Annotated in this window: 217 protein-coding genes, 2 tRNA genes, 6 pseudogenes and 1 CRISPR repeat array (1 of these 226 cut by a window edge); of the genes and pseudogenes, 95 read left to right on the top strand and 130 right to left on the bottom strand. The window is 49.8% G+C overall.

Annotation, left to right across the window (positions count from 1 at the left end; genetic code table 11):
* The 5 genes in view from trpE to trpA are tightly spaced (at most 11 nt apart) and all read left to right on the top strand, a layout consistent with a single transcriptional unit that may run on beyond the window.
* Nucleotides 1–706, top strand: the end of a protein-coding gene (gene trpE / locus H9644_RS08915) for an anthranilate synthase component I (RefSeq protein WP_105289305.1). 857 nt of this gene lie to the left of the window's left edge; only the last 706 of its 1,563 coding nucleotides appear in the window; its start codon lies beyond the left edge, outside the window; it ends in the stop codon at nt 704–706.
* Entirely contained in the window at nt 706–2,301 is a 1,596-nt protein-coding gene (gene trpD / locus H9644_RS08910) for a bifunctional anthranilate synthase glutamate amidotransferase component TrpG/anthranilate phosphoribosyltransferase TrpD (RefSeq protein ID WP_000763524.1), read from the top strand. The genes trpE and trpD overlap by 1 nt, the downstream gene beginning before the upstream one ends.
* Nucleotides 2,302–3,663 (top strand): bifunctional indole-3-glycerol-phosphate synthase TrpC/phosphoribosylanthranilate isomerase TrpF, encoded by a 1,362-nt coding sequence (trpCF, locus tag H9644_RS08905; protein ID WP_074399465.1) that lies wholly within the window; start codon nt 2,302–2,304, stop codon nt 3,661–3,663.
* A gap of 11 nt (nt 3,664–3,674) precedes the next feature.
* Entirely contained in the window at nt 3,675–4,868 is a 1,194-nt protein-coding gene (gene trpB / locus H9644_RS08900) for a tryptophan synthase subunit beta (RefSeq protein WP_191774219.1), read from the top strand.
* Nucleotides 4,868–5,674, top strand: coding sequence for a tryptophan synthase subunit alpha (gene trpA, locus H9644_RS08895; protein ID WP_064527190.1), 807 nt, complete (start codon nt 4,868–4,870; stop codon nt 5,672–5,674). Before trpB ends, trpA begins: the two co-directional genes overlap by 1 nt.
* 50 nt (nt 5,675–5,724) lie before the next feature.
* On the opposite strand, the gene ompW is transcribed toward trpA, so the two are convergent.
* Nucleotides 5,725–6,378, bottom strand: a complete 654-nt coding sequence (gene ompW, locus H9644_RS08890; protein ID WP_191774217.1) for an outer membrane protein OmpW — start codon at nt 6,376–6,378, stop codon at nt 5,725–5,727.
* A 224-nt stretch (nt 6,379–6,602) separates the two neighbouring features.
* Here ompW and H9644_RS21555 point away from each other — a divergent pair.
* The 5 genes and pseudogenes from H9644_RS21555 to H9644_RS08870 form a co-directional block, all read left to right on the top strand.
* A pseudogene (locus H9644_RS21555) lies at nt 6,603–6,794 on the top strand (YkgJ family cysteine cluster protein); the annotation flags it as partial.
* 27 nt (nt 6,795–6,821) lie between these two features.
* A complete protein-coding gene (locus H9644_RS08885; RefSeq protein ID WP_064527187.1) occupies nt 6,822–7,565 on the top strand; it encodes a YciC family protein in 744 nt (247 codons plus the stop codon).
* 29 nt (nt 7,566–7,594) lie between these two features.
* A complete protein-coding gene (locus H9644_RS08880) occupies nt 7,595–8,131 on the top strand; it encodes a septation protein A (protein ID WP_029696404.1) in 537 nt (178 codons plus the stop codon).
* Between the two features lie 313 nt (nt 8,132–8,444).
* Nucleotides 8,445–9,590 (top strand): annotated as a pseudogene (locus H9644_RS08875) (IS3 family transposase).
* Nucleotides 9,591–9,928: 338 nt separating this feature from the next.
* Nucleotides 9,929–11,188, top strand: a complete 1,260-nt coding sequence (locus H9644_RS08870; protein WP_064528803.1) for a tetratricopeptide repeat protein — start codon at nt 9,929–9,931, stop codon at nt 11,186–11,188.
* A gap of 300 nt (nt 11,189–11,488) precedes the next feature.
* On the opposite strand, the pseudogene H9644_RS08865 reads toward H9644_RS08870, so the two are convergent.
* Nucleotides 11,489–11,873 (bottom strand): annotated as a pseudogene (locus H9644_RS08865) (DNA primase); the annotation flags it as partial.
* A gap of 76 nt (nt 11,874–11,949) precedes the next feature.
* On the opposite strand from H9644_RS08865, the gene yciA reads away from it, so the two are divergent.
* A complete protein-coding gene (gene yciA, locus H9644_RS08860; RefSeq protein ID WP_064528801.1) occupies nt 11,950–12,348 on the top strand; it encodes an acyl-CoA thioester hydrolase YciA in 399 nt (132 codons plus the stop codon).
* A gap of 40 nt (nt 12,349–12,388) precedes the next feature.
* Here yciA and tonB read toward each other — a convergent pair whose 3' ends face one another.
* On the bottom strand, nt 12,389–13,108 hold the full coding sequence (gene tonB / locus H9644_RS08855) for a TonB system transport protein TonB (protein ID WP_064528843.1): 720 nt from the start codon (nt 13,106–13,108) through the stop codon (nt 12,389–12,391).
* Nucleotides 13,109–13,331: 223 nt separating this feature from the next.
* Between tonB and H9644_RS08850 the strand changes: the two genes are divergently transcribed.
* Complete coding sequence (locus H9644_RS08850) at nt 13,332–13,628, top strand: YciI family protein (RefSeq protein ID WP_000967596.1); 297 nt, start codon at nt 13,332–13,334, stop codon at nt 13,626–13,628.
* 302 nt (nt 13,629–13,930) lie between these two features.
* Nucleotides 13,931–15,184 (top strand): voltage-gated potassium channel protein, encoded by a 1,254-nt coding sequence (gene kch / locus H9644_RS08845; protein WP_191774215.1) that lies wholly within the window; start codon nt 13,931–13,933, stop codon nt 15,182–15,184.
* A 54-nt stretch (nt 15,185–15,238) separates the two neighbouring features.
* Here kch and H9644_RS08840 read toward each other — a convergent pair whose 3' ends face one another.
* The gene (locus H9644_RS08840; RefSeq protein ID WP_001309467.1) at nt 15,239–15,412 is read right to left on the bottom strand and encodes a YciY family protein; all 174 of its coding nucleotides are present in this window, start codon (nt 15,410–15,412) and stop codon (nt 15,239–15,241) included.
* A 142-nt stretch (nt 15,413–15,554) separates the two neighbouring features.
* On the opposite strand from H9644_RS08840, the gene cls reads away from it, so the two are divergent.
* Both cls and H9644_RS08830 read left to right on the top strand, forming a co-directional pair.
* Nucleotides 15,555–17,015: a cardiolipin synthase gene (gene cls, locus H9644_RS08835; RefSeq protein WP_064528792.1), complete on the top strand. Its 1,461-nt coding sequence runs from the start codon at nt 15,555–15,557 to the stop codon at nt 17,013–17,015.
* Nucleotides 17,016–17,049: 34 nt separating this feature from the next.
* The gene (locus tag H9644_RS08830; protein WP_064528790.1) at nt 17,050–17,379 is read left to right on the top strand and encodes an HI1450 family dsDNA-mimic protein; all 330 of its coding nucleotides are present in this window, start codon (nt 17,050–17,052) and stop codon (nt 17,377–17,379) included.
* A gap of 51 nt (nt 17,380–17,430) precedes the next feature.
* Here H9644_RS08830 and oppF read toward each other — a convergent pair whose 3' ends face one another.
* The 6 genes from oppF to ychE all read right to left on the bottom strand — a co-directional run bounded on the left by oppF (nt 17,431) and on the right by ychE (nt 24,388).
* Nucleotides 17,431–18,435, bottom strand: a complete 1,005-nt coding sequence (gene oppF / locus H9644_RS08825; RefSeq protein WP_064528789.1) for a murein tripeptide/oligopeptide ABC transporter ATP-binding protein OppF — start codon at nt 18,433–18,435, stop codon at nt 17,431–17,433.
* The gene (gene oppD, locus H9644_RS08820; protein ID WP_064528787.1) at nt 18,432–19,445 is read right to left on the bottom strand and encodes a murein tripeptide/oligopeptide ABC transporter ATP-binding protein OppD; all 1,014 of its coding nucleotides are present in this window, start codon (nt 19,443–19,445) and stop codon (nt 18,432–18,434) included. The genes oppF and oppD overlap by 4 nt, the downstream gene beginning before the upstream one ends.
* Before the next feature lie 11 nt (nt 19,446–19,456).
* On the bottom strand, nt 19,457–20,365 hold the full coding sequence (gene oppC / locus H9644_RS08815) for an oligopeptide ABC transporter permease OppC (RefSeq protein ID WP_000979659.1): 909 nt from the start codon (nt 20,363–20,365) through the stop codon (nt 19,457–19,459).
* A 14-nt stretch (nt 20,366–20,379) separates the two neighbouring features.
* On the bottom strand, nt 20,380–21,300 hold the full coding sequence (gene oppB / locus H9644_RS08810; RefSeq protein WP_064528784.1) for an oligopeptide ABC transporter permease OppB: 921 nt from the start codon (nt 21,298–21,300) through the stop codon (nt 20,380–20,382).
* Nucleotides 21,301–21,385: 85 nt separating this feature from the next.
* On the bottom strand, nt 21,386–23,017 hold the full coding sequence (gene oppA, locus H9644_RS08805; RefSeq protein WP_064528841.1) for an oligopeptide ABC transporter substrate-binding protein OppA: 1,632 nt from the start codon (nt 23,015–23,017) through the stop codon (nt 21,386–21,388).
* A 723-nt stretch (nt 23,018–23,740) separates the two neighbouring features.
* Nucleotides 23,741–24,388, bottom strand: coding sequence for an NAAT family transporter YchE (gene ychE, locus H9644_RS08800; RefSeq protein WP_064528782.1), 648 nt, complete (start codon nt 24,386–24,388; stop codon nt 23,741–23,743).
* 477 nt (nt 24,389–24,865) lie between these two features.
* On the opposite strand from ychE, the gene adhE reads away from it, so the two are divergent.
* Nucleotides 24,866–27,541 (top strand): bifunctional acetaldehyde-CoA/alcohol dehydrogenase, encoded by a 2,676-nt coding sequence (adhE, locus tag H9644_RS08795; protein ID WP_064528780.1) that lies wholly within the window; start codon nt 24,866–24,868, stop codon nt 27,539–27,541.
* A gap of 320 nt (nt 27,542–27,861) precedes the next feature.
* On the opposite strand, the gene tdk is transcribed toward adhE, so the two are convergent.
* On the bottom strand, nt 27,862–28,479 hold the full coding sequence (gene tdk / locus H9644_RS08790; RefSeq protein ID WP_064528778.1) for a thymidine kinase: 618 nt from the start codon (nt 28,477–28,479) through the stop codon (nt 27,862–27,864).
* A 601-nt stretch (nt 28,480–29,080) separates the two neighbouring features.
* Here tdk and hns point away from each other — a divergent pair.
* A complete protein-coding gene (hns, locus tag H9644_RS08785; RefSeq protein ID WP_105289150.1) occupies nt 29,081–29,494 on the top strand; it encodes a histone-like nucleoid-structuring protein H-NS in 414 nt (137 codons plus the stop codon).
* A gap of 142 nt (nt 29,495–29,636) precedes the next feature.
* On the opposite strand, the gene galU is transcribed toward hns, so the two are convergent.
* From galU to rssA, 3 genes are all read right to left on the bottom strand, one after another.
* Entirely contained in the window at nt 29,637–30,545 is a 909-nt protein-coding gene (gene galU, locus H9644_RS08780; RefSeq protein ID WP_064528774.1) for a UTP--glucose-1-phosphate uridylyltransferase GalU, read from the bottom strand.
* 201 nt (nt 30,546–30,746) lie between these two features.
* Nucleotides 30,747–31,760 (bottom strand): two-component system response regulator RssB, encoded by a 1,014-nt coding sequence (gene rssB, locus H9644_RS08775; protein ID WP_064528772.1) that lies wholly within the window; start codon nt 31,758–31,760, stop codon nt 30,747–30,749.
* 86 nt (nt 31,761–31,846) lie between these two features.
* Entirely contained in the window at nt 31,847–32,758 is a 912-nt protein-coding gene (gene rssA / locus H9644_RS08770) for a patatin-like phospholipase RssA (protein WP_191774213.1), read from the bottom strand.
* Nucleotides 32,759–32,870: 112 nt separating this feature from the next.
* Here rssA and H9644_RS08765 point away from each other — a divergent pair, with 112 nt between their 5' ends.
* The 3 genes from H9644_RS08765 to H9644_RS08755 all read left to right on the top strand — a co-directional run bounded on the left by H9644_RS08765 (nt 32,871) and on the right by H9644_RS08755 (nt 34,466).
* Nucleotides 32,871–33,329 carry a YchJ family protein gene (locus tag H9644_RS08765; RefSeq protein WP_191774211.1) on the top strand — a complete coding sequence of 153 codons (459 nt, stop codon included), beginning with the start codon at nt 32,871–32,873 and terminating at the stop codon, nt 33,327–33,329.
* Between the two features lie 49 nt (nt 33,330–33,378).
* The gene (purU, locus tag H9644_RS08760; RefSeq protein WP_064528766.1) at nt 33,379–34,221 is read left to right on the top strand and encodes a formyltetrahydrofolate deformylase; all 843 of its coding nucleotides are present in this window, start codon (nt 33,379–33,381) and stop codon (nt 34,219–34,221) included.
* 160 nt (nt 34,222–34,381) lie between these two features.
* Nucleotides 34,382–34,466 (top strand) — tRNA-Tyr (locus H9644_RS08755).
* 16 nt (nt 34,467–34,482) lie between these two features.
* Here the strand turns inward: H9644_RS08755 and H9644_RS08750 are convergent.
* From H9644_RS08750 to narK, 12 genes are all read right to left on the bottom strand, one after another.
* Nucleotides 34,483–35,574: a fatty acid desaturase family protein gene (locus H9644_RS08750; protein ID WP_191774209.1), complete on the bottom strand. Its 1,092-nt coding sequence runs from the start codon at nt 35,572–35,574 to the stop codon at nt 34,483–34,485.
* Nucleotides 35,561–36,685, bottom strand: coding sequence for a sterol desaturase family protein (locus H9644_RS08745; RefSeq protein ID WP_064528761.1), 1,125 nt, complete (start codon nt 36,683–36,685; stop codon nt 35,561–35,563). Before H9644_RS08745 ends, H9644_RS08750 begins: the two co-directional genes overlap by 14 nt.
* The gene (locus H9644_RS08740) at nt 36,678–37,280 is read right to left on the bottom strand and encodes a phosphatase PAP2 family protein (protein ID WP_064528759.1); all 603 of its coding nucleotides are present in this window, start codon (nt 37,278–37,280) and stop codon (nt 36,678–36,680) included. The genes H9644_RS08745 and H9644_RS08740 overlap by 8 nt, the downstream gene beginning before the upstream one ends.
* Nucleotides 37,277–38,563 (bottom strand): F390 synthetase-related protein, encoded by a 1,287-nt coding sequence (locus H9644_RS08735; protein ID WP_191774207.1) that lies wholly within the window; start codon nt 38,561–38,563, stop codon nt 37,277–37,279. The genes H9644_RS08740 and H9644_RS08735 overlap by 4 nt, the downstream gene beginning before the upstream one ends.
* A complete protein-coding gene (locus H9644_RS08730) occupies nt 38,560–39,366 on the bottom strand; it encodes an MBL fold metallo-hydrolase (RefSeq protein WP_191774205.1) in 807 nt (268 codons plus the stop codon). The genes H9644_RS08735 and H9644_RS08730 overlap by 4 nt, the downstream gene beginning before the upstream one ends.
* Nucleotides 39,344–40,360: an NAD-dependent epimerase/dehydratase family protein gene (locus tag H9644_RS08725; RefSeq protein ID WP_191774203.1), complete on the bottom strand. Its 1,017-nt coding sequence runs from the start codon at nt 40,358–40,360 to the stop codon at nt 39,344–39,346. The genes H9644_RS08730 and H9644_RS08725 overlap by 23 nt, the downstream gene beginning before the upstream one ends.
* On the bottom strand, nt 40,357–41,364 hold the full coding sequence (locus H9644_RS08720) for a 3-oxoacyl-[acyl-carrier-protein] synthase III C-terminal domain-containing protein (protein WP_191774201.1): 1,008 nt from the start codon (nt 41,362–41,364) through the stop codon (nt 40,357–40,359). The genes H9644_RS08725 and H9644_RS08720 overlap by 4 nt, the downstream gene beginning before the upstream one ends.
* A gap of 235 nt (nt 41,365–41,599) precedes the next feature.
* Nucleotides 41,600–42,277 carry a respiratory nitrate reductase subunit gamma gene (narI, locus tag H9644_RS08715; RefSeq protein WP_064528749.1) on the bottom strand — a complete coding sequence of 226 codons (678 nt, stop codon included), beginning with the start codon at nt 42,275–42,277 and terminating at the stop codon, nt 41,600–41,602.
* Entirely contained in the window at nt 42,277–42,987 is a 711-nt protein-coding gene (narJ, locus tag H9644_RS08710) for a nitrate reductase molybdenum cofactor assembly chaperone (protein WP_064528747.1), read from the bottom strand. The genes narI and narJ overlap by 1 nt, the downstream gene beginning before the upstream one ends.
* Nucleotides 42,984–44,522 (bottom strand): nitrate reductase subunit beta, encoded by a 1,539-nt coding sequence (narH, locus tag H9644_RS08705; RefSeq protein ID WP_191774199.1) that lies wholly within the window; start codon nt 44,520–44,522, stop codon nt 42,984–42,986. The genes narJ and narH overlap by 4 nt, the downstream gene beginning before the upstream one ends.
* Complete coding sequence (locus tag H9644_RS08700) at nt 44,519–48,262, bottom strand: nitrate reductase subunit alpha (RefSeq protein ID WP_191774197.1); 3,744 nt, start codon at nt 48,260–48,262, stop codon at nt 44,519–44,521. Before H9644_RS08700 ends, narH begins: the two co-directional genes overlap by 4 nt.
* A gap of 392 nt (nt 48,263–48,654) precedes the next feature.
* A complete protein-coding gene (gene narK, locus H9644_RS08695; RefSeq protein WP_064528743.1) occupies nt 48,655–50,046 on the bottom strand; it encodes a nitrate transporter NarK in 1,392 nt (463 codons plus the stop codon).
* 338 nt (nt 50,047–50,384) lie between these two features.
* Here narK and narX point away from each other — a divergent pair, with 338 nt between their 5' ends.
* A complete protein-coding gene (gene narX / locus H9644_RS08690; RefSeq protein ID WP_064528741.1) occupies nt 50,385–52,181 on the top strand; it encodes a nitrate/nitrite two-component system sensor histidine kinase NarX in 1,797 nt (598 codons plus the stop codon).
* Nucleotides 52,174–52,824: a two-component system response regulator NarL gene (gene narL / locus H9644_RS08685; RefSeq protein ID WP_064528739.1), complete on the top strand. Its 651-nt coding sequence runs from the start codon at nt 52,174–52,176 to the stop codon at nt 52,822–52,824. Before narX ends, narL begins: the two co-directional genes overlap by 8 nt.
* On the opposite strand, the gene H9644_RS08680 is transcribed toward narL, so the two are convergent.
* Nucleotides 52,825–54,219, bottom strand: a complete 1,395-nt coding sequence (locus H9644_RS08680) for a YchO/YchP family invasin (protein ID WP_064528839.1) — start codon at nt 54,217–54,219, stop codon at nt 52,825–52,827. It abuts the gene before it with no gap.
* A gap of 184 nt (nt 54,220–54,403) precedes the next feature.
* On the opposite strand from H9644_RS08680, the gene ychN reads away from it, so the two are divergent.
* Nucleotides 54,404–54,757 (top strand): DsrE/F sulfur relay family protein YchN, encoded by a 354-nt coding sequence (ychN, locus tag H9644_RS08675; RefSeq protein WP_064528737.1) that lies wholly within the window; start codon nt 54,404–54,406, stop codon nt 54,755–54,757.
* 51 nt (nt 54,758–54,808) lie between these two features.
* On the opposite strand, the gene chaC is transcribed toward ychN, so the two are convergent.
* Complete coding sequence (gene chaC / locus H9644_RS08670; protein ID WP_064528736.1) at nt 54,809–55,507, bottom strand: glutathione-specific gamma-glutamylcyclotransferase; 699 nt, start codon at nt 55,505–55,507, stop codon at nt 54,809–54,811.
* A gap of 172 nt (nt 55,508–55,679) precedes the next feature.
* A complete protein-coding gene (chaB, locus tag H9644_RS08665) occupies nt 55,680–55,895 on the bottom strand; it encodes a putative cation transport regulator ChaB (RefSeq protein WP_191774195.1) in 216 nt (71 codons plus the stop codon).
* 268 nt (nt 55,896–56,163) lie between these two features.
* Here chaB and chaA point away from each other — a divergent pair, with 268 nt between their 5' ends.
* From chaA to H9644_RS08650, 3 genes are all read left to right on the top strand, one after another.
* The gene (gene chaA / locus H9644_RS08660) at nt 56,164–57,264 is read left to right on the top strand and encodes a sodium-potassium/proton antiporter ChaA (protein ID WP_064528732.1); all 1,101 of its coding nucleotides are present in this window, start codon (nt 56,164–56,166) and stop codon (nt 57,262–57,264) included.
* A gap of 408 nt (nt 57,265–57,672) precedes the next feature.
* Nucleotides 57,673–57,780 (top strand): type I toxin-antitoxin system toxin Ldr family protein, encoded by a 108-nt coding sequence (locus H9644_RS08655; RefSeq protein ID WP_064528730.1) that lies wholly within the window; start codon nt 57,673–57,675, stop codon nt 57,778–57,780.
* 431 nt (nt 57,781–58,211) lie between these two features.
* A complete protein-coding gene (locus H9644_RS08650) occupies nt 58,212–58,319 on the top strand; it encodes a type I toxin-antitoxin system toxin Ldr family protein (protein ID WP_064528730.1) in 108 nt (35 codons plus the stop codon).
* Between the two features lie 147 nt (nt 58,320–58,466).
* Here H9644_RS08650 and kdsA read toward each other — a convergent pair whose 3' ends face one another.
* Genes kdsA through hemA form a run of 6 tightly spaced genes read right to left on the bottom strand, consistent with a single transcriptional unit; the run spans nt 58,467 to nt 63,772 of the window.
* The gene (gene kdsA, locus H9644_RS08645; protein ID WP_064528724.1) at nt 58,467–59,321 is read right to left on the bottom strand and encodes a 3-deoxy-8-phosphooctulonate synthase; all 855 of its coding nucleotides are present in this window, start codon (nt 59,319–59,321) and stop codon (nt 58,467–58,469) included.
* A 35-nt stretch (nt 59,322–59,356) separates the two neighbouring features.
* Entirely contained in the window at nt 59,357–60,166 is an 810-nt protein-coding gene (gene sirB1 / locus H9644_RS08640; RefSeq protein ID WP_064528722.1) for an invasion regulator SirB1, read from the bottom strand.
* Nucleotides 60,167–60,169: 3 nt separating this feature from the next.
* The gene (gene sirB2 / locus H9644_RS08635) at nt 60,170–60,562 is read right to left on the bottom strand and encodes an invasion regulator SirB2 (protein ID WP_064528720.1); all 393 of its coding nucleotides are present in this window, start codon (nt 60,560–60,562) and stop codon (nt 60,170–60,172) included.
* A complete protein-coding gene (gene prmC / locus H9644_RS08630; RefSeq protein WP_064528719.1) occupies nt 60,559–61,392 on the bottom strand; it encodes a peptide chain release factor N(5)-glutamine methyltransferase in 834 nt (277 codons plus the stop codon). The genes sirB2 and prmC overlap by 4 nt, the downstream gene beginning before the upstream one ends.
* Complete coding sequence (gene prfA, locus H9644_RS08625) at nt 61,392–62,474, bottom strand: peptide chain release factor 1 (RefSeq protein ID WP_130205673.1); 1,083 nt, start codon at nt 62,472–62,474, stop codon at nt 61,392–61,394. The genes prmC and prfA overlap by 1 nt, the downstream gene beginning before the upstream one ends.
* A gap of 41 nt (nt 62,475–62,515) precedes the next feature.
* Nucleotides 62,516–63,772: a glutamyl-tRNA reductase gene (hemA, locus tag H9644_RS08620; RefSeq protein WP_010346781.1), complete on the bottom strand. Its 1,257-nt coding sequence runs from the start codon at nt 63,770–63,772 to the stop codon at nt 62,516–62,518.
* Nucleotides 63,773–63,985: 213 nt separating this feature from the next.
* Here hemA and lolB point away from each other — a divergent pair, with 213 nt between their 5' ends.
* The 4 genes from lolB to dauA all read left to right on the top strand — a co-directional run bounded on the left by lolB (nt 63,986) and on the right by dauA (nt 68,362).
* Nucleotides 63,986–64,609 carry a lipoprotein insertase outer membrane protein LolB gene (gene lolB, locus H9644_RS08615; protein WP_064528837.1) on the top strand — a complete coding sequence of 208 codons (624 nt, stop codon included), beginning with the start codon at nt 63,986–63,988 and terminating at the stop codon, nt 64,607–64,609.
* Nucleotides 64,609–65,460 carry a 4-(cytidine 5'-diphospho)-2-C-methyl-D-erythritol kinase gene (gene ispE, locus H9644_RS08610; protein WP_191774193.1) on the top strand — a complete coding sequence of 284 codons (852 nt, stop codon included), beginning with the start codon at nt 64,609–64,611 and terminating at the stop codon, nt 65,458–65,460. Before lolB ends, ispE begins: the two co-directional genes overlap by 1 nt.
* A gap of 150 nt (nt 65,461–65,610) precedes the next feature.
* Nucleotides 65,611–66,558 (top strand): ribose-phosphate diphosphokinase, encoded by a 948-nt coding sequence (gene prs / locus H9644_RS08605; protein WP_001298109.1) that lies wholly within the window; start codon nt 65,611–65,613, stop codon nt 66,556–66,558.
* A 124-nt stretch (nt 66,559–66,682) separates the two neighbouring features.
* Nucleotides 66,683–68,362, top strand: a complete 1,680-nt coding sequence (gene dauA / locus H9644_RS08600) for a C4-dicarboxylic acid transporter DauA (protein ID WP_074399526.1) — start codon at nt 66,683–66,685, stop codon at nt 68,360–68,362.
* 59 nt (nt 68,363–68,421) lie between these two features.
* Here the strand turns inward: dauA and ychH are convergent, their stop codons facing one another.
* Nucleotides 68,422–68,700, bottom strand: coding sequence for a stress-induced protein YchH (gene ychH, locus H9644_RS08595; protein ID WP_064528711.1), 279 nt, complete (start codon nt 68,698–68,700; stop codon nt 68,422–68,424).
* A 277-nt stretch (nt 68,701–68,977) separates the two neighbouring features.
* Here ychH and pth point away from each other — a divergent pair, with 277 nt between their 5' ends.
* The 3 genes from pth to H9644_RS08580 all read left to right on the top strand — a co-directional run bounded on the left by pth (nt 68,978) and on the right by H9644_RS08580 (nt 71,143).
* Nucleotides 68,978–69,562, top strand: coding sequence for an aminoacyl-tRNA hydrolase (gene pth, locus H9644_RS08590; protein WP_000152933.1), 585 nt, complete (start codon nt 68,978–68,980; stop codon nt 69,560–69,562).
* A gap of 116 nt (nt 69,563–69,678) precedes the next feature.
* Nucleotides 69,679–70,770: a redox-regulated ATPase YchF gene (gene ychF / locus H9644_RS08585; RefSeq protein WP_064528709.1), complete on the top strand. Its 1,092-nt coding sequence runs from the start codon at nt 69,679–69,681 to the stop codon at nt 70,768–70,770.
* A gap of 190 nt (nt 70,771–70,960) precedes the next feature.
* On the top strand, nt 70,961–71,143 hold the full coding sequence (locus H9644_RS08580; RefSeq protein ID WP_077883516.1) for a hypothetical protein: 183 nt from the start codon (nt 70,961–70,963) through the stop codon (nt 71,141–71,143).
* A gap of 36 nt (nt 71,144–71,179) precedes the next feature.
* On the opposite strand, the gene dhaR is transcribed toward H9644_RS08580, so the two are convergent.
* Entirely contained in the window at nt 71,180–73,099 is a 1,920-nt protein-coding gene (dhaR, locus tag H9644_RS08575; protein WP_191774191.1) for a dihydroxyacetone kinase operon transcriptional regulator DhaR, read from the bottom strand.
* A gap of 227 nt (nt 73,100–73,326) precedes the next feature.
* Between dhaR and dhaK the strand changes: the two genes are divergently transcribed.
* The 3 genes from dhaK to dhaM are packed head-to-tail and all read left to right on the top strand — an operon-like array spanning nt 73,327 to nt 76,469.
* Nucleotides 73,327–74,397: a dihydroxyacetone kinase subunit DhaK gene (dhaK, locus tag H9644_RS08570; RefSeq protein WP_191774189.1), complete on the top strand. Its 1,071-nt coding sequence runs from the start codon at nt 73,327–73,329 to the stop codon at nt 74,395–74,397.
* A 10-nt stretch (nt 74,398–74,407) separates the two neighbouring features.
* The gene (dhaL, locus tag H9644_RS08565) at nt 74,408–75,040 is read left to right on the top strand and encodes a dihydroxyacetone kinase subunit DhaL (protein WP_064528701.1); all 633 of its coding nucleotides are present in this window, start codon (nt 74,408–74,410) and stop codon (nt 75,038–75,040) included.
* A gap of 10 nt (nt 75,041–75,050) precedes the next feature.
* Nucleotides 75,051–76,469 carry a dihydroxyacetone kinase phosphoryl donor subunit DhaM gene (gene dhaM, locus H9644_RS08560; RefSeq protein WP_105289146.1) on the top strand — a complete coding sequence of 473 codons (1,419 nt, stop codon included), beginning with the start codon at nt 75,051–75,053 and terminating at the stop codon, nt 76,467–76,469.
* 55 nt (nt 76,470–76,524) lie between these two features.
* On the opposite strand, the gene H9644_RS08555 is transcribed toward dhaM, so the two are convergent.
* Nucleotides 76,525–77,880, bottom strand: coding sequence for a glycoside-pentoside-hexuronide (GPH):cation symporter (locus H9644_RS08555; RefSeq protein WP_064528698.1), 1,356 nt, complete (start codon nt 77,878–77,880; stop codon nt 76,525–76,527).
* 330 nt (nt 77,881–78,210) lie between these two features.
* On the opposite strand from H9644_RS08555, the gene H9644_RS08550 reads away from it, so the two are divergent.
* Nucleotides 78,211–79,905, top strand: a complete 1,695-nt coding sequence (locus H9644_RS08550) for an alpha,alpha-trehalase (protein WP_191774187.1) — start codon at nt 78,211–78,213, stop codon at nt 79,903–79,905.
* Between the two features lie 125 nt (nt 79,906–80,030).
* On the opposite strand, the gene H9644_RS08545 is transcribed toward H9644_RS08550, so the two are convergent.
* Nucleotides 80,031–80,285: a GlsB/YeaQ/YmgE family stress response membrane protein gene (locus H9644_RS08545; RefSeq protein WP_000511315.1), complete on the bottom strand. Its 255-nt coding sequence runs from the start codon at nt 80,283–80,285 to the stop codon at nt 80,031–80,033.
* 197 nt (nt 80,286–80,482) lie between these two features.
* Here H9644_RS08545 and ycgR point away from each other — a divergent pair, with 197 nt between their 5' ends.
* The gene (ycgR, locus tag H9644_RS08540; protein WP_191774185.1) at nt 80,483–81,217 is read left to right on the top strand and encodes a flagellar brake protein YcgR; all 735 of its coding nucleotides are present in this window, start codon (nt 80,483–80,485) and stop codon (nt 81,215–81,217) included.
* A gap of 1 nt (nt 81,218) precedes the next feature.
* Here the strand turns inward: ycgR and emtA are convergent, their stop codons facing one another.
* Nucleotides 81,219–81,830, bottom strand: coding sequence for a membrane-bound lytic murein transglycosylase EmtA (gene emtA / locus H9644_RS08535; protein ID WP_064528692.1), 612 nt, complete (start codon nt 81,828–81,830; stop codon nt 81,219–81,221).
* A 99-nt stretch (nt 81,831–81,929) separates the two neighbouring features.
* On the opposite strand from emtA, the gene ldcA reads away from it, so the two are divergent.
* Together ldcA and H9644_RS08525 are read left to right on the top strand one after the other, a co-directional pair.
* Nucleotides 81,930–82,844 carry a muramoyltetrapeptide carboxypeptidase gene (ldcA, locus tag H9644_RS08530; protein ID WP_064528690.1) on the top strand — a complete coding sequence of 305 codons (915 nt, stop codon included), beginning with the start codon at nt 81,930–81,932 and terminating at the stop codon, nt 82,842–82,844.
* 94 nt (nt 82,845–82,938) lie between these two features.
* Nucleotides 82,939–84,609, top strand: a pseudogene (locus H9644_RS08525) (potassium/proton antiporter); the annotation flags it as partial.
* On the opposite strand, the gene H9644_RS22050 reads toward H9644_RS08525, so the two are convergent.
* The 3 genes from H9644_RS22050 to dadA are packed head-to-tail and all read right to left on the bottom strand — an operon-like array spanning nt 84,547 to nt 87,115.
* Entirely contained in the window at nt 84,547–84,717 is a 171-nt protein-coding gene (locus H9644_RS22050) for a hypothetical protein (RefSeq protein ID WP_446719062.1), read from the bottom strand. The pseudogene H9644_RS08525 and the gene H9644_RS22050 overlap by 63 nt on opposite strands.
* Before the next feature lie 19 nt (nt 84,718–84,736).
* On the bottom strand, nt 84,737–85,807 hold the full coding sequence (gene dadX / locus H9644_RS08520) for a catabolic alanine racemase DadX (protein WP_191774183.1): 1,071 nt from the start codon (nt 85,805–85,807) through the stop codon (nt 84,737–84,739).
* A 9-nt stretch (nt 85,808–85,816) separates the two neighbouring features.
* On the bottom strand, nt 85,817–87,115 hold the full coding sequence (gene dadA / locus H9644_RS08515) for a D-amino acid dehydrogenase (protein ID WP_191774181.1): 1,299 nt from the start codon (nt 87,113–87,115) through the stop codon (nt 85,817–85,819).
* Nucleotides 87,116–87,444: 329 nt separating this feature from the next.
* On the opposite strand from dadA, the gene H9644_RS08510 reads away from it, so the two are divergent.
* Nucleotides 87,445–88,977 (top strand): SpoVR family protein, encoded by a 1,533-nt coding sequence (locus H9644_RS08510; RefSeq protein ID WP_064528682.1) that lies wholly within the window; start codon nt 87,445–87,447, stop codon nt 88,975–88,977.
* Between the two features lie 161 nt (nt 88,978–89,138).
* Here the strand turns inward: H9644_RS08510 and fadR are convergent, their stop codons facing one another.
* Complete coding sequence (fadR, locus tag H9644_RS08505) at nt 89,139–89,858, bottom strand: fatty acid metabolism transcriptional regulator FadR (RefSeq protein ID WP_064528680.1); 720 nt, start codon at nt 89,856–89,858, stop codon at nt 89,139–89,141.
* A gap of 220 nt (nt 89,859–90,078) precedes the next feature.
* On the opposite strand from fadR, the gene nhaB reads away from it, so the two are divergent.
* Both nhaB and dsbB read left to right on the top strand, forming a co-directional pair.
* The gene (nhaB, locus tag H9644_RS08500) at nt 90,079–91,620 is read left to right on the top strand and encodes a Na(+)/H(+) antiporter NhaB (protein WP_191774179.1); all 1,542 of its coding nucleotides are present in this window, start codon (nt 90,079–90,081) and stop codon (nt 91,618–91,620) included.
* Nucleotides 91,621–91,765: 145 nt separating this feature from the next.
* Nucleotides 91,766–92,296, top strand: coding sequence for a disulfide bond formation protein DsbB (dsbB, locus tag H9644_RS08495; RefSeq protein ID WP_064528676.1), 531 nt, complete (start codon nt 91,766–91,768; stop codon nt 92,294–92,296).
* A gap of 45 nt (nt 92,297–92,341) precedes the next feature.
* Here dsbB and umuC read toward each other — a convergent pair whose 3' ends face one another.
* The 5 genes from umuC to H9644_RS08470 all read right to left on the bottom strand — a co-directional run bounded on the left by umuC (nt 92,342) and on the right by H9644_RS08470 (nt 96,700).
* Nucleotides 92,342–93,610 carry a DNA polymerase V catalytic protein gene (gene umuC, locus H9644_RS08490; protein ID WP_191774177.1) on the bottom strand — a complete coding sequence of 423 codons (1,269 nt, stop codon included), beginning with the start codon at nt 93,608–93,610 and terminating at the stop codon, nt 92,342–92,344.
* Nucleotides 93,610–94,029: a translesion error-prone DNA polymerase V autoproteolytic subunit gene (locus H9644_RS08485; protein ID WP_064528672.1), complete on the bottom strand. Its 420-nt coding sequence runs from the start codon at nt 94,027–94,029 to the stop codon at nt 93,610–93,612. The genes umuC and H9644_RS08485 overlap by 1 nt, the downstream gene beginning before the upstream one ends.
* A 1,110-nt stretch (nt 94,030–95,139) precedes the next feature.
* Nucleotides 95,140–95,586 (bottom strand): YcgN family cysteine cluster protein, encoded by a 447-nt coding sequence (locus tag H9644_RS08480; protein WP_064528835.1) that lies wholly within the window; start codon nt 95,584–95,586, stop codon nt 95,140–95,142.
* A 90-nt stretch (nt 95,587–95,676) separates the two neighbouring features.
* Nucleotides 95,677–96,336 carry a fumarylacetoacetate hydrolase family protein gene (locus tag H9644_RS08475; RefSeq protein WP_064528670.1) on the bottom strand — a complete coding sequence of 220 codons (660 nt, stop codon included), beginning with the start codon at nt 96,334–96,336 and terminating at the stop codon, nt 95,677–95,679.
* A 70-nt stretch (nt 96,337–96,406) separates the two neighbouring features.
* Nucleotides 96,407–96,700, bottom strand: a complete 294-nt coding sequence (locus H9644_RS08470) for a YcgL domain-containing protein (protein WP_064528668.1) — start codon at nt 96,698–96,700, stop codon at nt 96,407–96,409.
* Nucleotides 96,701–96,825: 125 nt separating this feature from the next.
* Between H9644_RS08470 and minC the strand changes: the two genes are divergently transcribed.
* From minC to H9644_RS08445, 6 genes and pseudogenes are all read left to right on the top strand, one after another.
* Nucleotides 96,826–97,521 (top strand): septum site-determining protein MinC, encoded by a 696-nt coding sequence (gene minC / locus H9644_RS08465; protein ID WP_064528666.1) that lies wholly within the window; start codon nt 96,826–96,828, stop codon nt 97,519–97,521.
* Nucleotides 97,522–97,544: 23 nt separating this feature from the next.
* Nucleotides 97,545–98,357: a septum site-determining protein MinD gene (gene minD / locus H9644_RS08460; RefSeq protein WP_064528664.1), complete on the top strand. Its 813-nt coding sequence runs from the start codon at nt 97,545–97,547 to the stop codon at nt 98,355–98,357.
* Nucleotides 98,358–98,360: 3 nt separating this feature from the next.
* Nucleotides 98,361–98,627, top strand: a complete 267-nt coding sequence (gene minE / locus H9644_RS08455; protein WP_001185664.1) for a cell division topological specificity factor MinE — start codon at nt 98,361–98,363, stop codon at nt 98,625–98,627.
* A 320-nt stretch (nt 98,628–98,947) separates the two neighbouring features.
* A pseudogene (locus tag H9644_RS21925) lies at nt 98,948–99,078 on the top strand (hypothetical protein); the annotation flags it as partial.
* Nucleotide 99,079: 1 nt separating this feature from the next.
* Nucleotides 99,080–99,424: a YMGG-like glycine zipper-containing protein gene (locus H9644_RS08450; protein WP_064528662.1), complete on the top strand. Its 345-nt coding sequence runs from the start codon at nt 99,080–99,082 to the stop codon at nt 99,422–99,424.
* Nucleotides 99,425–99,427: 3 nt separating this feature from the next.
* Nucleotides 99,428–99,763, top strand: coding sequence for a YmgD family protein (locus tag H9644_RS08445; RefSeq protein ID WP_074399524.1), 336 nt, complete (start codon nt 99,428–99,430; stop codon nt 99,761–99,763).
* 57 nt (nt 99,764–99,820) lie between these two features.
* Here the strand turns inward: H9644_RS08445 and H9644_RS21920 are convergent.
* The 4 genes and pseudogenes from H9644_RS21920 to H9644_RS08425 all read right to left on the bottom strand — a co-directional run.
* Nucleotides 99,821–99,928 (bottom strand): annotated as a pseudogene (locus H9644_RS21920) (autotransporter outer membrane beta-barrel domain-containing protein); the annotation flags it as partial.
* Nucleotides 99,929–100,071: 143 nt separating this feature from the next.
* Nucleotides 100,072–100,290 carry a cell division-associated protein YmgF gene (gene ymgF, locus H9644_RS08435; RefSeq protein ID WP_064528658.1) on the bottom strand — a complete coding sequence of 73 codons (219 nt, stop codon included), beginning with the start codon at nt 100,288–100,290 and terminating at the stop codon, nt 100,072–100,074.
* Between the two features lie 130 nt (nt 100,291–100,420).
* The gene (locus H9644_RS08430) at nt 100,421–101,944 is read right to left on the bottom strand and encodes a cyclic diguanylate phosphodiesterase (protein WP_191774167.1); all 1,524 of its coding nucleotides are present in this window, start codon (nt 101,942–101,944) and stop codon (nt 100,421–100,423) included.
* 253 nt (nt 101,945–102,197) lie between these two features.
* On the bottom strand, nt 102,198–102,599 hold the full coding sequence (locus tag H9644_RS08425) for a DUF302 domain-containing protein (protein ID WP_191774165.1): 402 nt from the start codon (nt 102,597–102,599) through the stop codon (nt 102,198–102,200).
* 443 nt (nt 102,600–103,042) lie between these two features.
* Between H9644_RS08425 and H9644_RS08420 the strand changes: the two genes are divergently transcribed.
* On the top strand, nt 103,043–103,372 hold the full coding sequence (locus H9644_RS08420; RefSeq protein WP_064528652.1) for a YkgJ family cysteine cluster protein: 330 nt from the start codon (nt 103,043–103,045) through the stop codon (nt 103,370–103,372).
* A 428-nt stretch (nt 103,373–103,800) separates the two neighbouring features.
* On the opposite strand, the gene H9644_RS08415 is transcribed toward H9644_RS08420, so the two are convergent.
* Nucleotides 103,801–104,517 (bottom strand): YebC/PmpR family DNA-binding transcriptional regulator, encoded by a 717-nt coding sequence (locus tag H9644_RS08415; RefSeq protein ID WP_064528650.1) that lies wholly within the window; start codon nt 104,515–104,517, stop codon nt 103,801–103,803.
* A 455-nt stretch (nt 104,518–104,972) separates the two neighbouring features.
* The gene (gene icd / locus H9644_RS08410) at nt 104,973–106,223 is read right to left on the bottom strand and encodes an NADP-dependent isocitrate dehydrogenase (RefSeq protein WP_191774163.1); all 1,251 of its coding nucleotides are present in this window, start codon (nt 106,221–106,223) and stop codon (nt 104,973–104,975) included.
* Nucleotides 106,224–106,394: 171 nt separating this feature from the next.
* Here icd and rluE point away from each other — a divergent pair, with 171 nt between their 5' ends.
* The 8 genes from rluE to roxA all read left to right on the top strand — a co-directional run bounded on the left by rluE (nt 106,395) and on the right by roxA (nt 114,221).
* Nucleotides 106,395–107,048 carry a 23S rRNA pseudouridine(2457) synthase RluE gene (gene rluE, locus H9644_RS08405; protein WP_191774161.1) on the top strand — a complete coding sequence of 218 codons (654 nt, stop codon included), beginning with the start codon at nt 106,395–106,397 and terminating at the stop codon, nt 107,046–107,048.
* Nucleotides 107,049–107,057: 9 nt separating this feature from the next.
* The gene (nudJ, locus tag H9644_RS08400; protein ID WP_191774159.1) at nt 107,058–107,519 is read left to right on the top strand and encodes a phosphatase NudJ; all 462 of its coding nucleotides are present in this window, start codon (nt 107,058–107,060) and stop codon (nt 107,517–107,519) included.
* Nucleotides 107,520–107,572: 53 nt separating this feature from the next.
* Nucleotides 107,573–108,679, top strand: a complete 1,107-nt coding sequence (mnmA, locus tag H9644_RS08395) for a tRNA 2-thiouridine(34) synthase MnmA (RefSeq protein ID WP_135522636.1) — start codon at nt 107,573–107,575, stop codon at nt 108,677–108,679.
* A 35-nt stretch (nt 108,680–108,714) separates the two neighbouring features.
* A complete protein-coding gene (gene hflD, locus H9644_RS08390) occupies nt 108,715–109,356 on the top strand; it encodes a high frequency lysogenization protein HflD (protein ID WP_001297479.1) in 642 nt (213 codons plus the stop codon).
* Nucleotides 109,357–109,359: 3 nt separating this feature from the next.
* Nucleotides 109,360–110,730 (top strand): adenylosuccinate lyase, encoded by a 1,371-nt coding sequence (purB, locus tag H9644_RS08385; protein ID WP_000423742.1) that lies wholly within the window; start codon nt 109,360–109,362, stop codon nt 110,728–110,730.
* 162 nt (nt 110,731–110,892) lie between these two features.
* On the top strand, nt 110,893–111,564 hold the full coding sequence (gene phoP, locus H9644_RS08380) for a two-component system response regulator PhoP (RefSeq protein WP_191774157.1): 672 nt from the start codon (nt 110,893–110,895) through the stop codon (nt 111,562–111,564).
* Complete coding sequence (gene phoQ / locus H9644_RS08375; RefSeq protein WP_130215937.1) at nt 111,564–113,024, top strand: two-component system sensor histidine kinase PhoQ; 1,461 nt, start codon at nt 111,564–111,566, stop codon at nt 113,022–113,024. Before phoP ends, phoQ begins: the two co-directional genes overlap by 1 nt.
* A gap of 75 nt (nt 113,025–113,099) precedes the next feature.
* Nucleotides 113,100–114,221 carry a [50S ribosomal protein L16]-arginine 3-hydroxylase gene (gene roxA / locus H9644_RS08370; RefSeq protein ID WP_064528628.1) on the top strand — a complete coding sequence of 374 codons (1,122 nt, stop codon included), beginning with the start codon at nt 113,100–113,102 and terminating at the stop codon, nt 114,219–114,221.
* 47 nt (nt 114,222–114,268) lie between these two features.
* Here the strand turns inward: roxA and pepT are convergent, their stop codons facing one another.
* On the bottom strand, nt 114,269–115,495 hold the full coding sequence (gene pepT / locus H9644_RS08365; RefSeq protein WP_191774155.1) for a peptidase T: 1,227 nt from the start codon (nt 115,493–115,495) through the stop codon (nt 114,269–114,271).
* Between the two features lie 249 nt (nt 115,496–115,744).
* Between pepT and potA the strand changes: the two genes are divergently transcribed.
* Genes potA through H9644_RS08335 form a run of 6 tightly spaced genes read left to right on the top strand, consistent with a single transcriptional unit; the run spans nt 115,745 to nt 120,857 of the window.
* Entirely contained in the window at nt 115,745–116,881 is a 1,137-nt protein-coding gene (gene potA / locus H9644_RS08360) for a spermidine/putrescine ABC transporter ATP-binding protein PotA (RefSeq protein ID WP_064528623.1), read from the top strand.
* On the top strand, nt 116,865–117,722 hold the full coding sequence (potB, locus tag H9644_RS08355; protein ID WP_064528621.1) for a spermidine/putrescine ABC transporter permease PotB: 858 nt from the start codon (nt 116,865–116,867) through the stop codon (nt 117,720–117,722). The genes potA and potB overlap by 17 nt, the downstream gene beginning before the upstream one ends.
* Nucleotides 117,719–118,513 (top strand): spermidine/putrescine ABC transporter permease PotC, encoded by a 795-nt coding sequence (gene potC, locus H9644_RS08350; RefSeq protein ID WP_000580316.1) that lies wholly within the window; start codon nt 117,719–117,721, stop codon nt 118,511–118,513. The genes potB and potC overlap by 4 nt, the downstream gene beginning before the upstream one ends.
* Entirely contained in the window at nt 118,510–119,556 is a 1,047-nt protein-coding gene (potD, locus tag H9644_RS08345) for a spermidine/putrescine ABC transporter substrate-binding protein PotD (RefSeq protein ID WP_064528619.1), read from the top strand. The genes potC and potD overlap by 4 nt, the downstream gene beginning before the upstream one ends.
* A gap of 57 nt (nt 119,557–119,613) precedes the next feature.
* On the top strand, nt 119,614–120,075 hold the full coding sequence (locus H9644_RS08340) for a DUF3592 domain-containing protein (RefSeq protein ID WP_191774153.1): 462 nt from the start codon (nt 119,614–119,616) through the stop codon (nt 120,073–120,075).
* On the top strand, nt 120,072–120,857 hold the full coding sequence (locus H9644_RS08335; RefSeq protein WP_191774150.1) for a TPM domain-containing protein: 786 nt from the start codon (nt 120,072–120,074) through the stop codon (nt 120,855–120,857). The genes H9644_RS08340 and H9644_RS08335 overlap by 4 nt, the downstream gene beginning before the upstream one ends.
* A 140-nt stretch (nt 120,858–120,997) precedes the next feature.
* On the opposite strand, the gene cobB is transcribed toward H9644_RS08335, so the two are convergent.
* The 5 genes from cobB to lolC are packed head-to-tail and all read right to left on the bottom strand — an operon-like array spanning nt 120,998 to nt 125,912.
* Nucleotides 120,998–121,819 (bottom strand): Sir2 family NAD+-dependent deacetylase, encoded by an 822-nt coding sequence (cobB, locus tag H9644_RS08330; protein ID WP_191774148.1) that lies wholly within the window; start codon nt 121,817–121,819, stop codon nt 120,998–121,000.
* A 15-nt stretch (nt 121,820–121,834) separates the two neighbouring features.
* Nucleotides 121,835–122,746, bottom strand: a complete 912-nt coding sequence (gene nagK / locus H9644_RS08325; protein ID WP_064528611.1) for an N-acetylglucosamine kinase — start codon at nt 122,744–122,746, stop codon at nt 121,835–121,837.
* A 28-nt stretch (nt 122,747–122,774) separates the two neighbouring features.
* Nucleotides 122,775–124,019 (bottom strand): lipoprotein-releasing ABC transporter permease subunit LolE, encoded by a 1,245-nt coding sequence (gene lolE, locus H9644_RS08320; protein WP_064528610.1) that lies wholly within the window; start codon nt 124,017–124,019, stop codon nt 122,775–122,777.
* Nucleotides 124,019–124,720: a lipoprotein-releasing ABC transporter ATP-binding protein LolD gene (lolD, locus tag H9644_RS08315; protein ID WP_001033692.1), complete on the bottom strand. Its 702-nt coding sequence runs from the start codon at nt 124,718–124,720 to the stop codon at nt 124,019–124,021. Before lolD ends, lolE begins: the two co-directional genes overlap by 1 nt.
* The gene (gene lolC, locus H9644_RS08310; RefSeq protein ID WP_191774146.1) at nt 124,713–125,912 is read right to left on the bottom strand and encodes a lipoprotein-releasing ABC transporter permease subunit LolC; all 1,200 of its coding nucleotides are present in this window, start codon (nt 125,910–125,912) and stop codon (nt 124,713–124,715) included. The genes lolD and lolC overlap by 8 nt, the downstream gene beginning before the upstream one ends.
* Nucleotides 125,913–126,173: 261 nt before the next feature.
* Between lolC and H9644_RS08305 the strand changes: the two genes are divergently transcribed.
* The 3 genes from H9644_RS08305 to ldtC all read left to right on the top strand — a co-directional run bounded on the left by H9644_RS08305 (nt 126,174) and on the right by ldtC (nt 132,043).
* Nucleotides 126,174–127,244 (top strand): acyltransferase family protein, encoded by a 1,071-nt coding sequence (locus tag H9644_RS08305; RefSeq protein WP_191774144.1) that lies wholly within the window; start codon nt 126,174–126,176, stop codon nt 127,242–127,244.
* Between the two features lie 127 nt (nt 127,245–127,371).
* Entirely contained in the window at nt 127,372–130,818 is a 3,447-nt protein-coding gene (mfd, locus tag H9644_RS08300; protein WP_191774142.1) for a transcription-repair coupling factor, read from the top strand.
* A gap of 262 nt (nt 130,819–131,080) precedes the next feature.
* Nucleotides 131,081–132,043, top strand: coding sequence for a L,D-transpeptidase LdtC (ldtC, locus tag H9644_RS08295; RefSeq protein ID WP_191774140.1), 963 nt, complete (start codon nt 131,081–131,083; stop codon nt 132,041–132,043).
* Nucleotides 132,044–132,124: 81 nt separating this feature from the next.
* Here the strand turns inward: ldtC and bhsA are convergent, their stop codons facing one another.
* Entirely contained in the window at nt 132,125–132,382 is a 258-nt protein-coding gene (gene bhsA / locus H9644_RS08290) for a multiple stress resistance protein BhsA (RefSeq protein ID WP_191774138.1), read from the bottom strand.
* Between the two features lie 240 nt (nt 132,383–132,622).
* Here bhsA and comR point away from each other — a divergent pair, with 240 nt between their 5' ends.
* The gene (gene comR, locus H9644_RS08285) at nt 132,623–133,255 is read left to right on the top strand and encodes a TetR family copper-responsive transcriptional repressor ComR (RefSeq protein ID WP_191774136.1); all 633 of its coding nucleotides are present in this window, start codon (nt 132,623–132,625) and stop codon (nt 133,253–133,255) included.
* A gap of 61 nt (nt 133,256–133,316) precedes the next feature.
* Here the strand turns inward: comR and H9644_RS08280 are convergent, their stop codons facing one another.
* From H9644_RS08280 to hinT, 8 genes are all read right to left on the bottom strand, one after another.
* The gene (locus H9644_RS08280) at nt 133,317–133,856 is read right to left on the bottom strand and encodes a glycine zipper 2TM domain-containing protein (protein WP_064528599.1); all 540 of its coding nucleotides are present in this window, start codon (nt 133,854–133,856) and stop codon (nt 133,317–133,319) included.
* 226 nt (nt 133,857–134,082) lie between these two features.
* Nucleotides 134,083–135,387, bottom strand: coding sequence for an NADH-quinone dehydrogenase (gene ndh, locus H9644_RS08275; protein ID WP_191774133.1), 1,305 nt, complete (start codon nt 135,385–135,387; stop codon nt 134,083–134,085).
* A gap of 410 nt (nt 135,388–135,797) precedes the next feature.
* Nucleotides 135,798–136,340, bottom strand: coding sequence for an alpha/beta hydrolase YcfP (gene ycfP, locus H9644_RS08270; protein WP_000587933.1), 543 nt, complete (start codon nt 136,338–136,340; stop codon nt 135,798–135,800).
* A 22-nt stretch (nt 136,341–136,362) separates the two neighbouring features.
* On the bottom strand, nt 136,363–137,388 hold the full coding sequence (gene nagZ / locus H9644_RS08265; RefSeq protein WP_064528595.1) for a beta-N-acetylhexosaminidase: 1,026 nt from the start codon (nt 137,386–137,388) through the stop codon (nt 136,363–136,365).
* A 10-nt stretch (nt 137,389–137,398) separates the two neighbouring features.
* Complete coding sequence (gene thiK, locus H9644_RS08260; RefSeq protein ID WP_064528593.1) at nt 137,399–138,223, bottom strand: thiamine kinase; 825 nt, start codon at nt 138,221–138,223, stop codon at nt 137,399–137,401.
* Nucleotides 138,204–138,845 (bottom strand): penicillin-binding protein activator LpoB, encoded by a 642-nt coding sequence (gene lpoB, locus H9644_RS08255; RefSeq protein WP_064528590.1) that lies wholly within the window; start codon nt 138,843–138,845, stop codon nt 138,204–138,206. Before lpoB ends, thiK begins: the two co-directional genes overlap by 20 nt.
* A 13-nt stretch (nt 138,846–138,858) precedes the next feature.
* Nucleotides 138,859–139,236 (bottom strand): YcfL family protein, encoded by a 378-nt coding sequence (locus tag H9644_RS08250; protein ID WP_064528588.1) that lies wholly within the window; start codon nt 139,234–139,236, stop codon nt 138,859–138,861.
* Between the two features lie 2 nt (nt 139,237–139,238).
* Nucleotides 139,239–139,598, bottom strand: coding sequence for a purine nucleoside phosphoramidase (gene hinT / locus H9644_RS08245; protein ID WP_000807125.1), 360 nt, complete (start codon nt 139,596–139,598; stop codon nt 139,239–139,241).
* Nucleotides 139,599–139,931: 333 nt separating this feature from the next.
* Between hinT and fhuE the strand changes: the two genes are divergently transcribed.
* Nucleotides 139,932–142,121, top strand: a complete 2,190-nt coding sequence (gene fhuE, locus H9644_RS08240) for a ferric-rhodotorulic acid/ferric-coprogen receptor FhuE (protein WP_064528586.1) — start codon at nt 139,932–139,934, stop codon at nt 142,119–142,121.
* Nucleotides 142,122–142,180: 59 nt separating this feature from the next.
* On the opposite strand, the gene ptsG is transcribed toward fhuE, so the two are convergent.
* From ptsG to yceD, 14 genes are all read right to left on the bottom strand, one after another.
* Nucleotides 142,181–143,614 (bottom strand): PTS glucose transporter subunit IIBC, encoded by a 1,434-nt coding sequence (ptsG, locus tag H9644_RS08235; protein ID WP_064528584.1) that lies wholly within the window; start codon nt 143,612–143,614, stop codon nt 142,181–142,183.
* 294 nt (nt 143,615–143,908) lie between these two features.
* Nucleotides 143,909–144,706: a metal-dependent hydrolase gene (locus H9644_RS08230; protein ID WP_191774131.1), complete on the bottom strand. Its 798-nt coding sequence runs from the start codon at nt 144,704–144,706 to the stop codon at nt 143,909–143,911.
* Nucleotides 144,707–144,716: 10 nt separating this feature from the next.
* Entirely contained in the window at nt 144,717–145,721 is a 1,005-nt protein-coding gene (gene holB, locus H9644_RS08225; RefSeq protein WP_064528580.1) for a DNA polymerase III subunit delta', read from the bottom strand.
* Nucleotides 145,718–146,359, bottom strand: a complete 642-nt coding sequence (gene tmk / locus H9644_RS08220) for a dTMP kinase (protein ID WP_064528578.1) — start codon at nt 146,357–146,359, stop codon at nt 145,718–145,720. The genes holB and tmk overlap by 4 nt, the downstream gene beginning before the upstream one ends.
* Nucleotides 146,349–147,371: a cell division protein YceG gene (gene yceG, locus H9644_RS08215; RefSeq protein ID WP_064528577.1), complete on the bottom strand. Its 1,023-nt coding sequence runs from the start codon at nt 147,369–147,371 to the stop codon at nt 146,349–146,351. Before yceG ends, tmk begins: the two co-directional genes overlap by 11 nt.
* Nucleotides 147,368–148,183, bottom strand: coding sequence for an aminodeoxychorismate lyase (gene pabC / locus H9644_RS08210; RefSeq protein WP_064528575.1), 816 nt, complete (start codon nt 148,181–148,183; stop codon nt 147,368–147,370). Before pabC ends, yceG begins: the two co-directional genes overlap by 4 nt.
* A 119-nt stretch (nt 148,184–148,302) precedes the next feature.
* On the bottom strand, nt 148,303–149,544 hold the full coding sequence (fabF, locus tag H9644_RS08205) for a beta-ketoacyl-ACP synthase II (protein WP_064528573.1): 1,242 nt from the start codon (nt 149,542–149,544) through the stop codon (nt 148,303–148,305).
* Nucleotides 149,545–149,632: 88 nt separating this feature from the next.
* Nucleotides 149,633–149,869: an acyl carrier protein gene (acpP, locus tag H9644_RS08200; RefSeq protein WP_000103754.1), complete on the bottom strand. Its 237-nt coding sequence runs from the start codon at nt 149,867–149,869 to the stop codon at nt 149,633–149,635.
* A 210-nt stretch (nt 149,870–150,079) separates the two neighbouring features.
* Complete coding sequence (fabG, locus tag H9644_RS08195; protein ID WP_064528571.1) at nt 150,080–150,814, bottom strand: 3-oxoacyl-ACP reductase FabG; 735 nt, start codon at nt 150,812–150,814, stop codon at nt 150,080–150,082.
* A 12-nt stretch (nt 150,815–150,826) separates the two neighbouring features.
* Complete coding sequence (gene fabD / locus H9644_RS08190) at nt 150,827–151,756, bottom strand: ACP S-malonyltransferase (RefSeq protein WP_064528569.1); 930 nt, start codon at nt 151,754–151,756, stop codon at nt 150,827–150,829.
* 15 nt (nt 151,757–151,771) lie between these two features.
* A complete protein-coding gene (fabH, locus tag H9644_RS08185; RefSeq protein WP_064528567.1) occupies nt 151,772–152,725 on the bottom strand; it encodes a beta-ketoacyl-ACP synthase III in 954 nt (317 codons plus the stop codon).
* A gap of 67 nt (nt 152,726–152,792) precedes the next feature.
* The gene (gene plsX, locus H9644_RS08180; RefSeq protein WP_074399521.1) at nt 152,793–153,863 is read right to left on the bottom strand and encodes a phosphate acyltransferase PlsX; all 1,071 of its coding nucleotides are present in this window, start codon (nt 153,861–153,863) and stop codon (nt 152,793–152,795) included.
* Nucleotides 153,864–153,943: 80 nt separating this feature from the next.
* Nucleotides 153,944–154,117: a 50S ribosomal protein L32 gene (gene rpmF / locus H9644_RS08175; RefSeq protein ID WP_000290727.1), complete on the bottom strand. Its 174-nt coding sequence runs from the start codon at nt 154,115–154,117 to the stop codon at nt 153,944–153,946.
* A gap of 51 nt (nt 154,118–154,168) precedes the next feature.
* Entirely contained in the window at nt 154,169–154,690 is a 522-nt protein-coding gene (yceD, locus tag H9644_RS08170) for a 23S rRNA accumulation protein YceD (protein ID WP_001174481.1), read from the bottom strand.
* A gap of 198 nt (nt 154,691–154,888) precedes the next feature.
* On the opposite strand from yceD, the gene yceF reads away from it, so the two are divergent.
* Entirely contained in the window at nt 154,889–155,473 is a 585-nt protein-coding gene (gene yceF / locus H9644_RS08165) for a 7-methyl-GTP pyrophosphatase (RefSeq protein ID WP_064528833.1), read from the top strand.
* Nucleotides 155,474–155,575: 102 nt separating this feature from the next.
* On the opposite strand, the gene rluC is transcribed toward yceF, so the two are convergent.
* Nucleotides 155,576–156,535: a 23S rRNA pseudouridine(955/2504/2580) synthase RluC gene (gene rluC / locus H9644_RS08160; protein ID WP_064528831.1), complete on the bottom strand. Its 960-nt coding sequence runs from the start codon at nt 156,533–156,535 to the stop codon at nt 155,576–155,578.
* A gap of 572 nt (nt 156,536–157,107) precedes the next feature.
* Here rluC and rne point away from each other — a divergent pair.
* Nucleotides 157,108–160,293 (top strand): ribonuclease E, encoded by a 3,186-nt coding sequence (gene rne / locus H9644_RS08155; RefSeq protein WP_064528561.1) that lies wholly within the window; start codon nt 157,108–157,110, stop codon nt 160,291–160,293.
* 170 nt (nt 160,294–160,463) lie between these two features.
* On the opposite strand, the gene flgL is transcribed toward rne, so the two are convergent.
* From flgL to flgB, 11 genes are all read right to left on the bottom strand, one after another.
* Nucleotides 160,464–161,417, bottom strand: coding sequence for a flagellar hook-associated protein FlgL (gene flgL, locus H9644_RS08150; protein WP_191774129.1), 954 nt, complete (start codon nt 161,415–161,417; stop codon nt 160,464–160,466).
* An 11-nt stretch (nt 161,418–161,428) separates the two neighbouring features.
* The gene (gene flgK, locus H9644_RS08145) at nt 161,429–163,072 is read right to left on the bottom strand and encodes a flagellar hook-associated protein FlgK (RefSeq protein ID WP_105289139.1); all 1,644 of its coding nucleotides are present in this window, start codon (nt 163,070–163,072) and stop codon (nt 161,429–161,431) included.
* Nucleotides 163,073–163,137: 65 nt separating this feature from the next.
* Nucleotides 163,138–164,079, bottom strand: a complete 942-nt coding sequence (gene flgJ / locus H9644_RS08140; protein ID WP_064528555.1) for a flagellar assembly peptidoglycan hydrolase FlgJ — start codon at nt 164,077–164,079, stop codon at nt 163,138–163,140.
* Nucleotides 164,079–165,176, bottom strand: coding sequence for a flagellar basal body P-ring protein FlgI (gene flgI / locus H9644_RS08135; protein WP_064528553.1), 1,098 nt, complete (start codon nt 165,174–165,176; stop codon nt 164,079–164,081). Before flgI ends, flgJ begins: the two co-directional genes overlap by 1 nt.
* A gap of 11 nt (nt 165,177–165,187) precedes the next feature.
* The gene (gene flgH, locus H9644_RS08130; protein WP_191774127.1) at nt 165,188–165,886 is read right to left on the bottom strand and encodes a flagellar basal body L-ring protein FlgH; all 699 of its coding nucleotides are present in this window, start codon (nt 165,884–165,886) and stop codon (nt 165,188–165,190) included.
* A gap of 52 nt (nt 165,887–165,938) precedes the next feature.
* The gene (flgG, locus tag H9644_RS08125) at nt 165,939–166,721 is read right to left on the bottom strand and encodes a flagellar basal-body rod protein FlgG (RefSeq protein WP_000625837.1); all 783 of its coding nucleotides are present in this window, start codon (nt 166,719–166,721) and stop codon (nt 165,939–165,941) included.
* Between the two features lie 152 nt (nt 166,722–166,873).
* On the bottom strand, nt 166,874–167,629 hold the full coding sequence (gene flgF, locus H9644_RS08120; RefSeq protein ID WP_064528549.1) for a flagellar basal-body rod protein FlgF: 756 nt from the start codon (nt 167,627–167,629) through the stop codon (nt 166,874–166,876).
* Between the two features lie 19 nt (nt 167,630–167,648).
* The gene (flgE, locus tag H9644_RS08115; protein ID WP_064528547.1) at nt 167,649–168,854 is read right to left on the bottom strand and encodes a flagellar hook protein FlgE; all 1,206 of its coding nucleotides are present in this window, start codon (nt 168,852–168,854) and stop codon (nt 167,649–167,651) included.
* Between the two features lie 25 nt (nt 168,855–168,879).
* Nucleotides 168,880–169,575 (bottom strand): flagellar hook assembly protein FlgD, encoded by a 696-nt coding sequence (gene flgD / locus H9644_RS08110; protein WP_064528545.1) that lies wholly within the window; start codon nt 169,573–169,575, stop codon nt 168,880–168,882.
* A gap of 11 nt (nt 169,576–169,586) precedes the next feature.
* A complete protein-coding gene (flgC, locus tag H9644_RS08105; protein WP_001196460.1) occupies nt 169,587–169,991 on the bottom strand; it encodes a flagellar basal body rod protein FlgC in 405 nt (134 codons plus the stop codon).
* 3 nt (nt 169,992–169,994) lie between these two features.
* Nucleotides 169,995–170,411 (bottom strand): flagellar basal body rod protein FlgB, encoded by a 417-nt coding sequence (gene flgB / locus H9644_RS08100; protein ID WP_064528544.1) that lies wholly within the window; start codon nt 170,409–170,411, stop codon nt 169,995–169,997.
* A 154-nt stretch (nt 170,412–170,565) separates the two neighbouring features.
* Here flgB and flgA point away from each other — a divergent pair, with 154 nt between their 5' ends.
* The 3 genes from flgA to flgN all read left to right on the top strand — a co-directional run bounded on the left by flgA (nt 170,566) and on the right by flgN (nt 172,015).
* The gene (gene flgA, locus H9644_RS08095; RefSeq protein WP_064528542.1) at nt 170,566–171,225 is read left to right on the top strand and encodes a flagellar basal body P-ring formation chaperone FlgA; all 660 of its coding nucleotides are present in this window, start codon (nt 170,566–170,568) and stop codon (nt 171,223–171,225) included.
* Between the two features lie 75 nt (nt 171,226–171,300).
* Nucleotides 171,301–171,594: a flagellar biosynthesis anti-sigma factor FlgM gene (gene flgM, locus H9644_RS08090; protein WP_064528540.1), complete on the top strand. Its 294-nt coding sequence runs from the start codon at nt 171,301–171,303 to the stop codon at nt 171,592–171,594.
* 4 nt (nt 171,595–171,598) lie between these two features.
* A complete protein-coding gene (gene flgN / locus H9644_RS08085; protein ID WP_064528538.1) occupies nt 171,599–172,015 on the top strand; it encodes a flagella biosynthesis chaperone FlgN in 417 nt (138 codons plus the stop codon).
* 39 nt (nt 172,016–172,054) lie between these two features.
* Here the strand turns inward: flgN and murJ are convergent, their stop codons facing one another.
* The 4 genes from murJ to rimJ all read right to left on the bottom strand — a co-directional run bounded on the left by murJ (nt 172,055) and on the right by rimJ (nt 175,867).
* A complete protein-coding gene (gene murJ / locus H9644_RS08080; RefSeq protein ID WP_064528537.1) occupies nt 172,055–173,590 on the bottom strand; it encodes a murein biosynthesis integral membrane protein MurJ in 1,536 nt (511 codons plus the stop codon).
* Nucleotides 173,591–173,699: 109 nt separating this feature from the next.
* Nucleotides 173,700–174,623, bottom strand: a complete 924-nt coding sequence (locus H9644_RS08075) for a Gfo/Idh/MocA family protein (protein WP_064528535.1) — start codon at nt 174,621–174,623, stop codon at nt 173,700–173,702.
* A gap of 1 nt (nt 174,624) precedes the next feature.
* On the bottom strand, nt 174,625–175,272 hold the full coding sequence (locus H9644_RS08070; RefSeq protein WP_064528533.1) for a YceH family protein: 648 nt from the start codon (nt 175,270–175,272) through the stop codon (nt 174,625–174,627).
* Between the two features lie 10 nt (nt 175,273–175,282).
* Nucleotides 175,283–175,867 (bottom strand): ribosomal protein S5-alanine N-acetyltransferase, encoded by a 585-nt coding sequence (gene rimJ / locus H9644_RS08065; protein WP_064528531.1) that lies wholly within the window; start codon nt 175,865–175,867, stop codon nt 175,283–175,285.
* A 235-nt stretch (nt 175,868–176,102) separates the two neighbouring features.
* Between rimJ and mdtH the strand changes: the two genes are divergently transcribed.
* The 9 genes from mdtH to H9644_RS08020 all read left to right on the top strand — a co-directional run bounded on the left by mdtH (nt 176,103) and on the right by H9644_RS08020 (nt 182,855).
* Nucleotides 176,103–177,311 (top strand): multidrug efflux MFS transporter MdtH, encoded by a 1,209-nt coding sequence (gene mdtH / locus H9644_RS08060; protein ID WP_105289138.1) that lies wholly within the window; start codon nt 176,103–176,105, stop codon nt 177,309–177,311.
* A gap of 171 nt (nt 177,312–177,482) precedes the next feature.
* Entirely contained in the window at nt 177,483–178,043 is a 561-nt protein-coding gene (locus H9644_RS08055) for a lipoprotein (RefSeq protein ID WP_191774125.1), read from the top strand.
* A gap of 105 nt (nt 178,044–178,148) precedes the next feature.
* A complete protein-coding gene (pyrC, locus tag H9644_RS08050; RefSeq protein WP_064528525.1) occupies nt 178,149–179,195 on the top strand; it encodes a dihydroorotase in 1,047 nt (348 codons plus the stop codon).
* A gap of 73 nt (nt 179,196–179,268) precedes the next feature.
* Nucleotides 179,269–179,514, top strand: a complete 246-nt coding sequence (gene dinI, locus H9644_RS08045; protein ID WP_001217771.1) for a DNA damage-inducible protein I — start codon at nt 179,269–179,271, stop codon at nt 179,512–179,514.
* A gap of 285 nt (nt 179,515–179,799) precedes the next feature.
* Nucleotides 179,800–180,054, top strand: a complete 255-nt coding sequence (bssS, locus tag H9644_RS08040; protein WP_000414435.1) for a biofilm formation regulator BssS — start codon at nt 179,800–179,802, stop codon at nt 180,052–180,054.
* Between the two features lie 114 nt (nt 180,055–180,168).
* A complete protein-coding gene (solA, locus tag H9644_RS08035) occupies nt 180,169–181,287 on the top strand; it encodes an N-methyl-L-tryptophan oxidase (RefSeq protein ID WP_191774123.1) in 1,119 nt (372 codons plus the stop codon).
* Nucleotides 181,288–181,334: 47 nt separating this feature from the next.
* Nucleotides 181,335–181,448, top strand: coding sequence for a YceO family protein (locus H9644_RS08030; protein ID WP_001253741.1), 114 nt, complete (start codon nt 181,335–181,337; stop codon nt 181,446–181,448).
* Between the two features lie 261 nt (nt 181,449–181,709).
* Nucleotides 181,710–182,276, top strand: coding sequence for a cytochrome b (locus tag H9644_RS08025; protein ID WP_064528522.1), 567 nt, complete (start codon nt 181,710–181,712; stop codon nt 182,274–182,276).
* Between the two features lie 3 nt (nt 182,277–182,279).
* A complete protein-coding gene (locus H9644_RS08020; RefSeq protein ID WP_064528519.1) occupies nt 182,280–182,855 on the top strand; it encodes a YceI family protein in 576 nt (191 codons plus the stop codon).
* 41 nt (nt 182,856–182,896) lie between these two features.
* Here H9644_RS08020 and trhO read toward each other — a convergent pair whose 3' ends face one another.
* The gene (trhO, locus tag H9644_RS08015; protein WP_191774120.1) at nt 182,897–183,949 is read right to left on the bottom strand and encodes an oxygen-dependent tRNA uridine(34) hydroxylase TrhO; all 1,053 of its coding nucleotides are present in this window, start codon (nt 183,947–183,949) and stop codon (nt 182,897–182,899) included.
* A gap of 223 nt (nt 183,950–184,172) precedes the next feature.
* Here trhO and lpxL point away from each other — a divergent pair, with 223 nt between their 5' ends.
* The 3 genes from lpxL to H9644_RS08000 all read left to right on the top strand — a co-directional run bounded on the left by lpxL (nt 184,173) and on the right by H9644_RS08000 (nt 186,953).
* Nucleotides 184,173–185,093 carry a kdo(2)-lipid IV(A) lauroyltransferase gene (gene lpxL, locus H9644_RS08010; RefSeq protein WP_191774118.1) on the top strand — a complete coding sequence of 307 codons (921 nt, stop codon included), beginning with the start codon at nt 184,173–184,175 and terminating at the stop codon, nt 185,091–185,093.
* Nucleotides 185,094–185,269: 176 nt separating this feature from the next.
* On the top strand, nt 185,270–186,496 hold the full coding sequence (gene mdtG, locus H9644_RS08005; protein WP_191774327.1) for a multidrug efflux MFS transporter MdtG: 1,227 nt from the start codon (nt 185,270–185,272) through the stop codon (nt 186,494–186,496).
* Nucleotides 186,497–186,578: 82 nt separating this feature from the next.
* The gene (locus tag H9644_RS08000; protein ID WP_191774116.1) at nt 186,579–186,953 is read left to right on the top strand and encodes a MysB family protein; all 375 of its coding nucleotides are present in this window, start codon (nt 186,579–186,581) and stop codon (nt 186,951–186,953) included.
* 4 nt (nt 186,954–186,957) lie between these two features.
* Here the strand turns inward: H9644_RS08000 and H9644_RS07995 are convergent, their stop codons facing one another.
* The 3 genes from H9644_RS07995 to mdoG form a co-directional block, all read right to left on the bottom strand.
* The gene (locus H9644_RS07995) at nt 186,958–187,185 is read right to left on the bottom strand and encodes a YceK/YidQ family lipoprotein (protein WP_064528511.1); all 228 of its coding nucleotides are present in this window, start codon (nt 187,183–187,185) and stop codon (nt 186,958–186,960) included.
* Nucleotides 187,186–187,357: 172 nt separating this feature from the next.
* A complete protein-coding gene (gene mdoH, locus H9644_RS07990; protein ID WP_074399520.1) occupies nt 187,358–189,901 on the bottom strand; it encodes a glucans biosynthesis glucosyltransferase MdoH in 2,544 nt (847 codons plus the stop codon).
* Nucleotides 189,894–191,429 (bottom strand): glucans biosynthesis protein MdoG, encoded by a 1,536-nt coding sequence (mdoG, locus tag H9644_RS07985; RefSeq protein WP_074399531.1) that lies wholly within the window; start codon nt 191,427–191,429, stop codon nt 189,894–189,896. Before mdoG ends, mdoH begins: the two co-directional genes overlap by 8 nt.
* A 393-nt stretch (nt 191,430–191,822) precedes the next feature.
* On the opposite strand from mdoG, the gene mdoC reads away from it, so the two are divergent.
* A complete protein-coding gene (gene mdoC, locus H9644_RS07980; RefSeq protein WP_191774114.1) occupies nt 191,823–192,980 on the top strand; it encodes a glucans biosynthesis protein MdoC in 1,158 nt (385 codons plus the stop codon).
* Nucleotides 192,981–192,987: 7 nt separating this feature from the next.
* Here the strand turns inward: mdoC and clsC are convergent, their stop codons facing one another.
* The 6 genes from clsC to csgB all read right to left on the bottom strand — a co-directional run bounded on the left by clsC (nt 192,988) and on the right by csgB (nt 196,817).
* A complete protein-coding gene (gene clsC, locus H9644_RS07975; RefSeq protein ID WP_191774112.1) occupies nt 192,988–194,469 on the bottom strand; it encodes a cardiolipin synthase ClsC in 1,482 nt (493 codons plus the stop codon).
* Nucleotides 194,411–194,944, bottom strand: coding sequence for an O-acetyl-ADP-ribose deacetylase (ymdB, locus tag H9644_RS07970; RefSeq protein WP_064528503.1), 534 nt, complete (start codon nt 194,942–194,944; stop codon nt 194,411–194,413). Before ymdB ends, clsC begins: the two co-directional genes overlap by 59 nt.
* Before the next feature lie 94 nt (nt 194,945–195,038).
* Complete coding sequence (locus H9644_RS07965; protein ID WP_064528501.1) at nt 195,039–195,350, bottom strand: hypothetical protein; 312 nt, start codon at nt 195,348–195,350, stop codon at nt 195,039–195,041.
* Between the two features lie 121 nt (nt 195,351–195,471).
* Entirely contained in the window at nt 195,472–195,804 is a 333-nt protein-coding gene (gene csgC, locus H9644_RS07960) for a curli assembly chaperone CsgC (RefSeq protein WP_064528499.1), read from the bottom strand.
* A 58-nt stretch (nt 195,805–195,862) separates the two neighbouring features.
* Nucleotides 195,863–196,321 (bottom strand): curli major subunit CsgA, encoded by a 459-nt coding sequence (csgA, locus tag H9644_RS07955; protein ID WP_064528497.1) that lies wholly within the window; start codon nt 196,319–196,321, stop codon nt 195,863–195,865.
* A gap of 40 nt (nt 196,322–196,361) precedes the next feature.
* Nucleotides 196,362–196,817: a curli minor subunit CsgB gene (csgB, locus tag H9644_RS07950; protein WP_064528495.1), complete on the bottom strand. Its 456-nt coding sequence runs from the start codon at nt 196,815–196,817 to the stop codon at nt 196,362–196,364.
* A gap of 757 nt (nt 196,818–197,574) precedes the next feature.
* Between csgB and csgD the strand changes: the two genes are divergently transcribed.
* The 4 genes from csgD to csgG are packed head-to-tail and all read left to right on the top strand — an operon-like array spanning nt 197,575 to nt 199,917.
* Nucleotides 197,575–198,225: a biofilm master transcriptional regulator CsgD gene (gene csgD / locus H9644_RS07945; protein WP_191774109.1), complete on the top strand. Its 651-nt coding sequence runs from the start codon at nt 197,575–197,577 to the stop codon at nt 198,223–198,225.
* A gap of 4 nt (nt 198,226–198,229) precedes the next feature.
* Nucleotides 198,230–198,619, top strand: a complete 390-nt coding sequence (gene csgE / locus H9644_RS07940; protein ID WP_064528491.1) for a curli production assembly/transport protein CsgE — start codon at nt 198,230–198,232, stop codon at nt 198,617–198,619.
* A 22-nt stretch (nt 198,620–198,641) separates the two neighbouring features.
* Nucleotides 198,642–199,058, top strand: a complete 417-nt coding sequence (gene csgF, locus H9644_RS07935) for a curli production assembly/transport protein CsgF (RefSeq protein ID WP_064528489.1) — start codon at nt 198,642–198,644, stop codon at nt 199,056–199,058.
* Nucleotides 199,059–199,083: 25 nt separating this feature from the next.
* Nucleotides 199,084–199,917, top strand: a complete 834-nt coding sequence (gene csgG, locus H9644_RS07930) for a curli production assembly/transport protein CsgG (protein ID WP_064528486.1) — start codon at nt 199,084–199,086, stop codon at nt 199,915–199,917.
* A gap of 99 nt (nt 199,918–200,016) precedes the next feature.
* Here the strand turns inward: csgG and H9644_RS07925 are convergent, their stop codons facing one another.
* From H9644_RS07925 to ghrA, 4 genes are all read right to left on the bottom strand, one after another.
* Entirely contained in the window at nt 200,017–200,508 is a 492-nt protein-coding gene (locus tag H9644_RS07925) for a DUF1097 domain-containing protein (protein ID WP_064528823.1), read from the bottom strand.
* Between the two features lie 101 nt (nt 200,509–200,609).
* Nucleotides 200,610–201,164, bottom strand: a complete 555-nt coding sequence (gene ycdY / locus H9644_RS07920; RefSeq protein WP_064528484.1) for a molecular chaperone YcdY — start codon at nt 201,162–201,164, stop codon at nt 200,610–200,612.
* 22 nt (nt 201,165–201,186) lie between these two features.
* Complete coding sequence (gene ycdX, locus H9644_RS07915) at nt 201,187–201,924, bottom strand: zinc-binding phosphatase (protein WP_191774107.1); 738 nt, start codon at nt 201,922–201,924, stop codon at nt 201,187–201,189.
* A gap of 54 nt (nt 201,925–201,978) precedes the next feature.
* Nucleotides 201,979–202,917 carry a glyoxylate/hydroxypyruvate reductase GhrA gene (ghrA, locus tag H9644_RS07910; protein ID WP_064528480.1) on the bottom strand — a complete coding sequence of 313 codons (939 nt, stop codon included), beginning with the start codon at nt 202,915–202,917 and terminating at the stop codon, nt 201,979–201,981.
* Nucleotides 202,918–203,150: 233 nt separating this feature from the next.
* Here ghrA and H9644_RS07905 point away from each other — a divergent pair.
* A tRNA-Ser gene (locus H9644_RS07905) sits at nt 203,151–203,238 on the top strand.
* 664 nt (nt 203,239–203,902) lie between these two features.
* Here H9644_RS07905 and H9644_RS07900 read toward each other — a convergent pair.
* The 13 genes from H9644_RS07900 to H9644_RS21550 form a co-directional block, all read right to left on the bottom strand.
* Entirely contained in the window at nt 203,903–204,916 is a 1,014-nt protein-coding gene (locus H9644_RS07900; RefSeq protein WP_191774104.1) for a fimbrial protein, read from the bottom strand.
* Between the two features lie 11 nt (nt 204,917–204,927).
* The gene (locus H9644_RS07895; protein ID WP_191774102.1) at nt 204,928–207,414 is read right to left on the bottom strand and encodes a fimbrial biogenesis outer membrane usher protein; all 2,487 of its coding nucleotides are present in this window, start codon (nt 207,412–207,414) and stop codon (nt 204,928–204,930) included.
* A gap of 14 nt (nt 207,415–207,428) precedes the next feature.
* Nucleotides 207,429–208,109: a fimbrial assembly chaperone gene (locus H9644_RS07890; RefSeq protein ID WP_064530188.1), complete on the bottom strand. Its 681-nt coding sequence runs from the start codon at nt 208,107–208,109 to the stop codon at nt 207,429–207,431.
* Nucleotides 208,110–208,163: 54 nt separating this feature from the next.
* Entirely contained in the window at nt 208,164–208,712 is a 549-nt protein-coding gene (gene yehD / locus H9644_RS07885) for a fimbrial protein YehD (protein ID WP_064530187.1), read from the bottom strand.
* A 378-nt stretch (nt 208,713–209,090) separates the two neighbouring features.
* The gene (cas6f, locus tag H9644_RS07880) at nt 209,091–209,645 is read right to left on the bottom strand and encodes a type I-F CRISPR-associated endoribonuclease Cas6/Csy4 (protein WP_191774094.1); all 555 of its coding nucleotides are present in this window, start codon (nt 209,643–209,645) and stop codon (nt 209,091–209,093) included.
* 10 nt (nt 209,646–209,655) lie between these two features.
* Nucleotides 209,656–210,657 (bottom strand): type I-F CRISPR-associated protein Csy3, encoded by a 1,002-nt coding sequence (gene csy3, locus H9644_RS07875; RefSeq protein ID WP_191774092.1) that lies wholly within the window; start codon nt 210,655–210,657, stop codon nt 209,656–209,658.
* Between the two features lie 10 nt (nt 210,658–210,667).
* A complete protein-coding gene (gene csy2 / locus H9644_RS07870; protein ID WP_064530184.1) occupies nt 210,668–211,591 on the bottom strand; it encodes a type I-F CRISPR-associated protein Csy2 in 924 nt (307 codons plus the stop codon).
* Entirely contained in the window at nt 211,588–212,895 is a 1,308-nt protein-coding gene (csy1, locus tag H9644_RS07865) for a type I-F CRISPR-associated protein Csy1 (RefSeq protein WP_191774090.1), read from the bottom strand. The genes csy2 and csy1 overlap by 4 nt, the downstream gene beginning before the upstream one ends.
* A 327-nt stretch (nt 212,896–213,222) precedes the next feature.
* Complete coding sequence (gene cas3f, locus H9644_RS07860; RefSeq protein ID WP_191774087.1) at nt 213,223–216,456, bottom strand: type I-F CRISPR-associated helicase Cas3f; 3,234 nt, start codon at nt 216,454–216,456, stop codon at nt 213,223–213,225.
* On the bottom strand, nt 216,453–217,454 hold the full coding sequence (gene cas1f, locus H9644_RS07855) for a type I-F CRISPR-associated endonuclease Cas1f (protein WP_191774085.1): 1,002 nt from the start codon (nt 217,452–217,454) through the stop codon (nt 216,453–216,455). The genes cas3f and cas1f overlap by 4 nt, the downstream gene beginning before the upstream one ends.
* Before the next feature lie 170 nt (nt 217,455–217,624).
* Nucleotides 217,625–220,121: direct repeats of the CRISPR family, unit length 28 nt; unit sequence TTTCTAAGCTGCCTGTACGGCAGTGAAC.
* Nucleotides 220,122–220,332: 211 nt separating this feature from the next.
* On the bottom strand, nt 220,333–222,609 hold the full coding sequence (gene clpA, locus H9644_RS07850) for an ATP-dependent Clp protease ATP-binding subunit ClpA (RefSeq protein ID WP_064530180.1): 2,277 nt from the start codon (nt 222,607–222,609) through the stop codon (nt 220,333–220,335).
* A gap of 30 nt (nt 222,610–222,639) precedes the next feature.
* Complete coding sequence (gene clpS / locus H9644_RS07845) at nt 222,640–222,960, bottom strand: ATP-dependent Clp protease adapter ClpS (protein WP_000520781.1); 321 nt, start codon at nt 222,958–222,960, stop codon at nt 222,640–222,642.
* A 98-nt stretch (nt 222,961–223,058) separates the two neighbouring features.
* Nucleotides 223,059–223,133: a hypothetical protein gene (locus H9644_RS21550; RefSeq protein ID WP_214251107.1), complete on the bottom strand. Its 75-nt coding sequence runs from the start codon at nt 223,131–223,133 to the stop codon at nt 223,059–223,061.
* 149 nt (nt 223,134–223,282) lie between these two features.
* On the opposite strand from H9644_RS21550, the gene cspD reads away from it, so the two are divergent.
* On the top strand, nt 223,283–223,507 hold the full coding sequence (gene cspD / locus H9644_RS07840) for a cold shock-like protein CspD (RefSeq protein ID WP_064530179.1): 225 nt from the start codon (nt 223,283–223,285) through the stop codon (nt 223,505–223,507).
* A gap of 72 nt (nt 223,508–223,579) precedes the next feature.
* Here cspD and macB read toward each other — a convergent pair whose 3' ends face one another.
* Nucleotides 223,580–225,526, bottom strand: a complete 1,947-nt coding sequence (gene macB / locus H9644_RS07835) for a macrolide ABC transporter ATP-binding protein/permease MacB (protein WP_191774083.1) — start codon at nt 225,524–225,526, stop codon at nt 223,580–223,582.
* Nucleotides 225,523–226,638, bottom strand: coding sequence for a macrolide transporter subunit MacA (macA, locus tag H9644_RS07830; RefSeq protein WP_191774081.1), 1,116 nt, complete (start codon nt 226,636–226,638; stop codon nt 225,523–225,525). Before macA ends, macB begins: the two co-directional genes overlap by 4 nt.
* A gap of 151 nt (nt 226,639–226,789) precedes the next feature.
* On the opposite strand from macA, the gene H9644_RS07825 reads away from it, so the two are divergent.
* Complete coding sequence (locus tag H9644_RS07825; protein ID WP_191774079.1) at nt 226,790–227,746, top strand: VirK/YbjX family protein; 957 nt, start codon at nt 226,790–226,792, stop codon at nt 227,744–227,746.
* Here H9644_RS07825 and H9644_RS07820 read toward each other — a convergent pair.
* On the bottom strand, nt 227,743–229,401 hold the full coding sequence (locus tag H9644_RS07820) for an ATP-dependent endonuclease (protein ID WP_191774077.1): 1,659 nt from the start codon (nt 229,399–229,401) through the stop codon (nt 227,743–227,745). The two genes, H9644_RS07825 and H9644_RS07820, sit on opposite strands and share 4 nt — an antisense overlap.
* A 424-nt stretch (nt 229,402–229,825) precedes the next feature.
* On the opposite strand from H9644_RS07820, the gene aqpZ reads away from it, so the two are divergent.
* Nucleotides 229,826–230,521 carry an aquaporin Z gene (gene aqpZ, locus H9644_RS07815; protein WP_064530174.1) on the top strand — a complete coding sequence of 232 codons (696 nt, stop codon included), beginning with the start codon at nt 229,826–229,828 and terminating at the stop codon, nt 230,519–230,521.
* Nucleotides 230,522–230,686 lie beyond the last annotated feature (165 nt).

Below are 230,686 nucleotides of genomic sequence, written 5' to 3'. Positions count from 1 at the left end.
GAGTAACCCCAGCCCGTATATGTTCTTTATGCAGGATGATGATTTCACCCTGTTTGGCGCGTCGCCGGAAAGCTCGCTCAAGTATGACGCCACCAGCCGCCAGATTGAGATCTACCCGATTGCCGGAACACGCCCACGCGGTCGTCGCGCCGATGGTTCACTGGACAGAGATCTCGACAGCCGAATTGAACTCGAAATGCGTACCGACCATAAAGAACTTTCAGAACATCTGATGCTGGTAGATCTCGCCCGAAATGACCTGGCGCGCATTTGCACTCCGGGCAGTCGCTACGTAGCCGATCTCACCAAAGTAGACCGTTATTCCTATGTGATGCACCTCGTCTCCCGCGTGGTCGGCGAGCTGCGCCACGATCTTGACGCCCTGCACGCTTACCGCGCCTGTATGAATATGGGGACGTTAAGCGGTGCGCCGAAAGTGCGCGCCATGCAGTTAATTGCCGAGGCGGAAGGTCGTCGACGCGGCAGCTACGGCGGCGCAGTAGGTTATTTCACCGCGCACGGCGATCTCGACACCTGCATTGTGATTCGCTCGGCGCTGGTGGAGAACGGCGTCGCCACCGTGCAAGCCGGTGCTGGTGTTGTCCTTGATTCTGTTCCGCAGTCGGAAGCCGACGAAACCCGTAATAAAGCCCGCGCTGTTCTGCGCGCTATCGCCACCGCGCATCATGCACAGGAGACTTTCTGATGGCTGACATTCTGCTGCTCGATAATATTGACTCTTTTACTTACAACCTGGCAGATCAGTTGCGCAGCAATGGTCATAACGTGGTGATTTACCGCAACCATATTCCGGCGCAAACCTTAATTGAACGTCTGGCGACCATGAGCAATCCGGTGCTGATGCTTTCCCCTGGCCCCGGCGTGCCGAGCGAAGCCGGTTGTATGCCGGAACTCCTCACCCGCCTGCGCGGCAAGCTGCCAATTATTGGCATTTGCCTCGGTCATCAGGCGATTGTCGAAGCCTACGGTGGTTATGTCGGTCAGGCGGGCGAAATTCTTCATGGCAAAGCCTCCAGCATTGAACATGACGGTCAGGCGATGTTTGCTGGATTGACAAACCCACTGCCAGTGGCGCGTTATCACTCGCTGGTTGGCAGTAACATTCCGGCCGGTTTAACCATTAACGCCCATTTTAATGGCATGGTGATGGCGGTGCGTCACGATGCAGATCGCGTTTGTGGATTCCAGTTCCATCCGGAATCCATTCTCACCACTCAGGGCGCTCGCCTGCTGGAACAAACGCTGGCCTGGGCGCAACAGAAGCTGGAGCCCACCAACACGCTGCAACCGATTCTGGAAAAACTGTATCAGGCGCAGACCCTTAGCCAGCAGGAAAGCCACCAGCTATTTTCAGCAGTGGTGCGTGGCGAGCTGAAGCCGGAACAACTGGCGGCGGCGCTGGTGAGCATGAAAATTCGCGGCGAGCACCCGAACGAAATCGCCGGAGCAGCAACGGCGCTACTGGAAAACGCCGCGCCGTTCCCGCGCCCGGATTATCTGTTTGCCGATATCGTCGGTACTGGCGGTGACGGCAGCAACAGTATCAACATTTCTACTGCCAGTGCTTTTGTCGCTGCGGCATGTGGACTGAAAGTGGCGAAACACGGCAACCGCAGCGTCTCCAGTAAATCTGGTTCGTCGGATCTGCTGGCGGCATTCGGTATTAACCTGGATATGAATGCAGATAAATCACGCCAGGCACTGGACGAGTTAGGCGTCTGCTTTCTCTTTGCGCCGAAATATCACACCGGATTTCGCCACGCAATGCCAGTTCGCCAGCAACTGAAAACCCGCACCCTGTTCAATGTGCTGGGGCCATTGATTAACCCGGCACATCCGCCGCTGGCATTAATTGGTGTCTACAGCCCGGAACTGGTGCTGCCGATTGCTGAAACCCTGCGTGTGCTGGGGTATCAACGCGCAGCAGTGGTGCACAGTGGCGGAATGGACGAAGTTTCCTTACACGCGCCGACAATCGTTGCAGAGCTTCATGATGGCGAAATTAAAAGCTATCAACTGACCGCGGAAGATTTTGGCCTGACGCCTTACCACCAGGAGCAACTCGCTGGCGGAACACCGGAAGAAAATCGTGACATTTTAACACGCTTGTTACAAGGTAAAGGCGACGCCGCCCATGAAGCAGCCGTCGCGGCGAATGTCGCCATGTTAATGCGCCTGCACGGCCATGAAGATCTGCAAGCCAATGCACAAACCGTTCTTGAGGTGCTGCGCAGTGGTTCCGCTTACGACAGAGTCACCGCACTGGCGGCACGAGGGTAAATGATGCAAACCGTTTTAGCGAAAATCGTCGCAGACAAGGCGATTTGGGTAGAAGCCCGCAAACAGCAGCAACCGCTAGCCAGTTTTCAGAATGAGGTTCAGCCGAGCACGCGACATTTTTATGATGCGCTACAGGGTGCACGCACCGCGTTTATTCTCGAGTGCAAAAAAGCATCACCATCGAAAGGTGTGATCCGTAATGATTTCGATCCGGCACGCATTGCCTCGATTTATAAACATTACGCTTCGGCCATTTCGGTGCTGACCGATGAGAAATATTTCCAGGGGAGCTTTGATTTCCTCCCTATCGTCAGCCAAATCGCGCCCCAGCCAATTTTATGTAAAGACTTTATTATCGACCCTTACCAGATCTATCTGGCGCGCTATTACCAGGCCGATGCCTGCTTATTAATGCTTTCAGTACTGGAAGACGAACAATATCGCCAGCTTGCTGCCGTCGCCCACAGTCTGGAGATGGGCGTGCTGACCGAAGTCAGTAATGACGAGGAGCTGGAACGTGCCATCGCCCTGGGGGCAAAAGTTGTCGGCATCAACAACCGCGATCTGCGTGATTTGTCGATTGATCTCAACCGCACGCGCGAGCTTGCGCCGAAACTAGGGCACAACGTGACGGTAATCAGCGAATCCGGCATCAATACTTATGCTCAGGTGCGCGAGTTAAGCCACTTCGCTAACGGCTTTCTGATTGGTTCGGCGCTAATGGCCCATGATGATTTGAACGCCGCCGTGCGTCGAGTGTTACTGGGTGAGAATAAAGTGTGTGGCCTGACTCGCCCACAGGATGCCAGAGCCGCTTATGACGCGGGCGCTATTTACGGTGGATTGATATTCGTTACAACGTCACCTCGCTGCGTCAGCGTTGAACAGGCGCAGGCAGTGATAGCTGCGGCACCGTTGCAATATGTCGGCGTGTTCCGTAATCACGATATCAGTGAGGTCGTTGATAAAGCGAAGACCCTGGCACTGGCAGCAGTACAACTGCATGGCAGTGAGGACCAGAAATATATCGACGAACTGCGTGACGCGCTGCCTGAAAACATTGCCATCTGGAAAGCATTGAGCGTCGGTGAAACGCTTCCCGCGCGCGATTTTCAGCACGTCGATAAATATGTATTCGACAACGGCCTGGGCGGGAGCGGGCAACGTTTCGACTGGTCACTGTTAAACGGTCAATCGCTTGGCAACGTGCTGCTGGCGGGTGGCTTAGGCGCAGATAACTGCGTGGAAGCGGCACAAACCGGCTGCGCCGGGCTTGATTTTAATTCTGCTGTAGAGTCACAACCGGGCATTAAAGATGCACATCTTTTGGCCTCGGTTTTCCAGACGCTGCGCGCATATTAAGGAAAGGAACAATGACAACATTACTTAACCCGTATTTTGGTGAGTTTGGCGGCATGTACGTGCCACAAATCCTGATGCCTGCCCTGCGCCAGCTGGAAGAAGCTTTCGTCAGCGCGCAAAAAGATCCTGAATTTCAGGCCCAGTTCAACGACCTTTTGAAAAACTATGCCGGACGTCCAACCGCGCTGACCAAATGCCAGAACATTACAGCTGGTACGAACACCACGCTGTACCTGAAGCGCGAAGATTTACTGCACGGCGGCGCGCATAAAACTAACCAGGTGCTGGGGCAGGCATTGCTGGCGAAGCGGATGGGTAAAACCGAAATCATCGCCGAAACCGGTGCCGGTCAGCATGGTGTAGCATCGGCACTTGCCAGCGCCCTGCTCGGCCTGAAATGTCGAATTTATATGGGCGCCAAAGATGTTGAGCGTCAGTCGCCCAACGTTTTCCGGATGCGCTTAATGGGTGCGGAAGTAATCCCCGTACATAGCGGTTCCGCAACGCTGAAAGATGCCTGTAACGAGGCGCTGCGCGACTGGTCCGGCAGTTATGAAACCGCGCACTACATGCTGGGTACCGCAGCCGGTCCACATCCTTACCCGACCATTGTCCGTGAGTTCCAGCGGATGATTGGCGAAGAAACGAAAGCGCAGATTCTGGAAAGAGAAGGTCGCCTTCCTGATGCCGTTATCGCCTGTATTGGCGGTGGTTCGAATGCCATCGGTATGTTTGCTGATTTCATCAACGAAACTAATGTCGGCCTGATTGGCGTGGAGCCTGGCGGCCACGGCATCGAAACTGGCGAGCACGGCGCACCGTTAAAACATGGTCGCGTAGGCATCTATTTTGGCATGAAAGCGCCGATGATGCAGACCGAAGACGGGCAGATTGAAGAGTCTTACTCCATCTCCGCCGGGCTGGATTTCCCGTCCGTTGGCCCACAACATGCGTATCTCAACAGCATCGGTCGTGCTGATTACGTGTCGATTACCGATGATGAAGCACTGGAAGCCTTTAAAACGCTCTGCCTGCACGAAGGGATTATCCCGGCGCTGGAATCCTCCCACGCGCTGGCCCACGCACTAAAAATGATGCGCGAAGACCCGGAAAAAGAGCAGCTGCTGGTCGTTAACCTTTCCGGTCGCGGCGATAAAGACATCTTCACCGTTCACGATATTTTGAAAGCTCAAGGGGAAATCTGATGGAACGCTATGAAACTCTGTTTGCCCAGTTGAAGGAGCGCAAAGAAGGCGCATTTGTTCCTTTCGTCACCCTCGGTGATCCGGGCGTAGAGCAGTCGCTGAAAATTATCGACGCATTGATTGAAGCCGGTGCCGACGCGCTGGAGTTAGGCATCCCCTTCTCTGACCCGCTGGCCGATGGCCCGACCATTCAAAACGCTACACTGCGGGCTTTTGCCGCAGGTGTGACCCCGGCACAATGTTTTGAAATGCTGGCACTGATTCGTCAAAAGCATCCGACCATTCCCATCGGCCTGCTGATGTACGTCAACCTGGTGTTTAACAAAGGCATTGATGAGTTTTACGCACTATGTGAAAAAGTCGGCGTCGATTCAGTGCTGGTTGCCGACGTGCCGGTGGAAGAGTCCGCGCCTTTCCGCCAGGCGGCGTTGCGGCATAACGTCGCACCTATCTTCATCTGCCCGCCGAATGCTGATGATGATTTGCTGCGCCAGATTGCGTCTTTCGGTCGTGGTTACACCTATTTACTGTCGCGAGCGGGCGTGACCGGAGCGGAAAACCGCGCAGCGTTACCCCTCAATCATCTGGTCACAAAGCTGAAAGAGTACAATGCTGCGCCGCCATTGCAGGGCTTTGGTATTTCAGCACCGGAACAGGTAAAAGCAGCGATTGATGCAGGGGCCGCAGGCGCGATTTCGGGTTCTGCGATTGTTAAAATCATCGAGCAACATATTAGTCAGCCAGAAAAAATGCTGGAAGCACTGAAAGATTTTGTCCGTCCGATGAAAGCAGCTACACGCAGTTAATTTGGGACAAACCGCCAGAAAACATCTGGCGGTTCATTGATGGTAAAAAATTAGAAGCGGTAGCCCGCAGAGAACATAAATACCCACGGGTCGAGGCGTACGTTGTCAGAATAACGTCCTGCAGGCAGCACTGCGCCATTGGATTTATATTTCACCTCAGTGTCGATATCCATGTACCAGACCGACATATTAAGTAACCAGTCACGGTTGATGAGATAATCCAGACCTACTTGTCCCGCCACGCCCCATGAATCCTTCAGACTAAGGTCGGATAAACCAAGACCTTCACCGGTGTCATTGAAGTCATTATTAAAAAAGGTGGTGTAGTTAATACCCGCACCAATGTAAGGACGGAATTTACTGCCGGAATCACCAAAATACCATTGTGCCATCAGTGTTGGCGGTAAATGGTGGACTGTCGCAATATCCCCGGTTGTGGCGGAGCCAACCTTATGACGAAACGGCGATGCCGCCAGCAATTCCACGCCGATGTTATCGGTCGCCATATAAGTGAAGGTCAGCCCCAGTTGGGTGTTATTGGTCACGCTAAAGCCACCCAGACTTCCCAGAGTTCCATCCGCGCCTTCCGTTGGACGCACCGTTGCCGAACCTGCACGAATGAAAAACTCGCCTGCTTCGTGAGCATAGACGCTACCAGAGAGAAGTGTACTGACTGCCAATGCCGCCACTGTTAATTTTTTCATGTTCGCTCCGTCGTTATGGTTATAAAAACGTGACGAATATACCTACATTGGAGTAACAAATGATCCTACACAGATCACACTCCATTCGCTAAATGACCATTTATTGATCTGGATTAATTTAGAAGTTGCATCGCATATCCTGGTTAATGTGATTCAAATCAATTTGAATGCTTTTCATCTCCGAAGATATTCTTTTGCTAGCTTATTGGCCTTTTAAGCAGGCGGTAAGTTGCGGTATTTATGCAAACAGCCCTTCTGCTTGCCAGGAATTTGTCGTGTCTGGAGAAAGCAATAAATCCTGTGATCGCGCCCAAGCCCGCTGTGGATTACCTGCGCTTTACAAAGATATGCTTTTCCATACAAGTCGTGATGCTGCCACTGAAGGGATAACCAGGGTACAATTGCCTGCTAATTAACACCTGCATAAAACTCAAGGAGAGTGCATGTCTATCACGGCGCAGTCCGTATACCGTGACACCGGAAATTTCTTCCGTAATCAATTTATGACCATTCTGTTGGTATCGTTGCTTTGTGCATTTATCACAGTGGTGTTAGGACATGTTTTCTCACCCAGTGACGCACAGCTTGCGCAGCTCAATGACGGCGCGACCGTTAGTGGCAGCGGTGGGTTGTTCGATCTGGTACAAAATATGTCCCCGGAACAGCAACAAATTTTGCTGCGAGCTTCCGCTGCGTCCACTTTTTCAGGATTAATCGGTAACGCCATTCTCGCCGGAGGCGTAATATTAATTATCCAACTGGTGTCTGCAGGTCAGAGAGTTAGTGCGCTACGAGCTATTGGTGCCAGTGCGCCGATATTGCCAAAGTTATTTATTCTGATTTTTCTGACTACCCTTTTAGTACAGATTGGCATCATGCTGGTGGTCGTTCCGGGAATTTTAATGGCCATTTTACTGGCACTGGCGCCGGTGATGTTGGTGCAGGATAAATTGGGCGTTTTCGCCTCTATGCGCAGCAGTATGCGGCTGACATGGGCGAATATGCGTTTGGTGGCACCTGCAGTACTAAGCTGGTTACTGGCAAAAACACTGTTGCTGCTGTTTGCCTCTTCGTTTGCCGCATTAACCCCGGAAATTGGCGCCGTACTGGCGAACACCTTAAGCAACCTGATTTCAGCCGTATTGCTTATCTATCTGTTCCGCCTGTACATGTTGATTCGCCAATAACCTGAAGTATTTGATTACGGAATCGTAAAATGAAGCAGTTTCTTGATTTTTTACCGCTGGTTGTTTTCTTCGCGTTCTACAAAATTTATGACATCTATGCGGCAACTGCGGCGCTCATCGTCGCCACGGCGATTGTGCTTATTTATAGCTGGGTTCGCTTCCGGAAAGTTGAGAAGATGGCCCTGATCACCTTTGTTCTGGTGGTCGTTTTCGGTGGTCTGACGCTGTTCTTCCACAATGATGAGTTTATTAAATGGAAGGTCACTGTCATTTACGCTCTGTTTGCCGGTGCTTTGTTGGTTAGCCAATGGGTAATGAAAAAGCCACTGATTCAACGGATGCTGGGTAAAGAACTCACTCTACCGCAGCCAGTGTGGTCGAAACTGAATCTGGCCTGGGCAGTCTTCTTTATTCTTTGCGGCCTGGCGAATATCTACATCGCATTCTGGCTACCACAAAACATTTGGGTCAACTTCAAAGTGTTCGGTCTGACCGCCCTCACCTTAATCTTCACACTGTTAAGCGGTATTTATATCTACCGCCATATGCCGCAGGAAGATAAGTAATAAAACACATAAAATACAAATACGAATCAAACAATTAGATTACATTTAAATGTGTAATTATGATTAAAAGCACGCTTTAATGTACACTTTGTACGAAGCGTGCTTTTTTTAAGATGCGTTATGCGTAGCTCCGCTTTACCGCCTCGCTGACTTCCATCATCATACCGCTGTTTCAAAATCATAAAGTTTTGGTGCGCACCTGTTTTTTCTCCCAGCCCTATACTTTCAGTCTGACATCTGTGTAGTGGCATAGTGAATTTGGCCACCTGAATAGAGGTGATATCATCACCTCATAGTCAAAACAGGTGACATTATGACCGGACGTAACAGACGCAATTTTAGCCCCGAGTTTCGCCTCGAGGCTGCCCAGCTTGTACTCGATCAGCATTACACCGTTGCCGCCGCTGCCACTGCGATGAATGTCGGCAAATCCACGATGGATAAATGGGTTCGACAACTGAAAGAAGAGCGAGCGGGAAAATCACCCATAGCTTCACCCATGACACCTGAGCAGATTGAAATACGTGAGTTGAAGAAAAGACTTCAACGCGTTGAAATGGAAAGGGATATATTAAAAAAGGCTACCGCGCTCTTGATGTCAGACTCCCTGAACAATTCTCATTAGTTGAGAAACTCAGGGCGCGGTTTCCTGTTGCCGTTGTATGCAGCGTGTTTGGGGTTCATCGCAGCAGCTATAAATACTGGCGGCAGCCAAAGAAGCCTGATGTCACGCGCGTGTCATTACTCAGTCTTGTTCGTGAAAGCTATCGCGAAAGTAATGGTTCCGCAGGTGCACGTAATATTACCGCGATGGTCACAACTAAAGGCGTAAAACTGAGTCGCTGGCGGGCAGCAAAACTGATGAAAGAACTTAATCTCATCAGCTGTCAGCTGCCTGGCCATCGATATAGAAAGGCGTCTAAGGAACACGTAGAGATCGCCAGTTTGCAGTAACAGAGCCTAATCAGGTCTGGTGTGGCAATGTGACTTATATCTGGACGGGTAAACGTTGGGCTTATTTAGCCGTTGTGCTTGATCTGTTTTCCCGTAAACCGGTTGGCTGGGCGATATCATTTTTCCCGGACTCTGCACTGTGTCCATGGCCAGGGAAGCGTGAGGAAAGCCCGCTAATTTGCTGTATCACTCGGATCAAGGTAGCCACTATACCAGTAGAAATTTCAGACAGTTACTGTGGAGAAATCAGATAAAACAAAGCCTGAGTCGCTGGGGAAATTGCTGGGATAACAGCCCGATGGAACGTTTTTTTAGAAGCCTGAAAACGGAGTGGATACCGGATAATGGATACGCTAATTTTAGCAAAACCAGCGCAGCGATGACAAACTACATCACGGGATATTACAGCCAGCTCAGATCTCATCAATATAACGGTGGTTTGACGCCGAATGAATCAGAACGATTGTTCTGGAAAAACTCTAAAGCCGTGGCCAATTTTTGTTGACCACTACAAGAGTAATAGCCTTCTCGTCGGTGGACTTGCAACCAACTAAAGCAAATAAAATAATAAAGCTCCTGTTAAAACCAGCTTATTTTTGCTCATTTTGACTTCCCTTTATTTATATTTATCGCAGACATTAGTTAACCAAATCACGTGCAGCGTCACAATAGTTAAATTACTCATCATTTCTTATGGCAATTAGTTTCCTGTTAATTTTATCATCCATAAACTAACTTAACAAAGCTGACAGACTAACTAAATTAAAGTACCCTTTTTCACTCGCATGGCGCTTGCTGTGCCTTAATTGTTCAACTTGTAACATCTTTAGAAAAAAAGAAGATATGAAACTCATAAAACCTTCGTCTTTACTTATGCTATCGCTTTTACTGGGAACTGGGGGCGTTCATGCCCACGATAAGCAAACGCTGCTACAAGCTGCTGAAGCTGGGGATATCTCTGCCCAGAGCCAGTTAGGCATCGACTATATGAAGGGCATTAATGGTTTTGATCAGAACTACGGCGAAGCCCTAAAATGGCTTAAGCAGGCATCATCAAAAGGCGATAAAGAAGCGTTTAATGCACTTGGAATAATGTATGCTTTTGGACAAGGTGTTGAACTAGATATCGCTAAGGCAGCCGATTATTTTAAAAAGGCGGGAGACGTAGCGCAAGGTAATGCTTATTACAATTTGGGTGTCATCTATAATAAAGGACTACTCGGAAAAGCTGATCCTGACCGTGCCCAAAAATACTTAAAACTTGCGGAAGATGTTGGAAATCCCTCCGCCATGGTCTATTTGGGAACTTTATATCAGTTCGGGAAAGGAGTTCCTAAAGATGATAAAAAAGCGTTTGATTACTATAAAAAAGCCTCACGATACCATGAACCAAAAGCGATATATCATCTTGCAAAGATGTACGAGGATGGGCTAGGTGTGGAGCAAAATCATGGGATGGCACGGCAACTATACCAAAAAGCAGCAGACCTAGATTATGTACCAGCAATGACTAATCTCGGATTTATGCTTACAAATTCTATCGGTGGTAGAGGCGACTACGCAAAGGCACGAAGCTATTTAGAAAAAGCGGTTGCTGCAGGTAGCGAAAATGCTATGAACAACCTTGCCTACATCTATCTTAACGGTCTAGGTGTCAAAAAAGACTACCGGAAAGCAAGTGACCTTTATAAAGCTGCATGTGATAAGGGAGAGAAAGCTAGTTGCTCTGCCATTGCCGAAATGAAACAAGAAGGCAAATATCACGCTCCGTCGAAAGAAAATAAAACCAAGAATAATACACAGATTGCAGGAACACAGCGACTCATTGCGAAATCAATTGATCAGGGCGTTAACGCAACATTTACCTGGCAAGGTGATGACGCTATATTCACTGCCAATGGTGGAGAAGTTGATTGTACCTTCCTGAAAGATTTTTCAGAGAAAGGAGGCAATCTGGCGACAACATTTGTTTGCTCTAATAACGTTCAAATCATCCTGAAGCAATTCAGAGATACCAAGAATGCCTACCTTGCTGTTATGACTGACAACTTCAATACTGAAGTTAAATCATTTTCGGTCAATGTGTACGTGAGCGAAAAATAAAAATGTGTTATCGCCTGTTAAGCACCTATCAGGAGAATGATACAGTTTTCTAACACTTTCCGGGAAGCGGCAATATGCAAATCGCCGCCATCCCCGATTATTTAAAAAAATCAGTTAATGATTGCCGCTGTACGCCACGGAGATTCAACATCAGATCCGTGGCTATAGTTGGCGCTCAGGTAGCCACTATTATCCTCAGCAAATTTAGTGCGTATCCCGGTCTGATAAATACTTTTTTCCTGACACATCATTAACGAAATTGCCGTCACTGTTGACTTTGACCCGTTTGTTATCCGCAAACTCCTCTGTGTACGGATCTACATAGGCGTGCTTACCTTCGACACAGTATCGTAAGTCAAAATACTTTGCCATTTCTGGCGATATGTGCCGCTCAACCGGATAATCTGGAAGACGGCCACCTATAGGAAGTTCGTAATGACGAGGGAGTTCGACTGGTCCCTCCAACTCGACGTTGCTTGCGAGCACAATCTCTTCTTTCTTTGGTGTCTCCCCCTGGAAAGAAGTGCGTTCTGAACATATTTTTCGAACTGTCGCCGTGATTTGCCACTGTTGTGCTTTAGGAACACAGCTTATTAAATTGTATTTCTTTGGGATGGTCGCCAGCAAAACATTTACCAACTCCATTGGTCAGATTGAAATAGACCTTCCTGTTGGAACTGCCACACTGTATCTCCTCTGTTCTCATTTGGAAAATCATAGTAGCATCGCGCCTGTGATTTTCCTTTTATGTCGGTTTTACCATGTCTACAACACCTAACGTCCCTCAGGGCGATCTTGTTTTACGTACTTTAGCCATGCCTGCCGATACCAATGCCAATGGCGATATCTTTGGTGGTTGGTTGATGTCGCAGATGGATATTGGCGGTGCCATTCTGGCAAAAGAAATTGCCCACGGTCGTGTCGTGACCGTGCGGGTTGAAGGAATGACTTTCTTACGGCCAGTTGCGGTTGGTGATGTGGTGTGCTGCTATGCGCGCTGTGTCCAAAAAGGGACGACATCAGTCAGCATTAATATTGAAGTATGGGTGAAGAAAGTGGCGTCTGAACCAATTGGGCAGCGCTATAAAGCGACAGAAGCGTTATTTAAGTATGTTGCCGTCGACCCAGAAGGAAAGCCTCGTGTCTTACCTGTAGAGTAATAATCAAAAGCCTCCAGGCTGGAGGCTTTTGATTTTCTGGTTATTGAATTTCGGTGGTGCCGTTAATTTTAAACAGAATGTTCACCACAATCCCACTTCCGGGTTTGCCCGGCTCATAACGCCATCTGCGCATCGCGTTTTTCACTTCGCGTTCAAACATGTTCGCCGGTTTGGCTGAAAGAATTTGTACGTTATCCACGCGCCCATCCGGCGTGACGTCAAATTTAACTTTAACCTGCCCTTCAATGCGTAGTGCCTGCGCGCGCGCCGGATACTGCGGCTGATTACGGCTTAATGCCCGGGGACCAGACGCCACACTTGTTACCGGCTTGCTGGTTGCTGCCGTTGCTGTGCTTGATGTCGGGCGCGCAGGTGCCGTATTTTCAAACGGTGACGCCGGACGCGACTCGACCGGTTTAACATCGCGTTTGGGCTGTTCCTGCACCTTTTTCACCGGCTTCGGTTTTGGCTTAGGTTTCGGCTTCGGCTTTTCAATGACCACCGGTGCTTCTTTTGGCGGTTCTGGTATCGGCTCAGGCTCCGGCTCAGGCTCCACCACGGGTTCCGGCGGCGGTTGAACGGCTTGAGGCGGCTCAAGTTCAGCCGGGGCAACCATGGTGACAGAAATCGGCTGCGCGGGCGCAGGTAGTTCAATAACCTGATGTACCGAGGTATAGAGTAGACCCGCCACAACAGCACCATGAATGCAGACCGAAAGTAATGTCGGCCAGGGAAAGCGGCGAGGTAAATCAAGGGTCATTGAAGTCATAATCGTTTCAGTAAAAAAACCAGGCCTCGATTTTAAATGCAAATAGCAATCATATTCAATAAGGCAAGGCGATCAGGATCAGTGAAAACGCAATTTTTGGCGCTATTAACCTTACTTTTAGTGCAGCCTTAACAAAGACATCATCTTTCCGTTGCAGATCTTCGCCCTTTCAAATAACGTACTTTATAACTTTTCCGAACAAGGAGTTGTGCCCGTGTTGTATGTTATTTACGCTCAAGACAAAGCCGATAGCCTCGAAAAACGCCTTTCCGTTCGTCCGGCACATTTAGCTCGTTTGCAGTTACTGCATGATGAAGGGCGTCTGCTGACTGCCGGTCCAATGCCAGCGGTAGACAGTAACGATCCAGGTGCTGCAGGATTCACTGGCTCAACCGTTATTGCTGAATTTGAATCGCTGGAAGCAGCCCAGGCCTGGGCAGACGCCGATCCGTACGTGGCGGCGGGTGTCTATGAGCAAGTTTCCGTGAAACCCTTTAAGAAAGTGTTCTGAATATCAACGTCCAGGGGCGCGGTGACAGAAACCGTGCTCTTGTTATTTCTTTATATTTACCAATGTCCCAATCCACCACCACAAACAGATAATAACTTTATCTGTATCTCCCTATATACCCTCGGCATCTCCGCCGAAAAATGACAAAATTTCTCTGCCTGACACGGTATTGATCAATCAAAACCTTTGATTGCTGCGGATAAAGTCATCTACTATGGTTTAACACATTCACGTGCTGCATGTTTTTTCACATTCTGTTCGCGTGAAAATAATTAAACAAAATTGTGGTTACAGAGGTATCAGTGAGTCACTGGGCTACATTCAAGCAAACAGCGGTAAATTTATGGGTGACCCTGCGGCACGATGTTATCGCGCTGGCGGTCCTTTTAAATGGATTGCTTATTTTTAAAACAATCTATGGCATGTCGGTCAATCTGCTCGATATTTTTCATATCAAAGCATTTTCAGAGTTGGATCTCTCCTTGCTGGCCAACGCCCCACTATTTATGCTTGGCGTCTTTCTTGTCCTGAACTCTATTGGCTTACTGTTCCGGGCAAAGCTGGCATGGGCTATCAGTATCATTTTATTGCTGATAACGCTGATTTACACCCTGCACTTTTATCCCTGGCTGAAATTCAGCATTGGTTTTTGCATTTTTACGCTGGTGTTTTTGCTGATACTGCGCAAAGACTTCTCCCACAGTAGCGCCGCAGCCGGGACAATTTTTGCTTTTATTAGTTTTACGACGTTACTGTTTTACTCTACCTACGGCGCACTTTATTTAAGCGAAGGTTTTAACCCGCGAATAGAGAGCCTAATGACCGCGTTCTATTTTTCGATAGAGACTATGTCGACCGTGGGATACGGCGATATCGTCCCGGTTTCTGAATCAGCGCGCCTGTTTACTATTTCGGTCATTATTTCCGGTATTACCGTTTTTGCCACCTCCATGACCTCGATTTTCGGCCCGCTTATCCGCGGAGGATTCAATAAACTTGTGAAAGGAAATAATCATACAATGCATCGTAAAGATCACTTTATTGTTTGCGGGCACTCTATTCTGGCAATCAACACGATTCTGCAACTGAATCAACGCGGACAAAACGTAACTGTTATCAGCAACTTACCAGAAGATGACATCAAACAACTTGAGCAACGATTAGGCGACAATGCTGATGTTATTCCCGGAGACAGTAATGACAGTTCGGTATTAAAGAAAGCGGGAATTGATCACTGTCGGGCTATTCTGGCGTTAAGTGATAATGACGCTGATAACGCTTTTGTCGTTTTGTCGGCTAAAGATATGAGCAAAGATGTTAAAACCGTGCTTGCCGTCAGTGATAGCAAAAACCTGAATAAGATTAAGATGGTGCATCCGGATATCATTCTTTCACCGCAGCTATTTGGTAGCGAGATACTGGCGCGTATTCTCAATGGCGAAGAAATTAATAATGATATGCTCGTCTCGATGTTGCTGAACTCCGGGCATGGCATTTTCAGCGAAAACAATGACGACGAAACCAAAACTGACAACACTGAATCTGCGCAAAAATAGGTTTTAAAGGCGGAAAAATAATCTTAATGGGCACCGCGTTGGTGCCCAGAACATTTAGATATTGTAGATCGCAAACAATAACGAGTTTCGCTGTTTGTTTAGAATGCACTTCCTGATGCTGTGGATACGCATATTTCGGCGCGACTGCCCCTCAAGCCAACGCGATTTCCGTCGGCTAGCCTGACGCTGCATGCGCCAGCGCCCCACTTCCGTTCTACTCCGCTTCATGTTAACTACTCTATGCAATAACAGAGCGGTTATTATACCCCCGGTCCCGACGCTGACCAGTGCTTTTACCGCGTTTTTATTTGCCAGATGAATCCATATGCGTAAACTCATAACAATGCGCTTTCAAAAGGATTTCTAATCTATGACAACCGTTTATACGTTGGTGAGTTGGTTGGCCATTCTGGGATACTGGTTGCTCATTGCAGGCGTAACTTTACGCATTCTAATGAAACGACGCGCAGTTCCCTCCGCTATGGCCTGGCTGTTGATCATTTACATTCTGCCGTTGGTCGGCATTATTGCTTATCTGGCCGTTGGCGAACTTCACTTAGGCAAACGCCGCGCCGAACGCGCCAGAGCGATGTGGCCTTCCACGGCAAAATGGCTTAACGATCTTAAAGCCTGTAAGCATATTTTTGCTGAAGAAAATAGCAGCGTCGCTGGGCCGTTATTCAAACTCTGCGAGCGTCGTCAGGGGATCGCCGGGGTCAAGGGTAATCAGCTGCAACTGATGACCGAGTCTGATGATGTGATGCAGGCGTTAATCCGCGACATTCAACTCGCTCGCCATAACATTGAGATGGTGTTTTATATCTGGCAACCAGGCGGTATGGCAGACCAGGTGGCAGAATCGTTGATGGCCGCCGCACGACGCGGTATTCATTGCCGATTAATGCTCGATTCTGCGGGGAGTGTTGCTTTTTTCCGTAGCCCGTGGCCAGAGTTAATGCGAAATGCCGGTATCGAAGTAGTCGAATCCTTAAAGGTTAACCTGATGCGCGTATTCTTACGCCGCATGGACCTTCGCCAGCACCGCAAGATGATCATGATCGATAACTACATCGCCTATACCGGTAGCATGAATATGGTCGATCCCCGTTTCTTCAAACAGGATGCGGGCGTAGGACAATGGATTGATCTGATGGCACGCATGGAAGGCCCTATCGCCACCGCGATGGGAATTATCTACTCTTGCGACTGGGAGATTGAGACGGGGAAACGTATTTTACCACCACCGCCTGATGTCAATATTATGCCGTTTGAGCAGGCCAGCGGTCATACGATTCATACCATCGCTTCCGGCCCAGGTTTCCCGGAAGACCTGATCCACCAGGCTTTGCTGACTGCCGCTTATTCAGCTCGGGAATATTTAATAATGACGACGCCCTACTTCGTCCCCAGCGATGACTTACTTCACGCAATCTGCACGGCGGCGCAACGCGGGGTTGATGTCAGTATTATTCTGCCCCGGAAAAATGACTCAATGCTGGTAGGCTGGGCCAGTCGCGCATTCTTTACTGAACTACTTGCTGCTGGGGTTAAAATTTATCAGTTTGAAGGTGGGTTACTGCATACCAAGAGCGTGCTGGTCGATGGCGAATTAAGTCTGGTTGGCACCGTTAATCTCGATATGCGTAGTCTATGGCTGAATTTTGAAATCACGCTGGCTATCGACGATAAAGGTTTTGGGGCCGATCTGGCTGCCGTTCAGGACGACTATATCTCGCGCTCGCGTCTGCTTGATGAGCGGCTGTGGTTAAAACGTCCACTCTGGCAGCGTGTCGCCGAGCGACTGTTTTACTTCTTCAGTCCGTTACTGTAAAACGTGGCCAACAGATGTTAAACAGGTAGTGACTATGGATATGGATTTAAACAATCGCCTGACTGAAGATGAAACGCTTGAGCAGGCCTATGATATTTTTCTCGAACTGGCCGCTGATAATCTCGATCCGGCTGATATTCTGCTGTTCAATCTTCAGTTTGAAGAACGCGGCGGCGCAGAGTTATTCGATCCGGCGGAAGACTGGCTGGAACATGTGGATTACGATCTGAATCCAGACTTCTTTGCCGAAGTGGTGATTGGTCTGGCGGACAGTGAAGACGGCGAAATCAACGATATTTTCGCCCGTATTTTGTTATGCCGCGAAAAAGATCACAAACTTTGCCATATCATCTGGCGCGAATAAATAATCGCTTTGGGCGTGATAAAGGGCTGACGGTTGTCAGCCCTTTTTGTTTTAAAGCGGATCGACTTTCAGGCAAGAAACGGCATGTCTGAAACTTCCCTCCAGTACTGGCCGTGTTTTGGCACACTCCGGACCGGCAATCGGGCAACGAGTGCGGAACACACAACCAGAAGGCGGGTTGATGGGCGACGGTAATTCCCCTTCCAGTAACTGGATAGATTTATTCTTCTCCAAATCAGGATCTGGAATGGGAACTGCCGACATCAATGCTTTGGTATAGGGATGCAACGGATTGTGGTAGACCTCATCATATGTCCCTAACTCTACCGCATGGCCGAGATACATCACCAGTACACGATCGGAAATGTGTTTTACAACGGCCAGATCGTGAGCGATAAAGATTAATGACAATCCCATCTCACGTTGCAGCTGCTGGAGTAAATTCACCACCTGCGCCTGTATTGACACATCCAGGGCCGACACCGGTTCGTCGCAGATAATCAGCTTCGGTTCGAGGATCAGCGCACGCGCAATCCCGATACGCTGACACTGACCTCCTGAGAACTCATGCGGATAACGGTTAATCAGGTTAGGCAATAACCCAACTTTCATCATCATCGATTTCACGCGTTCGCGAACTTCCTGACGTGACATTTTCGGATGATAAGTACGCAACGGTTCAGCAATAATCTCACCGATGGTCATACGTGGATTCAACGACGCCAACGGATCCTGGAAAATCATCTGAATATCACTGCGGACGGCACGCCATTGATCGGGTTTCATGCCCAGCAACTCTTTACCTAACCAGGCAACACGACCGTCAGTGGCTTTGACCAAACCGATGATGGCACGGGCAAAGGTGGATTTTCCGCATCCCGATTCCCCTACGACACCTAATGTTTCTCCTTCGTACAGGCGAAGCGTAACGCCATCGACCGCTTTCAGCGTTTTTGCGGGTTGCCAGAACCACTGTTTGCCGTCTTTGATCTCAAAGTGCACTTTCAGGTCGGCGATTTCGAGGAGGACTTTTCTTCCTTCGGTTACAGCATTCATAACAGCTCCTCCACCGGCTTAAAGCAGGCACGCAGTCGGCCTGGTGTGAATTCTTCCAGCGGTGGCGCGCTACTGCAAATCTCCATCGCATACGGACAACGCGGCTGGAACGGGCAACCTTTCGGCAAACGTAGCAGGTTTGGCGGGTTACCCGGGATGGTCAACATCGTTTCACCTTCCGCATCAAGACGCGGCACCGCATTGAGTAAACCAATAGAATAAGGATGAACGGGCTCATAAAAGACATCGCGCGCGTTGCCATATTCCATCGTGCGCCCAGCGTACATTACCAGCACTTTGTCACAGATCCCCGCTACCACGCCGAGATCGTGCGTGATCATGATAATGGCAGTATTAAATTCCCGCTTCAGTTCATTCAATAGCGTCATGATCTGCGCCTGTACGGTCACGTCCAGCGCAGTAGTGGGTTCATCGGCAATCAGCAATTTAGGTCGACACAGTAACGCCATCGCAATCATCACACGCTGACGCATGCCGCCAGAAAACTCATGAGGGAACATCTTCATGCGCTTACGCGCTTCTGGCATTTTCACCGCATCGAGCATTCGTACCGATTCTTCAAACGCTTCAGCCCTACCCATATCTTTATGCAGCATCAGCACTTCCATCAACTGCTCGCCGACGCGCATGTAGGGATTTAACGAGGTCATCGGGTCCTGAAAAATCATCGAAATTTGTTCAGCGCGCAGTTTATTAAGTTCACGTTCTGGCAGATTGAGGATTTCGCGCCCATTAAAGGTTGCCGATCCGCCAATGCGTCCGTTAGCTGCCAGCAGTCCCATTAAAGCAAACGCGGTTTGCGACTTACCGGAACCGGATTCGCCAACGATACCCAGCGTTTCCCCGGCACGCAGGGAAAAATTTAAATCATTGACCGCCGTGACGTCGCCGTCCGGGGTGCTAAATGTCACTCGCAAATCTTTCACGTTCAGCAGTGCGTCAGCCTGTTGCTGTGCGAGCGGCACGGTTGCAGTTTCAATTACGCTCATGGCTGCACTCCTTAACGATCTTTCGGGTCGAGGGCATCACGCAAGCCATCGCCGATAAAGTTGAAACAAAACAGTGTCACCACAAGGAAACCTGCCGGAAATAGCAGCAACCACGGAGAGACTTCCATCGAGTTCGCGCCATCACTAAGCAATGCGCCCCAACTGCTTAACGGCTCTTGCGTACCCAGTCCCAGGAAGCTAAGAAAAGACTCAAAGAGGATCATGCTGGGTACCAGCAGAGAGGCATAGACCACCACCACACCAAGCACGTTCGGCACAATGTGGCGAATCACAATGCCGGGCGTAGATACACCGCCAACTTGTGCCGCCTCAATAAACTCTTTGCGCTTCAGACTAAGGGTTTGACCACGCACGATACGTGCCATGTCCAGCCAGGAAACCATCCCAATCGCCACGAAAATCAGCAGGATGTTTTGACCGAAAAAGGTCACCAACAAAATGACGAAGAACATGAATGGAAAGGAGTTGAGGATTTCCAGCAGACGCATCATTACCGAATCCACCTTGCCGCCAAGATAACCGGAAAGCGAACCGTAAAGCGTTCCTACGACTACTGCCACCAGCGCAGCAGCAACACCAACCATTAATGAGATGCGCCCACCAATTGCAACGCGCACCAGCAGATCGCGACCGGAAGAGTCGGTACCAAAGTAGTGACCGGATTCCATATCCGGGGCGCTGGACATCATCGCCCAGTCGGTGTCGTCATAGGCAAATTGCGAGAGCATCGGCGCCAGGATAACAAACAGTGCAATAAGTACCAGTACAATCAGACTGGCCACTGCTGCACGGTTATGCATAAAACGTCGACGTGCGTCCTGCCATAGGCTGCGGCCTTCGACCTCCAGCTTTTCACTGAAATTCTCCAGCGTCTCGCTGTTTTTCTTACTTAACATCATCGCGAGCTCCAGTATCAGTAACGGATTTTCGGGTCGATAACCGCATACAACACATCGACAATAGCATTGAACAGAATGGTTAAAGCACCAACCAGAATGGTCAGGCTTAACACCAATGAATAGTCACGGTTCAACGCACCATTAACAAACAATTGCCCGATGCCCGGCAAACCGTAAATGGTTTCGATAACCATAGAACCGGTGATAATGCCAACAAATGCGGGTCCCATATAAGAAAGCACCGGTAGCAACGCAGGCTTTAATGCGTGGCGAAAAATAATGCGCCGCATGGGCAGACCTTTCGCGCGTGCGGTACGAATGAAGTTGGAGTGTAAAACTTCAATCATTGATCCACGCGTAATGCGCGCAATACTGGCGATATATGCCAGTGATAAGGCAACCATCGGTAGGATCATAAATTTCAGCGCCCCACCATTCCAGCCACCGCCCGGTAGCCAATGCAAAATGATCGCGAATATCATGACTAATAACGGCGCAACGACAAAGCTTGGTATAACCACTCCCGTCATAGCCAATCCCATGACGGTATAGTCCCATTTGGTGTTTTGTTTTAATGCGGCAATAACCCCCGCGCTAACGCCCAACACAACCGCAAGTAAAAACGCAGCAGCCCCTAATTTTGCCGAAACCGGAAAGCTAGACGCCACCAGATCATTGACCGAATAATCTTTATATTTAAATGAAGGACCAAAATCGCCATGAGCCAGTTGTTTCAGATAGCTGAAATACTGCGTCATGATTGGATCATTAAGATGATATTTCGCTTCAATATTAGCCATTACTTCTGGCGGTAACGTACGCTCGCCGGTAAAGGGACTCCCCGGCGCGAGACGCATCATAAAGAACGAAATAGTAATGAGAATAAATAGCGTCGGAATCGCTTCCAGACAGCGACGTAGAATAAATTTTAACATTGCCGTACCTTCTGGCCTGTGCCTTCTGTAATGCGATAAAAAGCAGACACCGTGGAGCAGGATACACCTGCCCCACGCATTGCCATTAGTGCTTCACAATGTACATATTTCGGGTGTAGGTATTATCCAACGGATCTTTACCGGTATAGCCCCCAACCCACGGTTTTACCAGACGCGCGTTCACGTAGTAATAAACCGGAACAATGGCCGAATCTTTATCCAACTGTTGCTCTGCTTTCGTGTACAGCGCCGTGCGTTGCGCCTCGTCTGTAGCTTTCAGGGTTTCCGCCATAATGCTGTCAAAGGCCGGACTCTTATAATGCGCGGTGTTCATCGAACTGTTCGACAGCATAGTGTTCAGGAAGGAAGTTGGTTCATTATAGTCTGCACACCAACCTGCGCGGGCCACATCAAAAGTGCCCTGGTGGCGGGTATCGAGGAATGTTTTCCATTCCTGGTTAACCAGTTTAACGTTCACGCCGATATTTTTCTTCCACAGTGAAGAAGCGGCAATCGCCAGCTTTTTATGCAGATCGGACGTGTTATATAACAGATTAATCGTTAGCGGTTTGTCTGCGGTATAGCCCGCTTCTGCCAGCAGTTTTTTCGCTTCTTCGTTACGTTTTTCCTGGCTCCAGCCAAACCATTCTGGTTGCGTCAGTTTTGCACCATCAGTGTATGGCGGTGTGTAACCATAGGCCGGCATATCACCCTGCGCTTTGACTTTATTAACAATGATATCGCGATCCATGCCCAGTTTCAGTGCGGTACGAACACGCACATCATTAAATGGCGGTTTCTGGTTGTTAATCTCGTAATAGTAAGTGCACAGATATGGATCAACATGAACTTCGTCCGGGATTTCTTTTTTCAGTTTCTGGAACAGTTCGATCGGCATGTTGTTATAAGTCATATCGATTTCGCCACTACGATAGCGGTTAACATCGGTGACTTCAGAAGCGATCGGTAAATAGGTCACCTGGTTAATTACCGTTTTAGCGTTATTCCAGTAGGTCGGGCTGCGCTCAAGAACGATACGTTCGTTAACGACCCAATCTTTTAATGTATAGGCGCCGTTAGTAACGATGTTGCCTGGCTGGGTCCATTTTTCGCCAAATTTCTCAATGGCGGCTTTTGGCACCGGGGAAGTAGACGGGTGAACCAGTAACTTATAGAAGTACGGAACAGGTTCACTTAAGGTGACTTCTAATGTGTGGTCATCGAGGGCTTTAACACCGAGATCGGTAATCGGTTTCTTCCCTTCCAGTATTTCATCAATACCCGCGATATGCCCGTATTGTAAGTAGCTTGCGTAGGGAGATGCAGTATTCGGATCAACCGAACGTTGCCAGCTATACACAAAGTCTTGTGCCGTGACCGGCGTGCCGTCGGACCATTTAGCATCTTTACGCAGGTGGAACGTCCAGACTTTAGCGTCTTTGTTGTCCCAGGATTCAGCCACGCCAGGGGCCGGATGACCATCAAGATCGCTAACCAGCAAACCTTCAAACAGGTCACGGCTGATATTAGACTCAGGAACCCCTTCAATTTTGTGCGGATCTAATGACTGAACTTCAGAACCATTGTTGCGAACCAGCGTTTGTTTTTCCGCCAGTGTGACACCTGCGGGTACATCAGCTGCCAGTGCGATATTCCCTGCCATAAGCGCAGCCAGAACGCCTGCTGCCACTAAACTTCTCTTGGTGATGTTGGTCATTGTGTTTTGGACTCCCTCATTATAATTACTGGTTTTTACCAGCATGTGTTATCCCGGATTAGGATACCTGTACAGCTCGGAGACTTTTTACTGTCAGGTTGCTTTATCGTTACTCATTGCTATCACCGACTTTATTTATTCTGGTGATTCAGATGACCACCTTATGTCGATTCTTACTGTGTCTCCCCTGTCGAGACACATTATTTTTTGCAGCGTCTTTTAATTGCAAATAATTCTCATTGCCAATAAAAATCGCCAGACGGTTGGCCGAAAAGTATCAAATGCCCTTCTTGCTCGCCAATACATTTTGCAAAATTGTTACGCAATTCTCTTTTCTAACCATAACAGTACGTATACACCTCATCACAAAACAAATAAAATTATTTAAAAACAAAGAGATAAGATTATGGAATGTCGTACTATCTTTTCTGGTTACAGCCCAAATAGAAATACACACAATAATTTAACAATTGAATACTATTTAGCACTTTTCTCTGCCAAAGGCAGTAGAATTACTAATATCATTTCAATTATTCTTCAGCAAGGCCCTGGATTATGATGTGATGAAAATAACATGATGATGCAGATCACCAGATAAGGATAGTCTTATAACTATCTGTAAAATTGAAAAAATTATCTATTTCTTTTGTTAACTGTGTTGGTTTAAGTAGAAATAATGATGAAAGAAACGGAGCATCGTGACTCCGTTTCATATGAAAGGAATTAATTGAGCAGACCAGGGAAAATCCCTTTGATACCATTGACGATAAATTCAATCCCTAATGCCATTAGCAATAACCCCATAATACGGGTAATGACGTTGATGCCTGTCTGACGCAGAACCCTCACCAGCCAGGGAGCCATACGGAATAAACCCCAGCAACATAAAGCGAACAGCGCGATTGCCACAAAAAAACCGAACAGATAACCGACGCTGTGATAACGCGTTCCCCATACGATGGTTGAACTGATTGCCCCTGGTCCTGCCATCAGAGGTAATGCGAGCGGTACAACACCAATGCTTTCACGAATTGCGGTTTCTGATTTTTCTTGTTTGTTCTGTTTATCCTCGCCAAGCTTACCGCTGATCATCGACATTGCAATTGTCACGACCAGTATGCCGCCCGCGATGCGGAATGAATCAATAGATATTCCAAAAAGTTGCAGAATCGTGTCGCCGAGAAACAGTGCGATCCACAAAATAATGGCTACCGACAAGTTGGCGGTCAGATTTGTTTTGTTTCTCGCTGCCGCTGTCTGATAGCTGGTCATACTGATGAACACGGGGATGATCCCTACCGGGTTAACCAGCGCAAATAACCCGATGAAAAACTTAAAATAAACGGGAAAATCAAAAAGTGTCTGAATCACGGTTAGCTCCGAAGCAAAAGCCGGATAATGTTATCTTTGAACAAGGGTAAAAATACGTGCTGACAATACGCCTTTTGTCAGCATTTTTCACCTCCTAACTATCTAAAATTCCTATCATTCATTATTGTTATCTAGTCGTACAAAACATGCTAAGGTAGCCAACAATTAATACTACAATTTATTAACCATTAGCTATTATGGCTAAAAGCGGAGCTGAAAGGTGTCAGCTTCGCGAAATCTTGATCTGGATCACTTAATCGGTACCCAGAAGTGAGTAATCTTGCTTACGCCACCTGGAAGTGACGCATTAGAGATTAATAACTCTAATGTTTAAACTCTTTTAGTAAATCACAGTGAGTGTGAGCACAAGTAAGATTTTGATTTTCAAAGGTTAAGCAAATCATCATCGCACTGACTATACTCTCGTATTCGAGCAGATGATTTACTAAAAAAGTTTAACATTATCAGGAGAGCATTATGGCTGTTACTAATGTCGCTGAACTTAACGCACTCGTAGAGCGTGTAAAAAAAGCCCAGCGTGAATATGCCAGTTTCACTCAAGAGCAAGTAGACAAAATCTTCCGCGCCGCCGCTCTGGCTGCCGCAGATGCTCGAATCCCACTCGCAAAAATGGCCGTTGCCGAATCCGGCATGGGTATCGTTGAAGATAAAGTGATCAAAAACCACTTTGCTTCTGAATATATCTATAACGCCTATAAAGATGAAAAGACCTGCGGTGTTCTGTCTGAAGACGACACTTTCGGCACCATCACTATCGCTGAACCAATCGGTATTATCTGCGGTATCGTTCCAACAACTAACCCGACTTCAACCGCTATCTTCAAATCTCTGATTAGCCTGAAGACTCGTAACGCCATCATTTTCTCACCACACCCGCGTGCTAAAGATGCAACCAACAAAGCTGCTGATATCGTTCTGCAGGCTGCTATCGCTGCTGGTGCACCAAAAGATCTGATTGGCTGGATCGATCAACCGTCTGTTGAACTCTCCAACGCACTGATGCACCACCCTGACATTAACCTGATCCTTGCGACCGGTGGTCCAGGCATGGTTAAAGCCGCATACAGCTCCGGTAAACCGGCGATCGGTGTAGGCGCAGGCAACACCCCGGTTGTTATTGATGAAACTGCTGATATCAAACGCGCAGTTGCATCCGTACTGATGTCCAAAACCTTCGACAACGGCGTAATCTGTGCTTCTGAACAGTCTGTTGTTGTTGTTGATTCTGTCTATGATGCTGTACGTGAGCGTTTTGCCACCCACGGCGGCTACATGCTGCAGGGCAAAGAGCTGAAAGCTGTTCAGGACGTTATCCTGAAAAATGGCGCGCTGAACGCAGCTATCGTTGGTCAGCCAGCTTATAAAATTGCTGAACTGGCAGGCTTCTCTGTACCAGAAAACACTAAGATTTTGATCGGTGAAGTGACTGTTGTTGATGAAAGCGAACCGTTCGCTCATGAAAAACTGTCCCCGACTCTGGCAATGTACCGTGCGAAAGATTTCGAAGACGCGGTAGAGAAAGCAGAGAAACTGGTTGCTATGGGCGGTATCGGTCACACATCTTGCCTGTACACCGACCAGGATAACCAGCCGGCACGCGTTTCTTACTTCGGTCAGAAAATGAAAACTGCCCGTATCCTGATCAATACCCCGGCTTCTCAGGGCGGTATCGGTGACCTGTATAACTTCAAACTCGCGCCTTCCCTGACTCTGGGTTGTGGTTCCTGGGGTGGTAACTCCATCTCTGAAAACGTTGGTCCAAAACACCTGATCAACAAGAAAACCGTTGCTAAGCGAGCTGAAAACATGTTGTGGCACAAACTTCCGAAATCTATCTACTTCCGCCGTGGCTCTCTGCCAATCGCGCTGGATGAAGTGATTACTGATGGCCACAAACGTGCGCTCATCGTGACTGACCGCTTCCTGTTCAACAACGGCTATGCTGACCAGATCACTTCTGTACTGAAAGCAGCTGGCGTAGAAACTGAAGTTTTCTTCGAAGTTGAAGCTGACCCGACTCTGAGCATCGTTCGTAAAGGTGCCGAACTGGCGAACTCCTTCAAACCAGACGTGATCATCGCGCTGGGTGGTGGTTCCCCGATGGACGCCGCGAAAATCATGTGGGTTATGTATGAACATCCAGAAACTCACTTCGAAGAACTGGCGCTGCGCTTTATGGATATCCGTAAACGTATCTACAAGTTCCCGAAAATGGGCGTGAAAGCGAAAATGATCGCCGTCACCACCACTTCCGGTACAGGTTCTGAAGTTACTCCGTTTGCGGTTGTAACCGACGATGCAACAGGTCAGAAATATCCGCTGGCAGACTATGCACTGACCCCGGATATGGCGATTGTTGACGCCAACCTGGTTATGGATATGCCGAAGTCCCTGTGTGCTTTCGGTGGTCTGGACGCAGTCACTCACGCCATGGAAGCTTATGTTTCTGTACTGGCTTCTGAGTTCTCTGATGGTCAGGCTCTGCAGGCGCTGAAACTGCTGAAAGAATATCTGCCAGCGTCCTACCACGAAGGTTCTAAAAACCCGGTAGCGCGTGAACGTGTTCACAGTGCAGCAACTATCGCTGGTATCGCGTTTGCTAACGCCTTCCTGGGTGTATGTCACTCAATGGCACATAAACTCGGCTCCCAGTTCCACATTCCGCATGGTCTGGCAAACGCCCTGCTGATTTGTAACGTTATCCGCTACAACGCGAATGACAACCCGACCAAGCAGACTGCATTCAGCCAGTACGACCGTCCGCAAGCACGTCGTCGTTATGCTGAAATTGCCGACCACCTGGGTCTGAGCGCACCGGGCGACCGTACTGCTGCGAAGATCGAGAAACTGCTGGCATGGCTGGAAACGCTGAAAGCTGAACTGGGTATTCCGAAATCTATCCGTGAAGCTGGCGTTCAGGAAGCAGACTTCCTGGCGAACGTGGATAAACTGTCTGAAGATGCATTCGATGACCAGTGCACCGGCGCTAACCCGCGTTACCCGCTGATCTCCGAGCTGAAACAGATTCTGCTGGATACCTACTACGGTCGTGATTATGTAGAAGGTGAAACTGCAGCGAAAAAAGAAGCTGCTCCGGCTAAAGCTGAGAAAAAAGCGAAGAAATCCGCTTAATCAGTAGCGCTGTCTGGCAACATAAACGGTCCCTTCTGGGGCCGTTTTTTTGTTTCAGACAAAGAACGGCTATGTAAACTCAAATAATCCAGCTGTATTAGTATTCATCATGTTTGCACTGACGGATAACGTGCACAAACCACTATAATCGACAAACAACTCTACGTCGCAGGTGGTTAAGCATCGATGCACTAAAATCGTTCTGTGGTACGTTGAGTGATGATTAAGAATAGAGAAAGGATTATGACTCAGAAGAAGTTAGTAAAACGGACTGACAGGATAAAAGCGCCCTATTCACCCTGTCAGTAAAGAAAAACTGATTAGTCGTGCCGATGATTGTCCTGAATCGCCGTCAAAGAGCCGACCTCTAACGCTTCTTTATAGTGTTTACGGCAAACCGAGACATAACGCTCATTACCACCAATAACCACCTGCTCACCTTCGTTATAAGGTCTACCCGCCAGATCAAGACGTAGCACCATACTTGCTTTGCGGCCACAAAAACAAATAGTTTTTAATTCGACCAGTTTGTCTGACCATGCCAGTAAGTATTGGCTACCAACAAACAATTCACCGCGAAAATCGGTACGCAAGCCATAACAAAGTACGGGTATATCGAGTTGATCTACAACCTCCGATAATTCATATACTTGTTGTCTGGTTAAAAACTGGCATTCATCAACCAGTACGCAATGAATTGTCTGCTGTTCGTGTTCCGCACGAATCTCATCAAATAATGATGAATTTTGGTTAAATAATTTTGCAGGAGATGACAAACCTATACGCGAGCTAACTTTCCCCGCTCCGAAACGATCATCAATTTCCGCCGTATATACGACAGTGCGCATACCGCGTTCCTGGTAATTGTATGAAGATTGCAACAATGCCGTAGACTTACCCGCATTCATTGCGGAATAGTAGAAATATAGCTGCGCCATCAGCCACAGGCCCTCAATGATATGAAATAAAGTTGGCTGAAGTTTATCATAATTCGTCAGTTTTACAGCGTAACAGTGCGCATAGAAGTAGTATATTCGTCATCCATTACGAATGGCTGGCATAATCCTTCAGAGCTATCTTTGCAACTGCCTTGCTTGTTATAAACGCGTAAATGATTCATGGTAACTATTCACAATCTTTAACTTGTTGCGCACGTAATAACCCCTGCTGGCCTCCTGGATAGAGCAATACGAAGTCCTTGCACTTATTGCGACTGTTCTACTTTTCATCATTCGCTTAATAGTGGATTTTCATAAACAGGACTAATACACAAGAGTGAAAAGGCTCTGGCGCATGTTAATCTCCACATAAAATGTGACATGAATCAGGAAGTTTTAACCTTAAGTGATGCGAAAGCATCGATGTAAATAGGGCTATATGCCACGTCATTTCTGGCTAATTTTATGAAAAGATATTTATTGTCGGTACAAAATAAAGAACATTTTTGAATTCCTTACATTCCTGGCTATTGCACAACTGAATTTAAGGCTCTATTATTACCTCAACAAACCACCCAAATATAAGTTTGAGATTACTACAATGAGCGAAGCACTTAAAATTCTGAACAACATCCGTACTCTTCGTGCGCAGGCAAGAGAATGTACACTTGAAACGCTGGAAGAAATGCTGGAAAAATTAGAAGTTGTCGTTAACGAACGTCGCGAAGAAGAAAGCGCAGCTGCTGCTGAAGTTGAAGAGCGTACTCGTAAACTGCAGCAATATCGTGAAATGCTGATCGCTGACGGTATTGACCCGAACGAACTGCTGAATAGCATTGCAGCTGTTAAATCTGGCACCAAAGCTAAACGCGCACAGCGTCCGGCTAAATATAGCTACGTTGACGAAAACGGCGAAACCAAAACCTGGACTGGCCAGGGCCGTACTCCAGCTGTGATCAAAAAAGCAATGGATGAGCAAGGTAAATCCCTCGACGATTTCCTGATCAAGCAATAATCTTTTCTTGATTATGTTTGCTTAAAATCCCGCCATTGGCGGGATTTTTTATTGTCCGCGTTAAGACTCTTTAATAAGAATACGCTATAAAAAACGGCATTGATCACTCAATGCCGTTTCGTAGAAAACATCGCAATGGATGTTACTTCTTAATGCCCATCTCTTCTTCAAGCCAGGCTTTAAATTCAGCGCCCAGTGTGTTGTGACGAATACCGTATTCAACGAAGGCCTGCATGTAACCTAATTTATTACCGCAGTCATGGCTCTTCCCTTTCATATGATAGGCTTCAACCGTTTCTTTTTCGATCAGCATATCAATCGCGTCGGTAAGCTGAATTTCATCACCTGCTCCCGGAGGAGTTTTGGCCAGCAACGGCCAAATATCAGCACTGAGAACATAGCGACCTACAATAGCAAGATTAGACGGCGCTACATCCGCTTTCGGTTTTTCTACCACGCCGACCATCGGTACACTTTCGCCAGGCGCTAAATCCACACCTTTGCAATCCACAACACCATATGCCGTCACATCAGCAACAGGCTCCACCATTATCTGGCTATGGCCAGTTTCATCAAAGCGACGAATCATCTCTGCAAGGTTATCCTGCGATAAATCGGATTCATATTCATCCAGAATAACGTCAGGTAAAATAACAGCCACAGGTTCATCACCCACTACCGGATGGGCACACAATACTGCGTGTCCCAAACCTTTCGCCAGCCCCTGACGAACTTGCATAATAGTCACGTGTGGTGGACAAATGGACTGCACCTCATCAAGCAACTGGCGTTTTACACGTTTTTCCAGCATTGCTTCCAGTTCAAAACTGGTATCGAAATGGTTTTCAATAGAGTTTTTAGATGAGTGAGTGACCAGCACAATTTCAGTAATGCCAGCCGCAATACATTCATTCACGACGTATTGAATTAATGGCTTATCGACAAGCGGCAGCATCTCTTTCGGGATGGCTTTCGTCGCCGGCAACATCCTGGTTCCTAATCCCGCAACGGGGATAACGGCTTTTTTGACTTTCGTATTAATGGCAGCCATTTAAATTCTCCTGGACTGTTCGTGTATTGAACGTGTTCATATTTCTGTGTCGCATCCCAGTATATCAGTACCCTGACGAGGCCTGGTTCCGAAAAGGAGGCGAGTTAACATAATTAAGACAATTACTTAAATGAATGGCGACGATAGTACCACCAGCCGACACCAGCGCGTAATGCAATTTTATCCCATATAATCGTTTGTTCATTCTGCAGACAACATCAAGCGCAGTCTTCCACCTGTTCCCCAAATTTGGCATTGCCAGGCATCACATCGCTGGCTCAATTGATTCAAATAGGCGTTGCCTAATGTTCCTAACGGAACACCATTACTGATTTGAATCTGGTGTTCACCGGCATTTAACGTCGCATTCAGGCCAGCGGAAACCAAAATGAGATTTTTTAATTCACGATGATAATAGCCGACTAATAGCGGGAACTGGCCGGGTAGATTGGCCTGCCGCAGTAAATGGTTTACCTGCTTCAATAACGCACCCAACTCTGGCAAACGCTGATTTTGGTGAGCAATCTGCTCCTGTAATAACCCATTAAACAGCGCACGTAATAACAAGGCGGCAAGAACGCCATTATGTCCGGCACGAGTTACATCGAGACAATAAAAAGCCAGATCGTTTTCCGAAAGAGCTGCAATATCAAGCACCAGACCCGGTTTATCAACGGCCACCAGTTGGCGATAATTAACCCGGCAATGGGAAATCACCTGCTGAACCGGCGGCTGTAATTCTTGCAATAATTTAGCAGCCGCAGCGGGATTATCCACCATCGCATCCCAGTCGCGAAAAAGCCGTTCTTCTTCCTCTACGCGCGAATTAAACATGCTGGGATAAAGACACGCAAAAACCATCTCGCGCAGACGGTTGAGATCTTTAACTGGTTTCAGTAAAACATCTTCCACTCCCAGACGTAACGCTTTCGCAATATCTGCCATATTTTCCGTAGCGGAAATCACCAGGACAGGTGTTTGGTCACCCCGGTTGCGAATATGTTCCAATAGTTTCAGGCCGTTCATTCTCGGCATTGCAATATCACATATCATTAGGTCGGGTGTGAAACCTCCCAGTAGCTCAAGGGCATCCACCCCATCAGCCGCCAGTACCGTTGTCGCTCCCAATGAGGAAAACCACGAATCCAGAAGCGAGCGAAATACCGCCTCATCTTCAACTATGAGAATCTGTTTTCCGACCAATGGCTGCGTCATGTTCTCTCCCCTGACTGGCTTTATTCAATAGTGGCATGCTATTGCCATCAGTGCCTGTCAGAATTAACTTAAGTGTAGATAAAAAATCAGGTCAAAACGTTAGTTCGAACTAGCGGTAAAAGTTCATCCATTTTCTTCTCTACCGCCAATTGTCCTGCCGAAATGGCAGCCTGCGCACGATGAAAATCGAGCGTGGAAATCTGTGGGCAAACGGGTTGAATCAGAATATCAGGCGGGTCCCCTGCCATACGGTTTCTTTTAAGGCGGTTTTCCAATACCTGAATAGAAGTAGTCATAATTTCTGTTGCTGTCGGTGCCGTGACGCTTCGACGCGCAGTAATACTACTTAGTCGCTCTTTCAGCCGCGCATGCCAGGGTAGATCATCTTCACTCTCGCCATTTTCAGCACTGACATTAAATGAAAGAAGATCTTGCTGCATTAAGTGAGCGTCGTGCTGGAGATCAACCGCAATTACGATATCTGCGCCCAATGCACGAGTAAGAGAAATAGGAATGGGATTAACGACTGCGCCATCAACAAGCCAGTAGCCGTTATGCGCGACAGGCGCCATCAGGCCCGGAATACTACATGATGCGCGAATAGCAAGATGGAGATCGCCTTCGGTAAACCATAATTCGCGCCCTGTGCTTAAGTTGGTGGCGACAGCAGCAAAGCGGCGTGAGCAATTTTCGATTTCTGTTTCCGGCATTATTTCACGATACCGATTGAACACACGCTCACCGCGCAGCAGCCCACCGCGCTGCCAGGAGAGGTCCATCAGTCGTAAAACATCCCAATAGCTAAAAGAGGTAACCCACTCTTCCAGGGCAGGTAATCGATCACATGCATAGGCTGCGCCTACCAGCGAACCAATTGAACATCCTGCGACGATATCAATTTCAATGCCCATTTTTTTAAGCGCGTTAATGACGCCAATATGCGACCATCCTCGTGCCGCACCGGATCCCAGCGCCAGCCCTATTTTTACTTTTCTCATTGTTCCTGAAAGCGTCCCCTGGAATGCAGCCGTAGCCACATCGCTACCGCTCGGTTAACATAGTGCTACTCCGGCGGTTAAAACGCCGTTATTGTTTCCAGGGAGATTATTTGTGTCTAAGCTTTGTCCCTGTGGTAGTGCTGTCGAGTATAGCCTATGTTGCCACCCTTATGTGTCTGGTGAAAAGGTTGCTCCAGATCCCGAACGTCTTATGCGTTCGCGTTACTGCGCTTTTGTGATGCACGACGCAGATTATTTAATTAAAACCTGGCATCCGTCCTGTGGCGCCCCGGCGTTACGTGCTGAATTAATTGCCGGATTTGCGCATACCGAATGGTTAGGGCTGACCGTATTTGAGCGTTCATATCACGAAGGTGACGACGTAGGATATGTCAGTTTTGTCGCTCGTTTTACTGAGAAGGGTAAATCAGGAGCGATTATTGAGCGTTCACGATTTTTGAAAGAAAACGGCCAGTGGTACTATATTGATGGTACACGTCCGCAGTTTGGTCGCAACGATCCCTGCCCTTGTGGTTCAGGTAAAAAATTTAAAAAGTGCTGCGGCCAATAAAGGTTGACGGTACGGTTTAGCAAACACTCTCAACAAGGTTTTTCCAGCAATGCATTCACTCCAACGTAAAGTTCTGCGTACTATTTGCCCGGATCAAAAAGGTCTGATCGCGCGTATTACTAATATTTGCTACAAGCACGAGTTAAACATCGTGCAGAACAATGAATTTGTGGACCATCGTACCGGGCGCTTTTTTATGCGCACGGAGCTGGAAGGCATTTTTAATGATGCCACCCTGCTGGCAGATCTCGACGGTGCGTTGCCGGAAGGTTCAGTGCGTGAACTGAATCCTGCCGGTCGTCGCCGAATAGTCATTCTGGTGACCAAAGAAGCGCATTGCCTGGGCGATCTGCTGATGAAAGCCAACTACGGTGGACTGGATGTTGAAATCGCGGCGGTTATTGGTAACCACGATACCCTGCGTCCATTGGTAGAACGTTTTGATATACCGTTTGAATTGGTGAGCCATGAAGGGTTAAGCCGCAACGAGCACGATCAGAAGATGGCGGACGCCATTGAAGCGCATCAACCTGATTATGTGGTGCTGGCGAAATATATGCGGGTATTGACGCCGGAGTTTGTCGCTCGTTTCCCGAACAAAATTATCAATATTCACCATTCATTCCTGCCAGCGTTTATCGGCGCACGTCCCTATCATCAGGCTTATGAACGCGGCGTGAAGATTATTGGCGCAACGGCACACTATGTAAATGACAATCTGGATGAAGGCCCAATCATCATGCAGGATGTCATTCATGTGGATCACACTTACACTGCCGAAGATATGATGCGCGCAGGTCGTGACGTCGAGAAAAACGTATTAAGCCGCGCGCTTTACCAGGTTTTGGCCCAACGCGTCTTTGTTTACGGCAACCGAACGATTATTCTTTAATCGCCAACAAAAATAACTGGTTGCCTTTAATCCGTTGCGGATGAAAATTATGCAACCAGTTCATTTTTCTCAACGTAACACTTTACAGCGGCGTGTCATTTGATATGATGCGCCCCGCTTCCCAGTGAGGGAGCAGGCCAGTAAAAAAGCATTACCCCGTGGTGGGGTTCCCGAGCGGCCAAAGGGAGCAGACTGTAAATCTGCCGTCATCGACTTCGAAGGTTCGAATCCTTCCCCCACCACCATCACTTAATTCCATTCTCAATCTATCGTTTTCTCACCCATTTTCCGCAAAAACTGCTGCTGTAGCCCCAATAAATCCGCTAACGTCAACAATTGATAATCCAGACCTTGCTGGCTGGCGATTTGCGCAACAATGCGGCTTAACGCCGGATAATGGCGATGATGCCAGTGAGGAAAAAGATGATGGGTAAGATGCAAATTAATCCCGCCCAGCCAGTAGCCAAGCCATGCAGGTTGCGGTGTCCAGTCAAAGGTGGTGGCGAAGGTATGTGTCAGCCTGCCCACGGCCATTTTGCCCTCTTCTGGCGGTAACTGCGTATGCCCCTTCGCCCAGTGCGTTCCGATAATCAACATCACAAAGATCAGTGACGCCAGCAGCTGGCTAAACAGGTAAGTCAGCAGGATGGTCATAAAACTAAATTCAGACAAAAGCCAGGGAAGTATCAGACAGAGCACACAATGCGCCAGTTTCCCGGCTAAGAAATACCCCCAGCCAGCAAAGCCTCGCAGGGCCAGATGCCGCGTTACCGGGGTAAACCCTGCGCGATCGAGCCAGTCCACCACCCAGATATACCAGGGAAAGGTGAGCGCCGCGACCAACGGCCAGTAGCGATGTTGCTGGCGCATAAAAGGTCGCCACCGTTGCCACGGGGTCTGGCGAAGAATGCCATTTTCTGCAGTGTCAGGATCGTAAAATTCAATATTAGTAAAACCGTGATGGAAGCGAACGTGGCGTACCCGCCAGCAGTCAGGATCAAGCCCCATCGGAAAAGCAACTAACCGATTAAGCCAGGCATTGGCTTTTTTACCGCGCAAAAATGCATCGTGCGACGCGTCATGCACCACATTGACTGCTAACAGCATGGCGCAAAACATCATCGCCAGATACCACAACAGATACAGTTCCCACTGACTCTGAGACAACGCCAGTAAATAACAGAATAGGCAGGCGATAATCAGTGCCAACATTTTCGTGAATGCCCATCCGTCCGCATACCGATGATCGCCTGCTTTTGCGAGGTACGATTTCGTACCATTCTGCAGCAGTTTCACCAGATGCGGATCATCGGCAGGAAAAGTGATTAACCTGTCGGGCTTAAACAGGTTCATAGCGTTTCCTTAACGATTTACGTCCCAGGCCGATTACGAATAACACGCAATGGGCCAGCAAAACACCAGCCAATCCCTTCCAGAGCAGAGTGCTCCATGAACACATATAAAGAATAAAATAGAGTAATGACAACGTTACAGAGCACCAAAGAATCATTCCCCAACGCTGCCCGTCGCTCATTCCTCCCAGGGCGACCGAGCCTGCCACCAGCAACACAAATAATATAACCTGCTCACTGGTAATAAACTCAATGCCATAGCCATATTGCTGGATGTAGCCAAGCACCAGCATAAACAGCAGGATCACCCCTGCACCCACCGCCCACGGGGAACTCTGGTAGCGACGTTCAATCGCTTTACCAAATGAGTGAAGACCCATTAAGCGTAAAAACGGCAGGTTACTCTCGCGCATCGGGTTGCAGGATAATCGACTATTTTTCACGCCATAGCCTACGGCATGATCCGGCCCTGCACTATAGGAACCGAAAAGTTTATCCCATAACAGAAAGGTGCCACCGTAATTAGTATCGGCATATTGCTTTTCATTCAGATGATGGACGCGATGGTGCGAGGGCGTGATCAGCACTTTTTCCAGCCAGCCCAGTTTCGGTGTTAGCGCGCTGTGGTTAAAAAACTGCCAACTGTAGTGAATAATAGAAACCGTCAAAAAAACCTGCAACGGCACACCAAGCATCGCCAACAGCAGAAAAAACGGGATTGACGTTAACGAGGAGTACCACGAATTACGCACGCCCAATGACAGGTTGTAGTGTTCCCCTTGATGATGCACCACATGTACCGCCCACAGCGGGCGAATTTCGTGATGCCATCGATGCAGCCAGTAAAAGCCCAAATCCCACGCCAGCAAAGTAAACAGCCATAGCAGGACAACTGGTGCATTATCAAACAGGCCAATGCTTAAGTGATTGACCACCAGGCTATAGCAAAGCACTTCCAGGCAGCGAAATAACCACAGCATCATATGACCGGAGTTGATATTAAAAATAACGTCCAGCCAGTCCACTTTTTGCCGCCCGGTGATTTGCAACACGCCCGCTTCGGCTAACACCAACAGCATCATCGATATGATGGGAAACAGTAAATCACTCATATTGCGTCTTCCTTTTCTCGCATGTTGCGCATATCCAACCGCAAACCGACGCCAGCAACGCGCCGCCTACTAAATCGATAAATAAATGTCTGCGTAATTGCAGAATTGAAAAGGCGATAGCTATCGCCCAGACCACGCTCATCAGCGTCAGCCAACAGCTCCCCTTTTTGGCTATCGCCCATACCGCCAACAGCGTGAGTGCTGCATGTAATGAGGGAAAACAGTTCTGGCTTGAGTCAATAGCGATCAGCCCGTTGAGTGCGCCCGCAGATATCCCCGACTGACCAAACGAGGGATATTGCATTGTCGTGGGCCAGAGTAGATAAATCATGCCAGCCACCAGCGCCGAAAGTTGCGTTGAGTGGGCCAGCCAGCGCAAGTGAGAAAGTGGTGTTGATAAGTAGCCTAACGGCACAAGAATAAAAAACGAGACATACAACCACACGGCAGAAGGAGAAAACGCAATCAGATTATCAATTACCGACGGTGTTAATTGATATCCCTGACCTTGCAGGTAGTCGCTAAGGTTATAGATAACCCCAACGGTTCCCCAGCCAAGTAGCATCTGTTTCAGGCGTAGCAGCAAATTGCTCATTCCCGCCCCCACTGACGCACAATACGCCGCCGCTTGGCTGCAAAAGCGACTGGCACTGTTTGCGATTCCAGCGACCATATCAATTGCCCGACTGCGATATTCTGGCGCATAAACAAGGCATTCAACGCCTCCCGGCAATGCTCCAGCATCCGCAGCTCACAATCGGCTATTAACGTCAAATGTGCTGGCCCGGTTTGTAGCAGGCGGTAATCGGCTGTTAGCGGCAACGTCATTGCCAGCACACGACTACAGGCATCGGCAAAAACAGTCTGAATATCGCCGGAGCTTGCCGGCAGTTGCAGTTGGTCATCCTGCCGCCCTTCGATACGTGCAATCGCCATTGTCGCACAGCCACAGGGGCATGGCTGTTCGCTTGCCACCAGCACGTCATCAAGTCGATAACGCACTATCGGCTGCGTGGTGCGGGTAAAGTCAGTGACGATCGGCACAAAACGGCGTTCATCCAGCCATTGCGGTTCAATGTGAACAAATTCTTCATTGAGATGTAACGTGCCACAGCGGCAGGTGGAAGCGAGAAAGCCTTCAGTCGCCTGATAAATTTCACCCACATTGTTGAACACGCTTCGCAGTAATTCCCGATCCTGCGGCTCCAGAACTTCCGCCACCGAAATCACTTTTTTGACCTTTAGCGTTAACTCTCCGGCAACCACCTTTAACGCCAGTGCGCGTAATACCTGAGCTGGCGCGACAATAATCGTGGGCGAACGCTGTTCCAGAAGTTTGAGTTGCGCCTGAAATGGCGCCAACAGATCGTAAAAATCGAGAGTCAACCAGCGATTATTCACACTTTGATAGAGGTTGTTATCCGCGCGCAGAAACAGCGCCACCCGCTCTTTGGCAAATAAACCGTCGGGTAACACTTTTGCCAGCACACCAGCGGCCCACATCTGTTGTTCGTGCGGGCTAACAACAAAAAGTCCACGACGCCCCGATGTACCTGATGAAAGCCCAACGCTGAACTTGCCAACGCAGGGTTTGAAATCACGGCTCTGTTCACTGCGCATTGCACAATCGAGAAGTTCGTCGCGCTTTAAACCTGCGGTATTCATCTCATCGAAATGCGTCATCATTAACGCTTTATCCATCATTGGCCACTGGTTAAAGGGCAATGCCAGATAACGCTGAAACCACGGGCTTTGAGACAAGACATTTTGCCGGAACTGATGCAGCCTTTTTGCCTGCCAGTATTCCAGCGCCTGGCGATCGGTGAAACGCAGCCTGCGGGTACGGAAGTAGCGCCAGAGTAAAGTCAACGGGATCATAAATTCCCCTCGTGGCACAAACGAATATCCACTGCGCCGTTTTGCCAAAGCTGATGTAATTGCCCAAGCGTGCGGTAGTAGGCGTGGCTATCAGACATAACCAGATGCGCCAGTGGTGAAGGCCCACGTAGCTCCCGGTAGTTAGCTGGCGCCCATGCCGCATCGCCAGCCAGTAAAGTCCAGCCGTCGTCTGTCTGCACAAACGCGCCAATATGTCCGGCAGCATGACCCGCAAGCGGCACGAGGATAATTTCGCCATTGCTTTCTGGCAGCAAATAGCCACTCTCAAACGGTGCCAGTTCTGAGGGCAAATTCACCGATGCGAAACTTTCAATAAAACGCAGTGAAGAGTCAAAATGCTCCGGGATTAGCCCTGGCACAAAAGCCTGGCGCAGTGCAGAGATACCACGCAGAGTGCTTACCTGCCGCCAACCTTCACCAGAACAGATGCAGGCGACATCAGGAAAATCGCGCAGGCCCGCAATATGATCGGCGTGAAAATGCGACAGAATAATCGCATCAACATCTTTCGCTGCGAGGCCGATTGCAGAAAGTTGCCGCACCAACGCCTGTTGCGGATCGAAGTAAACTGGCGTGACCTGGCGATAAAGACGAAATACGCCGGATTGCGTGTAGTGTTCGAACCACGATGAATAGCCGGTGTCCAACAGCCAGCGTTTATCTCCCCCTTCCAGCAGCCAGGCGCGGGCGGGAAATTTACACACTTTCAGCCCTGCCCCTTTCAGCGCAATGCAGCCAATATGGGTACACCAGCCCGTTTCAAATGCGGTTATTTTTGCCATGTTCCCTCAGCCATTGTCCCGTGATTGCAATACCTTGTTCCATCGAAAAGCGCGGGTGATATCCCAGCTCTGTAATGGCCTTTTGCGCACTCAGCGTCATATCAAAACAGAGTGTTCCGGCGCTGTAACGTGTGATAACAGGTTCCTGATTAACGCACTTCCCGTACAGTTCCAGGCCGCGCGCGACCAGAGAAAGCAACGGCCACGGAACGGTAGCAATTCGGTAGCTCAATCCCAATTGCTGGCGCAGCAAGGCGTCAAGCATTACAGATAATTTTTGCGGCTGATGATTGCTGATGTTGTAAATACTGCCCGAGCGTAAACCTTCAACCAGTGTTGCCAGTTGCATGGCATACACCACGTTTTGCACGAAAGTGAGATCCAATAACGCTTCCCCCCCGCGCGGCAAATGTAAGCAGCCGCCCCCTTGTTGCAGTTGCTGCATCAGTCGGGGAACTATTACCTGGTCATGAGGGCCAAAAAGCCCGCGTGGGCGTAAAAGAATAAACCTCGTGGCAGGATATCGAGAAACAGCTCTGGCAATAACCTCCTCTGCGGCATATTTACTGCTGGCGTAATGGCTGGAGAATGCTCGCGCAAGACAGGTTTCTTGCAGGTCATAGTGATGTTGAAAATCAAAGTAAACCGCAGGCGTGGAGATATGGATAAACCGGGGAATATTCAGCCTACCTGCCGCCTGTGTCAGAGTATGGGTCGCTTTGACATTGGCAAGCCAGAACGCCGTTTTGTCGCCCCAGGGCGAGGACTTTGCCGCGCAGTGCCAGACGGCATCGCAGCCCGCCATCAAGCGGGCGCAGTCATCCTCGTTTGCCTCGGTTAAATCGAGAGCCACAAACTTCGCGCCTGCGCTTGTCAGGCTTTTGCCAACCTCACGATTTCGCCCTGTTGCCACAACCGAAACACCCAACGCCAACAAATACTGTACGGCATTTCGCCCGAGGCCGCTGGTCGCCCCCGTCACGAGGATTTTCACGGTAAAAGCACCATGCCAGCCAGCGTTAATCCCGCCGCCGTGCCAATTAACATCGCAGGTTTATTCGCAGTAAAACGACCGCTAATCACCGCTTCATGCAGCGCCGTAGGTATTGAAGCAGCAACCTGGTTGCCGTAGAAACGGTAGACATCAATAAGCGCAGACTCCGGAACTTGCAGCCGTTTACGCATATGTTCAAGGGAAAGATGACTGGCCTGATGCGGGACGACCGTGCCGATATCAGCCAGTTGCAGGCCGCTTTTTTGCAGTAAGCGCGAAAAATAGTCTTCAATAAGCGAAGAGGCAAAACGAAACAGCGGTTTCCCCTGCATATGAAAAAGGAAGTCGCTGTCACTGACGCCTGACCGTGGATTGCACCGTGTACCGCCAGCGCGAATTTCACACAGTTCGTTACCTTCGGGGTACATCTCGATCAGGCTGGCGATAATTCCGCTGCGACCATCGCCCCGCTCGACAATCGCACACGCCGCGCCATCACCAAATATTAAAGACGACTCTTCATGATTCCAGTCGATGCCGCGTGAAGCAATATCTGCTGAGACGATGGCAATGCGCCGGTATGCTCCACAGTTAAGTAATCCGGCAGCGACTTCCAGAGCGGAAATAAAGCTGACACAGCTACTGTTGATATCAAACCCAGCAACGCCTGCGGGCATGGCTGCGGCTTTGAGAATATGAATTGCACTACAGGGTAATGCCTGTACGGCAATGGCTGATGCACAAATTAACAGATCAATATCACATGGTTTTAACGCGGCTGCCGACAGCGCATTATGCAAAGCTTCAGCTGCCAGTTCGGCCTGACTGGCGTCGTTGCTGGCAAAATAGCGCCAGCAAATGCCGGAACGTCGTTCAACATAGCCCGAGGGTTTATTTAGCTGAACATCCAGTTGTTGAGAGGTAATTTTATCAGGGGGTAAGGCGATCCCCGTGGCGATTATTTTTAATGCTGCGGAGATCGTCAATTGATTAGGTTGATCCACGGTCAGTGCTCCTTCACTGCTCCATAGGTGGACCAATCATATAGATGGGGTTCGTTTCCCTACAATCTGAAATATCAACAATGTGTAACTGGTGATTTCAGCAGGCTAACAACCTGCGTTGCGTTATGCCGGATGCAGCGTGAACGCCTTATCCGGCCTACATATCACGTAATATCAATGAATTGCATGACTCTGTAGGCCTGATAAGCGCAGCGCATCAGGCACTTTGTTGTGCTTAGTGGCGAGCGCGCACCAGCTGATACTTACGCGTCAGATACTCCACCGGGACGCTCCAGACGTGAACCAGACGTGAGAACGGGAACAGCAGGAATAAAGTCATCCCCAGCACCAGGTGCAGACGGAAGATAAATGCCACACCATCAAGGTGTTGGGAAGCGCCACCGTGGAAAGTCACCACCGACTGCGCCCAGCCAACCAGTTTCATCATCTCGCTACCGTCCATATGCTGGGCGGAGAATGGAATAGTCAGCAGACCCAGTGCGCACTGAATAACTAACAGCGACAGGATCAGAATGTCCGCCCCGGTAGTCGTTGCACGCACACGTGGGCTAAACAGACGACGCTTCAACAACAGCACTCCGCCAATCAGACACAGCACGCCGCTTGCACCACCTGCAAACATCGCCATTTTCTGTTTCACTTCAATCGGCAGCCACGCTTCATACATCCAGTGCGGCGTCAGCATACCGAAGAAGTGGCCGACAAAAATCCCCAGAATCCCGATATGGAACAGGTTCGACGCCAGGTTCATGCCTTTACGGTCCAGCATCTGGCTGGATGCTGCGCGCCAGGTGTACTGCCCGTAGTCATAGCGCAGCCAACTACCAATCAGGAAGACCGCCCCGGCAATGTACGGGTAGATATCAAAGAAGAACATATTCAGGAATTGCATTAGTGCTGTCCTCCGGTGGTGATATTCAGATATTGCGGCGCGACGGCACCAGCAAAGCGACGCTGATGTGCAGTGATTGCTGAATCACCGCAGCCTTTGTCTGCAAAGAACTTAACCTGCTCTTCTTCCCAGACGGCATCCAGCGCCTGCGGTGTATCATCGCGCGCTTCATCAGCAATTTTTTCCGCCACTTTGTCACTGTCGATAGCGGTATTCGCCAGTTTCAGCAGCAGATCAAACAGCACGGCATAACGGCTTTCACGCTGTTGCAGACGCGCACTCAGCAACGCCAGAATCGGCGCGATATCCTGTAAGCCTCCTACCGCTTCGCTTTTCGGCAACTGCGCCAGATACTCCAGGTACAGCGGCAGATGGTCCGGCAGTTCACGACTGTTTAACTGCAAACCGTGCTGCTCATACTGTGCCAGCAGGTCCACCATCGCCTGACCGCGGTCACGGGATTCGCCGTGAACATGTTCAAATAGCAACAGCGACGTTGCGCGACCACGATCGAACAGTTCGCTGTACTGCGCCTGGGCATCCAGCGGATCCATCGCCGTTAAATCGCGCAGGAAAATGCCCAGCGCATGGGCATCTTCTTTCGACAGATTTTCCGACGCGGCAATCGCCTCGAACATCTCCTGTTGATGCTGCCATAAGGCAGCATCTGGATATTCAAGGAGACGCGATACAATCACGAGTTCGATCATGGGTGCGGCTCCGTTTTGCTGGTCACGTCAATGGCATCGATACGGCGGCTGTTAAACAGGTTGAATTTGGTATCTGAACCGTGGCAGCCATCACCAAAGGTAAAGCCACAGCCATTTTTCTCCGGGAAGGCTTCCCGTGCCAGTTCGCGATGGCTGCTCGGCACCACAAAGCGATCTTCGTAGTTGGCAATCGCCAGATAACGGTACATTTCCTGTGCCTGAGCTTCGGTCAGACCGACCTCTTCCAGCGCACGGGTATCAACCTTACCGTCAACGGTTTCAGCACGTTTGTAATGACGCATTGCCAGCATACGTTTCAGCGCGCGCAGTACCGGTTGGGTGTCGCCGGCGGTCAGCAGGTTCGCCAGATACTGTACCGGAATACGCAGGCTTTCGACGTCTGGCAGAATGCCGTTGCTGCCCAGCTCGCCCGCGTCCGCCGCAGACTGAATCGGAGACAGAGGCGGAACGTACCAGACCATCGGCAAGGTGCGATATTCCGGATGCAGCGGCAGCGCCAGTTTCCATTCCATCGCCATTTTATAAACCGGCGACTGCTGCGCAGCTTCAATAACGCTCAACGGAATACCGTCTTTAATCGCCTGCTCGATGACCTTCGGATCGTTCGGGTCGAGGAACACCTCCAGTTGGCGCTGGTAGAGATCTTTCTCGTTCTCGGTGCTGGCTGCACGTTCAATAGCGTCCGCATCGTACAGCAGCACGCCGAGATAACGGATACGACCCACGCAGGTTTCTGAACACACGGTCGGCTGACCCGATTCAATACGCGGATAGCAGAAAATGCATTTCTCAGACTTACCGCTCTTCCAGTTGAAGTAGATTTTTTTGTACGGGCATCCGGTGATGCACATACGCCAGCCACGGCATTTATCCTGATCGATCAGGACGATGCCATCTTCTTCACGCTTGTAGATAGCCCCGCTCGGGCAGGTCGCCACACATGCAGGGTTCAGGCAGTGTTCGCACAGGCGCGGCAGATACATCATGAAGGTGTTTTCGAACTGGCTATACATCGCCTTCTGGATGTTGTCGAAGTTCTTGTCTTTCGCCAGTTTGTCAAACTCGCCGCCCAGGTCATCTTCCCAGTTCGGCCCTTTTTCGATTTTCGCCATCCGTTCGCCAGTAATCAGCGAACGCGGACGAGCAATCGGCTGCGATTTGCTGCCTTCCGGCGCGGTATGCAGGTTCTGGTAGTCAAAATCGAACGGCTCGTAATAATCGTCGATCCCCGGCAGATGCGGGTTTGCGAAGATTTTACCCAGCAGCATGGCGCGGTTACCCATGCGCGGTTGCAGTTTGCCGTTGATTTTACGGATCCAGCCGCCTTTGTATTTTTCCTGGTTTTCCCAGTCTGTCGGGAAGCCCTGGCCCGGCTTGGTTTCCACGTTGTTGAACCACGCGTACTCTACACCTTCGCGGCTGGTCCAGACGTTTTTACAGGTAACTGAACAGGTGTGGCAGCCGATGCACTTATCGAGATTCAGCACCATGCCGACTTGTGAACGAATTTTCATTTTACGCTCTCCTGTACCTGGTCATTGCCTTCGCCATCTAACCAGTCAATGTTCTTCATCTTACGCACTACAACAAACTCATCGCGGTTAGAACCTACGGTGCCGTAGTAGTTAAAGCCGTATGCCAGATGGGCATAGCCACCGATCATATGCGTCGGTTTCGGCGTAATACGGGTGACCGAGTTATGGATACCCCCACGCTGTTGGGTGATTTCTGAACCAGGCAAGTTAACGATACGTTCCTGCGCGTGGTACATCATGGTCATCCCTGCCGGAACACGCTGGCTGACAACCGCACGGGCAGTCAGCGCCCCGTTGCTGTTGAAGACTTCAATCCAGTCGTTATCGGCAATACCCAGCTCTTTGGCATCAGCTTCACTCAGCCAGACCACCGGACCACCGCGGCCTAAGGTCAGCATCAGCAGGTTGTCACTGTAGGTGGAGTGGATCCCCCACTTCTGGTGCGGCGTCAGGAAGTTGAGCGCTTTTTCCGGATTACCGTTAGATTTCTGCCCCATAACTTCTTTCACCGAACGGGTGTCGATCGGCGGACGGTAAACCAGCAGGCTTTCACCGAAATCACGCATCCACTGATGATCCTGATACAGCTGCTGACGACCAGAGAGCGTGCGCCACGGGATCAGCTCGTGAACGTTGGTATAACCGGCGTTGTAAGAAACATGTTCATCTTCCAGGCCAGACCAGGTCGGGCTGGAGATGATTTTACGCGGCTGTGCCTGAATATCGCGGAAGCGGATCTTCTCGTCTTCTTTATTCAGCGCCAGATGCGTATGGTCACGACCGGTAAACTCGCTCAGGGCAGCCCAGGCTTTCACGGCAACCTGACCGTTGGTTTCTGGTGCCAGCGTCAGGATCATCTCTGCCGCATCAATTGCGGTGTTCAGCATCGGCTGGCCTTTCGCCGGACCTTCCGCTTTGGTGTAGTTGAGTTTACGCAGCAGATCCATTTCGCTCTGGGTGTTCCAGGCAATCCCTTTACCGCCGTTACCGATTTTCTCCATCAGCGGGCCGATAGAGGTAAAGCGTTCGTAAGTTGCCGGATAATCGCGCTCAACGACCATAATGTGCGGTGCGGTTTTACCTGGGATCAGGTCGCATTCGCCTTTTTTCCAGTCTTTCACATCCAGCGGCTGCGCCAGTTCAGCGGCAGAGTCGTGCTGGATTGGCAGCGTGACGATGTCGGTTTCTTTACCCAGATGACCAACGCACACTTCGGAGAATTTCTTCGCGATAGCTTTGTAGATTTCCCAGTCGCTTTTCGCTTCCCAGGCCGGATCGACCGCCGCAGACAGCGGATGAATAAACGGATGCATATCCGAAGTATTCATGTCGTCTTTTTCATACCAGGTCGCCGTCGGCAAAATGATGTCGGAATAGAGACAAGTGCTCGACAGACGGAAGTCCAGCGTCACCACCAGATCCAGCTTGCCTTCCAGACCATTGTCCTGCCAGTCAACTTCTTCCGGTTTCACGCCGCCCTGCTGCCCCAGATCTTTGCCCTGGATACCGTGTTCTGTCCCCAGCAGGTACTTGAGCATAAACTCATGACCTTTACCGGAAGAACCGAGCAGGTTAGAACGCCAGATGAACAAATTACGCGGGTGGTTTTTGCCGTTTTCTGGCTGTTCCGCAGCAAAACGGATGGAACCGTCTTTCAGGGATTTCACCGTATAGTCCACCGGATTCATCCCGGCTTTTTCTGCTTCGCGAGCGATAGTCAGCGGGTTAGTGCCTAACTGCGGCGCAGATGGCAGCCAGCCCATGCGTTCCGCACGAACGTTGAAGTCGATCAGATGTCCGGTATAACGGGATTTATCCGCCATCGGCGACAGCAACTCTTCTGCGGTCACGGTTTCATAACGCCACTGGCTGGAGTGGTTATAGAAATAAGAGGTGCTGTTCATGTGACGCGCCGGACGCTGCCAGTCGAGAGCAAACGCCAGCGGCTGCCAGCCGGTTTGTGGACGCAGTTTTTCCTGACCTACGTAGTGCGCCCAGCCACCACCGCTCTGACCGACACAGCCGCAGAAAATCAGCATGTTGATCAGACCACGATAGTTCATGTCCAGGTGATACCAGTGGTTCAACCCCGCACCGACGATAATCATCGAACGACCGTGCGTTTTATCAGCGTTATCGGCAAATTCACGGGCAATGCGAATGATCTGGCTGCGTGAAACGCCAGTAATCTGCTCGGCCCAGGCCGGGGTGTAAGCTTTCACATCGTCATAGCTGGTCGCACAGTTAACGTCGTTCAGACCACGTTCCAGACCGTAGTTTGCCAGCGTCAGATCATAAACGGTGGTCACCAGTGCGGTGCTGCCATCAGCCAGTTGCAGGCGTTTTACCGGCAGCTTGTGCAGCAGAATGTTTTCCAGCTCCACTTTGTTAAAGTGTTCAGTGCCGTCGCCACCAAAGTATGGGAAGCCCACTTCAGCGATCTCATCCTGACTACCCAGCAGGCTCAGTTGCAGCTCAGTTTCTTCGCCGGTTTTACCGTCGCGCTGCTCAAGATTCCATTTGCCCTTCTCACCCCAGCGGAAGCCAATAGAACCGTTCGGCGCAACCATTTCGCCATTGGTATTAAAGGCGACAGTTTTCCATTCCGGATTGTTTTCCTGGCCCAGCGCATCAACCAGATCGGCGGCGCGCAGCATACGACCTGCAGCGTAATAACCGTCACGCTCTTCCAGCATCACCAGCATTGGCATGTCGGTATAACGACGCACATAGTCGGTGAAATACTGGCTTGGGTTGTCGAGGTGGAATTCACGCAGCATCACGTGGCCCATCGCCAACGCCATTGCCGCATCGGTGCCTTGTTTCGGAGCCAGCCACAGATCGCACAGTTTGGCGATTTCAGCATAGTCCGGCGTTACGGCAACGGTTTTAGTGCCTTTGTAACGCACTTCAGTAAAGAAGTGTGCGTCCGGGGTACGCGTCTGCGGCACGTTAGAGCCCCAGGCGATGATGTAGCTTGAGTTGTACCAGTCAGCAGATTCCGGTACGTCAGTCTGCTCACCCCAGGTTTGTGGAGACGCAGGAGGCAGGTCGCAGTACCAGTCGTAGAAACTTAAGCAGGTACCACCAATCAGCGAGAGATAGCGGGCGCCAGAAGCGTAAGAAACCATCGACATTGCCGGAATTGGCGAGAAGCCAGCGACACGGTCAGGTCCGTAGTTTTTGATGGTATAAACGTTAGATGCGGCGATCAGTTCATTCACTTCCTGCCAGGAAGAACGAACAAAACCACCGCGGCCACGCGCCTGTTTAAAGCTTTTCGCTTTGTCAGCGTCTTCAATGATAGAAGCCCATGCTTCAACCGGATCGCTATGCAGCGCTTTCGCTTCACGCCACATTTTCATCAGGCGTTTGCGCATCATCGGGTATTTCAGGCGGTTGGCGCTATAGAGATACCACGAGTAGCTGGCACCACGCGGGCAGCCGCGAGGCTCATGGTTTGGCAGGTCCGGACGAGTACGTGGATAGTCAGTCTGCTGGGTTTCCCAGGTCACCAGACCGTTTTTAACGTAGATTTTCCAGCTACAGGAGCCGGTGCAGTTTACCCCGTGGGTAGAGCGGACGATTTTGTCATGCTGCCAACGCTGGCGATATCCATCCTCCCAGTCACGGTTGGTATTGAGAAGCTGGCCATGCCCATCGGCAAAGGTTTCGCCCTTCTGTTTGAAGTAGCGAAACCGGTCCAGGAATTTACTCATCGGTTTTCTCCTGTGGGAGCCTGTCGGCTCTCTGATAAATCGACATTGCTAATGTTTAAAGGCAAGGTAACGCTCTGAAACAGCGTGGGAATTGATAACGATCAAGAGTGATGGGGATGAAAAATAAAGTAAATTCCTAAGATACTCCTTTAGGGTAATTAATAGCACTTACCTAACCAACTGTAAAATAATGAGTTTTACACATAAGCGGATTCAAATACTTCGGATTTTTATACAGACGGGTATTAAGGAGTATCCCCCATGGATGACATATTAATGGTGCTTAATTGACGTTATAGAAATAATCATCAACCTTAAAGTATGTTGTAACTAAAAAACAAATAAAAAAAGCGCGACATTATGCCGCGCAAAGGATAATCAAATATTACGATTTATTTTTTAGAATGCCGACCGTATACCGCCCAGGTAATCACCACGCAAGCGATATAGAAAATCAAAAATACTTTCATTGCACCGACTGGCGAACCCGTTAATGCCAGTGAGCTACCGAACGCTTTCGGGATAAAGAAGCCACCGATAGCACCAATCGCAGAGATAAAGCCCAGCGCCGCCGCAGTGTCGGTTGCTGCTTCACGCATTGCTCGTTCGTCAGAACCGCCTTCTGCTTTTACGCGATCCATCGTCAGTTTACGGAAGATCACGGAAATCATCTGGAAGGTGGAACCGCTACCCAGCCCAGCTGTCAGGAACAGCGCCAGGAAGACCGCAAAGAACGCCATGAAGCTTCCGCCCTGCCCGTCAGTCGGTAAGGTGAGGAACAGCAGGCCGCTGAAAATCGCCATCAGGATAAAGTTCACCAGTGTGACACGTGTGCCACCCAGACGGTCAGATAATGCACCACCTGCGGAACGCGCCAGCGCACCAATAAACGGCCCGAAGAAGGCGTAGTGCAGAATCTGCACATCCGGGAACTGCGTTTTTGACAGCATGGCAAAACCTGCCGAGAAGCCAATGAAGGAACCGAAGGTTGCCAGATACAGCAGGCTCATAATCCACAGATGCCCACGTTTGAGTACCGGTAACTGCTCCTTGATGGAGGCTTTCGAGGTAGCAAGGTCGTTCATGCCAAACCACGCAGCGATGGTGAAGATGGCAAGGAACGGCACCCACACCCAGGACGCGTTCGCCAGATACAGTTCGGTGCCATCCGGCTGTGTTACGCCCTGGCTACCAAACGCGGCAAAAATCGACAGCGATACCACCAGCGGAGCAACCAGCTGCATAACGCTAACGCCCATATTGCCCAGACCACCATTCAGACCCAGCGCGCCCCCCTGTTTCTGCTTCGGAAAGAAGAAACTGATGTTTGCCATACTGGAGGCGAAGTTCGCGCCAGCAAAGCCGCACAGCAGAGAAATGATGATGAAGACGCTGTATGGCGTGGTGGTATCCTGCACGGCAAAACCCAGCCAGACGCAAGGAATAATCAGAATACCAGTACTAAACGCCGTCCAGCGACGACCACCGAAGATTGGAACCATAAAGGAGTATGGAACACGTAATAATGCACCTGAAACCGACGGTAGCGCAGTCAGCATAAATAGCTGATCGGTCGTAAAATTAAAGCCGACTTTCGGTAAGTTCACCGCAACGGCACTGAATAACATCCATACGCAAAACGCCAGAAGCAGGCAGGGAACGGAAATCCACAGGTTACGGCTGGCGATGCGTTGACCGCGTTGTTGCCAGAACGCAGGATCTTCCGGTCGCCAATCTGTAATGACAGCGCCAGTAGCCCTTTCGGGGGCGGATGAGTGACTCATAGACACCTCTGATACTCGTTTCGATGTCTGCCACCTTAGTGGCTGTAGCCAAAGGCAATTTGATGTAAATCAAACGACAATATAACTTTATCTATCATTGATATTTATCATTACCCATAGTGAGTACAGAGATTTCATAAAAATTTTGTGATTTTTCACGGCACTGTAAAATCCCTACCCTTACTGATGTAAATCACCTAACCACACGGCAAATAAGGAGTAACTCTTTCCGGGTATGGGTATACTTCAGCCAATAGCCGAGAATACCTTCATTCCAGAATGTATCATCACATTCATTAAGGTTATTGCTCATTCAAAGCCTGAAGGAAGAGGTTTATATGCTTAAACGTTGTCTCTCTCCGCTCACCCTGGTTAATCAGGTTGCGCTGATCGTTTTGCTTTCTACCGCCATTGGACTGGCGGGGATGGCAGTTTCTGGCTGGCTGGTACAGGGCGTTCAGGGCAGCGCCCATGCGATTAACAAAGCGGGATCGCTGCGCATGCAAAGCTACCGTCTGCTGGCGGCTGTGCCATTAAGCGAGAATGACAAGCCCTTAATCAAAGAGATGGAACAGACAGCATTTAGTACAGAGTTAACTCGGGCAGCGGAACGAGACGGCCAACTGGCGCAATTGCAGGGGCTACAGGATTACTGGCGCAATGAACTGATTCCTGCACTGTTGCGCGCACAAAACCGCGAAACGGTGTCGGCAGACGTCAGCCAGTTTGTTGCCGGGCTTGATAAGCTGGTTTCTGGTTTCGATCGCACCACCGAAACGCGTATTGAGACGGTTGTACTGGTCCACCGGGTAATGGCGGTCTTTATGGCGCTTTTACTGGTGTTTACCATTATCTGGTTGCGCGCGCGTTTGCTTCAACCGTGGCGACAACTACTGGCGATGGCCAGCGCCGTCAGTCATCGCGATTTTAGTAAGAGAGCGAATATTAGTGGACGCAACGAGATGGCGATGTTGGGGACTGCACTGAACAATATGTCTGCTGAACTGGCGGAAAGTTATGCCGTACTTGAGCAGCGGGTACAGGAGAAAACCGCCGGACTGGAGCATAAAAATCAGATTCTCTCTTTTTTGTGGCAGGCCAACCGCCGTTTGCATTCCCGCGCTCCGCTGTGTGAACGCCTGTCGCCTGTGCTTAATGGTCTACAAAACTTAACCCTGTTGCGTGATATCGAACTACGGGTATATGACACGGAAGATGAAGAAAATCATCAGGAATTCACCTGTCAGCCAGATATGACTTGCGATGATAAAGGCTGCCATCTCTGCCCACGTGGCGTTTTACCCGTAGGCGATCGCGGCACTACCCTGAAATGGCGGCTGGCAGACTCTCATCTGCAATACGGCATTTTGCTGGCAACCCTGCCGCAAGGACGTCACCTTAGCCATGACCAACAGCAACTGGTGGATACGCTGGTTGAGCAACTCACCGCCACGCTGGCGCTGGATCGCCATCAGGAACGCCAGCAGCAGTTGATCGTGATGGAAGAGCGTGCCACCATTGCGCGCGAACTGCATGATTCTATTGCTCAATCGCTCTCTTGCATGAAAATGCAGGTCAGTTGTTTACAGATGCAAGGCGACGCGCTGCCAGAAAGCAGTCGCGAACTGTTAAGCCAGATCCGTAACGAACTGAATGCGTCCTGGGCGCAGTTGCGTGAGTTACTCACCACATTCCGTTTACAGCTCACCGAACCAGGATTACGCCCCGCACTGGAGGCGAGCTGCGAAGAGTACAGCGCCAAATTTGGCTTCCCGGTGAAGCTGGATTACCAATTGCCGCCACGTCTGGTGCCTTCACATCAGGCGATCCATCTGTTGCAAATTGCCCGTGAGGCATTAAGTAACGCCCTCAAACATTCGCAAGCAAGTGAGGTGGTGGTTACGGTGGCGCAAAACGATAATCAGGTAAAACTGACCGTTCAGGATAATGGCTGCGGCGTGCCTGAAAATGCCATCCGCAGCAATCACTACGGCATGATAATTATGCGCGACCGTGCGCAAAGTTTACGTGGCGACTGCCGCGTCCGCCGTCGTGAATCAGGTGGCACTGAAGTGGTCGTCACCTTTATTCCCGAAAAAACTTTCACAGACGTCCAAGGAGATACCCATGAGTAATCAGGAACCGGCTACTATCCTGCTGATCGACGATCATCCGATGCTGCGAACTGGCGTGAAACAGCTTATCAGTATGGCACCGGATATCACGGTGGTTGGCGAAGCAAGTAATGGCGAACAGGGTATTGAACTGGCAGAGACGCTCGATCCTGATCTGATTCTGCTTGATCTAAATATGCCCGGCATGAACGGTCTGGAAACGCTGGATAAACTGCGCGAAAAATCCCTCTCCGGCCGCATTGTGGTGTTCAGCGTCTCTAATCATGAAGAGGACGTGGTAACCGCATTGAAACGCGGTGCAGATGGCTATCTGTTAAAAGATATGGAGCCAGAAGATTTGCTGAAAGCATTGCATCAGGCTGCCGCTGGCGAAATGGTCTTAAGCGAAGCGTTAACCCCTGTTCTGGCCGCCAGCCTGCGCGCTAATCGCGCGACTACTGAGCGTGATGTTAACCAGTTAACTCCACGTGAACGCGACATTCTAAAACTAATAGCCCAGGGCTTACCGAATAAGATGATTGCCCGTCGCCTGGACATCACTGAAAGCACGGTTAAAGTGCATGTGAAACACATGCTGAAAAAAATGAAGCTCAAATCTCGTGTAGAAGCTGCGGTATGGGTGCATCAGGAACGTATTTTCTGATTACGGTTCCCAGAGAGGTTCGTCGTTCGACATTACGTCGAAAGGTTCGACAAGCTTTAGCGTGATCTCATTGGAGGAGACACGCTGCCCCTGGTTATCCTCCACCACTACCGACAATCGCCATTGATTGCTCGCCCCTTCCCCACTCTGCCAGTCCGGCATGATCAACGTCCAGCCATCCGCACTATTGGCTGTCGCTCCCGATGTCAGACTTAACATCTGCGTATCTCCCTGCCAGATCAATTGCCGAATACCGTAATGACTGCGAATTTGTAATTTCAGTGGCACGGTTTCACCAGGTTTAAGATCCCAGGGCGGCGTCGCCAGAAACACCGTTAAGGTTTTACGCTGCCGATACTCAATAGTCGGCAGATTATTTCGCTGCGGATTGTCATAGCGACTGCCGCGTAGTGACTGGCTTTCAGCAACTTCGCCAGCAGAAAGCTGTTTGTTGAGCGGCACGCCAAAGCGGTAGTTAATATTCAGGCCGAGGTTATTTTGCCGTTCTCCACTTTCCCCCTGTTTATGCAGGGCGGTTACAGTAACGAGTGGGACAGGCGTGTAATTTAGCCCAAGACTCAAAGCGACGGGATTGTGATAACCCGTACCGGTGTTAAACAAATCAACACTCTGACCAAAATATTGTTCGATGCTAACGCTGGTGTTGATATGCTGGTAAAACGGCATTCGCATCCGGGCCGTCAAGTCGTAACCACGCGCCATTCGTTGCTCGAGTGTGGCAGTCTGTTCACGCCAGGAGGCAAAAGGCTGATAATAATTTGCAGACAGGCGCAGATATTCGCCCCAGGCTTCAGCACCAAATCCAGCACGCTGGAGATTTTCGTCCAGCAAGTTGTCATAAAAGGTATTGTATCCCAGCAACCAGCTGCCGTGCGCCCAGCGTTGACCCGCGCCAAGGTTACTGACCAGACCATCATCCTGCTGAGTGAGCCCAATCTGGCTCCATGTAAGATAACGCTCGTTATCCTGTAGCGGTACAAACCAGCTCCCCCGGCTACCTGTAAAATGTCCTTCGTTATCCACTTTGACGTCGACACTGGCGTTCCCCCACGGCGAAAGCCAGGATTCCACGTGCTGATTGACCTGCTGACTAAGCGCATCGCGGACTTTTCCCAATGCAAAAGCTCTCGCCTGCTCTCCGGTACCCTGACCGTTATCAGTCATACTGGTTTCACCAAAATCTTTCACAATTTCAGCAAAATGTTTTTCACCGTCATGGCTTTCCGCAGCCATTCCTAAATCAGGCAGATCGTCATTGTCGTTATCAAACGGATTTGCCGCTTGCTGCTTAAAGGAGGACTGTGCGCTAGCTATACCGCCTGCCAGCAGCAAGAGTACACAAATTGCGATAATGCGAGGGACGAAACGGCTCAAAACGTCAGTAATTTCCAATAAAAATGAACAGCTGCAGCTTTATAGAATAACGATTACTGGTAATTTATCTTGTACTTTTGCATGCTTTATGAAAAATCCTAAAAAATGCGACGGATTGGTCAGACAGCACACAAGCTGTAAGATAGAAATTGAACATCTAATTCCCTGAATACAGGAGTAAATAATGCAAAGAATCGTGATCGTTGCCAATGGCGCGCCCTACGGGAGCGAATCCTTATTTAACAGCCTGCGGCTGGCCATTGCGCTACGAGAGCAAGAGAGCTACCTGGATCTGCGTCTATTCCTGATGTCTGATGCGGTTACTGCCGGATTGCGCGGACAAAAACCTGGGGAAGGCTATAACATTCAGCAAATGCTGGAGATCCTCACGGCGCAAAATGTGCCTGTGAAATTGTGCAAAACCTGCACCGATGGTCGTGGCATCAGCACACTTCCACTGATTGATGGAGTGGAAATTGGTACTCTGGTAGAACTGGCGCAATGGACGCTGCTTGCCGATAAAGTGCTCACATTTTAACTTAAGTATGGGGCGCTCAGGATAATAGAGATGCCCCACAGCTAAAATGTTTCATCGGGCAAACTCGGGCCTTAACACACCATCCGGGAAATTTTCCGCGAGAAGTTTTTTCACCGACACCAGTAAATCACTCAGCCCGTCATCCTGCATCCCCAGTTTGTTAAGCGCTTGCTCCAGGGAAAACAAGTACTGTGCGTTAGTTCCTAGTGGCCCACTCGCCGCAGCAATCAACGGGGCAATCACCTGAGCGCGGGTATCGGATTCATACTCTGGATGGCGTGGGTCCATAATGAACACCAGCGCATTGACGGTGCGTCCATCATCAAGATGAAGCTGACACCAGGACGGCAGATAACAGCCCGTAATCATCTCACGCTTCCACAGTAAGGTCAGCTCCTGCTCCAGAGACGCTTCCGGCAGACGATACGCAACCCCCGTGGTACGTCCGCCCTCTTTCAGTGCAAGCATCCTCCCCGGCTGGTGCGCAGTCCCCCGCCCGGCAGTAAGCCGCAAACAGAAAGCGCGATGCCACCCAACCAGCGTACCGGTACATGACTCGGTAAACTCCAGCGCCGGATTCCACATTAATGAACCATAGCCGAAGATCCACACCGGTCCCTCATCAGGTCGACAAGACAGCGTCGCCGCCAGCGAGGCCGCCCGTTGTTCTGCCGACCATAAGAGTGATTCTTCAATGGCACCAAATGCCGTTTTACAATCGGCATTCATCAAGAAATCACGCGTTATCACCTTACACCTCCGCCACTGCATACTTCCCTGCGACAACTTTTTGGTGTCTTCCGGACATTTTTACTGCTCATTTTGAAACCACTATTGGGACAATATGCAATCCACAGACCACTTGCAAGGCAACATCGCACGAATAGCTTTAACTTGCCGCTGGGTTTTACGATTTTTTATGTCATTTATCATCATCCCTTTTGGCATATTCATGTTTCACTGCTGCCCAGGCCACTTTATGCGCTGTCTCTTCACGACTGGCATCATCACGCCGGTCTTCTTTATCTTTATATTGCTCCCAGGCGCTGTTGAATGCCTCTTTATAGATATCCTGGGCATGAGTGGGTAAAACGTGTTTTACGCTTTCCGGCAGATCGCTTTTCGTTTTATATGGCATTGTTGAGTCCTTTTTCAAAGGTGAACATTAAGTGTGGTCAACAATATCCTCTCTTGCTAAAACATAAGAATTCTCACGTCAGACTCTTCTTAAGAGAAGCTAATACAAACATTGTCTAAACACGTCGCTTATTTTTATGCTCCGAAGAGTAAAAAATCGACAGAGGGGTAAAAATTCGTAAAATGTTACCGATATCCTGACACTTTCTGTTATTTTTCCTGCCTATTTATTACATTTCCGACAAATTCATCTGCAAAGGATAACCATAATGACAAATGCTCACGAGGCGGTGAAAACCCGCCACAAGGAGACTTCGCTTATTTTCCCGGTTCTGGCGCTGGTAGTGCTGTCCCTGTGGGGAAGCAGCCAAACACTACCAGTGGTTATTGGCATCAACCTTCTTGCTCTTATTGGTATTTTAAGCAGTGCTTTTAGTGTTGTCCGTCATGCGGACGTACTAGCCCATCGTCTGGGTGAACCTTACGGTTCGCTTATTCTTAGCCTTTCCGTCGTTATTCTTGAAGTCAGTTTGATTTCAGCCTTAATGGCGACCGGCGATGCAGCGCCGACATTAATGCGAGATACGCTCTATTCAATCATTATGATTGTTACCGGCGGACTGGTTGGTTTTTCATTACTGCTGGGTGGACGTAAATTTGCTACCCAATATATGAATCTGTTTGGTATTAAACAGTATTTAATTGCCCTGTTCCCATTAGCCATAATCGTGCTGGTATTTCCGATGGCGCTGCCTGCAGCGAATTTTTCGACCGGTCAGGCGTTACTTGTGGCATTAATTTCCGCAGCGATGTACGGCGTATTTTTGCTGATTCAAACCAAAACGCATCAAAGTCTGTTTGTCTATGAGCATGAAGATGACAGTGATGATGACGATCCACATCATGGCAAACCGTCTGCTCATAGCAGCCTGTGGCATGCCATCTGGTTGATTATCCATCTAATTGCCGTTATTGCGGTCACCAAAATGAACGCCAGCCCGCTAGAAACATTGCTCACCAGCATGAATGCGCCGGTGGCCTTTACCGGTTTCCTGGTGGCGCTATTGATTCTGTCGCCGGAAGGTTTAGGCGCGTTAAAAGCAGTTTTAAGCAACCAGGTCCAGCGCGCGATGAATCTGTTCTTTGGCTCGGTATTAGCGACTATCTCGCTTACCGTACCCGTTGTAACGCTTATCGCCTTTATGACGGGTAATGAATTGCAGTTTGCTCTGGGCGCACCAGAAATGGTGGTAATGGTAGCCTCTTTAGTACTGTGCCATATTTCATTTTCAACCGGCCGTACTAACGTGCTCAACGGCGCGGCGCATCTGGCACTGTTTGCGGCTTATTTAATGACAATATTTGCCTGACATTTATATCTCCTCCGATGACGGAAATCGGGGGAGATAATATAAATGTCTGCGTATTGTATTTCTTCATACTACCTGAACAGGTCGTTAATCAGATTTGCGAGCCTGTACCACAACCTACACGAAACCGCTGCAAGAGCTGTTGAAAAACCGGAATGCACTCTTCATTGCAAACACTTCAGGGATGAAGTGAAGATGAGTTGAGACGTAGTATCGACACCAAGCCGGAGTTATCCGGTGAGGCGCAATGTTGTGGGGGCTTTATCCCTGGCGGCATTGGTTGCTGGAAAGAGAAAACCCCCGCACGTTGAGAGGTAAAACCTGATAACAGAACGGGGGCTAATCTTGAACCAGAACAATTCAAGAATAGCCGCGAAATGTTGCCATTACAACAAAAAAGGCGGCTATATGACGCTCGCGCAGTTTGCCGTGATTTTCTGGCACGACCTGGCAGCACCGATCCTTGCGGGAATTATTACCGCAGCGATTGTCAGCTGGTGGCGTAACCGGAAGTAACGTAAAACGGGCGTCAGGCTGCCGTAATGGCAATATGTGCCCGAAACCGGCCGCAGGGTGACATAATCCTGCGGCCTTTTTTGTGTTTATCTCTGCCGCAAGTAAACACTGGCAACCCGCTCCGGAAGCTCGTCCAGAGCACTCATGAAACGACTGCAACAACTGATTAAAAGCCGGAACGCATGCAGCATTGCCAATATTACAGGGATGAAGTAACGAAGACTTGAGATATAGAATCCACACCAAGCCGGAGTTATCCGGTGAGGCGCAATGTTGTGGGGGCTTTATCCCTGGCGGCATTGGTTGCTGGAAAGAGAAAACCCCCGCACGTTGAGAGGTAAAACCTGATAACAGAACGGGGGCTAATCTTGAACCAGAACAATTCAAGAATAGCCGCGAAATGTTGCCATTACAACAAAAAAGGCGGCTATATGACGCTCGCGCAGTTTGCCGTGATTTTCTGGCACGACCTGGCAGCACCGATCCTTGCGGGAATTATTACCGCAGCGATTGTCAGCTGGTGGCGTAACCGGAAGTAACGTAAAAACGGGCGTCAGGCTGCCGTAATGGCAATATGCGCCCGAAACCGGTCGCAGGGTGACATAATCCTGCGGCCTTTTTTGTATCAGACACACATAAAAAAGCCCTACCATAAATGGTAAGGCTTCTGATTTAAAAGAAAAAAATTACTTGCTGGTATCCAGTTCGTCGAAACCTTTAACCAGCTCATCAATCGCTTTCATCTGCTTGAGGAACGGCTCCAGTTTAGCCAACGGCAGCGCGGATGGACCGTCGCATTTCGCATGTTCAGGATCCGGATGCGCCTCAATAAACAGGCCAGCCAAACCTACAGCCATACCGGCACGTGCCAGTTCGGCAACCTGAGCACGACGACCGCCGGAAGCAGCACCAAACGGATCGCGGCATTGCAGTGCGTGGGTAACGTCGAAAATTACCGGGGAATTGCCAGAGACTTTCTTCATTATGCTGAAGCCCAGCATATCAACGACCAGGTTGTCGTAACCGAAGTTAGCGCCACGGTCACAAAGAATCACTTTATCGTTGCCGCCTTCTTTGAATTTATCAACGATATTACCCATCTGACCTGGACTGACGAACTGTGGTTTCTTGACGTTAATTACTGCGCCAGTTTTCGCCATCGCTTCCACCAGGTCAGTCTGGCGAGCAAGAAACGCTGGCAACTGAATAACATCTACCACATCAGCAACGGGCTGTGCCTGGCTTGGTTCATGAACGTCAGTGATAATTTTTACGCCAAATGTCTGTTTCAGTTCCTGGAAGATTTTCATCCCTTCTTCCAGTCCTGGTCCACGATAAGAGTGGATGGAGGAACGGTTGGCTTTGTCAAAAGAGGCTTTGAACACGTAAGGGATACCCAGTTTCTGGGTTACGGTTACGTAGTGTTCGCAAATGCGCATCGCCAGATCGCGAGATTCCAGCACGTTCATACCGCCAAACAGCACGAACGGCAGGTCATTTGCTACGTTGATGTCGCCAATGCTAACCACTTTTTGTTTCATAGGATCGCCTTAATCTTAAGTAAAGTGTCGATTAATTAATGCAGCACAATATGTTTATGCGCGATGTTATTAATTTGCGCACGTATCATTTCGCTGATCGGATCTTCCGGACACTGTTCAACGAAATAATTTAAATCATTCAACGCAACGTGTTCGCAATCCAGTTGCGCGTAAATCAACCCACGATCGCGAATTTCATACGGATCTTCCGGGTTAAATTGTAATAAGGCTTCGCTGGTGCGTAATGCCAGTTCCATCTGATTTTCTTCCATCAGCGACGCTTTCAGGGTATCCAACAGTTTACGGATAACTTCAATGTTATCGGCTTCATCCAGGTCTTCATAAAACAGTTCCGCAGACGGGCTGATATTTCCCTTTAACCACACATCCAGCATATGTTCGCTTAATGATTCACCGTTAAAAGGGTTAATCAGCCAGATTTCTCCGTCCGGGCATTCTATGCGCAATATGAGCTGCGTCGGGAAAATCACCGGCAGCAGCGGCAAATCGAGACGATTAGCGACCCACAACAAAACCGCGCCTAATGATACCGCACTGCCCTGCCGATTTTTTAACACCTGATCCAGCCATAATGCATCGGAAAGACGATAAACACCGCGTGAGGCTTTAAATCCCCATTCGCCGTAAAACAGCGCGATCAATTTTCCCAGCTGCTCTTCTAAAGGCAGAAGCTGGCTAATTTCTTCCTTCGCCAGATTAACGAGACGCTCCAGTTCGTCGTATACATCTTGCGAGGGAAAATCGCGGCGGATTGCTTCGCAAGCCAGGATCATGCCTTCGCACAGCGGTGCTTTATTAAATTCGAAATCAGCTAACGATCTCATGACTTACCCCAGTAACGGTACTTTTGTGGTGGCGAGTTTAATGATGATGTACAGCACCACCAGCGCCAGCGGGAAGGCAATAATGCGCACCTGCTGACTGTGCATCCGACGATAATCGAGTGCAATAAAACCCAAAACGATATAAATGATAACTCCAAACAGCTTTTCAGTCAGCCATTGTGCCTGCCCGGAAAATGGCAGGATGTGCGCTTTAGCCATCAGCGCGATGCCGCTAAGTAATAACACCGTGTCGACAACCGGCGGCACAATGCGCGTCCAACGAGCGAATGCCTGTGGATGCTCCTGGTAACGTAGCCAGAATCGTAGGGTTAATAGCCCAACAGAAAGCGCGATGCTAATGAGATGAACGCTAAACAGCGTAGTAAAATTTATCATCGATAATAGCGACCGAGCGTTACGCGCTCGTTATCACCATAGTCCCGACAGGTTTCAACTTCACAATAACCCGCGTGGATAAATGCCAGCCGCACCGCTTCGCCCTGCTGCCAACCATGTTCCAGAAGCAGAAAGCCGCCGGATACCAGCGCGTTACGCGACTGTTCGATGATATGCACGATGTCCGCCATTCCACTGTCTGCCGCAACCAGCGCAGTGAGTGGCTCAAAGCGGACATCGCCTTGTTGAAGATGTGGATCCTGCTCGTCGATATACGGTGGATTGCTGACAATCATCGCAAACTGCTGTCCGACAAGCGCACTAAACCAGTCGCTTTGCAGGATGTGGATATTTGTGATCGCCAGATTTTGCGCATTGCGCTTCGCAAGCGCGACAGCGTCAGGCATTCGGTCAACCGCCGTAACATCGCAATCCGGGCGTTCGCTGGCCAATGCCAGGGCAATCGCCCCAGTGCCAGTTCCAAGATCGAGAATGCGACAAGGTTGTTCAGGCAATCGCGTCAACGCCTGTTCCACCAGACATTCAGTGTCCGGACGAGGAATTAAGGTCGCTGGCGAAACAAATAACGGCAACGACCAGAACTCACGCACACCGGTTAAATGGGCAATAGGTTCACCGGCACGACGACGGGCTAAAAGCGCGTCGAGTTGCTCACATTGCTCTTCAGTCAACTGCGTTTCACCAAAGGCGAGAATATAAGTGCGCCCCTTGCCGGTAACATGTTCCAGCAGGATTTCAGCATCGCGCCGCGGGCTTTCGCTCGCCTGAAGTTGGCTTATTGCTTCACGTAACCAGTGTTGATATTCCATTATTCCTGCTCGGACAACGCCGCCAGTTGGTCGGCCTGATGTTCCTGGACGATCGGTTCTATCAGCATATCCAGTTTACCCTCCATCACTTCATCCAGACGGTAGAGCGTCAGGTTGATACGGTGATCGGTAACGCGCCCCTGCGGGAAGTTATAGGTACGGTTACGATCGCTGCGATCGCCGCTGCCCAGCAAGTTGCGACGAGTGGAGGCTTCTGCCTGCTGGCGTTTTGCCATTTCCGCAGCATGGATACGAGCACCTAGCACAGAAAGCGCCTTCGCTTTGTTTTTATGCTGCGAACGTTCATCCTGACATTCAACAACAATACCGGTCGGCAAGTGAGTAATACGGATTGCCGAATCGGTGGTGTTGACGTGCTGACCACCCGCACCTGAGGAACGGAAAGTATCGATACGCAAATCTGCCGGGTTGATATCCGGTAGCTCTGCTTCCGGCAGTTCCGGCATTACCGCAACGGTACAAGCGGAAGTATGAATACGCCCTTGCGATTCCGTCGCTGGAACACGCTGCACGCGATGGCCGCCAGATTCAAATTTCAGACGACCATATACGCCATCACCGCTAATTTTGGCGATGATCTCTTTGTACCCGCCATGTTCACCCTCGCTGGCGCTCATGATTTCCACTCGCCAGCGACGTGCCTCCGCGTAGCGGCTGTACATACGGAACAGATCGCCAGCAAACAGCGCAGCTTCATCGCCGCCGGTTCCGGCACGCACTTCAAGAAATGCATTGCGTTCATCATCGGGATCTTTTGGCAGCAAAAGAACCTGTAACTGTTGCTCCAGTTGCTCGCTTTTTTCTTTGGCTTCACGCAGTTCGTCCTGCGCCATCTCGCGCATTTCCGGATCGTCGAGCATCATCTGCGCGGTTTCGATATCTTCCTGAACCTGTTGCCAGTCGGTAAAACAGCGCGAAACATCACTTAATTGCGCATATTCACGTGATAATGCGCGAAAACGTTCCTGGTCGGCGATGGTTTGCGCATCACCCAGCAGTGCCTGAACTTCTTCATGGCGTTCATGCAGGGCTTCCAGTTTGGCAACTATAGAAGGCTTCATAGGCGTAAATGCACCCTGTAAAAAAAGAAAATGATGTACTGCTACTCCAGCCCGAGGCTGTCGCGCAGAATATTCAGGCGTTCGTTATCCCCGTCACGGGCAGCCTGTTGAAGTGATTTCGTTGGCGCATGGATCAGGCGGTTTGTCAGTTTCCATGCCAGATCCTGCATAATGGCTTGCGCATCGCCCCCTTGTTCAAGGGCCGCTAACGCTTTGGCGGTTAACTCATCGCGAACCTGTTCAGCCTGACTGCGATAATCGCGAATGGTTTCGCTGGCACTTTGTGCGCGCAACCACGCCATGAATTCGCTGGTTTCCTGGGCGACGATAGTTTCCGCCTCAACTGCAGCAGCTTTACGCTGCGCCAAGTTGTGCGAAATAATGCTTTGCAGATCATCAACGCTGTAAAGGTAGGCATTCGCCAGTTTGCCAACTTCTGGCTCTACATCGCGTGGGACGGCAATATCCACCAGCAGCATCGGTTGGTTGCGACGACTTTTTAATGCGCGCTCCACCATGCCTTTACCGATAATCGGCAACGGGCTAGCGGTGGAACTGATGATGATATCGGCTTCACGCAGACGCTCGTCGATATCGCTCAGGGCAATAACTTCCGCGCCGACTTCATCTGCCAGAATTTGGGCTCGTTCGCGAGTACGGTTGGCGATAATCATCTTCTGTACTTTGTGTTCGCGCAGATGACGTGCCACCAGTTCGATGGTTTCGCCCGCGCCAACCAGCAGTACGGTCACCGTAGAGAGCGACTCAAAGATCTGCCGCGCCAGCGTACAAGCCGCAAATGCAACAGATACAGCACTGGCGCCAATATCTGTTTCAGTGCGGACGCGTTTCGCCACGGAGAAAGATTTCTGGAACATGCGCTCCAGTTCGCTGGCCTTCATATGACCTTTTTGCGAATCAGCAAAGGCTTTTTTTACCTGACCGAGGATTTGTGGCTCGCCCAATACCAGTGAATCCAGGCCACTGGCAACACGCATTAAATGGCTGACCGCATCGTTATCCTGATGCCAGTAGAGGCTATTACGCAGATCTTCTTCGTTAAGATTGTGGTAGTCGCACAACCAGCGAATGAGCGCCTCTTGCAGGTTATCCTGCTCTTCAACGCTAAGATAAAGTTCTGTGCGGTTACACGTCGACAGCACCACGCCGCCCTGCACCATCGGCTGCGCGAGCAGGCTGTCAAGCGCCTGATCGAGCTTGTCCGGCGAAAACGATACACGCTCTCGTAGCGATACAGGTGCCGTTTTATGGTTAATACCGAGTGCTAAAAGGGTCATGTCTGCGGGAAATAATACCAACGTTGATATGGTTAGTCTGCTCGCATCATACAGGATGCGTGAGTTCAATAAAAGAGAGCGCCCCCTTTTGGAGTAATTGCCTAAACCCGTTAGATTCTGGCAATTAAGACAACTTGAACATAGACGATGGCTGACGGTAACGCTAGCATTAAGGGTTATAACTGCAACGTATCTCAAGGACTTGTCATTATTATGCCCCTGCCCGATTTTCGCTTTATCCGCCTGCTACCACTGGCTGCTCTCGTGCTCACGGCCTGTTCCGTTACGACGCCGAAAGGTCCAGGCAAAAGCCCGGATTCGCCACAGTGGCGTCAGCATCAGCAAGACGTGCGCAACCTGAATCAGTACCAGACACGCGGTGCGTTTGCCTATATTTCCGACCAACAAAAAGTGTATGCCCGTTTCTTCTGGCAGCAAACTGGCCAGGATCGCTACCGTCTGCTGCTGACTAACCCATTGGGCAGCACTGAACTGGAGTTGAATGCCCAGCCGGGTAATGTGCAGTTAGTGGACAATAAAGGCCAGCGTTATACCGCCGATGACGCTGAAGAGATGATTAGCAAATTGACCGGAATGCCGATCCCGCTCAACAGCTTGCGCCAGTGGATTTTAGGTTTGCCAGGTGATGCAACCAACTACAAACTGGACGACCAGTACCGCCTGAGCGAAATCACCTACAGCCAGAACGGCAAAAACTGGAAAGTGGTATACGGCGGTTATGACACTAAAACGCAACCTGCGATGCCTGCTAATATGGAACTCACCGACGGCGGTCAGCGCATCAAGTTAAAAATGGATAACTGGATAGTGAAATAATGCGGACTCAGTGGCCCTCTCCGGCAAAGCTTAATCTGTTTTTATACATTACCGGTCAGCGTGCGGACGGCTATCACACGCTGCAAACGCTGTTTCAGTTCCTGGATTACGGCGACACCATCAGTATTGAACTTCGCAACGATGGGGAAATCTGCCTGTTAACCCCCGTTGAAGGTGTGGAACACGAAGATAATCTGATTGTTCGCGCGGCACGGTTGTTGATGAAAGCAGCCGCCGCCAGCGGACGTCTTCCGACAGGAAGCGGTGCAGATATCAGCATTGACAAGCGTTTGCCTATGGGCGGTGGTCTGGGCGGTGGTTCATCCAATGCCGCAACAGTTCTGGTGGCTTTAAATCATCTGTGGCAATGCGGACTCAGCGTTGATGAGTTGGCAGAAATCGGTCTGACGCTGGGCGCAGATGTTCCGGTCTTTGTCCGTGGTCATGCTGCTTTTGCTGAAGGGGTTGGCGAAATATTAACGCCGGTGAATCCACCAGAGAAATGGTATCTGGTTGCGCACCCTGGCGTGAGTATTCCTACACCAATGATTTTTAAAGATCCCGAACTCCCGCGCAACACGCCGAAAAGGTCAATAGAAACGTTGCTAAAATGTGAATTCAGCAATGATTGCGAGGTTATCGCAAGAAAACGTTTTCGCGAGGTTGATGCGGTGCTTTCCTGGCTGTTAGAATACGCCCCGTCGCGCCTGACTGGGACAGGGGCCTGTGTCTTTGCTGAATTTGATACAGAGTCTGAAGCCCGCCAGGTGCTAGAGCAAGCCCCGGAATGGCTCAATGGCTTTGTGGCGAAAGGCGTCAACCTTTCCCCATTGCACAGAGCCATGCTTTAAGCCGGGCAAGCTGAGTTTCGGTGACAACGTCACCTTGTTCCAGACGTTGCATCGCGCTCTTTAATACACCGCCTGGAAAGAATATTGCCTGGCCCGCACAGTTTTCGGCAGATTCTTTCCACCAATGGACGCATGCCTGAGGTTCTTCTCGTGCCTGATATGAAGCTTTTTGCTGGTAACGCCACCCCGGAACTAGCACAACGTATTGCCAACCGCCTGTACACTTCACTCGGCGACGCCGCTGTAGGTCGCTTTAGCGACGGCGAAGTCAGCGTACAAATTAACGAAAATGTACGCGGTGGTGATATTTTCATCATCCAGTCCACTTGTGCCCCTACTAACGACAACCTGATGGAATTAGTCGTTATGGTTGATGCCCTGCGTCGTGCTTCCGCAGGTCGTATCACCGCTGTTATCCCCTACTTTGGCTATGCGCGCCAGGACCGTCGCGTCCGCTCCGCTCGTGTACCAATCACTGCGAAAGTGGTTGCAGATTTCCTCTCCAGCGTCGGTGTTGACCGTGTGCTGACGGTGGATCTGCACGCTGAACAGATTCAGGGATTCTTCGACGTTCCGGTTGATAACGTATTTGGTAGCCCGATCCTGCTGGAAGACATGCTGCAGCTGAATCTGGATAACCCGATTGTGGTTTCCCCGGACATCGGCGGCGTTGTGCGTGCCCGCGCTATCGCTAAGTTGCTGAACGATACCGATATGGCAATCATCGACAAACGTCGTCCGCGCGCGAACGTTTCCCAGGTGATGCATATCATCGGTGACGTTGCTGGTCGTGACTGCGTACTGGTCGATGATATGATCGACACAGGCGGTACGCTGTGTAAAGCTGCTGAAGCGCTGAAAGAACGTGGTGCTAAACGTGTATTTGCGTACGCGACTCACCCGATCTTCTCTGGCAACGCAGCGAACAACCTGCGTAACTCTGTAATTGATGAAGTCGTTGTCTGCGATACCATTCCGCTGAGCGACGAAATCAAATCACTGCCGAACGTGCGTACTCTGACCCTGTCAGGTATGCTGGCCGAAGCGATTCGTCGTATCAGCAACGAAGAATCGATTTCTGCTATGTTCGAACATTAATCGAACCCGGCTCAAAGACCCGCTGCGGCGGGTTTTTTTGTCTGTAATATCCATTTGTATGACCTATGCCTCCTTCACCTGCCATTTAGTTGACAGATGATGCGCTCACGGATGAAACATTATTGTGAACAAAATATTTTCCTCACATGTGATGCCTTTCCGCGCTCTGATCGACGCTTGCTGGAAAGAAAAATATACTACTGCACGGTTTACCCGTGACCTGATTGCCGGGATAACCGTCGGGATTATTGCTATCCCGCTGGCGATGGCGTTGGCTATTGGTAGTGGTGTGGCGCCACAGTACGGTTTATATACCGCTGCTGTTGCGGGGATTGTCATTGCTCTGACGGGAGGATCGCGCTTTAGCGTATCCGGTCCGACTGCGGCATTTGTGGTAATACTCTATCCCGTTTCGCAACAATTTGGACTGGCAGGGCTGCTGGTTGCGACGTTGTTGTCGGGGATCTTTTTGATCCTGATGGGTCTGGCACGCTTTGGTCGCCTGATTGAATATATTCCGGTTTCCGTCACCTTAGGTTTCACCTCAGGTATCGGGATCACCATCGGTACGATGCAGATTAAAGATTTTCTCGGTCTGCAAATGGCCCATGTCCCGGAACATTATCTACAAAAAGTCGGCGCATTAGTTATGGCGCTGCCGACCATTAACGTAGGCGATGCCGCAATTGGTATTGTGACGCTTGGTATTCTGATTTTCTGGCCACGTTTGGGCATTCGCTTACCCGGCCACCTTCCGGCCTTGCTGGCAGGTTGCGCGGTGATGGGGATTGTTAACCTGCTCGGCGGACATGTTGCTACCATCGGGTCGCAATTCCACTACGTTCTGGCCGATGGTTCTCAGGGTAACGGTATTCCACAACTGCTGCCACAGTTGGTGCTGCCGTGGGATCTGCCCAATTCAGAATTTACGCTTACATGGGACTCCATTCGTACCCTGCTGCCTGCGGCATTCTCAATGGCAATGCTCGGGGCAATCGAATCTCTGCTCTGCGCAGTGGTACTGGACGGTATGACCGGGACTAAACACAAAGCGAACAGCGAACTGGTTGGACAGGGATTGGGGAATATTATCGCTCCGTTCTTTGGTGGTATTACCGCTACAGCTGCAATCGCGCGTTCTGCCGCTAACGTCCGTGCCGGAGCAACTTCCCCCATCTCGGCGGTGATCCACTCTATTCTGGTTATTCTCGCCCTGCTGGTACTGGCGCCGCTGCTTTCCTGGCTGCCGCTTTCCGCAATGGCTGCCCTGCTATTGATGGTGGCGTGGAACATGAGTGAAGCGCATAAAGTGGTCGATTTGCTGCGTCATGCACCGAAAGATGACATCATCGTCATGCTGCTGTGTATGTCATTGACCGTGCTGTTTGATATGGTTATTGCCATCAGTGTGGGGATCGTACTGGCATCGCTGCTGTTTATGCGCCGTATCGCCCGTATGACTCGCCTGGCTCCGGTGGCAGTAGACGTTCCAGACGATGTGTTGGTCTTGCGTGTTATTGGCCCGCTGTTTTTCGCGGCAGCTGAAGGTCTGTTCACCGATCTGGAATCACGTCTGGAAGGCAAACGAATTGTTATTCTGAAGTGGGATGCCGTTCCGGTGCTTGATGCGGGTGGTCTTGATGCGTTCCAGCGTTTTGTGAAACGCCTGCCTGAAGGGTGTGAACTGCGCGTGTGTAATGTGGAATTCCAGCCACTGCGCACAATGGCTCGTTCCGGTATTCAACCGATCCCGGGTCGTCTGGCGTTCTTCCCGAATCGTAGCGCGGCGATGGCGGATTTGTAAGAAAGGTATGAGATTGACCAGTCAGCGTAAACTGACTGGTCAGCAAACTACATTATTTGTTAGCTATGACGGCGATTATCGCTACGGCGGCAACGTTTGTCATAGTGGCGAACCCACCAGTAACGATCGCACACCTGTTCATGCCCGCCAACACGGGCTCCCGCCAGCCAGAGAATGGCACCGACGAAAATACTCAGCACTGCACCGTGTGCGAAATACTGGGGCATATCAAACTGTGGTAACTGGTTGAGGATTGAATACCCCACACCAACCACCATCACCACCAGACCCAACCCCATGAGCACGTTACCGAGTAACGAAGCGTTTTTGCGTTTCATGTGTCACCTCCGGAACTTTCTGGGTTGTAACAGGGAATACCCCTCTTCCTTATGTGTAAAGTATAGACAACACTCTGTAGGTTATGTGCGGGCGTGATCACAATTACAACCCTCGTTTCAACAAAACTTTACAAATAAACGTCTGAACGCCTTGACTTTCTAATAGTCGACACAGGCAATTATTACGTTATCTGCGCTTAACACGCTGTTTTTTGTCAAGCGGGGCCGCAACCAGTAAACTACGCGCCAGTTATGTACTCACTCAGGACAAAAAAACGTGACGATTAAATTGATTGTCGGCCTGGCGAACCCTGGCGCTGAATACGCCGCAACGCGACATAATGCTGGCGCCTGGTTCGTTGACTTACTGGCGGAGCGTTTACGCGCTCCACTGCGCGAAGAGGCTAAATTCTTTGGTTATACCTCGCGAGTTACCCTCGGAGGCGAAGATGTCCGCCTGTTAGTACCGACCACATTTATGAATCTCAGCGGCAAAGCCGTCGCCGCGATGGCCAGTTTTTTCCGCATTAATCCGGATGAAATTCTGGTCGCTCACGACGAACTGGATCTGCCCCCGGGCGTTGCCAAATTCAAATTGGGCGGTGGCCACGGTGGTCACAATGGACTGAAAGACATCATCAGTAAATTGGGTAATAACCCTAACTTTCACCGTTTACGCATCGGAATCGGTCATCCGGGCGATAAAAACAAAGTTGTCGGGTTTGTGTTAGGCAAACCGCCTGTTAGTGAACAGAAGTTAATTGATGAAGCCATCGACGAAGCGGCGCGTTGTACTGAAATGTGGTTTACAGATGGTTTGACCAAAGCAACGAACCGATTGCACGCCTTTAAAGCGCAATAAGTCGTTGTCTGCGGCATTTTTGCCGAGTGCCGTGTATAATAGGCAAAGTTATTTCCATTTCTGCAATCTGTTTGTGATAACAGGTTGATTATTAAGATATTAAGGTGATTTAAATCATGGGATTCAAATGCGGTATCGTCGGTTTGCCCAACGTCGGGAAATCTACCCTGTTCAACGCGCTGACCAAAGCCGGTATTGAAGCGGCCAACTTTCCATTCTGTACCATCGAGCCGAACACGGGCGTCGTACCAATGCCTGACCCTCGCCTGGATCAACTGGCTGAAATCGTAAAACCGCAGCGTACGCTTCCCACTACCATGGAATTTGTCGATATCGCCGGTCTGGTAAAGGGCGCGTCGAAAGGTGAAGGTCTGGGTAACCAGTTCCTGACCAACATTCGTGAAACCGAAGCGATCGGCCACGTTGTTCGCTGCTTTGAAAATGACAATATCATTCACGTTTCCGGCAAAGTTAACCCGGCGGACGATATTGAAGTTATCAACACCGAACTGGCACTGGCGGATCTCGACACCTGTGAACGTGCGATTCATCGCGTACAGAAGAAAGCCAAAGGTGGCGATAAAGACGCGAAAGCCGAACTGGCGGTGCTGGAAAAATGCCTGCCACAGCTGGAAAACGCAGGTATGCTGCGCGCGCTGGATTTAAGTGCAGAAGAGAAAGCGGCTATCCGTTACCTGAGCTTCCTGACGCTGAAACCAACGATGTACATTGCCAACGTCAACGAAGACGGTTTTGAAAACAACCCGTATCTTGACCAGGTACGTGAAATCGCGGCGAAAGAAGGCTCTATTGTAGTTCCGGTTTGTGCTGCTGTTGAAGCAGACATTGCCGAACTGGACGACGAAGAACGTGACGAATTTATGCAGGAACTGGGACTGGAAGAACCGGGCCTGAACCGTGTGATCCGTGCCGGTTATAAACTGCTGAACCTGCAAACTTACTTCACCGCTGGGGTGAAAGAAGTGCGCGCATGGACCATTCCGGTTGGTGCAACTGCTCCGCAGGCAGCAGGCAAAATCCATACTGATTTTGAAAAAGGCTTTATCCGTGCACAAACCATCTCGTTTGAAGATTTCATCACTTACAAAGGTGAACAAGGCGCGAAAGAAGCAGGCAAAATGCGTGCAGAAGGTAAAGATTACATCGTTAAAGATGGCGATGTGATGAACTTCCTGTTCAACGTCTAATTCCGCGTAATACCCGAGCGGTTAATAATGAGCCATTATGTGAGTCGCACATAATGGCTTTTTTTTTGCCTGCTATGTTGCTTCTTCCAATTCTGAGTTACCGAAATTCATAATCAGACTCCTGGCAATATTAACAATGTGGCTTTTATGTGATAACAATCACAATGCATTAACCGTTCAAGAGTTTGTCATGAAAAAAACATTTACCTTCAGCCTGCTAGCAATTGTCTTCGCCAGCCTGTTAAGTGCCTGTGTTCCTCACCATCATCACCGCCACAGCGATGGCCCGCGTGGTCCTGCGGCTTCCGGTAAGCCAATGCCACCCTCAAATGGTGGGCCAAATCATGGCAGCCCTGGTCATGACCGCTATTAATTAGCAACTCATTCGCGGGAGAGACATACACTCCCGCTATCCACGGCGCTTGAACTGACTCGCATCAATGCCATGTTGCTTCATTTTTCGCCACAGCGTAGTACGGCCAATCCCCAATAATGCAGACATTTCCTGAATACGCCCGCCAGTAACCTGGGCTGCGTTAATAATCGCCTCTTTTTCAACTTCCGCAAATGACAGACTGGTAGAAAGGCGTGTGGCGCTGACATCATCTGTCGCCTGTTCGGTAAACAAATGTTCAGGCAAATCACTGACGCGAATGCGCCCGTTATCGCAACTCAGAGCAAGATTCTCGATGACGCTGTAAAGTTCAAAATCATTGCCAGGCCATGCACAGGAAACCAGACGGGTGAGCGCATCGTCATCAATTTTCAGACGCGTAGAGAAACGTTTTTCAAGACTGCGTAATTTGTTATTCACCAGCGCAGGAATGCTGCCGCGCCGCATCCGCAGAGGCGGGATGGTAATTTCAAATGCATGCAGCGCGTAATACAGCTGGCGACTAAAACGATTTTGCTCCACCAGCATTGCCAGGTCCGCAGTTGTAGTGGCAATCACTTTGACATCAATGGGTATTAAACGCCGCGCATCCAGTCTCGTGATGACGCCCTGCTTGATAACCTGAAGCAAAGCAGACTGTAACTCCACCGCCAGATATTCAATCTTTTCAAGAAACAGCGTACCGCCATGCGCCAGTTCCAGCCGACTCAGACGACCATTTTCATTCTCCGTGCGATCGCCACCAATAAATTCTTCCGCCAGCGCCGCATCACCATATAACTCACAATTAACAGCGATATAGGGACCCGCTGCACGCTCGCTTTCATTGTGAATTGCCTGACTTAGCAGTGCCTTGCCCACGCCCTCTTCTCCACAAAGAAGAACAGGAAAGCTGCTGCGCGCCGCCTGACGGCCAAAATGAATCAAGCGGCGGGTTTGTGGATCGTCCTGGGGCATATGGGCGAAGGTATGGCTGACTTTCCCTAATTGACTGGTCATCAATTGCCGCATTTGTTCTACCGGATGGAGCAACAGGATAAAGCTGGTCCCTTGCGTTTCAATTATCGGTTTAAGAGTAATGACCGCATCAATAAATTGGTGCTGGCTTTCAAAAGTTGCTTCCACATGTTTGAGCGGATGAGCCTGCTTTATTGCCTGTTGCAATACGGTTGGTAGCGTTAATAGCTCAGTGATCGCCCTTCCCTGGCTTGCCGCCGCATCCAGACGCAAAACGCGCGCCGCCTGAGCATTGATAAATTGCAAATGCCCCTGCTCGTCCCAGCTAATCACGCCATCGTCCATACTTTCCAGCAAGGCGTTAAGCTGATTTAAATGCCGGTTTGTTTCAGCCAGTAAACTGTCTGTCAGCAGTAAGTTTCCTACCTCGCGTGCAATTGCCAGCGTCAACGGCAAATCGGCTGCGGTGGTTTGCTCAACCGGACACGCCAGAGCTATCGTTCCCGTTAATCGGCCCTTACTGTCAAACAGTGGCGTTGCACAAAATGCCCAATCCCATAGCGCCTGCTTGAAATGTTGATCGGCCATCGTTTTCACTGCCTGACCGGAGATAGCCGCTAACGATAGCGCACAAGTACCAATAATTCCCTCTGAGCAATACGTGCCGTCATTGAATCCCAGGACACTAAGCTGGCGCAGCGTTTGCGGATCACCATAACGACTAAGGATGCAGGCGGTTTCATCAAGGATGAACAGTCCGCACGCCCGCGATTCCATATATTCCCAGGCATCTTCCAGTGCCGCTTGCCCGAGTGCCAGCATCGCTTCCTTACGCCGATAGATAGAAGCAAATGTCACGCCCCGAGCCTGATGCGGTACGCTCCATGACTCCCGTTTCATCAGCTTGCGGCATCGCTCCCAGGATGCTGCTATCAGGGGAGATATGCTCTGTTGCTGGTTGTTAAAACCGTCATTCATATTTTCCGCCCTTATGACAAAAAGGTGTTCCGCATCGCAAATTTACTTATCCAGACTCGACATGGTTCCGTTATGGAACATTTATTAAAGCATACGTTTCATTGTGAAACATAATTTGGGTTAATTTTCTTTTCCCCTGCCTGATGCACAATGGATTTACCGGCAGTCAGTGGTCGCCGTGTCGTTGAACATCATCTATGCCCTACCATAATTGCTGGAGCAAAATAATGAAAAAATTGATCAATGATGTGCAAGACGTACTGAATGAACAACTGGCGGGGCTGGCGAAAGCCTATCCTTCGCTGACACTGCATCAGGACCCGGTGTATGTCACCCGAGCCGATGCGCCAATTGCAGGAAAAGTGGCGTTATTGTCGGGCGGCGGCAGCGGACACGAACCAATGCACTGTGGTTATATTGGTCAGGGTATGCTCTCGGGGGCGTGTCCGGGCGAAATTTTTACCTCACCGACGCCCGATAAAATTTTTGAATGTGCCATGCAAATCGATGGTGGTGAAGGCGTATTGCTGATCATCAAAAATTATACCGGCGATATTCTCAACTTCGAGACAGCGACAGAATTACTGCATGATAGCGGTGTAAAAGTCACCACGGTAGTCATTGATGATGATGTCGCAGTTAAAGACAGTCTTTATACCGCCGGGCGGCGCGGGGTTGCCAATACAGTATTAATTGAAAAAATTGTTGGCGCAGCGGCAGAACGTGGCGAATCGCTGGACGCTTGTGCACAACTGGGGCGTAAGTTGAACAATCAGGGCCACTCTATTGGTATCGCCCTCGGTGCCTGTACCGTTCCGGCTGCGGGCAAACCTTCTTTTACGCTGGCAGATAATGAAATGGAATTTGGTGTCGGCATTCATGGTGAGCCAGGTATTGACCGTCGCCCCTTCTCCTCCCTTGATCAGACTGTCGATGAAATGTTCGACACGCTGCTGGAAAATGGCACATACCACCGCACGCTGCGCTTCTGGGATTATCGACAAGGTAGCTGGCAGGAAGAGACGCAAACTAAACAACCGCTCCAGTCTGGCGATCGCGTAATTGCGCTGGTCAACAATCTTGGCGCGACACCGCTTTCTGAACTGTATGGCGTCTATAACCGCCTCACCACGCGTTGCCAGCAAGCTGGCTTGACTATCGAGCGCAATTTAATCGGCGCGTACTGCACCTCACTGGACATGACCGGTTTTTCCATCACCTTACTGAAAGTTGATGACGAAATGCTGGCGTTATGGGACGCCCCGGTCCACACCCCGGCGCTTAACTGGGGTAAATAAGGAGATAACCATGTCACTGAGCAGAACTCAAATTGTTAACTGGCTCACTCGCTGTGGAGAAATTTTCAGCAAAGAGAGCGATTATCTTACCGGGCTGGATCGTGAAATCGGCGACGCCGACCACGGGCTGAACATGAATCGTGGCTTTAGCAAAGTGGTGGAAAAACTCCCTGCCATCGCGGATAAAGACATCGGTTTCATTCTCAAGAATACCGGTATGACGTTGCTATCCAGCGTCGGCGGTGCCAGCGGCCCACTGTTCGGTACTTTCTTTATCCGCGCGGCACAGGCAACTCAGGCACGTCAAAGCCTGACGTTGATAGAACTTTATCAGATGTTCCGCGATGGCGCAGACGGCGTAATCAGTCGGGGGAAAGCAGAACCAGGCGATAAAACCATGTGCGATGTCTGGGGGCCGGTAGTTGAGTCGTTACGCCAGTCCAGTGAGCAAAACCTTTCTGTTCCGGCGGCGCTTGAAGCCGCCAGTAGCGTTGCGGAATCCGCCGCACAAAGCACGATTACGATGCAAGCCCGCAAAGGCCGTGCCAGTTATCTCGGTGAACGCAGTATTGGTCACCAGGACCCTGGTGCAACCTCCGTGATGTTTATGATGCAAATGTTGGCGTTAGCCGCAAAAGAGTAAGGAATTGGTGATGGTAAACCTGGTCATAGTTTCACATAGCGCCCGACTGGGAGAAGGTGTCGGTGAATTAGCCCGCCAGATGTTAATGGGCGATCGTTGTAAAATCGCCATTGCCGCAGGAATTGACGATCCGCAGAATCCCATCGGTACAGATGCCGTCAAAGTGATGGAAGCCATCGAATCCGTTGCCGATACCGACCATGTACTGGTCATGATGGATATGGGGAGTGCGTTATTGAGTGCAGAAACCGCACTGGAATTGCTTGCGCCAGAGATCGCCGCGAGAGTTCGTTTGTGCGCTGCGCCCTTGGTCGAAGGAACGCTGGCAGCAGCGGTCAGCGCAGCCTCGGGGGCGGATATCGACAAAGTCATCCATGACGCCATGCATGCGCTGGAAGCCAAACGCGAACAACTGGGTTTACCGTCATCCGCCACCGAGATATCTGACACATGCCCGCCGCACGATGAGGAAGCCCGCTCCCTGGCTGTGGTGATAAAAAACCGTAACGGCCTCCACGTGCGCCCGGCCTCCCGACTGGTCTATACATTATCGACATTTAATGCAGACATGTTGCTCGAGAAAAACGGTAAGTGCGTAACACCAGAGAGTATTAACCAGATTGCGCTGTTACAAGTCCGCTGTAACGATACGCTTCGCCTGATTGCAAAAGGGCCTGAGGCTGAAGAGGCACTGGTCGCTTTTCGCCAGTTAGCTGAAGATAACTTTGGTGAAACGGAAGAGATAGCACCGCCAACTCTGCGTCTAGTTCCGCCTGTCACAGGAAAAGCCTTTTATTATCAACCCGTTTTATGCACAGTACAGGCGAAATCATCACTGAGCGTGGAAGAAGAACAGGAACGGTTACGCCAGGCAATTGACTTCACGTTGTTAGATCTGATGACCTTAACAGCAAAGGCAGAATCAAGCGGGCTCGACGATATCGCCGCAATCTTTTCCGGTCACCATACACTATTAGACGATCCTGAACTGCTGGCAGCGGCAAGCGAACTCCTTCAGCATGAACATTGCACGGCGGAGTATGCCTGGCAGCAGGTTCTTAAAGAACTTAGCCAGCAATACCAGCAGATTGATGATGAATATCTGCAGGCTCGCTATATCGATGTGGACGATCTTCTGCACCGCACCCTGCTCCACCTGACACAGACAAAAGAAGAACTCCCTCAGTTTAGCGCGCCGACCATTTTACTGGCGGAGAACATTTATCCCTCCACGGTAATTCAACTGGATCCGACGGTCGTAAAAGGCATCTGCCTTAGTGCTGGAAGTCCGGTATCCCACAGCGCTCTAATTGCTCGTGAACTGGGCATTGGCTGGATTTGCCAGCAGGGAGAGAAGCTGTATGCAATTCAACCTGAAGAGACGTTAACGCTGGACGTTAAAACGCAACGTTTTAGCCATGATGGCTAATAAACCAGTGTCCGGATGGCATCGTAACTATGCCATCCGGAAAAGCCGTACGTAATTAGCCAGCGTACTGACCGTGTTGTAAATCCTGTACTACTTTGTTCATTTTCGCTTCATTCAACAGATAAAACTTAATAGAAATTGCCGTCAGGAAGTAGAAGAATGCCGGCAAGAGGGTAAACAGTAATACTACGCCCTGCACTGAATTAGCGGATTGAGTTGTGCTACTGGTTGCATAACCATAATAAGCCAGTACCCAACCAATCACCGCCCCACCTACCGCAACGCCCAGTTTGATGACAAAAATATTCGCAGCAACGTTCATCCCCGTAATACGACGACGCGTTTTCCATTCACCATAGTTATTCGCATCGGTAATCATCGACCACTGAAGTGCGCCATTTCCGCCCTGAATAATCTGAATTGCCAGATGAGCCAGTAATGGAATAACCCAGTATTCTACCGGCAGGAAATAACAGAGAACGCCCAATGCTGCATTAATAATATTAACCCAGAATGAAAGTTTAATTTTACAAAAGCGAGTACCAAATGGTTTCGCCAGTACAGAACCTAACATAGAAGCAAACATTCCGCCGAGCATAAACCAGGTAAGAATATCTGAACCTTTATTTAAAACGGTATTAACATAATAAACAACAGCACCGCCACGGATAACCACCGCCACCAGCATCATAAAATTATAAACAGAGAGAATGCGCCACTGATCATTCTTAAAAAGAATTTTCAAATCGCGAGCTATATTAAGATTTTCTTCCTGAATAGGTTGTACACGCTCTTTGGTGGTCAGGAAACAGATTAAGAACATAATGCAGCCAATAACGCCAAACACCGCCATCGCAATCTGGATACCAGTAGCCCGGTCCCCAGGAGAGAGGAAGTCAGCGACAGGCAGGATAAATGCAGTACCTAACGCACCACCAATAGGCGTGATGGCAAAACGCCAGGATTGCAGTGACAGGTTTTCATGCGGATCGGACGTCAACGCCGCGCCCAATGAGCAGTAAGGAATATTAATAGCCGTATACATTAATGTCATAAATATATAGGCGGCAACCGCATAGACAACCTTACCGCTGTCAGAGAAATCAGGAATGGAGTAAACCAGCACGCAACTGACCGCAAACGGTATACAGATGGCCAACAGCCACGGACGGAAACGCCCCCAACGAGATGAGGTTGCATCGGCGATTGCCCCCATAATCGGATCGGTAATAGCATCCAGTAGACGCACCAGTAAAAACATGGTTCCCATTACGGCTGGCGGCAGACCATAAATATCGGTATAGAAATAAGCGAGGATGGCAACAGAAGAATCAAAGACGATATGGCTGGCAGCATCGCCCAGGCTATAGCCTATTTTTTCTTTTATTGGCAATCTTTCCACATTAGACATGTTTTATCCTTATCTATAAATTTAATTCACGGAATACCTTTCACTGGCGCAATTCTTCACGGAAGTTTTTGGTCGGTCTATTATGTTTTTTCATTAAATTCTTATGATTTTTTTCTTCTGTGATCGCACAACAACAGTTACTGCCCATTTAATAAACAACATATATTTTATGAATATATTGCAACACTATTGATGCTGTTAATTACACCGGCCATAATGCCTGACACCTCGCAGAATGAGATTTCAATCATGCAGTTGCCGCGATCCTGAACTAAGGTTTTCTGATACTTGAATACCGTTTTGTTCGGTATCGCCAAAGGAGAATGATTGATGAAACCACTTGTCCCTCGTCACCTGCAAAGAATGGCGTTAATTCCCACCACCGTTTTATTGTGTTTTGCCACGCTATCGGCACAAGCGGAAGAAATCGCCGTCACACCACAATCGCCTGATATTTTGTTGGGACCGTTGTTTGACGATGTACAAAACGCCAAACTTTTTCCTGATCAAAAAACTTTTGCCGATGCCGTGCCAAACAGCGATCCATTGATGATCCTCGCAGACTACCGGATGCAGCAGAATCAGAGCGGGTTCGATCTGCGCCATTTCGTTAACGTCAATTTCACCCTGCCGAAAGAGGGAGAGAAATATGTTCCTCCAAAGGGGCAGTCACTGCGCGAACATATTGACGGACTTTGGCCGGTGTTAACCCGTTCTACCGAAAGTACCGAAAAATGGGACTCTTTGTTGCCGTTGCCAGAGCCCTATGTCGTGCCGGGAGGGCGTTTTCGCGAAGTGTATTACTGGGACAGTTACTTCACCATGCTGGGGCTTGCTGAAAGCGGTCACTGGGATAAAGTGGCTGACATGGTGGCGAACTTTGGTTATGAAATAGATACTTATGGGCATATTCCAAACGGTAACCGCAGCTATTATTTGAGCCGATCGCAGCCGCCATTTTTTGCCTTGATGGTGGAGTTACTCGCGCAACACGAAGGTGACGACGCGTTGAAACAATATCTGCCGCAACTGCAAAAAGAGTACGCGTACTGGATGGACGGTATTGAAAACCTACAGGCCGGACAACAGGAAAAGCGCGTTGTTAAACTCAAGGATGGCACTATTCTTAACCGCTACTGGGATGATCACGATACGCCACGTCCGGAGTCGTGGGTAGAAGATATTGCCACCGCCAAAAGCAATCCGAACCGACCTGCCGCTGAAATTTACCGCGATCTGCGTTCTGCTGCCGCGTCTGGCTGGGATTTCAGCTCACGCTGGATGGACAACCCGCAGCAGTTAAATACGTTACGCACCACCAGCATCGTACCGGTCGATCTCAATAGTCTGATGTATAAAATGGAGAAAATCCTCTCCCGCGCCAGTAAAGCCGCCGGGGATAACGCGATGGCCAGCCAATACGAGACGCTCGCCAATGCCCGTCAGAAAGGGATCGAAAAATACCTGTGGAACGATCAACATGGTTGGTATGCCGACTACGATCTGAAGAGCAATAAAGTGCGCAATCAGTTAACTGCCGCCGCCCTGTTCCCGCTTTATGTCAATGCAGCGGCAAAAGATCGCGCGACCAAAATGGCTGCCGCTACTAAAACACATCTATTGCAACCAGGCGGACTGAACACCACATCGGTGAAAAGTGGACAACAATGGGATGCGCCAAATGGCTGGGCGCCGTTGCAATGGGTCGCTGCCGAAGGATTGCAGAACTACGGGCAGAACGAGGTGGCTATGGATATTAGCTGGCACTTCCTGACCAATGTTCAGCACACTTATGACCGGGAGAAAAAACTGGTCGAGAAATATGATGTCAGTACCACCGGAACGGGTGGCGGCGGTGGCGAATATCCGTTGCAGGATGGCTTTGGCTGGACCAATGGCGTCACGCTGAAAATGCTGGATTTGATCTGCCCGAAAGAGCAACCGTGTGACAACGTTCCAACAACGCGCTCGACCAGTAAATCAACAACACAGCCAACCACCAAAGTCGCAGAACCTTCGCATTAACGTTCTTTTACCCAACAACGTCATTCTGCTTATCTGGATGACGTTGCAGTTTGGTCTGGTTTAGATTTAATCATAATTTGACAACGGATAGCGGTGTCAGCACCGCTATCCGTCTTTGGATACACTTATTCTCTTCGCAAGAGGCGAAATACCCCCAGAACGAGAATAGCTCCCACCACCGCCACCAGGAAGCTGTGCAAATTAAAACCACTGATGGAGCCGCCAATGCCAAACATGGTTGCCAGCCAGCCGCCGACAACCGCACCGACTATCCCGAGAATACAGGTCAGGAAAAATCCACCACCATCACGCCCCGGCATGATCAGCTTGGCGATAATGCCGGCTATCAGGCCAAAAATAATCCAGGCAATAATTCCCATGTTCAGGCCCTCGTTTCTATGAACAGGACGCAAGAAATGCTTACGTCAACGCTCTAAGTATAGGCAAGGGTAAGTTTGATGTCGGGCGTCTGGCGGTTGATTTGCAGCCGGAATATAAAAAAACTCGCACTTGTATAAAGTTTTGTTAATTGCTACCGATAAACCAAAGACAGTTTGTCGGTCAGGAGTTTTTCCGCGTGAGTCACTACCATGAGCAGTTCCTGAAACAAAATCCTTTAGCAGTGCTGGGCGTTTTACGCGATTTGCATAAAGCCGCAATTCCCTTGCGTATCAGTTGGACTGACGGTCAACTGATCAGCAAAATACTGGCTATAAGCCCTGATAAACTGATGCTGGATTACGGTAGTCAAGCTGAAGACAACAATGCCGTGCTTAAGGCGCAGCACATTACCATTACCGCCGAAACTCAGGGTGCGAAAGTCGAGTTTACTGTTGAACAATTACAGCAAAGTGAATACCTGCGGCTTCCGGCCTTTATTACCGCACCACCTCCCGCTCTGTGGTTTGTGCAGCGACGCAGATATTTCCGCATCTCCGCCCCACTTCATCCGCCTTATTATTGCCAGACCAAACTGGCGGATAACAGCACGTTACATTTTCGTCTTTTCGACTTATCACTGGGGGGAATGGGGGCATTACTGGAAACGGCAAAACCAGCCGGATTACAAGAAGGCATGCGCTTTGCACAGATTGAAGTCAACATGGGGCAATGGGGCATTTTTCACTTTGACGCCCAGTTACTGACGATCAGTGAGCGTAAATTGATTGATGGTAAAAATGAAACCATCTCCACTCCCCGTCTGAGCTTTCGTTTTCTTAACGTCAGCCCGACGGTGGAGCGGCAATTACAGCGGATTATTTTCTCACTAGAGCGGGAAGCCCGTGAGAAAGCGGACAAAGTACGCGACTGAGTTACATTGCGTCCAGAGCCTGCTCGAGTTTGTAGATATAGCGTGGAGCCTGCGGCGCGGGGTGATTTCTCGCTACGTGATCGAGGAACTCGTCAGCGTCCAGATCGTTGATTTTGCTGATCGCCTTTTTCCGATCTGAGGAGAAAGTCCGTAGCAGTGCGCCAGCCCCGTTAGCGTATGACACCACCAGCGCATATTGCAGTACTTTCGGATCTTCAATACCTGCCAGCGGGCCGGTTTCCAGAATATTCAGGTAAGCCGCCCCCATTGAGATATTACGCTCCGGATTTTTCAGCTCACTGGTCGTCGGTTCGCCACTCCAGCCCATGCGACGATAAACATCACGTCCGGACGTAGAGGCTTTTAGCTGCATCAGACCAATCGCATTCGACTTACTCACCGCGTTCGGGTTACCGCCCGATTCGATAGCGATAATCGCCGTGATCAATTGTGGATCGACACCCCAGGCCGCACCGGCTTTCTGACTTATTGGCATCCACTTCATTGCACGTTGTACCGGAACTTTCGCATTCCACGGGGGGTTCGTGTAGTCATGTTTTGATGCACAACCAGCTAATAACACAATCAAAAAGGCAAACCATCTCAATTTCACTTCATCTATCCTTATAGCCTGGAATCGCCGTTGAGGTGACAACGGCACACCTAAGCGGCATGATATACAATTCGTTTCTGTTGTCAGCAAGGAATTGCCATGTCTCAGTTTCACTTAATCGCCCCGTCGGGTTACTGCATTAATCAGCACGCCGCGCAGCGCGGTATTCAACGCCTGATGGATGCGGGTCATCAGGTCAATAACGTAGAGGTCATTGCCCGTCGCTGTGAGCGGTTTGCAGGTACGGAAACGGAGCGTCTGGCGGATATTAATTCCCTTGCAGGGCTAACGTCACCCAACACTATCGTTCTGGCGGTTCGCGGCGGTTACGGTGCCAGCCGCTTACTGGCGGATATTGACTGGCAGGCGCTGGTTGCTCGCCAACAACATGATCCGTTGCTGATCTGCGGGCATAGCGATTTCACAGCCATCCAGTGTGGACTGCTGGCCCAGGGTAATGTCATCACCTTTAGCGGCCCGATGCTGGTGGCTAATTTTGGCGCGGAAGAGCTGAACGCCTTTACCGAACACCATTTCTGGCTGGCATTACGCAATGAAACATTCACCATTGAATGGCAAGGGGAAGGCCCGACGTGTCGGACCGAAGGCACGTTGTGGGGCGGCAATCTCGCGATGCTGATTTCGCTGATTGGTACGCCATGGATGCCGCAAATTGAGAACGGTATTCTTGTGCTGGAAGATATTAACGAGCACCCTTTCCGCGTCGAACGTATGCTGTTGCAGCTCTATCATGCCGGAATTTTACAACGTCAGAAGGCGATTATCCTCGGTAGCTTCAGTGGTAGCACGCCCAATGATTATGACGCGGGTTACAACCTGGAGTCAGTGTACGCGTTTTTGCGTTCCCGCCTGTCGATTCCACTCATTACCGGCCTCGATTTTGGTCATGAGCAACGCACGGTTACGCTGCCGTTGGGCGCACATGCCATCCTTAATAACACCCAGGAAGGCACGCAGTTGACGATTAGCGGTCATCCTGTTCTTAAAGTGTAAAAAAATCACGCTTCAGGGCTAAGTAAAACGCTGTCTCTGCCGCTAATATGGTAGGGTTTATATAAGAGACAGCGTAATCAGGAGTAACCGACCGTTGGATGCCACAACAATAATTAGCCTTTTCATCTTAGGATCCATCCTTGTCACCAGCAGTATTTTACTTAGTTCATTTTCTTCCCGTCTTGGTATTCCCATTCTGGTTATTTTTCTGGCAATTGGCATGCTGGCGGGGGTTGATGGTGTCGGCGGCATCCCGTTTGATAATTATCCTTTTGCTTACATGGTAAGTAACCTCGCACTGGCAATTATTTTGCTCGACGGCGGGATGCGCACCCAGGCCAGTTCATTTCGCGTGGCGTTAGGTCCGGCGCTGTCGCTGGCGACGGTGGGCGTGCTGATTACATCTGGTTTAACCGGCATGATGGCGGCGTGGCTGTTTAATCTCAATTTGATTGAAGGCTTATTAATCGGCGCAATCGTCGGTTCCACGGATGCCGCAGCGGTATTTTCTCTGCTTGGCGGCAAGGGGCTTAACGAACGTGTTGGCTCGACGCTGGAAATAGAATCCGGCAGTAATGATCCGATGGCCGTCTTTCTGACCATTACCCTGATTGCGATGATCCAGCATCATGAAAGCAATATTAGCTGGATGTTCATTGTCGATATTCTGCAACAATTTGGCCTGGGCATTGTAATAGGTCTTGGCGGCGGTTATTTGCTGCTGCAAATGATCAACCGCATCGCCCTGCCTGCCGGGTTATATCCATTGCTGGCATTAAGCGGCGGTATTCTGATTTTCTCATTAACCACCGCGCTAGAAGGTAGCGGTATTCTGGCGGTTTATCTGTGCGGTTTTCTGCTGGGTAATCGCCCTATTCGCAACCGCTACGGCATTCTGCAGAATTTCGACGGCCTCGCCTGGCTGGCACAAATCGCTATGTTCCTTGTTCTGGGCTTGTTAGTTAACCCGAGTGACTTACTGCCTATTGCTATTCCGGCGCTCATTTTGTCCGCATGGATGATTTTCTTCGCCCGTCCCCTGTCGGTATTTGCCGGACTGCTGCCGTTCCGTGGCTTCAATTTGCGCGAGCGCGTATTTATCAGTTGGGTCGGTCTGCGCGGCGCGGTGCCAATTATCCTGGCGGTATTCCCGATGATGGCGGGCCTGGAGAATGCACGGCTGTTCTTTAATGTCGCCTTCTTCGTGGTTCTGGTTTCGCTATTGTTACAGGGAACGTCACTCTCGTGGGCCGCAAAAAAAGCCAAAGTGGTGGTTCCGCCCGTTGGACGCCCGGTATCACGCGTTGGCCTTGATATTCACCCGGAAAACCCCTGGGAGCAGTTTGTTTATCAGTTGAGTGCCGATAAATGGTGCGTGGGCGCGGCGCTGCGCGATCTGCATATGCCGAAAGAGACACGTATTGCGGCACTGTTTCGTGATAACCAGTTGCTTCATCCCACCGGCAGCACCCGACTGCGTGAAGGCGATGTATTGTGTGTAATTGGTCGGGAACGCGATCTCCCGGCGCTCGGTAAATTGTTCAGCCAGTCACCGCCGGTCGCGCTGGATCAACGCTTCTTTGGTGATTTCATTCTTGAAGCCAGTGCCAAATATGCCGATGTGGCGCTGATATATGGTCTGGAAGACGGTCGGGAGTATCGAGATAAACAGCAAACGCTGGGGGAAATTGTCCAGCAATTGTTAGGCGCGGCTCCGGTTGTCGGTGACCAGGTGGAGTTTGCCGGGATGATCTGGACGGTGGCCGAGAAAGAAGATAATGAAGTGCTGAAGATTGGCGTTCGGGTAGCGGAGGAAGAAGCCGAATCTTAAGTTTAATGCGTCTTGTATCGCCGGATGCGACGCTGGTTGCATCGTATCCGGCCACAACACGTTACACCGTCACAACAGGCACACGTAACGCCAGCGCGCACATCAACTCATAGCCAACGGTTCCGGCAGCGGCGGCGACATCATCAATTTTGATTTCTTTGCCCCACAACTCAACCGGTGTACCAATTCCCGCCTGCGGGCAAGGTGTTAAATCTACCGCCAGCATATCCATCGAGACAGTCCCCACCGTTATGGTGCGCACGCCGTCCACCAAAACCGGTGTACCGGTTGGCGCATGACGCGGATAACCGTCGGCGTATCCGGCGGCAACAATGCCAATTCGCTGTTCATCACGCACGGTATAGCGACCACCATAGCCCACACGATCTCCCGCTTTTAGCGTCTGGATCCCAATTATCTCGCTGCTTAACGTCATTACCGGACGTAATCCGGTATTGGCGATATCACGCCACTGACCGGACGGTGATGCACCATACAAAACAATCCCCGGACGCACCCAGTCAAAATGCGCTTCCGGATGCCACAGCGTCGCCGCCGAATTAGACAACGAGCGTCGGCACTCAAGTCCTTCCGCCGCCTGGTCAACACGCGCCATCGCCTCGGTGATCCCATCAGGATGCTCGGCCTCGGCAAAATGCGACATCAAGGTCATTTCGCCAACATTAGCCATCGCCCGCAGTTGCTGCCAGACGGTGGACACGCGATCGGGCAGGAAGCCCAGCCGATTCATTCCACTGTTTACTTTAAGATAAATATCCAGTGGTGCTTTTAGTCGCGCGATTTGCAACGCTTTGAGCTGCCAGTTACTGTGAACACAGGTAGTCAGGCGATACTGGTCATAAATCTCCAGATCCTGGGCGTGGAAAAAGCCTTCCAACATGAGGATCGGCCCTTTCCAGCCTCGCTCACGTAGGGTAATGGCCTCTTCCAGATTAAGTAAGGCAAAGCCATCGGTCGCCCCGAGCGCACTCCAGATACGCTCAATGCCGTGCCCATACGCGTTCGCTTTTACCACCGACCAGACGCGCGCATGCGGCGCAGCCTGGCGGACAATGTTCAGATTCTGTTTTAATGCCTGTAGATCGAGGCTGGCCTGTATCGGTCTGGTCATCTCGATTCCTTAGCTGTGCGCGCCATGTAAATGGCCCGGGCGTGATGGCGCAAATCCACGGTTGTAGCGCGCTACGCTTAAATCCTCATACGGGATAGCGGGCGTGCGACCAGAGAGCAGATCGCTTAACAACTGACCGGAACCGCAAGCCATCGTCCAGCCGAGCGTGCCGTGACCGGTATTCAGCCACAGATTTTTGAAGCGTGTGCGACCAACAATCGGCGTGCCGTCTGGCGTCATCGGGCGCAGACCGGTCCAGAACGTGGCCTGCTCGACATGACCGCCACGCGGATAGAGATCGCGAACTACCATTTCCAGCGTTTCACGACGCGGCTGTAACAGTTCAGTATTAAAACCAACAATTTCCGCCATTCCGCCGACGCGGATACGGTTATCGAAACGGGTAATGGCGATTTTGTAGGTTTCATCAAGAATGGTGGACACCGGCGCACCATCTTCCTGCGCAATCGGAATGGTCAGGGAATACCCCTTCAGTGGATATACAGGAATATCAACAATGTCTTTAAGCATCGCCGTCGAGTAAGAACCAAACGCCATAACATACGCATCGGCCTTAATCACTTCATCACCACACTTCACACCGTAGATTTGTTCGCCGTCACAAAGCAGCTGATCAACTGGCGTATTAAAGCGGAATTTAACCCCCGCCTGCTCCGCCATCCTCGCCAGATTCTGGGTAAACAGCTGGCAGTCTCCGGTTTCGTCATTAGGCAGTTGCAGACCGCCGGTCAGTTTATGCGCCACTTCCGCCAGCGCGGGCTCCACTTCTGCCAGGCGGCTGGACTCCAGTAATTTGTACGGCACACCAGCATCTTCCAGCACGGCGATATCGCGAGTGGCGTTTTCATACTGTTGTTCAGTACGGAACAGTTGCAGCGTCCCGCCCTGCCGCCCTTCATACTGGATATTTGTCTCTGCGCGTAATGCTTTCAGGCAATCACGACTGTATTCCGCCAGGCGCACCATCCGCCCTTTATTTTCCATATAATTGCTGGTATCGCAGTTACGTAACATTTGCCACATCCATTTCAACTGGAACTGCGTACCATCGAGACGAACAGCCAGCGGCGCATGGCGCTGAAACATCCATTTAATCGCTTTTAAAGGCACGCCTGGTGCCGCCCACGGCGCGGCATATCCCGGGGAGATTTGCCCGGCATTCGCTGCGCTGGTTTCAAGAGCCGCCCCCGGTTCCCGATCAATGACGGTGACCTCATGTCCTGCCTGATTCAGATACCAGGCGCTGGCAACGCCTACCACACCACTTCCCAGTATGACAACTCGCATAGCCACTCCGATAACGGTAGATACAGTAAAAGAATAATAATCTAATTACATCTTGATAACTCAGTTGAAAATATTATTCAACATACTGCTTTTTTATGGTGAGCTGGCTCACATCTCCCTGACACGGCGGGAATATGCTGTCTTTGGTATCTCCTGCTGAACGTGCTTTTTATCCAGCAGAAAATTCCGTTGAGAAGCTAATTATTGGCACTCCGATAATAAGAAATCGCAAAGAAAAAAATTCTCCGGTGACGCGGTTTTTAACAGGTGTTCTATGCTTGAAATGAGGCGTTCCACACAGAGAGCGCCGACAACAATGAGGTGCGCGTATGGCGACGATCGATTCTATGAATAAGGACACCACACGTTTGAGCGATGGACCCGACTGGACGTTCGACCTGCTGGATGTTTACCTTGCAGAGATAGACCGGGTGGCGAAACTCTATCGGCTGGATACCTACCCGCACCAGATTGAAGTGATCACTTCGGAACAGATGATGGATGCCTACTCCAGCGTCGGCATGCCGATTAACTATCCGCACTGGTCATTCGGTAAAAAGTTTATCGAAACCGAACGTCTGTATAAGCACGGCCAGCAAGGGCTGGCCTATGAAATCGTCATTAACTCCAACCCGTGTATCGCTTACCTGATGGAAGAGAACACCATCACCATGCAGGCACTAGTGATGGCACACGCCTGCTATGGACATAACTCTTTCTTCAAAAACAATTACTTATTCCGTAGCTGGACCGACGCCAGTTCGATCGTCGATTACCTGATTTTCGCGCGTAAATATATTACCGAGTGCGAAGAGCGTTATGGCGTTGATGAAGTAGAACGGCTGCTGGACTCCTGTCATGCCCTGATGAACTACGGTGTGGACCGTTACAAACGACCGCAAAAAATCTCTCTCCAGGAGGAGAAAGCCCGGCAGAAAAGTCGCGAAGAGTATCTGCAAAGTCAGGTCAACATGCTGTGGCGTACGCTGCCGAAGCGCGAGGAAGAGAAAACTGTTGCTGAAGCACGCCGCTATCCTTCCGAGCCACAAGAAAACCTGCTTTATTTTATGGAAAAAAATGCGCCACTGCTGGAATCATGGCAGCGTGAAATCCTGCGTATTGTGCGTAAAGTAAGCCAGTATTTTTATCCGCAGAAACAGACCCAGGTGATGAATGAAGGCTGGGCGACCTTCTGGCACTACACCATCCTTAACCATCTGTATGATGAAGGAAAAGTGACCGAACGCTTTATGCTGGAGTTTTTGCACAGCCACACCAATGTAGTTTTCCAGCCGCCCTATAACAGCCCGTGGTACAGCGGAATAAATCCGTATGCGCTTGGTTTCGCCATGTTCCAGGATATTAAACGGATTTGTCAGTCGCCGACAGAAGAAGACAAATACTGGTTCCCGGATATCGCCGGTTCTGACTGGCTGGAAACATTGCATTTTGCAATGCGTGATTTCAAAGATGAGAGCTTTATCAGCCAGTTCCTGTCACCTAAAGTGATGCGTGATTTTCGCTTCTTCACTGTTCAGGACGACGATCGCCATAATTATCTGGAAATTTCGGCCATTCATAATGAGGAAGGTTATCGGGAGATCCGTAACCGATTATCGTCGCAATATAACTTAAGTAATCTGGAACCGAACATTCAGATCTGGAACGTGGATTTACGCGGCGACCGTTCATTGACGCTGCGCTACATTCCGCATAACCGCGCTCCGCTGGACCGGGGGCGTAAAGAGGTGCTGAAGCATGTGCATCGTCTGTGGGGATTTGATGTGATGCTGGAACAGCAAAACGAAGATGGTAGCGTCGAGTTGCTGGAGCGTTGCCCGCCAAGAATGGGAAATCTGTAAATAACCCTCCTCATTTGAGGAGGGCTCATTTTTGCCGGATGCGGCGTAAATGCCCTATCCGGCCTACAAAGCATGGCAAATTCAATACATTGCAAAAAACACGTAGGCCTGATAAGCGTAGCGCATCAGGCGATTATGCCTTTGTCATCAGGATAGCAAGATTATCGCCCCTGAATGGCTAAATCACCCGGCAGATTTTTCTGCATCCGATGCCATATCTCGCCACTCTCATGCCCATAGCGGCGCACTGTTTCGTAAACCTGATCATGCGCGCCTTCAGTGCACAGTACCGATAGCTTGTGGTAGAAGCCCAGTGCCAGGCTGCGCGCCTCCGGATTAGCGAAATAGTGACGACCAATTCGCGTATACAGTCCTTTCATCCCGTTGAGGATCAGACCGTAAATTGGGTTACCGGAAGCAAACGCCAGACCGCGGAAAATGTTGTAATCCAGGTCAGCAAAGGCGTCGGCGTGATCGGCCACTTCATTGGCGGTTGCCAGCACTTCTTGCGCTTTATCAGGATGCTGACGAAACGCGGTGCGAATAAAAATAGTCGAAATATTGGTACGCACTGACAGCAAATTATCAATAAGCTGCGGCACACTTTCGTGATCCAGTCGTGCCAGCGTCTCAAGAATATTCAACCCGGAGGTTTCCCAGAAATTATTCACTTTCGTCGGCTTGCCGTGTTGAATGGTCAACCAACCGTCTCGTGCCAGACGTTGTAACACTTCACGTAACGTAGTACGCGTTACGCCAATTAATTCTGAAAGTTCACGTTCTGCGGGCAAAATAGTCCCGGGAGGGAAGCGGTTATTCCAGATACTTTCAATAATGTACTCTTCCGCGAAACCCGCCGGGCTTTGCGCCTTAATGACCATAGTGAGATTTCCATAACACAGCAAAACAAAGTTGGACTCATCATACCAGAGGGCTAACTACGCTGATAGCAGACAAAAAGAAGAAAAAAGGGATCAAGGCTTCATTTTCCGCAAGTCTTCCCCTTGACTATCAATACTTGCCTCACTCCTGCCTGACCGTTAAGCTTTGCGCTTAAACATAAAAACATCATTGATTATTCGTAAGGTAAGGGAAACCATCATGGAGATCTCCTGGGGCCGCGCGCTATGGCGCAATTTTTTGGGCCAGTCCCCCGACTGGTACAAACTCGCCCTCATCATTTTCTTAATCGTAAATCCGTTAATTTTCCTCATCAGCCCTTTCGTCGCTGGCTGGTTGCTGGTAGCGGAATTTATTTTCACTCTGGCGATGGCCCTGAAATGCTACCCGCTGCTCCCCGGCGGCCTGTTGGCTATCGAAGCCGTCTTCATCGGCATGACCAGCGCGGAGCACGTCCGTGAAGAGGTGGCGGCGAATCTTGAAGTCTTGCTGCTACTGATGTTTATGGTGGCGGGCATCTATTTTATGAAACAGCTGTTGCTGTTCATTTTTACTCGCTTGCTATTAAGCATTCGCTCCAAAATGCTGCTATCGCTCTCTTTTTGCATGGCGGCGGCGTTTCTCTCCGCGTTCCTCGATGCCTTAACCGTCGTGGCGGTGGTGATCAGCGTTGCAGTAGGTTTTTATGGCATTTATCACCGTGTAGCCTCTTCCCGCATCGAAGATACCGACCTGCAAGACGATAGTCATATCGACCAGCATTACAAAGTTGTTCTGGAGCAGTTCCGTGGTTTTCTGCGTAGTCTGATGATGCACGCAGGCGTCGGTACCGCATTAGGTGGCGTGATGACCATGGTGGGTGAGCCGCAAAACCTGATTATCGCCAAAGCCGCTGGCTGGCATTTTGGCGATTTCTTCCTGCGCATGTCACCAGTGACCGTTCCGGTTCTGATTTGCGGCCTGTTAACTTGCCTGTTGGTGGAGAAGCTGCGTTGGTTTGGCTATGGTGAAACACTGCCGGAGAAAGTCCGCGAAGTGCTGCAACAGTTTGACGATCAAAGCCGCCGCCAACGTACACGTCAGGATAAAATTCGTCTGATTGTCCAGGCGATTATCGGTGTCTGGCTGGTGACTGCGCTGGCGTTGCATCTGGCAGAAGTGGGGCTGATTGGTTTGTCGGTCATTATTCTGGCGACATCACTGAGTGGTGTGACCGATGAGCATGCTATCGGTAAAGCCTTCACCGAATCTCTGCCATTCACCGCACTGTTGACCGTCTTTTTCTCGGTAGTCGCAGTAATTATCGACCAGCAGCTGTTCTCCCCTATTATCCAGTTTGTGCTGCAAGCATCGGAACATGCACAGCTGTCGTTGTTCTATATTTTCAACGGTCTGCTGTCATCCATTTCGGATAACGTCTTCGTAGGGACGATTTATATCAACGAAGCGAAAGCGGCAATGGAAAGCGGCGCTATCACGTTGAAGCAATACGAGCTGCTGGCGGTCGCCATTAATACCGGCACCAATCTGCCCTCCGTCGCTACGCCGAACGGTCAGGCTGCATTCTTGTTCCTGCTGACTTCCGCACTCGCGCCATTGATTCGCCTCTCTTATGGCCGCATGGTGTGGATGGCCCTGCCTTATACCCTCGTACTGACTCTCGTCGGACTGCTCTGTGTCGAGTTTACTCTTGCCCCTGCAACCGAATGGTTTATGCAGATGGGGTGGATAGCAGCACTTTGATAACAACTGACCGGGCATATTGATGCCCGGTTTGCCTTTTCGCCCGATAATTGTTCGATTACGATCGATTTTTGATTCCCCCTGGTGGCGCAGCGAATGAATTGGTTTAAACTGCGCATTCTATGCATATTGCAGGGATATTATTATGTTGCGATTTTTGAACCAATGTTCACAGGGTCGGGGGGCGTGGCTGTTAATGGCGTTTACCGCTCTGGCACTGGAACTGACGGCGCTGTGGTTCCAGCATGTGATGTTACTTAAACCTTGCGTGCTTTGTATTTATGAACGCTGCGCGTTATTCGGCGTTCTGGGTGCCGCGCTGATTGGCGCTATTGCTCCGAAAACTCCGCTGCGTTATGTGGCGATGATTATCTGGTTATACAGTGCGTTCCGCGGTGTGCAGTTAACTTACGAACACACCATGCTTCAACTCTATCCTTCTCCGTTTGCGACCTGTGATTTTATGGTTCGCTTCCCGGACTGGCTGCCGCTGGACAAATGGGTGCCGCAAGTGTTTGTCGCCTCTGGCGATTGTGCCGAACGTCAGTGGGAGTTTTTAGGTCTGGAAATGCCACAGTGGCTGCTCGGTATCTTTGTCGCTTACCTGATTGTTGCGGTTCTGGTGGTGATTTCCCAGCCGTTTAAAGCGAAAAAACGGGACCTGTTTGGTCGCTAATCAATTCGGCGCTTCTGCGGGAGCGTCTTTTTCCTGCCGCTATGTTTACTTGACCCTCAGTAAATCAGAACTTCGCGTTGTATAACGTGGTGAAAGCATGGCACGCTTCATCTGCCATTGTTGCTGGATACCCTGCCCGGCAAAATAGAGTGTTCTCCTGCCATCCTTAGCATTCAGCATATCCATTACCGCCATCAATTGTTCACTACCGGGACGCGGTGCGTTGTCATCGAACAAATTGAGCTGCGCCACTCCCTGACTGAAGAAATCGCCCAGCATCACGCCCGCTTTTTGGTAGCGATGACCCGCTTGCCAGATGGTGTCCAGACAGCGCGTAGCTGCGTTAATAATGTCTCTGCTGTCCTGGGTAGGCGTCAGCAGTTTTACCGACGCACTATTGCCATAATAGGATTCATTGAGCGCAAATGGCGACGTTTTAATAAACGTGGAGATAAACCGACAATATTGATGCTCACTGCGGAGTTTTTCCGCCGCCCGGGCAGCGTAACTACAAATGGCCTGCCGCATCGATTCATAATCCGTGATACGTTCGCCAAACGAGCGGGAACAGATAATTTCCTGCCTGGCCGGTGCAAATTCTTCCAGCTGTAAACAGGGTTCGCCGCGCAGTTCACGCACCGTTCGTTCGAGCACCACATTAAAGTGTTTACGAATAAACCGGATATCTGTATCCGCCAAATCCAGAACGGTTTTGATACCCATCGCGTTCAATTTTTTGCTGATGCGCCGTCCAATTCCCCACACTTCATCTACAGGTAAAGCGGCCATTAATTTACGCTGGCGTTCCCGATTAGATAAATCCACCACCCCACCGGTCTGCCGCTGCCATTTTTTTGCCGCATGATTGGCAAGCTTTGCCAGCGTTTTGGTCTGGGCGATACCCACCCCCACGGTGAGATGCGTGCGTTGCAGTACCGTTGCGCGAATTTCTCTGCCAAAGTCAGTGAGATCGCGGCAATTACGTACCCCCGTCAAATCGCAGAACGCTTCATCAATACTGTAAATCTCCACGCGAGGAGACAGCTCTTCCAGCGTCGACATCACCCGATTGCTCATGTCTGCGTAAAGCTCATAATTGCTGCTAAAGCAGACAACGCCACAGCGACGAAACAGATCTTTTTGTTTGAACCAGGGATCGCCCATTTTGACGCCCAGCGCCTTTGCCTCAGCATTTCGGGCAATAACGCAACCGTCGTTATTAGATAGTACAACCACCGGTTTACCCCATAAGTCAGGGCGAAACACCGCTTCACAACTGGCATAAAACGCGTTCACATCGCAAAGGGCAAACATCAGCGCATCGCCTTTATTACATGGACAACTACGCCAAAGACATCCAGCGTATCCTCGCTGCTGAGGGTAATCGGTGAGTACGCGCTATTCATAGGAATAAGCTGTACCGTCGGGCGCAACTGCAATTTTTTCACCGTAAACTCGCCATCAACAGCAGCGATGACGATATCACCGTGGCTGGCAGTAAGAGCGCTATCGACAATCAATAAATCACCGTCACTAATCCCACCTTCAATCATGGAGTCACCGCTCGCTTTGACGAAGTAAGTCGCGCTGGGATGCTGAATAAGCAATTGATTCAGATCGATACGCTGTTCAACGTAATCCGCTGCCGGTGAAGGAAAGCCACATTGAACAAGATCACTAAATAGCGGAAAAGTCACAATTTCGCGGAGATCCGCAGGCTTGATAAACAACATAATAATCTGCCTGAAGTAACACTGTTTTTATATACAGTAGTCTGTTCTTGTCAGCAGATCAATACTGATTCAGGCTATCAATATCTGTCGCTGCGTAGGCTGATCCTTAATAGTCGCTATGACTGCTTAACGTAATGCTGGCGACATTAATCACCTATCGCAACGTTACGTCAGTCTTATGTACCCCTGACCAGTCTCTGCTGCACACCGATTACTGCCCCACTGTTAACCGTCTGAACGCTGTATGGATATGTCGGTAAGCATTACCTAAAATTACGGTTAATTTTATAGTTTAAACCTTTTTTATTTATTAGTAAGATACCTGTGCTTCCAAAAAAGCTGGGAAATTCAACAACTCTTGGAAATTTTTGGACCTTGTCCCGCGGCTCCAATCCGACAGCCGCGTTTCTTTTCGCTTTCTATACTCTAAATAATTCGAGTTACAGGACAACACGGCAGTAGCGTTTTGTCCTGCAACCTGAAGTATGACGAGTATACAAGCATATTCACGAGTATTTTTATATCAAGACTTGTAACACAGGCTGTGTGTTCGGATATATAACAAAGTCGTTTAATGTACAAATTTACCGTCTTTCGCTTTATATCCACCAGGACACCTAAGGAGAATAACCATGCTTGTTCAGGCGGTCTAATGAATGTGTCCATCGGTTACGGCATTTGAATTATAGTCATAACGCAGATTATCATTTTTCGCGTGCTGCTATTTCCTTAGAAACAGTGATGACGTGCTCACTTTTTAGCTCGGAATTTTTTTGCAGGATTCAGGATTAATACTTCAGACCACCAGTAAAAAATATTTTATAATCAATAAAGAAGCATAAACTAACGAGATATCCGTTTTCATAAACGTCGACAGAGTCAGACTGATAACGCTATTTTATATTATCATCAACAATTAATTTCTGACTGCAATAATTATAATACCGATCCTCCAATATACCGCCAGCCCCGACTTCATCGCGGCACTCTGGCGACACGCCTGGAAAATCTGGTTTATTTATTCCTCGGTAGCAAATCGCTAACACACTGTACGCCAGACCTTGTTATTGATGACCAGAATACCGCAAGCTGCTGCTTGACTGATGCTGGTTATTGCGCCCAGTCAGGTTTATTTAAGATATGGTCCTGCCAGTCCATCACTTCCGATTCTTTCACCGCGATATGGCGCACTGAAATGCGTTCGCCATGCATGGCTGCTTTTGAGCCGGTAAGTAGCGGATGCCACGCAGGTAAATCTTTACCCTCCGCCAACAAGCGATAAGCACAAGTCAACGGTAGCCATTCGAACGTGGGCAGATTTTCACGAGTTAATTTAATGCAGTCGGGTTCAAACTCGAAGCGGCGTTCGTAGTTCCGACATTGACAGGTTTTAATATTGAGCTGACGGCAGGCGACGTTAGTGAAGTAGATTTCGTCGGTGTCTTCATCCATCAGTTTATGCAGACAGCACTGACCACAACCATCACACAACGACTCCCATTCTGCATCGCTCATTTCATCCAGGGTTTTACTTTGCCAGAAAGGTACATCGCTCATCAGGTGTTCCACCATTACGTTAAAACGCACCTTATAACCAGTCTGGCACGGCGATGCAAGCTTTGCCGCCCCTTTCAGGCGGCAAAAGTATTACAAAACGCGAGTTGTCAAAGAATGGCCATCAAACGTGACCGTCAATTCATCACCGCTGTGTAGCGGGCCAACACCATCAGGCGTACCTGTCAGCACAACGTCACCGGCCTTAAGGGTAAAAAACTTGCTCATATAAGCAATCAGTGGAACGATTTTGTGGATCATGTCCGCAGTCGTACCTTGTTGGCGTTGTTCGCCGTTTACACTTAGACCCAGTGACGTATTTTGTGGATCACCGGTGAACTCTGCTGCAGGAATAAACCCAGAAAGTGGACAAGAGTTATCAAACCCTTTGGCCTTTTCCCACGGCTGGCCGGCTTTCTTCATTTTTCCCTGAACATCACGTAATGTCAGATCGAGCGCCACACCGTAACCTGCAATAGCCTTGCGCACATGCTCTTCCGTGGCCTGACGTAGCGTTGCGCCAATCAACACAGCCAGTTCAACTTCATGATGAACCGAGCCGAAATCAGAGGGGATAGCCAGGGGCTGGCGCAGATCACACAGTGCCGTTTCAGGTTTAATAAACAACACGGGCTCTTCGGGTACTTCACTCCCCATCTCTTTGATATGTTTGGCATAGTTACTGCCAACACAGACGACCTTACTCACCGGATAATCCAGCAGCGCACCTTGCCAGTTGTGATGTTGATACATAACGTTCCTCTCACTTCATCGTGGTTCTTAAACCCGCTCCAACGAATATGATGCCACCGCCGGATATCGGTTATTTATTAGTACTGTCTGTATTTTTCGCCATCACAGAAAGATGTTGTTTAAGCAAATCTTCGGGTGGTGGTGGTAACTGGAGATAATAACCTTGCTCGGCTAATGCCTGTTTAACTTTCTCAATATCGGCATTAACCAGTTTTTTCCGCCCATCCAATGGCAGAATCATCGCAAGTTGAGGTTGGCCAAACCCTTTCATCAGTTCCTCTGGAACACGCGAAAAATCGTCTTTTTTTTCGACATATAAATAGGTCTGGTCACGTTTGCTACTTCGATAGATCACACAAAACATAATTTTACTCTGAATAAATGTGGGGGTGACTTGCCTCAATATAATCCAGACTATAACATGCCTTATAGTCTTCGTAATATCATCGCTCGCTGATGATGATAATTAGCTAATTGAGTAAGGCCAGGATGTCAAACACGCCAATCGAGCTTAAAGGTAGCAACTTCACCTTATCAGTGGTTCATCTGCATGAAGCAGAGCCTAAGATTATTCATCAAGCGCTGGAAGACAAAATCGCTCAGGCCCCCGCATTTTTAAAGCACGCCCCCGTCGTACTCAATGTCAGTGGCCTCGAAGATCTGGTCAACTGGTCAGCAATGCACAAAGCTATCTCAGCAACTGGCTTGCGGATAATTGGCGTCAGCGGTTGCAAAAATGCGAAACTGAAAGCTGAAATAGAAAAGATGGGGCTACCAATCCTGACTGAAGGAAAGGAAAAAGCGCCACGTTCAGCTCCCGTTCCCCAGGCTCCAGCGCAAAATACGATCCCGGACACAAAAACACGTTTAATAGATACACCTGTGCGTTCCGGTCAGCGCATTTATGCGCCACAATGTGATTTGATTGTTACAAGTAATGTAAGTGCAGGAGCAGAATTGATCGCGGATGGTAACATTCATGTCTATGGCATGATGCGCGGTCGTGCGCTGGCGGGAGCAAGTGGTGACCGGGAAGCGCAAATATTTTGTACTAACCTGATGGCCGAACTAGTATCTATTGCTGGTGAATACTGGCTGAGTGATAAAATCCCAGTAGAATTTTATGGCAAAGCGGCACGGCTGCAATTAGTCGAAAACGCTTTGACCGTTCAATCGTTAAATTGATCCCTTTTTAACAAGGAATTTTTATGGCACGCATTATTGTTGTTACTTCGGGGAAAGGGGGCGTTGGAAAGACCACCTCCAGCGCGGCCATCGCCACTGGTTTGGCCCAGAAGGGAAAGAAAACTGTCGTGATCGATTTTGATATCGGCTTGCGTAATCTCGACCTGATTATGGGTTGTGAGCGTCGGGTCGTGTACGATTTCGTCAACGTCATTCAGGGCGATGCAACGCTAAATCAGGCGTTAATTAAGGATAAGCGTACTGATAACCTCTATATTCTCCCGGCATCGCAAACTCGCGATAAAGATGCCCTCACCCGCGAAGGGGTGGCCAAAGTTCTTGATGACTTAAAAGCGATGGACTTTGAGTTTATCGTTTGTGACTCACCGGCGGGTATTGAAACCGGTGCATTAATGGCTCTTTATTTCGCCGATGAAGCCATTATTACCACGAACCCGGAAGTCTCTTCAGTTCGTGACTCTGACCGTATTTTAGGTATTCTGGCGTCGAAATCACGTCGCGCAGAAAACGGCGAAGAACCCATTAAAGAGCACCTGCTGTTAACGCGCTATAACCCTGGTCGCGTGCACAGAGGAGACATGCTGAGTATGGAAGACGTACTGGAAATCCTGCGCATCAAACTCGTCGGTGTGATCCCGGAGGACCAATCCGTATTGCGCGCCTCTAACCAGGGTGAACCGGTCATTCTCGACATCAATGCCGATGCGGGTAAAGCCTACGCAGATACCGTAGAACGCCTGTTGGGTGAAGAACGCCCTTTCCGCTTCATTGAAGAAGAGAAGAAAGGCTTCCTCAAACGCTTGTTCGGAGGATAAGTTATGGCATTACTCGATTTCTTTCTCTCACGGAAGAAAAACACGGCCAACATTGCAAAAGAACGGCTGCAGATCATTGTTGCTGAACGTCGTCGCAGCGATGCAGAACCACACTATCTGCCGCAGTTGCGTAAAGATATTCTTGATGTCATTTGTAAATACGTACAAATTGATCCCGAGATGGTGACCGTACAACTTGAGCAAAAGGATGGCGATATTTCCATTCTTGAGCTTAACGTGACCTTACCAGAAGCAGAAGAGCTGAAATAAGCTGTATTAGCTCAAACCTAATCTGGCAGTTACCGGTTGTTTATACTGGTATCTGTCAGATTGCATTTGGTCTGAATTTTTCCCTCCCTTTCTATTGTCAGCTCAAATCGCCGCTAATTAACATTATTGCCACCAGAGCGAAATCACTTACCTTGCCTTTTCTGATAAATGTTTTTTACATTTAAATCACACAACAATATTGATATTTCAGATCGCCTAACTTTAACAATATTATGTTAACACCTGATGACACTTCTTGAAGAAAATATTTCAAATCAATGAGTTAATCCTTATTTGGGATTATTCCTATTCAAGCATAAAACACAATTACTATTATACCATTCGCGCTCATTTTGAATTATCTGAATAACAGAGAGCGCTCTTTAGTTAAGTAATATTAATTAAAGACGAAATTATTGTGTGTGCAACTTACTTAATACCGGACATCTAAGTTGAAGAAAAAAATACTCGCCTTCGGGCTTATCTCAGCATTGTTCTGCTCCGCGCCAGCGATGGCGGATATGAATCGCACCACGAAAGGCGCGCTGTTAGGTGCAGGCGTAGGTTTACTGACTGGCAATGGCGTTAATGGTGTTCTGAAAGGCGCTGCTGTGGGCGCGGGTGTTGGTGCGGTAACTGAAAAAGGCCGCGACGGTAAAAATGCCCGCAAAGGTGCGAAAGTGGGTGCTGCCGTTGGCGCAGTCACTGGCGTGTTGACCGGCAATGGTCTGGAAGGCGCGATTAAAGGTGCTGTGATTGGCGGCACGGGTGGTGCCATTCTGGGTAAAATGAAATAAGGAATGATGATGAAAAAATTTGCATTACTGGCGGGTCTGTTTGTTTTCGCACCAATGAGCTGGGCGCAGGACTACAATATTAAGAACGGTTTGCCAGCAGAAACCTATATTACTTGTGCTGAAGCCAACGAAATGGCAAAAACTGACAGCGCACAGGTTGCAGAAATTGTGGCTGTAATGGGTAACGCCAGCGTTACGAGCCGTGATTTAAAAATTGAGCAATCTCCGGAACTGAGTGCCAAAGTGGTAGAAAAACTGAACCAGGTTTGTGCTAAAGATCCGCAAATGCTGTTGATTACCGCCATTGATGACACCATGCGTGCCATTGGCAAAAAATAATCATTAATATAGTACCGCGCCGATTGATTCGGCGCGTTTTTTTAGCAGGCGGAGGAATCAGAACTTATATTTAAATCCCACCATAACTGCGGTGTCATTGTAGCCATTATTAGCCTGTTGAACGCCAACATTTCCCCAAACGCTGGCTGCTGGATTCAAACCAGGTGAAACCATGATCATGATACGCGGGATACCATCAACAGGACATTAGCTCAATAAATGGTGGCTTAATCGCCAGGTCATGTCAGGATAAGACGTTCACTGCCAGCAACACATTTAGCCGTTTTCTGACAGTGATAACAGTAGAATTAATGCTGATCCCTATGGCTAACGAGTTTTCCTCTTAACCGATTAACCACATTGATCGCCAACCAGACCAACGCATTTAGCAAATTTATAGTAACAAGCACTTCTCCCAGCCCGGTGCTGGGTTTGGCAAAAAGGATAACCAGAAAGGTGATTAGCATAAATGCAATGGAGAAAATGATATACAAAGTAAAATAATCCAGATTATTACTCTTGTTCATGCTACTGATGGTAATCCTGTCAAAAATTTCAGACAATTATAGCAAACAAAATAATGAACAATAGTAACAAGGCGAAACGAGCTAATTACCTGTCTATAATTACGTCACCTCACGCTCGAGCGATCATTTTTCACTCAACCACCACTTTCACCTTCGGTTTTGAGAGAATAATTTTGACCAGCTCAATATATGTCACCGGTTTATAGAAATAGTATCCCTGTTGGAACGTGATGTTGTTTTGGTTCAGGTAATCGAGCTGCTCCTTCGTCTCAACGCCTTCAGCGACAATACTGATAGAAAGTTTGCGCGCCAGATCCAGCACGCAGTCCAGAATCCGGGTGGAATCTGGATCTGCATTAACCCGACCGACGAAACTGTGATCAATCTTAATATAATCAATATGTAGATCATGAAGATAAGAAAGCCCCGAGTATCCAGTACCAAAATCATCCAGCGCGATGACAAAACCATTTTCATGCAAAATGTTGAGTCGATGGACCAGACTTTCATCAACATGCAAAGGCTCACGCTCAGTGACTTCAAGTACAAGATTCAAATCACGGCGAGTGAAGCTGTCCCTGTATTTCAGGCATTCGTCAACAAATGTCGGCGAAATAATATGCGAGGCGCTGAAATTTATCCCAACGTGAAAACCTTCTGGCAGTTTGCTTTCGATCGCATTCATTTGTTTGGCGACCTGGCTCATCAAACTTTGGGTGAGTGGAACTATCAGCCCTGATTTTTCAGCAAGAGGAATAAAAGCCGCAGGAGAGATATATCCTCCCCGAGGGTGTTTCCAGCGTGCAAGGACTTCCACGCCACGTAACGTCCCTTCCCGCCCATTTACCACCGGTTGATAAAAAGGCACAATTTCACCGTTATGTATTGCCCGCCGCAGGATCTCTTCAGGTGTCGCGCTTTTGTTAAAATATTTATCAAGCAGGAAGGCAACAGCGCAGGAAATTAACAAAATGAATATCAAAATACCCAGACCTTTATCGATAAGCCTGCTAAAGCTAAATAGAGGCGGCTGGTTATAAATAATACTGAAATGATATTTTGTGGAGTTGACCCGCCCAGAAAAATGATTATTACCATTGAGAGTTATCACATCTCCCGACGGGCCGATAATACGATCGCCAACGAGTAAAGTATACTTCACCCCCTTCAACGGAACATTGAGCGCCCCACGAGTATGTTGATCGCTAATAGTCACCAAAATTCGAGTATCTGCGAACTGACTCTGATAAAGCAAAATAGGCATTTTATTAACAGTATCAATTGCCGGAGCTAGCAGTAAATTGCTTTCAGGAATCACGGGTATTCGTGATAGTAGTACGCGATTGCCCGGCAGCGATGTACACCAGACCGCATCTTGTTTGAGAATGATGATCGTACGCAGATGTGGCTTGAGCGCTGCTTCTGTACCTAGTTGATATTGTTCATCCAGATCACACCCTTTTCCGGCAATTTCCCGCGCCGTTTGAGTCGCCTGTGACGCTTCTTCAAGTATATGGTTGATATTGTTTGCGGCATATCTCGCCCCTGCCAAACTCTCCGCTTTTGCGGAATACCAGAGCTGGATGTTCAAAATAGAGACGCCGGTAATAAACAGGCAAACCGCAGCGAGGATAGGGATAAGTGTATTGCGCATCTGCGTGTCCCAGACAACAGGTTAATAGAGGGGATTGACATTCATTCGCTCAATCTGGCGCCTACAGAGAGCATGGCCGAGAGAATCAGAAATATCCACGCATCAGATGAAATTTCGCCCAACATGCCGCAAGTCTTTCAATGAACGATGAAAAACTAATGTTAGCGTTAATCAATTGGTCTTTAAGCAGACAAGAGGCATGGGGTAATAATTCGGGAACAGATATATAGGCTGGGCGCGTTTCTGTTTAGCTTTAACCTTCGCCTTTGTGCACATGTGAATCAATAGGTTGAATACATTCCTGTACCAGCAACTCCAGCTTTTTCAGCGCTTGTATCGCTGTTGAGTCAAGTCCATAACATTTGAATTCTTCTGCCGAGTGGAATCTAACGTTGACCTGTCCTCCAGGCAACTGGCGAAGGAGCACCCTGAAAGGTAAATCCAGAGCAAGGTCTGGATGTTCCAACATCAAAGGTGTTCCCTTTTCAGGATTACCAAATACCAGAACAGTTGTTGGTGGCATTACAAGCCCTGCATTACGGGCAGCTTTCGCGTGGTCAAACTCGCCAAATAAAACCAGACCATTATCTGATACCGCCTTAAGAAGACGTGTCCTGGTATGCTCGAAGTCAAATGCACTATTGAATTGAATCATAATGTTTTTACCATTAACACAATAATCAGTGTGACTATAAGATAACCGTAATATAAATATAAAATATTAAAACCTGAGCTTGCTCACATTCTTGGACATCAGAGAAATAACATTTTCTGATGGTTCCCTCTAACCAGCCAGAATTTAAACAATCTCAATATCTACTGTTTTTATAAAACCATCCGATGGTAACAAGATAATGTAGACTCTGATTCCCAAAGACACTCCCTTCCTAAACCCTGTAGTTACAAATTGTAAAGATTAACTTACTCTGTTTATATTCTGACTGTCTGGTTATATCTCAGTGGATATGTAAAATTAATAACGGTTGGTGATCATTCTGTAGTCGACTATAGAAAATTTGCCAGCCGGTTACAGACATGTCTCTTTACAGGGCATGTCTGCGTTTTTTGTTGTGATGTATATAGTAGTACTGGTGAATTATGAGCAATTTGAATCCATGCCTGGCGTGTGGTGCCTGTTGTGCATTTTTCCGCGTCTCTTTTTACTGGGCCGAAGCAGACGATGCAGGTGGCACTATCCCGGTTCATCTTACTGAGCAGATATCCCCTTACCACCGATGTATGAGCGGTACTAACCAGAAGGATCCACGTTGTGTTGCCCTGGCAGGAACGCCTGGCAAAAACGCATGTTGCACCATATACAAGAATCGCTCATCGACATGCCGAGAATTCGCCATGTCTGGCGAGAATGGGGAGATTAATGAGGCATGTAATCGCGCCCGCGCAAAATATGGACTGCCTCCAATTTAATTAATGAACGCTATGAAACTGCGTGTCCATAATTATATTCTGATGTAAAATGCCCATTGCCCGAGTATCAAGAATGCAATGACATATATTCCTGATATCGGGCAACGTTTTGGTGAAACCTGCAATTTTAAAAATTCAGTTCTCGATAACCATTCTTGATGTTTTACACCATAATTAACAGACATTACATTCTCATATAAACGATATGATATATATTTATTTTCTAGTGCAAATACATTACGTTTTTCGCGTAGTTTTCATCTGTTAGATGCATCTTTGCCGTCTATCATGAGATAGTTAAGACCAGTAATTTCGATAGTTTAATTTATTTTACCGGGAGTTTTATATAATCAATTTCACATCTTATTTTTATAACATTCTTTAAGAGTAAGAAATCTGCCATAAAGACAGATTTCTTTAATTTATAATTAGAGATTTGCAACGTTATGATATACTTTTTGAACATCGTCGTCATCTTCGAGGGCATCAATAAGTCCTTCAAAGATCTCTAAATCTTCTGGTGAAAGCTCAACTTCTGATTGAGCAATCATTTCTAATTCTGTTGTTGAGAACTCAGTAATTCCAGCTGCTTTTAGAGCTGCAATTCCTTTGTGAAGATCTGTAGGTTCAGTATAAATAACGATGTTTCCTTCTTCTTCGGTCACATCACGAACATCCACTTCAGCTTCAAGCAATATTTCAAAAATACGGTCAGGGTCAGTTCCTTCAAATACAATCACGCCAGTGTTGTCAAACATATAGCTGACAGACCCGGCCGCGCCGATATTCCCGCCTTTTTTATTGAAAATTGTACGAACGTTAGCAATCGTACGGTTAACGTTTGAAGTCAACGTTTCAGCGATAATCATTGAACCATTGGGTCCAAAGCCTTCATAACGTCCTTGTACGAACGTTTCGTCTCCGCCACCTTTGGCTTTATCAATAGCTTTATCAATAACGTGTTTTGGAACTTGTGCCTGCTTCGCACGTTCAATAACGAACTTTAAAGAAGTGTTTAATTCTGGGTCCGGTTCACCCTGTTTAGCCGCAGCATAGATTTCCACACCGAATTTTGCATATACTTTAGACGTTGCCCCGTCTTTAGCCGTTTTTTTAGCAACAATATTGGCCCATTTACGTCCCACTGGAATAATCTCCTCGAAATTTATTTACATTAATAACAGATTGATAACCTGCATTTTTCGTCATATTATATCATAACATGAAAAAATTCGTCTATGAGAATTAAAAATAGACTAAATGTATAGCAGCACTTTAATTTTTCATTAATTAATAATGTTACCCGATTATTTTTATAATTTAATCATGTTTTTATTTTTAATAATTAAAATGCTGTGTTAACACCTAAAAAATAACGTGACAATCCCAAGCAATTATCTGGAAACCGTTTTAAAACAGCTCTGGATATTTTCTAGCGTGCATCAATAATAATTAGCAACAGCTGAGAATTACTTAATCACCTAACTACGATATAAACATTACCAAAAAAAAATCCTATGGGGTTTTGATAACTATTGACGTGCTAATAAAGAAAACGGGCGTGTTATACGCCCGTTTCAATATTTAACACATGTAGTGATTACATATTCTTGATGATCGCGTCACCAAACTCTGAACATTTCAGCAGTTTAGCGCCTTCCATCAGTCGTTCGAAGTCATAGGTTACGGTCTTCGCGTTGATTGCGCCTTCCATACCTTTAACAATCAGGTCTGCGGCTTCAGTCCAGCCCATATGGCGCAGCATCATTTCCGCGGAAAGGATAATAGAACCTGGGTTTACTTTGTCCTGACCGGCATATTTCGGCGCAGTACCGTGGGTCGCTTCAAACAGGGCGCATTCGTCACCGATGTTTGCGCCAGGGGCAATACCGATACCACCAACCTGTGCTGCCAGGGCGTCAGAAATGTAGTCACCGTTCAGGTTCATACAGGCGATAACGTCGTATTCAGCCGGACGCAGCAGGATCTGTTGCAGGAACGCATCAGCGATCACGTCTTTGATGACGATCTCTTTGCCGGTGTTCGGGTTTTTAACTTTCAGCCACGGGCCGCCGTCAATCAGTTCACCGCCAAACTCTTCACGCGCCAGCTGGTAGCCCCAGTCTTTAAACGCGCCTTCGGTGAATTTCATGATGTTGCCTTTGTGCACCAGAGTCACAGAGTCACGGTCGTTAGCAATTGCGTATTCAATCGCTGCACGGACCAGACGTTTGGTGCCTTCTTCCGAACACGGTTTGATACCGATACCGCAATGTTCCGGGAAGCGAATTTTCTTCACCCCCATCTCTTCACGCAGGAATTTAATCACTTTCTCTGCGTCGGCAGAGTCAGCTTTCCATTCGATACCCGCATAAATGTCTTCCGAGTTTTCACGGAAGATAACCATATCGGTCAGTTCAGGGTGTTTAACCGGGCTTGGGGTGCCCTGGTAGTAACGTACCGGGCGCAGGCAGATGTAAAGATCCAGTTCCTGGCGCAGGGCAACGTTGAGAGAACGAATACCGCCACCAACCGGAGTGGTCAGCGGGCCTTTAATGGCAACGCGATATTCACGAATCAGATCGAGGGTTTCAGCAGGCAACCAGACATCCTGACCATAAACCTGTGTGGATTTTTCACCGGTGTAAATTTCCATCCAGGAGATTTTACGCTCGCCTTTATAGGCTTTATCTACTGCAGCGTCGACCACTTTCAGCATGGCTGGGGTTACATCTACACCGATTCCATCACCTTCAATGTATGGGATAATCGGATTTTCAGGAACGTTGAGTTTGCCGTTTTGCAGGGTGATCTTCTTGCCTTGTGCCGGAACAACTACTTTACTTTCCATTCACCTCTCCTTCGAGCGCTACTGGTTTGCTCGTCTGCCACCACGTTGCATATGCGTTTGCGTCCTGCGATACGGATGCTTTAGAGCAATTTTTTGTTAATGATTTGTAATTGGCTTGTCAATACTACCCTATTGTTTGCCGTCATGAAAGATGCGCGTTATTAGGCTATAATGCGGCAATTCATAATCCCTGAAAATACCATGCAAAAAACTTCTTTTAAAAATCACCAGGTTAAGCGATTCAGCTCGCAACGCACTAACAAACGCAAGCCAGAAAACCAGCCCACACGTGTGATCCTGTTTAATAAACCTTACGATGTCCTGCCACAGTTCACCGATGACGCCGGGCGCAAAACATTAAAAGAATTCATCCCGGTTCAGGGTGTTTATGCGGCAGGTCGTCTCGACCGCGATAGCGAAGGGTTACTGGTGCTAACCAATAATGGTGCATTACAGGCGCGTTTAACCCAGCCGGGCAAACGCACCGGCAAAATCTATTATGTGCAGGTGGAAGGCATTCCCACACAAGACGCGCTTGAAGCCTTGCGCAATGGCGTAACCTTAAATGATGGCCCTACCCTGCCCGCAGGCGTGGACCTGGTTGAAGAGCCGGAGTGGTTATGGCCGCGTAATCCGCCAATTCGTGAACGCAAAAGTATTCCCACCAGCTGGCTGAAGATTACCTTATATGAAGGACGTAATCGCCAGGTGCGCCGCATGACCGCCCATGTCGGTTTCCCTACGCTGCGACTGATTCGCTACGCCATGGGCAATTACACACTGGATAATCTCGCTAACGGCGAATGGCGAGAAGCAACAGAATAAGGATGCGCAATGTTTAAACCGCACGTTACCGTAGCCTGCGTGGTACACGCAGAGGGCAAATTTTTAGTTGTAGAAGAAACGATTAACGGTAAAGCGTTATGGAACCAACCGGCGGGGCATCTGGAAGCGGATGAGACGTTAGTGGAAGCGGCTGCGCGTGAGCTGTGGGAAGAAACCGGCATCAGCGCGCGACCGCAACATTTTATTCGTATGCATCAGTGGATTGCGCCAGATAAAACGCCGTTTTTGCGTTTCCTGTTTGCCATTGAGCTTGAGAAAATTTGCCCGACGCAACCTCATGACAGCGATATCGACTGCTGCCGTTGGGTCAGCGCCGAAGAAATTTTACAGGCGTCAAATCTGCGTTCGCCGCTGGTGGCGGAAAGTATTCGTTGTTATCAAAGCGGGCAACGCTACCCGCTGGAGATGATTAGCGATTTTAACTGGCCTTTTACAAAGGGTGTCATCTAAAAGGCTGCGTGATAGAATACGCCGCCTTGAAGTTCAATGTCGTGAGTAATCCAATGTCTGAAACCGCAAAAAAAGTGATCGTCGGCATGTCCGGCGGTGTCGACTCCTCCGTTTCTGCCTGGCTGTTGCAACAACAGGGATATCAGGTCGAAGGCCTGTTTATGAAGAACTGGGAAGAAGACGACGGTGAGGAATATTGCACGGCGGCAGCAGATCTGGCTGATGCCCAGGCTGTCTGCGACAAGCTCGGCATTGAACTACACACCGTCAACTTTGCTGCCGAGTACTGGGACAACGTCTTTGAACTGTTCCTTGCCGAATATAAAGCCGGTCGCACGCCGAATCCGGATATTCTGTGCAACAAAGAGATCAAATTTAAAGCTTTCCTCGAATTTGCCGCCGAAGATTTAGGTGCCGATTATATCGCTACCGGTCATTACGTTCGTCGTGCAGATGTCGATGGCAAGAGCCGCCTGCTGCGTGGTCTGGACAGCAACAAAGACCAGAGCTACTTCCTTTATACACTCAGCCATGAGCAAATTGCGCAAAGCCTGTTCCCGGTCGGCGAACTGGAAAAACCGCAGGTGCGTAAAATTGCAGAAGATCTCGGTCTGGTTACCGCGAAGAAAAAAGACTCTACCGGTATCTGCTTTATCGGCGAGCGTAAATTCCGCGAGTTCCTGGGCCGTTATCTCCCGGCGCAACCGGGCAAAATCATTACCGTCGATGGTGATGAAATTGGCGAGCACCAGGGGCTGATGTATCACACCCTCGGTCAGCGTAAAGGTCTGGGTATCGGTGGCACCAAAGAAGGCACCGAAGAACCGTGGTACGTTGTCGATAAAGACGTCGAAAACAACATTCTGATTGTTGCGCAGGGCCATGAACACCCGCGTCTGATGTCTGTCGGTCTGATTGCCCAGCAGCTACACTGGGTCGATCGCGAACCGTTCATCGGCACTATGCGTTGCACGGTAAAAACCCGCTATCGCCAGACCGACATTCCGTGCACCGTCAAGGCGCTGGACGACGATCGCATTGAAGTGATTTTCGATGAGCCAGTTGCCGCCGTGACGCCGGGCCAGTCTGCCGTCTTCTATAACGGTGAAGTGTGCCTCGGTGGCGGTATCATTGAGCAGCGTCTACCGCTGCCGGTCTGATTATTGTTTTAAATTACAACAAGGAAGCAGTGAACGTGGCAAAGAATTACTATGACATCACCCTCGCCCTGGCCGGTATTTGTCAGTCGGCACGCCTGGTGCAACAACTCGCTCACCAGGGGCATTGTGATGCCGATGCGCTACACGTCTCACTCAACAGTATTATCGATATGAACCCCAGCTCCACGCTGGCGGTTTTTGGCGGCAGCGAAGCCAACCTGCGCGTCGGGCTGGAAACATTGCTCGGCGTGCTCAACGCCAGCAGTCGCCAGGGCTTAAACGCTGAGTTAACCCGCTACACCCTTAGCCTGATGGTGCTTGAGCGCAAACTCTCTTCAGCCAAAGGCGCGCTCGACACACTGGGAAACCGGATTAACGGCCTGCAACGTCAGCTGGAACACTTCGATTTACAGTCCGAAACGCTGATGAGCGCGATGGCCGCTATTTATGTTGATGTGATTAGCCCGCTAGGCCCGCGCATTCAGGTCACCGGTTCCCCTGCCGTACTGCAAAGCCCACAGGTGCAAGCGAAAGTTCGCGCTACCCTGCTGGCAGGCATTCGCGCCGCCGTGCTCTGGCACCAGGTCGGCGGCGGACGTCTACAACTGATGTTTTCTCGTAATCGCCTGACCACTCAGGCAAAACAAATTCTTGCTCATTTAACCCCGGAGTTGTGATCTATGGAATTATCCTCACTGACCGCCGTTTCCCCTGTCGATGGACGCTACGGCGATAAAGTCAGCGCGCTGCGCGGGATTTTCAGCGAATATGGTTTGCTGAAATTCCGTGTACAAGTTGAAGTACGTTGGCTGCAAAAACTGGCCGCGCACGCAGCGATCAAGGAAGTTCCTGCTTTTGCTGCCGACGCAATCGGTTACCTTGATGCAATTGTCGCCAGTTTCAGCGAAGAAGATGCAGCACGCATCAAAACCATCGAGCGAACCACTAACCACGACGTTAAAGCGGTTGAGTATTTCCTGAAAGAAAAAGTGGCGGAGATCCCGGAACTGCATGCCGTTTCTGAATTCATTCACTTTGCCTGTACTTCGGAAGATATCAATAACCTCTCCCACGCGTTGATGCTGAAAACCGCGCGTGATGAAGTGATCCTGCCGTACTGGCGTCAACTGATTGATGGCATTAAAGATCTCGCCGTTCAGTACCGCGATATCCCGCTTCTCTCCCGTACTCACGGTCAGCCAGCCACGCCGTCAACCATCGGCAAAGAGATGGCAAACGTCGCCTACCGCATGGAGCGCCAGTACCGCCAGCTTAACCAGGTGGAGATCCTCGGCAAAATCAACGGCGCGGTTGGTAACTATAACGCCCACATCGCCGCTTACCCGGAAGTTGACTGGCATCAGTTCAGCGAAGAGTTCGTCACCTCGCTGGGTATTCAGTGGAACCCGTACACTACGCAGATTGAACCGCACGACTACATCGCCGAACTGTTTGATTGCGTTGCGCGCTTCAACACCATTCTGATCGACTTCGACCGTGACGTCTGGGGTTATATCGCCCTTAACCACTTCAAGCAGAAAACCATCGCCGGTGAGATTGGTTCTTCCACCATGCCGCACAAGGTTAACCCAATCGACTTCGAAAACTCCGAAGGCAATCTGGGGCTTTCCAATGCGGTGTTGCAGCACCTGGCCAGCAAACTGCCGGTTTCCCGCTGGCAGCGTGACCTGACCGACTCTACCGTGCTGCGTAATCTTGGCGTGGGTATCGGTTATGCACTGATTGCGTATCAATCCACCCTGAAAGGCGTGAGCAAACTGGAAGTGAACCGTGACCATCTGCTGGATGAACTGGATCACAACTGGGAAGTGCTGGCAGAACCGATCCAGACGGTAATGCGCCGTTACGGGATTGAGAAGCCGTACGAAAAACTGAAAGAGCTGACTCGCGGTAAGCGCGTTGACGCCGAAGGCATGAAGCAATTTATCGACGGACTGGCGCTGCCGGAAGAAGAGAAAGCACGCCTGAAAGCGATGACCCCGGCTAACTATATTGGTCGAGCCATCACTATGGTTGATGAGCTGAAATAAGCCTAAAATCAGTGCCGGATGGTGATGCCGTCCGGCCTGTTTATTAACATAATCCGCTTTTCTATTTATGCCTCCCTTCCCCACTGGTTTATTTAATGTTTACCCCCACAACCACATAATCGCGTTACACTATTTTTATAATTAAGACAGGGAGAAATAAAAATGCGCGTACTGGTTGTCGAAGACAATGCGTTGTTACGTCACCATCTTAAAGTTCAGATTCAGGACGCTGGTCATCAGGTTGATGACGCAGAAGATGCCAAAGAAGCAGATTATTATCTCAACGAACATTTACCGGATATTGCGATTGTCGATCTTGGTTTGCCTGACGAAGATGGTTTGTCGCTAATCCGTCGCTGGCGTAGTAATGATGTTTCGCTGCCAATTCTGGTTTTAACCGCCCGTGAAAGCTGGCAGGACAAAGTCGAAGTCTTAAGCGCCGGTGCTGATGATTACGTGACCAAACCGTTTCATATTGAAGAAGTGATGGCACGGATGCAGGCGTTGATGCGTCGTAATAGCGGTCTGGCTTCGCAGGTTATTTCGCTGCCACCGTTTCAGGTTGATCTCTCCCGTCGTGAATTATCCATTAATGACGAAGTAATCAAACTGACCGCATTTGAATACACCATTATGGAAACCTTGATCCGCAACAGCGGCAAAGTGGTCAGTAAAGATTCATTGATGCTACAGCTCTACCCGGATGCCGAACTGCGGGAAAGTCATACCATTGATGTTCTGATGGGCAGGCTGCGCAAAAAAATTCAGGCGCAATACCCGCACGAGGTGATTACCACCGTTCGCGGCCAGGGTTATCTTTTCGAATTGCGCTGATGAAAAAATTACTGCGTGTTTTTTTCCCGCTCTCGCTGCGGGTACGTTTTCTGTTGGCGACGGCGGCGGTAGTGCTGGTGCTTTCACTTTCCTACGGTATGGTTGCCCTGATCGGTTATAGCGTTAGTTTCGATAAAACTACGTTTCGTCTGTTACGCGGCGAGAGCAATTTATTCTATACACTGGCGAAATGGGAAAACAATAAGCTACATGTCGAACTGCCGGAAAATATCGACAAACAAAGCCCCACGATGTCTCTGATTTATGACGAGAACGGCAAACTATTGTGGGCGCAGCGTGACGTTCCCTGGCTGATGAAAATGATCCAGCCTGACTGGCTGAAATCCAATGGTTTTCACGAAATAGAGGCTGACGTGAACGATACCAGCCTGCTACTTAGTAACGATCTCTCTATTCAGCAGCAGCTGCAGGAAGTTCGGGAAGACGACGACGATGCAGAAATGACTCACTCGGTAGCCGTTAATGTCTATCCAGCGACGGCGCGGATGCCAAAACTCACCATTGTGGTGGTCGATACCATTCCTGTAGAGCTTAAAAGTTCCTATACGGTATGGAGCTGGTTTCTCTATGTACTCCTGGCCAACCTGTTGTTAGTGATCCCGTTACTGTGGGTCGCCGCCTGGTGGAGCTTACGCCCTATTGAAGCCCTGGCGCGAGAAGTCCGCGAACTGGAAGAACACCACCGCGAATTGCTCAACCCTACAACGACGAGAGAACTGACCAGCCTGGTAGGTAACCTGAACCGTCTTTTAAAAAGCGAGCGTGAGCGTTACGACAAATACCGCACTACGCTCACTGACCTGACTCACAGCCTGAAAACGCCTCTGGCGGTGCTACAAAGTACGCTACGTTCTTTGCGAAGCGAAAAGATGAACGTCAGTGAGGCGGAACCGGTGATGCTGGAACAAATTAGCCGTATCTCGCAACAAATTGGTTACTACCTGCACCGCGCCAGTATGCGTGGCGGGACATTACTTAGCCGCGAACTGCATCCCGTTGCCCCGTTGTTGGACAATCTCACATCGGCGCTGAATAAAGTTTATCAACGTAAAGGCGTCAATATTTCCCTCGATATCTCGCCAGAAATTAGCTTTGTCGGTGAGCAGAACGATTTTGTTGAGGTCATGGGCAATGTACTGGATAACGCCTGTAAGTATTGTCTCGAGTTTGTCGAAATCTCCGCCCGGCAAACTGACAAACATCTTTACATCGTGGTCGAAGATGATGGACCGGGGATACCACAAAGCAAGCGTGAGGTAATTTTCGACCGTGGTCAGCGTGTTGATACCTTACGCCCCGGGCAAGGCGTGGGGCTGGCGGTCGCTCGTGAAATTACTGAACAGTATGACGGAAGAATCATCGCCGGAGAGAGCATGCTCGGCGGTGCGCGAATGGAGGTGATTTTTGGTCGCCAACATTCCTTGCCGAAAGATGAATAAATATGTCCTTTCTTCACGCATTACAGTAGGCATCCGTTATAATCGGTTGCAGATACCCGCCTATGGACGCTTAATATGGAATACCAACTAACCCTTAATTGGCCCGATTTTCTAGAACGCCACTGGCAGAAACGTCCCGTGGTGTTAAAACGCGGCTTTAATAATTTTATTGACCCTATTTCTCCCGACGAGCTGGCGGGCCTGGCGATGGAAAGTGAAGTCGACAGTCGGCTGGTCAGTCATCAGGATGGCAAATGGCAGGTCAGTCACGGGCCATTCGAAAGCTACGACCATCTGGGCGAAACCAACTGGTCATTGCTGGTCCAGGCGGTTGATCACTGGCATGAACCGGCTGCCGCGCTGATGCGTCCGTTCCGTGAATTACCGGACTGGCGCATTGACGACCTGATGATCTCGTTTTCCGTGCCTGGCGGCGGCGTCGGTCCACATCTTGATCAGTACGATGTGTTTATTATTCAGGGTACGGGTCGCCGTCGCTGGCGGGTAGGTGAAAAACTGCACATGAGGCAGCACTGCCCTCACCCGGACCTGTTACAGGTTGATCCGTTTGAAGCGATTATTGATGAAGAGCTGGAGCCTGGCGATATTCTTTATATTCCGCCAGGATTCCCGCACGAAGGCTACGCGCTGGAAAATGCGATGAACTATTCCGTTGGTTTTCGTGCACCGAATACGCGGGAACTGATCAGCGGATTTGCCGATTACGTGCTACAACGTGAGCTGGGCGGTAATTACTACAGCGATCCAGATGTTCCTCCTCGCGATCATCCGGCAGACGTTCTGCCACAGGAGATGGATAAACTGCGTGAGATGATGCTTGACTTGATCAACCAGCCAGAACACTTTAAGCAGTGGTTTGGCGAGTTCATTTCGCAGTCACGTCATGAACTGGATATCGCTCCGCCAGAGCCACCGTATCAACCGGATGAAATCTACGACGCACTGAAACAAGGTGATGTACTGGTGCGTCTTGGTGGTCTGCGCGTGTTGCGCATTGGCGACGATGTTTATGCTAACGGTGAGAAGATTGATTCCCCGCATCGTCCGGCGCTGGATGCACTCGCCAGCAATATTGTGCTGACCGCCGAGAATTTTGGCGACGCACTGGAAGATCCGTCATTCCTCGCGATGCTCGCGGCGCTGGTCAATAGCGGATATTGGTTCTTCGAAGGGTAAATTTGAATGAAGCCGGATGCGGCATCACATGCCGCATCCAATTTTGCTTACTTCCGTTTCGCCGTTAACTCGGCAATACGCACAATCACTTGCACCGCTTTTTCCATTCCCTCCAGAGTTACAAACTCATGCTTGCCATGATAGTTATAACCGCCGGTAAACAGGTTCGGACACGGTAATCCCATAAACGACAACTGCGCGCCGTCAGTACCACCACGGATCGGTTTCAGGTCTGGTTCAATATCGCAATCGCGCATCGCTTGCTGGGCGATATCAAGAATATGCGGATGCTCAACGACTTTCTCGCGCATATTGTAGTAACTGTCCTCAATCACCAGTTCAATGTAACAATCGGGATGTAACCCTTTGCCCACTTTCTTGGCAATTTCCATCATTTTACGTTTACGCGCTTCAAACTGTTTACGGTCGAAATCACGAATGATGTAGTGCATATCGGCGCGCTCAACGCTGCCTTTCATGCTTGTCAGGTGATAGAAACCTTCATAACCTTCCGTAGTTTCCGGGCTTTCATCCGCCGGTACTTCCGCATGAATGCGTGCCGCCAGCGATAGCGCATTCACCATCACACCTTTTGCCGTACCAGGGTGAACATTGTTGCCGACGATTTTGATATTCACCGAAGCAGCGTTGAAGTTTTCAAACTCCAGTTCACCTACGCCACCACCATCAACGGTGTAAGCCCAGCGGGCATCAAAGGCTTCAACATCAAAATGTTTTGCTCCTTTGCCCACTTCTTCATCTGGCGTAAAGGCAACACGAATATCGCCATGCGGAATATTTTTCTGCTGCAATACCGCCAGCGCGGTCATAATTTCTGCAATACCTGCTTTATCGTCAGCACCCAACAATGTTTTACCGTCAGTGGTGATAAGCGTCTGTCCCAGCAGTTGATGCAGTACCGGGAACATAACCGGTGACAAGACTTCGTCGCCGACGCCCAACGCAATGTCGCCGCCACGATAGTTTTCAACAATCTGCGGGTTCACATTTTTACCGCTGCAATCCGGTGAGGTATCAACATGAGAAATAAAGCCAATCGCCGGAATATCGCCAGGAACGTTAGCCGGTAGCGTCGCCATCAACGTTCCTTTCTCACTTAAGGTCACATTGATAAGCCCCATCTCTTCCAGCTGATCTTTCAGCAGATGCAATAATTTCCACTGGCCTTCCGTGCTGGGAACTTGTCTCACACCCGCTTTTGATTGGGTATCAAGAGACACGTAGTTCAAAAAACGCTCAAGTAGTTTATCCATGTAGTCACCCTCACTTTTCGTGACAACATTATTAAGAAGCAAGAAAAGACAAATATTGCGTCAGGTCACTTTTACCCCTGCAAGCGGGAATATTTATCAACACTACCTTAATGAATATAAAGCTAAGCCAGTAATTCACAACAAGGATTGGCGATTCAAGCGGTTTGCCGTAGAATTACGGCCCTCTTTAAGAGTCACCAAGGTGGTTAACCACAAACCCCGCTTCGGTAAGCCATCCGTTGCGTTTACATGGGACAGAGTAAAAAATTGAATAAACAACCGAGTTCGCTTTCACCGCTGGTGCAATTGGCGGGAATTCGCAAATGCTTTGATGGTAAAGAAGTCATCCCTCAGCTGGATCTGACTATCAACAATGGCGAGTTCCTCACGCTGCTTGGCCCTTCTGGCTGCGGTAAAACAACCGTTCTTCGCCTGATTGCGGGTCTGGAAACTGTTGATTCTGGACGCATCATGCTGGATAACGAGGACATCACCCACGTTCCGGCGGAAAACCGCTATGTGAACACCGTTTTCCAAAGCTACGCGCTATTCCCCCACATGACCGTATTCGAAAATGTGGCCTTTGGTCTGCGTATGCAAAAAACCCCTGCTGCTGAAATTACGCCTCGCGTTATGGAAGCTTTGCGGATGGTGCAACTGGAAAGCTTCGCTCAACGCAAACCGCATCAACTCTCAGGCGGTCAACAGCAACGCGTCGCCATTGCCCGCGCGGTGGTTAACAAGCCTCGCCTGCTGCTGCTTGATGAGTCGCTCTCGGCGCTGGATTACAAACTGCGCAAACAGATGCAGAACGAGTTGAAAGCATTACAGCGTAAGCTTGGTATTACCTTCGTCTTTGTCACTCACGATCAGGAAGAAGCACTCACCATGTCAGACAGGATTGTGGTGATGCGCGATGGTCGTATTGAGCAGGATGGTACACCGCGCGAAATTTACGAAGAGCCGAAGAATTTGTTTGTTGCCGGATTCATTGGCGAAATCAATATGTTCAACGCCACGGTGATCGAGCGACTTGACGAACAGCGCGTACGGGCTAACGTTGAAGGTCGCGAATGTAATATCTACGTTAACTTCGCCGTTGAACCAGGGCAAAAGCTGCATGTTCTGCTGCGTCCGGAAGACTTACGCGTTGACGAAATTAACGATGACAACCACGTCGAAGGGCTGATTGGTTACGTTCGCGAGCGTAACTATAAAGGCATGACGCTGGAGTCAGTGGTTGAACTGGAAAATGGCAAGATGGTGATGGTCAGCGAATTCTTCAACGAAGACGATCCTGACTTTGACCACTCCCTCGACCAGAAAATGGCCATTAACTGGGTAGAAAGCTGGGAGGTCGTACTGGCTGATGAAGAACACAAGTAAGTTCCAGAATGTAGTGATTGTCACTATTGTCGGTTGGCTTGTGTTGTTTGTCTTTCTGCCCAACCTGATGATTATTGGTACCAGCTTTTTGACCCGCGACGACGCCAGTTTCGTCAAAATGGTCTTTACGCTGGAAAACTACACACGTCTACTCGATCCGCTCTATTTTGAAGTGCTATTGCACTCACTGAATATGGCGCTGATCGCTACCCTCGCCTGCCTGGTTCTTGGCTATCCATTTGCCTGGTTTCTGGCGAAGCTGCCGCACAAGGTGCGTCCACTGCTGTTGTTTCTGCTGATTGTTCCGTTCTGGACCAACTCACTGATTCGCATCTACGGGCTGAAAATTTTCCTCAGCACCAAAGGCTATCTCAACGAGTTTTTGCTCTGGCTGGGCGTTATCGACACCCCCATTCGCATCATGTTCACTCCCAGCGCGGTGATTATCGGTCTGGTTTACATTCTGCTGCCGTTTATGGTGATGCCGCTGTACTCCAGTATCGAAAAACTGGATAAGCCGTTGCTGGAGGCAGCACGCGATCTCGGTGCCAGCAAGTTGCAGACCTTTATCCGCATCATTATCCCACTGACGATGCCGGGAATTATTGCCGGATGCTTGCTGGTGATGCTGCCGGCAATGGGCCTGTTCTACGTGTCTGACCTGATGGGCGGTGCGAAAAACCTGCTGATCGGAAACGTCATTAAGGTGCAGTTCCTCAATATTCGTGACTGGCCGTTTGGTGCAGCTACCAGCATTACGCTGACTATCGTAATGGGCCTGATGTTGCTGGTTTACTGGCGCGCTTCTCGTTTGCTGAATAAGAAGGTGGAACTCGAATGATCGGTCGACTGCTTCGCGGCGGTTTTATGACCGCTATCTACGCGTACCTGTATATTCCAATCATTATTTTGATTGTGAACTCCTTTAACAGCTCGCGCTTTGGCATCAACTGGCAGGGTTTTACCACCAAATGGTATAGCCTGCTGATGAACAACGACAGCCTGTTACAGGCTGCGCAGCATTCACTGACGATGGCGGTGTTTTCGGCGACGTTTGCTACGCTTATCGGTTCACTGACGGCAGTTGCGCTGTACCGCTATCGCTTTCGCGGTAAACCGTTCGTTAGTGGAATGCTGTTTGTGGTGATGATGTCGCCAGATATCGTGATGGCGATTTCCCTGCTGGTGCTGTTTATGCTGTTGGGCATTCAGCTTGGCTTCTGGTCACTGCTGTTCTCGCACATCACCTTCTGCCTGCCATTTGTGGTGGTGACGGTGTATTCGCGCCTGAAAGGTTTTGATGTGCGGATGCTGGAAGCGGCGAAAGATCTCGGTGCCAGTGAATTTACCATTCTGCGAAAAATCATCCTGCCACTGGCAATGCCAGCGGTGGCGGCAGGCTGGGTGTTAAGCTTTACCCTGTCGATGGACGATGTAGTGGTTTCGTCGTTTGTCACCGGACCAAGCTATGAAATTCTGCCGTTAAAAATTTATTCGATGGTCAAAGTCGGCGTATCGCCGGAAGTTAACGCGCTGGCAACCATATTACTGGTGCTGTCGCTGGTGATGGTTATTGCCAGCCAGCTTATTGCTCGTGATAAAACGAAAGGTAACACAGGGGACGTTAAATGAAAAAATGGTCACGCCACCTGCTCGCGGCGGGTGCTCTGGCACTGGGCATGAGCGCCGCTCACGCTGATGACAACAACACGCTGTATTTCTACAACTGGACCGAGTACGTGCCGCCAGGACTGCTCGAACAATTCACCAAAGAAACCGGTATTAAGGTTATCTACTCGACTTACGAGTCGAACGAAACCATGTACGCCAAGCTGAAAACGTACAAAGACGGTGCCTATGACCTGGTGGTTCCTTCGACCTATTACGTCGATAAAATGCGTAAAGAAGGGATGATCCAGAAGATCGACAAGTCGAAGTTAAGCAACTTCAGCAACCTCGATCCAGAAATGCTCAACAAGCCGTTTGACCCGAATAACGACTACTCCATTCCGTATATCTGGGGTGCGACGGCGATTGGCGTTAACGGTGATGCGGTGGACCCGAAATCGGTTACCAGCTGGGCCGATCTGTGGAAGCCTGAGTACAAAGGCAGCCTGCTGCTGACCGATGATGCCCGTGAAGTGTTCCAGATGGCACTGCGTAAACTGGGCTACTCCGGTAACACCACCGACCCGAAAGAGATTGAAGCCGCATATAACGAGCTGAAAAAACTGATGCCAAACGTGGCAGCGTTTAACTCCGATAACCCGGCAAACCCGTACATGGAAGGCGAAGTTAACCTCGGCATGATCTGGAACGGTTCTGCTTTCGTTGCTCGCCAGTCGGGTACGCCAATTGACGTGGTGTGGCCGAAAGAAGGCGGCATTTTCTGGATGGACAGCCTGGCGATTCCGGCAAATGCCAAAAACAAAGAAGGCGCGCTGAAACTGATCAACTTCCTGCTGCGCCCGGATGTGGCAAAACAGGTTGCCGAAACTATCGGTTATCCAACGCCAAACCTCGCCGCGCGCAAACTGTTAAGCCCGGAAATAGCGAACGACAAGACGCTCTACCCGGATGCTGAAACCATTAAAAATGGCGAATGGCAGAGTGACGTTGGCCCAGCCAGCAGCATTTATGAAGAGTATTATCAGAAGCTGAAAGCAGGACGTTAATTCAGCAAACGGGCGGTGGTATCACCGCCCGTTTTTTATTTAGCAAGGATGTGACTAATGAGTCAGGACAGTAAAGTTTTCTTTCGTATATTCCTCGGTATCGGTCTGGTACTGATCCTCATTTCTGTTGTGATCTTTTATAACCAGTTCACCTATAGCAAAGACGCGATTCATACCGAAGGCGTCATTGTTGATACCGTCTGGCACTCCAGTCATTCTCATCGCACGGGTAAAAATGGTTCGTGGTATCCCGTCGTTGCCTTTCGCCCGACGCCAGATTACACGCTAATTTTCAATTCGAGTATCGGCAGCGATTTTTATGAAGACAGCGAAGGCGATAAAGTTAATGTTTATTATTCTCCAGGACATCCTGAAAAGGCTGAGATAAATAACCCGTGGGTTAATTTCTTTAAATGGGGGTTTATCGGCATTATGGGCGTTATTTTTATCACCGTCGGTTTATTAATCAGTATGCCCTCCTCTAAAAAGACACACAGGAAACGGAAGTCCCGCCCATGAAAAAATTCATTATACTGCTCAGTTTACTGATACTCCTGCCTCTGACAGCAACCAGTAAGCCATTGATTCCAATAATGAAGACACTTTTTACGGATGTTACAGGTACTGTACCGGATGCTGAAGAGATCGCGCATAAAGCCGAGCTTTTTCGTCAACAAACCGGGATTGCGCCGTTTATCGTGGTTGTACCTGGCGTTAATGAAGCAAGCTTCAGGCAAAATGGCAAAGCGATGCTGGCGCATGCGTCATCTTCATTGAGTGATGTAAAAGGAAGTGTTCTGTTACTTTTTACTACCCGCGAGCCACGGTTAATTATGATAACCAACGGCCAGGTTGAAAGCAGCATGGACGATAAACATCTCGGCCTTCTGGTAGAAAATCACACTCTGGCTTATTTACATGCAGATCTCTGGTATCAGGGAATCAATAATGCACTGGATATTTTACAAGCACAGATATTAAAACAACCGACGCCGCCACTGACATATTATCCGCATCCCGGACAACAGCAGGAGAATGATCCTCCCGGTAGTACCACGACATTAGGCCTTTTTGCCTGGGCGGTTGCATTCATCGTCTTTACTGCATTTTTTAACTACACAACGCGCCTTAATTATGCATTAAAGTTTGCAGTGGCGATGACTGTTGCCAATATGGGTTATCAGGCTTTATGTTTGTATATCGATGACAGCTTTGCGATTACCAGAATATCGCCACTCTGGGCAGGGCTAATTGGTGTCTGTACATTTATTGCCGCGTTGTTATGGACGAGTAAACGGTAAAAGAGGCAGGTAAAGTGCGCGTGTATTATGCCGGATGCGGCGTGAACGCCTTATCAGGCCTACAACATCGTGCAAATTCAATAAATTGCGCTTCTCTCGTAGGCCTGATAAGCGTAGCGCATCAGGCAATTACTCCTGCTTTATAATCCCTTCAGCAACTTTTCAACAAACTCAGGCACCACCTGGCTTGCCGGGCCGTAATATTTCTCGGCAAATTCATTACCGACCTGACTCGGTTCGAGATTGAGTTCAACCGTATGCGCGCCATGCAGCTTCGCTTCGTGGACAAACCCAGCAGCCGGATAAACATGCCCGGATGTGCCAATAGCAATGAAAATATCGGCCATCGACAACGCCGTATAAATTTCATCCATGCCGAGTGGCATTTCGCCAAACCACACTACGTGTGGGCGCAGCGGAGCCGGGAACTGGCAGCAATGACATTTGTCTGCTGGCGTGACGTCTCCGGTCCAGTCGAGAACCTGACCACTTTGCGAACAACGTACTTTCAGCAGTTCCCCATGCATATGAATCACATTGGTATTACCTGCGCGTTCATGCAGATTATCGATATTCTGCGTCACCAGCAAAAAGCGATCGCCGAGGGCGTCTTGCAGTTTAGCCAGCGCAAGATGCGCGGCGTTAGGCTGAATTTCTGGCTGCTGTAGCTGACGGCGACGGGCGTTATAAAACGCTTGCACCAGTTCAGGATCGCGATCAAAACCTTCCGGTGTAGCCACATCTTCAACCCGATGTTCTTCCCACAGGCCATCTGCAGCACGAAAGGTACGAATCCCTGATTCCGCAGAAATCCCTGCCCCTGTCAGCACGAGTACTCTTGGTTTTTCCATTGCTTCCGACACCACTTTATCTCTGAAAAAAATACGCTGACGTAAACGCTCACGCAGGCGGCGTTTATTTTTACGAAAACGACTTAACCGATGACCCCGACGCGACAGCATAGCAACCTCTGTAGTTTAATCGGTGAGATGTAGGAAGGCAGCTCCACGCATTCCGCCTGCATCACCGTGGCGCGCGCGTTCAATGCGCGGAACACGAGCTACAGGTAAGAGATGACGAGGCAGTCTTTCCGCCAGTTGCGTTGTTATTGCCGGGAAATTCGATAAGCCACCGCCAATAACCACCAGATCGGGATCAACAATGGTCAGGATATTTCCCAGACAAACCGCTAATAAATCCAGGTAACGCTCAACGTGCGCCCTTGCCTGCTCATCACCTTGATCATAACGGGCGATGATTTCGGGGGCCTGCAACGGTTGATGATAATAGTGTTGATACAACCACGCAAAACCGCGACCAGACAGATAATTTTCAATGCAGCCATGCTGGCCGCAACCACAGCGGCGTAACGGGAAATCCAGCCCCATCATGGTTAACGCATCGACGGGAAGGCGCATATGCCCAAATTCACCAGTAATATAGCTTTTACCCGTTACCGCCTTACCGTTGAATACCAGTCCACCGCCAACGCCAGTCCCCAGGATCAGTCCCATCACCAACGGATATTGGGTAAATTCATCGTCCCAGGCTTCAGAAAGGGCAAAGCAGTTGGCGTCGTTATTAAGACGCACATCACGTTCAAGGCGTGCGCTCAGATCGGCGCGTAGCGGTTTACCGCTGGCGGCGGGGACATTGGCGGCATACAGCGTGCCATCTTCTGTTTCCGGCATTCCCGGAATACCGATGCCGACAGAACCTTTACAGCCAAAACGCTGATCGGCTTCGGCCACCAGCTCACACACAGCATCTAAAAATGCGTCATAGCTGTCACGCGGTGTCGGCACCCGCTTTTCCCACTGCAAATGCCGACCGCTATCAAACACACCTAGCGCAATTTTTGTTCCACCAATATCAAACCCGTAATACATTGCCGCTCCTTGTTTTAATGTACTGCCTTTACTGGCCGCTAAGGACTCGCGCAGGGTCAATATTGCTGGCGCGCCGCGCCGGATACCAACTTGCCAAAAGACTCAGCAATAATGCTGTGACCAGTACGTAGAAGACATCCAGCCAGTGCAATTCCGATGGCAGGAAGTCAATAAAATAGATATCGCTGGAGAGGAACTGATGACCGATCTGCTCCTCAATCCACTCAATAATCGGGGTAAGTTGCAGTGAAACCACTACGCCGATAATCACGCCACACAGACTGCCAAACAGCCCTGCCAGTAATCCATACCAGACAAAGATGGCGCGAATTAAACCGTCTTTGGCGCCCAGCGTTCTTAATACTGCAATATCACCACTCTTGTCTTTTACTGCCATCACTAAGGTGGAGACGATATTGAAACAGGCCACGCCAATCACCAGTACCATCGCCAGATACATAATGGCGCGGATCATCTGGATATCGCGATACATATAGCCGTAAGTACCTATCCAGCTTTTAATATAAACGTAGCTGTTGGTTACTTCACCCGCGTCGCGCACCAGCTTGTTGGCGTTAAAAACATCCGTCATTTTAAGGGCAATACCTGACACACTGGAACCCATATCAAGATATTGTTGGGCATCCGCCAGCGGGATCATGGCAAAACTGTGATCGAGTTGGCCACTCAACTGCAAAATACCCGCAACGTGCAAACGCACGCGTTTCGGCTGCATCAGTTTATGCTCGGGATTCGAATTCGGGATCATAATTGACACCCAATCCCCCTGCTTCACTTTCAGCGCATCCGCCACCCCTTTACCAATGATAATCTGCTGTTCGCCCGCTTTGAAATTGTTCCAGGCATCGCCCTGGACAAACGAGGGCAGCGCGCTCAGACGCTGTTCCTGTTGCGGATCAACGCCTTTAACCTGCAGCGCGCGCAGATTCGCACCGCTCTCCACCAGTCCGGTGAAGTTGATATACGGCGCAGCGGCGGCAATACCCGGCACTTTTTGCACTTTATCCAGTGCTTCCTGCCAGTTAGTCCACGGCTGACTCACCGCTTCAATTTCACCGTGCGGTACTACCGCCAGAATGCGGTTATTCAATTCGCGTTCAAAGCCATTCATTGCGCTTAAGCCGACGATCAATACCGCTACGCCAAGTGCAATACCCACGGTAGAAATGACGGAGATCAGAGACACCATGCCTCCACGTCGCCGTCCGCGACTAAAACGCAGGCCAATTAATAACGATAAAGGCATCGCCATTACTCCGCCCCCATCAGGCTCAGTTCCGCCGTCAGACGACCATCACGCATCTCCAGCTGGCGACTCATACGTTTCGCCAGTTGCAGGTCGTGAGTAACCACCAGGAAAGCGGTACCCTGCAAGCGATTCAACTCACCAAGCAACTGGAAGATGCTGTCTGCGTTACGCGCGTCAAGGTTACCGGTAGGCTCATCCGCCAGTACCAGCCGCGGGTTATTGACCAGCGCACGGGCAATCGCCACACGCTGGCGTTCACCGCCGGAAAGCTCTGACGGGCGGTGATTCGCGCGATGCTCCAGCCCCACCGCTTTTAGCATATCCAGCGCGCGGCTGTTGATTTCAGCGGGCTTTTTCTTGCCAATCAGCAGCGGCATAGCCACGTTTTCCAGGGCGGTAAAATCCGGCAGCAGGTGGTGAAACTGATAAATAAAGCCCAGCTTCTGGTTACGCAACTCCGCTTTCGCCGCCGAAGACAGTTTGCTCATTGGCTGACCATTAAAAATCACATCGCCGGAGGTTGGCGTATCCAGCCCGCCCAGCAGGTGCAGCAAGGTACTTTTACCAGAACCAGAGCTACCGACGATCGCCATCATTTCACCTTCGCCCACGCTGAAACTGACATTGTGCAGCACATCGGTTTGCACACTGCCTTCCTGATAGCGTTTGCACAGGTTGTCGCATTGCAACAGGATCTTATTCATAACGTAAAGCCTCAGCGGGTTGAGTGGCGGCAGCGCGCCATGAAGGGTAAAGCGTAGACAGCAGCGCGATAGCCATCGCCACCAGCGCAATAACAATGACCTGTAAAGGTTCGATAGCGACCGGCAGCGCCGCGCCATCAAGCAGGACGCCGATTATCGGCATCAGATTATTCAACTGGCTGGCAAGCAGTGCGCCAAGCGCCGCCCCCAGGATTGCACCGATAATCCCGGCGCTGGCCCCTTGCACCATAAAGACCATCATGATTTGACGCGGAGTCAGGCCCTGCGTCTGAAGAATTGCCACTTCGCCCTGCTTCTCCATCACCATCAACCCCAGCGAAGTAATAATATTAAATGCCGCAACAGCGACAATCAGGCTCAACAGCAAGCCCATCATATTTTTTTCCATGCGTACGGCCTGGAACAGCTCGCCTTTACGGTCACGCCAGTCCTGCCATTTGCTGCCTTCTGGCAGTTTTTGCTGGCTTAAAGAATCCACTTTCAACGGCTCATCCAGCCACAAACGCCAGCCGGTAATATTGCCTGCCGGATAACGCATCAGACGCGAGGCATCCTCAATATTCACCAGCATTTCATAGCCATCGACTTCACTGTTAGCGGCAAACGTGCCAATCACATTGAACAAGCGCTGGCTTGGAATACGCCCCATCGGTGTGAACTGGCTGGCAGATGGCACCATCACGCGGATTTGATCACCGCGATTGACGCCCAACTGTGAGGCAAGTTGTTCGCCGAGGATGACATTATATTTCCCCGGCTCGAGGTCAGTTTGTTTCACATTGACCAGATACGGCGTTAGCGGATCTTTTTTCGCCGGGTCGATACCCAGCATCACCCCGACCGCCACGCTACGGGCGCTTTGCAGTACCACATCACCGGTAGTGACAGGCGCGACGCGATTAACGCCGTCCAGTTTGACTGCCGTTTCCGGGAGTTGCTGCGGGTTAAGAGAGCCATGCTCAGAAGAGAGAATTGCCTGTGGCATCAGGCCAAGGATGTTGTTCTGCAGCTCGCGCTCAAAGCCGTTCATCACTGACAATACTGTAACCAGTGCCATCACCCCGAGGGTAATGCCGATGGTAGAAAGCCAGGAGACGAAACGACCGAAGCGATCCGCTGCACGCCCACGCATGTAACGCAGGCCAATAAATAGAGCGACAGGTTGGTACATGAAATCCGTCTGGTTGCTGTTAGCAAAGACACGAGTATATAAGCGAAAGCGGGATGGGTAAACGTCTGAACTGTAAGTGATCGTCAGGGCTAATCTGAAAAGTATTAGTAAATCAATCGGCTAAAGTGCCTCGTTTTCTCATTTCCCTTGTAACCTGATCTTTATCTGAAAAATAACCAAATACAGACAGATACGCATTACACCACGCGGCTCGCCCCGCAGGATCAACCGCATGTTAAATAAAAAGAGCGTGTTGTCCTGATGAAACAAAAAGAGCTATGGATTAACCAGATCAAAGGGTTATGTATTTGTCTGGTGGTGATTTATCACTCGGTAATTACCTTTTATCCGCATCTGACCACTTTCCAGCATCCGTTATCGGAAGTCCTGAGCAAATGCTGGATCTATTTCAATCTTTACCTTGCGCCCTTTCGTATGCCGGTCTTTTTCTTTATATCCGGCTATTTGATTCGCCGCTATATCGACAGTGTGCGGTGGGGAAATTGTCTCGATAAACGTATCTGGAGCATCTTCTGGGTACTGGCACTTTGGGGTGTGGTGCAGTGGCTGGCGCTAAGTGCGCTGAATCAGTGGCTGGCACCTGAGCGCGATTTAAGCAATGCCTCCAATGCCGCGTATGCTGATTCCACTGGCGAGTTCCTGCACGGGATGATTACCGCCAGCACCAGCCTGTGGTATCTGTACGCTTTAATTGTCTATTTCGTGGTGTGTAAAATTTTTAGCCGTCTGGCGCTGCCACTATTCGCCTTGTTTGTACTGATGAGTGTGGCTATTAATTTTGTTCCCACGCCGTGGTGGGGAATGAACAGTGTGATCCGCAATTTGCCTTACTACAGCCTTGGCGCATGGTTTGGCGCAACGTTGATGACCTGTGTTAAAGAAGTGCCGTTGCGTCGCCATCTGCTGCTGGCTTCGCTTCTGGCTGTTCTTGCAGTTACTGTCTGGTTGTTTAACGTGTCGCTACTACTGTCGCTGGTGTCGATTGTGGTGATCATGAAGCTGTTTTATCAGTACGAGCAGCGTTTTGGTATGCGTTCCACCAGCCTGCTGAATGTGATTGGTTCCAACACCATTGCTATCTACACCACGCATCGCATTCTGGTAGAAATATTCAGCTTAAGTCTGATTCCGCAAATGAATGCGGGGCGCTGGTCGCCGCAAGTGGAACTGGCGCTCCTGCTGGTTTATCCCTTTGTCAGTTTGTTGATTTGTACACTGGCTGGCTTGCTGGTACGAAAATTTTCACAACGCGCATTCAGCGACCTGTTGTTCTCCCCACCTTCTCTGCCTGCCATCAGTTACTCTCGTTAAGCCATCGCCCCTGCCGGGGCGATTCGATTTGCTAAACCATGCCGATTACGGATAATGAACAGCATTGCTTATCAGAGATATGCCCCCATATGTTGAGGCATATCCTAACGAGACTCTGACAACCGTTATGCCTGAACAATATCGTTATACGCTGCCCGTCAAAGCGGGTGAGCAGCGTTTGCTGGGCGATTTAACCGGAGCTGCCTGCGCGACGCTGGTAGCGGAAATTGCCGAACGTCACGCCGGACCGGTGGTGCTTATTGCGCCAGATATGCAAAATGCCCTGCGTTTGCATGATGAAATCAGCCAGTTCACCGACCAGATGGTGATGAATCTGGCGGACTGGGAAACCCTTCCCTACGACAGTTTTTCGCCTCATCAGGACATTATCTCCTCACGCCTTTCCACTCTTTACCAGCTACCGACGATGCAGCGTGGTGTACTGATTGTTCCGGTGAATACGCTTATGCAGCGTGTTTGCCCGCACAGTTTTCTCCACGGCCACGCGCTGGTAATGAAAAAAGGTCAGCGGTTATCTCGCGATGCCTTGCGTACGCAGCTGGACAGCGCCGGATATCGCCATGTTGACCAGGTTATGGAGCACGGCGAATACGCCACGCGCGGCGCGTTGCTGGATCTTTTCCCGATGGGCAGCGAACTGCCTTATCGTCTTGATTTCTTTGATGATGAAATCGACAGTCTGCGGGTATTTGACGTCGACAGCCAGCGCACTCTGGAGGAAGTTGAAGCCATCAACCTGCTGCCCGCGCACGAATTTCCGACCGATAAAGCAGCGATTGAACTGTTCCGCAGTCAGTGGCGCGATTCTTTCGAAGTAAAACGCGACCCGGAACATATTTATCAGCAAGTAAGTAAAGGCACATTACCTGCCGGAATCGAGTACTGGCAGCCGCTATTCTTCAGCGAACCGCTGCCGCCATTGTTCAGTTATTTCCCTGCTAATACATTGCTGGTGAATACTGGCGATCTGGAAAACAGTGCCGAACGTTTCCAGGCAGACACGCTGGCGCGTTTTGAGAATCGCGGCGTCGACCCGATGCGACCACTGCTGCCGCCACAATCGCTCTGGCTGCGGGTGGACGAGCTCTTCTCAGAGCTGAAAAACTGGCCGCGTGTACAGCTAAAAACTGAACATTTACCGACAAAAGCAGCGAATGCCAATTTAGGTTTCCAGAAACTGCCTGACCTGGCCGTTCAGGCGCAACAAAAAGTGCCGCTGGACGCGCTGCGTAAGTTCCTCGAATCCTTCGATGGTCCGGTGGTGTTCTCGGTAGAAAGTGAAGGACGGCGTGAAGCGCTGGGTGAGCTGCTCGCCAGAATCAAAATCGCCCCGCAACGCATTATGCGTCTTGATGAAGCCATCGACCGTGGGCGTTATCTGATGATTGGCGCCGCAGAGCATGGTTTTGTCGATACGGTACGTAATCTGGCGCTGATTTGCGAAAGCGATCTGCTCGGTGAACGCGTTGCCCGTCGTCGTCAGGACTCACGGCGCACCATCAACCCCGACACGCTGATCCGCAACCTCGCGGAGCTGCATATTGGTCAACCGGTGGTGCATCTGGAACACGGTGTCGGGCGCTATGCCGGAATGACAACTCTGGAAGCGGGCGGCATTACCGGCGAGTACCTGATGCTCACCTATGCCAACGACGCCAAACTGTATGTTCCGGTGTCGTCACTGCATCTGATTAGCCGTTACGCGGGTGGCGCGGAAGAAAATGCCCCGCTGCATAAACTGGGCGGCGATGCGTGGTCGCGGGCGCGGCAGAAAGCGGCGGAAAAAGTGCGTGATGTGGCGGCGGAATTGCTGGATATCTACGCTCAACGCGCCGCCAAAGAGGGCTTCGCATTTAAACACGATCGTGAGCAATATCAATTGTTCTGCGATAGCTTCCCGTTTGAAACCACACCGGATCAGGCGCAAGCCATTAATGCAGTGCTTAGTGACATGTGTCAGCCGCTGGCAATGGATCGTCTGGTGTGTGGCGATGTTGGCTTTGGTAAAACAGAAGTCGCGATGCGTGCCGCTTTCCTGGCGGTAGAGAACCACAAGCAGGTGGCGGTGTTGGTGCCCACTACCCTTCTCGCGCAACAGCATTACGATAACTTCCGCGACCGTTTCGCCAACTGGCCGGTACGCATCGAAATGATCTCCCGTTTCCGCAGCGCCAAAGAACAGACGCAAATCTTAGCGGAAGTGGCGGAAGGGAAAATCGATATTCTGATCGGCACGCACAAACTGCTGCAAAGCGACGTTAAGTTTAAAGATTTAGGTTTGCTGATTGTCGATGAAGAACACCGCTTCGGGGTGCGTCATAAAGAGCGCATTAAAGCGATGCGCGCGAACGTGGATATTCTGACGCTTACCGCTACGCCAATCCCGCGTACGCTGAATATGGCGATGAGCGGAATGCGCGATCTGTCGATTATCGCCACGCCGCCCGCCCGTCGTCTGGCGGTCAAAACGTTTGTCCGCGAGTATGACAGTCTGGTGGTAAGAGAAGCTGTCCTGCGTGAAGTTCTGCGCGGGGGTCAGGTTTATTATCTCTACAATGATGTGGAAAACATCCAGAAAGCCGCCGAACGGCTGGCGGAACTGGTGCCAGAAGCGCGGATCGCCATCGGTCACGGGCAGATGCGTGAGCGCGAACTGGAACGGGTGATGAATGATTTCCATCATCAACGTTTCAACGTGCTGGTTTGTACCACGATTATCGAAACCGGGATCGACATCCCTACCGCCAACACCATTATTATTGAACGCGCGGATCACTTCGGCCTGGCGCAGCTGCACCAGTTGCGCGGTCGCGTCGGACGTTCGCATCATCAGGCATATGCATGGTTGCTGACGCCGCATCCAAAAGCGATGACCACCGATGCGCAAAAACGTCTTGAAGCGATTGCTTCGCTGGAAGACCTTGGCGCAGGCTTTGCCCTGGCAACGCACGATCTGGAGATCCGCGGCGCGGGTGAACTACTTGGCGAAGAACAGAGCGGCTCAATGGAAACCATCGGTTTCTCGCTGTATATGGAGTTGCTGGAAAACGCCGTTGATGCGCTGAAAGCCGGACGCGAGCCGTCGCTGGAAGATCTCACCAGCCAGCAAACAGAAGTCGAGCTGCGGATGCCGTCGCTATTGCCAGATGATTTCATCCCTGACGTGAATACGCGTTTGTCGTTCTATAAACGTATTGCCAGTGCCAAAACGGAAAACGAACTGGAAGAGATCAAAGTCGAACTTATCGATCGCTTCGGTCTGCTGCCGGATCCGGCGCGTACCCTGCTGGATATTGCCCGTTTGCGCCAGCAAGCGCAGAAGCTGGGGATCAGGAAGCTGGAAGGTAATGAGAAAGGCGGCGTGATCGAATTTGCCGAGAAGAATCACGTGAATCCAGCCTGGCTGATTGGTTTGCTGCAAAAACAGCCGCAGCATTATCGCCTTGATGGTCCGACGCGCCTGAAGTTTATTCAGGATTTGAGCGATCGGAAAACACGTATCGAATGGGTCCGTCAGTTTATGCGTGAGCTGGAAGAGAACGCGATCGCTTAATGGTAAATCGGGGGCGTTTCTGCGCCCCTTTAGATATTTAACCCACGCAAAACTGCCTGATGCGCTGCGCTTATCAGGCCTACAAACTGCTAAGTCGTTCACGCCGCATTTGGCATGAAACATCGATCACTTTGTCTGGCATCTCTACCTCCCCAACATTTACAAATTCTTTGCACTTCCCTGCACTACCCGACACAGCCACCATTCATAATTCATGCTTATCTTTTTATTACAATAACCTTATATTTTTTATGGATTTTTGGTGATGATCAAAATGCGTTTTTCTCGCTGGCTAACGTTTTTTACGTTCGCCGCTGCCGTAGCGCTGGCGCTACCGGCAACTGCTAATACCTGGCCGCTGCCGCCTGCAGGCAGTCGTCTGGTTGGCGAAAACAAATTTCATGTGGTGGAAAATGATGGTGGTTCACTGGAAGCCATCGCCAAAAAATATAACGTCGGTTTTCTCGCGCTGTTACAGGCCAACCCCGGCGTTGATCCGTATGTACCACGCGCAGGTAGTGTGTTAACCATTCCGTTGCAAACTTTACTACCAGATGCGCCACGCGAAGGCATTGTGATCAACATTGCAGAGCTGCGTCTCTATTACTACCCGCCGGGCAAAAATTCGGTAACCGTGTACCCAATAGGCATTGGTCAGTTGGGGGGTGACACGCTGACACCGACAATGGTGACCACCGTTTCTGATAAACGTGCCAATCCAACCTGGACGCCTACGGCGAACATCCGCGCCCGTTATAAAGCGCAGGGAATTGAGTTGCCTGCGGTCGTTCCGGCTGGACCGGATAACCCAATGGGGCATCATGCGATTCGTCTGGCGGCCTATGGTGGCGTTTATTTATTGCACGGAACGAACGCCGATTTCGGCATTGGCATGCGGGTAAGTTCTGGCTGTATTCGTCTGCGTGATGACGATATCAAAACTCTCTTTAGCCAGGTCACCCCAGGCACCAAAGTGAATATCATCAACACGCCGATTAAAGTCTCTGCAGAACCAAACGGTGCGCGTCTGGTTGAAGTGCATCAGCCGCTGTCAGAAAAGATTGATGACGATCCGCAGTTGCTGCCAATCACGCTAAACAGTGCAATGCAGTCATTTAAAGATGCCGCGCAAACTGACGCCGATGTCATGCAGCGCGTAATGGACGTGCGTTCCGGAATGCCGGTAGATGTGCGCCGCCATCAACTGAGCCCACAAGCACTGTAAATTTCAGATAAAAAAATCCCCGCAACACAGCATGTCGCGGGGAAAAAAGCAGCAATAGCGGGCATTAATGAGGGTTAATGCTTATTTATAAATGACTGCCGTTCCGTGGAGGGTATTCGGACCGGTTACTGAAGTAATACGGAAAGATTTTGCGCCCATCTCATCCGCTTTTTGTGCTAGTTGTTCTTCCAGCGATCCCAGATTTGTCCCCGCGTTAGCACTAATAGTACCCACTTTTTGTTGGCCTTCTGGTGTTGCCTGAACTTCGACAGCAGCAAAGCTGGCAAATGACATGGAACTTAAAATCGCCGCAGCGATGAAGGTTTTTACGTTTTTCATAATAGTGGCCTTATGCAGATGAATGGCATCGCAAGCAATTACTTAACGATCGATAACTAAATGATAGATGTGATCTGGATCACATACAAGAAGTTTTTTATAACAATCATTAATTAAATTAAAAAACTTTAAATTTCAGTTAAATAGAGAGTTTTTATTTTTCTATTCTCTGGACTGGTGAACGAAGGTGATTATTTTTATAATAACCATTCATTCACAGCCACCAGGTACAATGGCATCATGGCAACAGACTCAACACATTGTGTAAAAAAAAGCCGTGGCCGCCCAAAAGTGTTCGACAGGGACGCCGCGCTTGATAAGGCCATGAAATTGTTCTGGCAGCACGGTTATGAAGCGACTTCCCTTGCAGACCTCGTCGAAGCGACCGGAGCCAAAGCGCCAACGCTCTACGCAGAATTTACCAACAAAGAGGGGTTATTCCGCGCCGTACTCGACCGTTATATCGATCGCTTTGCCGCCAGGCATGAAGCGCAGTTGTTTTGTGAAGAAAAAAGCGTGGAGTCTGCACTGGCAGACTATTTCGCTGCCATCGCCAGCTGCTTTACCAGCAAAGACACCCCAGCTGGTTGCTTTATGATAAACAACTGCACCACGCTTTCACCGAATTCTGGCGATATTGCTCATACGGTAAAATCACGCCACGCAATGCAAGAACGCACCTTGCAGCAGTTTTTAAGTCAACGCCAGGCTCGCGGGGAAATTCCCGCCCACTGTGACGTAACGCATCTTGCGGAATTTCTTAATTGTATTATTCAGGGGATGTCGATAAGCGCCCGCGAAGGCGCATCGCTGGAAAAACTGATGCAGATTGCCCGAACAACGCTGCGTTTATGGCCGGAACTGGTGAAGTAAGACGCAAAAAAAGCCCCTCAGCCTGAGCGAATGAGGGGCTAAATTGCAGAGTACAGCCTTTTTATACTTTGTTATTCAGAACCAGTTGCCCGTTGTTATCTAATGGGATTTGCGTCCCCGGATCGCTGTTCATCCGAATTTTGCCCTGCTGGTCGCCAATCTTATAGGTCACGTCATAACCGAGCATTTTTTCTGACTTGTCATACACCGTTTTACAACGCTGCTGCGTGGTAGTGTAAGTATCGCTTTCCTGGAGAGAGCCCTGGATCTGGTTACCGGCATATCCGCCGCCCAGCGCCCCCACAACAGTGGCGACATCTTTACCGCGACCACCACCAAACTGATGCCCTATCACCCCGCCAGCGACGGCCCCGAGGACCGAACCAGCAATGCGGTTTTCATCCTGCACCGGTCGGCGATGGGTCACCGTGACATTGCGGCACTCCTGACGCGGTGTTTTAACCGTTTCCTTGATTGGGGTTGCAGAAACAACCTGAGCGTATTGCGGGCCACGTTCAAACACGTTCAGACTGGCCACTGCCGCTACGCCAAGCGCAGCCGCTACACCAATCCCGATACCCGCCAACATTGATTTATTCACGGGAACACCTCCTTCTTTGCAGTTATGACAATCATGCAAGCGAAGGGGAAAAGCAGCTATCAGACAGAAGATGAAAAACGTGGGAATAGCAGGAAAAGCAGACGGATTCAGAGAAGTCTGAAAGGATGCCTGACAGGATGCTTAACACATCTTATCAGGCCTACAGCTCGTACCGCTTCTTTAGGGCGGATAAGGCGTTTACGCCATATCCGCCAGTGCACGCCGATTAATGCAGTTTCAGACGCGGACGGATAACGCGGTTGATACTGCCCACCAGCATCATTAACCCGGTTTTAAAGTAGCCATGTAGCGCAATCTGATGCATTCGGTATAGCGAGATGTACACAAAGCGCGCAATACGCCCTTCAATCATCATTGACCCACGCGTCAGGTTACCCATCAGGCTACCAACGGTGGAGAAGTTGGACAGCGATACCAGCGAACCGTGATCTTTATACTGATAATTTTTCAGCTGCTTACCGTTCATCTGCGCCAGAATATTGTTCATTGCGCAGGTCGCCATCTGGTGTGCGGCCTGAGCGCGCGGCGGTACAAAGCCCCCTTCCGGACGCGGGCATGACGCACAGTCGCCAATCGCGTAAATGTCTGGATCGCGCGTGGTTTGCAGCGTCGGTTCCACCACCAGTTGGTTGATACGGTTGGTTTCAAGACCACCAATATCTTTCAGGAAATCGGGGGCTTTTATCCCGGCAGCCCACACCATCAGATCGGCCTGAATATATTCGCCATCTTTAGTGTGCAAACCACCTTCATCGGCACTGGTAACCATAGTTTGCGTCAGCACGCGAACACCCAGTTTCGTTAACTCATTGTGAGCCGCAGCAGAGATACGCGGCGGCAACGCTGGCAAAATTCGCTCGCCCGCTTCCACCAGAGTAACGTTCAGGGCTTCGTTGGTCAGCCCTTTGTAACCGTAACTGTGCAGTTGTTTCACGGCATTGTGCAACTCAGCAGAGAGCTCTACGCCGGTCGCGCCGCCACCAACAATCGCAATATTCACCTTACCATTGGCGCCAAGGTTGGCAGAAAACTTCAGGAACAGATTCAGCATCTCCTGATGGAAACGACGCGCCTGATGCGGATTATCGAGGAAAATGCAGTTCTCTTTTACGCCCGGCGTGTTGAAATCATTAGAGGTGCTACCCAGCGCCATCACCAGTGTGTCGTAAGCAATTTTCCGCTCTGGAACTAACAATTCGCCTTTTTCGTCGCGCAGTTCTGCAATGGTGATTGTTTTCGCTTCACGATCGATATCAACCACGGAACCCAGCTGGAACTGGAAACCATGATTACGAGCATGGGCCAGATAACTCAGCGCATCGACGCCTTCATCGAGCGATCCGGTCGCCACTTCGTGCAGCAACGGTTTCCACAGGTGGCTGTGGTTACGATCGACCAACGTAATTTTGGCTTTTTTCTTGCGCCCCAGCTTATCTCCAAGCTGTGTTGCCATTTCCAGCCCACCAGCACCGCCGCCGACAATCACAATCTTTTTCAATGGCGTAGTCAACGTGACCCCCTTAAATTTATTAACCAATTGTTAACTAATAGTTATTAACATAGCTCTTAATTAACAACAGGTTACAGCAATGAAAATGTTCTTCGCTATTGAGAATAACACGAATGGTGCATTGGTCATACCAAAATTGATGTTAATCAAGTTTTGTTGCTGAAAAGATAGGCTGATTTACCTGTTGAGATCAAAAAACAGAGTTTATTGTTTATTATTTAAACGAATCCAGGGAGGAGTGATATAGGGTGAGGCGTATATGGAGGGCGTTTGGTAGGCCTGATAAGATGCGCAGCATCGCATCAGGCATTGGTGTACGGCCGTCGAATGCGGCATGGACATCTTTTCCGAACGATAGAATCCGGGTCGCATCAGGTACCCAACAAGGTTACCTGATGCGACGATGCCAATTAACCGAGGGTTTTGAATGCTTTAATGCGCTGCAAATGCGGAGAGATATTTTTGAATTTGTGCGTCTGCTCTTCGTCCCAGACAATCTCGTAATAATGATGCAACTCTTCAGATGTCCGCTGACTGTTAAGCGCTTCATCATTACGCGATAAAATCACCAGACAACGATCGCGATTCTTCTCGCGGAAGTTGGTCACACACTTGGTAGCAATATCGGCATACTCTTCCGGGCGATCAATCTTCCCTTCCATGTTCTCATAAGGGAACAAATTGGGGTTGAAGATCACCTGGCGAATATCACAGAGAAAACCAATCCGCTCTGCCCAATAACCGCCCAGACCAACGCCACAAATGAGCGGGCGCTCATCGACATTCAGTTGCAGCATTTTGTCCACTTCTTTGAGCAGATGCTGCATATCATGTTTCGGATGCCGGGTGCTGTAGCTTATTAGCCGTACATCCGGGTCAATAAACTGCAATTGTAAGACTTTCTCGTGGTTACCCGGACTGTTAGAGTCAAAACCGTGCAAATAGATAATCATCGCTTCCTCACATAAGCCAGGGTTAGTGACCTGCCTTCTCTTCCTGCCAGCGTTCATGTAACTGATTCAGACGGGCGCTGATCTCTTTCCAGCGAGCCGAGTCCATCAGTTCCTGTCGCGAAAATGAACCTTTATGATACAAACGTGTAACACGTTCTGCCTTGATCGGTGACAGATTATCTAACACGCTGACGGCTCCTTTACGATTATTGCAGACCAGGATCATATCGCAACCTGCATCCAGTGATGCCTGTCCACGCTCGGCATAACTGCCCATAATCGCTGCGCCTTCCATCGATAAATCGTCAGAGAAAATCACGCCGTCAAACCCCAGCTCCTGACGTAAAACAGTTTTCAGCCAGTGGGGAGAACCGCTCGCCGGACGCGGATCAACATCGCTGTAAATCACATGCGCAGGCATAATGGCGTCGAGTTTATTTTCACGAATTAACGTGCTGAAAACCGACATATCTTTAGCGCGAATCTCCGATTGCGGGCGTGGGTCGCACGGCGTCTCTTTGTGTGAGTCTGCCGTTACTGCACCGTGGCCAGGAAAGTGTTTACCGGTGGTTTTCATTCCGGCTTCATGCATACCATCAATAAACCGGCTGGCGATTGCGAGGGCTTTTTCTGGGTCGGCATGATAAGAACGCTCACCAATCGCCGCGCTGATATGCCCTACGTCCAGCACTGGCGCAAAGCTGATATCAATATCCATAGCGATCATTTCGCTGGCCATCAGCCAACCTGCCTCTTGCGCCAGTTTGCCCCCCTCTTCCATTCCCAACAGCGCGGCAAAAGATTGTGCCGCCGGTAAGCGGGTAAAATCGTCACGAAAACGCTGCACACGTCCACCTTCCTGATCCACCGCCACCACCAGGTGATTGCGTGAAGCTGCGCGGATCTGGCGTACCAGTTCGCGCAACTGTGCCGGATCATGATAGTTACGTGTAAAGAGAATCAGTCCTCCCACCAGCGGATGCGCAAGTATTTCGCGCTCTTCCGCGTCCAGTTCGTAACCTTCGACATCCAACATTACTGGACCCACACTGCTCTCCTTATTGTTTTATTGATAGCTGCCGCCAGGTGTCATCGGCCAGCCTGATAAATTGTTGATCGCCGGTTTGTTTCCAGCGGTACTCAAACCACCCTGCTTTCAGCATCAGTAGCCAGGGAAACCAGCGCCTGACCTGATGCCACAAATGCACCGGATTAATATTCGCCCGCGCGGCATAGTCATTAACCAATTGCCGATGTTGCTCACTATTTTCCACCCACACCGCCGCCAGTTCCAGAGCGATATCGCCATCACCGGCATACTCCCAGTCGATGAGCTTTAGCCCTGACGAGGTATAGACTAAGTTCCCGGCATGAACATCCATATGCAACGGACTTAATCGTAACGGCTGTGGTTCGCGCGCTTTGCGCAGACGTTTTAATAGTCGCAACCAACCTGCTGTCCGCCGTGCCGGATCGCTTCGCTGCCAGTACCGTTCCAGTAACGGCAGCAGGGTTATTCGCCAGCCAAAACGCGGTTGTTGATGCAGATAATACAGCAAGCCTGCCAGTTCGTCGGTATCCGGCAATTGCGTTTTTACCTCGCCGGGCAAATAGTCAACCACCATCCAGCCACGGAGATAAAGATGTGGCTGTGGCGCAAGACAGGCGGGTAATTGTGATAACGCCCGATACTGGCGCAGGAACACGGACTGCGGCGCATCAGGATCGTGAGTCTGACGCACAATAAAACGCTGATCCTGATGTTCAATGAGAAAACTCCCGCCGCTAAGTCCACTGTTAAACGTCGCGACGGGGTGATACTGCGGGAAATAGCGCGACAATAATTCGTCGCGCGTGATGGGATTATTGTTGCTGAACGGCACCTTTACCCGACCAGATAATTTCGCCCGTTTGCACCAGCATCAGCTGCATTTGCAGAGCCGGAGCGTTAACGTTGCCAGAGGCGCTGGAGTAAAGCACATAATGAGCCCCAACGTTGCGAGCAATACCAATGGCTTTACTACGGGTGCCTAAGCTGTCCTGCGGCGACAAACCTAACTGCTGCTTGGCCATCGAAAGCTGCTGGGCGGAAACAAGGGTAAATTTACCGTTATTGGCCAGTGCATTGCGCAGCGTTTCTGTCGCTTCCCCGGTATTCAAAGAACCATTGGTGCGGTTATTGACGCTATCAACCAGCAAGACACTGCCTGCGGTCACGCCATCGGCCCCAAGCATTTTACTGACCATCGGCTGCATTGCGCCATTCCAGTCATAATGGCGAATATGCGGCGCAGGTGGTGCGGTTTGGTCTTCGTGCTCAATTGGCCCTGGCTGCTGCGGGATCGTCGGCACCGATGGTACAGTGGGTTCTGGCTGTTGCGGCTCGGCAGGTTGCTCCGGCACAGGTTTCACCTCTTCTACCGGTGCGGGTTCACGTGGCCCCACACACCCGGCGAGAAACATCGCCAGCGCGGTAATCAAGGCGTAGCGACTCATTTTTGTCATCAAGATTCACCCCTTACAAATATAGATAAAGTCTGACTTTGTGCGCCCCAAGATAATTGGCGCTGCCGTACAGAGTTACCGCCGAACGTGCGGGAATGGTAACGCTGCGCGGCGTTTCCAGAGGATGCATCTCCAGCCCTCTGGCGTCATACCAGTAAAAACGATAATGAACGGTAACGGGTTCTTGCCTTTCGTTATAAAGCGTCGAGGATGCTGAAGGCTGAATATCAGACGTTGAAAGAACGGGCTTTTCTGCGCTAATGCCCGCTGCCAGCAAAGATGACTCCATCACCAGTGACTGTTCATCATTCACCGGAATTTCCGGATGTGAACGACAGCCTACCAGCAATAACAACACCAGAGACACCAGCCCAAAGCATCCTTTTCTCATCGTTACAGGCCTTTATGCGCCAGCATTGGCCCCAGAGGACGACCACCCAGCAGGTGCATATGAATGTGGTAGACCTCTTGCCCGCCATGGCGGTTGGTGTTCATGATCAGACGATAGCCATCTTCGGCAATGCCTTCTTGCTCGGCGATTTTTGCCGCTACTGTGATCATGCGTCCCAGCGCCTGCTCATGCTCGGCAGAGACGTCGTTCACGGTAGGAATCAGGATATTAGGAATGATTAAAATATGCGTTGGCGCTTGCGGCGAAATATCGCGAAACGCCGTTACCAGATCATCCTGGTAGACGATATCGGAGGGGATCTCACGACGAATAATTTTGCTAAAAATAGTTTCTTCTGCCACGACATTTTCCTTTTTCAAATAGTCATGCGTTGCGCCATGCTACGCCGCGCCACACTGCGAGTATAGAGTATGGTCGAGTTAAACCTGCTCTTTCAACCTTAAGCCACGATTTATTAAGCAAAAAATCGTTTTACTGCCGCATACATCGCCATTATTCCCCTTTATGCCTGCGAATGAACCGAAAACACACTTTCTCTTTGGTTTACATGTTAAATATGAATGCGTATATTTCTCATTTGCATTTCCATGTAAAATTATTAGCCCGCTAAATATAACCGCTCATCGCCCTCCTCTGGAATGAGCCTGACTACAACATAAATCAAGAGATTTCAGATGCTTTCGACACAATTTAACAGGGATAATCAGCATCCAGCCGCAGCCACGCCGTCGCTGCTCGCAGCCTGCATTGCTCTGGCTTTATTTCCTTCCGCTACATTTGCCGTGCCAACCGCCGAAGAAACAGTGATTGTTGAGGGGGCGGCCAATGCTCCAGTTGATGACGAAAATGATTACAGCGTAACGTCTACCTCTGTAGGTACTAAAATGCAGATGACCCAACGTGATATTCCACAGTCGGTCACTATTGTCAGCCAGCAGCGAATGGAAGATCAGCAACTGCAAACGCTGGGCGAAGTGATGGAAAACACTCTGGGGATAAGCAAAAGCCAGGCCGACTCCGACCGCACCCTCTATTATTCGCGTGGATTCCAGATCGATAACTATATGGTCGATGGCATTCCCACCTATTTTGAATCACGGTGGAATCTGGGCGACGCACTCACGGATATGGCGCTGTTCGAGCGTGTAGAAGTGGTGCGTGGCGCGACCGGGCTAATGACCGGCACCGGCAATCCTTCTGCGGCGATTAATATGGTCCGCAAACACGCCACCAGCCGTGAATTTAAAGGCGATGTCTCGGCGGAATACGGTAGCTGGAACAAAGAACGTTATGTGGCGGATTTACAAAGTCCGCTCACGGAAGATGGTAAAGTCCGCGCACGAATTGTTGGCGGCTATCAGAACAACGATTTATGGCTGGATCGCTACAATAGCGAAAAAACTTTCTTCTCTGGCATTGTGGATGCTGATCTGGGCGAGCTGACCACATTTTCTGCCGGTTATGAATATCAACGTATTGATGTTAACAGCCCGACCTGGGGCGGCCTGCCACGCTGGAATACCGATGGCAGCAGCAACAGTTACGATCGCGCCCGCAGTACCGCGCCTGACTGGGCGTATAACGACAAAGAGATCAACAAAGTCTTTCTGTCACTGAAGCAGCGATTTGCCGATACCTGGCAGGCGACGCTGAATGCTACCCATTCCGAAGTCGAATTTGACAGCAAAATGATGTATGTCGATGCCTACGTAAATAAAGCAGATGGAACGCTGGTGGGACCATATGGCAGCTATGGCCCTGGATTTGATTATGTTGGCGGCACTGGCTGGAACAGTGGCAAACGTAAAGTTGACGCGCTGGATCTGTTTGCCGACGGCAGTTATGAATTATTTGGTCGCCAGCACAATCTGATGCTCGGCGGTAGCTACAGTAAACAAAACAACCGCTATTTCAGCTCCTGGGCTAACGTTTTCCCCAATGAAATTGGCAGTTTCTACAACTTCAACGGTAACTTCCCGCAGACTAACTGGGCGCCGCAAAGCCTGGCGCAGGACGATACCACACATATGAAATCGTTATATGCCGCCACTCGTGTCACTCTTGCCGATCCGCTGCATCTTATCCTCGGCGCACGTTATACCAACTGGCGGGTTGATACGCTGACTTACAGCATGGAGAAAAACCACACTACGCCTTATGCGGGTCTGGTGTTTGACATCAATGACAACTGGTCGACCTATGCCAGCTATACATCTATTTTCCAGCCGCAAAATGATCGCGACAGTTCGGGCAAATATCTGGCGCCAATCACCGGTAACAACTACGAACTGGGTCTGAAATCAGACTGGATGAATAGCCGTCTGACCACCACGTTAGCCATCTTCCGTATTGAGCAGGATAATGTCGCCCAGTCCACCGGAGTGCCTATCCCCGGCAGTAACGGCGAAACCGCCTATAAAGCGGTGGATGGGACAGTAAGTAAAGGCGTGGAATTTGAACTTAACGGCGCAATTACCGACAACTGGCAGCTGACGTTTGGCGCAACGCGCTATGTGGCGGAAGATAACGAGGGGAATGCCGTTAATCCGAATCTGCCACGTACCACGGTTAAAATGTTTACCAGCTATCGGTTGCCTGTCATGCCAGAGTTGACGGTCGGCGGTGGCGTTAACTGGCAAAATCGGGTGTATACCGACACTGTGACACCGTATGGCACCTTCCGCGCCGAGCAAGGTAGCTACGCGCTGGTGGATCTGTTCACCCGCTACCAGGTGACGAAAAACTTCTCGTTGCAGGGGAACGTCAATAACCTGTTCGACAAAACCTACGATACCAATGTGGAAGGTTCTATCGTCTACGGCGCACCACGTAATTTCAGTATTACCGGCACGTATCAATTCTGATTAACACCTGTAAAAAAGGCAGCCATTCGGCTGCCTTAGTCTCCCCAACATCTTACGGATTAGTGGTTACGGATGTACTCATCCATTTCGGTTTTCAGGTTATCGGATTTAGTACCGAAAATCGCCTGAACACCAGAACCAGCGACCACTACGCCCGCTGCGCCCAGTTTCTTCAGGCCAGCCTGATCCACTTTGGACACATCCGCAACACTGACGCGCAGACGGGTAATACATGCGTCAAGGTTAGTGATGTTTTCTTTACCACCAAATGCAGCAACCAGAGCCGGTGCCATTTCGCTGGAGCCGGTAGCTTTCGCATCTTCAGTTGCGTCTTCACGGCCCGGAGTTTTCAGATCCAGAGCTTTAATCAGTACGCGGAAGATGGTGTAGTAAACAATCGCATAACCAATACCGACAATCGGGAACAGCCACAGTTTGCTGCTGTTACCAGACAGGACGATGAAGTCGATCAGACCGTGCGAGAACGATGTACCATCGCGCATCCCCAGAAGAATACAGATTGGGAATGCCAGACCTGCCAGAATCGCGTGGATGATGTACAGGATCGGCGCAACGAACATGAAGGAGAACTCGATCGGCTCGGTGATACCGGTCAGGAACGAGGTCAACGCAGCGGAGATCATGATACCGCCCACTTTAGCGCGGTTTTCTGGTTTAGCAGAGTGCCAGATAGCAATTGCGGCAGCCGGCAGACCATACATTTTGAACAGGAAGCCGCCAGACAGTTTACCCGCAGTCGGGTCACCCGCCATATAACGCGGAATATCGCCGTGGAACACCTGACCTGCTGCGTTGGTGTATTCACCAATCTGCATCTGGAAAGGTACGTTCCAGATGTGGTGCAGACCAAACGGTACCAGGCAGCGTTCGATGAAGCCGTAAATACCAAACGCAACTACCGGGTTCTGGTAAGCAGCCCACTGGGAGAAGGTCTGAATGGCGGAACCAATTGGCGGCCAAATAAAGGACAGCACAACGCCAGTAAAGATGGCAGCCAGGCCAGAAATGATCGGCACAAAGCGTTTACCGGCAAAGAAGCCAAGATACTCAGGCAGCTTAATACGGTAGAAACGGTTAAACATGTACGCTGCGATCGCACCGGAGATGATCCCCCCGAGTACGCCCGTATCCGCCAGGTGTTTAGCGGCAATTTCTTCAGCAGGTAAATGCAGTACCAGCGGCGCAACCACGGCCATGGTTTTTACCATGATGCCATAGGCAACAACTGCGGCCAGCGCGGATACGCCATCGTTATTGGTAAAGCCGAGGGCGACACCAATTGCAAAAATCAGTGGCATGTTTGCAAAGACGGAACCGCCCGCTTCTGCCATAACATGCGATACAACGGCGGGCAGCCAGCTGAAATTCGCGGAACCGACGCCCAGCAGAATACCTGCGATAGGCAGTACGGATACCGGCAGCATCAGCGATTTACCGACCTTTTGCAGGTTAGCAAATGCATTCTTAAACATAATTGAGAGTGCTCCTGAGTATGGGTGCTTTTAACGTTCTCACGCGTGACAAGGGGGGGAGAACCTTGCCGTGTACAGGGCGTCTAAGCGCCCTTTATTTATTACACAGAGTAAAATAATTCATTATCGATTTGTTTGACGGCTATCACGTTTCAACTTCGGACCTTTAGCAAAGGTGCACATATTGACAAAAGAAATGTCATAATGCTTCAAACATGGCTATTCACCGCCCAATTTGCGGCGGTGAACTTTACTCGTTTTAGTAATTAATTACGAGCCTTAAAATAAATTCATTTAACGGATGGATTGAAGGCGGGAAGCGTCGATATGAAACAGGCGGGCGAAGTTATCGGTGGTTACCTGCGCCAGCTCTTCAACGGTAACACCTTTCAACACAGCCATGTATTCAGCAACATCACGAACCATTGCAGGTTGATTCTCTTTTCCTCGATGCGGCACAGGTGCCAAATAAGGCGCGTCAGTTTCTACCAGTAATCGGTCGAGCGGCACATAACGCGCGGCATCACGTAGTTGTTCTGCATTACGGAAGGTCACAATACCGGAGAAGGAGATGTAAAATCCAAGATCCAGTAATTTGCCTGCCGTTTCTCTGTCCTCTGTAAAACAGTGTAGTACGCCACCGCAATCCGTCACCTTTTCTTCGCGCAGAATTGCCAGCGTATCGGCGCGGGCGTCACGCGTATGAACGATAACCGGCTTGTTCAGTTCACGACCAATCTGGATATGGTGGATGAAAGACTCTTGCTGACGCACTTTAGTTTCCGGCGTGTAATAATAATCCAGCCCGGTTTCCCCGAGAGCAACAACGCCCTCTTCCGCCGCCAGGCGGCGTAAATCTTCCACATCACAGGGATCGTTCTGGTTGAGCGGATGCACACCGCAAGAAAATACGACGTTGTCACGTTCGCCTACCAGATCCCGCATATGCAGATAACCCGGTAATGTCGTGGCGACCGCCAGACAAAATTTCACATCGCGCGCAGCGGCTTTCGCCAGGACGTCATCCACGTCCTTATGCAAAGATTCATAATCCAGGCCATCGAGATGGCAGTGTGAGTCGACTAAAAACATGATGTTTCTCTTAAAGATGAGGCACCGGTAGCACAACGCCCGGTTGCAGATAATGCTCAATACGCAGTAAAAGATCGGTGATGAGAAGCTCTCGGTTTACGCCAGTGACAGAAATTAACTGCTCACGGGTGCGACATACATCCCCCAGTATAGCCTGCAGGCGCGAGGGAGAAAGCTGGTTTGCCAGCGCAGCAACAACGCCCGGCACATCGACATTGGTAACCTGCGAAGCGCCATACTTACGCTTGAGCGCGTCCATCAACAGAGTTGCCAGCCAGTGCAAACGCGCCGGAGCTTGTTCGTGATTAAGTGTCGGCAACAGGGAATACCAGTCACCAGATTGCACACAGTGACCCAATGCCTGGCAAAGTGTTTCACGGACCTGCCAGGTATCTCCCTGAAACAACGCCAACGCCGCGCCAGGCGAACCGGCGCTTAAGCGCAGTGCGGCAAGTAACGCGTCCTGTGACATTGTCACTTCACGTGAAAGCCAGGTCACGGCGTACTGTTCTGGCGGTGGTGCCAGGTAATGTAGCCGACAGCGACTACGTAATGTCGCCAGTAAACGTTCAGGCTCTCGGGTAGCAAGGAAAAACCAGGTTTCTGCCGGCGGCTCTTCCAGTGTTTTTAGCAAAGCGTTCGCCGCTGCGTCGGTCAGCAAGGCGGCATCGGTTATCCAGACAACTTTAGCGCCGCCTAAACGCGCGTGCTCATTCAGTTTTTCAGTGACTTCACGCACCGCATCAATGCCCAGCGCGTTTTTCCCTTTTTCGGGAGCAAGGGTGTAATAGTCGGGATGCGTTCCCGCCTGCATCAACTGACATCCACGACAATGGCCGCAGCTTTTATGACCCTCTGGTTGTTGGCACAGGAGATAACGGCTTAAAGCGTAGATTAAGGCATCATCGCCCATGCCAGGTAACGCCTGAATGAGTAGCGCATGGTGACCCCTTCCGGCCTGATAGCTGGCTACCAGTTTCTCGAAATCGGGTCTTAACCACGGATACCATCTCATGCGTTATGTTCCTTAACCCAGTGAATCACGGTGGTGCGAATTGCCTCCATGACGGCTTCCAGTGGCTGGGTGGCATCAATGGTGTAAATGCTTTTATCCTGTGCCGCCAGTTCCAGATAGCGGGCGCGAGTACGATTAAAGAAATCGAATGACTCTTGCTCAATGCGATCCAGTTCGCCACGCGCACGGGCGCGTTTTAGCCCCACTTCTGGTGTCACATCAAGATAAAGCGTCAAGTCAGGACGAAAATCTCCCAGAACAGCATCACGCAGCGTTGCCAGCATATGCTGGTCAATTCCACGACCGCCGCCCTGATACGCCTGAGTGGAGAGATCGTGCCGATCGCCAATCACCCAAGTACCTTTCGCCAGCGCCGGTTTGATGACAGTTTCCACCAACTGAACGCGCGCGGCATAAAACATCAGTACTTCGGCTTTATCGGTAATGACTTCATCGCCTACCGATTTGATATCCAGCACCAGGCTTCTTAGTTTTTCCGCCAGTTGCGTACCGCCGGGTTCTCGAGTGAAAACCATGTCGCGGATCCCCAGTTGCTCAAGCGTCTCAACCACCACGTTTCGCGCGGTGGTTTTGCCTGCGCCTTCCAGCCCTTCAATGACGATATACTTACTGCGCATTTTTTTCCTTAAGCACTTTCAGGTAATCCTGCACAGACTTGTTATGACTGGCAAGATTGGTATTAAACGTGTGACCGCCTTTACCATCGGCCACAAAATAGAGGTACGGCGTTTTCGCCGGATGCGCAGCAGCCTTCAGCGAATCCGCCCCCGGCGTAGCAATCGCGCCTGGCGGCAGACCAGTAATGGTGTAGGTGTTATATGCTGTCGGCGTTTCCAGGTCTGCACGAGAAAGTTTGCCATTATAACGCTCTCCCATCCCGTAAATCACCGTCGGGTCGGTTTGTAGGCGCATGCCGATACGTAAACGGTTGATAAATACTGAGGCAACCTGATCGCGCTCGCTGGCAACGGCGGTTTCTTTTTCGATTATCGACGCCATCGTTACCAACTGGTTTTTATCTTTGTACGGCAGACCATCCGCGCGCCCATCCCAGGCGCTATCGACCGCTTTCACCATTTTCTTGTGCGCACGTTTAAGTAGCGCGACATCTGTGGTATTGGCGGTATACATCCAGGTGTCTGGCCAAAACCAGCCTTCAATCCACTCCGGATTTTCAAGTTCCAGGGCCTGCGCCACGGTAGCGTATTTATCGTCGCTTAACGTGTGCGTGATATAGGGTGCCTCACGCAATTGTTTGAGGTAGTCACTCAAACGCATTCCTTCTACCAGACGTAGCGGAAACTGCGCTTCTTTCCCGCTTTTCAGCAGTTGCAGCATTTCGCGCACGGTCATCTGCGGCGTAAAGCGATAAGTCCCGGCTTTGAAATGGGAAAGGTCCGGCTCAATACGCAGCAACCACTGAAAAACGCGGGGGCGATTGATGATTTTATCGGCATACAATTGTTCACCGAGAGCCATTCTTCCGGTGCCAGGTTTCAGGGTGAATATCGTCTCTTCTTTAATAAGTAATTTGCTGTCGGCAAGATGGCGAACCTTCCAGACGCCCACACCAGCGGCGATACCCAGTACCATCAGCAATAACAGGATAATCAATAACACTTTTTTCATGACAAATTCGGGTGCTCACAAAGTGGGGCTAAATATTCATATAGCGTTGTTGACGAAAAGAAGACATCATCACAGGCACGCACAGGCATAACTGGCATCAGCGCATTACAAACCATCACTTCATCTGCCTGCATCACGTCTTCCAACGAGGCTTGCACTTCGGCAATCTGATAGGAGGATTGTGCCAGTAAACGGATACAGAATTGTCGCATAATACCGTTAACTCCAGCCTGATCCAGACGCGGCGTGTAGACCACGTTGCCTTTACGCCAGAACAAATTAGCTGCACAGCATTCCGTAACCCACCCTTCACTGTCAAGAACCAGCGCCTCGTCGGCGTTTGTCTGCTCAAGATGAGAGCGAATCAACACTTGCTCAAGACGATTAAGATGCTTAATTCCCGCAAGATGAGGATTGCGTCCCAGGCGTACCGGGCTTAGTGCCAGCAGCATTCCCTCCTGGCGTAAGCGGTCATAATGCGTTGGGTAAGCCGTAACTGAGAGCATGCGCGTTGCCGGTCCGCTGTTTAACGTACTGTACCCTCGCCCACCACTGCCACGACTGATCACCACTTTCAGCACTCCATTCTGCTGCTCTGCCGCCAGAGTCGCCATCTCGTGCTCAAGCTGCGCCCAGAAGTCACAAACGATCATTAACCGCTGACAGGCTTCCTGTAGTCGCGTAATGTGCGCGGATAATAAGCTGACTTTACCGTCGATAATTCTGGCTGTTGTGAAACAGCCATCGCCAAATTGTATGGCCCGATCGCTTGCTGCCAGCGAATCCTGTTTATGACCGTTAATTAAGAACATACCGGCTCCTTATAATCGGATTGTAAGTGTGGCAGCATGTTCACTGCGGAACAAGTCTGAATAAAATCTAAGAAAAAAGGCCCGCAAGCGGACCTTTTATGTAGGTGGAAAATGGCGACTTAGATCTTTTTGAAGATCAAAGAACCATTGGTGCCACCAAAGCCGAAGGAGTTACACAGGGTGTATTCCAATCCGCTTACCTGACGCGCTTCATGCGGCACAAAATCCAGATCGCAACCTTCATCCGGGTTATCCAGGTTGATGGTCGGCGGAACAGCCTGATCGCGCAGCGCCAGGATGGAGTAGATAGACTCTACTGCACCTGCTGCACCTAACAGGTGACCGGTCATGGATTTCGTGGAGCTTACCAGCACACGGCTTGCAGCTTCACCGAAGATAGTTTTCACGGCCTGCGCTTCAGCTTTATCGCCTGCTGGCGTGGAAGTACCGTGCGCGTTAACGTAGCCAATCTGGCCAGGCTCAATTCCTGCGTCACGCAGAGCATTTGCCATCGCCAGAGCTGCGCCCGCGCCGTTTTCCGGCGGCGACGTCATATGGTAGGCATCGCTGCTCATACCAAAGCCGACGACTTCAGCGTAAATTTTCGCTCCGCGTTTTTTCGCGTGTTCGTACTCTTCGAGCACCAGCATACCGGCGCCATCGCCCAGTACGAAACCATCACGCTCTTTATCCCACGGGCGGCTAGCCGCTTGCGGGTTATCATTGCGGGTAGATAATGCACGTGCCGCGCCGAAACCACCTACGCCCAGCGGCGTACTGGCTTTCTCTGCGCCACCTGCAACCATCACGTCAGCATCGCCATACGCGATAATACGCGCAGCATGGCCAATGTTGTGCACGCCAGAAGTACAGGCGGTCGCGATAGAAATGCTTGGGCCACGCAGGCCATACATGATTGTCAGATGACCTGCCACCATGTTCACAATCGTTGACGGAACGAAGAATGGGCTGATCTTACGTGGACCACCGTTCATCAGAGATGTGTGGTTTTCTTCGATCAATCCGAGTCCGCCAATCCCGGAGCCAATAGCGGCACCAACACGGGTTGCGTTCTCTTCCGTTATTTCAAGGCCAGAATCCTGCATGGCCTGAACGCCAGCGACAATTCCATATTGAATGAAGGCATCCATCTTGCGCTGTTCTTTGCGCGAGATGATGTCATCACAGTTAAAATCCTTTACTAAGCCAGCAAATTTCGTTGCATAGGCGCTAGTATCGAAATGGTCGATTAGGCTGATGCCACTCTGACCGGCAAGCAGAGCTTTCCAGGTAGACTCTACGGTATTGCCGACAGGAGACAACATGCCCAGTCCGGTCACAACTACACGACGCTTAGACACGTTTGTCCTCCAGGGAGGGAAAAAATGATTCTAGTGGGACAAAAAAGAAAAAACTCAGGCGGTCGAACGACCGCCTGGAGATGTTCACTTACGCCTGGTGGCCGTTGATGTAATCAATGGCAGCCTGAACGGTGGTGATTTTCTCAGCTTCTTCGTCCGGAATCTCAGTATCAAACTCTTCTTCCAGAGCCATTACCAGCTCAACGGTGTCAAGAGAATCCGCGCCCAGGTCTTCAACGAAAGAAGCATTGTTGGTAACTTCTTCCTGCTTAACGCCCAGCTGTTCGCCGATAATTTTCTTAACGCGTTCTTCGATAGTGCTCATACTCTTAAATTTCCTATCAAAACTCGCTTTCGCGATGGTTTTCGTAGTGTATAAAATGTTGAAAAATTTGCAACTAAATCCCGGCAGGTCTTACCACGATTTTGCGTTATTTTGAGGCCATACCCCCCAACAACGCAAATCATTTTGCACTTATTATTACTCATAACCACGCAGACTGCGCGCAACATGAGCATTTTGTGCAAATCGCGGTCAGACCATGTACATCCCGCCGTTCACATGCAAAGTTTCACCCGTGATGTAAGCCGCTTCGTCGGATGCCAGGAATGCAACCGCGTTGGCGATTTCCTGTGCGCCGCCGAGGCGACCCGCAGGAACCTGCGCCAGGATACCCGCACGCTGGTCATCGCTCAGCGCACGTGTCATGTCCGTTTCAATAAAGCCCGGAGCAACAACGTTTACAGTAATACCGCGTGACGCAACTTCGCGCGCCAGTGATTTACTGAAGCCGATCAAGCCCGCTTTCGCCGCAGCGTAGTTGGCCTGACCGCCATTTCCCATGGTACCAACCACAGAACCGATAGTGATAATACGACCATGACGCTTTTTCATCATAGCGCGCATTACCGCTTTTGACAGACGGAAAACAGATGAAAGGTTGGTTTCGATAATATCGTTCCACTCATCATCTTTCATTCGCATTAACAGGTTATCACGAGTGATACCGGCATTATTGACCAAGATATCCACTTCACCAAATTCTGCGCGAATTTTTTCCAGAACAGATTCGATAGATGCCGGGTCGGTCACATTCAACATCAGACCTTTACCGTTGGCGCCTAAATAATCACTGATCGCCTGAGCGCCGCCTTCACTGGTCGCAGTACCGATAACTTTCGCGCCACGAGCCGCGAGCGTTTCAGCGATTGCACGGCCAATCCCGCGGCTAGCACCGGTTACCAGTGCGATTTTTCCTTCAAAATTCATGTTGTTCCTCTTTTAAAGCTCGAGCGCCGCTGCCATCGCTGAAGGTTCGTTCAGCGCCGAGGCGGTCAGGGTGTCGACAATACGTTTAGTCAGGCCAGTAAGCACTTTGCCCGGCCCCACTTCATAAAGATGCTCAACGCCTTGCGCTGCCATGTATTCAACGGATTTCGTCCATTGGACAGGGTTATACAGTTGACGTACCAGCGCATCACGAATGGCATCGCCATTGGTTTCGCATTTGACATCAACGTTATTCACTACCGGAACGGTCGGCGCGTTAAAGGTGATTTTCGCTAATTCAACCGCCAGTTTGTCGGCAGCGGGTTTCATCAGCGCACAATGAGAAGGTACGCTCACCGGCAACGGCAGAGCACGTTTTGCGCCCGCAGCTTTGCAGGCTGCGCCAGCACGTTCAACCGCTTCTTTATGACCGGCAATAACCACCTGGCCCGGAGAGTTGAAGTTTACCGGAGAAACGACCTGACCCTCTGCTGCTTCTTCACACGCTTTCGCAATAGACGCATCATCCAGACCGATGATTGCCGCCATTGCGCCAGTCCCTTCCGGTACAGCTTCCTGCATAAACTTGCCGCGCATCTCAACCAGACGCACTGCATCAGCAAAATCAATCACACCAGCGCAAACCAGCGCGGAGTATTCACCCAGACTGTGACCGGCCATCATTGCCGGTGCTTTACCGCCCTGCTGCTGCCATACGCGGTACAGTGCAACAGAGGCAGTTAACAGTGCTGGCTGAGTTTGCCAGGTTTTATTCAGTTCTTCGGCTGGCCCTTGCTGGGTCAGCGCCCACAGGTCATAGCCCAGCGCCGCAGAAGCTTCAGCAAAGGTTTCTTCGACAACTGGATAGTTCGCCGCCATATCAGCCAGCATTCCAACGGTTTGAGAACCCTGACCAGGGAACACAAATGCAAATTGCGTCATGTTTAAATCCTTATCCTAGAAACGAACCAGCGCGGAGCCCCAGGTAAATCCACCGCCAAAGGCTTCAAGCAGAACCAACTGACCCGGCTTAATACGCCCGTCGCGTACGGCTTCATCCAGCGCGCACGGTACAGAAGCGGCAGAGGTATTACCGTGGCGGTCCAGCGTCACGACGACATTGTCCATTGACATGCCGAGTTTTTTCGCCGTTGCGCTGATAATACGCAAGTTCGCCTGATGCGGAACCAACCAGTCCAGTTGGGAACGGTCAAGATTATTTGCTTCCAGCGTCTCATCAACGATGTGCGCCAGCTCCGTTACCGCGACCTTGAAGACTTCGTTGCCCGCCATGGTCAGATGAATTGAATTCTCTGGATTCACACGATCGGCGTTTGGTAGCGTCAGCAATTCACCATAACTACCGTCGGCATGCAGATGGGTAGAGATGATTCCAGGCTCTTCAGAGGCAGCCAACACTGCAGCGCCCGCGCCATCGCCAAAAATGATAATGGTCCCGCGATCGGTGGGATCGCAGGTGCGCGCCAGTACATCGGAACCGACGACCAGAGCATACTTCACCGCGCCAGATTTCACGTATTGATCGGCTACGCTCAATGCATAGGTGAAACCTGCACAGGCTGCGGCAACGTCAAACGCCGGGCAGCCTTTGATGCCCAGCATGCTTTGGATCTGACATGCTGCGCTCGGGAAGGCGTGGGTGGCAGAAGTCGTTGCCACAACAATCAGGCCAATCTGGTCTTTATCGATGCCAGCCATTTCAATTGCACGCGTTGCCGCTTCAAAGCCCATGGTTGCAACGGTTTCATTTGGCGCAGCAATATGGCGTTCGCGGATACCGGTACGAGTAACAATCCACTCGTCAGAAGTATCCACCATTTTTTCCAGATCGGCGTTTGTCCGCACTTGTTCGGGCAGATAGCTGCCAGTACCAATAATCTTCGTATACATGTACGCTCAGTCACTTTTCGGTTATATACCGTCACTTGCAAACTGCGAGTTCGCTGGCAGCGTCCTGCTACCGCAGAGTTCCGCTTTTGCCATCGTCCAGCAGCTCAAAACCAGCTGGGTATACAGATTTCAGGCGAGCGGCAATTCGCTGAGGAACTTGTCGCTGCACCGCCTGCACTGCCTGTTCAATCGCGACTGCAAAAGCTCGCTGATTGGCCGCACCATGACTTTTTATCACCGTGCCGCGCAATCCTAACAGACAGGCGCCGTTATACTGGTCGGGGTTGAGGTGACTGAATCGCCTCGTCAGGCTCTTTTGTAGCCAACGCTTTAATAACAGTAGCCACCACGACCGTTTTTTTCCTTCACCCTGAGATTTCAGCAGAGAAAGGAACATTCTGACAACACCTTCCATCGTCTTTAATGTGACATTTCCTGTAAAGCCGTCACAGACCAGCACATCTGTCTTGCCAGTTAATAACTCATTGGCTTCAAGATAGCCGATATAATTGATAGAAGGGATTGTTTTCAGCACAGCTGAGGCATCCTGAATGCTGTCAAGACCCTTCACTTCTTCTTCACCAATATTGAGCAACGCCACGCGAGGGTTGGGAATTTCCACCACCTCTTCAGCCAAAACGGATCCCATAATGGCGAATTGCACCAACATTGTGCTATCACAATCGACGTTGGCCCCTAAATCGAGAACCACCGTTTTGCCCTTTTGCTGATGCGGCAACACCGTCACCAACGCCGGACGCTCAATCCCCTCAAGGGGCTTGAGTAATAATTTTGCCAGCCCCATCAACGCTCCGGTATTACCGGCGCTGACGCAGGCTTGTGCTCTACCTTCTTTAACCAGCTCCAGCGCCACGCGCATTGAGCTACCACGACTGGCGCGAATAGCTTGCGAAGGCCGGGCATCACTGGCGATAACTGACTGAGCAGGGATAATCTGCAGACGCGAACGTTGTTCAAAGTCAGCTTTAGCAAGTAATGGCGTGATGGCGTCGGGATTGCCGACTAAAAGAAGAGTGAGTTGCGAATTAGAATTCAGTGCCTGCAAAGCTGCAGGCACTGTCACGGAAGGACCGAAATCCCCTCCCATGACATCTAACGCCAGGGTTAGACGTGTCAAGGTATCGTCGCCGCCCGGTTTGGTCTTTCCCCAGTTACCTGGGGAAAATCCTCACTAAGCTTCATCACGCAGACGCGTGATTACTTAGCGATGACCTTGCGGCCGCGGTAGTAACCGTCGGCAGTGATGTGGTGACGCAGGTGTTTTTCACCAGAAGTTTTGTCTACAGACAGGCTGGTGACTGCGGTCAGCGCGTCATGGGAACGACGCATGCCACGTTTGGAACGGGTTGGTTTATTCTGTTGTACGGCCATGGACCTTACTCCTCAATTACGGTTTATCCCCGATCCAACGGGGAGCACCAATTACTTACGCTTTAAGCTGGCTAATACGGCAAATGGGTTTGGCTTTTGCGCTTCTTCAGGCAGTTCACCAAAGACCATGTCCGCTTCGGACACTTCACAGTGTTCAGAATCATGCACCGGAACTACCGGCAAGGCGAGGATGATTTCATCTTCAACCATTGCAAGCAGATCGATTTCACCGAATTCGTTAACCTCAATCGGTTCATACGCTTCCGGCAGTGCTTCAGCCTGTTCGTCTGAACGCACAGGACTAAAACAATACGTTGTGTAGACCTGATGAGTAAACGGCTTCCCGCAACGCTGACACTCGAGCGTTACCGTCACCTTCGCATCGCCGTTTAACACCGCGAGACGTTGGTTATCGATAGCGAACGACATGGAGCATTCCACATCACTGTCCACACTGACCACAGATTCGGCGACGCGCTCAACCTGATCAGGAGTATAAATACCCTGGTAATCAAGGCGTTTTTGAGCCGTACGAACCGGATCGAGAGTCAGGGGTAATTTTACCTTTTGCATAGGGCGCGCATATTAACTTCGTAACGTCATAGAGTCAAAGAAAAAGGCAGCCTGTGGTTGCCTTTTGCCAATAATTCGCACACATTGCGGGTTACTGCTTTATTTTCGTTCAGTGCTGATAACGAACATCAACCTGCAAAACGAAGCGCATAGTTTAAAATGGCTATCATCAATACGCTATATCTGATGGAAAAAAATATGCCTAAACTTATTTTAGCCTCCACATCGCCCTGGCGCCGCGTCCTACTGGAAAAACTGCAAATCTCTTTCGAATGTGCCGCACCGGAAGTCGACGAAACCCCACGCAGCGACGAATCACCACGTCAGTTGGTGCTTCGACTGGCGCAGGAAAAAGCACAATCCCTGGCGTCACGTTATCCGGATCATTTAATTATTGGTTCTGATCAGGTGTGTGTCCTGGACGGTGAAATTACTGGCAAACCGTTAACGGAAGAAAATGCCCGTCTGCAATTACGTAAAGCCAGTGGCAATATTGTCACCTTCTATACCGGGCTGGCGCTGTTTAATTCGGCGAATGGGCATCTGCAAACAGAAGTTGAACCTTTTGACGTCCATTTCCGTCACCTGAGCGAGGCGGAGATTGATAATTACGTACGTAAAGAGCATCCCCTGCACTGCGCAGGCAGCTTTAAGAGTGAAGGATTTGGTATTACGCTATTTGAGCGCTTAGAGGGGCGTGACCCTAACACGCTGGTTGGTTTGCCGCTTATCGCGCTCTGTCAGATGTTGCGTCGGGAAGGGCAAAACCCGCTGATGGGGTAACTTCGTGGGCCGGATATGGCATTTATGCCGCATCCGGCAATCGGTTATGGCTGCCTGATGCGACGTAAACGCCTTATCAGGCCTACGGCTTATATGCTCGCATTAACGCGCATTACGCAGCTTCTGCAAACAACGCTTCAAACCATCATCCATTGGCGCTTCGATACGCATCACTTCACCCGTCCCCGGATGGGTAAACTTCAACGCTGCCGCATGCAGGAACAAGCGATTTAACCCCGTTCCCGCTTCAGTCAATTGTTTATCGAATTCGCGGTCGCCGTAACGATCGTCAAACGCAATCGGATGACCAGCATACTGAGTATGCACACGGATCTGATGAGTACGTCCGGTAACCGGGCTACAACGCACCAGAGTGGCAAACGCATAGCGTTCCTCCACTTTAAAACGCGTTTCGGATGGTTTACCTTCCTGACTCACACGCACAATACGCTCACCGCTTTGCAAAATATTCTTCAGCAACGGCGCTTGTACACTCTTCACGTGTGACTGCCACTGACCGCGCACCAGCGCCAGGTAATCTTTCTGCATACCTTTTTCACGTAACTGCTCATGCAGTGAACGTAACGCCGAGCGTTTTTTCGCCACCAGCAGCACGCCTGAAGTGTCCCGGTCGAGCCGATGCACCAGTTCGAGGAACCGCGCTTCAGGGCGCAACGCCCGCAAACCTTCAATAACGCCGAAACTTAAACCACTGCCGCCATGTACCGCCGTACCGGACGGTTTATTCAGCACCAGGATATGATCATCTTCATATAAGATGACATCCGCCAGCGCCGCCACTTTTTGCAAATGTGGCGACACCGCATCTTCTTCCCGTTCGGCAACGCGAACTGGCGGAATACGCACTTCATCGCCAGCTTCGAGTTTATATTCAGGTTTAATACGTTTTTTGTTCACCCGTACTTCACCTTTACGCAAAATACGGTAGATCATACTTTTTGGTACACCTTTCAGTTGAGTACGCAAAAAGTTATCGATACGTTGCCCTGCTTCATCAGCAGTGATAGCAACGATTTTTACGGATGGAGTCTCTGTTTTCATGGTGGGCGATTCTAAATAGCCAGCAAGATTCGCGCCACTCATTTTTCTATGCTTATATTTAGTTTTGCACCTTATTACTTCGCAGGGTGATCACCTAATTGGTGGTTATTAAACCAATCGCCAGCAAGAAGTGAAAAAACTGTGAGTAAGTGGGTGATAAATGGTAAAAGTCATCTTGCTATAACAAGGCTTGCAATGGAATAATGAGAACGTTTCCGTGTCCAACCTTGTTAAAACAAGAAATTTTACGGAATAACCCATTTTGCCCGACCGATCATCAACGCAGCAATGGCGTAAGACGTATTGATCTTTCAGGCAGTTAGCGGGCTGCGGGTTGCAGTCCTTACCGGTAGATAGAAATATTTCTGGAGAGTAATACCCAGTCTGTTTCTCTGATAATTGCGCTGTTTTTCCGCATGAAAAACAGGCAACCGACACTCTGCGCCTCTTTGAGCTGACGATAACCGTGAGGTTGGCGACGCGACTAGACACGAGGCCATCGGTTCACACCCGGCAAGGCGTTACTTTGCCCGCAGCTTAGTCGTCAATGTAAGAATAATGAGTAAGTTACGATGAAAAGAATGTTAATTAACGCAACTCAGCAGGAAGAGTTGCGCGTTGCCCTTGTAGATGGGCAGCGTCTGTATGACCTGGATATCGAAAGCCCGGGGCATGAGCAGAAAAAGGCTAACATCTACAAAGGTAAAATCACCCGCATTGAACCGAGTCTGGAAGCTGCTTTTGTTGATTACGGCGCAGAACGTCACGGTTTCCTCCCTCTAAAAGAAATTGCCCGCGAATATTTCCCAGCTAACTACAGTGCTCATGGTCGCCCCAACATTAAAGATGTGTTGCGTGAAGGCCAGGAAGTTATTGTTCAGATTGATAAAGAAGAACGCGGCAACAAAGGGGCTGCGCTGACGACCTTTATCAGCCTTGCGGGTAGTTATCTGGTTCTGATGCCAAACAACCCGCGCGCAGGCGGCATTTCTCGCCGTATCGAAGGCGACGACCGTACCGAATTAAAAGAAGCACTGGCAAGCCTGGAACTGCCGGAAGGCATGGGGCTTATCGTGCGTACTGCTGGCGTCGGCAAATCTGCCGAGGCGCTGCAATGGGATTTAAGCTTCCGTCTGAAGCACTGGGAAGCCATCAAAAAAGCGGCTGAAAGCCGCCCTGCTCCGTTCCTGATTCACCAGGAGAGCAACGTAATCGTTCGCGCATTCCGCGATTACTTACGCCAGGACATCGGTGAAATTCTTATCGATAATCCGAAAGTGCTCGAACTGGCGCGTCAGCATATTGCTGCGTTAGGTCGCCCGGATTTCAGTAGCAAAATCAAACTGTACACCGGTGAAATTCCGCTGTTCAGCCACTACCAGATTGAATCGCAGATTGAGTCCGCCTTCCAGCGTGAAGTCCGTCTGCCATCCGGTGGTTCCATTGTTATCGACACCACCGAAGCGTTAACCGCCATCGACATCAACTCCGCACGTGCAACTCGCGGCGGCGATATCGAAGAAACTGCGTTTAACACCAACCTGGAAGCTGCTGATGAAATTGCTCGTCAGCTGCGTCTGCGTGACCTCGGTGGCCTGATTGTTATCGACTTCATCGACATGACGCCAGTACGCCACCAGCGTGCGGTAGAAAACCGTCTGCGCGAAGCGGTGCGTCAGGACCGTGCACGTATCCAAATCAGCCATATTTCTCGCTTCGGCCTTCTGGAGATGTCCCGCCAGCGCCTGAGCCCGTCGCTGGGTGAATCCAGTCATCACGTTTGTCCGCGTTGTTCCGGTACTGGCACCGTGCGTGACAACGAATCCCTGTCGCTCTCTATCCTGCGTCTGATTGAAGAAGAAGCCCTGAAAGAGAACACCCAGGAAGTCCACGCCATTGTTCCTGTGCCTATCGCCTCTTACCTGTTGAACGAAAAACGTTCTGCGGTAAATGCCATTGAAACCCGTCAGGACGGCGTGCGCTGTGTGATTGTGCCAAACGATCAGATGGAAACTCCGCACTATCACGTGCTGCGCGTGCGTAAAGGGGAAGAAACGCCGACCTTAAGCTACATGCTGCCGAAACTGCATGAAGAAGCGATGGCGTTGCCGTCAGAAGAAGAGTTCGCTGAACGTAAGCGCCCTGAACAACCTGCACTGGCAACCTTTGCTATGCCGGATGTGCCACCAGCTCCAGCTCCGGCTGAACCTGTAGCGCCTGCAGCAGCCCCGGCACCTAAAGCGGCAACCGCAACGCCAGCAGCTCCAGCACAACCGGGTCTGTTGAGCCGCCTTTTCAGTGCACTGAAATCGCTGTTCAGCGGCGGTGAAGAAACCAAACCGGCCGAGCAACCTGCACCAAAAGAGGAAGCGAAACCGGAGCGCCAACAGGATCGCCGTAAGCCTCGTCAGAACAACCGCCGTGACCGTAATGAACGCCGCGACACGCGTAGCGAACGTACGGAAGGTAGCGATAATCGCGAAGAAAACCGTCGTAATCGTCGCCAGGCGCAGCAGCAAACGGCTGAGACTCGAGAGAGCCGTCAGCAGGCTGATGTAACGGAAAAAGCGCGTAATACTGACGAACAGCAAGCACCGCGTCGTGAGCGCAGCCGTCGCCGTAACGATGATAAACGTCAGGCGCAACAAGAAGTGAAAGCGCTGGATGTTGAAGAGCAATCTGTTCAGGAAACCGAGCAGGAAGAACGTGCACGTCCGGTTCAGCCGCGTCGTAAACAACGTCAGCTGAATCAGAAAGTGCGCTATGAACAAAGCATTGCGGAAGAAGTGGTCACCGCACCGGTGGTTGAAGAAACCGTCGCTACCGAGCCTGTTACTCAGGAAGTGCAAGCCCCGAGCACTGAACTGGTGAAAGTACCGCTGCCAGTGGTTGCACAAACTGCGCCGGAACAGCAAGAAGAGAATAATGCCGATAACCGTGACAACGGTGGTATGCCACGTCGTTCTCGTCGCTCGCCTCGTCACCTGCGCGTAAGTGGTCAGCGTCGTCGTCGCTATCGTGACGAGCGTTATCCGGCCCAGTCACCAATGCCGTTAACCGTAGCGTGCGCATCTCCGGAACTGGCCTCTGGCAAAGTATGGATCCGCTATCCAGTTGTACGTCCGCAAGATGTACAGATTGAGGAGCAACGCGAACAGGAAGAAATGCAGGTGCAGCCGATGGTGACAGAAGTCCCTGTTGCTGCCGCTGTCGAACCTGTTGTTGCCGCGCCGGTTGTTGAAGAGGTGGCTGAAGTTGTAGAAACACCTGTTCAGGTTGCACAACCGCAACCAGAAGTTGTTGAAACAACGCATCCTGAAGTGATTGCCGCAGCGGTAACTGAACAGCATCAGGTGATTGCCGAGGCCGATGTTGCCGTAGCGCAGGACGTTGCAGAGCACGCAGAACCGGTAGTTGAACCGCAGGAAGAGACGGCAGACATTGAAGAAGTTGCCGAAACTGCCGAGGTTGTGGTTGCCGAACCTGAAGTTGTAGCTCAAGCTGCCGCCCCGGTAGTCGCTGAAGTCGCAGCTGAAGTTGAAACGGTAGCTCCTGTTGTATCCGAGGTAATCGTTGAACATAACCACGCCACTGCACCGATGACACGCGCTCCGGCGCCGGAATATGTTCCGGAAGCACCGCGTCACAGTGACTGGCAGCGCCCGACCTTTGCCTTCGAAGGTAAAGGTGCCGCAGGTGGTCATGCGGCAACACATCATGCCTCTGCTGGCCCTACGCGTCCGCAACCTGTTGAGTAACACTTAACTCAAGGTGATCAAGCCCTGGCAACCGCCGGGGCTTTTTATTTCGCAAATGACATCAATGCAGATCAGTATCGGTGAACTCAGTCAAAAAAAATGCCCGCCCCGGCGATCCCAGAGCAGGCAGACAAAACATACCCAGTTTCAAGATATGTTTAAAAACGAGCTTATTTGTTGAGCTGGAATAGAGACAATCCTTGCATATCAGTAAACGTTTTGTACGACGCCTGCAACGCCGTTTGCTGCATGATGTAAGATGAAATAGTTGCATTCCAGTCCACATCAACCAAATCGCTCATCTGCTGCGTTTGCCCTAAAGCGCGATCGCTACCTAATGAATCCAGCGACTCCAGTTCATTCAGTTGCGTGCCGAGTTCCGCGCGTACGGTCAGGACATTATTCAGTGAGTTTTTCAGACCACGGTTGGTTTTATCCAATGCCGCAGCGGCGGTTTCTTTATCCGCTTCGCTATCCACAACAGGCGTTTTTAGCGCCGCGATGGCGCTATCCAGCATAGCAAACAGGTTAGTTTCAGAATCGCTACCGTCAGGTTCCGCTACCGCGTTGCTGGTGATGCTGTTGAAAATTTTGTCACCGGTATGCCCTATCACCATCGAGCGAGAGGCATCGACCTGTTGCGTAATGCTCTCTTTCCCGCCGACATATTCGCCTTTCGCCTCGTTAAACGGCGCAGATTCTGTTTTATAACCGGCAAAAATGTAGCGCCCGTTCCCATCAGTGGTATTCGCCAGATTTAACAACTGGTCGCGGATCCCTTGAATATCCGTTGCCAACGATGCCCGGTCATCATCACTTAACGTGCCGTTGCTGGCGTAGACAATTTTTTCCTGGGCATTCTGGATTGCAGTAGTCACCTGACCAAGCACGCTTTCTTCCAGCGACACCTTTTGAGTCGCGAAAGTCCGCGCCAGCGTGTACTGGCTGTTTTGCGCCTGCGCCTGGGAGAGAACCACGGCTTGTGATGCTGCAATGGGATCGTCAGAAGGATTAACGACTCGCTTACCCGTCGACATCTGTTCGCCGTACTTCATCCATTCCGCCTGAGAATTGGTGATACCACGCATATTTTGCTGGTACATCATCTGGGTACTGAAACGCATCTTATCTCCCCTTAGCGAATATTAATCAGCGCATCAAAAATGGCGTTCGCCGTCTGCAGAACCTGTGCATTGGCCAGGTAATACTGCTGAAAACGTTGCAGGTTGCCGTACTCTTCGTCGAGATTGACGCCAGAGATCGACTGCTGCTGATTAGAAAGTTGCGTCACCACATTACTTTGAGTAGTACTGCTGGTTTTCAACGTGGCGGTTTTATTCCCGATATCGCTAACCAACGAGGCATAGGCGTCGTTAAAGGATTTCGCCCCGCCGACCGTTTTGCCGTTAGTTTGCAAATCCAACAGCGCCTGACCATTGCGGTTATCGCTTTCACCGGCGGTTTCATCGCTGGCCATGGCGATTTTCGCTTCGTCAGTGATTAATACATCCATATTGACGATGGCATCGCTTACCGGTTTCAACGTGAAGCTGTCGTTAGGTTTTGGCGTTCCGGTGAAGGTCAGTTCCAGACCATCAAATGAGACTTTGCCGTCGGCATCTGGTGCCACCGTAAAAGTGGTATTGCTGGCCAGACGGGTGACTTGCCACTGATTATCTTTGAACGAGATTTTGTAATCGGTCGCCAGAACAGCGGAACTATCGGTCACCGTAGCGCCGATCGCAGAGCTACCTTTGTTTTTGACATTTTCCAGAACAGCGGGCTTACCAACAGCAAAGAAATCCTCCCCTTTTTTACCATTGGCATCATACCCCTTGTTATGTTGGGCATTGAAAGACTCGGCAAATGCCAGCGCCAGTTGCCCGAGCGTATTGCGCGTCTGGTCAAGATCCTGAGAGCGAAATGTCAGAATGCCGCCCAGCGACCCCGTATTCAGCAATTTCTCCGGGATCTCGATATTTTCCGCCGTCCCATCAACATAAGCGACTGCTGTACGAGAAGGATCGGCGCTGGACGGTACTGCTGCAAGCTGGCGTGCCGAACTGCCTTGAACCAGCGAGTAACCATTGGCCATGGTGATATTGTAAGTACCGCCATCCTGAACGCTGACCTCAACGCCAACGATCTGGTTTAATTCACTCACCAGTTGATCGCGTTGATCAAGGAGATCGTTGGGTGAAGCCCCTGCACCCACACCTGTTAAACGGGAGATCTGATCGTTCAGGCTGGCGATTTGTTTAGCGTAATTGTTGATCTGGTCGACGCTGGCACCTATCGCGATATTGATCTGTTTGTCCTGGTCGCGCAGATACTGGTCGGTGGTTTTAAACTGATTTACCAGACCTTCCGCCTTGCCAATCAGCGCTTGCCGCGCAGCCGGATCTTCTGCGTTACTGACCAGCGTTTGCAGACTGGTGAAGAAGTCCTGCATTTGCGTTGCCAGCGACGTGGTGCTGCCAGAAAGCATATTGTCGATTTTCGACATCTGCTCATAACGGGAAGTCAGGCCGCTACTCTGGGTCTGCGCCGCACGTAACTGATTAGTAATAAACGCATCGTATTCTCGCTGCACGCCAGAAACATAGACGCCATTGCCTACCCAACCGCCTGCACCTAACGTACTGTTAGCCTGCGCCATAATGGTGGTTTGTCGGGTATATCCGGCAACGTTATAGCTGGAAATATTATTACTCGCCGTATTTAACGCCGCCTGGGCAGCGTTAAGTCCGCTCATGGCGTTATTAATCAAGCTGGACATGGAGGTTCCTTATAAGCCTTCAATTACAGAGCATTATCGGCAGACACTCGCCGGACTTGAATTTTTCAGAACAGATTATCGATACTCATACTGTAGGTTTTGCTCACCTTGTCACTAACCGATTTCAATTGCTGAATCATATTGGTGAGTTTGCGGGCATATTCAGGATCGGTGGCATAACCTGCATCCTGTAACGCCTGCGCCCCCTGCTCGGCGCTGGCAGCGCGAGTCACGGCGGCGTAGCGTGGATTACGGGTTAACAGCCCAACGTAATCTGACAATGCTTCGAGATAAGAACCGTAAACACGAAACTTCGCCTTTATTTTCTTCGCTTCGCCGTTTTCATATTCAGTGGTGGTGATTTCAGTAACGGGTCCTTTCCAGTTACCTGACGCTTTTACGCCAAACACGTTGTAGCTCGGCTCGCCATTTTCGCGACGAATCTGCCGTTGTCCCCAGCCTGATTCCAGCGCCGCCTGGGCGAGGATCAGATGATGTGGCACACCACTTTGCTGGCTTGCCAACTGAGCTGGCTGCGAGAGCTGTGCAAGAAACGTTTTGCTGTCACCAGGCAGCAAAGCCTCGTAATTGCGCGGTACAGCTTTTTGCACCATCTGCCTGAGCGCTTTATTTTGAAAACTCATCACCGTTTCAAGTGGGAATTTCATCGGTCCCGCAGGCATCTCTTCTGCCGGCAATGGCTGCTCAGGCGTCATCTGTTTTACCATCATCTCCGCCAGTCCCAGACCTTTGCCCGCCGTCATCTGTTGGGCAATCTGCTGGTCATACATACTGGTGTAGAGGCGCGTGTGCTCGCTGCTGAACAGACCATCTTTCGGTAAGGCTTCACGCATGCTTTTTAGCATCATCTGCACAAACATCCCTTCCACCTGGCGAGCTACCGGGCGAATATTTGCTGCGGGATCTTTGCCCGCTTTCGCTTTCAGATCGTTAAGTGATTGTGCATCCCAGGCGGCACTCGCCAGCAGTTTGCTGTCGCTAATCATCAGATGATTTCCAGTTTTGCCCGCAGACATCCCGCGCTTTGCATAGATTGCAGTATGGACATTAAATCCATCGGAGTGGCTCCCAGGGCATTGAGCGCACGCACCACGTTTTTGAGGCTGGCGCTTGAACGTACGCTTTGCAATGAACCGCCGCTCTGGCGTAAGTCGATCTGCGTTTGTGGCGTAACCACGGTTTGTCCGCCACCAAACGGTGTATCTGGTTGGCTGACATTGGCCTGACGATTTACCGTAACCGAGAGATTGCCCTGCGCCACAGCACAGCTGTCGAGGGTCACTTCACGATTCATCACCACCGAGCCGGTGCGCGAATTAATCACCACTTTGGCGTCCTGCGGGGTGACATTGACCTGCATATTCTGGATATCGGCAAGGAAACGCACCTGGGAACTATTACCGCTCGGCACACGTACCTGAATAGTCCGCGCATCTAACGCCGTGGCGTTACCATATCCACTTGAGCGGTTAATGGTGTCGGCGATTTCCTGCGCCATCGCGAAGTCTTCGTCATTTAGCTGCAAATTGAGGGTATTGCCAGCGCCGAATTGGCTGGGCAATTCGCGCTCAATAATCGCACCGTTGGTGATCCGTCCGCCATTCAGTTGGTTAACCTGAACACTGCTGCCTCCCGCCGATGCCCCCGCGCCACCGACCAGAATATTGCCCTGCGCCAGTGCATAAACCTGGCTGTCGACGCCCTTAAGTGGTGTCATCAACAACGTACCGCCACGCAGACTTTTGGCATTACCCATGGAAGAAACCACCACATCAATGGTTTGCCCCTGGCGTCCAAACGGCGGCAGCGACGCCGTCACCATTACCGCAGCGACGTTTTTTAGCTGCATATTGGTGCCAGTCGGAACGGTAATTCCCAACTGTGAGAGCATGTTATTAAGCGTTTGAGTGGTAAACGGCGTCTGAGTCGTCTGGTCACCCGTACCGTCAAGGCCAACAACAAGACCATAACCAATCAGCGAGTTTTGCCGTACGCCCTGTACGCTGGTGAGATCGCGGATGCGGTCAGCCTGTGCAACGGTCGCTACCAGCAGAAGAATGAATACAGAGAGAAATTTAATCACCACAGCCTCACTTACATTGGCGACAGGTTAAGGAAGAAACGCTGTAACCAGCCCATGTTTTGTGCTTCGTTAATGTAGCCATTGCCCACGTACTCAATGCGCGCGTCTGCCACCTGGGTTGACGGTACAGTGTTGCTGCCACTGATGGTGCGTGGATTGACCACGCCGGAAAAACGAATAAATTCAGTACCCTGATTAATGGCTATCTGTTTTTCACCCACCACATGCAGGTTGCCGTTGACCAGCACCTGATCAACCGTCACGGTCAAGGTGCCGCTAAAGGTGTTGCTGGCATTAGCTCCGCCTTTGCCATTGAAGCTATTACCGCCAGAGGCATCGACATCGGCACGGGCATTACCGAACAGCCCTTGCAAATAGCGCGGCACAGTATCAAACCCAAAGTTGGTTTTTCCATCGCGGCTGGCATTAGCGGACGAACTCTTGCTGGCGCTGACATTTTCCTGCAACACAATAGTCAGCGTATCGCCGATATTGCGTGGTCGACGATCTTCAAATAACGGCTGATAGCCATAATTAATCGGCTGGTCAGACTGAAAAATGGAACCATTGGCGACGGGCGTCGGGCCGGGTACAGGTTGTGCCGTGGTCACCCCCTGCACCAACGGAGTAGACGGGATCCAGGCGCAGCCGGTCAGTGAAAGCACCAACAAGGTGGAAATACCGTAAGTATGCGCAGCGTTTTTTTGCATGGCTATCATCTTCAAAAATCAATAAACCGGTAAGTTGCCCTACCGGTATGTTTTAGAGTTGCGTCAGTTTTTGCAGCATCTGGTCGGTGGTGGATACCGCTTTACTGTTGATTTCGTAGGCGCGCTGTACCTGAATCATATTGACCAGTTCCTCAGCTACGTTGACGTTAGAAGTTTCAACATATCCTTGATACAACAACCCCGCGCCGTTCAGACCTGGCGTGCTTTCGTTCGGTGCGCCAGAGGATTGTGTTTCGGTGTAGAGGTTTTCGCCAATGCTCTCCAGGCCAGTGTCGTTCATAAAAGTGGTGAGATTGAGTTGTCCAACCTGAACCGGAGCGGCCTGGCCTTGCTGGGTAACGCTGACCACGCCATCACGACCAATGGTAATGCTTAACGCATTCGCCGGAATGGTGATTGCTGGCTGCACCTGAAAACCGCCCGCCGTCACCAGCTGCCCGTTCTGATCCACCTGGAAAGAGCCATCGCGGGTATAGGCTGATGAGCCATCCGGCAGCATAACCTGGAAAAATCCCTGCCCTTTAATCGCCACATCTTTGCTGTTATTGGTTTGCGACAGGTTGCCCTGACTGTGTAAGCGTTCAGTGGCGACCGGGCGCACCCCCGTACCGATTTGTAACCCGGATGGCAAGGTGGTTTGTTCGGAAGACTGTGCGCCAGGCTGGCGAATGGTTTGATAAAGCAGATCTTCAAACACTGCCCGCTGGCGCTTGAAACCATTGGTGCTGACGTTTGCCAGGTTGTTGGCAATGACGTCCATATTGGTTTGCTGGGCGTCGAGGCCCGTTTTGGCGATCCATAATGAACTGATCATAAAATGTCCTGTTGTGGATTACTGACAAATCGCATATGTCTTCTTGCCGGATGCGGCATCAACGCCTTATCCGGCCTACAAGGTCTTGCATCATCCCGTAGGCCCAATAAGCTTGCGCCTCGGCAACTTATGCTTGTCATTTATCCTTTCAATTAACTCATCGACAGCAGTTGGTTGGCGCGACCAGCGTTATCATCGACGCTGCTTATTACCTTCATCTGCATTTCAAAACGCCGCGCACTGGCAATCATGTCGCTCATTGCCGAAACGGCATTGACGTTACTACCTTCCAGCACGCCCGACATCACCCGTAACGTCGGGTCAGCCGGTAACATCGGACCACGCGTGGCCTGACTTTCCGCGCTCATACGAAAGATCCCGTCATCACCGCGCTGCACTTCACTGCCCATGGCTTTCACCAGTTTCAACCGTCCTACTGGTGCAACGGTATTTGCCGGATCGCCCGGATTGAGCGCCGAAATGGTGCCATCGGCGGCGATAGTAATTTCCGCCCCTTCCGGCACGGCAATCGGCCCCGCCTCGCCAATCACCGGATACCCCTGAATCGTCAGTTGTCCACCAGGATCAACCTGAATGCTGCCGTTACGCGTATACCCCTCGCTGCCGTCAGCGGTTTGCACGGCCAACCAGCCGTCCTGTTGTAATGCAACATCCAGGGGACGCGAGGTGTAATCCATCTTGCCGGACGTCATATCTGCGCCTGGCGTAGATGCCGTTACGAGCGTGCGCGTGGGCAGAGAAAGCCCTTCAACCGGTACCGCACGTAAGGCGTTTAACTGCGCGCGAAAACCGGGCGTGGAGGCATTCGCCAGATTACTGGCGGTCACCGCCTGTTGATTCAGCGTCTGGCTGGCGGCGCCCATCGCGGTATAAATTGCGTGATCCATCGAGCTATCCCGTCAGCAATTAGCGTAAGTTAACCAGCGTGTTGAGGATCTGGTCCTGGGTTTTGATGGTCTGGGCGTTAGACTGATAGTTACGCTGGGCGACAATCATATTGACCAGTTCTTTGCTGAGATCGACGTTGGACGCTTCCAGGGCGCCGTTGGTCAGTGCACCAAAATTACCGGTCCCGGCGGTTCCCAGCAACGCTACACCAGAAGACTGAGTTGCAGACCAGACGTTGTCGCCCTCTGATGCCAGTCCTTCGTTGTTGGCAAAGTTAGCCAGTACAATCTGCCCCAGCAATTGGGTTTGTTCGTTCGAATAGTTCCCGACTACCGTGCCGTCATCGTTGATTTGATAACTCACCAGATCGCCCGGTTTGTAACCGTTCTGGGTGGTCGCCACAATATTGTTAGCGCCAGTGTTTTGCTGCATGGAGTTGAGGAAGCTAAGGGAGAATGTTGCAGGATCCGCGCCATTAATCGCGCCAGTGGTAATATCCTTTGTTGGGTCCGACGTCAGAACACCATTGGCATCAAATTCCAGTGTTGTCGCTATCGTTGCAATGCTGTTTGGAGCACTACTGTCCTGGGTGTAGACATCCCAGGTATTATCCTGGGTCTTCACAAAGTAGACGCTCATGTCATGGGCATTACCCTGACTGTCATACACCGTTACCGAACCTTTTTTGTTATAGCTATCGGCATCACTGGCGCTGAATGGCGTCACGGTGGGAAGCGTATCACTGGAGTTAAGGTTAATCTGCATGGACGCCGTGGTTGTGGACTTCGCCGCCATCAAGGTATTTGGAATCGAAATACTGCCCGGATTCGCCCCTTGCTGGATGGTCGGAGGCGTACCGGCTGCCGGATACCCGGTCAACTGTAAACCTTGCATATTCACAAGGTTGCGGTTTTCATCCAGTTTGAATTGCCCGTTACGGCTGTAAAACACCGAGCCGTTACTGTCTACCAGACGGAAAAAACCGTTCTGGCTGATAGCGACATCCAGCCCACGGCCAGTATTTGTGGTCGTGCCGTCGGTAAAATCCTGAGTGATGCCTGCAACTTTTACCCCCAGTCCCACTTTCGAACCAGCAAACATATCAGCAAAAGAGGCCGTGCCGGATTTAAAGCCATAGGTGGCGGAGTTGGCGATATTGTTGCCAATAACATCGAGATTGGTGGCGGCAGCGTTTAATCCGCTAACCGCTTGAGAAAAGGCCATGACTGACTCCTGAAAATGTGAAGGCTTAAATTATCTGCCGTACTTCGTCGAGGGTGGTGGTGCCGTAAGTGCCGAGATCCAGCGTGTTACCGTTATTGCCACGAATCACGCCCTGTACCAGCGCAAACTGCAATGGCTGGGCAACCAACTGCGTACCGCCGTTGCTGGCGCTAATTGCCACGTTATAAGAACCGTTCGGCGCAGTCGTACCATCAGTCAACGTGCCGTCCCAGGTGAAACTGTGGACTCCGGCGCTGAGTTCGCCAATATCAATGGTGCGCACAACCGCGCCATTTTTATCGGTTATGGTCGCGGTCACTTTGTCTGCAGCCTGTTGCAGCTCAACACCAAACGGCGTGGTGGTGGTCACCGCCCCTTCTTCACTGCCTGTACCGGCAAGAATGGTGGTACCGGGGATCATCACGCCGTGACCAATCAGATTGCTGGCCTGTAGCGACTGGCTGTTATCAATCTGTCCGGAAATCGAACCGAGTGTGGTGTTGAGCTTTTCAATCCCGCTGACCGTGCTGATTTGCGCCAGTTGTGACGTCAGCTCGTTGTTTTCCATTGGATTAGTCGGATCCTGGTTTTTCAGTTGCGCCACCAGCAAAGTCAGAAAGCTACTCTGTAAATCTGCGGCGTTACTGCCCGTAATCGAACTACTGCTGGTGGTGCTAACGCCGGTATTTGTCGGATCGGTGGTGGTTACCGCAATGGACATGGCTTTCTCCTTTATTGACCGAGCGTGAGGGTTTTCAGCATCATGCTTTTCACCGTATTGAGCACTTCAACGTTGGCCTGATAGCTACGCGACGCCGACATGGTGTTAACCATCTCGCCTACCACATCGACGTTTGGCATTTTCACGTAGCCCTTCGCGTCCGCCAGCGGATTACCCGGTTCATAGACCAGTTTGTCCGGGGCCTGACTTTCAATCACGTCAGCCACTTTGACTCCGCCCGTCGCAGCCCCTGGCGCGGCGTTCACCTGGAACACCACCTGTTTTGCCCGATACGGCTGACCATCTGGCCCTGTCACGCTGTCGGCGTTGGCCAGGTTGCTGGCTGCCACGTTCAGACGCTGAGACTGAGCCGTTAACGCCGATCCGGCGATATCAAAAATATTCAGCAGTGCCATCCGTTAATTTCCGCTTTGTAATACGTTCATCATGCCTTTGATTTGCCCGCTCAACGCGCTAAGGCTCATCTGGTATTGCAGGCTGTTATCGGCAAACTGGGTGCGTTCGCGATCCATATCCACGGTATTGCCGTCCAGTGAAGGCTGGTCCGGAATACGGTATTGCAATTCTGTGGCAGAAGGTGATAACGCCTGTGCTGGAATATGCTGCGACGAGGTCAGCGTCAGCGCGACCACGCTGGTTTCATCCCTCCCGCGCTGCATCACTTTTTTAAGTTCACTGGCAAAATCCATATCGCGCGCCTGGTAACCAGGGGTATCAGCATTGGCGATATTTGCCGCCAGCACTTCCTGACGCTGGGCGCGCAGATTGAGTGCCTCTTGTTGAAAACGTAAGGCGGCGTCGAGCTTATCGAGCATATCTCCTCCGCAGGTATCAAAATTCTGCCGTCAGCTTAAATGCTTTACGCGCGCGTTATCGGCGGAATAAAAGCAAAATGGGTTGCTATTTATGCCGTTGATGGTCATTGCGTAAGGGTACAATTCAGGCTGTAAAAATGGCTGGGGGGCAAAAATGCTGACAATAAAGCGCTGTGTGGCGATCATCACCATGTTGTTCAGTCCACTGAGTGCGGCTGGCGATTTCCCCTCCCAGTTGCAAACCTTTTTCATTGCGCAACTGGCAGGACTAAGTGATGAAGTCCACGTCTCTATTCGCACCGCACCCAATTTATTGCCGCCGTGCGAACAGCCGCTGCTTTCCATGACCAATAACGCCCGCCTGTGGGGCAATGTGAATGTGCTGGCACGCTGCGGCAACGATAAGCATTACGTGCAAGTGAATGTACAGGCGACAGGGAATTATGTTGTTGCAACAATGCCTGTTGTGCGTGGGGGAAAGCTTGACGCTGGCAGCGTAAAACTTAAACGCGGAAGGCTGGATACACTACCGCCGCGTACCGTTCTGGATGTTAATCAATTGGTTGATGCGGTTAGTCTGCGCGATTTGCTCCCCGAACAACCTATACAGCTGAATATGCTGCGTCAGGCCTGGCGGGTAAAAGCAGGACAACGCGTTAACGTGATTGCCATTGGCGATGGGTTCAGTGCAAATGCTGAAGGTCTGGCGCTGAATAACGCTTCCGTCGCGCAAAAGGCCCGCGTGAGAATGATATCGGGTCAGGTAGTCAGTGGCGTAGTGGATGCCGATGGGAATATTCTTATAAACCTGTAAGCTATTAAAGATTGCCCGTCCATTGCCGATAAATAAGCAACAAATGATAAAAGCGCCCTCAATGAGGAATAAACCATGAGTATTGACCGCACTTCCCCCCTGAAGCCTGTAAGCACCGTTCAGCCACGCGAAACCAGTGAGGCTCCGGTAGCCAATACCCACACAGCAAAAACAACGGCTACCGCCAGTACCAGCGTCAAGTTAAGCGATGCGCAGGCAACACTGATGCAACCGGGCAGCAGTGATATCAATCTTGAACGCGTAGAAGCATTAAAATTGGCGATTCGTAATGGTGAACTAAAAATGGATGTCGGCAAAATTGCTGATGCGCTGATCAACGAAGTGCAACAAGATTTACTGAGTAAATAATCCGATGCCGCGTCTTGCTGAGATTCTCAACCAGATGTCTGTGGTGCTTAACGAGCTCAATATAGTGATGGTCCAGGAGCAGCAATATCTCTCTATGGGGCAGTTCACTGGTAGCCAGCTGCAACATATTACAGAACAAAAAAGCTCAATGCTGGCGACACTGGATTACCTGGAACAGCTGCGTCGGCAGGCACCGGATACAGAAAATAGCGACGATATTGCTCAATCCTGGCAGGAGATCACCGAGAAAACGCAGCAACTGCGCCAGTTAAATCAGCATAACGGCTGGCTACTGGAAGGACAGATTGAGCGCAATCAACAGGCATTGGAAATGCTGAAACCGCATCAGGAACCGACACTGTACGGGGCGAACGGTCAGACCTCAACCCCCTGGCGCGGTGGTAAAAAGATTGCTATCTGAAGATTTTCTCCGGCCTGCGATGCAGGCCGGAATTCAACGTTAAGCAGTACGACGAGCAAACTCTTTTACTTTGAAGCCCAACACCGCCAGTGCGGCAAAGTATGCTGCAATTCCCGCGACAACGACCGCCATCAAACGCAGTAAACGCCACGGCATAGTGCCCAACGACCAGTCCGGCATAATATGCAACATGCCTAAAAGCACACCAGACATCACCAGTACCGCCACAAGTAAACGCAGCAGAAACGCCATCCAGCCAGGTTGTGGGGTAAAGATTTTCTGCTTACGCAACTGCCAGTAAAGCAGCGAAGCATTCAGACACGCCGCCAGACCAATGGAAAGCGACAGTCCGGCATGTTTCAACGGGCCGATAAATGCAAGGTTCATCAATTGCGTCAAAATCAGCGTGACGATGGCAATTTTCACCGGCGTTTTAATGTCCTGCCGTGAATAAAAGCCCGGAGCCAACACTTTCACCACAATCAGGCCAATCAAACCTACCGAGTAGGCAATTAACGCCCGCTGGGTCATCAGCGCATCAAAGGCGGTAAATTTACCGTACTGGAACAGCGAAACGGTTAACGGACCGGAGAGGATGCCCAGCGCCACCGCGCTTGGCAGCGCCAGCAGGAAACAAAGACGCAGCCCCCAGTCCATCAGACGGTTGTATTCATCGTGATTGCCACTGGCAAAACTTTTCGACAGCGACGGCAGCAAAATGGTCCCCAGCGCCACGCCCAGTACACCGGACGGAAACTCCATCAAACGGTCGGCGTAATACATCCACGACACCGAACCAGAGGCAAGAAATGAGGCAAAAATAGTGTTGATGATTAAGGAAATCTGGCTAACAGAAACGCCAAGAATAGCCGGCCCCATCTGTTTCACTACGCGCATCGCCCCGGCATCGTGGAAGTTAATGCGCGGCAATACCAACATGCCAATCTTCTTCAGATGCGGTAGCTGATACACCAGCTGCAGGATGCCGCCGACCGTAACAGCCCACGCCAGCGCCAGCACCGGCGGATTAAAATACGGCGCAGCAAACAGCGCAAAGCCAATCATGCTGATATTGAGTAACGTCGGGGCAAATGCCGGAATCGAGAAACGGTTCCAGGTATTCAGAATCGCCCCCACCAGCGATGCCAGTGAAATCAATAGGATATAGGGAAAGGTAATTTGTAATAGCTGGGTGGTCAGGGCAAATTTGTCAGCTGTGTCAGCGAAGCCCGGCGCAGTCACCATTATCACCCACGGCGCGGCGAGCATACCGGCGACCGTCACAACCGCCAACGCCAGCGTCAGCAAACCAGAGACATAAGAGACAAAGACCCGCGTGGCATCTTCACCCTGCTTGCTTTTATATTCCGCCAGAATCGGCACGAAAGCCTGGGAGAATGCCCCTTCAGCAAAGATACGGCGTAACAAATTAGGAAGTTTGAACGCAACAAAAAAGGCGTCGGTTGCCATCCCTGCGCCAAATATTCTGGCGACAATAGCGTCACGTGCGAAGCCAAGCACACGCGAAAACATGGTCATCGAGCTGACGGCGGCCAGCGATTTTAATAAATTCATCGGTGTTCTAATCCAGACCCACGGGCAAAACGCCTGCAAGGCAGGCGCTGAAAGAGGCGAATAGTCTACCTGGATTATGGTGAATTGCTACCGCCAGATGTTACAGGGTTTATTCACTCATCGCATCGCGCCAGATCTTGTCAACGATGCGCTGCGCCAGCACCGCTTGTTCACCAGCGGTTTGTGGAACTGTCTGATTTTGCACGCATTCAATGAAATGACGCGCGCAACCGACAAATCCACGCTGCTCGAGGGTACTTTGCCAGCCAGGAATCGGTTTATGCACCACGCCCTGCCCGCGCTCCTCACGCCATTCGCGCATATCGGTGATGTCGATTAATGCCCCTTCAGTCACTGCCTGCACCGCTTCACGCTGACTTCCGGCACGGCGATGCATACAGGTGGTGATTTGTAATTGACCAACAGAAAAATGATGCTCGGCAAACAGCATTTCGCCTGACTCATTGGTCAGCAACGTACCGCTTTCGAGAGCTGCATTGCCGCCAGACAACCACAGCGCGGTATCAACCACATGCAGATAATCATCCAGCAAGGTGAAATAAAGATCGTGTGGCCCGACGCTATTGGTACGATGTTTATCCATTCTTAGCGAGGACGCACTGGCAAGCTGTGTTTTTAACTCACAGTACAGCGGAGCGAAACGGCGGTTAAAGCCGACCATCAGTGTCAGTTTTTTGCGCGCTGCGAGTTCAACCAGTCGCTCGGCATCGCGCAGATTTTCCGCCAGCGGTTTATCGACACAGACATGTACACCTGCATTTAATAACGCACTGACCACCTCAAAATGACTGGCGGTGCTGGAGTGAACAAATACCGCATCGCAACTGGTGGCAAGGTTAGATAACGAATCGGCGTAGGGAATGCGCCAGCTTTCACAAATTGTGATGGCTTTCTCACGCGTTGGCGACCATGCCCCCTGTAGCGTCCAGTCAGACGCCGCTGCCAGCACCGGCAGCCACGCTTTTTGCGCGATACCGCCTAAACCCACAATGCCGATACGTAATTTTTTCACGTTAATCTCCCAGATGGGCCAGCAACGAATCAAGACGCTGTTTCAGTTCTGCCACCTCGATTTCCAGGGCTTCGACGCGGGATTGTAAATCCCCGCCAACCGCGTCCGACGTTTCCGTGAGCACAGGCTGATCATCCACCTCACCACTGAAAAGATGCATATAGCGGCTTTCTCGTTTACCCGGTTCGCGAGCCAGACGAACGACAAAAGGTCCATCTTCGCGATTAGCCAGTTGTTCCAGCGTCGTTTCTACTTCCGTCATATCGCTGAATTCATACATCCGCGCCGCGCGACTGCGCAGTTCACCAGGCGTCTGAGCACCGCGCAACAACAAGGTGGTAATTAATGCGACTTCTGCGGCGCTAAGTTTCAGGTCACCAAACTCAGAGTTGCAGAAACGCTGTTCATATTTGGTGACTCGATTACCAAAGCCACTCACCGTGCGCAGATAATGGCGTTTTACCAGATTATCCAGTTGCTCCTGTACCTCGGATTCGCTCAGATTCATTACCGGTTCACGGTTTGTTTTCTGGTTACAGGCCGTTACCACGCCATTCACGGAAAGCGGGTATTGTTCCGGCGTCGTCACCTGTTTTTCCAGCAAACAGCCAATCACACGGGCTTCCAGTGCGGTAAGTTGATACTTCATGAAATTCTCCTTAGCGGCCGGGCGTCCAGTCCGGGGTGGTTAATGCCGTCAGTACGTGATCGCGCCATTTTCCATCAATCAATAAATAATCTTTCGCATAGCCTTCTTTTTCAAAACCCAAGCGCGCCAGCAAATCACCGCTGCGTTTATTGTGCGGCATATAGTTGGCCATAATGCGATGAATATGTTGGGTGCGTTGCATATAGCGAATGGCGGCGGTCAGAGCTTCAAACATTAGTCCTTTACCCTGCCATTTTTGTCCGATCGAATAACCGAGATAGCAGGCGTGAAAAGAGCCGCGTACCACATTGGAAAAATTGGCTACGCCAATTATTTCTTTCTCGTTCGGGTCGAGCAAAGCAAAGTAAAAGGCAGAGCCCTGTTTATGAAATTCGTTAATCATGCTTAACCTGGCCTGCCAGCCTGAAGGATAGCAGTGGCTTTCATCGCGCACTGGCTCCCAGGGCTTCAGGAAATGGCGATTCTCTGCGTAATAATCCGCCAGTCGCCAGGCATCACGTTCATGCACCAGACGCACGACCAATCGGTCGGTGGTTAAGCGCACTTTTGGCACGTTACTGCGATAGCCAAACATTCTATACCTACTCCTTCCCGTAACGTCTTTAATACGCTGTAAGTATTACTATACCTGCGCAACCAGAGCCTGTGAAAAGTCCCTAATGCCATTTTCTGCATTATTCACATATTTGATAAAAACTCTCTATCAAAGCGACGTTTTGATAAAAAAATATTGTCCCCGATATGATGGGAAAAGTCCTGGCGGCGATGCAGAATAGAAAGTGCTCATCTTTTATTTCCCGGGAGGGGAAATGTCGCGCGTGTCGCAGGCGAGGAACCTGGGTAAATATTTCCTTCTCGTCGATAATATGCTGGTCGTGCTGGGGTTCTTTGTTGTCTTCCCGCTGATCTCTATCCGCTTCGTTGATCAAATGGGCTGGGCCGCCGTAATGGTCGGTATTGCCCTCGGTCTGCGTCAGTTCATTCAGCAAGGATTAGGCATTTTCGGCGGTGCTATTGCCGACCGTTTTGGCGCTAAACCGATGATCGTTACTGGTATGCTAATGCGCGCTGCCGGATTCGCCACCATGGGCATCGCTCATGATCCCTGGATGCTGTGGTTTTCTTGTTTGCTCTCGGGCCTCGGCGGTACGTTATTTGATCCACCGCGTTCGGCGCTGGTGGTGAAATTAATTCGTCCGGAACAACGGGGCCGTTTTTTCTCCCTGTTGATGATGCAAGACAGCGCTGGTGCGGTCATTGGCGCGTTGCTGGGGAGTTGGTTATTGCAATACGATTTTCGCCTGGTCTGCGCCACGGGGGCAATTCTGTTTGTATTGTGTGCAGCGTTTAACGCCTGGTTGTTGCCCGCGTGGAAACTATCTACCGTGCGCACGCCAGTCCGCGAAGGCATGACCCGCGTGATGCGCGATAAACGTTTTGTCACCTATGTCCTGACACTCGCGGGCTACTACATGCTGGCTGTGCAGGTGATGCTGATGCTGCCGATTATGGTCAACGACGTCGCCGGAGCGCCCTCTGCCGTAAAATGGATGTATGCTATCGAAGCGTGTCTGTCGTTAACATTGCTCTACCCTATCGCCCGATGGAGCGAAAAGCGTTTTCGTCTGGAACATCGGTTGATGGCTGGGCTACTGGTGATGTCATTAAGCATGATACCCGTGGGCATGGTCAGTGGCCTGCAACAACTTTTCACCCTGATTTGTCTGTTTTATATTGGCTCGATCATTGCCGAACCTGCGCGTGAAACTCTTAGCGCCTCGTTGGCGGATGCACGGGCGCGCGGCAGTTATATGGGGTTTAGTCGGCTGGGCTTGGCGATAGGCGGCGCTATTGGCTATATCGGCGGCGGCTGGCTGTTTGACCTGGGCAAATCCACGCAACAACCGGAATTGCCGTGGATGATGTTGGGCGTTATTGGCATCATCACCTTCCTTGCGTTGGGCTGGCAATTTAGCCATAAACGTGCCGCGCGTCGGTTGCTGGAGCGCGACGCCTGAAAATGCCATGCTTTCTGTTACCATTGCTCGCCCTGTCAACCTGACGCGCCTTAACGGCTTGTTATTACCTGCCGTCGCAGAATTCAGTTTTTTCTGCTGGCGAGTTTAACGCTGGTGACACATGCTGCGTTGTGTCAGGATATTGACGCAGATCTCATGTCGAGGACTACCATGAACAAGTTTTTATTTGCCGCTGCATTGATCGTCAGTGGCCTGCTCGTTGGCTGTAATCAACTCACCCAATACACCATTACCGAACAAGAGATTAACCAGTCGCTTGCGAAACATAATAATTTCTCAAAAGATATCGGTTTGCCCGGCGTGGCTGATGCCCATATAGTTCTGACAAACCTGACCAGCCAAATTGGTCGCGAAGAGCCTAATAAGGTTACCCTAACCGGGGACGCCAATCTGGATATGAACTCTCTGTTCGGTAGCCAAAAAGCAACCATGAAACTGAAGCTGAAAGCGCTGCCTGTGTTTGATAAAGAGAAAGGCGCTATCTTCCTGAAAGAGATGGAAGTGGTCGACGCGACCGTGCAGCCGGAAAAAATGCAAACCGTGATGCAAACGTTACTTCCCTATTTGAATCAGGCATTACGCAATTACTTTAACCAGCAACCGGCTTACATCCTGCGCGAAGATGGCAGCAAAGGAGAAACAATGGCTAAAAAACTGGCAAAAGGCATTGAAGTGAAACCGGGTGAAATAGTCATTCCGTTCACTGATTAATCACGTGGGCGCATTTGCGCCCTTTATTTTTCGTGCAAAGGAAAACGTTTCCGCTTATCCTTTGTGTCCGGCAAAAACATCCCTTCAGCCGGAGCATAGAAATTAATGACTGCACCATCCCAGGTATTAAAGATCCGCCGCCCAGACGACTGGCACCTTCACCTCCGCGATGGCGACATGTTAAAAACTGTCGTGCCGTATACCAGCGAAACCTATGGTCGGGCCATCGTTATGCCCAATCTGGCACCGCCTGTAACCACAGTTGAGGCTGCAGTGGCTTATCGCCAACGTATTCTTGACGCCGTACCGGACGGACACGATTTCACCCCGCTGATGACCTGTTATTTAACAGACTCGCTGGACCCCAATGAGCTGGAGCGTGGATTTAACGAAGGTGTGTTCACCGCCGCAAAACTTTACCCTGCGAATGCCACCACCAACTCCAGCCACGGCGTGACGTCGGTTGAGGCGATCATGCCAGTACTTGAGCGCATGGAAAAAATCGGTATGCCGCTGCTAGTGCATGGCGAAGTGACCCATGCTGACATCGACATTTTTGACCGTGAAGCGCGCTTTATTGAGACGGTCATGGAGCCGCTGCGCCAGCGCCTGACCGCGCTGAAAGTCGTTTTCGAGCACATCACCACCAAAGATGCTGCCGACTATGTTCGTGACGGAAATGAACTATTGGCCGCCACCATTACTCCCCAGCATCTGATGTTTAACCGTAACCATATGCTGGTTGGCGGTGTGCGTCCGCATCTCTACTGTCTGCCGATCCTCAAACGCAATATTCACCAACAGGCACTGCGTGAGCTGGTCGCCAGTGGTTTTGATCGCGTTTTTCTCGGTACCGATTCCGCGCCACATGCGCGTCATCGTAAAGAGAGTAATTGCGGCTGTGCAGGTTGCTTTAATGCGCCAACGGCGCTGGGAAGTTACGCCACCGTATTTGAAGAGATGAATGCACTACAGCATTTTGAAGCATTCTGTTCTTTAAACGGGCCGAAATTCTATGGATTACCGGTCAATGAATCGTTTATTGAACTGATACGTGAAGAGCAGAAAATTGCTGAAAGCATCGCTCTGACAGACGACACGCTTGTTCCTTTCCTGGCTGGGGAAACTGTACGTTGGTCTGTTAAGCAATAAAAAACGTAGCCGCCTGTTGTCTTTAGATTATTTTACCTGTATAAATAACCAGTATATTCAACAGGGGGCTATTATGCGAATTGAAGTCACCATAGCGAAAACTTCTCCACTACCCACTGGCGCCATTGACGCTCTGGCGGGTGAACTTTCTCGCCGCATTCAGTATGCGTTTCCGGACAATGAAGGTCACGTATCGGTACGATATGCTGCGGCAAATAATTTATCGGTTATTGGTGCAACAAAAGAAGATAAACAGCGCATTAGCGAAATTCTACAAGAAACGTGGGAAAGCGCCGATGACTGGTTTGTTAGCGAATAATATGCAGTGATGTTTGTTTTTGCCGGGTCGCCCCGGCTTTTTTTATATATTAAGATTGTTCGTACAATTTTTACACTTCCTCAAAATAATTGCACAATATGCTAAAAAAATATGAATGACATGCTGTTTTATTGTTCATATAAATCTTAAAAGCAAAAAAATATCTCGCTCCCCCTTTAAAATTTCGGTGAATACCCATATTTATTGATATACTGAAGTTGCTTCAGATAAAAACGCATTGAACCTCGAATAACGTTGTCTAGTAACACGAATTAGGGGGCCATGATGGAAAAAAACAATGAAGTCATTCAGACTCATCCGCTCGTAGGGTGGGACATCAGCACCGTTGATAGCTATGATGCTCTGATGTTGCGTTTGCACTACCAGACCCCAAATAAGTCCGAGCAGGAAGGGACTGAAGTTGGTCAGACACTCTGGTTAACTACTGATGTTGCCAGACAATTTATTTCGATATTAGAAGCAGGAATCGCCAAAATTGAATCTGGTGATTTCCATGTCAATGAGTATCGTCGTCATTAACATGACATGACCATCCACCCAAAAGGCACCTTACCGGTGCCTTTACCATTTCTGGGTTGTATATCGTTTGTTACTTATTTACTCTGCTTAAACCATGAGAGCAGAGAGAAAAAAATGAAATACGATCTCATCATTATTGGCAGCGGTTCCGTAGGCGCTGCAGCCGGATATTATGCCACCCAGGCCGGTTTGAAAGTGCTGATGACCGACAGCCATATGCCACCACATCAACACGGCAGTCACCACGGAGATACGCGATTAATTCGCCATGCTTATGGCGAAGGCGAAAAGTATGTCCCGCTAGTGCTCCGTGCCCAAACCTTGTGGGATGAACTCTCCCGTCACAACGAAGAGGATCCTATTTTTGTGCGCTCAGGGGTTATCAACCTCGGCCCTGCCGACTCCAAGTTTCTCGCCAATGTCGCTCACAGCGCCAATCAATGGCAACTCAACGTCGAGGAGTTGGATGCACAAGCCATTATGTCTCGCTGGCCGGAAATACGCGTCCCTGACAACTATATCGGGCTATTTGAGGCCGACTCCGGTTTTTTACGCAGTGAGCTGGCGATTAAAACCTGGATCCAACTGGCGAATGAAGCGGGCTGCGCGCAACTGTTTAACTGTCCGGTCACCGCAATTCGTCATGACGATAACGGCGTAACTATTGAAACGGCGGACGGCGAATACCAGGCGAAGAAAGCGCTCGTCTGCGCTGGTACCTGGGTAAAAGAGCTGCTACCAGAACTACCCATCCAGCCCGTACGTAAAGTATTCGCCTGGTATCAGGCCGATGGCCGCTATAGCGTGAAGAATAAATTCCCGGCCTTTACCGGTGAATTGCCCAATGGCGATCAATACTACGGTTTTCCGGCGGAAAACGATGCTCTGAAGATTGGGAAACATAACGGTGGTCAGGAAATTCATTCAGCGGATGAACGTGTTCCGTTTGCGGAAATCGACAGTGACGGTTCCGAAGCGTTCCCATTCTTACGCAGTGTGTTGCCTGGTATCGGCTGCTGCCTGTATGGCGCTGCCTGCACCTATGATAATTCGCCTGATGAAGATTTTATTATCGATACCCTACCAGGACACGCTAATACGCTGCTGATTACCGGCCTGAGTGGGCATGGCTTTAAATTTGCTTCGGTATTAGGGGAAATAGCCGCTGACTTTGCGCAAGACAAAAAAATCGATTTTGATTTAACGCCATTCCGGCTTTCCCGCTTCCAATAATCATCATCACGGCCTCTAAATTGAGGCCGTTTTTACAGGAGCTTTTAATGCGTCGCCTGGTGAACTATCTCATCAATAATATTCGCGAACATCTCATGCTTTATCTTTTTCTCTGGGGGGTATTGGCGATTATGGATCTGATCTATGTGTTTTATTTTTAATCACCAGATGCTGACACAAACTGACAAAAATTTAATTTCCCTTTCATTTGGCGTGAAAAATTGAATAACCTTATTCCTGTCGCAACAGCATTCACCAGACATCCCTCCCCCTGAAACCACTAAACTTATGAAGGTTCTTTCATTATTAAATCAAAATTATTGAAATAAAAATAAATATCATTCGGATTGTTGTTTTTAAGTTGCAATTCATCTCATGACAGGCCATTTTCATTGCCTCGTGAATATGTTCTGGATGCAGTTATGCAATTCATAAATTCCCCTCAACGCTATGGTGTTATTTCTGCCGCTTTACATTGGCTGACGGCAATTATTGTCTATGGCATGTTTGCTTTAGGTTTGTGGATGGTAACGTTAAGTTATTACGACGGTTGGTATCACAAAGCGCCAGAGTTGCATAAAAGCATCGGTATTTTGTTAATGATGGGGCTGGTTATTCGCGTTCTCTGGCGTTTGATTTCTCCTCCGCCAGGTCCACTGAAAAGCTATTCCCCCGGTATACGTTACGGAGCGAAAGCAGGCCATCTGGCTCTTTATCTTTTGCTCTTTGCTATTGGCATGAGCGGCTACCTTATCTCGACCGCCGATGGCAAACCCATCAGCATCTTTGGTTGGTTTGAAATCCCCGCAACGCTTGCCGACGCCGGCACGCAAGCTGACTTAGCAGGAGCGCTACATTTCTGGTTTGCCTGGAGTGTCGTCGTCCTGTCAGTTATGCACGGATTTATGGCACTGAAACATCATTTCATCGATAAAGACGACACTCTGAAGCGCATGCTGGGAAAGTCGTCATCTGACTATGGAGTATAAAAAATGAAAAAAAGCCTGCTTGGTTTAACCTTCGCTTCCCTGTTGTTCTCTGCCGGTTCAGCTATCGCTGCCGATTACAAAATTGACAAAGAAGGCCAGCACGCCTTTGTCAATTTCCGCATTCAACATCTGGGCTACAGCTGGGTTTACGGCACTTTTAAAGATTTCGACGGTACTTTTACGTTTGATGAAAAGAATCCAGCTGCCGATAAAGTTAATGTCACCATTAACACCACCAGCGTGGATACCAACCATGCCGAGCGCGATAAACATCTGCGCAGCGCGGATTTCCTCAACACAGCAAAATATCCGCAGGCAACCTTTACATCCACTAGCGTAAAGAAAGACGGTGACGAGCTGGATATCACAGGTGATCTGACACTGAATGGCGTAACTAAACCAGTAACGCTGGAAGCGAAGTTGATTGGTCAGGGCGATGATCCGTGGGGCGGTAAACGTGCAGGCTTCGAAGCTGAAGGTAAAATTAAGCTGAAAGACTTCAATATCAAGTCAGATTTAGGTCCGGCCTCTCAGGAAGTTGATCTGATTATTTCGGTGGAAGGTGTACAGCAGAAATAATGCTGAAATGTTGCCGGATGACGCGCATCCGGCAATGATGTTTATTCCGCAGGATCAGGTATGCCCAGTGTCGTGTTCAGGCGCCCCCGCGACTTATTAAAGATTTTATTGCCATTTTCTCGCCCGGCTCGACGGCGTCGCTGTTCTTCTGGCGATAACGCGCTCTCTTCGCAGCAAATCTCACTACAACAACCCTTGAATTTCTCAGCACACGTAGGACACTGGATAAACAGCAAATGACAGCCATCATTTTTACAGTTGGTATGGCTGTCGCATGGCGTGCCGCACTGATGGCAATGCGCAATAATTTCATCAGAGATGCGCTCCCCCATCCGTTCGTCAAAAACGAAATTTTTGCCAATAAAACGCACTGGTAAGCCTTGCTCGCGCGCCTTACGGGCGTATTCAATAATGCCGCCTTCAATATGCCAGACTTTATTAAAGCCGTTATGCTTCATCCATGCACTGGCCTTTTCGCAACGAATGCCACCAGTACAGTACATAACGATTTTTTTATCTTTATGCGTCTGCATCATCTCAACCGCTTTCGGTAGTTGTTCACGAAAGGTATCAGCAGGAATTTCCAGCGCATTTTCGAAATGACCGACTTCATATTCATAGTGGTTGCGCATGTCGATAAACAGCGCATCGGGATCATCAAGCATGGCATTCACTTCCGCTGCTTGCAGATATTCTCCGACATTTGTGGCGTCAAATTGAGGATCGTCAATCCCGTCGGCGACAATACGCTCGCGGACCTTCATGCGCAGCACCCAGAAGGATTTTCCGTCATCATCCAACGCGATATTCAGGCGTAAACCCTCTAACGCAGGATCAAAAGCATAAAGCTGTGCGCGAAATGTCTCGACGTTGCTCGCGGGTACACTAATTTGCGCGTTGATCCCCTCATGTGCCAGATAGACCCGGCCAAAAACATTCAACGAGGCAAATAGCTGATATAAAGCATCGCGGGTCACTTTAGGATCGGCAATATGGAAATATTTATAAAACGAAATGGTGGTGCGCGGTTCACTCTCGGCCAGCATTTTGGCTTTCAGTGCGTCATTGGAAATGCGGTTATGTAACACTGGCATGGTGTACGGTTCCTGCGAGGTGGGAAAGTAAAATCCGGCGCATGATATAGCAATAATCGCAAATTAACATCCACACATTTTACGCTACATTTACACATTAAAAATTATTAATAGTTTACATGCGCGGCATTTTTGCCCAGTCTTCAGCCTCAAATTTTGGTTGAGGGCGAAAAAATGCAACAATACATACAATTGCCCGTATAGGTTGAAAGACAGGATTGATATGACGAATCTACCCAAGTTCTCCACCGCACTGCTTCATCCGCGTTATTGGTTAACCTGGTTGGGTATTGGCGTACTTTGGTTGGTCGTGCAATTGCCCTACCCGATTATCTATTGCCTCGGCTGTGTAACAGGACGACTGGCGTTACGTTTTATGAAGCGACGCGCCAAAATTGTGCATCGCAACCTGGAACTGTGCTTCCCGGAAATGAGCGAACAAGAGCGCCAGCAGATGGTGATTAAGAATTTTGAATCCGTTGGTATGGGACTGATGGAAACCGGCATGGCGTGGTTCTGGCCAGAAAGTCGGGTTGCTCGCTGGACGGAAGTCATCGGCATGGAACATATTCGTGACGTACAGGCGCAAAAGCGTGGCATCCTGTTAGTTGGCATCCATTTTCTGACGCTGGAACTCGGTGCACGACAATTTGGAATGCAGGAGCCGGGCATCGGGGTTTATCGCCCGAATGACAACCCATTAATCGACTGGCTGCAAACCTGGGGCCGCCTGCGTTCGAATAAATCGATGCTCGACCGCAAAGATTTAAAAGGGATGATTAAAGCACTGAAAAAAGGTGAAGTCGTTTGGTATGCGCCGGATCACGATTACGGTCCACGCTCGAGCGTTTTTGTGCCGTTGTTCGCCGTTGAGCAGGCGGCAACCACAAGCGGTACCTGGATGTTGGCACGGATGTCCGGCGCATGTCTGGTGCCTTTTGTCCCTCGTCGTAAGCCGGACGGCAAAGGTTATCAGTTGATCATGCTGCCGCCAGAGTGTTCACCGCCACTGGATAACGCTGAAACCACCGCCGCGTGGATGAACAAAGTGGTCGAAAAATGCATCATGATGGCGCCTGAACAGTACATGTGGCTGCATCGCCGCTTCAAAACGCGCCCGGAAGGCGTTCCTTCACGTTACTAATCTTCTTTATGCCGGATAAGATGCGCAGCATCGCATCCGGCACATCAGCATCAAATCCCCTGATTTAGCGATAAAAGCTCTCTGCATTGCGTCACTTATAAGTCAGGCGCATAATTAGTGTGCTTATCTTTTATTCTCTTGTTCACCGCGCCCTGGCGCACCAACAGCGGATTGCTATGTCACCCTGTGAAAATGACACTCCCATAAACTGGAAACGAAACCTGCTCGTTGCCTGGCTTGGCTGTTTTCTTACCGGCGCCGCCTTCAGTCTGGTAATGCCGTTCTTACCCCTCTACGTTGAGCAACTTGGCGTTACGGGCCATTCGGCACTAAATATGTGGTCAGGGATTGTCTTCAGTATTACTTTTCTATTTTCCGCTATTGCTTCTCCGTTCTGGGGAGGACTTGCTGACCGCAAAGGTCGAAAAATTATGCTCCTGCGCTCTGCCCTCGGGATGGGCATCGTGATGGTGCTAATGGGAGTTGTGCAAAATATCTGGCAATTTCTGATCCTACGAGCATTGCTGGGTCTGCTCGGTGGATTTGTCCCTAATGCCAACGCGCTAATCGCCACTCAGGTCCCGCGCAATAAAAGCGGCTGGGCGCTGGGTACGCTCTCTACCGGTGGGGTTAGCGGCGCACTGCTCGGCCCCATGGCTGGTGGCTTGCTCGCCGATAACTACGGCTTACGTCCGGTATTTTTTATTACCGCCAGTGTGCTAATACTCTGCTTTTTCGTCACCCTGTTTTGTATCAAAGAGAAATTCCAGCCAGTCAGCAAAAAAGAGATGCTGCACATGCGGGAAGTCGTGACATCGCTTAAAAACCCGAAGCTGGTACTTAGCCTGTTTGTCACAACATTAATCATCCAGGTCGCCACCGGTTCAATCGCGCCAATCCTGACACTCTATGTCCGCGAACTGGCGGGGAATGTCAGTAATGTTGCTTTTATCAGTGGCATGATTGCCTCGGTCCCCGGCGTGGCTGCGCTACTTAGCGCGCCACGACTTGGCAAACTGGGGGATCGTATCGGGCCAGAGAAGATCCTGATAACGGCGCTGCTCTTTTCTGTGCTGCTGTTAATCCCTATGTCTTACGTCCAGACACCATTCCAACTGGGGATTTTACGCTTTTTACTCGGGGCCGCCGATGGCGCGTTACTCCCCGCGGTACAAACGTTACTGGTCTATAACTCAACAAATCAAATCGCCGGGCGAATTTTCAGCTATAACCAGTCATTTCGCGATATTGGCAACGTTACGGGACCATTGATGGGCGCGGCTATCTCGGCAAACTATGGTTTCCGTGCAGTGTTTCTGGTGACCGCCGGAGTGGTGTTGTTTAACGCGGTTTATTCCTGGAACAGTTTGCGTCGCCGCCGATTGCCCCAAGTGACAGGCTGATTTTTCGCCTTTCATACTTGCAAAAGCGCATAATCAGCTATTCTTTCCCTGAATACATCATCAAATCAAAGGGAGAATCGTGATGACTATGTACGCAACGCTTGAAGAAGCCATTGATGCCGCACGCGAAGAATTTCTTGCTGACACCCCCGGAATCGATGCAGATGAAGCAAATGTGCAACAGTTCAATGTCCAGAAATACATTCTGCAAGATGGTGACATTATGTGGCAGGTTGAGTTTTTCGCTGATGAAGGCGAAGAAGGTGAATGTCTGCCAATGTTCAGCGGTGAAGCTGCACAAAGCGTCTTTGACGGCGATTATGATGAAATTGAAATTCGCCAGGAATGGCAGGAAGAAAATACGCTGCATGAATGGGACGAAGGCGAATTTCAGCTTGAGCCGCCACTGGATACTGAAGAAGGACGCGCTGCCGCCGATGAATGGGATGAGCGTTAATGACTCATTCATATGGCCCATGTTGAATATCAATGGGCAGCAGTAAGGTATCGAAGACGAGGGAGAATGGCAGATCGAGGATCGTAACATAGCGCCACGCGGAGTCACGAACATCCCATTGCACCCCGGGATAATATTGGTTGCCATGCCCCTGCCCCGGTATAGTGCGGCTAATGATGCTGCCACAGCCACTCAGTAAGGTAACCATGATGCCTACCACAATGAAACGCATTTGATACCTCTTTCCTAAAAAAATACCGGCATTACGCCGGTATTTTTATTGGCTCGTTGTTTTTGCCGGATGCGGCGTGAACGCCTTATCCGACCTACAAAATCTTGCAAACTCAATATATTGCAGGAACGATGTAGGCCTGATAAGCGTAGCGCATCAGGCAACTACGTTTTTATTGCGAAGCCGCAGCCGGGTTACGCAATGCCTGTGGGTTCAGCTTTATCCCTTCGTAGTAACTCACCCATGAAGAATATTTCTCTGGAGAGTTCCATACGCGGAAATGCAAACGTGCCATCGTTACCGGGTCGCTCAAAAGCACCAGACGACGATCGCGATTCAGCTTCTCTGGCGTCTCGTTAAGCGCCTGTTCAACGTGGCGGTCACGGGCGATTTCCAGCACCTTACTGGCGCGGTGACGCGCGGTCGCCATTGCCGTTGCCAGGGCGTTAAACGACGGGTTAAACACCGCGTGCATAAAGCCATCGTCGAGAGAACGCTGACGGTTCATCTCAAGGAAACGGTCGGTATCGACCAGCACCTGCGGCGGTGAATACTCTTCTGGGATCAGGAACAGTTTCCAGCGTTTAGTACGCAGCCCCACGGTCGTACGACTGGAGATCACCGAAACAAACGGTGACAGGATCAGCGAGAAAACAATCGGCGCCAGCCAGAACAGGAATCTCAGATCCAGCCATGCCATGCCAACCGCCCACACCAGACCCAGTAACAGTTGCGAGCCGTGGCGTTTAAACGCTTCTCCCCAGGAAGTGGAGTCATCATCACGTTGCGGTGAATTCCACACCACTTCCCAGCCGAGGAAGGCGCTGACCACAAATACCGTATGGAACAGCATGCGCACCGGCGCCAGCAGTACGGAGAACAGCACTTCCAGCAGCAGCGACAAGGTGACGCGCCAGAAGCCACCATACTCTTTAGTCCCTTTGCACCAGATGAGCAAAATACTCAACAATTTTGGCAGGAACAGCAGCACCATTGTTGAGGCAAACAGTGCAATTGCCAGTTCAGGACGCCATTGCGGCCACACCGGGAACAACTGCCGTGGTTGCAGGAAATATTGCGGTTCGGTCAACGCATGTACTACCTGTAATGCGGTCGAGAGCGCGAGGAACATAAACCACAGCGGTGCAGAGAGATATGACATCACCCCCGTCAGGAACACCGCACGGTGTACCGGGTGCATCCCTTTAACCAGGAACAGGCGGAAGTTCATCAGGTTGCCATGACACCAGCGACGGTCACGCTTTAGCTCATCCAGCAAGTTTGGCGGCAACTCTTCATAAGAGCCCGGGAGATCGTACGCAATCCATACTCCCCAGCCTGCGCGGCGCATCAGAGCGGCTTCTACAAAGTCGTGCGACAGGATTGAACCGGCAAAAGAACCTTCCCCCGGCAACGGCGCCAGCGCGCAGTGCTCGATAAACGGTTTCACGCGGATAATCGCGTTATGCCCCCAGTAGTGCGACTCGCCGAGTTGCCAGAAGTGCAAACCGGCCGTGAACAATGGCCCATAAACACGGGTCGCAAACTGCTGGCAGCGCGCGTACAGCGTATTCATACCAGATGCTTTCGGCGAAGACTGGATAATCCCGGCGTTCGGGTTGGCTTCCATCAGGCGCACCAGGCCGCACAAGCAATCACCGGTCATCACTGAATCGGCATCCAGCACCACCATGTAGCTGTACTGACTGCCCCAGCGACGGCAGAAGTCATCGATATTACCGCTTTTACGCTTTACACGACGGCGGCGGCGGCGATAGAAAATCTGCCCTTCGCCGCCGACTTCAGCGATAAGCTCCATCCAGGCTTTTTGCTCTGCGACGCAGATATCCGGGTTGTAACTATCACTCAGAATGTAAACATCAAAGTGTTTAGCATTGCCGGTGGCTTTTACCGATTCCCACGTTGCACGCAAGCCTGCAAAGACGCGACTCACGTCTTCATTACAGATGGGCATGATCAATGCCGTACGATGCTCCGGGTTTAGCGGTTCATCGCCAACAGTCGACGCAGAAATACTGTATTTATCGCGACCAATGAGCAGTTGCAGGAATCCCATCAGCGCGGTCCAGAAACCGGCAGACACCCAGCAGAAAAGAACAGCAAAGAGGATCAGAATGCCGGTCTGCAACATATAAGGCAGGAGCTGCATAAAGGAAACCCACAGATCCTGATCGACCATATCAACCGGATTAATAAACGCCCACCCCTGATACGGCAGGATCGTCTTCATATACCAGGTGGCGACCACGGTTTGCGCCAGTGTCAGAATAAGCAGGATATAACGACGGATTGTCCCGACGGTACGCCACTTTTGCTCGCTTTCCTGTTCTTCTTTGGTCAACCGAGCCAGATAGCGCGGTGTCACATCGCGCCCGCGCAGACGATCCCAGAATCGCCCTACCGGGTTAGTTCGCCACGGATCGGGAAACATAGAGGAGCGTTTTGCTTTCGGCATTGCCTGAAGCTGATCGCGTCCTTCGTCGTCTTTAATTAACTGTCCATCAGCCAGCGAATCCGGCCAGGCTTGTTCAAGACGAGCCTTCACCGACCCTTGCGGGGAGTCATCCTCCCGCGCCCAGGTGCGGTGCTCGGCATCCAGCGCCTGATGAACGGCGCGGATATCGGTCTTCGGCAATGCCGCTTTCTCGCTTGCGGAGATGGGCATTGCGTCAATGTACTCAGTTGTTTTATTCATTGGCAGGTAACTGGTAGCTCCAGGTTTCACTCAACGTCTGATCGGCATTCACCAGCGCAGCACGCATTTCAGTGGTTTTCTTGGCATCTTTCACTTTCACGCGCATTACCAGACGCCAGCCTTTGGTGACCGGGTTATAACGTACTGTACTCTCTACAATCTCACCATTATCGCCAATACTGGTTTGTGCGGTGACTGGCGTATCCACTGGCAGCTTTTTCATTTCTGGACCAGTAAAATCGACCACAAAAGCGATAGTACCGTCAGGTTGACGAATCAGGTTTGATTGTTTCACATCCCCCGTTGAGCGACGCGTCTGCTGTACCCAGGCGTTATCTGGCGCATGCAATTTGTCTTCGTCCCGGCTGAAAGTGATGGTGTATTTAAAGTTCATCTCTTTACCTGGTTCCGGCAGCTGATCCGGCGTCCAGTAAGCGACGATGTTATCGTTAGTTTCATCGTTAGTCGGAATTTCTACCAACTCAACGCTACCTTTGCCCCACTCCCCTTTCGGTGTTACCCAGGCGCTTGGACGCAGATCGTAACGGTCGTCGAGATCTTCGAAACGAGAGAAGTCGCGGCCACGCTGTAACAGACCAAACCCTTGCGGATTCTCCATAGAGAAGCTGCTAACCGCCAGATGTTTCGGGTTATTCAGCGGACGCCAGATCCACTCACCGTTACCGGCATGGATAGACAAGCCGTTTGAGTCGTGCAATTCCGGACGATAGTTATTTGCCGGAGACGGCTGGTTCGGGCCGAACAGGAACATACTGGTTAGCGGCGCAACGCCCAGTTTGCCGACTTTATCGCGCAGATAAATTTTAGACTGCACATCAACAACCGTGTCACGTCCCGGCATAACCACAAACTTGTAAGCGCCTGTCGCACGCGGCGAGTCAAGCAATGCATAAATGGTTAAACGTTTATCAGTCGGTTTTGGGCGCTCGATCCAGAACTCTTTGAAGCGCGGAAATTCTTCACCGGATGGCAACGCGGTATCAATTGCCAGGCCGCGGGCAGACAGGCCATAAACCTGACCTGCGCCAATCACGCGGAAATAGCTGGCCCCGAGCATGCTGACGATTTCATCGTTTTTATCTTTGCTGTTGATCGGGTAAAGCACTTTAAAACCGGCAAAACCAAGGTCTTTTACCGTGTCTTTGTCATGCTGAACATCGCCGAATGTAAAATAATCCGGGCTGTATTTGATTCTTTTTACTGCCGTTGCAGTAACTTCATTGATTTTGACCGGCGTGTCGAAGTACATACCCTGATGGTAGAACTCGAGCTTGAATGGGGTCTTCAGATTGTTCCAGTAGGCTTTGTCATGATTAAACTGGATCTGCTGATAGTCCGCGTATTTCATGTCGCGGAAAACGGAGGGCAAGTTACTTTTAGGCGCCTCATAGCCTTTCCCGGCTAAGGATTGAGCTTGCTTTGCGACATCGTCAATGCTGAAGGCCCAGCTTGATGATGTATACAGGGTTAACATTACTGCAGCACTCAACCAACGCATTTTCATCATTTGTAGTTTATGTTTCATAATAAGTAAGCACTTCCCCCTTTGTGTGCTTATATCGATCCGATCTATTTTAATGGATAACCAGCCATTCCGACAACAGAATCCCGGTATTATTCAGCGTGCCGGCTCATTGATTAAGCACCTGATTGCAACCGTTTTCACTTTCCGTGCTTCTCCTAAAGACAGAAGCAGCGAGTTCGTGTAGGGTTTGCCAGCAAATTTATTTATCAACCGTCTTACAGACGCTTCCATTTTGGTTAGTGGTAGTGGCTATGCCGCGTAAAAAACACCCGTGAAGTCTGTGCCAGATGCGCCAGACCGATGTAGTTATGGCAAAAGCCTAAAGACATTACCCGGCAGGGATAAGACGAAAAATCCGAGATTAGTTAACCATATATGAATCCAGTACCCGCGCAGCGTGAATATTTCCTCGACTCCATCCGCGCCTGGTTGATGTTGTTAGGGATCCCTTTTCATATTTCTTTAATCTATTCAAGCCACACCTGGCATGTGAACAGCGCAGAGCCGTCCTGGTGGCTGACACTTTTTAACGATTTCATCCACTCGTTCCGCATGCAGGTATTCTTCGTTATTTCTGGTTATTTTTCCTACATGCTTTTTTTACGCTACCCATTGAAAAAATGGTGGAAAGTTCGCGTCGAACGCGTGGGGATCCCGATGTTAACGGCCATTCCTCTGCTGACTTTGCCGCAATTCATTATGCTACAGTATGTCAAAGGCAAAGCAGAAAGCTGGCCCGGCCTGTCATTGTATGACAAGTATAATACACTGGCCTGGGAATTAATTTCGCACCTGTGGTTTTTACTGGTATTGGTGGTCATGACGACGCTTTGCATATGGATATTTAAGCGTATTAAAAATAATTTAGATAATTCTGGTAACAAAAATAAAAAATTCTCAATGGCTAAACTATCAGTGATCTTCTTATGCCTCGGCATCGGCTATGCGGCAATAAGAAGAACGCTCTTTATCGTTTACCCGCCTATTTTAAGCGATGGCATGTTCAATTTTATTTTCATGCAGACGCTGTTTTATATGCCGTTTTTTATCCTTGGTGCATTAGCTTTTATTTTCCCTAATCTTAAAGCCTTGTTTACCACACCTTCTCGTGGTTGCACGCTCGCTGCAGCAATGGCATTTGTCGCATATTTGCTCAATCAACGTTACGGTAGCGGCGATGCCTGGATGTATGAAACCGAGTCGGTGATCACGATGGTACTCGGCCTGTGGATGGTGAATGTGGTTTTCTCCTTTGGCCACCGCCTGCTCAATTTCCAGTCGGCTCGGGTAACCTATTTTGTAAACGCATCGCTGTTTATTTATCTGGTTCACCACCCTTTAACGCTCTTTTTTGGTGCGTATATCACGCCCCATATCACGTCAAACCTGCTGGGATTCCTCTGTGGCCTGATATTCGTGATAGGGATTGCGATAATTCTGTATGAAATTCATTTACGCATTCCATTGTTTAAGTTTTTGTTCTCCGGAAAACCGGCCATTAAGCGCGAGAATGATAAAGCGCCAGCCCGCTAAGTCACGTTTACAATAACCATTCAACGGGTAATATTGACGCCAGTCTGACCAAAACCCGCTTCAAGAAACTGGTTGCGGGTTCTTTTTTGAGAATCATTTCTTCCTTCCCGTGGCGATCGACCCAGTTAATCCGTCCCCACCGATCTAAACGCAACTGCCAGGCCGCATCATACTGACTCTGAATAAAGCGTTTATCGATCAGCTGCGCCAGCGTTTTGCTCTCTATTACCAGGCCCATTTCAGTGTTGAGTAATGTTGAACGCGGGTCGAAATTGAATGAACCAATAAACACAATTTTGCCATCAATACTGAAGGTCTTGGCATGCAGACTGGCCCCGGAATTCCCGGTTATTCCACGGTCGTGCAATGTACCTGGTTGTTCCCGCGTTGGCTTCAGTTCATAGAGTTCCACGCCATAACGGAGCAATTTTTTGCGCCAGCGTGCGTAGCCAGCATGCACCACAGCGACATCATTAGCGGCAAGTGAGTTGGTTAAGATCGCTATCTTTACCCCTTTTCTTACCATCCGTAACAGTTGCGCCACACCTGCACGCGTCGGCACAAAATAAGAAGAGATAATATCAATCCGCTCGCCGGGTGACCCCATGATATCGAACAGACGCTGCGGCAGAAGGGAATGGCGTTTTGCTTTACCCTCCCCTTTCGCTGGATCATCACTTAATAAACGCGTTTTTGCCCAAATAAGCGGTAACGTACCCTCAACGAGTTGATTCATAAAAGGGCTGGATCCCAGTTTACGCAAATAGCGATGTGTAATGCTGTCATTATGCCAGGATGCGGGTAGCTCAATACGATCAGCCATTTCACCTTCAGGTACATCCAGAACATGCTGCAAGGAGGAAACTGATTTGCAATACCAGTAGCGGGCGAAATCATCAGCGACGTCCTCAACAACTGGCCCGATTGCCAGGACATCTAAATCTGAAAAAAGTGGCTCTTCTCCTGCACCAAAATAGGCATCGCCAACGTTGCGCCCACCCACCAGCGTCACCACGCCATCGACGGTAAAGCTCTTATTGTGCATACGTCGATTGAGACGAGAAAAATCGGTGATATAACCAAGCGGACGTAACAGGCGAAAAGAGAAAGGATTGAAAAGTCGAACTTCAATCCGCGGATGACTATCGAGCAAGCGTAAAATGCCATCAAGTCCGGGTGTATTGTTGTCATCAAGCAACAAACGAACGCGAACGCCACGCTTCGCGGCGGCTAACAGAGCCGAAAACAGCAATCGCCCCGACATATCGTCCTGCCAGATGTAATACTGAACATCCAGCGTATGTTCCGCCATTTCGGCCAGGCGGTAACGTGCGGCAAACGCATCCAGACCTTTATCAAGGGGGAAAATGCCGCACAGTCCTGGATGTTGCGAACACAAGGGCAACACCGCGCTCGCCAGCCGAGGCAAATCATTCATCTCCTTGTTGGGTAAGGAGTCTTTCGTAGAGATGGGCGTTTTCTTCATCATAACAGACAAAGTATACCTGCTCGGGTAAAGCGTGACGGGTAATAAATTCCGAAACGGTTTTTACTGCTATTTCAGCCGCTGCAGCGCGTGGGTATCCATAAACACCCGTACTAATGGCAGGAAAAGCTACCGATGTATAACTGTTCGCCGCCACCAGTCGCAGGCTATTGAGATAGGCATCCTGCAATAGCTGATCTTCATTTTGTTCTCCGCCGCGCCACACTGGTCCAACGGTATGTACAACAGCTTTGGCGGGGAGATCGCCTGCAAGGGTAATTACTGCGTGTCCCGTAGGGCAATCACCCTGCTGTTGTCTGACTTTTAAACAGGCATCCAGCAGCGCCGGACCGGCAGCGCGATGTATAGCGCCATCGACGCCCCCTCCCCCCATCAATGATGGATTTGCCGCATTAACAATCACATCAACGGCCAGTTTGGTAATATCGCCCTGTACAACATGAATACGCGATTTCATAACGCCTCCTTACACCATCTTGTTTCTTAAGTGTACAGCAGGGTTTTTAGCGAAATCGCATTTTTCTTGTCAGCAACGTGAGTGATTCAGAAACTTAGTTATATTCGATGTTCATCACAGCCAGCTTTTTCTGCTTATCAAGATACTGCACTTTTACTGAGGCAATTTGCGCATTTTTGACTTTGCCACTCATTAGCTCTTTGCTGGAATAAGTTTTGCTCTGTACAGGGCCATTTTGCATACAGGTCATTTCAACGGGCGTTTGCAGAGAGCTCACTTCACACGCGGGCTCCACGATTTGACCATGAAAATGAATCACGCCACCTTGCGCATTGCTTTCCGCTGTTGCAAAGAAAGGACAAACCAGACTACCGAGCATAAGAGAGTTTAAAAAAGGTCTGAACATTTATTCTATTTCCTCAATGATTAGTCATCCTTGAGGGGTGGTGTTATCCATACTTTCAGATTGGCCGATTCGCAGCAAACCATTCTCTCCAGATTCATCTTATGCCCGATATTTCAAAGAATTAAGACTTTTCTGAAGAAGACGGCCATTGTTGTGATAAATGAAGTGACTGTCCATCAGAAACAGTAACAACTATTTTCACCCGATCGTCCGGGGAAATATTTAAACTCAACTTCGTCAAGGCAATGGGTTGATTAGCGGGCAATGAGAGGGTCTTTTCTTGTTTGGTCTGGCTTTGGCCTGAACTGCCTTCACGCAGAGACAATATTTGCACCCGGCACAGGCATGATTGCGTCAGAGTAACTTCAGGAATAATGGTGTACATGTCACCTTGCTGGGTTGTATTAAAGGTTATCTGGCTGGAAAGCGCCGCGAGAAGTAATAACGCGTTCATACTATTCTCCCGAAAAAAAACAGGGCTTACGCCCTGTTTCTGTCATACAAATTCTGTATTAGTACTGATGAGCGGTCGCGTTGTTACCAAAGCCAACCTGAGTTACGTTGACGCTGGAGTTAGATGCAGTCTGGTCAACTGCTGCACCGTTGCCACCACCGAACTGTTTAACAGTCATTTCAGAGTTCTTACCGTTCCACTGATCAAGAGTGGCGCTGTTACCGAAGCCACGCTGGGTCAGTTCAATTGAGCTGTCATCAGAACCTTGTCCAACATCTGCGCCGTTACCGCCGCCGTGCTGGGTAATCGTCAGGTCAGAGTTGCGGGCATCAGCCTGCAATGCAACAGCAGAGTTACCGCCACCGTGCTGGTAAATATTCAGCTCTGAATTCGGACCGCTGTTATTGCCGCCGCCACCGTGGTTGCCGCCGCCGCCGCCGTACTGAGGAATAGAACCTGCCAGAGCGCTACCAGAGAATACGATTGCTGCAATTGCTGCTACTTTTAAAAGTTTCATGTAAAACCCCCATCGGATTGATTTAAAAGTCGAATGGAAATTAACGCTGTGTTACGCGAATAGCCATTTGCGACTGTCTCTGCACTACAATTGCCGTTTTTTGAGTACCATGCTGCGTAATATTTGCTTTATTACCAGAACCTTTCTGGATAATCATTGCAGTATTACCATATGCGCCTTGCGAAATACTGGCATCGTTGGCATTGCCCGCCTGATCAATATACGCAAGGTTATAATCTCCTGTCTGGTCAATCCTTGCCCGGTTGTTATTACCATCTTGCGAAACAACCGACAAAAGTTTAGAGCCTCCCTGCCGTAACTGTGCACTATTATTAGCGCCAGCTTGACCAATTATGGCTGCCTGATTAAATGAAGACTTACTCAATTCATTTACCGCAAAGTTATACTCTGAATTAGCTAAATCATAACCTGCCGCGGCTGCAATCCCAGGCGCACCCAGTACTGTTAACATCATAAATAACAATCTGTTTTTCATGTTGTCACCCTGGACCTGGTCGTACATTTAAGAAATTTAAATCATTTCAACTTGGTTGTTAACGCAAACCGTTTTTTGTTAACGCTGCGTTACGATGGAAAGTATGTCTGCGGAAATATTTTTAATAACTCACCCGCGCGTTGTATTTTTCTTTTTTTACTCATGCCAAAGTATTAAAACTCGCGTAAATACGCTGTTATTTACGCAAAAATTATTTTGTTTGCTTTTGAACCTTCGTTTTTTGACCGCGAAAATTCGACAAACTATCTCTTCCCATGATTCACGAAGACTCCTTCGATATGTTTGCCTGACAAGCCGTCACAAACATCGTCTTTTTGCAGCAAAAATTTGTCCATGAAGAGATTCTGAAAATACAGACAATTTTAGCGCAACAAAAGGACCAGAAATAAATAAATATTATTAAATTAATCATTCAGTTACGTATATTTGTATGACTTTTCAAAATTGTGCAATAAAAGCTATATGTACAACTTTTCTATCATTACCAGACTTAATGATTCCTTAATTTTAACGATTTTAAATACCGTGTTACATCCTGTTACACGTTTAACACTTGATTTAAGATTTGTAATGGCTAGATTGAAATCAGATGTAATCCATTAGTTTTATTTTTTACCCATTTAGGGTTGATTTATTACTACACACAGCAGTGCAACATCTGTCAGTACTTCTGGTGCCTTTATTGAATAAAGGCAGCTGTCAGGTGTGCGATTAATAAAAAGAGCGGGGTTTCATCATGTTTAATGAAGTCCATAGTATTCATGGTCATACATTACTGTTAATCACTAAACCTTCATTGCAGGCGACTGCGTTATTGCAGCATTTAAAACAATCGCTGGCAATCACAGGAAAACTACATAACATTCAACGTTCTCTGGACGATATATCTTCTGGCTGCATTATTCTGTTGGATATGATGGAAGCAGATAAAAAACTCATCCATTACTGGCAGGATACATTAAGCAGAAAACACAACAACATCAAAACACTGTTGTTAAATACTCCAGACGATTACCCGTACCGCGACATTGAAAACTGGCCTCATATCAACGGTGTTTTTTACGCCATGGAGGATCAAGAACGCGTCATCAATGGGTTGCAAGGCGTCTTACGCGGGGAATGCTACTTTACGCAAAAACTTGCCAGCTATCTGATCACACATTCAGGTAACTATCGTTATAACAGCACGGAATCTGCCCTCCTTACTCATAGGGAAAAAGAGATCCTTAATAAACTGCGTATCGGCGCCTCCAATAACGAGATTGCTCGTTCGCTGTTCATCAGCGAAAATACGGTTAAAACGCATCTTTATAATCTTTTCAAGAAGATAGCAGTCAAAAACCGGACTCAAGCAGTCTCATGGGCAAACGATAACCTCAGGCGATAAAGCCATGAAACGTTATTTATGCTGGATTGTCGCAGCGAATATTCTCTTCGCTGCCGGGAATGCTCACGCCGTAGAGGTAGAAGTACCGGGATTGTTAACTGACCATACTGTTTCATCCATTGGACACGATTTTTATCGTGCCTTTAGTGATAAATGGGAAAGTAGCTATACCGGGAACTTGACGATTAATGAAAGACCCAGTGCACGATGGGGAAGCTGGATCACCATAACGGTAAATCAGGACGTTATTTTCCAGACATTTTTATTCCCATTGAAAAGAGACTTCGAGAAAACTGTTGTCTTTGCACTGGCACAAACTGAAGAAGCACTGAACCGTCGACAGATTAGTCAGGCTTTACTGAGTACGGGCGATTTAGCGCCTGATGAATTTTAAATTAAATTGTCCGGAGGCTGCAATGCGTGTCAAACATGCAGTAATTCTACTCATGCTAATTTCGCCAATAAGTTGGGCCGGGAATATGACCTTCCAGTTCCGCAATCCTAATTTTGGTGGCAACCCCAATAATGGTGCTTTTTTACTAAACAGCGCCCAGGCACAGAACTCGTATAAAGACCCAAGTTATGATGATGACTTTGGTATTGAAACGCCCTCGGCGTTAGATAACTTCACCCAAGCCATTCAGTCACAAATATTAGGTGGGCTGTTGACAAATATTAATACGGGTCAGCCAGGACGAATGGTGACTAACGAATATATTGTCGATATTGCCAACCGGGATGGTCAGCTGCAACTGAACGTAACCGATCGTAAAACGGGTCAAACGTCCACGATTCAGGTTTCGGGATTACAAAATAACTCAACCGATTTTTAAGCCCCAGCTTTGTAAGGAAAATAATATGCAGCGCTTATTTGTTTTGGTTGCAGTCATGTTGCTGAGTGGATGCTTAACAGCACCACCAAAAGAAGCCGCCAAGCCGACATTAATGCCTCGAGCTCAAAGCTACAAAGATTTAACCCATTTGCCTTCGCCAACGGGCAAAATCTTTGTTTCGGTATACAACATCCAGGATGAAACTGGACAATTTAAACCTTATCCGGCTAGTAACTTCTCCACCGCAGTTCCGCAAAGCGCGACCGCAATGCTGGTCACCGCATTGAAAGATTCGCGTTGGTTTGTACCGCTGGAGCGTCAGGGCCTACAAAACTTACTGAACGAACGTAAGATTATTCGTGCGGCACAGGAAAATGGCACCGTTGCGCTCAATAACCGGATCCCGCTACAGTCGCTGACGGCAGCCAATATCATGGTTGAAGGGTCGATTATTGGTTATGAAAGTAACGTGAAATCGGGCGGTGCCGGGGCGAGATATTTCGGTATTGGCGCCGATACGCAGTACCAACTTGACCAAATCGCGGTGAACTTGCGTGTCGTTAATGTTAGCACCGGTGAAATCCTGTCATCAGTGAACACCAGTAAGACCATTCTTTCCTATGAAGTCCAGGCCGGTGTCTTCCGCTTTATCGACTACCAGCGGTTACTGGAAGGGGAAGTAGGATATACCTCGAACGAACCCGTTATGCTATGCCTGATGTCTGCGATTGAAACCGGTGTTATCTTCCTGATTAATGATGGTATCGACCGCGGTCTGTGGGATTTGCAGAATAAAGCAGATCGGCAGAATGACATTCTGGTGAAATACCGCCATCTGTCAGTGCCGCCGGAATCCTGATCCATAAAAAACTGCACCTTAATCAGTTGGGTGTCCAACTTTTGGGGTGCAGTCCTTTTTAATCCGGCTTTTACGTATTCAATATAAAGCGTGATTCTCTCACGCTTTATTTTTTACTTGTTGTTCATGGTGAGCGGCCTTAGCACTGCGCGCTGCCAACCAGAGCCCACTGTTTTTCATCGCGTAACCAAACACCAGCCCAACCGCCAGAGATGGCAATACCAGCTTCCAGTTCCCCTGCGCGGCAAACGTCGCACACGCGCCGATAAACGTACCCGGAACAAATGACAGCAATAGCTGTTTGGCCTGAATACACATCAGGAAAGCAACAATGCCAGTCATGACATAGCCAACTATTTCCAGATGGGGTGCCAGAGCACTACCGTAAATGATGACCATTGCCCACACCACACCGCTAAACAGCGTTGCAGCGGAGATCGCCAACCCTTTCAGGCCTCCTTGTGGACAGGCAAAGTAGGCCGTGCAGCCAAGGAAACCAGCCCAGCTGAGTAAACCAAGGGAAACGGCCACCCATCCCCAGATACCGGAGAGAATGCCCGTTGTGATTGCAATAGAGAGAAGTATGTTCATGTCGCGAATGATAACAGAAAACGCACCCATGAATGAGATCGAGCACACATTTTATGCAACGTAGAGTTTGGTGTTGCACTAATGAGTGACCATTATCACATTTATTCTTCTTTTTCTTCCTCGAGTTCGTCCCACATTGCGCCGATAGCATCGCGAGTCAGTGGTGCCATAGTGCGCCAGAACGGCGTGGTTGCATGGGCCTCAATTTTACCGAGAAATGCGCCACACCACGGCAACAGATACTCGCTGAACAGCGTTTCCAGTGCTTCGCTTTCATCCTCCGTTGACTGATCTTCCAGCCAGGAAGCCGCGAGCAACAACGTGCCGATGTGATCTGCTGGCGTATCTGCTAACGGCATCCCGCGTTCTGAAAGAAAAGCACGCACTTCCGCTTCCGTCGCGCCCTCAACCCAGGCGCTGCGATAAGGCGGTACTGCACTTTCATCGCCGATAAACAGCGCATTGTAGTCGGCAGACACTTGCGCCATATCACAACTTTTCTGCAAACGCGCCAGCAACTCATCCTGCTCCAGTGGCCAGCTCGCTGCCAATTTTCCCTCACGAATCAGGGTAAACAGCGGAACCAGTAAAGGGTCCTGCGGTTGGCGGTAATAAAGTGACCCCAGTACACGACACAGGATAGAAAACTCGTTCATTTATTTATTTCCATAAAAGCAATTAAAGTTCGGCAAATTCCGCAATCGGCGCCATACCGCGGGATTCGAGGAAGTTGAGTAAACGGCGCGGTGAAACATTCAAAATGCGTTCTTCTGGAAAATCAACCGCGTCGAGAATTTTACGACACTCTTCAAATTCACCCATACTAAACGCGGTATGAGAATCCGAGCCTAATGCCACCCAACCGCCAGCATCGCGCACCGCAGCAGCAACTGCACGGCAGTTATCTTCACTGCCTTTGCGCGAGTGTAAGAAAGACGAATTATTGATTTCCAGCGCGACCTGGTGTTTCGCGGCTGCTTCAGCAACTGCTTTGAAATCAATAGGATATTTCGGGTTGCCCGGATGGCTTATTATGTGCACATTGCCGCTGGCGATAGTCGCGATCATCGCTTGCGTATTGGTCGCTTCATCATGTGGCGCAAAAACCGGTTCATGAAAACCAGCGATGATTAAATCCAGCGACTCAAACATTTTGCCACTACAGTCAATTTCGCCGTCAACATTTTTAATGTTGGCCTCAATGCCGCGCAGGATCCCTACCCCATCAACCACTCGTGGCCAAATACGCATATTAATGAAATGCCAGTGATGCGGCGCATCTTCCATATCTGGTCCATGATCGGTAATTGCAAAAAGCTTGATTCCTTTCTGTTTAGCCTGGGCAATGTAATCACTTAATGTGCTGTATGCATGCGTGCTGGCAACAGTATGCATATGAAGGTCGACGGGATACATAACTCTCTCCTGTATTCAATTCTTGCCAAGGATAGCAGGAATCCTGGCGCTTTATTAGTAGCCTCGAACTCGGTCGACTTGTCCGCTAGCGGCCTCCCCCCTTTCTAGCTGGGAAATGGTGCGCGAAATATACGCCACTGCTTCGACGGGGCGCGTAATAGCTGCCACATGTGGTGTTATCGTGACGCGTGGATGTTGCCAGAGCGGGCTTTCCGGCGGTAAAGGTTCACGATTAAAAACATCCAGCATTGCTCCTTTAATCTTGCCACTATCCAGAGCCGCGAGCAGGTCATCTTCCACCACATGAACGCCTCGCGCCAGATTGAGAAGATACGCGCCATCCGGTAATTGATTGAATAATTGTTGATTAATAATGCCGGCCGTTTCAGGCGTATTCGGTAACAGATTAATCAGTACCCGGCATTGACTCAGAAATGCCTTCAGCTCTTCGCTTCCAGCAAAGCTTTGTACATCTGGCCATGATTTACGAGTGCGGCTCCAGCAACGCAGCGGAAAGCGCCAGGTTTGTAGACTCTGTGCGACTTTACTGCCCAACACGCCAGCGCCCAAAATGCCAATTGTAAAATCTTCCCGATGATATTCAGGCAGCGGTTGCCAGTGCGAAGCATTTTGCTGGATTCGATAATCGTCAAAACGCCGGAACCAATGAAGTACCTGACTTACAGCATATTCCTGCATTTGCTCGCCCATACCGGTGTCTTCCAGGCGGAAAAGCGGAATGGAGGGTTTAAGCATTTCAGGGTGTGCCTGTAGTTTACTCAATATAGAATCCACACCGGCGCCGAGTGCAAACACTGCTTTAAGATCGCGTCCTGCCAGCATTTCAACTGGAGGATGCCAGACTAACGCATAATCTGCGCCCAGGTTATCTCCGTTTTCCCAGGCTCTGACCCTGGCATGAGGTATCGCTTTACTCAGCGCGTCAATCCACCATTTTGTGTCAAAGGTAGGGTGATAAAAGATGATATCCATATTGGCTCCCGAAAACGGTTGAGCGGAATTTATTCACGCTTATTGTTATGATCTGCAAGGAACATCAGAATAGCAAATCTGCAGTCGGTGGCAAAAAAAGCAAAACTTGCTTATTTAACCTGCAAATTGTTTGAAGTTTGAATAAACGCACTTTTTTTTAAAAAAGTTTGTTGACCCGAAGCAACTATTTCCATAAATTAGCGCCCGTTCCAGCAAGACAGGAACAACAATGTGGTGAGGTGTCCGAGTGGCTGAAGGAGCACGCCTGGAAAGTGTGTATACGGCAACGTATCCGGGGTTCGAATCCCCGCCTCACCGCCATATTTTAAGAAGAGCTCGTACGAAAGTACGGGCTTTTTTTTCACATGTTGCACAGCCTGGCGGGGATGAGAAGCCCGGACCCGGGTTCGACAACTGGCGGCAGCCAGTTGGACAGACCGCGAACGCAGTGAACGGGCTGCCCGCAGGGCGAGCGAAGCGAGTCAATCCCCGCCTCACCGCCATATTTTAAGAAGAGCTCGTACGAAAGTACGGGCTTTTTTTTCACATGTTGCACAGCCTGGCGGGGATGAGAAGCCCGGACCCGGGTTCGACAACTGGCGGCAGCCAGTTGGACAGACCGCGAACGCAGTGAACGGGCTGCCCGCAGGGCGAGCGAAGCGAGTCAATCCCCGCCTCACCGCCATATTTTAAGAAGAGCTCGTACGAAAGTACGGGCTTTTTTTTCACATGTTGCACAGCCTGGCGGGGATGAGAAGCCCGGACCCGGGTTCGACAACTGGCGGCAGCCAGTTGGACAGACCGCGAACGCAGTGAACGGGCTGCCCGCAGGGCGAGCGAAGCTAGTCAATCCCCGCCTCACCGCCATATTTTAAGAAGAGCTCGTACGTAAGTACGGGCTTTTTAAGTATTGAACGCCTTAAATAAAAAACACGTACTTCCTCTTCGAAAGTACGTGAAAATCAGTGGCTGATCACCATACCCATTAGTCGTAAGATACGGCAAATATCGCTTTGCTTTGGACTTCTCCAGGCTGTAGTGCTTCCTCCTTCACGCGGACATATTTCGCGGTGATCGGGAAAGTGTACTGATTCTCAATGGCCGCCATTTTAGTTAGTTTGTTCATTAGAGTATCGCCTAACTTTAACGGTGTCGTTGCGTTACCATTATAAATCTGGAACCCAACCCCCTTAGCACCATCGGGTAATGTATTTTTCAGTATTGTTCCACTATCATCCCATTCACCACGCGCAACTTTAAAACTTACTGGATTAGTCGTGACGTTATAAACACTGTTGCAATTTAAAACCAGATCTATAGAACCTGATTTTGTGTTATTGGCAGATTGCATCTCACTTATCGTTGTTTCTGGCATTCTTATTTCATAAGTCTGTTGCGAGAAACTACAGGTTGTGGGTTTGTGTTTGATGCTAAATTCTATATTCTGAGTATAAGAAACATCACTATTTAGTCGCCCAGTAACCCAACATAAAAGCCATGATATGATATTATTATTGCAAGAGTTATCTGTTAGTATGCTAATAGCGGGGCGCGGGATGGTTATCTTGTCGATATTGGTGGTTATTGTATGGTCTACTTTACTCGTTGGCCCTACATATTCGGCCTTAAGAGTGAACGGCTTGGTATTTATAACATCCTGAGTGTTATATTCTTTTGGAGAAGCACCCAAGGAATCAGTTCCAGTAGAAACAGGAAAACTACTACTCTCAAGATTAAATTTCATAAAAATTGACTTCCCCGAATCCGACTCTCTAAGTTCAACGATATAATCTTTTAACGGTGTTGCATAATACATTTTATCGCTTGTTGCATTACATGTGAACGTATCAACTAAATTTGTATTAATTACAGCCGTTACCGTATCTTGTGCCATATCTAGTTCTATCGTTTGGCTTGCTGTTGTATTAGGCCCCAGGGTACATTTAGCCTGCCCCCAAAAAGGCAAAGCCAGTAAAAACAAAAAACAATATTTTTTCATAAACAAATCCTTTAACGACAAATATAAACTTTATTCTCATCAATAACGTTATCAAAGGTAATAGTGCAGAATTGTTCCTGCTGTTTATTAACCGAGACGCGAATCGCCGCGGGAACATCATTGGTGCGAATAAATATCCGACTTCCCTGCCCTACTAAGCCCACATTATTGCCGCTTTCATCTTCAACCTCATAACCAAACGGCAACGGAGAACCATCAGGACGTTGGGAGAGGAAATACCAGGGTTTGCGTTTATCAGTCTCAAACTGCGTCATCACTACCGCACCACGATATGGAACGGTGCTTTTGCGGTTACCCAGAAGCGCCACATCGTTTTTACTGTCTGCAATATCCAACAGCAACGTATTTTCACGATACGGCGTCAGGTTGTCATAAATAGCGTAGCCTTTGCTATCCGTGGTCAGGTAACGATATCCCTGCACCGCCGCTCCCTCCAGCCCCGGCGCTTTGACAATAGCGAACGTATCGGAAAGTCTGGGAGCCAGTGCAACCCCGTCCGCCCACGCGACTAAACCGCCTTGAATATTACCGCTAATCTGTTGATATCTTTTCGACTGGCTATAGCTGCCACCAATAGTCGCCAATGGCGCACGCCAGGTCAGGTTTCCACCTGCTGTTGTTTCGCTGCCATGGTGTTGATGGCTTAAGTTAGCGCCGTAGCTGAACTGATCGCGACTCCCCGCTACACCGCTGAGGCTGGTATTATTCGACCGATAGCCGTCTTTATCAAAAGTGGTCGAGTTAGAAACAAATAAATCTCGTCGTTTTTCAGTGATTCCATCGCCCCACGAGAAGGGAATTGAGAAATATAAGTTAATGCGTCTATCTTCGCGGTTATCTTCATCGTAAGTCTGGCTAACAGACAAGGTATAACTAAGGCGTTCCCAGGAATTCGAATAGCTGAGTTGATAATCTTTCCCTGTCCCATCGCGTTCCCAATAATCCCGCCATTGACCGCTGACCGATAAATATCCCCACTTTTCCGGTAATGACTGGTTTATGTTGACAGAAAAGCTGTTCTTACGACCGAAATCATACTGATAATAGTCGGCGATATCATAAACTGAGTCATCTTCGCGATTATATCTATTCCTGTTATTTGCCCACACGTGATCGTTAAAAGTACGATAATCCCGAGAAGAGTAACGCCATGCAGCCAGAGAAAATTGCGTCCCACTCTGTGAGAGATATTTGTTCCAGGCAACCTGATAACTTTGACCATTAAATACATCACCGTTATCTTGCTCACTGTGTGAATGGGTAAAATCAACCGATACAGCACCAATCGGTGTATTCCATCCTGTGCCGAGAACAAATGATGAATAATTATCAGACAGCTGCGTGCCAGCATACAGTGTCAGCAAATTATTAAGACCATACTGATAGCTTCCTTGAATAAAATCCGACTGATTGCTGGCTCCCTCAATACGGCTACGTCCGGCAGCAAATTCATATTTCGAAACGCCCGGTTGCAACATATTTGGCACCGATGAATAAGGTACACGATAACGCGAAACCGAACCGTTAGCTTCTTTAACGGTAACTTCCAGATCTGCCCCACCACCAGCAAGTTGCAAATCATCAATGGCGAATGGTCCTGGCGGAACCTCTTTCTGGTAAATCACAAAGCCATTTTGTTCGATAGTGACAAGTGCGTTACTCTGGGCAACTCCGCGCACCACAGGAGTAAAATTCTGTTTAGAGTTCGGCAACATTTGCATATCGCGCCAAAGGCGTACACCGCGAAAACGCACTGAGTCAAAAACATCAGAACCGGTATACATTTCACCCGCACGCAATGTGCCAAGTATTTGTGAAATTCCGCGCTCCAGATATAACGTGTTACTCTTCCATTTACCGCTGCTCTCGTCACTTTTCGTATAATTGGCATTTGAATGCAACTGCCAGCCCAGGAGATTTAACCCACTGTTCAGATTTAAATAGCTACTTTTATTATCTCCTCCATGCTTATAATTGCTGTAATACTGACTGGCATAATAAGAAGTATATAATGCGTTAATCCCGCGATCCCATGCCTCAGGCGGGACATATCCGCGTTCATACTCAACGACATAGGCCTGGGGTACACTTAACTTCAGGTTGAAATGCCCAATATCATAGTCGACGCGGCCTCCCTGTACTGCATCCCGAAGTGGTACACATTCAATGCTTTTATCGACACTAATTCCTTCAGTGAGGATCCCTATTTGCTTTAACTGATCCCAGGATAGACATGTAGCATCCGGATCATCTTTAATATCGACATTATAGTGTCCGCGCCACTGATTATTCAGGTAAACATCCATATCGTAGATACCGGGCATCGGCTTATCACTATTAATATGATAGTCAGAAATTTTTTCCCCATTTAATCCGCCAATCATAAAATGGGTGTCAAATGTTTCATCTTTAGCCCATGCAGATGACGTTGCCAACACCGACAGAATAGCCAGTGTAATAGAATTAAGTTTAGACATAATCAATCCCTGATCTATTTGACAGTTTTTACTTTTTCACTCAAATAGTTTCCATTATCATCAATAAGCGTAATTGTATATTGATTGATAACAGAGGCAGTGGAAATAGACTTATCTGACCAGGGTGCTAACAACAACGTTTCCTTATTTATCTTTACATTCCCACTCAACTCAGGAATAGTTATCCAGTTTGCGGAGTTGTTTTTAATATTAATGCCGCCAGTGGCATGTTTAATACTCAGACGACGAAAACTTTCTTTATCCACACCAGTAAGTCCCTCTGGGCGGTAGATAAATTTAATACGGTTCTGCATGGCGAATTTTATGCCATTCTTATCTTCTAATTCGGGGCAATTAGGTGGGATGTCTAGCACATTAAGGAAGAACAGGCTTTCGCGATCTTTAGGTAGGGTATTCGCCAATTTTTTGATTTTGAGTTGTTGCCCCTCGCCCTCTTTTACGTGAGCCACTGGTGGCGTCAGCACGAACGGAACATGAATTTTTTCTGGGGGCAGGCTGGTATCGCCATCATCAATCCATGACTGAACCAGGGCGCTACGATTACCTTCATTCATTAACTGAACGGTAATCTCTTTTTTTTGTTCTGGATAAATAACGCGAGTGCCGTAGATATAAACGCCGCCCCACGCAGGCGTGACCATGCCAGCTAGCAAGAAGGCTATTAATTTTTTCATGATAACAATCCTTGTTTGAGAAATCGGCGACCGCAGTCGCCGATAAACACAGTATTAATCTGTCACGACAGTCATTGTCAGAGCAGAGTTAACCGGTCCAGCAGTCACCGAACTACCTGATTGAGCATATTTCGCGCTGAAATTTAATGTATATTCATTAGAGCTATTTTTTTCTAACGCAATACTTTTATCACCTTCAATCTTTTGAGGTTGCCCATCTGCACTCTCATAGTAGACAGCAAAACCAGCACCATTTGGGTTTGCCGCTGTATTAATGGTGATATCGCTACGATTTGCATCAAACTGACTTCTGGAAAACGTAATTCTGGGTGCCTCGTCTCCTGTACATTTCACCGTCAACGGCACAGTTGTTTTATTTGAATAACCATTATAGATAAATCCGGCACTTTGGTCTTTAAATTGATCTGCACCAATATCGTTCATAGCAATAGTGGCCTGGCTATTTCCGATAAATTGGCAAGTAGTCCCGACTACATTACCGGTAATAACTAACTCACCCTGTTCACTCCCCTCCTCTGCAAAAGCCCCTGCACTCATAAAAAGAGAAGATAATACTGCAACTGCAATAATTGAACGTTTCATAGTCTATTCCTTAACTAATTTATTCCAGGTGATTGAGAGTCTCTGTCCTCTCGGAAATAAATTTCGCAAATTACATTTTCTATCGCAATGTAAACAAGTTGTTTTCGTGATTCAAATCAAATTATCAAAAACACATAACAAACAAAAAATACCCATAAAAATATTTACCTTGTTTACTATTCGGTGTTATTTGATGTGTTTAGAAGATAAATCAATACGCATAATCAATTGCGGACACTTTATTTAAAATAATATCCGTATGCTGATGAAAGTGTTGGGTATTGAATTCTTTATGCCATTTCCAGCCGGGAGGAGTCTTTCAATAGACAAAAAGACCTGACTGTAAGGCCAGGTCTTTTATACATTACAGCTAACCAATCAAAACCAGGGAATAGTGGCGGTTGCGCTTAATCCATAACTACTGAATACCCCTTTAACCGGTTCCGTAAGCAAATCCCCGTGTCGGATAAACAATTTGAACTGCTGCTGACTCGATAAACTCTTCATATTAAGAAAAGGTAAATCGGTCCGCTGTTCAGCTTGCGTCGCCAGTCGCTCAATCGCCTGTTCTTCAGTAAGCCAGCCTTTTTTCACTGAACGCCTTAACAGACGCTGGGGGTTACTTTTAACCTGCACACGGCTTACTACTCGCCAGCCCTTTATTTCTGGAACGGGAGTGACAGGCGAACATTGGCAATAATCCGTAAGTCCTTTACGCCACGCTGAGGCTTCAAGCGCCTGCAATGCCTGAGGGCTTCCATGCAAGCGTAAACGCGCTCCAGGCATAACATTAACGTCCGGGAAACTCACGCCGATATCACCTTGCCCCCTTGCACCTAATACCCGATGCAGTTTGGCAAATAACGCCGCCATCAACATTTCGCTCGAAAATTCAGGATCTGGCAGAACGCGGATCTCAAGGTAGTGATCCATTGGCAGCTCCTTATTCCGATTTCTCACCAAAGACACCGCCACGGATCAGCACAGCCATCACGTAGTGCTGCTGCGCAACGTCTGGTTTCATCCCTTTAGTCACCCAATTGTCCAATAAGGTATAAAAATCGAGTTTTTCTTTCGGTTGACGGCAGGCCACACCGCGACTGGTTACAGAACCGTAAGGTTCCACGGCGATAGCCCCCAATTCATCAACTTTCGGATGCCAGGTATCGATGGTACGTAAAGCATTGCCAATCTTCTGAGAGTGGATTCCGGCAATGCCAGCCACCTGATATAACACGCGACTTTTGCTACTGTTGCTGTCGAGTACCAGCTCCTGCGACGGGAAAACTTCTTGCCCGGCACCAAGACGAACCTGCGCTTCAACGGTAAGCATTACCCACTCTTTCCCGCTTAATCCTTGTTCAATCGTTGACGCCAGTTTTGTGACGCTACTCTGGCCCTGATCAAATTGACGTAAAGAGAAGTCATGGCTGTTAAAAGTCCATGATTTGTTGTTCGCGGTGACTTTCACCTGAATTTGCTCGGCACCGATACGGTTACGCCACAGAAAACGACCATTTGCCAGATTCAGGGCATAGCGAAGCGCCAGCTCTTTAAAGCCATGTTCGCTGATATAACCTTCAATAACGTCGGAAAGCGCCTCCTGATACGCCATATCATTACATACTGAAGGTGAGGATAAATTACCCAGCACGCGCAGCGTAAACATCACTTTTAGCGTATCAGCATCAACCGGAAGCGCTGCCACATCTACCCGCTGCAAGTTGGCTTTTTGGATTTCTGCATCCAGTTTGGTGGGGTCGCTGGTAATCGTGTTTTTCAGGCGATTGGAGATGGTTCCGCGTACCGCTTTCTCCTGAATCTCAATAGGTTGCCATTCATTTCCTTGCCAGTTACCTGCGTACATCACCGCGTCAGAGGTTGCCAGTTTGCGCTCAAATGCCAGTACTGACGCCGTTTTTACTGCTACAGGGGCCTTTGCCATAATTATGTCCTTATTCTGTATCGTCATCTTCATTAGTAGTAGGGTCGTCAACGACTGGTATTGCCGAGCAATAGTAACCAGTGTCCGTTGTACGGTAGCGCCACATCAGCGGTTGTAAGTCAGTAATGCGATGTAATCCGCGCCATTCGCCAATGCCATAAACCGCTTCGGCAAAGGCAAATGGCGTCACGGTATCGCGCGCATTTTCAACTTCACCGGGAGCGTAAACAGGAGATATGCGTTGGTAACCGCACATTAACGGCACCAGGAAACCAGGCATTGGCTTCGGCTGGTATACCCATTGTGCGCTGTTGTCTTCTGCCGGAGATTCGGCCTGATATTTAATGGCGGCAAAATCAAGCCAGGCATCAAGCAACGATATGTCGGGATGTTGTTGGTGATGTTCAGCCAGCCATTCGCTGCGATCGTAAAGCGCGTAACCAGGCATTAAACGCCAGATGATTTTACGCAGTTGCTTTTCATCTTCAGGAGCATGAAAAAGCTGCGGTTCGCGCATACTGACAATGCTGCCACCCGCCAGTTTATGGCTCTGGCAAAGCACTTTCAGATGGTCACACAGGGCTTTTCTACCGTATTCACCATTAGTAATTTCACCATTACATTCAATAAGTAGAGAAACCGTCAGGTGCATACGCCCCTCTTCATTGAACGACGCGGTTTTACCTTCTCTGGTTAATGGGTTACGGGTGAGCGCAAACTGAAAATCGCGCCCGGAACTGTATGCCTGAATATGCTGTTCATGGCTTACTACCGCACAACCGTTAAAACTCACGCCAAATTCGTCCACCACCTTGCGAGAAAGCGCATGAACATAACCGAGAAAATGGGTCATCGACGGAAATCCCCAGGTCAACCCGGAGACGGCGTTAGCGTTTTCTATGCGTATATGGGGTAACAAGAGCAGATAACTCATTTCAGCGCCTCCTGCAAAACGGCTTCCATTTCACGCATCCGTTGAGTAAACAGGGACTGACTGCGCCACTCCCTTTGCTCGACAGCACCGACATCGAAACGGGCTTTTTTCAGGCGATAGTTCAGCCAGCGCGCAAAGTCATCGGCGACCGTCCTCTGCCAGTCGTTTTTCTCACGCTCCAGTTTGAAAGCCTCATCTGACAGGCTTCGCCACGGGTCCAGCCAAAGCTGCTGGTGACGTGGTAAGTCTGGTGATTGTGCTGACCAACCCTGCCATTTTTCTTGCTGAAAAGAGGATGCCTGCATGAACAGCAGATCAATCAACTCATCAATATATTTCGCGCGCGCAGTACGGATATGAACATTGTTTATGTCAACCTTCAGCAGATAAGTCATCCGGGCTATGATGCCCGAAGCCGCCCGATTGAAATCGCCGCGTAAGGCAAAAATACTGTGCATGTTGTGTGGTGCACGAGTCTGCGTCGACCAGGTGGGGGGCATTGATGGTAATAGCCAGATACGACCACCACGAACACTGTTGAGCAGAGAGATATTCTGCGGTTTTGTGCCTCCAAAATGCATTTCGGCAAGATTAGGAAAGCGGATATCTGGCTGGGAGTGCCATTTTCCTGCTTTGTGGGCATCGCGAATGGCTTTCGATTCCTCGCTAAAACGCACGGCAATTAGTTTTTCATACATCGCCTGCGCCAGAGAACTGGAAAACAGCGGGCATAACAGGTGATAGCCATCATCGACAGGGAAATAGATTTGTTTTGCCAGTTTATGGCTGACAGGCTGTACAAGTGTCCATGCCTGGCTAAACCCAGTTACCCACTGCTCCAGTTGAGCTTCATCCTCTGCAAACGTGCTTAATGCCTGATAATCACCGCACTTAAGACTGGCAAGCAGTGAATCTCCATTGACATCGGTTTGTAGCAGTTTTGCGACGTCCAGTGCGGCGGCGTTGCCAATCGCGTCAGTAGCAACATTCGCCAACGATGCCGTGTTTAAATAGCTTTCGTTAACGGAAGTGTCCAGATAAAAGCTGCTGGCTTTAGAATCACCATGACTAAATTTAGCGCCATGAGTGACTAACTTAATTTGCCCGGCACGCTTCGCCGCATCCATTAACCAGTTACGAGGCTGGTAACGCGCCTGGAGTTCCTGCCGCTCCAGAGCGATAACGCTGGCGTCCTCGCCCTGTTCCAACCGCTTTGCTGCTTCTTTTTCAAAGGCATCGATTTTGGGTTGCCTTCGCGAAGCGATGTAGTCAGTGATAAATTGTATTAGCGCCGTTTTTTCCATTTCGGCTCCTTTCGTTAATCCATCAAATTGAAGTTGCTCCCTGATTTCACTGAAAAATCTCCGTAGCCCAACCAGGCTTCAGTACAACGACACACACAGTAAAAGGGACAACGCCCGTGGTGATAATCATGGATAGTTCACCTAGAGGTATCTGCGTTTTAATCTAGTCAAATCCATGCAATAACCAATGGTGATATTACCATGCATAAAATATTTGCCACACAATGATTTAACAACTAACATTCGCACACTGCCGTTGGCAGCTAAGAAATAGAGGTATCTCCGGATACGGACTTGTAAACTGCCGTACAGGCAGCCAGCCCTCCGTCACAGGTTACGAAACACGCCCAACCAGGGGTGATAACGCCAGTCACAGACCGCATCTTCTTCACTGGTCGGTACCCTCACTTCAGCAAACATTTCCCCGACGCGCTGTATTTCACAACCTTGCTTATCCGCTAAATTCAACAAAACTTGTTGGTAATCCATCACACCCCAGCAAGCGACACCGCTGGCGCATCTCACCTCTTCTCGCCTGAAATTCCCTTGCGCTTTACGCTCGTAGTCGCCCGTATGGGAATAGAAACGCGCTTCGCTTTCTTCATCATCCATATGCAGAAAAAACACGGCCTCCGGCAAAGGGGAATATCGAAATGGCGTCTGGCGTTGCATCCAGCCGTTCCAACTTAGCGGTGCACGCCACCATTGCGCCGCTACCACATGTTTGCTTTTACTGCTCATCAATTCGGCGGATAAACGACTATGCTCAAGCTCCGCCAGTTTGTTGTCATTATTGGCAGACAGGATCCGCGGCAAGGCGTTAATCGTCCGGTAGTCCGCAATCGGAATCAGTTCGCAAATATCCTGGCTATTCAGCAAACGCTCTTTTGTTTCAAAACCCGGCTTACAAAATGCGGGAACTTTTTTCTGCAACGCTTTGATATTGCTTCGTAAAATAACCAGATTCTCACTGGTCGGCACATTTCTGCGGTGGCGCTGAATACGTCCGGCAAATTGAATAATCGAACGCATGGAGCTTGGTTCAATAATTCCCCAGTCCGCATCCCAGTCACGCCCGACTTCTATTACTGATGTACCCAACACTACAAAAAGATGGTGCGATTCCGGACTTTCATATAAGGCTTCAGCAATATCTTCGTTGTTCCAGAAATCTTGTTCGTTATGACGGGTAAAAGCACGGTCCAGGCGCTTTTCAATATCTGAACGCACCGCCAGCGGATGTCGGGAGTGGTAAACACAATAATGAATACAAACATCTTCTGGGGATGGAATGGCAATCAGGGCTTTGGTCACTGCAACCAGTGGATTGATATTGGCGAAGCGCACCAGACCCAGCGAAACGGTTTTGCCGCTTTCGTGCTGCTGGCGATGCGCCTGATGCAACTTCAGCATTTGCGTATGCACCGTCTGGGCCACACTTTCGGTGACATCTTGCATCGCGCTTGATGCAGATGAAATTGAAGCAATACGCCCGAAATGCAGTCGCTCTTTTTCAGCCAGCATCACCGCTCGTCGTGCAACAAATTTTGCATGTGCATCACGAAACCCTGGCCCGTCGCAAATTTGCGTTGCATCAGCATCTTTTTCATCAAACCAGGCACAGCAGATATTGACGGGCCTGCCGCTCGTACCACATGACGCCTGCCACATTTTGCGGCCCGCAAGATAAGCCGCGAACAGTGCCTGAATCAGCCCTGGCGGCAGCGTCGCCGAGGAGAGTAATACCCGCGTTCCCAGGATCCCGGCCCAGTTCATCAAACGGCATACCGCATGAAGATCGGCAATATCAAAGTCATCAGGCTCGTCGAGCACTAAATCGCTGGTTAACAGACGTAACATCGCCGGAAGCTGTTTTCCGCCTCGCACACCTTCCGTCGCGGAAATGAGATGATCAATCGTCGCGACCAGAATCGGCGCGCTCACTAGCTCCTTAAGTTTGCTGTCATCCTGCAACCATTTGTCCAGCGCCCCGGTATGCAGGCTACCTTCGTACTTAACGAACTGTTGCTCCTCTGCTGGCGACTCTTGCGAAGCACTCCCACAATCACTCTCTATTTTTTCCTGTTGCCAGAGTTGTTTAACTGCCGCCGAACCAATCAATACAGCCAGCTCATCCTCACCCAATCCAAGCCGACTACGTAGAGCGTCGCCGGTTTGCAAAGTCAGCGTACGCAATCCCAGCGCAACGGTAAAGCGGCACCCTTCGCGCTCATCGGCAAGTGCATACATAATGCGAGCATTAGCAAAGGTTTTACCGCATCCCGTCGAGGCCATATTGACGCCGAAAAAGCCCTCTTCACGACTTCGTTCACGTAACGCTCGCGCCACATCCCAGGCTTTATCTTGCCAGCGATACTTCGCATCCGAGGCTCGCTGGCTAAAACCTTTATGCCGGGCAATTGCCGGAAGCGATGCCCGTGTGTGCATCAGTTGCCGCCCAAGCAGGTACGCATGATGCGCGACGCCCACAAGATGCTCATCTACCCGTTGTTTGAGAGCGCCGCTTTGACGATCGCTATTTGCCCAGACGATATAATCCGGGTCTTGCCATTTTTGCTGCGCGTCGCTGGAGGAATAGTAATGATCGGCAAGCATCAGGCAAAAACGCGCCATATGTAATGGAAACAGTTGCTCCATCTGTCCCCATTCCTTTAAACCGTTGGAGTTACGCGCACGGCGGGCTATCTGACGCGCTTTTTCTCGCCAGCTTGCGCTTTGAAGCGGCGTTCCTGACGGAAACTGCCAGACTTGCTCGAAATCCTGTTGCGTCCAGTCATTCTTGCGGTGGTTAATGGCATTCCAGTCAGCATTGAGTTGCTTCTCCAGCCAGCTTTCACAGCCTTTGCATGATTGTTCTGGTTGTGGCGAAAGATTCTCCGGCATTCGATGATGGGAAAGGATCAGCCAACCTACCGTTTTGGCGAGTGGTTGCAGCAAACTGAATGGACTATTTGAAAAATGAGGTGTGTCTTTTTGCAGGCGCTCAAGAATCGCAGTTTCATCATCTGCCGTTAATTCCCCGAGTTTCTCCAGCCAAACATCGTCTGACTGTTCACCAACAAACGCCTGGAAAAGCCGCAATGAGATCCATTCATGCCGGTAAGGTTGATAACTTCGTGCGCTCTTTTGAGTCAGGCTTTGCTGAAAGCTGCGCCCTGATTTACCAAAATCATGAAATAACCCTGCGATGGCCGCCAGCAGCGCAATGCTCTCCGCGCATTGCCAACGGTTTTCGTCCTTGTTCACCAGGCTGGTTTGCGTTGTTCGATTCGTGGGAACGCGGCCCTGAGCATTAAAGCGACGAATATTACCGACAATCCACATCAACTCCGTTTGCCCATTCTTCTTCAGCCAGTGACAAGCAACCGCTGTATTTCGTCGGGCGGTTTTGCGCAATAAACGGCGTAACGTATTAACACCTTCCATGGTGATCACTGTTTGCCAGGCTGCATCACCGGTGCGTTCGGCAAACTGGTCAATAATGCGGCAACTTTCCACGCGAGCGTTTTTCGTACAGCGCGAGATAATCAGGACATTCATTGGTCAGCCTTAGCCAATGCCAGGGCCGTTTCCTGCAGAGAGGTGATCATGACATCCAGCGCATCCGCTTGTTGAAAGATACTGATGCAGCGTTGACGAAACTCCTGAGCATCTTCTCCCGCCATTGCGGCAATAAATGCTTGTGGCATAACCAGGGCATCTTTAATCAGATCGGCGAGGTCAAAAACGAGTCCGCCGCGACGTGTTTTACCGTGCATTACTGCTAAACCGTGCGGGATCCCGGTTACCCACGCTGCCACTGCTGCCAGGCCGTAAGCCAGATAATTCCCCTGATCGAGGAAGCGGTTAGCCATATCAATCCCACCGCCCCGCTTTGCGCGAGTAAAGTCGCCATAGGCCACGGTTTGACTCACTATTTTGTAGAGTGCTTTGGTCAATTTGGCCTCTACGAGCATAAGCTGCGTATGGTTTTCTGCCGCATCTATTTCTTCACGAGTACGATTTAGCAGGGTCTGGAGCGCATTAGCATCAGGCTGAAAGGCGTGTTCACGCTGCATTTTCGCGCTGGTCCAGTGCTTATCGATATGTGTCAGGCGGATTAACTGAAAACGTTTCGCGGCGGCAAGTCGTTTATCTTCAGCAAACCAAAAAGAAACCCACTGCTGAAGATATTCAGTAGGACGATATTCGCTTTGCGGACTGAGCCAGGAGACATCAACATCAACATCAACATCAACATCAACTTCATTTGCCGAATACAGCGGCGTACCATCCGTACCACAAAATCCTACCATCACCCCGGCATGGGCAAATTCACGCATCGCCGCCTGGGTAACGGAAGTTCCCATCCCCAACATCAATGCCGTGGTATTCGCAATGGGGATATTCCAGTAGTACGACTCCTTACCTTCACTGGTAACATACTCCACCCGCCCTCCATTCACCTGCACCCGGCATTTTTCCAGATAATAAATATTGGCTCGTTTGGAGTGGAGAATTGTTTTGAGGTCAGATGGGGTAAGGTATTTGGAAGACATAAACACATCCTGTGATTATTTTTGTTTGAAGGAGTTAGGATTAGTACAGCATTGATTTCTGTACGAGAAATTGATTTTCATCGCAATTATCACAATTGTTATTGTGTGCTGGGGCTAATGGTTTGAAGTTGAGAGCGTCATAACACGACCAAACGTCTACCATTATCGTATTGTGAAGCTGCCTGTACGGCAGTGAACCCGGCCTCGAAATTAATTCGATTGATTGTCTGTTTTCTAAGCTGCCTGTACGGCAGTGAACAAAATATTAATTCTGGTGGCACTGGTCGCCCTTTTCTAAGCTGCCTGTACGGCAGTGAACGCGCTGCGTCGTGTGTTCGTTCTGGCGGCTAATTTCTAAGCTGCCTGTACGGCAGTGAACACACGTATGTACACCCCTTTACACATGACAAATTTTCTAAGCTGCCTGTACGGCAGTGAACGTAACACAGTTCGCCTCGTGAATCACTGGCAATTTCTAAGCTGCCTGTACGGCAGTGAACTGTGTCATCCGGTCACCAGGTTTTTTGTTGCTTTTCTAAGCTGCCTGTACGGCAGTGAACGGTATATCCATCGCGCGGAGCTGGAAGCGAAATTTCTAAGCTGCCTGTACGGCAGTGAACGGTTTGAGTCTGCTGGATCGTATCTCGGGTGGTTTCTAAGCTGCCTGTACGGCAGTGAACATTCAGACGCCTGAGCCAGCGATCGAACTGCTTTTCTAAGCTGCCTGTACGGCAGTGAACTCGCGCCCGGTGTTTTCTCGTCTTCTATTTCTTTTCTAAGCTGCCTGTACGGCAGTGAACGCGCGAATCGCTGGGCGACGTTGATGATTCAGTTTCTAAGCTGCCTGTACGGCAGTGAACTGGCACAAGTGACTACATCAAGGATGGGGAATTTTCTAAGCTGCCTGTACGGCAGTGAACGTTAAGATGATAACTCGCGTGGCCATCAAACAGTTTCTAAGCTGCCTGTACGGCAGTGAACGTGAATCGCGCGGAACTGGTCCAGCGTCAACCTTTCTAAGCTGCCTGTACGGCAGTGAACCGAATGACAATTACTGACGTGATGGCCGCTCATTTCTAAGCTGCCTGTACGGCAGTGAACTTGTTGTGGATACAGAACAGGGCCGCGCAGCTTTTCTAAGCTGCCTGTACGGCAGTGAACATCGGCGATTAATAAAAATTCCTCCAGCGTGCCTTTCTAAGCTGCCTGTACGGCAGTGAACAACACGCTAAAACTAATCAGCAACATGGAAGACTTTCTAAGCTGCCTGTACGGCAGTGAACAACTCAATCACGTGTTCAGCGTAATGAGTGGGCTTTCTAAGCTGCCTGTACGGCAGTGAACTTGTATTGCGCCTGGGTGACTACATAGCAATCTTTCTAAGCTGCCTGTACGGCAGTGAACACTGCCGGAAAATCGGTGCCAAATTTTGTCAGTTTCTAAGCTGCCTGTACGGCAGTGAACTCCAGGCATAAATCGGCCTGGCGCAATGCTTCTTTTCTAAGCTGCCTGTACGGCAGTGAACGAACGGTTGCAGAAATCGCGCTGACAATATGCTTTCTAAGCTGCCTGTACGGCAGTGAACCTAAAGCGGACAAAACCAACCCCGATAGTGTTTTTCTAAGCTGCCTGTACGGCAGTGAACCAATCCACGTGATAACAACATCCCCCTCTTTTTTTCTAAGCTGCCTGTACGGCAGTGAACTTCGCTGCTGATATATTTTTTTCCCGGCATCAGTTTCTAAGCTGCCTGTACGGCAGTGAACTACAGCCGCCGCCGCTATCGTGGGCGCCGACATTTCTAAGCTGCCTGTACGGCAGTGAACGGGCGCACCTGTACGTAAATATTTACGTGTGTTTTCTAAGCTGCCTGTACGGCAGTGAACGAGATTCGGCGATTTCGGTGCGAAAAATTTCGTTTCTAAGCTGCCTGTACGGCAGTGAACATCAACCCCGCATAACCCCGAATCTGTATATTTTTCTAAGCTGCCTGTACGGCAGTGAACGAACGAGTGAATATTAGTTTTTCAATTAGTGATTTCTAAGCTGCCTGTACGGCAGTGAACATGGGCGCACCGGAGCTGGCGAGGCGCATTGAGTTTCTAAGCTGCCTGTACGGCAGTGAACACGCGAATTATTAGAGATTGTCCGGCCTGACGTTTCTAAGCTGCCTGTACGGCAGTGAACAGGGTGTTCTACACGGGCGCGCCCTGGCGGCATTTCTAAGCTGCCTGTACGGCAGTGAACACCATTTACTTCAGCATAGACAAAATCCCCCTTTTCTAAGCTGCCTGTACGGCAGTGAACAAAATGCACACATTCAAAGACTGGTGGACTTCTTTCTAAGCTGCCTGTACGGCAGTGAACTTCTTTTTTATTTCCCATATGTCAAAGACACGTTTCTAAGCTGCCTGTACGGCAGTGAACCATACATCGTCAATATCGCTTTGCAGGAATTCTTTCTAAGCTGCCTGTACGGCAGTGAACCAGCACAAACCAGCCAGCGATGACAGAATCAATTTCTAAGCTGCCTGTACGGCAGTGAACGTGCCCACAGCAAGCCCAAAGTTGCTCATTGATTTCTAAGCTGCCTGTACGGCAGTGAACTCATCCCGCGCTCTTCACACCACGTCATGAACTTTCTAAGCTGCCTGTACGGCAGTGAACTCAAATACTACACGTTTAGCCCGTTGTTAATAAAGCAAAACCATCTAATTTTCCTGGTGCCACCCTTTTTTATCCTTACCTTCCAGCTGCATTAATTATCAATAACTTACCATCATCATCAAAAAAAGGGTCTGAACCTCCGCCCCCATAAACAAAAAGTCCGTAACCCCTGACGAGATTACGGACTTCATCAACCTACCTAACAAGCTGATTAATGCGCGGCTTCCGGTTTATGCTTTTGTGCACTCTGGAACCCGTAGGTCAGCTCATTTTTCTCTTTATCCAGCGCGACAGTCACCTGGCCACCATCCACCAGCGAACCAAACAGCAATTCGTTAGCGAGCGGTTTCTTCAGGTTGTCCTGAATCACACGTGCCATTGGACGTGCACCCATCGCCCGGTCGTAACCTTTCTCAGCCAGCCAGTTACGCGCTTCCTGGCTCACTTCCAGAGAAACACCTTTCTGATCCAACTGAACCTGCAACTCGACAATAAACTTATCAACGACCTGGTGGATCACATCAGTAGAGAGATGATCGAACCAGATAATATTGTCGAGACGGTTACGGAACTCCGGCGTAAAGATCTTCTTGATCTCTTCCATCGCATCGGTGCTGTTATCCTGCTGGATAAGACCAATGGATTTACGCTCGGTTTCACGTACCCCGGCATTGGTGGTCATCACCAGTACCACGTTACGGAAGTCCGCCTTGCGCCCATTATTATCGGTCAGCGTGCCGTTATCCATCACCTGCAACAGAATGTTGAACACGTCCGGATGCGCTTTCTCGATTTCATCCAGCAGCAGCACCGCGTGCGGATGCTTGATGACCGCATCGGTCAGCAGACCGCCCTGATCAAAACCAACGTATCCTGGAGGCGCGCCAATCAGACGACTGACGGTATGACGTTCCATATACTCGGACATATCAAAGCGCAGAAGCTCAATGCCCAAAGCTTTCGAAAGCTGTACCGTCACCTCGGTTTTCCCGACCCCGGTTGGACCAGCAAACAGGAACGAACCGACCGGTTTATGTTCGTGACCTAAACCTGCACGCGCCATCTTGATGGCTTCGGTAAGCGCCTCGATGGCTTTATCCTGACCGAAGACCAACATTTTCAGGCGATCGCCAAGGTTTTTCAGCGTATCGCGATCACTCTGAGAAACACTCTTCTCTGGAATACGTGCGATACGGGCTACCACGGACTCGATATCCGCCACATTCACCGTTTTCTTGCGCTTACTTACCGGCATCAAACGTGCGCGAGCGCCCGCTTCGTCGATAACGTCAATCGCTTTGTCCGGCAGATGGCGATCGTTAATGTATTTCACCGCCAGCTCCACCGCCGCACGCACCGCTTTCGCGGTATAACGCACATCGTGGTGCGCTTCGTACTTCGGTTTCAGGCCATTGATGATTTGAACAGTTTCTTCGACCGACGGTTCAGTAATATCAATTTTCTGGAAGCGGCGCGCCAGTGCACGGTCTTTCTCGAAAATGTTGCTGAACTCCTGATACGTCGTCGACCCAATCACGCGAATTTTACCGCTGGAGAGCAACGGTTTGATCAGGTTAGCCGCATCCACCTGACCGCCTGATGCTGCGCCCGCTCCGATGATGGTATGGATCTCATCGATAAACAGGATGCTGTTAGTATCCTGTTCCAGCTGTTTGAGCAACGCTTTAAACCGTTTTTCAAAGTCGCCGCGATATTTGGTGCCTGCTAACAGGGAGCCAATATCGAGAGAGTAAATCGTACAATCAGCCATAATTTCCGGCACATCGCCCTGAACAATTCGCCAGGCAAGACCTTCAGCAATGGCAGTTTTACCGACGCCAGACTCCCCAACCAGCAGCGGGTTGTTTTTACGGCGGCGGCAGAGAACCTGAATGGCGCGTTCCAGTTCCTTCTCACGACCAATCAGCGGGTCAATTCCACCCACGCGTGCAAGCTGGTTCAGGTTAGTCGTGAAATTCTCCATACGGTCCTCCCCACCAGCTTGTTCTTCACTGCTCGGCTGGTTTCCGGGTTCAGAAGACTGAGATGGCTCGTCTTTACGCGTGCCATGAGAAATAAAGTTCACCACATCAAGACGGCTGACTTCATGTTTGCGCAACAGATACGCCGCCTGCGACTCCTGCTCGCTAAAGATAGCGACCAGAACATTCGCACCGGTAACCTCACTACGACCGGAGGACTGAACATGGAAGACCGCGCGCTGCAATACACGCTGAAAACTCAAGGTCGGCTGCGTGTCGCGCTCCTCTTCACTGGCAGGCAGAACAGGTGTGGTTTGTTCAATAAAGGCTTCCAGTTCCTGTCGGAGCGCAACCAGGTCCACGGAACACGCTTCCAGCGCCTCCCGGGCCGATGGGTTACTGAGCAATGCCAGTAACAAGTGCTCGACGGTCATAAACTCATGACGGTGCTCGCGCGCTCTGGCGAAAGCCATGTTTAAACTGAGTTCCAGTTCTTGATTGAGCATAGGCACCTCCCCCAATTTTTATACCTGCATTCAGGCTTTTTCCAGCGTACACAGCAATGGATGCTCGTTCTCCCTTGCGTACTTGTTCACCATCGCCACTTTGGTTTCTGCAACCTCAGCGGTAAAGACTCCGCAAATGGCCTTCCCCTGGTAGTGAACAGCAAGCATCAATTGCGTTGCACGTTCTACATCATAAGAAAAGAATTTTTGTAACACGTCAATAACAAACTCCATTGGAGTGTAATCATCATTGACTAATATCACTTTATACATAGATGGCGGTTTTAGCGCGTCGCGAACTTTTTCTTCCGCCAGTTGATCAAAGTCCAGCCAGTCGTTCGTTTTACCCATTGTCAGTTATCATCTTCGGTTATGGTTACCGGCAGAACGCTCTGCCGCTGACAAGAGCATATTTGCCTGACCAATCTACTCCACATGATAGATAATTATCATCTATCGTTGGTATAAGCGACATCAGTGACATTACTGTCAATAGCGTTAACTGCTTCAAATTTTTGATGCATACCTACCCCCTGGCCCCTGTCAAACGCTTGACGACTCGCCCCATTTCTCTAAATTGTATTTCTAGAGTTGGCGAGGTTTTGAACTGCCCCCTCTCTGACCCCGGTTTATTCCATCTTACTTGTATAAGATTTGCGAAGGATGTCGAAGCATGGAAAAGGGTACTGTTAAGTGGTTCAACAATGCCAAAGGGTTCGGTTTCATCTGCCCTGAAGGCGGTGGCGAAGATATTTTCGCTCATTATTCCACCATCCAGATGGATGGTTACAGAACGCTAAAAGCTGGGCAACCCGTTCAGTTTGATGTCCACCAAGGGCCAAAAGGCAATCACGCCAGTGTTATTGTGCCCGTCGAAGTAGAAGTAGCAGTCGCATAGCTCTTCTGTCTCATTGTGTACATCCTAAAGGCAAAATGCCAGCCCGATCGGCTGGCATTTTTATCTCAAAAATCACTCTCGCGCCAAAGCATCCACTGGATCCAACCGTGCCGCATTTCGTGCAGGTAGCCAGCCAAATAAAATGCCCGTAACGGTTGAGCATAAAAACGCCAGCAGCAACGCAAGTGGAGAAAAGCCTATCTCCCAACCGGGTAAAAAAAGCTGTAGGGTGAAGGCAATTAACAGCGACAGCATTATCCCCATCGCGCCGCCCACCAGACAAACCAGCACAGCTTCAATCAGAAATTGTTGCAGAACGTCGCTGGCACGCGCGCCAACAGCCATACGAATACCAATTTCCCGCGTCCGCTCCGTCACCGACACCAGCATAATATTCATGACGCCAATGCCGCCCACCACCAGCGAAATCACCGCCACCAGCGTCAGAAACAGTTGTAAAGTACGTGTGGTTTTTTCGACTGTTTTCAAGACGCCGTCCATGTTCCAGGTAAAGAAGTCTTTTTTGCCGTGGCGCAGCGACAACAAACGGGTGAGTTGTTGTTCCGCTTCGGTGCTGTCATAACCTTCTTTTACTCTTACAGTGATGGAGTTCAGCCACGACTGGCCCATAACCCGCCCGGACATGGTGCTGTAAGGCAACCAGACACGCAGCACTTTACTACTGCCAAACATCGACTGTTTCTCTTCCGCCACGCCAATAACTCTCGCTGGCATATTACCAACCAGAATGACCTCACCAATCACAGTGGCCTTATGCGGGAAAAGCTGGCGTCGGGTGTTACTGTCGAGAACCACCACCTGTGCGCGACCGTTCAGTTGCTCCTGATTAAAGGTGCTCCCTTCGCTGAAGGTCATGCCATACACATTGAAATAATCGCCGCTCACACCGTTGGCGCTGGCGGCAACATCAACATTGTTATAACGCAGCCGCAGGTTTTGCGAGACGGCGGGCGTGGCAGAGGCGACCCACGGTTGTTTTTGTATGGCGACTAAATCATCGTACTTTAGCGCCTGCTGATATTGCGGATCGTCATCGCCAAAATCTTTCCCGGGGTAGACATCAATGGTGTTGGTGCCGATGGAGCGAATATCTGCCAGTACCATTTGTTTAGCCGCGTCGCCTACTACGACGATAGAAACCACCGACGCAATACCAATAATAATCCCCAGCATTGTCAGTAAGGTGCGCATTTTATTCGCTGCCAGCGCCCGCCACGCCATCGTCAGCGCCTCGTTAAAACCGCTGACGAACTGCCGCCAGCCAGACGCTGTTTTGACTATCGGTTCCGCCCCCGTGTCGGTATTCACCTTTTCAATGGCGGGAGGGTTACGCACGATTTCACCGTCACGAATTTCGATCACCCGCTCCGCCTGAGCCGCAACCTGTGGATCGTGGGTAACGATAATCACCGTGTGTCCGCGATCGCGCAACTGATGCAATATCGCCATCACCTCTTCGCCAGAATGGCTGTCCAGTGCGCCGGTAGGTTCATCGGCGAGGATCACCTGCCCACCGTTCATTAATGCACGAGCAATACTGACACGTTGCTGCTGGCCACCGGAAAGCTGGGCGGGATAATAATCTAGCCGTTCTTCCAGCCCCAGTCGTTGCAGCAACTCCTGAGCGCGCAGCAATCGCTGTTTACGCTCAAGTCCGGCATAGACGGCGGGAACTTCGACGTTTTGTTCGGCGGTTAAATGTGAGAGCAAATGATAACGCTGGAAAATAAAGCCGAAATGCTCGCGACGAAGCTGCGCCAGCGCATCGGCGTCCAGCGTGGCAACATCCTGGCCGGCAACGCGATAGGTTCCACTGGTCGCTTTATCCAGGCAGCCGAGGATATTCATCAGGGTCGATTTACCGGAGCCCGACGCGCCGACAATTGCCACCATCTCACCGGCATAAATATCCAGGCTGATGCCCTTTAGCACCTCAACCTGCTCGTCTCCAGCGGGATAGCTACGGCGAATATCCTTTAGTTCGAGCAAAGGCGTCATTGTGCAGCTCCTGGTTTGGCCTCACCAATCACCACTTCATCGCCCGGTTCCAGCCCTTTGACAATCTCAACATCGGTATCGTTGCGCGCGCCAATCGTCACTTCGCGCTCGCGTATTTCGCCATTACGCAGCAGTTTGATTTTATAACGGTTATCGCCAACCGAATCCCCCAGAGCCGACAACGGAATAGTGAGTACGTTTTTCACATCAGTGAGTTGAATGTGGACCTGCGCAGTCATATCCAGGCGCAGTAAACCATTGGGATTTGGCACTTCAAAACGGGCGTAGTAGAAAATGGCGTCGTTGACCTTTTCTGGCGTCGGCAGCACATCTTTAATCTGCCCTTCGTAGCGCGTCAGCGGATCGCCGAGCACGGTGAACCAGGCTTTTTGACCTGGTTTCAGGTGAATGACATCCGCTTCCGACACCTGCGCTTTCACCAACATGGTGCTCATATCCGCCAGAGTCAGAATGTTTGGCGCTTGTTGTGCGGCAATTACCGTCTGCCCTTGCAGAGTGGTGATTTGCGTGACTTCACCTGCCATCGGAGCAACGATGCGGGTGTAATCGAGATTCGTTTTCGCCGTGTCGAGAGACGCCTGATTCCGTTTGATTTGCGCGTCGATAGTCCCTATTTGCGCCTGTTTAACGGCCATCTCCGTCGCTGCGGTGTCGAGATCTTGTTGCGAAACTGCTTGCGTTTGCGCCAGTCGTTGCTGGCGTGAGTATGTCACCCGTGCCAGTTTCAGTTCAGCTTCTGCCTGTTGCCTTTGCGCACGCAACTCCATCAGTGTCGCTTCCACTTCCTTGATCTGGTTTTCCGCCTGTTCAGGATCAATAACCCCTAAAAGCTGATCTTTTTTCACTTTATCGCCAATCGCCACCGACAGCGTTTTCAACTGACCGCTGACCTGCGCGCCCACGTCAACCTTACGCAGCGCGTCCAGTTTTCCGGTCGCCAGCACGCTTTGTTGCAAATCACCAGGGCGCACGATCAATGTCTGATAAGTCGGCACGGGCGCATTGAGTGTTCTCCACAACGCAATCAACGCGGCGATGACTATCACCAGCGCAATAGCGTAACGCTTCTTAAGGTTTTTTCGCTTTTTCATAAATACTCTGAATGCTCCATATACGCGTACGGGGCTGCCAACTTCAACGAAACATCAACAAAAATATAAAATTTACGTTAGCAATTACACGATTGATGTTTGGTTAAGATACGCAATGGTGAAATCGGCGTCATGTATAACCATTGGTTTCATGAATATGTCGCAGCTAACTGAACGCTCCTTTACGCCATCTGAATCTCTCAGCAGCCTGTCTCTTTTTCTTAGTCTGGCACGCGGACAGTGTCGACCAGGTAAATTCTGGCACCGACGTAGCTTTCGTCAGAAATTTTTGCTGCGCTCTTTGATTATGCCGCGTTTAAGCGTTGAGTGGATGAACGAACTTTCCCACTGGCCTAATCTCAGAACGTTGTTAACGCGTCAGCCACGCCTGCCGGTTCGCCTGCACCGCCCTTACCTTGCCGTGAATATGTCCCGTAAGCAATTGCTGGAGGCGTTACGTTACCATTATGCGTTGCTGCGCGCGTACATGTCGGCGGAAGAGTTCAGCTTATATTTGAACACCCCGGGACTGCAACTTGCGAAGCTGGAAGGAAAAAACGGCGAGCAGTTCACCCTTGAACTGACCATGATGATCTCAATGGATAAAGAAGGTGACAGCACAATTCTGTTCCGCAACAGCGAAGGTATTCCTCTGGCGGAGATCACATTTACACTGTGTGAGTATCAGGGGAAAAGGGCGTTATTTATAGGCGGGCTGCAAGGTGCGAAATGGGAAATTCCACACCAACAGATCCAGAATGCGACGAAAGCCTGCCACGGGATATTTCCCAAACGACTCGTGATGGAAGCGGTCTGCCTCTTTGCGCAACGCTTACAGGTCGAACAAATTATTGCTGTCAGCAATGAAACACATATTTACCGCAGCCTGCGTTATCGCGATAAGGAAGGGAAAATCCATGCTGACTATAACGCGTTCTGGGAATCGGTTGGCGGCGAATGCGATGCCGAGCGACACTACCGGCTTCCCGATCGAATCGCGCGAAAAGAAATTGCGGATATCGCCAGCAAAAAGCGAGCTGAATACCGTCGACGCTACGAGATGCTCGACGCTATTCAGCCTCAGATAGCCATGATGTTTCGCGGTTAATCAGCCCGACCACGAGCCAGCCATAGCACGCGCGAGAACATTTTTTTCAGCAACGTAGGCACAGATTCCACACCGCGCCGTCCGGCCTCCATAGCAACTTCAATGGCAAGGTCGGGCTTGGAAGAGCGATGGATCGCTTTTGAAATAACTTTGCGCAAATTCATCGGCACGTTTTCCGGGATCTGCGCCACGCGATGGAACACGTCGGAAAACCCCTGGCGATACATAAAATGTTCCATATCCAGCGCCGGTAACGTTGTCAAATGTTCACGTTCAGCTTCGCGATCGTTATTCAGCAGGCTACGTACCGTTGCGGCATATTTCTTCCCGGCTTCATCGCCATCGACCAACACATGCCACTCAATCCCCATCCGCCGGGCAAATTTAACCAGTGGTTTTAATCCGGACTGGGCAAACTCAATGACCTTAATCCCTTCAGCATCGAAATGGTGTCCACACTGGCGCGCCAGTTCGTTGATAACCCAGGTTTCCGTTTCCCCTTCCACCAGCAACCAGCAGCGAGCAAACAGCGATGACGGACGATTAAAACGAATGTGAAAAGAGATGCGGCGGCTGTCTTCGGTGCTCAAGCCACTTGGCCCCAGACGCCAGGCGGCAACGCGAGAAGATTCACGCACCAGGCGGCAAACATGTTCCACTGGGGTTAACGAAAGCAGCTCGCCAGAGTTGGTGGTGGCAATGCGTTGTAAAGGCAAAAGATTCAACAGATGCCAGGCAACGGAAAGCATAATCGGATGCAGGCGGGTTTCTGGATCTTCTATTAGCAATAACGGACGCGCGTCTTTATCCAGTCGCAATGTCCCTTTTGCCTGCAATAAAGTGGCGAACAGGCCGAGTAAAATGACCCGATACGAACGCCCTCCTGGTCTGTCAATCATCCGGTTGATGATATCGAGATAACGCCAGCTCCGTTGCTCATTGCTGGCTCGCCGACGCATTAAGCGATATCTCGCCTGCCCGGCCCCTTGCTCCGAGAAATAATGCTCAAGCAGTTGCACCATTGCCGAAAGCCCCTGGCGAATCTGCCCATCGGAGAGATTTTGCGGATGCGAGGATAACTCGCGGGCGAGAAAATCCAACTGGCGCGCGGTGACTTCCACATTGGGTGCATTTGGTACAGTTCCATTGCGAATGCGGCGCATAAAGCGGGCGTCACGCAAACGCAGAACCGGCATCAACCGCACCAGATGACGCGCCTGATCGTTAATATCCTCGACATCAATCGGATGTCCGTCTTTATCGAGAAAGCTGCGTAGTGTCATCACGCTGCCATCTTCCGCGCTCTCCCCTTCCAGACGGTAAAAAATGCGGTGATAACCATCGGTACAGGGCGCCCAGCATGCTTCAAGCGGGCGATAACGGCGTACACGATGCCGTCCTGGCAGCGATTCGCGAAAGGTCAGAATGATATGCAGATGGTGTTCCCGACCATTGATATCACCTGGCGGAAACCAGAAATCATCGCGTTCAAAATGGTAGAGGTCTGACTCTGGCGATAACAGCAGGGTTAAGGCGTCCAGCAAGCTGGATTTACCCCACGCGTTCTCCCCAATCAGGACGTTGTTTTGCTCCAGCATCAAAGACAATCGGTTGATACCACGAAAGCCCACAATTTCAACGCGCTCAAGAATCATATCCCCTCCAGAAATATGTTACTCATCCTTTACTCTGGCAGTATAACGGGAAAGGCCGAGACAATACGTGATGACATCACAATTAAGCATGGCAAATGTCTGAAAAATGAGCGAATAATTGTGTTATACGCCTTCATGTTGCCTCCCCCTTAAAAACAACAAAATCAAATAATTAACCTTATAAATTATTTTTTATTACCTCTAAAGGCTTATTTCCACCGTTTGCACTACACTGTCAATCAGGCAAATGACTATATGGGGGAACTTACTGTTGCCCTAAATCAAAATTACTGGATTTATTTATCTGGCGAATGACTCGCCTTCGTTTTTAAAATACCAATGCATTATTTCTGTCGTCATTTTTTACGGCGACCATATAAAACGACCATATTGTTCACAGGGTCAATTTTTAATTGAGGTGGATATGTTCAGAAAATTAGCAGCTGAATGTTTTGGTACTTTCTGGCTTGTATTTGGTGGCTGCGGTAGCGCCGTGCTGGCGGCAGCGTTCCCGGAATTAGGCATTGGCTTTGCTGGTGTCGCGCTGGCGTTTGGTCTAACCGTGCTGACGATGGCCTTCGCTGTCGGTCATATCTCCGGTGGCCACTTTAACCCGGCGGTCACTATTGGTTTATGGGCTGGTGGCCGTTTTCCGGCAAAAGAAGTGATTGGTTACGTAGTAGCCCAGGTTATCGGCGGTATTGTTGCGGCGGCACTGCTGTATTTAATCGCCAGCGGTAAAGCTGGGTTTGACGCGGCGGCCAGCGGCTTCGCTTCTAACGGTTATGGCGAGCATTCACCGGGCGGCTATTCCATGCTTTCTGCACTGGTGGTTGAACTGGTATTGAGTGCTGGTTTCTTGCTGGTGATCCACGGTGCAACCGACAAATACGCTCCGGCAGGTTTTGCGCCGATCGCTATTGGTCTGGCATTAACGCTGATTCACTTAATCAGTATTCCGGTGACTAACACTTCCGTTAACCCGGCGCGCAGCACCGCGGTTGCCATCTTCCAGGGCGGCTGGGCGTTAGAACAGCTGTGGTTCTTCTGGGTAGTGCCAATTGTCGGCGGTATTATTGGTGGTCTGATTTACCGGACCCTGTTGGAAAAACGCGATTAATTAGCGCAAAAGGCCTGACGCAATGTCAGGCCTTTTTTTAAGATGTTGTTATATGTTGATTCATCATCTTGTTGCGCTCCTTTCATGAGTTAAGCCACATATTGCCACTGGCGCAAGGAGCACGCCGGGGGCGGCCAATAGCCGCCCCCCCCAGCACCCCCCGGC

It is taken from the genome of Escherichia whittamii, from assembly GCF_014836715.1.
Classification (GTDB): Bacteria; Pseudomonadota; Gammaproteobacteria; order Enterobacterales; family Enterobacteriaceae; genus Escherichia; species Escherichia whittamii.
The sequence above is the reverse complement of the archived record's forward strand: the minus strand, read 5'-3'. Positions and strand labels throughout refer to the sequence as shown.

What these genes read in the sequence shown, in the direction of transcription:
- trpD (WP_000763524.1), top strand. Translation starts at nt 706, where the DNA reads ATGGCTGACATTCTGCTGCTCGATAATATTGACTCTTTTACTTACAAC.
- trpCF (WP_074399465.1), top strand. Translation starts at nt 2,302, where the DNA reads ATGATGCAAACCGTTTTAGCGAAAATCGTCGCAGACAAGGCGATTTGG.
- trpB (WP_191774219.1), top strand. Translation starts at nt 3,675, where the DNA reads ATGACAACATTACTTAACCCGTATTTTGGTGAGTTTGGCGGCATGTAC.
- trpA (WP_064527190.1), top strand. Translation starts at nt 4,868, where the DNA reads ATGGAACGCTATGAAACTCTGTTTGCCCAGTTGAAGGAGCGCAAAGAA.
- ompW (WP_191774217.1), bottom strand. Translation starts at nt 6,378, where the DNA reads ATGAAAAAATTAACAGTGGCGGCATTGGCAGTCAGTACACTTCTCTCT.
- H9644_RS08885 (WP_064527187.1), top strand. Translation starts at nt 6,822, where the DNA reads ATGTCTATCACGGCGCAGTCCGTATACCGTGACACCGGAAATTTCTTC.
- H9644_RS08880 (WP_029696404.1), top strand. Translation starts at nt 7,595, where the DNA reads ATGAAGCAGTTTCTTGATTTTTTACCGCTGGTTGTTTTCTTCGCGTTC.
- H9644_RS08870 (WP_064528803.1), top strand. Translation starts at nt 9,929, where the DNA reads ATGAAACTCATAAAACCTTCGTCTTTACTTATGCTATCGCTTTTACTG.
- yciA (WP_064528801.1), top strand. Translation starts at nt 11,950, where the DNA reads ATGTCTACAACACCTAACGTCCCTCAGGGCGATCTTGTTTTACGTACT.
- tonB (WP_064528843.1), bottom strand. Translation starts at nt 13,108, where the DNA reads ATGACCCTTGATTTACCTCGCCGCTTTCCCTGGCCGACATTACTTTCG.
- H9644_RS08840 (WP_001309467.1), bottom strand. Translation starts at nt 15,412, where the DNA reads ATGAAGCGGAGTAGAACGGAAGTGGGGCGCTGGCGCATGCAGCGTCAG.
- cls (WP_064528792.1), top strand. Translation starts at nt 15,555, where the DNA reads ATGACAACCGTTTATACGTTGGTGAGTTGGTTGGCCATTCTGGGATAC.
- H9644_RS08830 (WP_064528790.1), top strand. Translation starts at nt 17,050, where the DNA reads ATGGATATGGATTTAAACAATCGCCTGACTGAAGATGAAACGCTTGAG.
- oppF (WP_064528789.1), bottom strand. Translation starts at nt 18,435, where the DNA reads ATGAATGCTGTAACCGAAGGAAGAAAAGTCCTCCTCGAAATCGCCGAC.
- oppD (WP_064528787.1), bottom strand. Translation starts at nt 19,445, where the DNA reads ATGAGCGTAATTGAAACTGCAACCGTGCCGCTCGCACAGCAACAGGCT.
- oppC (WP_000979659.1), bottom strand. Translation starts at nt 20,365, where the DNA reads ATGATGTTAAGTAAGAAAAACAGCGAGACGCTGGAGAATTTCAGTGAA.
- oppB (WP_064528784.1), bottom strand. Translation starts at nt 21,300, where the DNA reads ATGTTAAAATTTATTCTACGTCGCTGTCTGGAAGCGATTCCGACGCTA.
- oppA (WP_064528841.1), bottom strand. Translation starts at nt 23,017, where the DNA reads ATGACCAACATCACCAAGAGAAGTTTAGTGGCAGCAGGCGTTCTGGCT.
- adhE (WP_064528780.1), top strand. Translation starts at nt 24,866, where the DNA reads ATGGCTGTTACTAATGTCGCTGAACTTAACGCACTCGTAGAGCGTGTA.
- tdk (WP_064528778.1), bottom strand. Translation starts at nt 28,479, where the DNA reads ATGGCGCAGCTATATTTCTACTATTCCGCAATGAATGCGGGTAAGTCT.
- hns (WP_105289150.1), top strand. Translation starts at nt 29,081, where the DNA reads ATGAGCGAAGCACTTAAAATTCTGAACAACATCCGTACTCTTCGTGCG.
- galU (WP_064528774.1), bottom strand. Translation starts at nt 30,545, where the DNA reads ATGGCTGCCATTAATACGAAAGTCAAAAAAGCCGTTATCCCCGTTGCG.
- rssB (WP_064528772.1), bottom strand. Translation starts at nt 31,760, where the DNA reads ATGACGCAGCCATTGGTCGGAAAACAGATTCTCATAGTTGAAGATGAG.
- rssA (WP_191774213.1), bottom strand. Translation starts at nt 32,758, where the DNA reads ATGAGAAAAGTAAAAATAGGGCTGGCGCTGGGATCCGGTGCGGCACGA.
- purU (WP_064528766.1), top strand. Translation starts at nt 33,379, where the DNA reads ATGCATTCACTCCAACGTAAAGTTCTGCGTACTATTTGCCCGGATCAA.
- H9644_RS08750 (WP_191774209.1), bottom strand. Translation starts at nt 35,574, where the DNA reads ATGAACCTGTTTAAGCCCGACAGGTTAATCACTTTTCCTGCCGATGAT.
- H9644_RS08745 (WP_064528761.1), bottom strand. Translation starts at nt 36,685, where the DNA reads ATGAGTGATTTACTGTTTCCCATCATATCGATGATGCTGTTGGTGTTA.
- H9644_RS08740 (WP_064528759.1), bottom strand. Translation starts at nt 37,280, where the DNA reads ATGAGCAATTTGCTGCTACGCCTGAAACAGATGCTACTTGGCTGGGGA.
- H9644_RS08735 (WP_191774207.1), bottom strand. Translation starts at nt 38,563, where the DNA reads ATGATCCCGTTGACTTTACTCTGGCGCTACTTCCGTACCCGCAGGCTG.
- H9644_RS08730 (WP_191774205.1), bottom strand. Translation starts at nt 39,366, where the DNA reads ATGGCAAAAATAACCGCATTTGAAACGGGCTGGTGTACCCATATTGGC.
- narI (WP_064528749.1), bottom strand. Translation starts at nt 42,277, where the DNA reads ATGCAATTCCTGAATATGTTCTTCTTTGATATCTACCCGTACATTGCC.
- narJ (WP_064528747.1), bottom strand. Translation starts at nt 42,987, where the DNA reads ATGATCGAACTCGTGATTGTATCGCGTCTCCTTGAATATCCAGATGCT.
- narH (WP_191774199.1), bottom strand. Translation starts at nt 44,522, where the DNA reads ATGAAAATTCGTTCACAAGTCGGCATGGTGCTGAATCTCGATAAGTGC.
- H9644_RS08700 (WP_191774197.1), bottom strand. Translation starts at nt 48,262, where the DNA reads ATGAGTAAATTCCTGGACCGGTTTCGCTACTTCAAACAGAAGGGCGAA.
- narK (WP_064528743.1), bottom strand. Translation starts at nt 50,046, where the DNA reads ATGAGTCACTCATCCGCCCCCGAAAGGGCTACTGGCGCTGTCATTACA.
- narX (WP_064528741.1), top strand. Translation starts at nt 50,385, where the DNA reads ATGCTTAAACGTTGTCTCTCTCCGCTCACCCTGGTTAATCAGGTTGCG.
- narL (WP_064528739.1), top strand. Translation starts at nt 52,174, where the DNA reads ATGAGTAATCAGGAACCGGCTACTATCCTGCTGATCGACGATCATCCG.
- ychN (WP_064528737.1), top strand. Translation starts at nt 54,404, where the DNA reads ATGCAAAGAATCGTGATCGTTGCCAATGGCGCGCCCTACGGGAGCGAA.
- chaB (WP_191774195.1), bottom strand. Translation starts at nt 55,895, where the DNA reads ATGCCATATAAAACGAAAAGCGATCTGCCGGAAAGCGTAAAACACGTT.
- chaA (WP_064528732.1), top strand. Translation starts at nt 56,164, where the DNA reads ATGACAAATGCTCACGAGGCGGTGAAAACCCGCCACAAGGAGACTTCG.
- H9644_RS08655 (WP_064528730.1), top strand. Translation starts at nt 57,673, where the DNA reads ATGACGCTCGCGCAGTTTGCCGTGATTTTCTGGCACGACCTGGCAGCA.
- H9644_RS08650 (WP_064528730.1), top strand. Translation starts at nt 58,212, where the DNA reads ATGACGCTCGCGCAGTTTGCCGTGATTTTCTGGCACGACCTGGCAGCA.
- kdsA (WP_064528724.1), bottom strand. Translation starts at nt 59,321, where the DNA reads ATGAAACAAAAAGTGGTTAGCATTGGCGACATCAACGTAGCAAATGAC.
- sirB1 (WP_064528722.1), bottom strand. Translation starts at nt 60,166, where the DNA reads ATGAGATCGTTAGCTGATTTCGAATTTAATAAAGCACCGCTGTGCGAA.
- sirB2 (WP_064528720.1), bottom strand. Translation starts at nt 60,562, where the DNA reads ATGATAAATTTTACTACGCTGTTTAGCGTTCATCTCATTAGCATCGCG.
- prmC (WP_064528719.1), bottom strand. Translation starts at nt 61,392, where the DNA reads ATGGAATATCAACACTGGTTACGTGAAGCAATAAGCCAACTTCAGGCG.
- prfA (WP_130205673.1), bottom strand. Translation starts at nt 62,474, where the DNA reads ATGAAGCCTTCTATAGTTGCCAAACTGGAAGCCCTGCATGAACGCCAT.
- hemA (WP_010346781.1), bottom strand. Translation starts at nt 63,772, where the DNA reads ATGACCCTTTTAGCACTCGGTATTAACCATAAAACGGCACCTGTATCG.
- lolB (WP_064528837.1), top strand. Translation starts at nt 63,986, where the DNA reads ATGCCCCTGCCCGATTTTCGCTTTATCCGCCTGCTACCACTGGCTGCT.
- ispE (WP_191774193.1), top strand. Translation starts at nt 64,609, where the DNA reads ATGCGGACTCAGTGGCCCTCTCCGGCAAAGCTTAATCTGTTTTTATAC.
- ychH (WP_064528711.1), bottom strand. Translation starts at nt 68,700, where the DNA reads ATGAAACGCAAAAACGCTTCGTTACTCGGTAACGTGCTCATGGGGTTG.
- ychF (WP_064528709.1), top strand. Translation starts at nt 69,679, where the DNA reads ATGGGATTCAAATGCGGTATCGTCGGTTTGCCCAACGTCGGGAAATCT.
- H9644_RS08580 (WP_077883516.1), top strand. Translation starts at nt 70,961, where the DNA reads ATGAAAAAAACATTTACCTTCAGCCTGCTAGCAATTGTCTTCGCCAGC.
- dhaR (WP_191774191.1), bottom strand. Translation starts at nt 73,099, where the DNA reads ATGAATGACGGTTTTAACAACCAGCAACAGAGCATATCTCCCCTGATA.
- dhaK (WP_191774189.1), top strand. Translation starts at nt 73,327, where the DNA reads ATGAAAAAATTGATCAATGATGTGCAAGACGTACTGAATGAACAACTG.
- dhaL (WP_064528701.1), top strand. Translation starts at nt 74,408, where the DNA reads ATGTCACTGAGCAGAACTCAAATTGTTAACTGGCTCACTCGCTGTGGA.
- dhaM (WP_105289146.1), top strand. Translation starts at nt 75,051, where the DNA reads ATGGTAAACCTGGTCATAGTTTCACATAGCGCCCGACTGGGAGAAGGT.
- H9644_RS08555 (WP_064528698.1), bottom strand. Translation starts at nt 77,880, where the DNA reads ATGTCTAATGTGGAAAGATTGCCAATAAAAGAAAAAATAGGCTATAGC.
- H9644_RS08550 (WP_191774187.1), top strand. Translation starts at nt 78,211, where the DNA reads ATGAAACCACTTGTCCCTCGTCACCTGCAAAGAATGGCGTTAATTCCC.
- H9644_RS08545 (WP_000511315.1), bottom strand. Translation starts at nt 80,285, where the DNA reads ATGGGAATTATTGCCTGGATTATTTTTGGCCTGATAGCCGGCATTATC.
- ldcA (WP_064528690.1), top strand. Translation starts at nt 81,930, where the DNA reads ATGTCTCAGTTTCACTTAATCGCCCCGTCGGGTTACTGCATTAATCAG.
- H9644_RS22050 (WP_446719062.1), bottom strand. Translation starts at nt 84,717, where the DNA reads ATGCAACCAGCGTCGCATCCGGCGATACAAGACGCATTAAACTTAAGA.
- dadX (WP_191774183.1), bottom strand. Translation starts at nt 85,807, where the DNA reads ATGACCAGACCGATACAGGCCAGCCTCGATCTACAGGCATTAAAACAG.
- dadA (WP_191774181.1), bottom strand. Translation starts at nt 87,115, where the DNA reads ATGCGAGTTGTCATACTGGGAAGTGGTGTGGTAGGCGTTGCCAGCGCC.
- H9644_RS08510 (WP_064528682.1), top strand. Translation starts at nt 87,445, where the DNA reads ATGGCGACGATCGATTCTATGAATAAGGACACCACACGTTTGAGCGAT.
- fadR (WP_064528680.1), bottom strand. Translation starts at nt 89,858, where the DNA reads ATGGTCATTAAGGCGCAAAGCCCGGCGGGTTTCGCGGAAGAGTACATT.
- nhaB (WP_191774179.1), top strand. Translation starts at nt 90,079, where the DNA reads ATGGAGATCTCCTGGGGCCGCGCGCTATGGCGCAATTTTTTGGGCCAG.
- dsbB (WP_064528676.1), top strand. Translation starts at nt 91,766, where the DNA reads ATGTTGCGATTTTTGAACCAATGTTCACAGGGTCGGGGGGCGTGGCTG.
- umuC (WP_191774177.1), bottom strand. Translation starts at nt 93,610, where the DNA reads ATGTTTGCCCTTTGCGATGTGAACGCGTTTTATGCCAGTTGTGAAGCG.
- H9644_RS08485 (WP_064528672.1), bottom strand. Translation starts at nt 94,029, where the DNA reads ATGTTGTTTATCAAGCCTGCGGATCTCCGCGAAATTGTGACTTTTCCG.
- H9644_RS08480 (WP_064528835.1), bottom strand. Translation starts at nt 95,586, where the DNA reads ATGAGCGATGTACCTTTCTGGCAAAGTAAAACCCTGGATGAAATGAGC.
- H9644_RS08475 (WP_064528670.1), bottom strand. Translation starts at nt 96,336, where the DNA reads ATGTATCAACATCACAACTGGCAAGGTGCGCTGCTGGATTATCCGGTG.
- H9644_RS08470 (WP_064528668.1), bottom strand. Translation starts at nt 96,700, where the DNA reads ATGTTTTGTGTGATCTATCGAAGTAGCAAACGTGACCAGACCTATTTA.
- minC (WP_064528666.1), top strand. Translation starts at nt 96,826, where the DNA reads ATGTCAAACACGCCAATCGAGCTTAAAGGTAGCAACTTCACCTTATCA.
- minD (WP_064528664.1), top strand. Translation starts at nt 97,545, where the DNA reads ATGGCACGCATTATTGTTGTTACTTCGGGGAAAGGGGGCGTTGGAAAG.
- minE (WP_001185664.1), top strand. Translation starts at nt 98,361, where the DNA reads ATGGCATTACTCGATTTCTTTCTCTCACGGAAGAAAAACACGGCCAAC.
- H9644_RS08445 (WP_074399524.1), top strand. Translation starts at nt 99,428, where the DNA reads ATGATGATGAAAAAATTTGCATTACTGGCGGGTCTGTTTGTTTTCGCA.
- ymgF (WP_064528658.1), bottom strand. Translation starts at nt 100,290, where the DNA reads ATGAACAAGAGTAATAATCTGGATTATTTTACTTTGTATATCATTTTC.
- H9644_RS08430 (WP_191774167.1), bottom strand. Translation starts at nt 101,944, where the DNA reads ATGCGCAATACACTTATCCCTATCCTCGCTGCGGTTTGCCTGTTTATT.
- H9644_RS08425 (WP_191774165.1), bottom strand. Translation starts at nt 102,599, where the DNA reads ATGATTCAATTCAATAGTGCATTTGACTTCGAGCATACCAGGACACGT.
- H9644_RS08420 (WP_064528652.1), top strand. Translation starts at nt 103,043, where the DNA reads ATGAGCAATTTGAATCCATGCCTGGCGTGTGGTGCCTGTTGTGCATTT.
- icd (WP_191774163.1), bottom strand. Translation starts at nt 106,223, where the DNA reads ATGGAAAGTAAAGTAGTTGTTCCGGCACAAGGCAAGAAGATCACCCTG.
- rluE (WP_191774161.1), top strand. Translation starts at nt 106,395, where the DNA reads ATGCGGCAATTCATAATCCCTGAAAATACCATGCAAAAAACTTCTTTT.
- nudJ (WP_191774159.1), top strand. Translation starts at nt 107,058, where the DNA reads ATGTTTAAACCGCACGTTACCGTAGCCTGCGTGGTACACGCAGAGGGC.
- mnmA (WP_135522636.1), top strand. Translation starts at nt 107,573, where the DNA reads ATGTCTGAAACCGCAAAAAAAGTGATCGTCGGCATGTCCGGCGGTGTC.
- purB (WP_000423742.1), top strand. Translation starts at nt 109,360, where the DNA reads ATGGAATTATCCTCACTGACCGCCGTTTCCCCTGTCGATGGACGCTAC.
- phoP (WP_191774157.1), top strand. Translation starts at nt 110,893, where the DNA reads ATGCGCGTACTGGTTGTCGAAGACAATGCGTTGTTACGTCACCATCTT.
- phoQ (WP_130215937.1), top strand. Translation starts at nt 111,564, where the DNA reads ATGAAAAAATTACTGCGTGTTTTTTTCCCGCTCTCGCTGCGGGTACGT.
- roxA (WP_064528628.1), top strand. Translation starts at nt 113,100, where the DNA reads ATGGAATACCAACTAACCCTTAATTGGCCCGATTTTCTAGAACGCCAC.
- pepT (WP_191774155.1), bottom strand. Translation starts at nt 115,495, where the DNA reads ATGGATAAACTACTTGAGCGTTTTTTGAACTACGTGTCTCTTGATACC.
- potA (WP_064528623.1), top strand. Translation starts at nt 115,745, where the DNA reads ATGGGACAGAGTAAAAAATTGAATAAACAACCGAGTTCGCTTTCACCG.
- potB (WP_064528621.1), top strand. Translation starts at nt 116,865, where the DNA reads ATGAAGAACACAAGTAAGTTCCAGAATGTAGTGATTGTCACTATTGTC.
- potC (WP_000580316.1), top strand. Translation starts at nt 117,719, where the DNA reads ATGATCGGTCGACTGCTTCGCGGCGGTTTTATGACCGCTATCTACGCG.
- potD (WP_064528619.1), top strand. Translation starts at nt 118,510, where the DNA reads ATGAAAAAATGGTCACGCCACCTGCTCGCGGCGGGTGCTCTGGCACTG.
- H9644_RS08340 (WP_191774153.1), top strand. Translation starts at nt 119,614, where the DNA reads ATGAGTCAGGACAGTAAAGTTTTCTTTCGTATATTCCTCGGTATCGGT.
- H9644_RS08335 (WP_191774150.1), top strand. Translation starts at nt 120,072, where the DNA reads ATGAAAAAATTCATTATACTGCTCAGTTTACTGATACTCCTGCCTCTG.
- cobB (WP_191774148.1), bottom strand. Translation starts at nt 121,819, where the DNA reads ATGCTGTCGCGTCGGGGTCATCGGTTAAGTCGTTTTCGTAAAAATAAA.
- nagK (WP_064528611.1), bottom strand. Translation starts at nt 122,746, where the DNA reads ATGTATTACGGGTTTGATATTGGTGGAACAAAAATTGCGCTAGGTGTG.
- lolE (WP_064528610.1), bottom strand. Translation starts at nt 124,019, where the DNA reads ATGGCGATGCCTTTATCGTTATTAATTGGCCTGCGTTTTAGTCGCGGA.
- lolD (WP_001033692.1), bottom strand. Translation starts at nt 124,720, where the DNA reads ATGAATAAGATCCTGTTGCAATGCGACAACCTGTGCAAACGCTATCAG.
- lolC (WP_191774146.1), bottom strand. Translation starts at nt 125,912, where the DNA reads ATGTACCAACCTGTCGCTCTATTTATTGGCCTGCGTTACATGCGTGGG.
- H9644_RS08305 (WP_191774144.1), top strand. Translation starts at nt 126,174, where the DNA reads ATGAAACAAAAAGAGCTATGGATTAACCAGATCAAAGGGTTATGTATT.
- mfd (WP_191774142.1), top strand. Translation starts at nt 127,372, where the DNA reads ATGCCTGAACAATATCGTTATACGCTGCCCGTCAAAGCGGGTGAGCAG.
- bhsA (WP_191774138.1), bottom strand. Translation starts at nt 132,382, where the DNA reads ATGAAAAACGTAAAAACCTTCATCGCTGCGGCGATTTTAAGTTCCATG.
- comR (WP_191774136.1), top strand. Translation starts at nt 132,623, where the DNA reads ATGGCAACAGACTCAACACATTGTGTAAAAAAAAGCCGTGGCCGCCCA.
- ycfP (WP_000587933.1), bottom strand. Translation starts at nt 136,340, where the DNA reads ATGATTATCTATTTGCACGGTTTTGACTCTAACAGTCCGGGTAACCAC.
- lpoB (WP_064528590.1), bottom strand. Translation starts at nt 138,845, where the DNA reads ATGACAAAAATGAGTCGCTACGCCTTGATTACCGCGCTGGCGATGTTT.
- H9644_RS08250 (WP_064528588.1), bottom strand. Translation starts at nt 139,236, where the DNA reads ATGAGAAAAGGATGCTTTGGGCTGGTGTCTCTGGTGTTGTTATTGCTG.
- fhuE (WP_064528586.1), top strand. Translation starts at nt 139,932, where the DNA reads ATGCTTTCGACACAATTTAACAGGGATAATCAGCATCCAGCCGCAGCC.
- ptsG (WP_064528584.1), bottom strand. Translation starts at nt 143,614, where the DNA reads ATGTTTAAGAATGCATTTGCTAACCTGCAAAAGGTCGGTAAATCGCTG.
- H9644_RS08230 (WP_191774131.1), bottom strand. Translation starts at nt 144,706, where the DNA reads ATGTTTTTAGTCGACTCACACTGCCATCTCGATGGCCTGGATTATGAA.
- holB (WP_064528580.1), bottom strand. Translation starts at nt 145,721, where the DNA reads ATGAGATGGTATCCGTGGTTAAGACCCGATTTCGAGAAACTGGTAGCC.
- tmk (WP_064528578.1), bottom strand. Translation starts at nt 146,359, where the DNA reads ATGCGCAGTAAGTATATCGTCATTGAAGGGCTGGAAGGCGCAGGCAAA.
- yceG (WP_064528577.1), bottom strand. Translation starts at nt 147,371, where the DNA reads ATGAAAAAAGTGTTATTGATTATCCTGTTATTGCTGATGGTACTGGGT.
- pabC (WP_064528575.1), bottom strand. Translation starts at nt 148,183, where the DNA reads ATGTTCTTAATTAACGGTCATAAACAGGATTCGCTGGCAGCAAGCGAT.
- acpP (WP_000103754.1), bottom strand. Translation starts at nt 149,869, where the DNA reads ATGAGCACTATCGAAGAACGCGTTAAGAAAATTATCGGCGAACAGCTG.
- fabG (WP_064528571.1), bottom strand. Translation starts at nt 150,814, where the DNA reads ATGAATTTTGAAGGAAAAATCGCACTGGTAACCGGTGCTAGCCGCGGG.
- fabD (WP_064528569.1), bottom strand. Translation starts at nt 151,756, where the DNA reads ATGACGCAATTTGCATTTGTGTTCCCTGGTCAGGGTTCTCAAACCGTT.
- fabH (WP_064528567.1), bottom strand. Translation starts at nt 152,725, where the DNA reads ATGTATACGAAGATTATTGGTACTGGCAGCTATCTGCCCGAACAAGTG.
- rpmF (WP_000290727.1), bottom strand. Translation starts at nt 154,117, where the DNA reads ATGGCCGTACAACAGAATAAACCAACCCGTTCCAAACGTGGCATGCGT.
- yceD (WP_001174481.1), bottom strand. Translation starts at nt 154,690, where the DNA reads ATGCAAAAGGTAAAATTACCCCTGACTCTCGATCCGGTTCGTACGGCT.
- yceF (WP_064528833.1), top strand. Translation starts at nt 154,889, where the DNA reads ATGCCTAAACTTATTTTAGCCTCCACATCGCCCTGGCGCCGCGTCCTA.
- rluC (WP_064528831.1), bottom strand. Translation starts at nt 156,535, where the DNA reads ATGAAAACAGAGACTCCATCCGTAAAAATCGTTGCTATCACTGCTGAT.
- rne (WP_064528561.1), top strand. Translation starts at nt 157,108, where the DNA reads ATGAAAAGAATGTTAATTAACGCAACTCAGCAGGAAGAGTTGCGCGTT.
- flgL (WP_191774129.1), bottom strand. Translation starts at nt 161,417, where the DNA reads ATGCGTTTCAGTACCCAGATGATGTACCAGCAAAATATGCGTGGTATC.
- flgK (WP_105289139.1), bottom strand. Translation starts at nt 163,072, where the DNA reads ATGTCCAGCTTGATTAATAACGCCATGAGCGGACTTAACGCTGCCCAG.
- flgJ (WP_064528555.1), bottom strand. Translation starts at nt 164,079, where the DNA reads ATGATTAGCGACAGCAAACTGCTGGCGAGTGCCGCCTGGGATGCACAA.
- flgH (WP_191774127.1), bottom strand. Translation starts at nt 165,886, where the DNA reads ATGCAAAAAAACGCTGCGCATACTTACGGTATTTCCACCTTGTTGGTG.
- flgG (WP_000625837.1), bottom strand. Translation starts at nt 166,721, where the DNA reads ATGATCAGTTCATTATGGATCGCCAAAACGGGCCTCGACGCCCAGCAA.
- flgF (WP_064528549.1), bottom strand. Translation starts at nt 167,629, where the DNA reads ATGGATCACGCAATTTATACCGCGATGGGCGCCGCCAGCCAGACGCTG.
- flgE (WP_064528547.1), bottom strand. Translation starts at nt 168,854, where the DNA reads ATGGCCTTTTCTCAAGCGGTTAGCGGATTAAACGCTGCCGCCACCAAT.
- flgD (WP_064528545.1), bottom strand. Translation starts at nt 169,575, where the DNA reads ATGTCCATTGCGGTAACCACCACCGATCCGACAAATACCGGCGTTAGC.
- flgC (WP_001196460.1), bottom strand. Translation starts at nt 169,991, where the DNA reads ATGGCACTGCTGAATATTTTTGATATCGCCGGATCGGCGTTAACGGCT.
- flgB (WP_064528544.1), bottom strand. Translation starts at nt 170,411, where the DNA reads ATGCTCGATAAGCTCGACGCCGCCTTACGTTTTCAACAAGAGGCACTC.
- flgA (WP_064528542.1), top strand. Translation starts at nt 170,566, where the DNA reads ATGCTGACAATAAAGCGCTGTGTGGCGATCATCACCATGTTGTTCAGT.
- flgM (WP_064528540.1), top strand. Translation starts at nt 171,301, where the DNA reads ATGAGTATTGACCGCACTTCCCCCCTGAAGCCTGTAAGCACCGTTCAG.
- flgN (WP_064528538.1), top strand. Translation starts at nt 171,599, where the DNA reads ATGCCGCGTCTTGCTGAGATTCTCAACCAGATGTCTGTGGTGCTTAAC.
- murJ (WP_064528537.1), bottom strand. Translation starts at nt 173,590, where the DNA reads ATGAATTTATTAAAATCGCTGGCCGCCGTCAGCTCGATGACCATGTTT.
- H9644_RS08070 (WP_064528533.1), bottom strand. Translation starts at nt 175,272, where the DNA reads ATGAAGTATCAACTTACCGCACTGGAAGCCCGTGTGATTGGCTGTTTG.
- rimJ (WP_064528531.1), bottom strand. Translation starts at nt 175,867, where the DNA reads ATGTTTGGCTATCGCAGTAACGTGCCAAAAGTGCGCTTAACCACCGAC.
- mdtH (WP_105289138.1), top strand. Translation starts at nt 176,103, where the DNA reads ATGTCGCGCGTGTCGCAGGCGAGGAACCTGGGTAAATATTTCCTTCTC.
- H9644_RS08055 (WP_191774125.1), top strand. Translation starts at nt 177,483, where the DNA reads ATGAACAAGTTTTTATTTGCCGCTGCATTGATCGTCAGTGGCCTGCTC.
- pyrC (WP_064528525.1), top strand. Translation starts at nt 178,149, where the DNA reads ATGACTGCACCATCCCAGGTATTAAAGATCCGCCGCCCAGACGACTGG.
- dinI (WP_001217771.1), top strand. Translation starts at nt 179,269, where the DNA reads ATGCGAATTGAAGTCACCATAGCGAAAACTTCTCCACTACCCACTGGC.
- bssS (WP_000414435.1), top strand. Translation starts at nt 179,800, where the DNA reads ATGGAAAAAAACAATGAAGTCATTCAGACTCATCCGCTCGTAGGGTGG.
- solA (WP_191774123.1), top strand. Translation starts at nt 180,169, where the DNA reads ATGAAATACGATCTCATCATTATTGGCAGCGGTTCCGTAGGCGCTGCA.
- H9644_RS08030 (WP_001253741.1), top strand. Translation starts at nt 181,335, where the DNA reads ATGCGTCGCCTGGTGAACTATCTCATCAATAATATTCGCGAACATCTC.
- H9644_RS08025 (WP_064528522.1), top strand. Translation starts at nt 181,710, where the DNA reads ATGCAATTCATAAATTCCCCTCAACGCTATGGTGTTATTTCTGCCGCT.
- H9644_RS08020 (WP_064528519.1), top strand. Translation starts at nt 182,280, where the DNA reads ATGAAAAAAAGCCTGCTTGGTTTAACCTTCGCTTCCCTGTTGTTCTCT.
- trhO (WP_191774120.1), bottom strand. Translation starts at nt 183,949, where the DNA reads ATGCCAGTGTTACATAACCGCATTTCCAATGACGCACTGAAAGCCAAA.
- lpxL (WP_191774118.1), top strand. Translation starts at nt 184,173, where the DNA reads ATGACGAATCTACCCAAGTTCTCCACCGCACTGCTTCATCCGCGTTAT.
- mdtG (WP_191774327.1), top strand. Translation starts at nt 185,270, where the DNA reads ATGTCACCCTGTGAAAATGACACTCCCATAAACTGGAAACGAAACCTG.
- H9644_RS08000 (WP_191774116.1), top strand. Translation starts at nt 186,579, where the DNA reads ATGACTATGTACGCAACGCTTGAAGAAGCCATTGATGCCGCACGCGAA.
- H9644_RS07995 (WP_064528511.1), bottom strand. Translation starts at nt 187,185, where the DNA reads ATGCGTTTCATTGTGGTAGGCATCATGGTTACCTTACTGAGTGGCTGT.
- mdoH (WP_074399520.1), bottom strand. Translation starts at nt 189,901, where the DNA reads ATGAATAAAACAACTGAGTACATTGACGCAATGCCCATCTCCGCAAGC.
- mdoG (WP_074399531.1), bottom strand. Translation starts at nt 191,429, where the DNA reads ATGATGAAAATGCGTTGGTTGAGTGCTGCAGTAATGTTAACCCTGTAT.
- mdoC (WP_191774114.1), top strand. Translation starts at nt 191,823, where the DNA reads ATGAATCCAGTACCCGCGCAGCGTGAATATTTCCTCGACTCCATCCGC.
- clsC (WP_191774112.1), bottom strand. Translation starts at nt 194,469, where the DNA reads ATGATGAAGAAAACGCCCATCTCTACGAAAGACTCCTTACCCAACAAG.
- ymdB (WP_064528503.1), bottom strand. Translation starts at nt 194,944, where the DNA reads ATGAAATCGCGTATTCATGTTGTACAGGGCGATATTACCAAACTGGCC.
- H9644_RS07965 (WP_064528501.1), bottom strand. Translation starts at nt 195,350, where the DNA reads ATGTTCAGACCTTTTTTAAACTCTCTTATGCTCGGTAGTCTGGTTTGT.
- csgC (WP_064528499.1), bottom strand. Translation starts at nt 195,804, where the DNA reads ATGAACGCGTTATTACTTCTCGCGGCGCTTTCCAGCCAGATAACCTTT.
- csgA (WP_064528497.1), bottom strand. Translation starts at nt 196,321, where the DNA reads ATGAAACTTTTAAAAGTAGCAGCAATTGCAGCAATCGTATTCTCTGGT.
- csgB (WP_064528495.1), bottom strand. Translation starts at nt 196,817, where the DNA reads ATGAAAAACAGATTGTTATTTATGATGTTAACAGTACTGGGTGCGCCT.
- csgD (WP_191774109.1), top strand. Translation starts at nt 197,575, where the DNA reads ATGTTTAATGAAGTCCATAGTATTCATGGTCATACATTACTGTTAATC.
- csgE (WP_064528491.1), top strand. Translation starts at nt 198,230, where the DNA reads ATGAAACGTTATTTATGCTGGATTGTCGCAGCGAATATTCTCTTCGCT.
- csgF (WP_064528489.1), top strand. Translation starts at nt 198,642, where the DNA reads ATGCGTGTCAAACATGCAGTAATTCTACTCATGCTAATTTCGCCAATA.
- csgG (WP_064528486.1), top strand. Translation starts at nt 199,084, where the DNA reads ATGCAGCGCTTATTTGTTTTGGTTGCAGTCATGTTGCTGAGTGGATGC.
- H9644_RS07925 (WP_064528823.1), bottom strand. Translation starts at nt 200,508, where the DNA reads ATGAACATACTTCTCTCTATTGCAATCACAACGGGCATTCTCTCCGGT.
- ycdY (WP_064528484.1), bottom strand. Translation starts at nt 201,164, where the DNA reads ATGAACGAGTTTTCTATCCTGTGTCGTGTACTGGGGTCACTTTATTAC.
- ycdX (WP_191774107.1), bottom strand. Translation starts at nt 201,924, where the DNA reads ATGTATCCCGTCGACCTTCATATGCATACTGTTGCCAGCACGCATGCA.
- ghrA (WP_064528480.1), bottom strand. Translation starts at nt 202,917, where the DNA reads ATGGATATCATCTTTTATCACCCTACCTTTGACACAAAATGGTGGATT.
- H9644_RS07900 (WP_191774104.1), bottom strand. Translation starts at nt 204,916, where the DNA reads ATGAAAAAATATTGTTTTTTGTTTTTACTGGCTTTGCCTTTTTGGGGG.
- H9644_RS07895 (WP_191774102.1), bottom strand. Translation starts at nt 207,414, where the DNA reads ATGTCTAAACTTAATTCTATTACACTGGCTATTCTGTCGGTGTTGGCA.
- H9644_RS07890 (WP_064530188.1), bottom strand. Translation starts at nt 208,109, where the DNA reads ATGAAAAAATTAATAGCCTTCTTGCTAGCTGGCATGGTCACGCCTGCG.
- yehD (WP_064530187.1), bottom strand. Translation starts at nt 208,712, where the DNA reads ATGAAACGTTCAATTATTGCAGTTGCAGTATTATCTTCTCTTTTTATG.
- cas6f (WP_191774094.1), bottom strand. Translation starts at nt 209,645, where the DNA reads ATGGATCACTACCTTGAGATCCGCGTTCTGCCAGATCCTGAATTTTCG.
- csy3 (WP_191774092.1), bottom strand. Translation starts at nt 210,657, where the DNA reads ATGGCAAAGGCCCCTGTAGCAGTAAAAACGGCGTCAGTACTGGCATTT.
- csy2 (WP_064530184.1), bottom strand. Translation starts at nt 211,591, where the DNA reads ATGAGTTATCTGCTCTTGTTACCCCATATACGCATAGAAAACGCTAAC.
- csy1 (WP_191774090.1), bottom strand. Translation starts at nt 212,895, where the DNA reads ATGGAAAAAACGGCGCTAATACAATTTATCACTGACTACATCGCTTCG.
- cas3f (WP_191774087.1), bottom strand. Translation starts at nt 216,456, where the DNA reads ATGAATGTCCTGATTATCTCGCGCTGTACGAAAAACGCTCGCGTGGAA.
- cas1f (WP_191774085.1), bottom strand. Translation starts at nt 217,454, where the DNA reads ATGTCTTCCAAATACCTTACCCCATCTGACCTCAAAACAATTCTCCAC.
- clpA (WP_064530180.1), bottom strand. Translation starts at nt 222,609, where the DNA reads ATGCTCAATCAAGAACTGGAACTCAGTTTAAACATGGCTTTCGCCAGA.
- clpS (WP_000520781.1), bottom strand. Translation starts at nt 222,960, where the DNA reads ATGGGTAAAACGAACGACTGGCTGGACTTTGATCAACTGGCGGAAGAA.
- cspD (WP_064530179.1), top strand. Translation starts at nt 223,283, where the DNA reads ATGGAAAAGGGTACTGTTAAGTGGTTCAACAATGCCAAAGGGTTCGGT.
- macB (WP_191774083.1), bottom strand. Translation starts at nt 225,526, where the DNA reads ATGACGCCTTTGCTCGAACTAAAGGATATTCGCCGTAGCTATCCCGCT.
- macA (WP_191774081.1), bottom strand. Translation starts at nt 226,638, where the DNA reads ATGAAAAAGCGAAAAAACCTTAAGAAGCGTTACGCTATTGCGCTGGTG.
- H9644_RS07825 (WP_191774079.1), top strand. Translation starts at nt 226,790, where the DNA reads ATGAATATGTCGCAGCTAACTGAACGCTCCTTTACGCCATCTGAATCT.
- H9644_RS07820 (WP_191774077.1), bottom strand. Translation starts at nt 229,401, where the DNA reads ATGATTCTTGAGCGCGTTGAAATTGTGGGCTTTCGTGGTATCAACCGA.
- aqpZ (WP_064530174.1), top strand. Translation starts at nt 229,826, where the DNA reads ATGTTCAGAAAATTAGCAGCTGAATGTTTTGGTACTTTCTGGCTTGTA.